Consider the following 222715-nt stretch of genomic DNA (forward strand, 5'->3'; position numbering starts at 1 on the left):
CGGCAGCGTCCGGACCACCCTCGCGCGCGATGAGGTCTCGGGCATAGGCGCGCGGCTCCAGCCCGAGCTGTCGCACGATCGCCCCCTGGTCGCGGATCAGCCATTCGTCGTCGATGGCGTTTGCGCGCGCGTGGCAATCGGCCAGGATGCGGTAGCGCAGCCGCGTGCCGGATGCAGCGCCGTAGACACCGCTGCCGGTATGGGTCGCATGCGACATGATCCGGTGCGAGGACAGCATCCCGGTCTCCGGATCGCCGGACCAGATCACGTCCTCGGCCAGAAGAGTCCGGTCGGGAAACTCCGACAACGTTGCCAGGGTCGCGGCGATGACCCCCTCGTTGCCCGTGACGACCGACGCCGGCGAACGCACCACGATGTCGGGTGCGTAGTAGTCGTGCAGCGTGGCGACGCCGCGGTCCTCCCAGATCTCCTTGGTGATCCCGATGATGTAGTCGGGAAAGTCGCGGAACCTGGGGTCGAATCCGTGCATGCTCATTCAGATCCATCCTTCGGGCAGGCGCGCCGAGCGGCGCAGCACCAGCGGCGCGTCGATCACCTCGCGGCCGGCGGCGTCCCACGGCGCGTCGATCTGCGCCAGCAGGACCGAGACCGCGGCCTCGACCATCCGGTTCGCGCGCTGGCGCACGGTCGTCAGGGCATAGGCCGGCCATGCGGCAGGCGGCACGTCGTCGAAACCGACGACCGACACGTCTTCGGGCACGTTCAGGCCCAGCTCGAACCGCAACACGTCCATGACGGCAAAGGCCATGTGATCGTTGCAGACGAAAACGGCGTCCGGCCGCGGCGCGGCGTCGGTGAACATGCGCCGTGCCGCGCCCCGGGCGGTATCGGCGTGGAAATCGCCGACCTCGCGCGCGTGAAGCGACACGCCGGCGGCCGCCAGCCCCTCGAGAAAGCCGGCCTCACGGTCGCGCTGGGTCGATGCGCCTTCCCACCCGGCGATGTAGGCGACCCGCTCGTGCCCGGCCTCCACGAACAGCCGGGCGACCTCGCGTCCGCCGCCGAAGTTGTCCGAAGCCACGGTCGCCACGCCGTCCACGTCCTGGATGCGGTTGAACAGCACCACAGGCACGCCAAGGCTGCGGCACCGTTCGGCAAGGTCCGAAGACAGCGCGACCGATGCCACGATGATGCCGGCGACCTGGTAGTCGAGGATCTCCTCGACGACCGCGTCGATGTTGGTCGCGGTCTGCGAGGTCATGAAGACGAGCACGTGATAGCCCTCGGCCTGCAGCGCGTGAGAGAACTTCTCGAGCGCCTCGGGGTAAAAGTAGTTCTCGAGGTAGGCCACCACGAGCCCGATCATCCGGCTGCGCCCGGTGATGAGCGAGCGTGCCAGGGCGTTGGGGCGGTAGCCCAGACGCTCGGCCGCCGCACGCACCTTGTCGGCCGTCTTTTGCGACACCGACGCGCCCGGCGTGAACACCCGGCTGACCGCGGAACGGCTCACGCCCGCGGCGCGGGCCACGTCCTGTGCCGTGACCTTGTCGGTCCGGCCCGGATCCGGCGTCGCGCTCATCCCGCGGTCCACCCGCCGTCGACCATGTGCGCGCTGCCGGTGACCAGCGCGGACGCGTCCGAGGCGAGGTAGACCACCGCGCCCATCACGTCCTCGACCGCGCCGACCCGACCGAGCTTGATCTTCGCCTCGAGCCACGCGCGCTTGTCCGGGTCGGCGAAGGTGCTTTCGGTCAGGGGCGTGCGGATGAAGGTCGGGCAGAGCGAATTGATGCGGATGCCGAGTGCTCCCCACTCGATCGCCATGGCCTTCACCATGCCCTCGACCGCGTGTTTCGACGCGCAGTAGACCGCCCGGTCCACGCCGCCGACATGGCCCATCTGCGACGAGACATGAATGATCGAGCCACTACGCCCTGCCGCGCGGAGCGCGCGCGCCGCGCGCTGCGACAGGAAGTACGCGGCCCGCAGGTTCACGGACATGACAGCGTCGAAGTCGTCGGGATCGGTATCGAGCGCCGGTCCATGCCGCGCGAGGCCCGCGGCATTGACCACGACGTCGTAGGGCGCCGCGAAGAGCGCCGCGAGATCGGCGAGGTCGGTGATATCGGCCGGTTCCGCCTCGGCCCGCCAGCCTTCGGCGCGCATCGCCTCGACGCATTCGGTCAGCGCGCCGGCGCGGCGCGCGACACAGGTGACCTGAGCGCCGGCCTCGGCCAGCGCGCAGGCCGCGGCAAGACCGATCCCGGAGGAGGCGCCGGTGACGAGCGCGCGGCGGCCGTCGAGCCGGAAGGACGGCGTGCGCGGAAGGGTCATGCCACCGCCCTCCCCGTTTCGGGGTCAAAGCCCGCGCGTGCCTTGTTGAACTCGCGCATCCGCGCCAGCACGTCGACGCCGAGTTGGTCGAACGCGTCGAGCAGATCGACCATCACCCAATTCTCGCGGATCCGCCCCGCCTCGACGCGCCAGAAGTCGAGCGACCGCATGGCGATGCGCTTGTCGGACGGCGCGATCCCGAGCCATCCACCGTGGCTGACCGTCTGGATCATGTTGGGCCAGCCCGTGACGGCCGCGTAGGCGCCGTCGCCGAAAAAATGGTAGTCGATCTCGTCCACGTAGGCGCCACGGTCCGGCATCGCGGACAGGAACGGGATCTGGTGCCAGTCGCGAAAGCCCTTGACGCCGCGCCCGGTGCCGATGCCCGACGGTCCGTACCAGCTCATCCGCTCATGCCAGAAGCGCGGCATCTCCATGACCTCGGGGCCGCCCTGCCCGGGGTGGCGTTTCATGTGTTCGAGCATCTCGATGATCAGGTCGCGGGTGGCGTCGGATCGCGCGGCGTCGCGCGGCCCTGCGACCAGGCCGTCCTGCGTCGCCGGGCCGGGCACGTGCCATTCTCGGCCGAGCGACGGCGCCAAGGGCCACGCACCGGCCTGCATCATCACCTCGGGGATATCCCAGAGCGCCTGCATTTCGACGATCCGCCCGCCCTCGAAGCGGTAGAACTCATGAAAGCGCATGTGCATCTGGTGGCGCGTGGGTGGAATGTTCAGGAATGGCCGCGCGAAAAGCCCCGTGTAGTAGCCACCGCAGCCCAGCCAGCACGCGCCCTCGGGCGTGTCGCCGGCGATCACGATGTGATCGCGCCGCTCGAGGTCGGGCACGGCGTGAAAGAGCGGCGCCAGAGCTTCGTCGAAGAGGGCGCCCGGGCCCGTCATGGTGCCGAAGGGGAAGGCCACGCGCATCGTCGCATCGGGCGCGACCACCGCATCGAGCGCGCGGCGCACCGAAGCCGGCTCGAAGTCGTACATCGCCGCGCGCACCGGCGCGAAGGCCGTCTTCATGTCGTCGAAGCGGTCGGTCATTCCGCGGCGGCTTTCGGCGCGGCGCCCGTGCCGTAGGGCACGTTGTCACCGCCGTAGCGGCGGACACGCAGGTTGCACTGCTCGGCATGGCCGACGAACCCCTCCAGCATGCACAGCCGCGAGCCGACGCGCCCGATCTCGGCCGCGGCCTCGTCGGTCGTGACCTTCTGGTAGCTGTGCGTCTTGAGGAACTTGCCGACCCAGAGACCGCCGGTATAGCGGCCCGCCTTTTTCGTCGGCAACGTGTGGTTCGTGCCGATCACCTTGTCGCCGTTGGCCACGTTGGTGCGCGGCCCGAGGAACAGCGCCCCGTAACAGGTCATGTTCTGCAGGAACCAATCGTCGCGATCGGTCATCACCTGCACGTGCTCGGATGCGATGTCGTCGGCGACCTCCAGCATCTCGTCGTAGCTGTCGCACAGCACGACTTCGCCGTAATCCTGCCAGCTGGTCCGGGCGGTGTCCGCGGTCGGGAGGATGGTCAGGATGCGCTCGACCTCGGCCAGCGTGTCCTCGGCCAGACGGCGCGAGTTCGTCACCAGGACCGCGGGCGAGTTGTAGCCATGCTCGGCCTGACCGAGCAGGTCGGTCGCACACATCTCGGCATCGACGGTGTCGTCCGCGATCACCATCGTCTCGGTCGGGCCGGCGAACAGGTCGATCCCCACGCGACCGAAAAGCTGGCGCTTCGCTTCGGCGACGAAGGCGTTGCCGGGACCCACGAGCATGTGGACCGGATCGATCGTTTCGGTGCCGAGCGCCATCGCGCCGACCGCCTGAATCCCGCCCAGGACGTAGATTTCGTGCGCGCCGCCCAGGTGCATCGCGGCGATCACGCCGGGGTTGGGCTCGCCCTGCCACGGAGGCGTGGCCGCGGCGATGCGCGGGACGCCCGCAACCGAGGCCGTGGCGACCGACATATGCGCCGAGGCTACCATCGGGAACTTGCCGCCGGGCACGTAGCAGCCGACCGACTGGACGGGAATATTGCGATGGCCGAGAATGACACCCGGCATCGGCTCCACCTCGATGTCGGTCATCGACGCGCGCTGCGCCTCGGCGAACGCCTTTACCTGGTCCTGCGCGAACCGGATATCGGCCAACTCCTGCGCCGACAACTTGCCGATGAGGTGCTCGATCTCCTGTTCGGTCAGGCGGAACCGCTCGGGCGAATAATTGTCGAACTTCTCGGACAGCTCGCGCACGGCCGCGTCGCCGCGCGCCTCGATGTCCTTCAGGGTCGATTCGACGATGGCGCGGGTCTTGGCGTCGTCCTCGCCGCGCTCGGCCTCGGACTTGCCACGCTTGAGGTATTCGACACTCATGTCGTTTCTCCTGTCGTCTGGGATGTGTCTGGACGGGGTGGCGTGCGGTCGCCGCGATCGAAGGCCTCCCAGCCCTCGCCGCCGAAGACGTCGTGGCCGAGTTGCGCGAGGACATGCGGGAAATCGACCATCACCCAGTTGTCGGCGATGCGGCCGTCGGCGATGCGCCAGAAGTCCATGTAGCGGATCTCGACCCGCCGGCCGGTGGCGGCGATGCCCATGAAGGGGCCGCTGTGGGTGGCCTCCTGCCGGCCGAACGCGGCGGCCCATTCCCCCATGAAGAGCCGCGCCTCGTCGACACAGACCTTTTCGGAGAACGCGGCCTGAAAGGGGCGCTGCCAGTTGTCCTGGAACTCGCGAAGGCCGTGCTTGGTGCCGCAGCCGAAATTGCCCATCCAGCGGAAATTCTCGTGGAAGAACTCGGCCATGTCGTCGATGCGATGATCGTTGAGCCCGTCGACCATCCCTTCGATGACGCGGCGGGTCTCGTCGGTCTTCGACAGGTCGGTGTCGCGGGTCAGCGATGCCTGCTCGGGGCGGGCGCCGGGCATGTCAGCCTCCGTAATCCAGAAAGACCCTCGGCAGCCCCAACGACAGGGCCGGCACGAAGGCGATGATGAGAAGCGCGACCACCATCGCCACGACCCACGGCAGGATCCGGCGCGCGATGTGATCGAACGGAATACGGCCGACCTGTGCGGCCATGAAGAGGTTGGCGCCGAGGGGCGGTGTCACGAACCCGATGGCCAGCGCGACGATCATCACGATGCCGAAATGCACCGGATCGACACCGAGTTCGATCATCACCGGCAAGAGGACGGGCGTCAGGATGACGATGGCCGCCAGCGTCTCGAGGAAGGTGCCGACAATCAGCAGAAGCACGATGGCGGCGAGCAGGACGATCGTCTGAGACTGGGTGAGCGCGAGCACGAGATCCGACAGCTTCAGCGGGATCTGCTCGAGCGCGATGATCCGTCCGAAGGCGACGGACGCGCCGATGATGACCAGCACCGCCGACACCAGAAGCGCGGATTCGAGCATCATTCCCGGCAGGTCTCGCAGAGGAAGCTCACGGTAGACGAGGCAGCTGACGATCAGCGCGTAGACCACCGCGACGGCCGAGCTCTCGGTCGGGGTCACGATGCCGGCGTAGATCCCGCCGAGAACCACGAGCGGCATGATCAGCGCCAGCTTGGCATCGTTGAGCGCGCTCAGCGTCTCGCGAAGTGAAGCGGCCGCGATCGGGGTTTCAGGTGCCTGCGCGCCGCGCCGGCGCAGGATGTTGTAGGCGATGAGCGTCAGGGCGATCACCACGCCAGGCACGATACCGGCCATGAAAAGCGCGGTCACCGAAACGCCGGCCGACACCGCGTAGACGATCATCACGACCGATGGCGGGATCATCACGCCCAGGCCGCCTGCGCTCGCGACCATCGCGCCGGCGTAGGCCCGCTCGTAGCCGCGCTCTACCAGAGCGGGGATCATGGCGAGCCCGATTGCCGCGACGGTGGCCGATCCGGTGCCCGATATCGCCGCGAAAAACAGGCAGGCCATGATGGTGACAGTGCCCAGATCGCCCGGAGCGCGGCCGAACACGCAATCCGCCACCCGCACGAGCCGGCGGGAGATGCCGCCCCGGCTCATCACGTTTCCGGCAAGGGTGAACAGCACGACCGCGATCAGCGTGAAGCTGTCGATCCCCGAGATCAGCCCCAGCGCGTAGAGGTCGAAATTTAGGAACGGGATGTAGGCGATCGCGATGAGCGAGGCGGACCCAAGCGCGATGCCGATCGGAACCCCGATGGCAAGGAGCAGGAAGAAGCTGCCGAAGAGGATCGCCGTCGTCATCGCTCAGACATCCATCTGCGGAGTCAGCTGCGTCTCGCCGCGAAACGCGATGCGCCAGATCGAATGGATCAGCCGCGCGGCCGAGAGCGCGCCGGAAAAGATGATCGCGGCGTAGAGGACAGAGGTCGGCCATTCCGTCGCCGACAGGATCTTGCCGCGCTCGGTCGCCTGCTGGGTGATGACGACGCCCAGCCAGCAGACGACCAGCGAATAGACGAGGAATACGGTCTCGGCCGCGAGCATCATCCAGCGGCGCAGCCCGGGCGGCGCGAGGTCCAGAAGCACGGTCACCCGCATGTGCCGGCGGTCGCGGATGGCGTAGGCAACGCCGAAGTAGATCATGTACACGAAGGCGAGGCGCGCGACCTCGCCCGCGAAGGCGATGGAGGTGGCAAAGGCGAAGCGCGCCACGACGTCGGCGAAGACCAGCACGATCACCACCGACAGCGCAGTCACGATGACCACGGGTTCGAAGTATTTCTCGATCCGGGACAGCATTTCGCCCTCGCCTCCGGGCTCAGTTTTCCAGTGCCGACATGAAGTCGTCGTAGAACTGGTCGCCGACCCGCTCGCGGATGTCGGCCTCGATGGCGCCGTTCATGGTCTCTCCCATCTGGGTGCGGTCCTCGGCCGGCAGTTCGTTGACCTCGAGCCCCTCCTCGCGCAGCCGATCGAGGGTTTCTTCGTTGGCCGCGACGGTCAGCTCGCGCTGGCGCTCGACCGTTTCTGCCGCGACCTCCTCGATCAGCGACTGCTGTTCGGACTCGAGGCCCTGCCACCATTCGAGATCGGCCATCCACAGCTCCGGCCAGTAGATGTGCCCGGTCAGCGACACGTAGTCCTGCACCTCGAAGAACCGCTCCACCACCATCGAGGACAAGGCGCTTTCCTGGCCGTCGATCAGGCCCTGCTGAAGCGAGGAGTAGATCTCGCCCCAGGCGAGCGGCACGGGCACGGCCCCGATCGACCGCCACGCCGTGATCTGGATCGGGTTGTCGGCCGAGCGCATCCGCAGGCCCTCAAACGCCTCTATGCTGTCGAGCGGGCCGCGCGAGTTGGTGAACGACCGGAAGCCCAGTTCCATGAAGCCCATGAGCTTGATGCCCTGTTCCTCCATCGCGGTGCCGAGGCTGTCGCCGGCCTCGCCGTCGAGGACCGAGCGCGCCTGCGCCTCGTCCTCGAACAGCAGGAACTGGTCGAGAACAGCCAGCTCAGGCACGCGCGAGGACAGCAGGACCGACGCTCCGGTGGTCATCGTCAGGTTGCCGGACTGGACGAGGTCGGTCATCTCCTGCACCGATCCGATCTGCCCGCCGGGGAAGAGCTCGACCTGGATGTCGCCCTCGGACCGGCTTTCCAGTTCCTCCTCGAAATAGGCCAGCGCCTGATGCAGGGGCGAGCTTTCGGGGGTCGCGTGGCCGATGCGGATGGTCTCCTGCGCCGCGGCCGGAAGCGCCGCGACAAGGCCGAAGCCGGCGGCCAGGATGCGTGTGCGTTTCATTGTAGTCGGTCCTCCCTGGGAACGCGCCCTCCTCCCGGGCGCAAGATGATCGTGCGAGCCGGATGTCATCCCTTCACCGCTCCCGCCGTCAGACCGCTGACGATCTGCCGCTGGAACACCATCACCAGCACGAAGAGCGGCGCGGTGATCGAGACCGCCGCAGCGATGGCCTCCACCTGGTCGGTGGTCGTGGTCTCGCGGTTGAAATAGCTGGCGATGGCGGGGACCATCGTCTGGTTCTGCGCGTCGAGAAGCAGCGATGTCACCAGAAAGTCGTTGTAGGCCAAAAGGAAGCTGAAGAGCCCCGTCGTGATGACCCCGGGCCACATCACCGGCATGATGACCTGCCGGAACGCTTGGAAATGTGTGCAGCCGTCGACCCGCGCCGCTTCGTCGAGCTCGGTCGGGATGTTCTGGAAGAACGAGCGCAGCATCCAGATCGTGAAGGGCTGGTTGATCGCGACGAGAACGGCGATCACCGCGTAGGGCTGGCCATAGAGCGTCGGCGCCGCGTCCCCGAAGATCGGCGCCAGCCAGTCCGACGAATTGATGAACACCGGCAGGTAGCCCGCGACAAGGACAGAATGCGGCAGCGCGCGAAAGATCAGCGCGGCGATCAGGAGCCAGAAGGCAAGGTTCGACGGCGACCGCGCCAGCGCGTAGCCCGCCAGGGTCCCGACGAAGAGCGAGATCGTCACGACGCCGGCCGTGACCACGAGCGAATTGACGAAGTTGCGCCAGAACGCGTTCTCGACCCACACGGCATAGTAGTGCTCGAACGTGGCGCCGATCACCGGCTGGCCGAGCGGCCCGGCGATGGCGTCGAGCGCGCCGAGCACCGGCGGCAGGATCCCGAAGACCACGAGGCCGAACACCGCGAGATAACCGAGCCCCGCGACCAGCCAGCCGATTGCAATCCAGCCGGCCGGCGTAAGGCGCCGGACATGCCGCGGCAGGCCGGAGAACGCCCAGCGCGCCAGCGCGATCACCACCGCGCCGCCGATCAGCAGTTCGAGCACCGACAGCCCCTGCCCGTTTCCGCGGGTCGTCGGCCCGAACAGGACGTCTCCGAAGTTGCCGGCGAAGGCGTCGACCGGCGACTTGATCGACATCACGGCGATCCACGCGATCGGAAAAATCGCCAGAAGGCACCAGAAGCCGAGGAACGCGCCCGAGGCGAGACGCAAGGACAACGGCTGACGCATGGTCCGGGCGGTCATCAGCGCTCTCCCTTGTGTTCGCGCCACGCGCGGCGCACCGGCGCGATCAGCAGGATCACGATCCCGACCATCGTCAGCATCGCCGAGGCCGAGGCGCGCGAGATCGCGCGGTTGCCGGCGTCGTCCGGCTGAAGGAAGTCGTAGGTGAGCCACTGCAGCGAGATGACATGGCTCTGCGAGGAAAAGCCGACGATCTCCTCGAACACGCGGTAGGCGTCCATCAAGTGAATGAGCGCGACAAAGGTGATCAGCGGCCCGAGATGCGGGATCACCACGAAGCGCAGGCGCTGCCACCGGTTCGCGCCGTCGACGATGGCCGATTCCAACGTGTCCTGGTTCACCGTCTGCAGGCCGGCGTAGAAGATCACGAAGGCGAACGGTGCGACGTGCCAGACCCGGTAGAAATACATCATCAGCTCGATGGTCCAGCCCTGCGCGAACATCGCGATGTCGCGATTCAGCACCTCCTCGAGCGCCGCGGTCAGGATGCCGTCGCCGATGAAGAGCCACCGGATCGACAGCGCGCCGATCACCGGGGTGATGATGAACGGCAGCAGCGACATGAAGATCACCGGCCCGCGGATCGACCTCACCGCGTTGTTCACCGCGAGCGCGATCGCGAGGCCGAGCACGATCACGATCGGCAGCGTGATCAGCGTGAACATCACCGTGAAGCGCAGCGCGGCCCAGAAGTCGACGTTGAGGATGCTCGCCCAGTTGCCCGACGACAGGTACTCGCCCACGCGGTCGAACTGCAACAGGTTACGATAGCTTTCGAGCCCGACAAAGAGCGTGCGCGTCTCGATCCGGCCGTCTTCGTCGCGGACCGGCTGGCTCTTGGTTTCGGTCACGCAATTGGCGGTCGGAAAGCCCGGCGTGCAGGATTCGACCTCGACCGTCTCGTAGACCGGCTGGGTCACGTAGAAGCTCTGGCCGAAGACCGACACGAGCGGCGCGGCGATGAAGATCAGCATCATCAGCAGCGAGGGCGCCACGAAGGCGGCGAAGACACGGGGCTTCATCGGCTCTCCTCCTCGCTGCTGGGTCCCGCAAAGGGTCCGGGGCACGCAGGCGCGCCCCGGACCGGGTCACTCAGCCGTCGACCAGCCCGGCCTCGCGGGCCGCGGTCAGGTAGTCTGCCTCGATATCGGCGAGCGTTTCCTCGGCGGCCTTGTCGCCGGTCAGGAAAGCGGCGATGCCGTTGCCGAGCGCGGTGTGCATGAGCCCCATCGCGGTGGTCGACGGATAGGCCCGGGCGGCCGGCTGCGACTGCAACGTCGCGATCGCCCCCTCGGCGAGCCGCGTCGGCTCGTAGCCCTCGATCAGCCAGATCGCGGCGCTGTTGTTGGCCTGGACCATCTCGCTGTCGAGGCCCTCCATCGCCACGCGGAAGGCCGCTTCGGCGGTCTCGTCGTCGATGTTCGCGGCGACGACGACACCGTCCCACCAGATCGTGGTGGCCGGCGGGCCATCGGCGGTCGCCTTGGGCGCGGCGGCGGTCTCGACCAGCCCGACCACCTCGGACTCGGCCTCGTTGTCCATCGCGCCGGCGCGGCTGGCCCAGAGATTGGCCATCGCGATCCGGCCCTGCTGGAACTGCTGCTGCACGTAGGTCGAGTCGGAGACCAGATATTCGGGATCCATGTACTCGGTCATGGCGCGCATCATCTCGAGCGCGTTGATCCCCGCCTCGGTGTTCAGCGTCGGTATGTTCTCGGAATCGACGAACTCTCCGCCGAAGCCGTAGAACATGTTCACGTAGTCCTGCGCGAGGTTCCACCCGGTCTGCATCGTGGCGCCGAGCGGGTACTCGACCACGCCGGCCTCCTGGATCGTCGCGGCGGCCTCGAGGACCTCGTCCCAGGTTTCCGGCACCTCGAGATCAAGATCCTCGAAGATGTCGGCGCGATACATCAGGTGCTGAGTGTTAACCATCATGCCGATGGCCATCACCTGCCCGTCGATGCGGATCAGCTGGTTGTCGTTGAGGGACTGGCCGTACTCCGCCACGAGGTCGTCGAGTGGGCGGATCGTCCCCTCGTTGATGAGCGGCGTGATAGTGCCATTGGCGACGCCGCCCAACGCGTAGAGCGAGGGATCCGCCGCGAAGGCGGCGGGCTGCTTGGTGCGGAACTCCTGATCGAGCTCGGCCTCGAAGCTGCCGCACTCGGCCATTGCGTCCGAAACCGCCTTCCATGCCTCGAACCCGGCCGAAAGCATGGACACGGGCGTGTCGTTTTCAAAGCTGCACTCGGCCATCGCGGGTCCGGCCAGCAGGGTCGCCGCACCGACGGCGGCAAAGATCGTGCGTTTGGTCATTGTGTCGCTCCCGATTGGATCGTTCGTGCCGGGAGCTTCGCGCCCCGGTCCTCGTTATGTCTATCGCGCATCCAGTCGCGCCTCGGTGGCCGGATCGAAGAGGTGGCATGCTCCGGGCGGAACGACGAAGGACACGGCGTCGCCGATCGACGCTCTCAGGTCCTTCGACGCCTTGACCGACATGAGCGCGCCGCCGGCGCGGACCGTCAGCATGGTCGCGTCGCCGAGAAGCTCGATCGTGTAGAGAGGCGCCTCGATCTGAGCGGGCTCGCCCGGTTCGGCCAGCCGCGCGTCCTCGGCCCGGAAGCCGAGGGTGAGCGCGCCGTCCCGCACCTCCAGTCCCTCCACCCTCACGCTGTCGGCCTCGAAGGTGCCGCCGGAGACATGCCCTTCGACGAGGTTCATGCCAGGAGATCCGATGAAGCCCGCGACGAACACGTTGGCGGGGCGGTTGTAGATCTCCGTCGGGGTCCCGACCTGCTGGACCACGCCGCGCTTCATCACCACGACGCGGTCGGCGAGGGTCATCGCCTCGATCTGGTCGTGGGTGACATAGATCGTGGTCACCTTGAGCTCGTGCGACAGGTTCTTGATCTGCGCGCGCGTCGAGACGCGCAGCTTTGCGTCGAGATTGGACAGCGGCTCGTCCATGAGAAAGACGTTGGGCTCGCGCACGATGGCGCGCGCCAGCGCGACGCGCTGCCGCTGGCCGCCCGAAAGCTCCGCCGGCTTGCGATGCAGGAAGTCCTCGAGCTCCACCATGCGCGCAGCTCGCATCACCCGTTCGTCATGCGTGCTTTCGTCGATCTTCCGCACGCGCAGCGGGAAGCGGATGTTCTCGTAGACGTTCAGGTGCGGATAGAGGCCGTAGGACTGGAACACCATCGCCACGTCGCGATCCTTGGGATCCAGATCGTTGACGCGCTGGCCACCGATCATGATGTCGCCTTCGGTCGCGTCCTCAAGACCGGCGATCATGCGCATCGTCGTGGTCTTGCCGCACCCCGACGGGCCGAGCAGCACCAGAAACTCCTCGTCGGCGATCGTCAGGTCGAAGCTGTCGACACCGACGAAACTGCCCCAGCGCTTGGACAGATTGCGCAGCTGAATCTCGGCCATCGGCCTCTCCCAGTTGATGCGGGACGTCGATGTTCGGGCGATCACTCGCGGTTTACGGGAACGCTAGACACCGGAGAAGGCACGTGGCAAGCTCTTTTTGCAATCGTGTGCAAAAATGAAAGAGTCCCCGTGCTCGTGACCGATCAGCGCGCCAGTCTGCATGCCGGCCTGTCCGCCATGCTGCGTGCCCCCGACGCAGAATTCGACGCCAGCGTCGCGCGAATCTTCTCCGAATCCTGCCGCGTGCACCTGTCCGCGCCCTTCTACCCGCTCGACGGGACGGAGGCTCTGATCGCAGGGTTCCTCCGGCCGCTCCGCACGGCATTCGAAGGCATCCACCGGCGCGACGAGATCTTCATCGCAGGGGACAACCGGCGCGACACGGGCGGCCATTGGGCCGCGAGCGTGGCCCACTACGTCGGCAATTTCCGCGCTCCGTTCGCGGGCATACGTCCCTCCGGCAGGCTCGCCTTCCTGCGCGCCGGCGAGTTCTACCGCATCGAGGGTGGCCGCGTGACCGAGGCGCGCCTGATCCTCGACCTGCCGGACCTGATGCGCCAGGCGGGACGGATGCCCTTCCCGCAAGAGCTCGGCACCGAGATGCTGTTTCCGTCGCCGGCGACCCACGATGGCGTGCTCCCGCAGACTGGGTCCGGCGCGGAAAGTCTCGACGTGGTGGAGCGGATGCTAAGCGACCTGCACGCCTACGACCCGCAGACCTTCGAGAGCGCGGCGCAGACCGGCGCTTCGGGTGCGTGGGCCGACGACATGCTGTGGTACGGGCCGTCCGGGATCGGTGCGAACTATCGCTGGTCGGGCTTCGTGAAGGATCACCGTGCGCCGTTCCTGACGGCCTTTCCCGATCGTAAGGGCGGCAATCATTACTGCCGGATCGGTGACGGCAATTATGCCGCCGTGTCCGGATGGCCGTCGATGACGATGACGCATCTCGGCGACTACCTGGGCGTTCCGGCGACCCATCGGGCGCTGACGCTGCGGGTCATGGATTTCTACCGCATCGCCGGTGGGCGGATCGCGGAGAACTGGGTGCTGCTCGACTACCTCGATCTCTTCGCGCAGATGGGCATCGACCTCGTGGCGCGCTCAAACGCGATGGAATGAGCGAGCGCCCGCACCGGCAGTTTCCGACCTCCCGGCGCCGCTCTGTGACCTAGTCACAAACAGTCCGACGCCTGCCGTGGCAGTCTGGGATCACATCGATTCCAGAGGAGATCGGACATGACTCGCAACATGGGAAACGTGGATCGCGCGCTGCGCCTTGTGGCCGCCGCGCTCCTGCTCTGGGCGGCCTTCGGCACGGCCGTCGCCGCGACCGGTGCGCTGCACTGGCTCGCGATCCTTGTCGCAGGCGTCTTCGTCCTGACGGCGCTCGTCGGGATGTGCCCGCTCTACCGGGTCATCGGGCTCAAGACCTGCCGCGCCTGCTGATCGCCACACGACAAGGAGGAGGAGATCCATGAAGGACTACGTCACCGACACCACCGTCAAACCCGAGGTGACCGGCTTTTTCGATCCGGCGACCAACACCATATCCTACGTGGTCAAGGATCCCGGCTCGTCGGCCTGCGCCATCGTCGATTCGGTCATGGACATCGACTATGCAGCAGGGCGGATCACTTACGACCACGCGGACGAGATCATCGCCTACGTGAAGGACAACGGCCTCACGCTGGAATGGCTGATCGAAACGCACGTGCACGCCGATCATCTTTCGGCGGCGCCCTACATACAGGGCCAGCTCGGCGGCAAACTCGGCATCGGGCGCAACATCACCATCGTGCAGGACACGTTTGGCAAGATCTTCAACGAAGGCACCGAGTTTCAGCGCGACGGGTCGCAGTTCGACCGGCTGTTCGATGACGGCGACAGCTACAATGTCGGCGGGATGGCGTGCTTTGCCATTCACACGCCGGGCCATACCCCGGCCTGCATGACGCACGTCATGGGCGACGCCGCCTTTGTCGGCGACACGCTGTTCATGCCGGACGGCGGCTCGGCCCGGGCAGACTTTCCGGGGGGCGACGCGAGCGAGCTTTACGACTCGATCCAGAAGGTTCTGAGCCTGCCGGACGAGACCCGCTTGTTCATGTGCCACGACTACGCCCCGAACGGACGCGACATCCAGTGGGAGACCACCGTCGCCGACGAGAAGGCACACAACATCCACGTGGGCGGCGGCAAGACCAAGGACGAGTTCGTGAAATTCCGGACCGAGCGGGACGCGCAGCTCGACATGCCGCGGCTGATCATCCCGTCGCTGCAAGTGAACATGCGCGGCGGAGAGCTTCCGCCCGCCGACCAGCACGGCAAGCGGTTCCTGAAGGTCCCGGTCAACACGCTCTGACCCCGGCCGCGACGCACCTCGCGGGCGGCCCGCAGCGCGGCGCCGCCGGACACGCCCCAATCGTCCGGACGCTCGGGAGGAGACATGGACATTCACACGATCGATGACAGGCTCGCGGTCAGCCCGCAGATCACCGCCGCAGACGTGGCCGCCCTCGCGGCCGAAGGCTATCGCGGCATCATCTGCAACCGCCCTGACGGCGAAGGCGCCGACCAGCCTTCTTTCGAGGAAATCGAGCGCGCCGCATCCGAAAACGGGCTCGAGGCGCGCTATCTGCCGGTCACCACCGGCATGGTGCGCGACGCCGATGCCGAGGCGTTCGCAGAAGCCTTGCGCACCCTGCCCGGCCCGGTCCTCGCCTATTGCCGGTCCGGCACGCGGTCGGCGACGCTCTGGGCGCTGTCGGAGGCCACGGCCCGACCGCTGCCCGACATCCTCGCGCGGACCAAGGCCGCCGGGTACGACATGTCCGGCGTGGCGCGGCGCATCGCCAATGGCGGCAAGACCCCGACAGACACCGGCGACGCGCATTACAAGGTCGTCGTGGTCGGGGCCGGCGCAGGCGGGATCGCCGTGGCGGCAAGCCTGAAGGCCCGCAAGCCCGGGCTCGAGATCGCGGTGATCGATCCGGCCGATATCCATTACTATCAGCCGGGCTGGACGATGGTGGGCGGCGGGATCTTCGAAGCCTCCGACACGGCCAAGACCATGGGCAGCCTGATCCCGTCGGGCGTCACGTGGATCAAGGCGGCCGTCGCCGCCTTCGAGCCGCAGAGCGACGCGGTGATCCTGGACGGGTGCCGGGTGGTGAAATACGACCGGCTTATCGTCTGCCCGGGGCTGAAGCTCGACTGGCACGGGGTCGAGGGGCTCGTCGAGAGCCTTGGCCGGAATGGCGTCACCTCGAACTACCGCTACGATCTCGCCCCGTACACCTGGCAGCTCGTGCAGCAGATGCGGTCGGGCGCCGCGCTGTTCACCCAGCCGCCGATGCCGATCAAGTGCGCCGGTGCGCCACAGAAGGCGATGTATCTCTCGGCCGACCACTGGCACCGGACCGGGCGCCTGTCCGATATCGACATCCACTTCTGCAATGCGGGAGGCGTGCTCTTCGGCGTGAAGGACTACGTCCCGGCGCTGATGGAATACGTGAAGAAGTACGACGCCAGCCTCGACTTCTTCCACAATCTCGTCGCTGTCGACGGCCCCGCGAAACGGGCAACATTCGAGGTGAAGCACCCCGAGGAGGCGCCGCGTCAGGTGACGATGGATTTCGAGATGATCCATGTCTGCCCACCGCAGACCGCGCCGGACTTCGTTCGCGTCTCTCCGCTCGCCGATGTGGCCGGCTGGGTCGATGTCGATCAGGCGACCCTGCGGCACAAGCGCTTCGACAACATCTGGGCCCTCGGCGACGTGACCAACGCGCCCAACGCCAAGACCGCGGCCGCCGCGCGCAAGCAGGCGCCGACGGTGGCCGAGAACGTCATCGCCGACATGCGCGGACGCTCGGCGGTGGCGCAATATGACGGCTACGGATCGTGTCCGCTGACGGTCGAGCGCGGCAAGATCGTGCTCGCGGAATTCGGCTACGGCGGCGCGCTCAAGCCGTCGTTCCCGACTTGGCTCGTCGACGGCACACGACCGACCCGCGCGGCATGGCTCCTGAAGGAGCGGATGTTGCCGCCGATCTACTGGAAGGCCATGCTGCGTGGACGCGAATGGATGGCGAAGCCCGCCAGGCTGACGGCGGCTGCCGAGTAGGCGACCGACCCCGCGGACGGACGCCCCTCTTCCCCGTCCGCTCGCCGACCTCTCCACCGGGACGCCGCCCCAGGCGTCCCGTGTCTGCTCCTCGAAGACCGAACCACAGGACCGGCCCGACGATGCGCCTTTCTCTCGCCCGCTACCTGCCCGTTCTCGACTGGGGCCGGCGCTACGACCGCGCGGCGTTCGCGAACGACCTGATCGCGGCGGTGATCGTGACGATCATGCTGATCCCGCAATCGCTGGCCTACGCGCTCCTGGCGGGGCTGCCGCCCGAAGCCGGGATCTACGCCTCGATCGCGCCGATCCTGCTCTATGCGGTTTTCGGCACGTCCCGCGCTCTGGCGGTCGGGCCCGTGGCGGTGGTGTCGCTCCTGACCGCCTCCGCGGTCGGCCAGGTCGCCGAGCAGGGCACGGCGGGCTACGCGGTAGCCGCGCTGACCCTCGCGGGGATGTCGGGGGCGTTCCTGGTCCTTCTGGGCGTATTCCGGCTCGGCTTTCTCGCGAACTTCCTCAGTCACCCGGTGATCGCGGGCTTCATCACCGCATCGGGGATCCTGATCGCCACCAGCCAGCTCAAGCACATCCTCGGTATCCAGGCGCACGGCCACACGCTGATCGAGATGGTGGGCTCTCTCGTGGCGCATCTCGACCAGATCAACCCGATCACCCTCGTCCTCGGTGTCGCCGCGACGGGGTTCCTGTTCTGGGTGCGCCGCGGGCTGAAGCCGCTGCTGCGCCGGATGGGCGCCGGGCCGCTCCTTGCCGATGTCGCGACGAAGGCCGGGCCGGTGGCGGCGGTGGTGGCGACGACGCTCGCGGTCTGGGGGTTCGGGCTCGCGGACCGGGGCGTGGCGATCGTGGGCAGCGTGCCACAGGCGCTGCCGCCCCTCACCCTGCCCGGCGTGGCACCGGACCTGATCCGCCAGCTCGCCATCCCGGCCATCCTGATCTCCATCATCGGCTTCGTGGAATCGATTTCGGTCGCGCAGACGCTCGCCGCGAAGAAGCGCCAGCGCATCGACCCGGACCAGGAGCTGATCGGCCTCGGTGCGGCCAATCTCGGCGCGGCCTTCACCGGCGGCTACCCAGTTACGGGCGGGTTCGCGCGCTCGGTCGTGAATTTCGACGCGGGCGCCGAAACCCCGGCGGCCGGCGCGTTCACGGCGATCGGGCTCGCTATCGCAGCGGTGTCGCTGACGCCGCTGGTCTACTTCCTGCCCAATGCAACGCTGGCCGCGACGATCGTCGTCGCGGTCCTCAGCCTCGTGGACTTTTCCATTCTGCGTCGCACCTGGGACTATTCACGTTCGGACTTTGCGGCAGTCGCCGCGACGATCGTGCTGACCCTGACGCTCGGCGTAGAGATCGGGGTCGCATCCGGCGTACTGCTCTCCGTCGCGCTTCACCTGTTCAAGACGTCGAAGCCGCATGTCGCCGAGGTCGGGCTGGTGCCGGGCAGCCACCATTTCCGCAACATCAATCGCCACGACGTCGCGACAGACCGGCACGTCCTGACGCTGCGGATCGACGAAAGCCTCTACTTCGTGAATGCGAGGTTTCTCGAGGACCTTGTGCAGGATCGCGTGACCGACGGCTGCGTGATACGCCACGTCGTGCTGATGTGTTCGGCAGTGAACGAGATCGACTTTTCCGCGCTCGAAAGCCTCGAGGCGATCAACCAGCGCCTCACCGATATGGGGATCGGCCTGCATCTCTCCGAGGTGAAGGGCCCGGTCATGGACCGGCTGCGGACAACGCATTTCCTCGACGAGATGAACGGCCGCGTGTTCCTGTCGCAGTACGATGCGTGGCAGGCCCTCGCGCGGCCCGAAATGGATCGTGCGAACGCCGCAGAATAGGGCGCGCAGCGACATCGCAAGAGGGGAGAATTCTGGTCGGAGTGGCAGGATTCGAACCTACGACCCCTGCCTCCCGAAGACACATCCAGCATGTTTGTTCTACCCTTGTGCGCTCTATGTCCATGCTTCGTTGCCGTTTCGTCGAAGCTTGAACGGTTGAAATTGTGCGGCCTCACAGTTTCCGCCCCCCGATTGCGGCAACCGCACCTTGTTGGTGGTCGGGGTGGTGATGAGCGTAGACCTTCGTCATCGTCTCCATGCTGACGCCGAAGTACCCGCTCAGCTCCCAGAGGTCGGCTCGTCCGGATTGGCAGGCCCACGTGATGGCCGTGTGCCGTAGCGTGTGCGGCGTAGCATCGTCGAGCTTCGCCGCGCGCGCTGCGGTGCGCCACGCTGTCTTGATCGACGCCACTCCCTGCCCCTCGTACGCGACGACCCAGCGCTCGCCGTGAGCTTCCCAACGACGCAGATGCCCGAGGAGGCGCGGCGCCACTCGGATGTGCGGGGTCTTTTTCTTGGTCTCGGCGACGCCGGGAGCGCGGCGGTAGAGTATGCCAGCCTCAGTATCGACGTGGCCGCCGTTCACGTTCCGCATGAAGCGCAGCCGGAGGATCGCAGACTTGCGCGTTCCGGTGTACAAGGCGACCAGCATGAAGCGCGCCAGGTGCTTGGCCTCGGGGTTCCGATACGCTGCCCAGAGCAGTCGAGCTGCTTCAGAACGCGTGAGCCATCGATCCTTCGGCGCCGGCTTGTCCGGGAGGTGTACCTTGGGCGGGTTGAGGATCCGCCCCTCCTCACGACAATAGTTGAATGCCGCACTGAGCACGCCGAGTTCCTTGCGGATTGTGCCGTCGGCAATAGGAGTGGTCTCGATAACTTCGCCGGTTTTGGGATCTTTCCGATGCCGCACGCGGCTGCGGCCGTAAGCCCGGCAGGTCTCTCGGTTGACCGCGTTGGCCGGCAGCTCGCCCCAGTAGTCGAGAAGGCTCTCAATAGCATATGCAATTCGCGTCGGGTCTTTGACCGCGCCGCTTGCGACGTGCTCCGTCGCGTAGAAGGTCAGAACCTCGGCTACGGTGATCTCGTCCGGCTGAGCTGGACCACCGGGGCGGCGGTCGCGCTGCGCGATGTATTCCGCGAGGCGCTTTTCAGCCTCGCCACGGTCTCGCGTGCCTGTTGAACGGTCCCCGCGGCCGGTGTCGCGGATGATCCAGATCCCGGTTTCGCGGCGCTGCATGAGGCGCGCGCCTTTCGCTCGCTGCGGCATTGATCCATGATCTCCGGCAAATCGTTGGGGTCGATACGCTTGCGGTTGCCCGCCATGATGAGTAGGCCGAGGTCGCGCGCGATCCGTTCGGTGGTAGCGACAGGGAATCCGAGATCGGATGCCGCCTCCTTCACCGTGATCGTCAATGCGCGCCTGGTCATTACTCTGGTCTCTCTGTCAGTCCGCCTCGGACAGTAGGACGTGTCGGTTTCGCTCGAATTAAAAGGATCGCCTTCAGTACCCTTCGAGCGGTTTACCTTCGGTCGCCGGCAGCACTCCGGCGAGTTCGTTCAGGTCAATCACGATGGTCGAGTGACCCCAGATCGAGAAGTTGGTCGGACCAGTGTGAGCCGCGTGGAACGCTTCGTCACAGGTCGGGCCGCAACCCCAGTTGATGTTCTCCGACAGTGCCCAGCCGCAAAACGCGAAGTAGCGGTTCTGGTAATACGGCTCCGACGGCTTCATCTCGCGACCCTCGAGATGAGAGACCATCACGTTTCCAGCGAAAAGACCTGTGCGCCAGCTGAGGCCCTCGCCATACAAGATCGACGCGATCTGCACCTTGCGAACGTCGGAACGGCTGTAGAGCCAGTGTCCGTTCGGCCCAGGCTGACCGATGCCGTTGCTCAAACCTCGTTTGTTCCAGTCGCGCACCGTGCTGACCGGAACGTTGGCGAGCGTTGCGAATTCACTGATCGACATGTTGCGAGCGAGATGCTCCATGATGCGCCTCTTAGGTATCCATTTCTAAGCACACTCCTAGAAACGGATACCTAAGTCAACAGCAACGATACGACGGGGGACTTAAAATCCCTTGCGCCGGAAGGGTGGTAGGCCCGGAGGGACTCGGACCTCAAAGCCTCCTCGTCGCAAAGTGCTCTCCGTACTCGACGCCGACCGCCTCGCAGAGCGCGCGAAGGTCATCGCCCTTCACGGCGACAAAGCCTGATCGGTAAGGAACGACCCTGGACATCACGGCTTCCACGAGAGCTGGGATGTCTGCGGCCTGAGAAGGCGTAGGCATGATGCCCAGCGTTGCCGTCGCAGCTGCGGAGGCAAGAAGGTCGCGGCGGTTCATGCTGCAAGATCCTTTGCTGCGGCTCGGTTGATTTCCGACAAACCTTTAAGAGCGGCGTCGAGACGTTCGAGAGCGGCGTCACATCCTTCCGCGATGGCCTTCTGATCATCGTCAGGCTCAATGGCGCATGTCATTTGGATCAGAGAGACCATGTGGCGAGCGCGAGCGATCTCGTCGCTGATGTCGAGAAGGTCGGTCATGCCAGCCTCCGCAATGCGCCGAGAACGTTCTCGGCGATCTGGCGATGCCAGTCGCAACCCCAATAATCGCGGCCATCCTCAATCAACCATTCCACCTGAGCAATGACGCCCTCGCGGGTCCGGGCCGGGGTGCTGGCGATCAGCCGGTCAATCTCGCGCTGACGCTCAAAGCAAGGTTCCATCGCCTTGTCGGTGATGTAGGTGGCCGTGTTGATGTGCTTGGTCAGGCGTTGCCACTCGGCCCACCATTCGAGGTGCGGGTCGCGCGGCGCGGCATGTGCAACAGCCGGCGCCACCGCTGCGGCCGGGATGGCAGCGAGAAAGCTGCGGCGAGGCATGGCGCCACGCGATACTTTCGGCTGGATTTCAAACGCGTTCTTGAGTACGTTCATGACGTGTTCCTTACTGTAGTGGGTGGGGACGAAAGGCCGTCGGGTGAGGTCAGATGCTCCCGGCGGCCTTTACTGTTGTGTGGCAGTCTCGTTCGCCCGGAAGCCCTCCAGGACATGGACGATGAAGTTGTTCATTGAGCGATCCTGCTCGGCCGCCTTCTGCTTGACCCATGCGCTCAGCTCTTCCGGCATCCGGAGGCCGAACGGGGCGCGTTGCTGTTTCATGCTTTCTCCAGTTAGCTTCCAATGGTCGATAACTACCAAAGGTCGCTAATTGCAGTCAACATCAAAGTTGGCTACCAAATGAAGCTATGGCAGATGAGGCCAAGTACCCGACGAGGATCGCTCCCTACGGCCTGCGCATTCCGCCGGACCTGAAAGCTCGCATACAAGCATCTGCCGACGAAAACGCGCGAAGCCTTCACGCTGAGATCATCCATGCGCTTGCTGAAAAGTACCCAGCCCCGCAGCCAGAGGGGTTCGAGGAGATGTACAAGCTCTTGATGACCCTGCCCGAGGGTGAGCGCGAGAGGCTGGTTTTCGAGGCCATGGAACGAGCAGGCGTCACACAACAGGACATTGATGACGGCCTCGTACCAGGCGTGCAAAACAAACCTTCATCCCAGGATTGAGTTAGTCGCCGCACTCTTGGGGTTGAGAGGCTATGCCACCATCTTGACCCGATCTCGGTCGAGCGTCGCGTTCTCAACGAGAATGTCGGCGAGGCAGGAGCGCGGTTGAGGCGGAAAGAGAACGCCCCACGCATGCCATGAAATTGACGCTTGATAGCGTCGAGCCCTCACGCTTCAGTGAAGTGCCGTTTCGCGGCTACAATACGTGAGGGACACACATGCGAAGAATTCTAGTTGGCGCTTCAATGCTCGCTTTGGCGGCATGCGTTCAGACCATCGAGACGACGACACCGTTCGATCCGAACGAGGTCGCTTTCATCAATCAACGGGGAGCGGCCGACATTACCGGTCAAGCGTTCCTGCGTCAGGCAGGGGGCGGCGTTGTGACGTGCGCCGGAGAGCAAGTGCAGCTGATCCCTGCCGGTACATTTGCCAAGGAACGTCTGTCGCAGTTGTACGGAAGCGTACAAGGCGGACGCATTGGCACAATGGTCGGAGCAAGCCAAGAGAATGTCGACCCGAGGTATCTCGAGATGGTCCGCACCTCTCAGTGCGACGCGGAAGGGGACTTCGAGTTCCGCAACGTGGCCAACGGAGATTACTACGTGCTATCCGGCGTACGCTGGACGGTCCCTGGAAGCTACATCCCCGAAGGTGGCTCTATGGCAAAGCTCGTTCAGGTCCGTAGCGGACAAGATCAGCGGGTTCTCCTGAACTGATTGAACATGAGACGGATGCGAACGGCACTATTCGTATCCGTCTCTCCCCATTACTACCCAGTTTAAGTATCGCAGATGGGAAGAAGAGTAAGGAAAATATTGAACTCGATCCGCGATACTCAGTTCAACATTTCTGTTACGAAGTTCTCGAAAAGTCTGACTGCGCGCTGTCAACATCAGGGGAAGCACAATGGCTGAACCAGTCTCAATCAACATTGACGGCGAAAGCTGTCCTGTGATCTGCGCTAGGTGCAAAGAGCCGATCTTCTTTATTGGCGAGGTCGATACTGAAGTCGGCGAAGTAGGGTGTACGGCATGCGAAAACGTCTCACCAGTCAAAGAGGCGGCTCGTGAAGCGCTCGATTTTGCGAAAGCGGAAGCTCAACTGCGCTTGAACCAGACGCTCAAAGACGAAGCCCGAAAGAGCAAATTCATGACATTCTCCGGACAGCTCTCGCACAACAGGACCTACCGATTTCTGGTGGACTTCTGAGATCCACGTTAACCCACCGCGAGATCGAACAGAGCCGGGGAGAGCGCGTGCCCCGACGACCGGGGCAGCGCCTTCGTTCCCTGAGGCACGTCCTCGGCCCGGTACGCATGCTGCATGTAGGCGGCGTCCATCGCGGTCAGGATCGCGACGTGGTGCGGCTCGAGCGGCATACGCATCAGGCGCGCCCAGGCCTCGATCTCGGAATGGCTGATCGGGTTCGGCCCGACGGGACCACAGGACCGCGCCCGGGACAGCGTCATGAAGCAATTCCAGAGAACGGAAGAGCCCTCGGGTGCGCGGGCCGAGCCGCCGGCCAGGTGATCCCGGAGCGCGGCGCAGAGGCGATCTGCCTGTCGGCTCATGTGTTCGTCTCCCGATACTGAGCCATGCGAGCGGGGATGCGTCGGTCCATGGTGCGCATCCCGGACTGCACGAGGCTGAAGGCGTGGTTGTCCGCGCGTTGCAGGATGCGAGCCTCGAGGTCCGGCGAGAGCGACACCTCGACGGTCGACGTGCCGGACACGGGCTGCTGACCACCGCCGGCCGACTGCCGCAGCGCGGCCTGAGCCTGCGGCACGGTCAAGACCCCGCCGTTCTGGCTCGGCACGAAGACCTCGGACCGCGGCGTGCGCTCGTTGACCAGGTAGGCGCCGCCCGCGCGCACCGGGCCGCCGGCCGCGCGCTCGCCCGACAGCAGCTTGCCGAGGAACCCGAAGATGCCCCCGCCCCCTCCGGCCTCGGCCGCGTTCAGGAAGGCCGTGCGAACCTGCACCTTGGCGATCTCGATGAGCAGCGCGCGCAGGGCGTCACCCGCGCTCTGCGAGCCGGACAAAATACCCAGGAAGAGATCGGCCATCCTTTCCGCGCCGCGCTCGGCGTGCTCCTCCATCTTCTCCAGCCGCGTCGCCGCTCCCTCGGCCGCCACCCCGGCGTTAGAGTAGGCCAGCGCGAGCTCGTCGATCTCGGCTTTCAGCTCTGGTGTGACCGCCTTGCCCGCCTCCTGCGCCGCGTAGAGCAGCTCGGCCTTCTTCCGCGCGTACTCGATGGCATCGCCGAACTCGCGTCCGCTCTCGGCGACCGCCACCAGCGCCGTAGCCTCGGCTTGCAGCTCAGCAACGTTCTTCCGCGTGCGCTCGATCTCCTGCTGGTACTCGTCGAGCTTCTGCCGCGCGGAGCCGCCGCCCCCGCTGCCACCGCCGCCGCCGCCGGTCGTCGGCTCGGGATCGGGAATGCCGAAGCTGGCATTGACCGAAGGCAGTTGCGGCCGCGGCGATGTCTCCGGAGCAAGCGATCCGTCGCGGCCGCCCATGTAGAGCCGGGGATCGCTGCCCCGCCCGCTGTAGACCTTGGCACCGCTGTCGCCCCCAGAGGATGCGCCGGCTGCTGCTTCGACCTCGGCGCGGGTCTGGCGAGCCTGGGCGGCGGCCTGCGCGAGCGCCCCGATCAGCCCGCCGATCCGCGAGATGACGCCGCCGAAGCTCACGCCGTCGATCTCGCCGAGCGCCTCGACCGTGTCGCCGGCCGCGCTGGTGGTGGTTTCGATCTCGCCGCGGAACGTTTCGGCATCGATCCGGCCATCCCGGAACGCCGTCGCGGTTCCCTCGATTTCGCGCGCCATCGCCTCGAGGTCTAGCGCGGCGTTCCCGTAGCCTGCCGCGGCCAGCTCGGCGGAGATCTCGAAGAGCGCCGACGACAGCCCGTAGGCATCGGCCGTCAGCTCCTTGTAGCGAAGCGCGAGATCCTCCAGCGATGCCGCCTGCTCTTCTCCGACAGGCGCGAGGCTCGTCTCGCCGGTGAGTTGCTGGAGGCGTTCCAGCTGCGTCAGGACCTGGTCCGCGCCGTCGACCGTGAAGGCATCGTCGAGGGCATCGGCGAGTTCGACGACGACCGTCTTCGCCATGGTCGAGACCCGGGCGGAGACCTCGGCGAATTTCCGGTCGAGTTCGGCCGCCTTGGCGATGGTCTCCTCGTCCATGACGATGCCGAGTTCATGCGCCCGCGACATGAGCTGCCGAACGCCTTCGTCGCCCTGGCTCAAGAGCTGCACGAAGCGCTCGCCGCCGGTGCCGCCGAAGACCTCGTCGGCCACCCTGATCTGCGCGGCGCGGTCCAGTCCTTCGAGACGGTCGATGATGTCGAGGAAAAGCTGCTCGGGCCGCTCAAGTTGGCGCTCCAGATCGCGCGCACCGTAGCCGAGCCGTCGGAAGGCTTCCTCCGCCGGGCCCTTGCCGGTCTGAATGAACTCGTCGGCGCGCAGCTGCAACTCCTTCAGGCCGTCGACCATCGAGTCCACGTCGATGCGGTTCTGCTCGGCGACGAACTTCAGCTCCTGGAACGCTGTCACACTCACGCCCGCGCGTTGCGCCTGCGCTTCAAGATCGGCCATGCTGCGGATCGCGGTGCGCGCGCCGGTGGTGATCGCGGCCATGCCGGCCGCCACGGCGCCGGCGGCGAAGGCCCGGCCCATCGCACCGATCCGGGTCGAGGTTGCGGCCAGCGCCTGGTTGATGCGCGTCGTGGAGCGGATCATGTCCCGCTCCATCGCTGTCGCGGTGCCGCGCGAGTTCCGCCGCAGGCCGGTGTAGGTCTTCGTGCCCTGGCGCTCGGCCTTCTGCATGTTTCGCTCGAAGTCGCGGATCCGCGCTTCGAGGGCAACGATCAGGCGTTCTTCATCCATCTTGCCGGAACCCTTTACCGAATGATTTAGTCGGGATAATCATTATGCGTCCAACAGGGGACACGGCGGCGCGAGCACTGGATCGCTCGAAGAAATCATCTCGCGTCGCCATTTCATCGGAACGTTTCTCTTGCGACGCCGCATTCTCGTCACATGGACATGTTCTCCAGACCTCACGGCATGATCGTTCTCTCAGGACCATGTTCGGATTACCCCGGCGGCGTGGTTTGCCCCCAAAAAAGCCACGCCGCCACCCCACCTCACGCCATCCACAGATCATCGGTGAACCAGTCGGCCGAGGTGACGAACGTGCCCTCGCCGGCCGAGCAGCGAGCGACGGCCATCGCCGAGGCCACCGCGCCGTCAATCGAGAGCCACTTCTGCGACTTCGTGAACTTGCCGACGTGCCCGTGATCGTTCCGCTTCACGACGACGTTGGCGAAGCAGTGCCGCAGGACGGGATGCGCGCCATGGAAGAACTCGCCGCCGAGGATGGCGCGCTCCAGTTCCTGGTAGGCCGGCATCATCAGCGACGGCACCTGACGCATATCGACCGCCGGCAGGCCATGCTCGAGGATCTGCGGCTGCACCTGTCGCGCCATGTGCGGGTCGAACGCGATCTCGCGGACATTGAAGCGCTCGCAGAGTTCGACGATCCGGCTCTCGATTTCGCGGTAGTCGATCACGTTGCCCTCGGTGGCGGTGATCAGCCCCTGCTCGTGCCACACGGAATAGTTGGCGCCTGACGCATCCTCGCGCGTGCGGATGGTGTCCTCGGGGCAGAAGAACCACGGCTGCACGAAGTAGCCCTCGGCCACGCGCCAGCAGGCCACGATGACCGAGAGGTCGGTGGTCGAGGACAGGTCGACCGCAAGCCAGCAGTCCTCGGCCTCCAGCGCGTCGAGGTCGAAGGCTTTCCGGCCGGCGTCGAAGATCTCCATGTCGACGAACGGGTCGGTCGCGCTGTCGAGCCAGATATTCAGCTTGAGCTGCTTCAGGGATTGCCGCTCGCCGACGCTCCGCTCGGCCCGCTGCGCGTGGCGCCGGAAACCTGCAAGGCTCGGATAGCCGTGCCGCATGCCCGGGTTCACGCGATGCCACGTCTCCTCATCGCGCCAGTCGGCATCGCGCGGCGCCTCGAAGAGGATCGGCAGGATCGACTCGTCCTCGACATCCCCGCGCGCCACGCGCCGGGCATCCTCGATCACCTCGTGCGCCAGATTGTCGTTGCCGCGGCCGGCCGTCGTCGCGACCACGAGCAACGAGTCGTCGACCTTGTCGAGACCGGTCGTCAGCGCTTCCCAGAGATACCGGTTCGGCCAGAGATGGATTTCATCGGCCAGGACGAAGTTCGGCGTCGAGCCGTGCTGCGGCCCGGCATCGCCGGAGACCACCTGCATAGCCGCGCCGTCTTTTCGGTAGATGACCTTCTTCGGCGCGTTGTGCGCGTCGTAGGCCTTCACAGCCGCCTCGATGCGCTTGTCCTCGCGCACGATCCCCATGGCTTCCCGGAAGGCGATGCCGGCCTGCGTCCGATCCAGAGCCGCGAAGATCGCCTCGCCCGACGGGACACGCTCGGGACCGATGGTGTGCAGCAGCGCCAGCGCCGCCGACAGCGATGTCTTCCGGTTGCCGCGCGGGAGCAGGAGGATCGCACTCGTGACGATCCGGCGGCCGTGCTCGTCGCGCGGGCCGTAGATCCGGCGCACGATCCGCTCCTGCCAGGGATCAAGCTGGAAGCCGCGCCGCGGAAGCGTGCTCTTCGGATGGCGAAGCGCGCGCAGGAAGGTGACCGCGCGCTCGCCGTAGCCGTAGGGGTCGGGGATCTCGGACCCGTCGTAGATCCACTCAGGAAACGTCGAGAGGGTTGTCGCCGTCATCCGGATCCTCCTCTCTGATGGCCGGGCGCGAGCGCGACACCGGCGTGAGCCCGAGTTCTGCCGCGAGGAGGCGCGCGCGGGTCATGGCGTCGGACTGAACCCCGACCGCGGGATTGCGCTTCATCTTGCCTTCCACGTCGATCAGCACATGGCCGTGCTCCTGAAGGTGCGCCTCCATGGCGCGAACCGTCGCGACCGCGATGCAGTAGTTCTCGAGGCTGCCGAGGTCGGCATCGGTCAGGATGCGCCGCTCGGTCAGGATCGGCATGACGCGATCCCACTCGGCGCGCGCGAAGTCCGTGAACCAGCCCGGCGCCGGCAGCACGCCGACGGCCTCGGGGTCGGTCACCATGTGCGGCTTCGTCCCTCTCATGGCGCCACCCTGCGGCAGCGCAGCTCAAGGCCCCGGCGGCGGCCGACGGTGACGATCTCGTCGATGTCGAAGGCGAACCCGTCGAAGTCGACCCGGTCATCATCGGTCAGCCCGGCAAGGAAGCGCGTGCGGAAGACGATGGTGGTCTCGCTGGTCTCGCCGGCATTGCGCAGGAACTCTTCCGTCGAGCGCTCCACCACCTCGGCGCGGAGTGTCGCTAGGCGCGACCACGTGCGCTCCGGTGTGCCGGCATCGTTCACCGTTGCCGTCGAGCGCTGGATCTCGATCACGTGGACCATGTGCCCGGCCTTCATGGTGCCACCTCTTCGGCAAGGCAGTCCACGACCATGATGCCGTGCGAGGATTCGCCGTCGGGGTCGGACATGGCTCGCATGCTCGACACGCGCCAATCGATGCAATGCAGCCCATCACCGAGATAGAGCCGCTCCGACTGGATCGCGTGGCGCGCCGCGGCCATGATCTGCTTCACGCCCTCGCGCGACGGCTCGGTCTTCCAGACGTGGAGGGTGTGGTAGACGCGGCTGCGCGTGCGCGCGATGCTGCTGCCCTCGTCGACGATCTGAGCCTCACCGATGACGATGCTCGGCCGCGGCGCAGGCGTCGAGTTCCGGTCGAGGATCGAGGTCTCCGGCACGAGATCCGTGAGCGCCGTGGACGCGGCGAGGCGCAATCGGATCGCGATCTGGACGGCGAGGTCGACGCTCATTTCGCCTCCCGGATCGCCTTGCCGATGGCGCGCTTGATGCGGTTCTCTGCGCGTTTTCTCGCCAGTCTGAAGCCGGGCCAGAAGAACGGCTGGGCCGGGTGGTGCCGCGTCCCGTACTCTTGCAGGTGCGGGTAACGCACCTCGCTGTTCCCGGCCGTGATCGCCACCTGGTTCTCCGGGACGAGGTACGAGCCACCGGGTTGCGAGTATAGGGGCGTGCTTTGCCCGCCGAGGGTGACCGTGATCGATCCGATCAGGTCGCCCTCATCCTCCGGCGCGAGGCTTTCCATGGCCTCGGAGATCTCGTAGCCGCCCTGCGCCAGTGCGGGCTGGACCGCCTTCCGCGCCTCTTTCGGGATCGCCTGCATGCGGCGCTGGAAGCTCTTGAGACCGCCGTCGCTCACCACGTCCACTCCCGGTACTCGTTGACCAGGTCACGAACGCCGAAGGGAAGCTCGCGCACGGCCTCGGCGCCGGCCTCGCGGTTGTCGTACCAATGGGCCGCGAGTTGCAGCACGGCCTCGACGAGAGCCGGCGGGATCGGATCCTGTTCCTCACCGCCGAAACACTCCTCGATCTTGAACCCGAGCATGCGCTCAACGTGGTTCTGCGCCGCGTCGAGCTTGCGCTGAAGCAGCGCGTCATCGGCCGACCCGATGTCATCGGTGAAGGCCAATTGGTCTTTCAGATCTGCGAGCTCGGCGATGGCCATGGATCAGCCTCAGACGCCCTCGGCGGCGTCGACGCGCACCACGTTCGAGTTCACCCAGAGCGAAGCGTTGAGCTTCATGACGTTGTTCGCGGTGTCGTAGGCCTCGGTCTGGCTTCCGACGATGGCGATGAAGTACCGCTCGCTCGGCGTGCCGCCGGCCGGCGCGTCGGGAAACTCCAGCTTGAAGGCGTAGTTGTCGTTGGTCTTCTCGGCCGCGATCAGCGCCTGCTGACCGGCATCGTCGTAGTCGATGGCGGCGACCAACTCCATGGGCGGCGCGGTCCGGGTGCCCTTGATCCGCTTGGTGCGCTGCTGGCCGATATCCTCGAACGTCACCTCGCTTGCGGCGTCGCCGAGCGAGCCGAGGCTCTCCAGCCTCGAGATCTCCGTCCAGGTCTCGCCGTCGAAGTCGGACTCGGCGAAATCGGAATTCTGATCGGGCAGGACGCCGCCGATGTAGAGCTTGGAGCCCGCGGTTGCGAACATGGGCATGTCAGTTACCTCGCGAGGTTGCGGCGCTCTTCTCGCTGTTTGGCGCCGGAGTGACAGGGGGTGCAGAGGCTCTGCAGGTTGGTCGGGTCGAGCCGCCGCTCAGGAGCGACGGATCTCGGAACGATGTGATCGACCTCGCGGGCCGGGGCGCCGCAGCGCCGGCAGTTCGGATGCTCTCGCAGGTGCGCCGCGCGGAGGCGCCGCCAGTCGCCGTCGAGACCTCGGGCGGCCGCGCTGGGGCGGGTCTTGTCGAAGCGGGCCTTGCGCGCCGCGTCCATGCGCTGCTGGCACGGACAGCGGACGCCGGGATCGACGCGGATGCCACAGCCGCAGAGGCGTGCAGGTTTCGATGGCATGACGAGCTTTCAAGCTGAGCGGCAGGCGGGGCCATGACGAAACCCCGCCCACCGTTGCGACCCCACCGCCCTTGGCCCTTGGTCTTAGGCCGACGATCCGCAGCGCAGGGAGAGCGGCTTGCCGTTTTCGGGCCGGTCGCGTGGCCCTCAGAAAGGAGATGCGCTGCGGTATTCATGATCAGGTGACCGGAACCTCGGCGGGATGGCCCTTCACGAGGACCGCGCCGAGCGCGAGCGACGTGCCGCCGTTGCGGGTCAGGACCGTGCGCAGGTACCGGCGGTGGCCGATGTAGCCGAGCCGGTAGACGCTGGCGGCCTCGAGGGTTGCGGGCACGGTGCCGGTCAGATGCTCGGCCGCCACGTCCGCAAAGTCGCCGGCGGTGGTGGTGTCGCTCTCCTGAAGCTTGATCGAGAAGTCGCCGTCGCCGGCCACCGCGCCCGTGTTCACCACGAGGCAGGCGCTCTCGAAGCCGAGAAGGTCGGTCGCGGCGCCGGTGTTGTTGCCGGTGTGGACCGCCGGAGCGACCATCGGAACGGCGCCGATGTTGGGTTGAAGGGATCGCATGGTCGGTCTCCTTACGAGGTGGACATCTTGAGCTTGCGGAAGCGCGCGGCCTGGAGGACGCGGCCGCCGACGCGACGCGTGGCGTGCATGCGGGTCACGCCCTTGCGCGCCTGCGTGTACGGGTCCGAAAGGATCGACATCGCGAGACGGTCGACGATGCGGTAGGCCGAGAAGTCGCCGTAGAGAATCGGGAACGCACCCGACGAGATGTCGGGCATGTCGATGGCCTCGACGACGGGGCGGCCCAGGATCGTTTCGGGCTGACCTGCGGTGAACGCCGGCTGCCAGAGAAACCGACCGTCGCCGTCCTTCAGCTTGCGCACCGCGGCGAGGGTCGTGCCGTTCATCAGCCACGTGCCCGCGTTGCGGTACATCGCCGGCAGCGCGTACATCAGATCGATCATCTTGTCGGGCGAGAGTGCCGTGGTCGAGCCGTTGACCGTCTCGGCGATGTCGGGATGCGTCATCAGGCCCTCGGGCTGGCCGGAGCCGGTCCCGTTGACGAACGCCGTGCCCTCCTTCTTACCGAAGTCCTCGGCGAGGGCGAGGCGAACCTCGGCCTCGGCCGTGCCGCCGCTGTCCGACAGCAGTTCGTTCGAGATGTCGGTGAAGGTCGTCAGCTTGTACGGGAAGACCTCGAGTTGACCGAAGGTCGGTTCGCTCTCTTCCGAATCCTCTGCCTCGCCTTCCCACTGCGCGTTGGTCACCGAGTTGCGCTTCGGGTACTTCACCGAGGGGCCCGTGATGCCGCGGACGCTGGCAATGGAGCGGATCGGCGAGAACTCGACGAGGTTGCGCACGAACTCCGTCGACATCTCCGCGGGTGCCAGGTAGCCGGCCTGCGGATCGTTCGAGACGGTGAGCGCCTTGATCTCGTCGGCCGGCGTCTGGTTGCCCAGCCGGAGATAGTTCGCGAACGCCTTCTTCTCGGTCTCGGCCTTCTCGTCGGGATCGTCGTCGCCGTCGCCCTTGGCGCGATTGGCCTTTGCCTCGATCTTGTCGAGCCGCTCCTCGAGCTTCGTCGTGTCGGTCTTCTTCTCGATGTCGTCGAGCCGCTTGTTCACGGTCTCGGTCAGATCGCCGATGGCCTTCGACACGATGTCGTTCGGATCGTCGTCGGAGCCGCCATCCTTGAGGGTGAGTGCCGTGCTGCCGCGCAGCTCGGTCTTCTTCAGATGTCGCATGATTACCTCTCTGCGAGCTGCGCCGCGGCGCGTTGGAGTTCGGCGGCGAGCGTCAGCGCGCGCACCGCGGTCTTGGCGCTCGTCACCCGGGCGCCTGGGTGCATCGGGATCGTCACCAGGGACGCCTCGAGCAATTCGAGTTCGGAGATCGTCCGGCCGCCACCGCGCCGGGGTGCCGCCTTCTTCGTGCGGAAGCCGATGGAGATGCCGCGAACGGCGCCGGCGCGGACCAGGGCGCGGACCTCGCGGGCCCGGACAACGTCATCGACGAGAAGCCGGCCCTTGAGGCGCAGCCCCTCGCCGCCGTCGTCGGCCTCGTCCCACGTTCCGACAGGGTCGTTCTGATCGTGGCCGAAGAGCATCGGCAGCGGCAGCGAGGTGCCGGTGAAGGCGCCCTTGGCGATCATGTCGCCGATCCGGTCCGCCTTCTCGTACGGCCACGCCATGCCCTCGATGTTGCCATCGTCCGAGGCGTCGAGCTTGGTTTCGAGGTAGACGCGATCCATCAGCCGACCCTCCGATGAGCTGAGCGGTCGGAGGCATAGGCATCGATTTCCACCTGCACCCAGTAAGCGGCCTTTAGAAACCGCAGGATGTTCGAGTGCGTGCAGGCCAAAGGCTGGCCGTCCTCCGCCACTTCCCAGTCGAGCACGCATTTCGCGAGGCTGTTCAAACGCGCACGCTCTCGCGCTTCTGCGGTTACTCGTCCGTCGGCGTCGGCCACATCAGAGAGTTCGTCAGCCAGTGCCAGCCGAGCGCGGTTCTGCGTCTCGCTGTCCGGCCCCGCGATCTTGAGACGGATCCCGGTAGCGCGCCCGGTCTCAGGATCGAGGAGATCGAACCACTGGCCGCGCTCCTGGTCAGCCGAGAACGATCTGATCTCGGTCAGGTCCATCCGTAACCGTCCTTCCGGACCACGCTCAGGGCCATGCCTTGATCAAGCACGAGGACCGGCACATCGGCGACGACGTTCTGAATGTTCGCGATGATCTGCTGCTTCGATTGCTGCCCCGCTGTGAGGTCGGTGGAGACAACGATCACATCGCCCTTCTTCAGTGTCAGAATGCGAATGTCCTCAAGCTGCATCGTCGGTCTCCTCGTCGTCGGGCTCGGCGCCCTCTGTTGCGATGTTCGGGTTCATGAACTGATCGCCGCCCTCGCGCGGCGGCAGGCCGAGCCACGCCCTGCTCTCGTTCGCGTTGATGACCTGAGACGAGATCAGCGAGTTGATCACAGTCGAGCGGGTCGAAAGATCGGCGCGGGTCAAATCATCGCGGTCGAAGCGTATCGCATATTGCGGCCGCTCCTCGTCCGTCAGCAGCGCCCGCCGGAGCGCGCCCTCCGTCGCCCTCAACCACGGCTCCAATGTGTAGCTCAGAAATTCGCGGCCCTGCTGCTCGCCGTTCGACCAAGTTGCTCGGTCGTGGTCGAAGAGCATGGCGGGCGGCACGCGGAAGCAGCGAGCGATCTCGAGGATCTGGAACTTGCGGTTCTCGATGAACTGGCTGTCGGTCGAATTGAATGTGTAGGGCTCGAAGGTCGCGTCGTCGTACAGGATCGCGGTCTTGCCGCCATTGTCCTGTCCTTCATGCGTGGCGCGCCAGGTCTCGATCATCTTCCTGACCGCGCCCTCTCCGAGGTTTTTCGGGAACTTGAGAGCGCCGGACGGGCGGGCACCACTGCCGAAGAGCTTGGCTGCGTGGGTGTCCAGGGCGATAGCAACGCCGATGGCCTCACGCGCCAGCGATAGTGGTGAGCGGCCGGACGGGCTGCGCAGATGGATCATGTTCCCGGCGGGAACAACACGGCTGTCGATCTTGTAGCGCGGTTCGCCGGTCGTCTGATCGAACTGCACGTCGACCACGCCGCGCCGGTAGCGGATGATCTCGGCGATGCGCCCGTCACCCAGGCGATTGACGTAGGCGACGCCGCCGCGGTCGTCGGAGAGCGCGTCGATCACGAGATCCCGGATCAGCGAGAAGCCGTCCGTCCAGTCGTTCGCCTCATCGCGCAGAAAGGGTAGAACCGGGTGATCCGGAACATCGACCTCCGTGCCATCCGCTTCGATCCGCTTCACGCTGATGTCGAGCGTCGCCACGGCCTCCGAGATGACCCGGATCGCAGACCCCACCGCCGGCACACGCAGCGCCGCGTCGGGCGTCACGACAGCGCCACCGGTCGAAGTCGGTGTCAGGCCGAAGATCGCGTAGAGATCATCGCCGGGCTCGGCGAGCCCCTTTGTCTCGGTCGGTGTCTGGGATCTGCGAGAAAACGGCCACATGCCGCAAGGATCGCGGAGCCGAGCGACGCCGCCTAGCTGGCCAGATGCAGGCAATCATTGGTTTTCGTGGGTTTCCGTGGGTCCGAAAAATCCAGATTCCGGCCGATCTTGTGCGAGGCTTCCCGCGCCGGTCCCTAGAGACCGACCAAAGTCGAAGAACACCCCCGGGCATGACGTCGTGTCAGGGTTGAGCATGCTTGACCTATATCAATGCGCGTCGCGAAGGTGGTTCCATGCTGGATGAACGGCGCCTTCGCAGGTCTGGAGGCAAGCTTACCAAAGTCTTCGTCGGCCGCGATCTTGAAACCCACGTTGCTCGCTGGGTCGGACTGACGGCGGCTGGCGCGTTGATCTGCGACAGGGGCATCTACTCGGCGGACGCAGAAGCGACGGTCGCGTTTGTCTCCGAGACATTCGGGCTCGATACCGTAGAGGAGTTTGAGCCTCACGACCTCGAAGCCGTCGCGCGCCACATGCGCAGGATCAACGCGCAGGGGCCTTGGTAGAGCCTTCACCTCTTCGTCCGGAGCCAGGCGTTCAGCTCCGACCTCAGAGCGAAGTAGCTCTCGCCGTCGGGGCGGTAGATCGGCACGTGGTCCAGATGAGCGAGGCGACGCGCCTTGTCCACGCTCACGCCAATGGCCGAGGCGATGGTGCTGAGCCCCCAGAGCTTCTCAGGGCCGGTGGTGATGGCGTCGAAGCGCCACCTGTCGAGAGGAGGATTCTCGCGTACGGATCTAAGTTTGGTGTCGTGCCTGCTCATCGTGTCCTCGCGCGTGTCTCTCTCTACTCAACCGTTGCTCTCTACCGCCCTATCCATCGGTTCAGACCCAGAGCGACGGTCAGAAAGCGAGTTACAGCGACCTGGGGATAAAACCCGGCCTCCCGCTCTGACCGCCACGATCTTGACCTATCCATTCGGACGAGCCCGTCGCTTAGGCCAGACCTGCCTTTCCCTCGGCTCGGTCCGCTCCCCCATGTTCGCCGCCTAGAGGGTGGCAGCGGGGTCTTAGGGCGTGGGGAGACCGCATGATGCGGAATAGCTGCCCTTGTGCTGTGACCCGATACACTGTAACACTTCTGCTTGGCGGCCCAGCCTAACTCGTGAAAGACGACCGCCAACGTTTTGAGGCGCGCCGGCGGCCACCGGCGCGCTTCGTTTCTCAGTCCTCCTCGATCACGACGAGGTCTTCGGGCTCTCCGAAGATCTCCGAGACCAGGCGGCGCATGATGGCCTCCTGCTTCTCGCTCGGCCGCCAGTTGCGGCGCCGGCTCTGTTTCATGATCGAAGCGGCGAAGGTCCGAGCCCATTCGTCCGACGCCCGTCGCTGGACTGTCGGCATCTGGAACAGCAGCTCTTCGATGTTGCGCACGCTCATGCCGCGGCCCTCCCTTCACCGAAGTGATCGAGGAAGGCGCTCTGATCGCGAATGCACAGAGCCTCGAAGGCGGCCGAGGCGTAAGCCTTCAGTTCCCGCCGGCTCGCAACGCTGGCCCAGAAGCGCGCGTCGCTCATGGGATCGAGGAACGCCGGAAGCGGCCCGTCGCTCGATCCGAGGACGGTAGCAGCGACGGCCTCGGCCAGCGGCTCCTCGAGGGAGCGCAGAGCGGCCCATGCGAGCGCTGCGCGGACTTCGTCCGACGCGCGGGCCGCCAGGAAGTCGGAGAACCGCGCCCAGTCCTCGTAATCGCCGAGCGTGAGCGTGTAGCCGAGCATCTTCGTGACGCCGAGGTGCTCGCGCCTCATCAGCTTGGAGAGGGATCGCTGCTCGGTCATGCCGTCACCCCCCAATGCTTCGAAATGATGGGGTGACGATTCGCCCAAAGTGGGGTAGCTAGAAGCGCGAGCTTTCCAGATGCTCTCTCATGTCGGACCCCGGTTGCAGTTGCCGCTGCGCCGGGGTTTTTCGTTTGGTGCTGGCTGGAATCGACAACCTGTGCAGCCGCACAGATTGAGCCACCGTCAGCGCCCCCTCCGGGGCTCGTAAGTTGTTGGAAAAATTGGTCGGAGTGGCAGGATTCGAACCTACGACCCCTGCCTCCCGAAGACAGTGCTCTACCAGGCTGAGCTACACTCCGACCGTGGCGCGCGTCGTAGCCGAGGCGCAGGACTTTGACAAGGGGTTCAGCGCGGCTTCCGCGAGGGCGGGAGCGCGGTTTTCAGCAGCGCCCCGACCCGCGGCGCGGTGCCGGTCAGGTGGCGCGTTCGGGTGCGCGACACGGGCTTGGCGTTGGAGCGTCCCGACAGGCTCTCGCGCGCGACGATGTACAGCCCGCTGGCAATGATGATGGCCGTGCCGAGGATCGTCGCCGCGTCGGGTATCTCGTCGAAGAACAGCGCGCCGTAGAGCGTCGCCCACAGGATTTGTGAATACTGCATCGGCGCGACGACGGCCGCTTCGCCGGCCTTGTAGCCCGCGACCATCAGCATCGCGCCGGCGAAGCCCAGCGCCGCGATCGCGGCGTTGAGCGCCAGATCGGTCAGCGGCATCGGGCGGTAGGGCTCGGCCATCAGCGCCCCCATGATCGCGAAGTTTGCGAGCATCGGGTAGAGCACGAGCACGACGCTGCGCTCGTCCGGGCCGATCCGGCGCGAGATGACCGAGGCCAGAGCACTGCCGCCTGCCGCGACCAGCGCGGCGAGGTGCCCGGCGGTCAGTGCCGTCGCCCCCGGTCGCAGCACGACGATCACGCCGCACAGCCCGACCACGATGGCGACGCCGCGGCGCAGCCCCACCTGTTCGCCGAGGATCGGGATCGCCAGGAGCGTGATCAGGATCGGCGCTGCGAAGATGATCGCATAGACCTGCGCCAGGGCGATCGATGAGAACGCGTAGAACGCCGCCGCCGCGGTCACCACCGCAGCCAGCGTGCGAAGCGCGACCCACCACGGATGGCGCGGTCGCAGATGCCCGGGCTCCGGATCGTTGATGAGCGTCAGCGTGACCAGCGGAAAGCCGAACAGAACGCTGTAGAACACGATCTGGAACGACGAATAGGTGGCGCCCAGCGCCTTCACGATGACGTCGTGCGTGGCGAACAGGGCGAATGCCAGAAGCGCGATCAGGGCGGCGCGCGCGTTGGACGGCATGGGCCGGCTCCGAGCTGCGGGTTTCCGTCAGCTAGACCGCCGGCCCAAACGAAGGCAACCCGCAGCGGCCGCAAGGGCCCTGTTGCGGGCGCCGGCGGCGATCAGACGCTCGCGTCGAGGGCGGCGAGGATCGCGTCGCCCATCGCCGAGGTCGAAAGCGGCGCCCGCCCCTCTTCGCCCAGGAGGTCGGCGGTGCGGTGTCCTTCGGCCAGCACGTGCTCGACAGCGGCTTCCAGCCGCGACGCCTCGGCGCCCTGGTCGAAGCTGTAGCGCAGCGCCATCGCGAAACTGAGGATGCAGGCGATCGGGTTCGCCTTGCCCTGCCCTGCGATGTCGGGTGCCGAGCCGTGGACGGGCTCGTAGAGCGCCTTGGGCCGGCCGTTCGACATCGGTGCACCGAGGCTGGCCGATGGCAGCATGCCAAGCGACCCGGTCAGCATCGCCGCGAGATCCGAAAGCAGGTCGCCGAACAGGTTGTCTGTCACGATAACGTCGAACTGCTTGGGCCAGCGCGTCAGCTGCATCGCGCCGGCGTCCGCGTACATGTGGCTGAGCTCGACGTCGGGATACTCGGCACCGACGCGGGTCACGACCTCGCGCCAGAGGACCCCGGACTCCATCACGTTCGCCTTCTCCATCGAGCACAGTTTGCGGTCGCGCTTCATCGCGAGGTCGAAGGCCGAACGCGCCACGCGCTCGATCTCGCTCTCGGTGTAGCGCTGCGTGTTGATACCCACGCGCTCGTTGCCATCCTCGAAGATGCCGCGCGGTTCGCCGAAATAGACGCCGGAGGTCAGCTCCCGCACGATCATGATGTCGAGGCCGGCAACCACGTCGCGCTTTAGGGACGAGAAATCGGCGAGCGCGTCGAAGCACTGCGCGGGGCGCAGGTTGGCGAAGAGGTCCATTTCCTTGCGCAACCGCAGCAACCCGCGCTCGGGCTTCACCGAGAAGTCGAGAACGTCGTATTTGGGCCCGCCCACCGCGCCCAGGAGAACCGCGTCGGCGTCCTGTGCGAGCGCCATCGTGTCGTCCGTCAGCGGCGTGCCGTGCGCGTCGTAGGCGGCGCCGCCGACGAGGTCTTCGCTCACGTCGAAAGGCAGACCGCGTTTCGCACCGAACCAGTCGATGATGCGGCGCACCTCCGCCATGACCTCGGGGCCGATGCCGTCGCCAGGCAGGATGAGGAGCGAAGGGGTGGACATGGGCGGCTTGCCTCCTTGACGGCGCTTCGGATCGTCGATGCGGGTAGGCGAAGCCGCACGCGGCGTCAAGAAAGCGGGACGCCGTTCGACCGGGTGGCGCCCGTTCGCCGGGGCCCGCGCATGCTCCGGTACTGGTGTCCTTGCTCCGGTTTCGGCGGATCGAGCGTCTCGTCAAACGTGGCAAGCGAGTCGCTGTTGAAGATCAGCGCCGCCGCGCCGGCGCATTCGATCCGCTGTCCAAGACGTCTGTGTCGTCCGCAGGGGCCTCTCCGCTGTCGCTGATGTCCGGGTCCGGCGGCAGCGCGACATCGATCCAGACCAGGCGATGTTCTCCCGCCTCCGGCGCCGCGCGATACGTGCCGGCGTCGCGCAAGACGAGATCGCGGGAGGGCAGAAGGTAGCTGACGCGCATCTCTCCGAGGCCAAGGCGGCTCCAGTCCACGCTTGCCGTGCGCGGCATCGGATCCTGCAAGCGCGGATCGGACAGAAGATCGCGAATTGCGCCGCGCCGACCGTCGCCCGCCTCCGGATCGAGGTTCGCGTCGCCGGCGATCACGAAGGGTGGCGTGATCCGGGGCAGCCCCGACGTACCGTTTAGCAGAACCTGCCACAGCCGGATCTCGTCGGCGTTGCGACGTCCGTTTCGGTCGTCGGGCCCGTCGAAGACCGGTGGCGTAGCATGGAACACCATCAGAGAGAGCGGGCGCGGCGACGACGGCAGCCGGATCGGAACCACCCAGTGCACGTCGCTCGACAGCCGTTGCACCTCGTACGCCGGATCCTTCGGCGCGATGCGCGTTCCGGGAAGGTCGCGCCAGAGAAATCCGCTCAGATCCCGCGCATCGGACGTCTCGACCGGATGGACGGACAGGATCGCGCTGCCCCCCTCCCCGGAAAACCGGCCCCAGCCCTGCGCATCACGAGGACCGTGCGCGCGGCCGTCGCCGTCGATGTCCCGTCCGGTCGGGCGGCCGGTATTCGGGCGACGGAGGAACCGGTGCGGATAGTCCAGCCCGCCGGCCCTTAGCCGGTCGGCCAGGGCTGCGAGCGCCGCACCCGCATGATCGTAATCGATCTCCGTCAGAACGAGGATATGGGGCCGGACCGCGAGAAGCGCGACTTCCGTCGCAACCAGTGCCGGATCCTCGCCCCGCACCAGATCGCGCAGCAATAGGCCCGGGCCGTCGCGCGTCAGAGGCGCGTGCCACGTGGCGATCCGAATTGTCTCGGGAGCGGGGGTCGGGACCGCCGGTGCCGCGCGGGCGACCCCGATCCAGAGCCCGACGACGAGAAGCGTCAGGCCGGTTGCAACTGCTCGGATTGCGCGTATGCCCGGCGCCGCTTTTCCTCGATCAGGTCGGCGATGCGCATCAGTGCGACGCCTCTCATCATCAAGCTGGCCGGCAGAAAGGCCCATGCTGTCATCACCCATACCAATGTCAGCGGCCCGCTGAACGGAGTGACGGACCCGAAATCCGCCGCAGCCTTGATGGCCGCCGGGATCAGGAATGGCAGGAGAAACCCTAAGGCGACGTTAAAATGCGCGTCGCGCTTCAGCCGCGACAGCACATCGCCGCCGGCGGTCGGGTCGAAGAGAGGGAGATTCACGAGGACGTTGAAGGCGTTCTTGCGGATCGGCCAGTTCAGCAGCCGCACCAGGACGACGAAGAAGATGACCAGCATCAGAGAGACGAAATAGGCGATCCCCGCCGCCGCACGCACCAACGCCACGCTCTCGGGTCCCGCGTCGGCGGGCAGATCCAGGAGAATCAGCCGGACTGGCGAGAACGGAAAGTCCATCGCCTGGCCAACCGTCGCGCCAAGGCCGGTCAGGGCCGCGCCCGCCTGGGACGGAATCGTCGCGTGCCGCGTCAGGATCGTCAGAACGAGCACGACGATCGTGAGCATCACGAAGCGCAGCCGGTTGTAGGGCGGCGCGGACCGGAATTCGACGAGGCTGGGCGAGACGGCGTTGTATTCGACCACCGTAAGAAGCGCCGCGGCCAGCGCGGCAAGCAGAACCATCTGGCTGGCGTCCCCGGTGAGACCCGGCAGCGCGACGGCCGGAAGCGCCACGACGAGCGCAACGAGGATGGCGCGAAGTATCGCGCCGGCCAAACGGTTGATCACTGCTCTGTCCTTTCGGTCCGGACGGCCGCGATGCCATGCCGCGCCCTTGTTCCGTCCAAGATCCGCCGGGTCCGGCGGGCTGCCTCATTGTTGCCCAAATGCTGCCTCCATTCCCCGAGTGCCTCAAGGCCCGCCGCACAGTCTACGCGGGAATGCGGCCAGAAGACGGTCGCGCTGGTGCGGGATTGCATCATTTCCGGAGCGGAAACGGGGCAACGCCACGACGGGAAACAATATCTTGTATTTGCCGCAAAAAAGACCGCTACGCGGCCTTGGGCGACGCGCGACGGTCCCGGTCCGGACACGGGATGGTCCGGCGGACACGGCGCCGCGAACGCGTCGCGGCACCGCTGGATTCGCTCAGACCCAGGGGCGGGATTGCGCGGCCTCGGCTTCGAACCCGTCAATCGCCGCAGCCTTTTCGAGCGTGAGCGCGATGTCGTCGAGCCCGTTCAGAAGGCAGTGCTTGCGGAACGGGTCGATCTCGAACCGGATCACCTCGCCGTCGGAGGTGGTGACGGTCTGCGCCTCGAGATCCACGGTCATGCGCGCGTTCTGGCCGCGCTCGGCATCCTTCATGAGGATGTCGACCTGCTCCTGCGGAAGCGCGATCGGCAGGATGCCGTTCTTGAAGCAGTTGTTGAAGAAGATGTCCGCGAAGCTGGGCGCGATCACGCAGCGGATCCCGAAATCCTTGATCGCCCACGGGGCGTGCTCCCGCGACGAACCGCAGCCGAAGTTTTCGCCCGAGATGAGGATTTCGGCCTCTCGGTACTGCGGCTTGTTCAGCACGAAGTCTGGCACCTCGTTGCCGTCGCTGTCGTAGCGCATCTCGTCGAAGAGGCTCACGCCGAGGCCGGTCCGCTGGATCGTCTTCAGGTACTGCTTCGGGATGATCATGTCGGTATCGACGTTGACGATCGGCAGCGGCGCGGCGATCCCGGTGAGGGTGTCGAACTTGTCCATCGGTAGGGCTCCTTACGCCGGGACGCTGTCTTGCGCGAGTTCACGCACGTCGGTGAGCCGGCCGGTCACGGCCGCCGCCGCCGCCATCGCGGGGCTCATCAGGTGGGTGCGTCCGCCGCGCCCCTGCCGCCCCTCGAAATTGCGGTTCGAGGTCGAGGCGCAGCGTTCGCCCGGCGCAAGCTGGTCGGGGTTCATGCCAAGGCACATCGAACAGCCCGCCATGCGCCATTCGAAGCCGGCCTCCTGCAATTTGGCGGCGATGCCCTCTTCCTCGGCCTGCGCCCGAACGAGGCCGGAGCCCGGAACGATCATCGCGCGGATACCGTCCTTCACGCGGCGGCCTTCCATGATCCGCGCGACCTCGCGCAAGTCCTCGATCCGGCCGTTGGTGCACGACCCGATGAACACCGTGTCGATCTCGATGTCCTGCAGCCGGGTGCCGGGCTTGAGCCCCATGTATTCGAGCGCGCGCTGGGCCGCCGAGACCTTGCCGCCCTCGAAGCTGTCGGGCGACGGCACCTCGCCGTCGATCGGCAGCACGTCCTCGGGCGAGGTGCCCCAGGTGACGAGAGGCGCAATCTCGGAGGCGTCGAAGGTCACCACCTTGTCCCAGTGCGCGTCGTCGTCGGAGTAGAGCGTCTTCCACCACGCCATCGCCGCGTCCCACTGCGCGCCCTTCGGCGCGTGGGCCCGGCCCTTCACGTAGTCGAAGGTGGTCTGGTCCGGGGCGATCAGGCCGGCGCGGGCGCCACCCTCGATCGCCATGTTGCACACGGTCATGCGGCCTTCCATCGACAGCTCGCGGATGGCGCTGCCGGAGTACTCGATCACGTAGCCGGTGCCGCCGGCGGTGCCGGTCCGGCCAATGATCGCCATGGTGATGTCCTTGGCGGTCACGCCCGGCGGCAGGGTGCCGGTGATTTCGACCTTCATGTTCTTCGACTTGGACTGGATCAGCGTCTGCGTGGCAAGGACGTGCTCGACCTCCGACGTGCCGATGCCGTGCGCCAGCGCACCGAAGGCGCCGTGGGTCGCGGTATGGCTGTCGCCGCAGACGATCGTCATCCCCGGCAGGGTCCAGCCCTGCTCGGGGCCGATGATGTGCACGATGCCCTGCCGGACATCCGACACGGGATAGTAGTGAACGCCGAAATCCTTGGCGTTTCGGTCGAGCGCCTCGAGCTGGATGCGGCTCTGCTCGTTCTCGATCCCCTTGGCGCGATCGGTGTCGGTGGGCACGTTGTGGTCCGGCACCGCGATCGTCTTGTCGGGCGCGCGCACCGTCCGGCCCGAAAGCCGCAGCCCCTCGAAGGCCTGCGGGCTCGTCACCTCGTGAACGAGGTGGCGGTCGATGTAGAGCAGGCTGGAGCCGTCCTCGGCCTCATGCACGAGGTGGGCATCCCAGATCTTGTCATAGAGAGTCTTGGGGGACATCGGTCCTCTCCCGGTAATGTCTGTGGCGATTGGCTACGGAAGCGCCTGTGCCCGGGCACGGCGCGAGCGGCCTCATAGGCGGGCGAGCACCGTGTGCGTCGCGCCGTAGAAGCGCTCTTCCAGACGGAAGCGGTCGCCGAGATCGTGGATCCGCATCATGCACGCGAAATACATCGCCGCGGGCGATCCCGCAAGCATTCGCGAAGTGAACCGATGCCGCGCGGAGCGCGTATCAGTATCGATGACGGAGGGCATCCGATGCGTGCAGCGAACGTGGCAGGAGGTCTTTGGATGGCGGCGGCGAGCGTGGCAGCCGACGGCGTGGCCGGCGGATACCGGGGCTACGAGGCACCGGACTACACGGTCGAGGCGCGGGCCGGCGATGTCGAGATCCGCCGCTACGCCCCGCATCTCGTGGCCGAAGTCACGTTGGCGGGGCCGCGGGACGGCGCGCTGCGACAGGGCTTCCGCATTCTCGCCGGCTACATCTTCGGCAAGAACGCGTCCGAAGAGAAGATCGCGATGACCGTGCCCGTCACCCGCCAGCCCGCGGTGGCCGCCGCGGTTCCGGACGGCGACGCGTGGACGGTCTCGTTCGTCGTTCCACGCGGGCGGAGCCAATCCGATCTTCCGGAGCCCCACCGCGAGGGCATCCGCCTGACCGAGCGCCCGGCGGAGCGGCTGGCCGTGCTCGCCTTTTCCGGGCTCGCAACGGAGGCGCGGATCGCGCGGCAGGCCCGGCGCCTCGATGCCGGCATCGCGGCCCTGGGCGAAACGCCGTCCGGAGCGCTGCGCGCGATGTGGTACGACGACCCCTTCACCCTGCCCTGGCGGCGGCGCAACGAGATCGCCCGGCCGCTGCCGTGACGACACTCGAGCGCAAGATCAGGGGTGCGGCACGGCGCCACAGTTGGAAACAAGTGTCACACTGGGCCGTTATCACCGCGACCGACGTCGAAGCCGACCTGCCAGGTGATTTCGTGGCTCCGCACACACGTTCCTTCATGACGCGCGTCAACGCGCTCAGCATGGCGATGATCGCCGTGCTGGCGGCGGCTGCGTTCTGGGTCGGAACGTCGGATGTCGCGATCGCGACAGACGGCCGATCGGTCCTGACCGCGTCAACCGGGCGCTAGGTGAACGGTCCGGCACGCGCTTGCAGCCGCACGTGCCATTTGCAACGCTCCGGGACCGCATGGACCGTTACGTATGATCCCTGACAACGACACCGTCGCTCAATTGCAGTCCATCGCGCTCGATCTTCTGGCGCGCGCCGAGCTATTCATGGCCGGCCTCCTGCGGCCGTGGAACGCCTACCAGATCGTCATCGCGCTCGCGCTCTTCGCCTTGGCGCACATCCTCGCGTGGGGGCTGCGCCCGCGGTTCCACGACTGGATGCGGAGCCGCGAAGGCTGGCCGAAATGGCGCATGCGGATCCTCGTGCTGCTCCACCGCCGGGTCCGGATGATCCTGTTCGTGGTGCTTGCCTGGATCGCCGTGTGGATCCTCCGCGAGGTGACGTGGCCCTCGCGATCCTATTTGCTCGGCGTCATCGCGGAGCTCGCGACCGCGTGGCTGGTGATAGCCTTCGCGACCCGTCTGATCGGCAACCCGTTGTTGCAGAGCGTCGTCCGCTACGGCGCATGGGCGTGGGTTACGGTGTCGATCCTGAATCTCGGCGAAGAAGCTCGATCGGCGCTCGACAGCGTGGCGATCTCGGCCGGGGAGATGCGGCTGTCGCTCTGGATCGTGCTGCAGGCGGCGGTGATGCTGATCGTGCTGATCGCGGCCGCGCGCTTCCTCGCGATCTCCTCCGCCGCGCGCATCCGGCGCAACGATGAAATCTCGCCGTCCATGCAGGTGCTGGCCGTGAAGGTGCTGCAGGTGCTGTTCTACGGCAGCGCCTTCTTCCTCGCACTGAAGCTCGTGGGCGTCGACCTGACAGGCCTCGCCGTGCTCTCGGGCGCGATCGGCGTGGGCCTCGGTTTCGGCCTGCAGAAGGTGGTGTCGAACCTCGTATCGGGCATCATTATCCTGCTCGACAAGTCGATCAAGCCGGGCGACGTCATATCTCTGGGCGAGACATTCGGCTGGATCAATTCGCTCGGCGCGCGCTACGTGTCGATCACCACGCGTGACGGCAAGGAATACCTGATCCCGAACGAGGATCTCATCACCGGGCAGGTGGTGAACTGGTCCCATTCCAACGACTTCGTGCGGCTCGATATCTTTTTCGGCACCGCCTACGGCGACGATCCGCATCTCGTCCGAAGGATCGCGGTCGAGGCCGCCTCCAAGACGACGCGCGTCCTGTCCGAGCGTCCGCCGGTCTGTCATATCGTCGGTTTCGGCGACAGTTCGGTCGACTACATCCTGCGATTCTGGATCCGCGACCCCACAGGCGGCCTCACCAACATTCGCGGCAACGTCTACCTCGCGCTCTGGGACGCGTTCCAGGAGAACGGGATTTCGATCCCCTTCCCGCAGCGCGAGGTGCGCGTGCTCGAAGGCTCTCAGCTCGGCACGAAGGCGCTCGACTGAACGGCGGGCGGGAACGCGCGCGCACCGTCGCGCGCTAGTCTCGCACGCCCACCCGGAGAGACGACCATGGCCAGCCTTGCCAAGACGAACCCCGATCCCGAAACGCAGACGCTGCTGTTCGCAGACGACGGCGTCGTGCCGAACAACCCGGACCTGCCGGTCCTCGTGATCCGCGCGGCGGTCGACCCCGAGGCGGGCGATTCCGCAATCCGCGCGCTCTACGAAGCGAATGGCTGGCACAATACGTGGACGTCGACGGTCTTCGACTACGAGCATTACCACCACGACGCGCACGAGGTCCTGACCGCCGCATCGGGCTGGTCCGACCTCAGGATCGGCGGCCCGTCCGGAGAGACGCTCCGCGTCAACGCGGGTGATGTGCTGATCCTGCCTGCGGGTGTCGGCCATTGCCGCATCGCGCAGAGCGACGACTTCGCGATCTGCGGCGGCTATCCGAAGGACCAGCCCGCAGGCACGATCCTGCGCGCCCCCGAGGATCGGCGCGAGTCGCATATCGCCGACATCGCCGCGCTGAGCCGACCGGACACGGATCCGATCTTCGGGGAGAACGGCCCCCTCGTGGTCCACTGGGGCGGGCCGGACCGCTGACGCGTCGTCCGCGCTGACAATCGATCCGCGGCCCGGCATAGTCGGCCCCGACACGGGAAGGAGAATCCTCATGCGCGACGATATCGTCATTCTCTCGGGCGCCCGCACCGCGATCGGCACCTTCGGCGGCAGCCTCGCCGGCACGCCGCCGATCACGCTCGGCGCGACAGCCACCAGGGCCGCGCTGGAGCGTGCGGGCCTCGACGGCGGCCAGATCGGGCAGGTCTTCTTCGGCCACGTCATCAACACCGAGCCGCGCGACATGTACCTGTCGCGTGTGGCGGCGATGGATGCCGGCGTGCCCGACACCGTGCCGGCGATAAACGTCAACCGACTGTGCGGATCCGGCGCGCAGGCCATCGTGTCGGCCATCCAGGCCGTTGCCATGGGCGACGCCGACATCGCGCTGGCCGGCGGCGCCGAAAACATGTCGCGCGCGCCGTACATCGTGCCCGAACAGCGCTTCGGCGCCAAGATGGGCGACGTGAAGACGCTCGACATGATGCTGGGCGCGCTCAATTGCCCGTTCGGCACGGGCCACATGGGTGTCACAGCCGAGAACGTGTCTGACGAGCACCAGGTGAGCCGCGAGGACCAGGACGCGTTCGCGATGGAAAGCCAGCGCCGCGCGACTGCCGCGCGGGATGCCGGCTACTTCAAGGATCAGATCGCGCCCATCGAGGTCCGCGTGAAACGCGACATGGTCCCCTTCGACACCGACGAGCACATGAAGGAGACCTCGCTCGAGAAACTCGCGGGGCTGAAACCGGTCTTCAAGAAGGACGGCACCGTGACCGCGGGCAACGCGAGTGGGATCAACGACGGCGCGGCAGCGATCACGCTGGCCACCGCGGACGCGGCCGAAAAGGCCGGCGCGACGCCGCGCGCCCGTATCATCGGCTACGCCCATTCCGGTGTGCGCCCCGAGGTCATGGGGATCGGGCCCATCCCGGCGGTCGAGCGACTGCTGAAAAAGACTGGCCTCTCGGCCGAGGATTTCGACGTGATCGAGTCGAACGAAGCGTTCGCGGCGCAGGCCATCGCCGTCAATCGCGGGCTCGGCCTCGACCCGGCCAAGGTCAACCCGAACGGCGGCGCGATCGCGCTCGGTCATCCCGTTGGGGCGACCGGTGCGATCCTGACGGTCAAAGCGCTCTACGAGCTGGAGCGTACGGGCGGCCGCCGGGCGCTGGTGACGATGTGTATCGGCGGCGGACAGGGCATAGCGCTGGCGTTCGAGCGCATCTGAGCCAAAGGCGAAGCGCGGGGCGGCTCACACCGGGCCCTGCGCTTCCCACAAGCCGGGGTACTCGGTCACGAATCCCGAGGATGCGACCCGCAGATCGGTGGAAAACCCGGTCTGCTCCGCCGCGTAGTGCACGATGCCGCCGCGCCCGCGCGTGTAGCGTTGATCGAGCGGCCCGAGCGGAGCGCCCGGGGCACTCAGCCAGGCCGCGCGGACCGACACGCCGCCGATCTCCGGCATCCGGCGGATCGGCATTAGGTTGGTGGCCGGCGTGAATGAGAGATCGATGTCGACCGCATCGTCGAGCCCGTCCTGCCGCTGCTGGTTCAGCGTCCATGTCGGGCCCTCGCGCACGATGTGAAGGGCGACCCGCGTGCCGTCCCAGATACCGGTGACGTCCGCGCCGAGCGTGTGCCAGTCCGGATCGCATCGCACGAGGTAGTCGATCCGGCTTTCGCTGCCGGCTGCCCGGAACCGCGCATGGCCCAGCAGCATCCAACCGTCATCGTGCTGACGCACGAGCCGACAGGAATCGCGGCCTTCCCGATCGAGCGCGCGCCAGCGGATCTCGGCCACGGTTTCGCTGATCATGCGTCGGACCTCGCACCACGAGTCGGGCGGGTGCCAGAGATGCAGGCGGTTGGGTGACAGTTGAGACGGCGGCGCATCGTGTTCGGTCCTCGAAAGCGCGACATCCGCATGGTGCCACGAGGGTGTGTCATGGTGCAACGCAGGGAACCGCAACGCACCGTTAGGACGATGTTCACCGACTTCCGCGCACAACCCCGCGTGCAGTCACGGAGGCGGACATGTCGCTTGCCCGCAAGCTTGCCGAGGAACGCCGCGCCCGGCTCGCCGCGGAGCTCTTGCTGGAACAGAAGCGCGCCGAACTGACCGAGGCGAACCGCAAGCTCGGACTGCACGCGCGCAGCCTGAGCGAAGAAATCTCGGAAACCCGGGCGCGCGCTGCAAGTGTCGAGCACGAGAACGTCCGCGTCCGCTCAGAACTGGGGCAGACGACCGAACGTCTCGCGCTGATCGAGGGACAGCTCTGGCAGGCGCTCGACTCGATCCGCGACGGGTTCGGCCTGTGGAACGCAAAGGGGCGGCTCGAACTGGCGAACCGCGCCTATCTCGGGATGTTCGACGGGATCGTTACCGCCGGGATCGGCGCACACTACACCCATTTCGTCGACCTCTTGATCGATGAGGGGATCGCGGACCTTCAGGCCGAGCCCCCCGAAACGGTGCGCGCGCGGCTGTGCCGCGGCTGGCAGGACCCCGAACCGGAGCCGGTCAACGTCCGGCTGTGGGACGGCACCTTCCTCAAGATCCACAACCAGCGCACGCCCACGGGCGGGATCGTCAGCCTCGTTGCCGACATGACCGACCTCATGCGCATGTGGGCGGCCGTGCAGGAGCTGCCCGACGGGTTCGTCCTCTACGACAGCGAGGACCGGCTCGTCACCTGCAACGCCCCGTATCGCCGGATCTACGCGGACAGCGCGCCGGCGATCCGGCCCGGCGCCACCTTCGAGGAGATCCTGCGCTACGGCCTGGCGCGGCAGCAATACGCCGACGCGATCGGCCGGGAGGAGGCCTGGCTCGAAGACAGGCTCGCCCGCCACCGCGCGCCGGAATGCGAGATCGAGCAGATGCTGGCCGATGGCCGCTGGCTGCGGATCTACGAGAAGCGGACCACCGATGGCGGCCGGGTGGGCCTCCGGGTCGACATCACCCAGCTGAAAACCGTGCAGCGCGATCTCGAACGGGCGACGGAACGGGCGGAGGCCGCAAACCGCGCGAAATCCGCGTTCCTCGCCAACATGAGCCACGAGATCCGCACGCCGATGAACGGCATCCTCGGGATGGCAGAGCTGCTGATGGACACGCGGCTCGCCGACGATCAACGCGTGTACGCAGAGACCATCCACAGTTCGGCAGAGGCGCTTCTCGACATCATCAACGACGTGCTCGACTATTCCAAGATCGAGGCGCAGAAGCTGACCCTCCGGTCCGAAGAGTTCGACCTCGAACAGATCTTGCACGATGTGGTGCTGCTCGTGCTGCCGGCGACGCGCGAAAAGGGCCTCGCACTGCTCGTCGATTACGACCTGTTCCTGCCCACACGCTTCACCGGCGATGCGCCGCGGATCCGGCAGGTTTTGATCAACCTCGTCGGCAACGCGGCAAAGTTCACAATGCGCGGACAGATCGTCATCCGCGTGACCGGCATGGTCCGCGATGGACGGGCGACCGTGCACGTAGCGGTCGAGGATACCGGCATCGGCATCCCAGAGGACAAGCTCGGCCACATCTTCGGCGAGTTCAATCAGGTCGAGGACGAGAGAAACCGCCGGTTCGAGGGCACGGGGCTGGGCCTCGCGATCTCGAAGCGTCTGGTCACCCTGATGGGCGGCGAGGTCTGGGTCGAGAGCCGCGCAGGCGAAGGCTCGTGCTTCGGGTTCCGCATCGACCTTCCGACAGACGAGGTCGACGGCATCCCGCGCCCGCCGGTCCCGGCCTTTCTGCGCCGCGCGCTGATCGTGGAGCCGAACGCGCTGAACGCCGAAATCCTGAGCCGCCAGCTCGGCGCGGCGCGCATCGCGTGCGACACCTGCACCACGGGCGACGCCGCGCTGTCGCGTGCGCCGGACTGGAACGTGGCGATCGTCTCGCAGGATCTGGGTGACATGACCGGCACCGATCTCGTGCGGACATGGCGCGCGCGGGGCCTGAGCGCGCCAGTCATCCTGATCGCCGGCACGACCGGAGACACCGCGCCGCCTCTGACAGAGAACGCGTCGTTCGCCGCGACTCTTCAGACGCCGACCCCGCGCCGCGCCTTGTTCCACGCGCTGCAGTCTCTCGCTCCACCTGAAGCGACCTCCCACCACGATGGCACGCCCGAAACCGGGGCCGGAGCTGCTGACGCCCGGATCGACGTTCTGCTGGCCGAGGACAACCGCACGAACCGGCTGGTCTTCTCGAAAATGGTGGCAGACGCGCCGGTCGCCTTGCGTCACGCGCGCAACGGATGCGAAGCGGTCGCGGCGTTCCGCGAGAAACGGCCAGACCTCATATTCATGGATGTCTCGATGCCGGAGATGGACGGCCGCGAGGCGACCCGCGCGATCCGCGCCCTGGAAGGCGACGCGCCCCGCGTGCCGATCGTCGCCGTCACCGCCCACGCCATGGAGGGCGACCGCGAAACCATCCTCGCGCACGGGCTCGACGATTTCCTCAGCAAACCGCTGCGGAAGGACGCGCTTTTCGCAGTGCTGGAGCGCTATGGCGCGACATTGCCCGACCGGGCCTGACCGTCACTCCGCCGGACGCACGAACACCGGGCGGCCGGGCTCCGACAGATCGTCACGATAGGCATAGCCGCCGGCATCGAAGTCACGCAGCGACGCCGGATCGGTCAGCCGGTTCTGCACGATGAAACGCGCCATCGCGCCACGGGCGCGCTTGGCGTAGAAGCTCACGACCTTCGGGGTTCCGTTCTTGTCTTCCATGAATTGCGGCGTGACCACGTCGAGCTTCAGCGTACGGTCGGGCACAGCGCCGAAATACTCCTGACTTGCGCAGTTCACGAGCGTCCCGGTGCCGACCGCCTCTGCCTGATCGTTCAGCGCTTTCGCAAGCTGATCGCCCCAGTATGCGTAGAGCGTCTCGCCCCGCCGCGTGTGCAGTTTCGAGCCCATCTCGAGCCTGTAGGGCTGGATCGCGTCGCGGGGCCGCAGAAGACCGTAGAGACCGGACAGGATCCGCAGGTGATCCTGCGCCCACGCCATCTCGTCGGCGTCGAGCGAGCCGGCCTCGAGCCCTTGGTAGGTGTCCCCGGCGAACGCGAGGGCGGCGGGACGGACATCGGCCTCGGCCGGCGTTTCGGCGTAGGCGCGAAAGCGGTCGCGATTGAGCCGCGCAAGATCGTCGGACAGGTCCATCAGGGCCTTCAGGTCGCGCAGCGGCAGGTTGCGGGCGGTCTTGGCCAGGCGCAGCGCGTCGTGCGCGAAGGCGGGCTGCGTCGTGTCCACCCGTCGTTCGGTCCAGTCGAGCCGCTTGGCCGGCGAAATCACGATGAGCATCCGGTCCTCCGTGTCGTCCGCTTCGACGTCACGGTCTAGCCCGCCGGGCCAAAGGTGCAAAGCCGCCGAAGTGCCGCGCCCGGGCCGCCGGACGACGCGACGCAACGTTCCGCGCGCCGTGATTTGACAGGATCGTCGCCGCGGGCGCAGGCTATTCACGCGCGCGGGTATTCGAAGGGCGCCCGCGCCTGCGGGAGACACCAGATGACACCGGGCAAGGCATTCTTCACCTCAGACGAGATCCGAGGGCTTTCCGCCCGCTCTGACGCGTGGGGCGTGTGGCTCGTGATCCACTGCTGGGGCCTCATCCTCGCCGCCGCCGCGGTCTTTGCCGTCTGGCCCAACCCGCTGACCTTTCTTCTTGCCGTCGTCGTCATCGGGTCGCGACAGCTCGGCCTCGCGATCCTGATGCACGAGGCGGCACACAACGCGCTTTTCAAAACGCGCGCGATCAACGAATGGGTCGGAGAATGGCTCTGCGGACGGCCGATCATCGCCGACCTGCCGGAGTATCGCCACTACCACCTGACCCACCATCGCTACACGCAGACGGAACGCGACCCCGACCTGCGCCTGTCGAAGCCGTTTCCGACGACCCCCGCATCGCTGCGCCGCAAACTGATCCGCGACCTGACCGGGCAGACCGGCATCAAGCAGCGCGCGCAACAGATCATGTTCGCGTTCAAGATGGCCGGCGAAGTCGAAGGCCAGCCATCGAGCCAGGACCTCGCCCAGGCGTTTTCCGGACCCGTGATCGGCCGCGCCATCATCGCGAACGCCGTGCTCTTCGCTGTGCTCTGGGCAATCACCGGGCTCTGGTGGTCATGGTTCGCGTTCTGGGCGCTGCCGCTGCTGACTTGGTTCCAGGCGGTTCTGCGGATTCGCAACATCGCCGAACACGGCGCGGTCGAGTTCTCGGACGATCCCCTGCGCAACACGCGGACGACTCGCGCGACGTGGCTGGAACGGCTGCTCGTCGCGCCCTACTGGGTGAACTACCATCTCGAACACCACCTCGTGATGCACGTGCCGGCGCACAACCTTCCCAAGCTTCACCGGATGATGATCGAAAAGGGTCACGGCGAGCGCATGCAGGTTGCGCCGAACTACCTCGCCGTGCTGCGCGCGGCCTCGTCTCGTCCCGCGGCCGCTGCCGCCGCTTGATTGCATTCGACCCGTCCGCGGCTTAAGTCCTGCGCCGACACCGAGCCGCAGGACACCCGCGATGAACTGGATCTCGAACTACGTCCGCCCCCGGATCAACTCGATCTTCTCGCGCCGCGAAGTTCCCGAGAATCTCTGGACCAAGTGCGACAGCTGCGGAACGATGCTGTTCCACCGTGACCTGTCGGACAATCTGCATGTCTGCTCCAATTGCGGACATCACATGGGCATCACCCCGCGCAAGCGCTTCAAGGCGCTGTTCGACGGCGGCATGTATTCCGAGATCGCGGTGCCCGAACCGGTCGCCGATCCGCTGCAATTCCGTGATCAGAAACGCTATCCCGATCGCATGAAGGCGGCGCAGAAAGCCACCGGCGAAAAAGAGGCGATGCTGGTTGCGCAAGGCGAGATCGGACGCACGCCGATCGTCGCGGTCGCCCAGGACTTTTCGTTCATGGGCGGGTCGATGGGCATGTTCGTCGGCAATGCCATCATCAAGGCCGCGGAAGAGGCCGTGCGGCTGCGCCGGCCGCTGGTCCTGTTTTCCGCCGCCGGTGGCGCGCGCATGCAGGAGGGCATCCTGTCGCTGATGCAGATGCCGCGCACGACCGTCGCCATACAGATGCTGCGCGAAGCCGGCCTGCCCTACATCGTGGTGCTGACCCACCCGACGACCGGGGGCGTGACGGCCTCCTACGCGATGCTCGGCGATATCCAGATCGCAGAGCCGGGCGCGCTCATCTGCTTTGCCGGCCCGCGCGTGATCGAACAGACGATCCGCGAGAAGCTGCCCGAAGGCTTCCAGCGCGCGGAATACCTGCTTGAGCACGGGATGCTCGACCGGGTGACGGACCGGCGCAAGATGCGTGACGAGCTGATCGTGGTGCTGCGCATGCTGCTCGACATGCCGCCGCCGGTCTGGGGCGAGCTGCCGCCGCCAGAGAGCATCGCCGAGGAAACGCCCCAGATCGGGGACGAGAGCGAAACGACCGACGCGCCGGCGCGCAAGACCGCCGCCGGCCGGGAATGAGCGGGGTCGGCTCGGACCACATCCTGTCGCGGATGATGGCGCTTCATCCCAAGGTCATCGATCTGACGCTCGACAGGGTCTGGCGCCTGCTTGAGCGGCTGGACCATCCCGAACGGCGCCTGCCGCCGGTGATCCACGTGGCGGGCACGAATGGCAAGGGCTCGACCCAGGCGATGATCCGCGCGGGGCTCGAGGCCGAGGGCCACCGGGTTCACGCCTACACCTCGCCGCACCTCGCCCGGTTCCACGAGCGTATTCGCGTCGCCGGCGACCTCATTTCCGAACCGGCGCTGATCGAGGTGCTGGACCGGTGCTACGCGGCCAATGGCTCGGACCCGATCACGTATTTCGAGATCACGACCTGCGCCGCGCTGCTCGCCTTCGCCGAGACGCCGGCCGACTTCACGCTGCTCGAAGTCGGGCTCGGAGGCCGGCTCGACGCGACGAACGTGATCGATTGCCCGGCGGCAACCGTCATAACGCCCGTGGCGCTCGACCATCAGCAGTATCTCGGAGACACGTTGACCGAGATCGCGACCGAAAAGGCCGGCATCCTGAAACGGGGCGTGCCCTGCATCGTCGGGCCGCAAGCGGACGAAGCTCTGGACGTGATCGAGGCACGCGGCGCGAAACTGGGCGCGCCGCTACATATTCATGGACAGCACTGGCACGTCGCCGAAGAGCACGGCCGCCTTGTCTTTCAGGACGAGACCGGGCTTCTGGACCTGCCGCTGCCTGTGCTGCCCGGCCGTCACCAGATCGACAACGCCGGCGCGGCGTTGGCCGTCCTGCGATGTCTCGGAACCGGCGAGGCGGGACCGGACGCAGCGATGCGGCGCGCGGAATGGCCGGCGCGGTTTCAGCGGCTGCGCCATGGCCCGCTCGCGGACGCTGCACCCGAGGCGGAACTCTGGCTCGACGGCGGACATAACCCCGCCGCCGGCGCGGCTCTGGCTGCCCACCTCGCAACCTTGCCCCGGCGCCCGACGCGGCTGGTCTGCGGAATGCTCAACACGAAGGATATCCGCGGCTTTCTCGCCCCCTTCGCCGGCGCGGTCGACGACCTGATCGCCGTGCCCGTCCCCGGCGAGGCGAATACCCTGCCCGCCGAGGACACGGCAGCGGCGGCCGATGCCGCCGGGCTCGTTGCGCACACCGCGAACGACGCGTACGACGCGGTGTCCCGGATTGCCGCGGAAACACCGCAGGCGCGGATCCTCCTGTGCGGGTCACTCTACCTTGCCGGGGCGGTCCTGCGGGAAAACGGGTGACACCAGGCCGCGCAGGCGCTTGATAAGACTCGCAGATCTGCCACACATCTTGTTGGCGAAATGTGCTCGCCGTCATTCTGCTTGATGTTGATACTATATATTGACTGATTCGGGCGGATATGGCACATCTAGGGCAACATCGGTGGACAGATCCTAGATGGGCATCCACCGGCGGGGGACGGTCACGACAAGGCACGATACGGGGATTCCTCCCGCGCGGCGCGATTTGCGGCGCGCGCTCCGGACAGGCCGTCCCCGGTAATCAGGTCGGTTCCGGGAACAGGCGCCCGGGATCGCGAACGACAGGCGGAAACCGCTAACGGGCAGTCTCCTAGGGGTCCTTCGGGGCCCCGCTTTTTTCGTCCGCCCCCCACGCCTCCGACCTCATCTCCATCAATCGCGATGCGGTTCGCTCGAACTCGAAGGCACCGGCCCCCTCAATGTAAAGATAGTCCGGCTCGGCCGCCGCCGACACGATCAGGCGCGTGCCGGCCTCGTACAGGGCATCGATCAGCGTGACGAAGCGCTTGGCTTCGTTGAAGTTCTGCCGTCCCAGCCGCGGCACGTCCTCGAGCACGAGCACCCGCACCGTCTCGGCCAGCTTGAGGTAGTCCGCGGGCCCGAGCGCCTTGCCGCAGAGCTCGTAGAAGGTCGCGCGGGCCGCACCGTTGGAAAACCTCTGCAGCTCCAGCGTGCGCCCCTGCACCGAAAGGGTCAGCGCCTCCTCCTGCCCGCCGGACAAGCGTTGCCAGACGGCATCGATCTCGGACCGGGCGCGCGCGTCGTTCGGCGCAAAGTAGACTTCCGTGCCCGACAGGCGGTCGAGCCGGTAGTCGCGCGCGGCGGTCAGCTCGCGCACCTCCATGTTTTCCTTCAGAACCTCTATGAACGGCAGGAAGAGGTGGCGATTGAGCCCGTCCTTGTAGAGATCGTCCGGAACGCGATTGGAGGTCGTCACGACAACGCAGCCGGCAGCGAAGAGCTTCTCGAACAGCCGACCGACGATCATGGCGTCGGCGATGTCGGTGATCTGCATCTCGTCGAACGCGAAAAGCGTCACGCTGTCGGACACCCTCTTGGCCACGGGCGCGATCGGGTCGTCGCGGCCCTTCTGCCGCTCGGCGTGCACGCCGGCCTGTACTTCCTGCATGAAGGCGTGGAAGTGCACGCGGCGCGCCGGCACGTCCAACGTCTCGACGAAGAGGTCCATCAGCATGGACTTGCCGCGCCCCACTCCGCCCCAGAGGTAGAGCCCCTTCGGCGGCGGCGGCGGCTTGCGGAACAAGCCGCCCTTGCGCGGCTTGGCGAGTTCCGCGCGAATCCGCTCGAAGGCCGGCAGCGCCTCTTCCTGTGCCGGATCGGGTTCGAGCGCGTCCTCGGCCACGCGCCGGGCATAGAGCGCGGGAAGCGTCTCAGACATTCGGCTCGCCCTGCAGGCCGAGCAGGCGACGGAACCCGGTCCAGTATCCCGGCAGGCGCGGCGGCGCATCGAGCCCGGCCTGCGCCGCATCCGCCCAGGGACGCATTTCGGCGCGCGCGAACTCCCGCCCCCAGTCGAGGTAGGCGTCCGCGTGTTCGGGGCGCAGCCGGCAGGCCGAGCCGACGAGTCCGACCAGAGTCTCGGGCGGCGAATACCATTCGTCCTGAATCGCAGTGACCCGCCGCTGCAGCAGCGGGCCGACGATACGCATCAGGCGCTTGTCCGAGAATTGCAGCAGGAGTCGGCCCATCTCCGCGCGCGAATAGTGGATGAGCGGTGGGAAGGTGTCGAAGAACACCGCGCGGCCGTCGACGATGGCGAAGTTGCGGATCGACGGATGAAAGCCGATGCGCATCTCCTCGTCCTGCACGGCATGCCAGAACCGCGCGATGACCTCGCCCGCCGCCTGCAGCATCGCGAGGGTCTCGTCGCGCGGAGCTGACTGCATCAGCGGCCGCATCAGTGCCGTTTCGGGCAGGGCCTGCTGCACGATGACCGGCACCCGCGCGCCGTCGAGCGGAACGAGGTGAAACGACGTCTCGGGCATCGGCACACCGGCCCCGAGCAGCGCCGCGACGTAATCATCGTGGGCCGATGCGAGCCGATCGAGCGCGTCGGCATCGGGCAGCGCGCGATAGATCTTGATCACACGGTCCGAGAACGGTCCCGATGCCGGCCGGAACGGCGCGCAGAAATAACCCAGCCGCGAGATCGTGCGGCCCCGCGCTGCGTCGTCTGCGCGGATCAGCTCGGCCAGTGCGGCAACGTCGGTCATCGGCGGCTCCTTCGGATGGCCGGGGCTCGGCCCCGGTCGCGGCGCCCGGTCTACCCGCTCGCCAGAAGCTCCGCCACCTCCGCCGTCAGGGCATCGACCTCCGCGCGCGCCGGGGTCTTGGTACCCTCGGCCGCGCCGCGGCCCTGCCCCAGTGCCTCGGCGTAGACCACCCGGTTCGCGATCTGGGTCGCGGCGATCCGCGCCATCAACTCCTGCGCCTTCTCCCCGACATCGGCGCCGAGCCGCGTGTTGGCCCGCGCGCGATTGAGCACCACCAGCGCTTCCTTGCCCTCGCGGCGCGCGAGGTCCAGCACGCCTTCGGTCGCCCACAGGTCCACGTGGCTCATCGAAACGGGCACGATGACGAGGTCCGCCGCGCGCAGCGCGGGACGCAGGTCACTGTCGGCCTTGGGCGGCGTATCGATGATGACGATATCGTGCGCGCCGGCGAGCTTTCGCGTCTCGTAGGTGATGCCCCAGGCCGAGGACGTTGCGAACTCGAGGTCCGGCTCGCCGTCGGAGTCCTCGAGCCGGGTCATGAACCAGCGACCGAGCGACCCTTGCGGATCGGTGTCGATCAGGGCGACGGAGCGGCCCTGCCGCAGAAAGCCGGTGGCGAGATTGGCGGCGAGCGTCGTCTTGCCCGAGCCCCCCTTCTGCTGCGCCACGGTGATGACGGATCCGGTCATGTGCCCCTTTCCGCGGTGAAGTGTGACCGAACGGCATCTTGCACGCGCGAAGTGGCACTGGCCAGCGGCCGCGTGGCGATATTTCTGTTCCGTTGACGCGCAAACGCGTCAATGTCGTGCCGCGGTGAAGGGACGGACCGATGTGTGTTTGGCGAGTCTGGGCGGCACTGGTGTGTGCCACGAGTGTTTTCGTGACCGATGCGGCGGCCGGCGCGTGGCCGCGCGAGCGCGGCGCGTGGTTCGCTTCGGCCACCGTGAACCTCACATGGCCGCAGGATCTCGGCGACGTCGACCGCGCGGCGCCGGATGGGCGCTATGACGCGCTCTACCTCGAATACGGTCTGACGGACCGGATCACGCTCGGGCTCGATGTCGGCCGGTCGGTCTCGGGCGAGGCAAAGCTCGTCGCCTTCGCGCAGCATCCGGTCCTGCCCGCGGACGCGCCGCTGCGCGCCGCGGCGCAACTGGGTATCGGCAAGATCGACGATCGCGACGTGCTGCGCCCGGGCCTGAGCGTCGGGCGTGGCTGGGAGGGCGGATGGCTCTCGACCGATGCGCTTCTGGAGCAGCCCTTCGACGGCACCGGCGCGGACGTGAAACTGGATGCGACGTGGGGCCTGCGCCTGCGCGCCGATCGCAGGCTCATATTGCAGTTGCAGACCGGCAAGCAGACCGGCGATCCGGCCTTCGCACGTCTTGCCCCCTCGCTCGTCATGCCGCTGCGCGGTCCGCTCTCGGCAGAGGTCGGCGGCACATACGGCGTGACCGGAGACGACAGCGTCGGGCTGAAGCTGGGCCTCTGGGCCGAATTCTGACGCCGCCAATGCGCACCGATCCGTCGCTTTCGCCGGTTGCGGGAGGCAGCGCTTTCGCACAGTCTCCCGGCAGTTCAGGCACGGGAGTGAAGACCGATGAAGACGCGGGCCGCGGTGGCGATGGAAGCGGGAAAGCCGCTCGAGATCATGGACGTGAACCTCGACGGCCCGAAGGCCGGCGAAGTGCTGATCGAGGTCAAGGCGACCGGGATCTGCCATACCGACGAGTTCACCCGGTCGGGCGCGGACCCCGAAGGACTCTTTCCGTCGATCCTCGGCCACGAGGGCGCGGGCGTCGTTCTGGAAGTCGGCGAGGGCGTCACCAGCGTGGCGCCCGGAGATCACGTCATTCCGCTCTACACGCCGGAATGCCGTGAATGCGAATACTGCCTCTCGGGCAAGACGAACCTCTGCCAGGCGATCCGGGCCACCCAGGGCAAGGGCATGATGCCCGACGGCACTTCGCGGTTCAGCCTCGACGACGGCACGGTCCTGCATCACTACATGGGCTGCTCGACCTTCGCCAACCACACCGTTCTTCCCGAGATCGCGCTGGCCAAGGTCAACAAGGACGCGCCTTTCGACAAGATCTGCTACATCGGCTGCGGCGTGACGACAGGCATCGGCGCCGTGATCAACACCGCCAAGGCCGAGATCGGCTGCCGTGCCATCGTCTTCGGGCTCGGCGGGATCGGCCTGAACGTGATCCAGGGCCTGCGCATGGCCGGTGCGGATCAGATCGTCGGCGTCGACCTCAACCCCGAGAAGCGGTCGATGGCCGAACGCTTCGGCATGACCGACTTCGTGAACCCCAGGGACGTCGAAGGCGATCTTGTCGCGCACCTTGTCGAGCTGACCGGCGGCGGCGGCGACTACACCTTCGACGCGACCGGCAACGTCGGCGTCATGCGCACGGCGCTCGAAAGCGCGCACAAGGGCTGGGGCGAGTCGATCATCATCGGCGTGGCGCCCGCGGGCGCAGAGATCTCCACCCGTCCCTTCCAGTTGGTGACCGGCCGCGTCTGGAAGGGCACGGCCTTCGGCGGCGCGAAGGGTCGCACCGACGTTCCGAAGATCGTCGACTGGTACATGGCGGGCAAGATCGAGATCGATCCGATGATCACCCACACCATGCCGCTCGAGAAGATCAACGAGGGCTTCGACCTGATGCACGAGGGCAAGTCGATCCGCGCGGTCGTAACGTTCTGATCCGTGGCGGGGGTCGTCAGGGACACCGCCGCGATGATCCGCGGCATGCAACCCGCGCTCGGGCCCGGCGAATGGATTTTCGCGGGCTCGGACGATCCCGGACTGATGGCGCAGGCCCTCGCGACGTTCCGCGAGGACGAGGGCCTGTCGCTGATCCTGCCGCTCGAGGTCGCGCGCGCCGCGGGCCTCGATACGGCGCTGCCGATGCGGCGCATCGTGCTTCAGGTCAACTCTGCGCTCGACGGGATTGGGCTGACCGCGGCGGTCTCCACGGCACTAACCGAGGCCGGGATTGCCTGCAACGTGGTCGCCGCCCTGTGCCACGATCATGTCTTCGTGCCCGCTGCGGACGCCGAACGAGCGCACGCCGTCCTGACGGATCTTGCAGATGGCTGAGCTGTCGATCCGCATGGCGACCGAGGCGGACGCGGCCGCGCTCTGGCGGATCATGGAGCCGACGTTCCGCGCCGGAGAGACCTACACCGTTCCGCGCGACATCGCGAGCGGGGACGCGCTCGCCTACTGGTTCTCGGCAGCACACCGGGTGTTTGTCGTCGATGGCACAGACGGCCCGATCGGAACCTACATCCTGCGAGACAACCAGCCCGGCGGCGGCGATCACGTCTGCAACGCGGCCTTTCTCACCGCGGCCGAGGCCGAGGGGCGCGGCGCCGCGCGGGCGATGCTGACCCATGCGCTGGACACCGCGCGCGATGCGGGATACCGCGCGATGCAGTTCAACTTCGTCGTCGCCACGAACACGCGGGCGGTCGTCACGTGGGAGCGGGCCGGCTTCGAAATCGTCGGTCGCCTGCCCGGTGCCTTCCGACACCCGAACGAAGGCTTCGTCGATGCGCTGGTGATGTACCGCACGCTCTGATCCGTACGCCCGGGAGGCTGCCATGCCCGACGATACCAAGCTTCTTGCCGTCCTGATCGACGCAGACAACACCTCGCCGAAATACGCCAAGGCGCTCTTCGACGAGATCGCGAGCCTTGGCGAGGCCAGCGTGCGGCGCTGCTACGGCGACTTCTCCTCGAACCAGATGGCCGGCTGGTCCAAGGTGACCGCCGAATTCGGCCTCGTGCCGACGCATCAGCCGGCGAATACCGTGGGCAAGAACGCGTCGGACATCGCGCTGGTGATCGACGCGATGGACCTGATGCATTCCGGGCGCTTCGACGGCTTCTGCCTCGTGTCGTCCGACAGCGACTTCACCCGTCTCGCGAGCCGTCTGCGCGAGCAGGGCCTCGATGTTTACGGCATCGGCATGCAGAAGACGCCGGAGGCGTTCAAGAAGGCATGCAAGCGCTTCATCTTTCTCGAGAACATGGACGGCGCGCCGGAACAGTCGGGGCGGTCGAAGGGCACCACCCGCGCGACCGGGAACCTCGAGGAAGCGCGCAACCTCATCTTCAAGGCGATGGATTCGATCGAGCAGGACGACGAGTGGTTCACGCTCGGCCAGATCGGCCAGTTCATCACGGCGTCGAACCCGGATTTCGACACGCGCACCTACGGCAAGCGCAAGCTCTCGGATCTCGTGAGCGAACTGAAGGTGTTCGAGACCAAGCGCTCGCAGGGCAATCAGCTCTTGCTGCGGCGGGTCGACTGACCGGCGGTCAGGTGCCGTAGCGCGCCATGAACATCTCGACCGCGCCGTCGATGACCCGATCGAGCTCGGCCGGTTCGTAATCGTCCTGGATGCCGAAGGCGAGCTTGTCCCACAGACCCGCCTTGCAGAGCTGCGCGAACTGGTGCGCGGCGAGATCGAGATCGTCGATCGCGACTTCCCCACGCGTCGCCGCCCCCTGCAGGTAAGAGACGAGGTAGGTGTGGACGAGCTTCGGCCCGCACTCGAAGAATTCGCGACCGATCTCGGGAAACCGCTCTGTCTCCGAGACGCACACGCGGAAGATGCTTTGCCCGAGCGGCGACAGCACGAACCGCATGTAGCTGCGCGCCGCCACCGGCAGAACCTCGCGCGGGGGGCGCGTCAGGTCGACGCCCGACAGGACCTCGTCGGTCTGGAATTGGCACTGGCCGGTCGCGACCTCGAGGAACAGGAGCCGCTTGTCGGGAAAGTAGCTGTAGAGCGTGGCTTTTGACACGCCCGCCGCTCGGGCGATGTCGTCGACGCTGGCGCCTTCGTACCCGTCGCGCAGGAAGATGTCGCGTGCCCCGGTGACGACCTGGTCGAACTTGCGCCCCTTGCGGACCTTCGCGGCCTCGGCCGTCATATATCACCCCACACTTGCCGGCAGGCGACTATAGGACGCCGCAAGAGGCGCAAGCAATACGTGGCCTCATCCGAGACGCGACGTGTCCGGCGCGGGGGTCGGATCGACCGGACCGAACGGGCCGTCATCGGGCGGAAACTCGAGGAACGGCAGTTCGGGGAAGGTCCCTCCGGCAAGCGCGGGAGTGGACAGGGTCGCCGCAGCGGCGAGGATCAGAGCGAGCAGGAAGCGCATGATCGTATCTCCATGCGAGTTTGAATGGGTCCGGTGAGCCCAGTGGCCCGGGCGCAAAAATAAACTAAACTGTTTGGTTCAGCAATTCAAGAGAGGCGCGCCCGACCTGTCGCGCTGCGCGGCCAATTCATGCCGTCGGTCTGCCCCTTGGCTCCGGGTGGCCGGTCCAGTCTGCGTTGCCGAAGCGACGGCGCCGGCTGGCGCGTGTCACGAGCCGCGCGTGACCTGTTCGGCGGGATCTATCGGCGCCGGTGTTTGCGTCGGCGGGAAGGTCAAGAAAGGAAGGTCGAGGATGATGCCCTGCGCGGCTGTCTTTGACGGACCGGCCAGGGCGAACGCGGCCGCGAGGGCCAACACGAGAATGTTGCGCATGCGAAAACTCCATGCGTGAGAACAAGATTGGTCGGTACGAGGTAAATGTTTACGCAGCGTAAACTAATTATCCCGAATCAGCAATCAATCCGGCGCGATTCGCGCCGCGGCAACATTGCATCGCGATAATATCGGGCGCGATTGACGGTTCGGCGAAGGCTGCTACCAAAGCCGCCATGCTCGAGATCCTGCTCAAGACGCTTCCTTTCTTCGCCCTGATCGGTCTCGGCTACGGCGCGGGGCGAACGCGTTTTTTCACCGAGGAAGCGACGGCCTACCTGACGAAATTCGTCTTCTACTTCGCGCTTTCGGCGATGCTGTTCCGATTCTCCGCCAATCTCAGCATCGGCGAAATCTTCGATGCGCGACTCGCGGCGGCGTATCTGTGGGGCACCGCGTTCGTCTACGGTATCGCGACCGGGGTCGCGTTCTGGCGCGGCATGCGGGTCGAGGTTGCAGCGATCGAGGCGCAGTGCGCGGCGATCGGAAACACCGGCTTTCTGGGCGTCCCGATGCTGGCGCTTCTGCTTGGCGAGGCCGCCGTCGGGCCGATCATCCTGGTGCTGTCGATCGACCTGATCGTATTCTCGTCGCTTCTCGTCATCCTCGTCACCGGATCGCGTGACGGGCGGATGTCGCTCGGCGTCCTGCGGACGGTCGGCATCGGCCTGCTGAAGAACCCGATGATCGTCGCGATCGTCGCCGGGCTCGCGGTGTCCGCGGCGGCGCTGCCGATCCCCGCGGTGGCCAACGAGTTCCTGACCATTCTCGGCAATGCGGCGACGCCTGGCGCGCTGTTCGCCATCGGCGCGTCGCTGGCGTCGAAATCGGCCGAACGCCTCAGCGTTTCCGGCTGGCTGTCGTTCTGCAAGCTCGTGCTGCATCCCGCGCTCGTCGCGGCGGGTGCCTACCTCTTCTTCCGGGTCGATCCCTACGACGCCGCGGTCATCGTGTCGGCCGCCGCCCTGCCCGTCGCGGGTAACGTGTTCATCCTCGCGCAGCATTACGGCGTGGCGCCGCAGCGCGTGTCGGCTGCCATCCTGATCTCGACCGCCGCATCGATCCTTACGGTGTCGGCGGTGATCGCCGTCGTCGCGGTCTGAGCGCGCTTGCGCGGGCCGCGCGCATCGGGCACGGCTTGGCCGACAACCGAACGCGAGGGAGTTCCCGATGAAGACCGTTTCCGAAACCCGATGCTTCGGTGGCATTCAGGGCGTCTACAGCCATACGTCGGAGGCCTGCGCCTGCGACATGACCTTCGCGCTGTTCCTGCCCGAAGAGGCGCGAAGCGTCCCCGTGCCGATCCTGTGGTATCTCTCGGGTCTGACCTGCACGCACGAGAACGCCATGACCAAGGCCGGGGCGCAGGCCTGGTGCGCCGAGGCCGGCGTCGCGCTGTGCCTGCCCGACACCTCGCCGCGCGGCGCGGACGTCGCAGATGACGACGCCTTCGATCTCGGCCAGGGTGCCGGGTTCTACGTCAACGCGACCGAGGCGCCCTGGGCGCCGCACTACCGGATGTGGGATTACGTCACGCAGGAACTGCCCGCGCTGGTCGGCAGTGAGTTCGCCGTCGATCTCGACCGGCAATCGATCTTCGGGCACTCGATGGGCGGGCACGGCGCGCTGACCGTCGCGATGACCCTGCCCGACCGGTTCCGCTCGGTGTCGGCCTTCGCACCCATTGCGAATCCGACGGCCTCCGATTGGGGGCGCAAGCAGTTCGGCGCCTATCTCGGCAGCGACGAGAGCCGCTGGTCCGCCCACGACTCGACGCTCCTGATGCGCGAGTCCGGCTTTCCGGGCCCGGTCCTTGTCGACCAGGGCACCAACGACCAGTTCCTCGACCTCCTGAAGCCCGAAACGCTGGCCGAGGCGATGGCCGCGCGCCGACAGGAGGGCCAGTTCCGGCTCCAGAAAGGCTACGATCACAGCTACTTCTTCATGTCGTCGTTCATGGAGGATCACGTCGCCTTTCACGCGGAGGCGCTCTACGCGTGATCCTGTACGTCGATGCCGATGCCTGCCCCGTCCGGGCCGAGGCCGAGCGCGTGGCCACACGTCACGGCGCGGCGGTGCGCATGGTGTCGAACGGCGGTATACGCCCGTCGCGCAATCCGCTGGTGGAGATCGTCATCGTCCCGGAGGGGCCGGACGCCGCCGACCTCTGGATCGCCGACCGTGCCGGCGCCGGCGACGTCGTCGTGACCCAGGACATCCCGCTGGCGGCACGGTGCGTCGCGGGCGGTGCGCGGGTGCTGAAGCCGAACGGCGAACGGCTCGACCACGCCAATGTCGGACAAGCGCTGGCAACACGCGACCTGATGACCGACCTGCGCGCCGCCGATCCCTTTCGTCAGGGCGGCGGGCGGGCGTTTTCGAAAGCCGATCGCGCGCGCTTTCTCGACGCGTTGGAGCGCGAGATGCGGGCCGCCGCGCGGCACTCCGGCACGGGGCACACGCCATGAGCGTAGACGCGGTGATCTTCGATATCGGCAATGTCCTGATCGAGTGGCGCCCCGAGCGCCATTTCGACGCGGTGATCGGTGCGGAGCGACGCCGCGCGCTGTTTTCCGAGGTCGACCTCCACGAGATGAACGACCGCATCGACCACGGCCACGATTTCCGCGAGACGGTGGAAGCGACGGCCGCGCGCCATCCGGGCTGGGCGACCGAGATCCGGATGTGGCACGACGACTGGCTGCGCCTTGCCGGCCCCGAGATCCCGCACTCCGTGCGCCTGCTGCGGGCGTTGCGGGACAGCGGCGTCCCGGTCTTCGCGCTGTCGAACTTCGGCATCGGAACCTTCGCGCTGGCCGAGCCGGAATACCCGTTCCTGACGGAGTTCGACCGCCGCTTCATCTCGGGCCACATGGGCCTGGCGAAACCGGACGCCGAGATCTACGCGGCCCTCGAAGACGAATGCGGGCTGCCGCCCGACAGGCTCCTGTTCGTCGACGACCGCGCCGACAATATCGCCGCGGCCGAGGCGCGCGGCTGGCAGACCCACCTCTTCACGACGCCGGAGGGCTGGGCCGGGCGGCTGGTTGCGGACGGACTGCTTCCCGCGGAGCGGGCGGCCTAGCGCCGCGCCAGGCGTCAGGCCGCCGCCATGACCGGCGCCCGCCGCTCCTGCACCGGCAAATGGACGATGGCGGACAGCGCCCCGACGCCGACACCGATCCACCACACCAAGGTGTAGTCCCCGGTCACGTCGTACATCTGCCCGCCCAGCCACACGCCCAGGAAGCTGCCGAACTGGTGCGAGAAGAAGACGATACCGTAGAGCGTGCCCATGTAGCGCACCCCGTAGATATGCGCGATCAGGCCCGAAGTGAGCGGCACCGTCGCCAGCCAGAGCGCGCCCATGACGAGGCTGAAGAGAAGAACGGACCCCGGCGTGATCGGCAACGCGATGAAGGCCGCCGCGGCGACCGTCCGCCCGACATAGATCGCGGCCAAGAGATACTTTTTCTGGTAACGACGCCCGGCCCAGCCGGCCGCGAGCGTGCCCGCGATGTTCGCCAGACCGATGAGCGAGATCGCCACCGCCCCGAGCGCCGACGTCGTGGTGATGCCGATCGAGTGCAGCACGCCACCCTGCAGGATCGGGCCGCACATCTCGGTCACGAGCGCGGGGAAATGCGCGGTGACGAAGCCGAGCTGGTAGCCGCAGGAAAAGAACCCGATGAAGATCAGCGAGAACGAGGGGTCTCGGACGGCACGGCCGAGGATCGTGCCCATCGACTCCTCCGGCCCGGTGCTGGCCGATGGGGGCGGCACGCGCATCAGCGGCAGGACCGCCAGAATGCCGAGGATCGCGCCGGCGAAAACCACGAAGACGCTCTGCCAGCTCATCAGACCCAGCATCCATTCGGCCAGCGGCGCCCCGAGAACCTGTCCTGCCGAGCCGGCTGCAGTGGCGATCGCCAACGCCATCGAACGGTTGTCGTCCGACGCCGCGCGCCCGACCACCGCAAGGATCACGCCGAAGCCGGTCCCCGCGATACCGAAGCCGACAAGCACCTCGAGCATCTGGTGCGCGGCCGGGGTCGTCGCCGCGCTCGACAGGACAAGGCCGAACGCATAGACCACCGCGCCGAGGACGATGGCGCGCCGGTCGCCCAGACGCTCTGCGAAGGCTGCAAAGATCGGCTGGCCGATGCCCCACGCAAGATTCTGGATCGCGATCGCCAGCGAGAACTCGGCCCGGAGCCACCCGAACTCCTCTGCGATGGGGATCTGGAACACGCCGAAGCTCGCGCGGATCGCGAACGATACCATGATGACAAGGCAGCCGGCGACGAGCACCGGCGTCACGAGGGGGGCGGGCCGTTCCATCGGCGATCTCCTGAGCCTGAGGCCGTGCCGACGCTACAGCCGCGTGCGCCGATCGCAATCGCCAATACGTGCACCGGCGCATCACGCGAGTTGATGCATCGCGAAGCGCGTGTCTCCTGCCGACCACGCGAGGCCGGCCGTAGCCCCTTGAGCGGGCGTTTTTCCCGGCCCCTCGGCAGCTCCGACCGCGATCAGGCGCGCAGGTGTCGCGCGCGGGCGCCTCGCTCGATCGCGGCGGCGTGCAGCCGGTCGAGGTCGAGCTCGTAGCGGATTTCCTCGAGGAGCCGCAATTCGGTCTCGGCGAGCGCACCGTCGGCGGCAGCGACATCGCAGGCCAGCGCATAGGCGGTTTCGTTCAACCGCTCGGGCAGGTTCTCGCGCAGAAGACCGAAGAGCGCGTCGAGCCCGTCCTCCTGGCCGAAAAGCTCGAAGATCAGCTGCGACATCTGCTGGATCCGGTCGCCGTCGTAATTCTCGAACACCGGCAGGATCGACACGGCCGACTGGATCTTCAGAAGCTCGGCGGTGCGGATATCCTCGTCCGAGGCGGAGACGGCGATCATGAGCGCCACGAGGCAGTCCTGCGGGCTCAGCGGGTGTTCGATCTGGTCGGTCATGGCCGGGCTCCGGTCAGGGCGGTGTGTCGGGCGCGACGTTATTGACCCGCCTCCCCCCCGGCAATAGGGAGCGGCTGCGGCGCGCTGCCGCCCGCCACCATCCGAGGAGCCCCGCGATGTCCGATCTGCGCGATGCCGCCATGCAGTCGAAGGCCTGGCCGTTCGAGGAGGCGCGCCGCGTGCTGAAACGGTACGAGAGCGGCCCGCCCGAAAAGGGCCATGTGCTGTTCGAAACCGGGTACGGACCGTCGGGCTTGCCGCATATCGGCACTTTCGGCGAAGTCGCGCGCACCACGATGATCCGCCGCGCCTTCGAGGTGATCTCGGACATCCCGACGCGGCTCGTCTGCTTTTCCGACGACATGGACGGGATGCGCAAGGTGCCCGACAACGTCCCCGAGCCCGAGGCGCTGCGCGATCACCTGCAGAAACCGCTGACCGACGTGCCCGACCCGTTCGGCACGCACGAGAGCTTCGGCCATCACAACAATGCCCGGCTGCGTGCCTTTCTCGATGCGTTCGGCTTCGAGTACGAATTCGTGTCGGCCACCGACTACTATCGCTCCGGGCAGTTCGACGAGACGCTGCTGCGCGCCGCCGAACGCTACGACGCGCTGATGGAGGTGATGCTGAAATCGCTCCGCGAGGAGCGCCAGCAGACCTATTCGATCTTCCTGCCGATCCACCCCGAAACGGGGCGCGTGCTCTACGTGCCGATCAAACACGTCGATGCAAAGGACGGCACCGTCACCTTCGACGACGAGGACGGTCGCGAATGGACGCTGCCGGTCACCGGCGGCAACGTGAAGCTGCAATGGAAGCCTGATTTCGGGGCTCGCTGGGCCGCGCTCGACGTCGATTTCGAGATGTACGGCAAGGACCATTCGACCAATACGCCGATCTACGACCGGATCTGCGAGATCCTCGGCGGTCGCAAGCCCGAGCATTTCACCTACGAGCTTTTCCTCGACGAGAAGGGCGAGAAGATCTCCAAGTCGAAGGGCAACGGGCTGACCATCGACGAGTGGCTGACCTACGCGTCGACCGAGAGTCTCGGCTACTACATGTACCAGAAGCCCAAGACCGCGAAGCGGCTGAGCTGGGACGTCATCCCGAAGGCGGTGGACGAGTACCACCAACAGCTGCGCGCCTATGCCGATCAGGATGCGGAAAAGCGGCTCGCCAACCCGGTCTACCACGTGCACGGGCACAACGTTCCGGCCTCGACGATGGTGGTGTCCTTCGCGATGCTGCTGAACCTGGCTTCCGTGTCGGGGGCCGAGGACAAGGAAACGCTCTGGGGGTTCATCATCCGCTACGCGCCCGACGCGTCGCCCGAGGCGAACCCCGACCTCGACGCAGCCGCCGGCTACGCGGTGCGCTACTATGAGGATTTCGTCCGGCCTCACAAGGTGTTCCGCGCGCCCGACGAGACCGAGGAAGCGGCGATGCGCGACCTTGCCGCGCGGCTTCAGGCGCACGATGGTCCGACCGACGACGAGACCCTGCAGACCATCGTCTTCGCCGTCGGCAAGGATCACGGGTTCGAGCCGCTGCGCGACTGGTTCAAGGCGCTCTACGAGGTGTTGCTCGGGGCAAGCCAGGGTCCGCGGTTCGGCGGGTTCGTTGCGCTCTACGGGATCGACGAGACGGTCACCCTGATCGAGCGTGCGCTGAACCGCGAGCTGGTCTGAACCCGGGACGACGGGGCACCGCGCCTAGGCGGCCGCGTACCACGTGGTGACGGCGCGGGCGACGTCCTTGCCCAGTTTCTTCGGCTTGCGAGAAAAAAGCGTTGCGCCGAGGACGAAGATTTCGTCCTCGAGCCGCGCCTTTTCCTCGCCCACGAGCCCGCGGAAGACCCGCGTCGGCACGTCACCAAGCGGCGCGCTCTCCAGCCGCGGGCCGAGTTCCACCAGATCGTGATGATCGCCCAGAAGGTCTGACAGGCGATCCGCCGCGGCTTCGCGTGCCGCCAGCGGCTCGGATTGTGCGTCGGACAGAAGGCGCATGTGATACCAGTGATATTTCACGCGCTTGCGCCACTCGTGCATCGCTTCGGCATCACGATCGTCCGCCGCGGCCTCCATCGCGTCGCGCGCGCGGGCGTAGCTCTTGATGAGGCCGTACTCGATCGCGTCGAAGCCCTCTTCGGTGAGGGTCCAGCCCTCGGCGCGGCCGCGCACCGTCCGCAGCGCGTCCGCCATCGCCGCCATCCGGTCGCCGAGGTCGCCGGCCTCGACCGCCGCCTTGCGGTCTCGGGTAAAGCCGGCGCGGAGCGGGGCGAAGGCGCTGCGCTCGAGCGCGGCGCCGTAACGCTCCATCAGCCGGTCGTAGCACTCGATCATCGCGGTCTTGTCGCGCAGGCCCGACAGATGACGCGCCGCATCGCGCAGCGCGGCGTTCTCGTCTGCGTATCCCGGAAACGCCCCGCGAAACAGGCGCAGCAGGCCGCGCAGCTTCTTGCAGCACTTGCGCGCCTCGTGAACCGACTCGTGCGGATCCTCTCCGGGGCTGTCGAGCGCGGAAAGCGCACGATCGAGCTGTTCGATAGCGACACGGCGCATGCCCTGTGCGAGGTCGGGTTCGGTCGATTTCAGCGTGTATGCCATCGCGGAACAAACGGTGCCTCGATGGCGGCCGTTCCCTTGTCAGAGCGCAAGCTTGCAGCATTTTGCAGAGAGGAGCGGAACACGGCAAGGGAGGACCGCCATGCTCGACCGTCTCGCAGCCCGGATCGCGGCTTGCCTGGCCCTGTGCCTCGCGCTGATGCTGCCGGCGCCCGCGACCGCGCAGGAGCGCCCGCGCGACCCAGACATCGAAGCGGTGATCGAAGGGCAGATGGAGGCGTTCCGCGACGGCGACGTGACCGGCGCGTTCGATTTCGCCGCCCCGGGCATCCGCTCGATCTTCCGCACGCCCGAGGTGTTCGGCCAGATGGTCGAGCGCGGCTACCCGATGGTCTGGCAGCCTGGAGAGGTCACGTTCGGCGCGCTGCGCGAGCGTGACGGCGGGCTGTGGCAGAAGGTCTATGTCCGCGACGACACGGGCGCGCTGCACGTTCTCGACTACGAGATGCGCATGATCGGCGACGGCTGGCGGATCGGCGGCGTGCAGATCCTCGAGGAGAGCCTCGCCGCCTGACGCCGCCGCACCGTCAGCGGATTTGCGCAACGGGGTCGCGCACGGCGCCGAAGGACCGCCGAAACCCCGCACTGGCACATCCTGTCCCGTCCTGACCCGGGCGCGCCCGCATCGGCTGCGGCGCGACGCCCCGGGCGCGCGCATGGGGAAAGGCGACAGCGATGAACAAGGCAATTACCGACGGTATCGTGTTCCAGCCCACGGCCTTTTCGGCCGGTCTCGGGGTCTGGTCGAGCGAGGACGGCACACCGGGCTCCGATACGTATGCCGGCAGCGCGACCGCGGCCTTCGTGCCGTCGGATGCCGATTTCGGCGGCGCGCTGGAGCTGCAGAAGACCGACGGCACGCATCGCGTGCGCTTCATGGGCGAGACGCCGATCTTGCCGGGATGCTACCTGCGGATCACGGCGCGGGTGAAAGCGGTATCGGGCAACCTTCCCGCGGTGCGGATCGGCGCCTGGGCCGCACGCGGCGACGGCACCCATCTGGGTGGCGTGACCGAGGCCGGGCCGGCGACGGCCCTGACCGCCTACGGCGAGGTCGTGCAGGTAAGCGCCATCGTCGGCACCGGCAACCGGAGCGGCGTCGACATGGTATGGGGCACGCAGGCGGCCTACGGCCATTTCGGCATCGATCTGACCGGGCCCGACGGCGGCATCGTCCGGGTCGACGATATCGAGATCGAGGACGTGACCGCCGCGTTTCTGCGCGACCTCGTTCCGTGGGTCGACGTGCGCGACTACGGCGCACGGGGCGACGGCACCGGCGACGATGCCGCGGCCTTCGAACTGGCTGACGCGGATGCGGACGGGCGCGCGGTCTTCGTCTCGGCCGGCAGCTACCGCATCGCCAGCTCGATCACGATGGATTCGCCCATGATCTTCGAGGGGCGGCTCCAGGCCACCACCGGCGCCATCGTGTCGTTCACCAAGAGCTTCGATCTGCCAACCTACATCGCCGCGTTCGGCGACGAGGGCACGGCGCTGCGCAAGGGCTTGCAGGCACTTCTGAACAACGCCGATCACGACAGCCTCGACATGGGGGGCCGGCGGGTGACGCTGGACGCGCCGCTCGACATGCGGGACGCAGTGCCCAACCGGTCGAGCTATGCCCAGCGGCGCATCCTGCGGAACGGCCAGATCGGCGCGGCGCCGGACGGCGACTGGGCGCCGGAGGTCGTGACGAGCCAGGCGCGCTACGCGGCCGAAGCCCCGACACGGCTCACCCAGGTGACGAACGTCGCCAACGTGCCGGTCGGAGCGCTGGTGACGGGGGCCGGCGTCGGGCGCGAAATCTACGTGCGCTCCAGGAACGTGTCGGCCCAGGAAATCACTCTCTCCCAGCCGCTGTCGGACGCCGCCGGCGTGCAGACCTATACCTTCACGCGGTTCCGCTACCTGCTCGACCTGTCCGGCTTCTCGCGACTCGACGCGTTCCAGATCGACGGCATCGAATTCCAGTGTGCGGAAGTGGCCAGCGGAGTCCTCCTGCCGCCGGTTGGCGTGGCGACCAAGATCCGCGACTGCACCTTCAACCGGCCGGGTCACCGCGCGATCACCAGCCACGGCGCGGGCTGCCAGGGCCTGATGGTGGAGCGCTGCAACTTCATGAGCTTCGAGGGCGGAACGCCCGCGCAGAACCGCGTGTCGGTCGCGATGAACGCCAACGCGAACGACATCAAGATCCGCGACAACCGCGCCTCCCAGTTCCGGCACTTCCTCGTCACGTCGGGCGCGCAGGGCCTGATCGCCGGCAACCACTTCTTCCAGGGCGACGCGTCGGCCAACGGTCTTCGGACGGCGGGCATCGTGGTGGCGCTGCGCGCGTGCAATACCTCGATCCTTGGCAACTACGTCGACAACTGCTTTGTCGAATGGACGAACGAACGCGAACCGGAGCCGGACTACGCCGGCGGGTTCGGCTTTGCCGGGCTGACCATAGCCGACAACGTGTTCCTTTGCTCGAACGTCGCGCCCAGTTTCTCTTTCATCGTGCTGAAGCCGTTCGGCCGCGATCACCGGCTGAACGGGCTCAACATCTCGGGCAACAACTTCCGCGCATCGGGGGTGGTGATCGACCGGGTGGAGCGCGTCGATACCAGCTTCGCACCGCTCGACGTCGGCGCCTCGCGGCAGGTGTCGGTGTCGAACAACAGCTTCAACAACGTGGAGTTCGCCATCGCGAACCCGCTGCGCGTTCGGCACGCCCAGAACAGCGTGGCCGATACCTGGGTGGTCGGCACCGGCGGGCGGCTGCCATTCGGCGGCGAGGCGCGCGGCGTCGACTCTCTTGTCTACCCGAGCCGGCTGCGCAACGGCGCGAACGTGAGCGAATGGGTCATGCCCTACGTCTCGACAGGTGAGGGACCGGACCGGGATCGGGTGCACGTGATCTTTCCGGAGGCGGTGCGCGGTGATCTCGACCTCGCGGTGCGGATGGACTGACGCGCGCGGGCGGCATGCGCCACCGGACAGGCCGCGGCACTCTCGTCGCGGCCCGTCCGGCGGCCCCGATCCGCGATACGCCCCGCCCGCGGGACGAGGACGCGACACGCGGTCGCGGCGCCACGCAAGGACGATGCACGACATGCGACGCCTCGACTCCACGCATACCGAAGTCTAGAACGAATAGTGAACAAACGCTGCTGCCCGCATGTCCAACCGCCGCATCCTCTCCCTCTGGTTTCCGCGCCTCGGGGCCGAACGGGCCATCCGGCTCGATCCCGGGCTCGACCGCGCGCCTTTCGCGCTGGTGCGCGAGGACGGCAACGCGCAGGTGCTCGCGTCGCTGTCCGCACGCGCCTCCGAGGCGGGGCTGCATCGCGGCCAGCCCCTGCGCGACGCCCACGCGATGTGCGGTGAGTTGCTGACCCGGCCAGCGGTGCCGCACCGAGAGGCCGCGTTTCTCGGCGCGCTGCACCGCTGGGCGGGCAAGTTCTCGCCCTGGGTCGCGCAGGAGCCCCCCGAGGGCCTGGTGATCGACCTGACCGGCTGCGCGCATCTCTTTGGCGGCGAAGCCGACCTGATGGCGCAGGTGGAGGCGGATTGCGCCGATCTCGGGCTGTCGGTGCGCGCCGGGCTCGCCGACACGCTCGGTGCGGCGTGGGCGCTTGCCCGGCACGCGGGCCATGGCGCGGGCTCGCACCGGTCGGGCGACGCGATCGAGCAGGAAGCGCGCGCGACCCGTGCGAAGGCTGGCAAGCGGCGGCACTGGGAGCGGGGCGGCGCCGCGCCGGCCACAGCCGCCGGCTCCGCGGGAAGCGGCCGCATCGCCCCGCCGGGCCGGGCGCACGGGGCGCTCGCGCCGCTGCCCGTCGCCGCGCTGCGCCTGCCGGACGAGACGGTGGAGTCGCTGGCGCGGCTGGGCCTGCGCCGGGTGCGCGACCTGACCGGGCAGCCCAGGGCCAGCCTCGCGCGGCGGTTCGGCACCGGTCTGGTCCAGCGGCTCGACCAGGCGCTCGGCGCCGCACCGGAACCAATCTCACCGGTCGCCGCGCCGCCGCGCCTCGCCGTCCGGATGACCCTGCCCGACCCGATCGGGCTCGAGGCCGACGTGATCGCCGCACTTGACCGGATGCTGCCGCAACTCTGCCGGCGGCTGGAGGATGCGGGCCGCGGCGCGCGCACGCTCCGGCTCGAGGCGCATCGCACCGATCAGAGCATGGAATGGCGCCATGTCAGCCTGGCACGGCCGTCCCATGCCGAGGACCGGATGCGCCCGCTCCTGGTGACGGCGGCGGCCGAGATCGACGCGGGCTTCGGCATCGACATGCTGCGGCTCGAGGCGATCCGGCACGAACCCGTGCACGCCCGCGCCAAGGTCGGCCACCTGGACGCGGGCCGCGCGGTGGCGGAGCGGCTGGCGGCGGGCGACGGGATCGACGACCTGATCGCCCGGCTCGGCACGCGGCTCGGGCTCGAGGCGATCACCCGCGTGCACCCCGCCGAAAGCCACCTGCCCGAGAAGGGCGCGTTGACCCTCGCCGCGGCGTGGTCGGAGCCGGCGCCGGCCTGGCCCGTTGGCGGGCCGGCGCGGCCGCTGCTGCTGTGGCGGCCCGAACCGGTCACCGGCGCCGAGGCGCCGGACCTGCCCGCCCGGCTGCGCTGGCGGGGCCGCGCGCACACCATCCTCCATGCCGACGGACCGGAGCGGATCGCCCCGGAATGGTGGCTCGACGATCCCGACTGGCGCACCGGCCAGCGCGATTACTGGCGGGTGGAGACCGAGGCCGGAGAGCGGCTGTGGCTCTACTATGCGCATGGCGGCACGATGTCGGCGGGCTGGTTCTGCCACGGCGCCTTTGCCTGACCGCTGAGCGAGCGGCACCGGCGCTTGGGGGCTCTGCCCCCACACCCCCGGGGTTTGCCGGCAAGATGAAGGGGATCGTGCGCGCACCCGTTCGCTCCGCCGCCCTTGATTTCGCGGGGCGTTCGCCGCAGATTTTAAAGGATGAACTCGCTCACCCCGTTTCCAGAGCGCGCGCCCGACGCGGTCATGTTCCAGCGCGCCGAACTGAACGAGATCCTGTCGCTCTATGGCCGCATGGTCGCCGCCGGGGAATGGCGCGATTACGGGATCTCGGCGCTCCGCGACGCCGCGGTCTTCTCGATCTTTCGCCGCGCGGCCGAGCAGCCGCTCTACCGGATCGAGAAGCGTCCGAAGTTGCGCGCCCGGCAGGGTCAGTACCAGGTGATCGGCATGGACGGACAGATCCTGAAGCGCGGCCACGAGCTTCGCACCGTCCTGCGCGTGCTGGAGCGCAAGCTGATCCGCGCCGTGGAGTGACGCCGCCGCGCCCGGCCCGTCAGGCCGTGCGCGTGGCCGCCCCGCGATCCGGGCGGTACCCCAGGTTCGGCGCGAGCCAGGTCTCGACATCGGCGATCGACATGCCCTTGCGCTGGGCGTAGTCCGCCACCTGGTCCGGGCCGATCCGCCCGACCCCGAAGTAGGCGGCGTCGGGATGCGCGAAGTAGAGCCCGGACACCGCAGCGGCCGGCCACATCGCACAGCTTTCGGTCAGGGTCAGCCCGGTGTGGCGCGGCGCGTCAAGCAGCTCGAACAGCGTGCGCTTTTCGGTGTGGTCGGGACAGGCGGGATAGCCGGCGGCGGGCCGGATGCCGCGATATTTCTCGGAAATGAGCGCGGCGTTGTCGAGCGTCTCGTCGGGCGCGTAGGCCCAGAGCGACCGGCGCACGCGGGCATGGAGCGCCTCGGCGAACGCCTCGGCAAGCCGATCGCCCAGGGCCTGGACGAGGATGGAGTCGTAATCCTCGCCGGCGGCCTTGTACGCCTCTGCGCGGGTGTGCACCTCGGGGCCCGACGTCACGGCGAAGCCGCCGATCCAGTCCGGCAGACCCTTGGGCGCCACGAAATCGGCGAGGCACATCGACGGTTTGCCCTTGGACTTCTGGCCCTGCTGGCGCAGCTGCGGCAGGCGTGCGCGCGCGCTCTCGCGGTCCTCGTCCTGCCAGACGAGGATGTCGTCGCCATCGGAATTGGCCGGCCAGATCGCCGCGACGCCGCGCGGGTCGAACCAGCCCTCGGCGATGATCCGGTCGAGCATCCGGCGCGCGTTGTCGAAGAGCTCGCGCGCCGCCGGTCCCTTTGCGGGATCGTTGAGGATCGCCGGGTAGACGCCGCGCATCTCCCACGTGGCGAAGAACGGCGTCCAGTCGATGTATTCGGCCAGGGTCTCGACGCTCATGTCGTCGATCACGGTGAGCCCCGGCACCTGCGGGCTGGCGGGCACGTAATCGTCCCAGCGCCCGTCGAAGCGGTTGGCGCGCGCCGTGGCGAGCGGCGTCTTCACGCGCTCCGTCGCGCCGGCGCTCGCGTCGCGCAGCACGCCCTGCTCGGCCGCGACCTCGGCGAGAAAGTCCGGCCGCATCTTTTTCGACAACAGGCGCGAGACGACGCCCACCGCCTTCGACGCGTCGTCCACATGGATCACGCCGTGATCGTATTCCGGCGCGACCTTGAGGGCCGTGTGCTTCTTGGAGGTGGTCGCGCCGCCGATCATGAGCGGCAGGTCGAAGCCCTCGCGCTTCATCTCGGCCGCGACCTCGACCATGCGGTCGAGCGACGGCGTGATGAGCCCCGAGAGCCCGACGACGTCGGCCTTTTCCTCGCGCGCGCGGCGCAGGATGTCCTCGGTCGGCACCATCACGCCCAGATCGACGACGTCGTAGTTGTTGCACTGAAGGACGACGCCGACGATGTTCTTGCCGATATCGTGCACGTCGCCCTTGACCGTCGCCATCAGTACCTTGCCCTTGGCCGAGGTGTCGCCGGCGCGCGCCTTCTCCTCTTCCATGTAGGGCAGCAGATGCGCGACCGCGGCCTTCATCACGCGGGCGGACTTCACCACCTGCGGCAGGAACATCTTGCCCGCGCCGAAGAGGTCGCCGACCACGTTCATGCCGTCCATGAGCGGGCCCTCGATCACGTCGAGCGGGCGCTCGGCGCGCTGGCGGCATTCCTCGGTGTCCTCGACAACGTAATCGGTGATCCCGTGCACGAGCGCATGCTCCAGCCGTTTCTCGACCGCCTGCTCGCGCCACTTGGGATCTTCCTTCTTGGCCGCCTCGCCGGAGCCGCGGTACTTGTCGGCGATCTCCAGCAGCCGCTCCGTCGCGTCGGACCGGCGGTTCAGCAGCACGTCCTCGACCCGCTCGCGCAGTTCGTCGGGGATGTCGTCGTAGACGGTGATCTGGCCCGCATTGACGATCGCCATGTCGAGCCCGAGCGGGATCGCGTGGTAGAGGAAGCACGAGTGCATCGCCTCGCGCACCGGATCGTTGCCGCGGAACGAGAACGACACGTTCGACAAGCCGCCGGACACGTGCACGTCGGGCATCGCCTCCTTGATCATGCGCGTGGCGTCAAAGAACGCGACGGCATAGTTGTCGTGCTCCTCGATGCCGGTCGCGACGGCGAAGATGTTGGGATCGAAGATGATGTCCCACGGGTCGAACCCGGCCTTGTCGACGAGAAGGTCGTAGGACCGTTTGCAGATTGCGAACTTGTGCTCGGCGGTCTCGGCCTGCCCGTTCTCGTCGAAGGCCATGACGACCACGGCGGCGCCGTAACGGCGGATGATCTGCGCCTGATGCAGGAACGCCTCCTCGCCCTCCTTGAGCGAGATGGAGTTGACGACGCTGCGGCCCTGCACGCATTTCAGTCCGGCCTCGATGACCTCGAACTTCGAGCTGTCGATCATCACCGGAACGCGGCTGATGTCGGGCTCGGACGCGATGAGGTTGAGGAAGGTCGTCATCGCCTGCTCGGAGTCGAGCAGGCCCTCGTCCATGTTGACGTCGATGATCTGCGCGCCGTTCTCGACCTGCTGGCGCGCGACGTCGAGCGCGGCGGCGTAGTCGTCGTTCATGATCAGCTTCTTGAATTTCGCCGATCCGGTGACGTTCGTGCGTTCGCCGATATTGATGAATGTCGCGATTCCGGTCATGCCGCGCCCTCCGCTTCGAACATTTCGAGCCCCGACAGCCGCATCCTCCGGACACGCTCCGGCACGCGGCGCGGCGCCTTGCCGTCCACCGCCCTGGCGATGGCCGCGATGTGGTCGGGCGTGGTGCCGCAGCAACCGCCGACGATGTTGACGAGCCCCGCCGCGGCCCATTCGCCCAGATGATGGGCGGTCTCGTCCGGCGTCTCGTCGTAACCGCCCATCTCGTTCGGCAGGCCGGCGTTGGGATAGGCACTGACGCGCGTGTCGGCGACCTCTGCCAGCGTGCGCACGTGCTGGCGCATCTCGGCGGCGCCGAGCGCGCAGTTCAGGCCGATGGAGAACGGGCGGGCGTGGCTCATGCTCGCCCAGAACGCCTCGGGCGTCTGGCCTGTGAGCGTGCGTCCCGACCGGTCGGTGATCGTACCCGAGATCATCAGCGGCGGGACGGCGACACCTTCGTCGCGCAGCGACTCGATGGCGAAGATCGCCGCCTTGGCGTTCAGCGTGTCGAAGATCGTCTCGATCAGGATCAGATCGGCGCCGCCGTCGATGAGGCCGCGCGCGGCCTCGCCGTAAGCGCGCGCAAGGTCGTCGAAGGTGATCGCGCGGAAGCCGGGGTCGTTCACGTCCGGGCTGATCGAGGCGGTCTGGTTGGTGGGGCCGATACCGCCGGCGATCCAGACGGGTCGGTCCACCGACGCCGCGGCTTCACGGGCGAGCCGGACGCTCTCGATGTTCATCTCGCGCGACAGGTCCTCCATGCCGTAATCGGCCTGGCTGACGGCGTTGGCGCCGAAGGTGTTGGTGCACAGGATATCCGCGCCTGCCTCGAGGAAGGCGACGTGGATGTCGCGGATCATGTCGGGCTGCGTCAGACTGAGCAGTTCGTTGTTGCCGCCGACATCGCGCGGGTGATCCGCGAAGCGGGCTCCGCGATAGGCAGCTTCGTCGGGGCGTTCGGCCTGGATCATCGTGCCCATCGCGCCGTCGAGCACCAGGATGCGCTCTGCGGCGGCTGCCGCGATATCGGACCTGTCGGCCATGGTGTCCTCGCCATATTACAGCTTTCGGCGCTGTATATATGCAACCGGCCTCAAGTTCATCCGCCGAAAGGCTGAATTCCACTCATGATGATTATGATAGGCGGCGTCGGGCGCCGCTTGCCCGGCGCACGGCCACGCCAAGCGAGGGCCTTGGCGCGCCCCGGGATCGGAGCGCGCCGACAACGCCTCAGAAGTCGAGGTTTTCGACCGACAGCGCGTTCTGCTGGATGAATTCGCGCCGCGGCTCGACGACGTCGCCCATGAGCTTGGTGAACAGGTCGTCGGCCTCTGTCACGTCGTCGATCTCGACCCGCAGGAGCGTGCGCGCGTCCGGATCGAGCGTCGTTTCCCAGAGCTGGTCGGGGTTCATCTCGCCCAGCCCCTTGTAGCGCTGAAGCTGGTTGCCCTTCACGCCCTCCTCGAGAATCGCGTCCAGCAGCGTCAGGGGGCCGTAGATATGCTGGCGCCGGTCCTTGCGCTGCAGGAAGGCGGGCTTTTCGTACACGGCCTTCAGCGCATCGGTGAAGCTGCCGGTCTTGCGGGCCTCGCCGGAGCGCAGCATCGTGCCGTCGAGCGTGCGGACCTCCTCGACGCCGCGCAGGATCCGCGCGAGCCGGATACCACGGTCCTGCGTGATCCGGCCCTGCCAGCCCTTTTCGTATTCCAGCGCGATCAGATCGAGCCGTTCGGCCACACGATCGGCCACCCCCTGAAGGTCCGCGTCGACCGCGCCGGGCACGAAGGCCCCGGCGATCGCCGCCTGTTCGAGGATATGACGCGGATAGTGCGTCGGAAAGGCGTCGAGCACGCGCTTGAGGCTGCGCGCCTCGTCCACCACGCGCACGAGATCCTGCCCCGTCACCTCCTCGCCGTTGCCCTGGATCAGAAGCGCGCCCTCGGTGCCCTGCTGGATCAGGTAGTCGTCGAGCGCCGTCTGGTCCTTGAGATAGACCTCGGACTTGCCGCGCGTGACTTTGTAGAGCGGCGGCTGCGCGATGTAGAGATAGCCGTCCTCGATCAGCTTCGGCATCTGCCGGTAGAAGAACGTCAGAAGCAGCGTGCGGATATGCGCGCCGTCCACGTCGGCGTCCGTCATGATGACGATCTTGTGGTAGCGCAGCTTGGAGATGTCGAACTCGTCACGGCCGATTCCGGTGCCGAGCGCCATGACGAGATTGCCAATCTCCTGCGAGCTCAGCATTCGGTCGAATCGCGCCCGCTCCACGTTGAGGATCTTGCCGCGCAGGGGCAGGACGGCTTGCGTGCCGCGGTCGCGTCCCGTCTGGGCAGAACCACCGGCGGAGTCGCCCTCGACCAGGAAAAGCTCGGTCTTCGACGGATCCTTCTCGGAGCAGTCCTTGAGCTTGCCGGCGAGGTAATTGACGTCCATCGCTGTCTTGCGCCGCGTCAGCTCGCGCGCCTTGCGCGCGGCCTCGCGCGCCAGCGCCGCCTCCACGATCTTGCCGACGATCGTCCGGGCCTCGTTGGGGTTCTCCTCGAACCACTCGGAGAGCTTTTCGTTCATCATGCTCTCGACCGCCGGACGGACCTCGGACGACACCAGCTTGTCCTTGGTCTGGGACGAGAACTTCGGATCGGGGACCTTCACCGACAGCACGCAGGTCAGACCCTCGCGCGCGTCGTCGCCGGTAAAGCTGACCTTTTCCTTCTTGGCGATCCCGCTGTCGGTCGCGTAGCGCGTGATGGTCCGCGTCAGCGCCCCGCGAAAGCCGGCCATGTGCGTGCCGCCGTCGCGCTGCGGGATGTTGTTGGTGAAGGGCAGCACAGTCTCGTGGTAGCTGTCGTTCCACCACATCGCGATCTCGACGCCGATGCCGTCGCGCTCTCCGGTCATGTAGATCGGCTCGGGCATCATCGGATGCTTCGAGCGATCGAGATACTTGACGAATTCCTTGACGCCGCCCTCGTAGAACAGCTCCGAGCGCAGGGGCTCGGCGGGGCGCTCGTCCTCCAGCACGATCCGCACGCCGGAATTGAGGAAGGCAAGCTCGCGAAGGCGCTTTTCCAGAACGTGGAAGTCGTAGTCGAGGTTCGAGAAGGTCGTCGTCGAGGCAAGGAAACGCACCTGAGTGCCCTGCTCGCCGTTCGCGTCGCCGACCTCCTTGAGGTGCTCGGCGGTCTCGCCGCGCTCGAACCGGGCGACATGCTCGCGCCCGTTGCGCCAGATGCGCAGCTCGAGCCAGTCCGACAGCGCGTTCACGACCGACACGCCCACGCCGTGCAGGCCGCCCGACACCTTGTAGGAGTTCTGGTCGAATTTCCCGCCGGCGTGCAGCTGGGTCATGATGACCTCGGCCGCCGAGACGCCCTCTTCCTCGTGGATGTCGACGGGAATACCCCGGCCGTTATCGGTCACCGACACGCTGGAATCGGCGTGGATCTTGACGGTCACGTGGGTTGCGTGGCCGGCCAGAGCCTCGTCGATCCCGTTGTCCACGACCTCGTAGACCATGTGATGCAGGCCCGAGCCGTCGTCGGTATCGCCGATATACATGCCGGGGCGTTTGCGGACCGCCTCCAAGCCCTTGAGAACCTTGATGGATCCGGCGCCGTACTCCTCGGCGCGCTGCGCTTCGTCTGCCATTGTTTTCCTTACCGGATTTTCCCCGGGATTATACGGATGCGGCCGGGGAATGTCACGCAAGCGACACAAGATTTTGTGTCCACGCGCCGTCCCCGACGCAGGTCAGGCAAAGGGGATGACGACGCCGACCAGAACCAGCGCCACGCCCGCCGAGACGTTCATCCGCCGTATCGCGCGGGGCGACGACAGCAGCCGGCGCGCCCGCCCTATGAAGCCCGCAAGGATCAGGTTGCCCAGAAGCGGCACCACCGCCGACAGTCCCGCGATCGCCAGCATGTCGAGCAAAGTCAGACGGGCGAGATCGAAGAACCCCGGCATCATGCCCATGTAGAACAGGATCGCCTTGGGATTGCCGAGGATCGCGGCCAGACCCGCGACGAAGCCCGCCCAGACGCCCGGGCGGGTCAGCCGGCTGTCTTCCGAAAGGCGCGCCCCGGCGTTCCGCAGGATCAGCACGCCCATCGCCACGAAAGTCAGGCAGGCGATCCAGCGCAGCGCGATCATCGCCCCGGCATATTGGTCGACGATCCAGGTCACCCCGAGGATCGCGAGAAACGGCCATACGACGTCGCCGACCATGACCCCGAGCGCCAGCGGCCAGGCGGCGGCGAAGCCGCCGGTCAGCGTCCGCGCGATCATCGCGACCCAAACGGGCCCCGGCGTCAGGAACAGGATCAGAAGCGCCCCGGCATACAGCACGAGCGAGGTGAGCGTGACGGTCATTCCGGGGTCGCTTTCGACAGGCCGGCCTCTTCGGTCACGGCGAAGCGTTGGGCCCGTGCCCCCAGATCGTCGAAGAGCTCGGGGCCGGTGCCGGTCATCCACGCCTGCGCGCCGAGCGCGACGATCTCGTCATAGAGACTCGCGCGGCGGCCCGCGTCGAGATGCGCCGCCACCTCGTCCAGGAGGAGAAGAGGCGCCGCCCCGATCTCGTCGGCGAGCGCGCGCGCGTTCGCAAGGATGAGCGAGATCAGCAGCGCCTTCTGCTCGCCCGTCGAGCTGTCCGAGGCCGGAACGCCCTTTGCTGCGAAGACACCGTGGAGATCGGCGCGATGCGGCCCGACGAGCGAGCGCCCAGCCTGAAGATCGCGCGCGCGGCTGTCTTCCAGCGCCACGCGCAGCGCGTCTTCGCCCTCGGGCATCTCGCCCTCCGTCTGGGTCAGGGTCAGCCCCGCCCGGGGAAACGCGGTATGGGCATTGGCCTGCGCGGCGTCGATCCGTTCAAGCGTTGCGGTGCGGTTGCGGTGGATCTGAGCGCCGGCGCGCGCCATCTGCGCCTCCAGAGCGCGGTACCAGGCCGGGTCGCGCACCTGGTCCTTGAGCAGCCGGTTCCGGTCTCGCATCGCCTTTTCGTAGTCGAGCGATGCCTCTCCGTGTTCGGGAAAGAACGACAGCGCCATCCGGTCGAGAAAGCGCCGGCGCCCCTCGGCACCCTCGATCCAGAGCCGGTCCATCGCAGGCACCAGCCAGAGCACCCGTGCCAGCCGTCCGAGTGCGACCTGCGGGGCGGTCTTGTCGTCGATCCGCACGCTGCGCGGCGCCCCGGCCTCCGACACGAAGGAAATCTCGTGTTGGGTGGTCCCGACCGCAAGCGTGCCCGCCACCTTCCACCCGAGCGACTCGGGCCGCCTGGCAATGTCCTGCGCCGCGGCACGCCGCATGCCGCGCCCCGGCGAAAACAGCGACACCGCCTCGAGCAGGTTCGTCTTGCCGGCGCCGTTCGGCCCGAACAACGCGACCGGACGCGCATCGAGCGCAAGCACGGCACGCTTGTGCGAGCGGAAGTGCGACAACGTCAGATCTGTGAGATGAAGCGGCATCGTGCGCGACTTAACGCGCGGCCATCGCGGCTTTGCAAGCAAAAGGCCCCGCGCACGGGGCCTCGTGGATGTCCGCGTCGCGCGGCTTGGGGGCAGGCGACCTCAGACCCGCATCGGCATCACGACGTAGACCGCCGAGGTGTCAGACCCCTCGCGCATGAGGGTCGGATCCCCCGAGGAATTGAACAGGAAAACGGCGTTCTCGCGGTCGACCTGGTTCGCGATCTCGAGGAGATACTTCGCGTTGAACCCGATCTCGAGCTTCTCGTCGCCATAGGCGACGGCGAGCTCCTCCTCGGCGTTGCCGCTGTCCGGCGCGGTGACCGACAGGACCAGCCGGTCCTCGTCGAGCTGAAGCTTGACCGCGCGGCTGCGCTCGGAACTGACGGTCGCGACGCGATCCACGGCCTTGGCGAACTCGTTCGCATCGACCTCGAGCCGGCGCGTATTGTTCTGCGGAATGACCCGCGAGTAGTCCGGGAAGGTGCCGTCGATTACCTTGGAGGTGAGCGTGATGTCCGGCGTCGCGAAGCGTACCTTGGTCTCGGATACCGACACGGCGATGTCCATGTCGTCGTCCTCGAGCAGCTTGCGCAACTCTCCGACGGTCTTGCGCGGCACGATCACGCCCGGCATCTCTTCGGCACCCGAAGGCACTTCCGCATCGATCCGCGCCAGCCGGTGACCGTCCGTCGCCACGCAGCGCAGGGCGCGACCATCCTCGCCATCGGCGATGTGCATGTAGACGCCGTTGAGGTAATAGCGCGTCTCTTCGGTCGAGATCGCGAACTTCGACTTGTCGAAGAGCCGACGCAGCACGCTGGCCTTGCACGAGAAGTTGGCCGTGTACTCGGACGAGGCCATGACCGGGAAGTCTTCCTTCGGCAGCGTCGCGAGCGAGAAGTTCGAGCGGCCGGCTTCGACGGTCATGCGTCCGGCGGCGCTGTCCTCGGTCAGCGACACGAGCGCCCCGTCGGGCAGCTTGCGCACGATCTCGTGCAGCAGCACCGCGGAGACGGTCGTGGCGCCCGCGCGCTCGACCTGCGCGACCGCGCGGTCGACCACCTCGATGTCGAGGTCGGTCGCCCGGAACTGGACCGTCTCGCCCTCGGCCTCGATCAGCACGTTCGCAAGGATCGGGATCGTGTTGCGCCGCTCGACCACGGACTGCGCCTGGCTGACCGCCTTGAGCAGCGTCGCGCGCTCCATGCTGAATTTCATTGCCTCTCCCTCCGGATGCGCCTGGATGCGTCGGCGGGCAGCGCACGCCCCCGCGCTCCGACACGTTTGCTCGTTTTGTCCGATGGTTTCACGGAGCCGTCAAGGCTGCGGGACCGTCAGGCGACGGCCCCATGCCGGTGTGTGACGACGGCGACTCGGAGCCGCGCCCCGATGGCGCGCTCAGCCCTCGAGCGCGCGGCGCAGCATCTCGATATCATCCGCCAGCTGGCCGTCGGTACGGATCAGTTCGTCGATGCGCTTCACCCCGTGCATGACGGTGGTGTGGTCGCGCCCGCCAAAGCGCCGCCCGATCTCCGGAAGCGAGCGCGAGGTCAGCTTCTTCGCCAGGTACATGGCCACCTGACGCGGCCGGGCGAAAGTGCGCGTGCGCCGCGGTCCGATCATGTCGGACAGGCGGATGTTGAAATGCTCGGCGACCTTGCGCTGGATCTCCTCGACCGAAACCTTACGCTCGCTCGCGCGCAGCACGTCGGTCAGGCACTCGTGCGTCAGGTCCATCTCGACCCGGCGCCCGGTCAGCGACGAGAACGCGAACAGGCGGGTCAGCGCGCCCTCGAGAACGCGCACGTTCGACGAGATGCGATGCGCGAGGAATTCCAGCACGCCGTCCTCGATCTGGACGTCGGGATAGTGGCTGCGCTGTTGCTCGACCTTGGTCTGCAGAATGCCTAGGCGCAGCTCGTAGTCGGTCGGGTGCAGATCGACGACGAGGCCCGACTGAAGTCGCGACCGGATCCGGTTCTCGAGATCCTTGATCTCGTCCGGCGCGCGGTCCGCAGAAATGATGATCTGCTTGTTCTGGTCCACGAGCGCGTTGAACGTGTGGAAGAACTCTTCCTGCGTGGAATCCTTGCCGGAGATGAACTGCACGTCATCGACCATCAGCACGTCGACGGAGCGGAAGATCGACTTGAAGTCCATCATGCGACGGTCGCGCAGGGCCTGCACGAAGCGATACATGAACTGCTCCGCCGAGAGGTAGAGAACGTTGAGCTCGGGGCTCTTCTGCTTCAGCTCCCAGGCGATCGCGTGCATCAGGTGTGTCTTGCCGAGACCGACGCCGCCATGAAGAAAGAGCGGGTTGAACGTGACCGGTCCGCCTTCGGCCACGCGGCGCGCGGCGGCATGGGCAAGTTCGTTCGGCTTGCCGACCACGAAGCTGTCGAAGCGGAAGCGCGGATCGAGCGGCGCGCCGGGCAGCAGGTCTGACGTGTCTGTCGACGGCTGGGGCATGGCGGACTTTCGCGTCGGGGAAAAGGTGGACGGTGTCGTCGGTTCGCCCGGGTCGTTCGCATGGCGCGAGACCCGGAAGTTGAGTCGCCGCACGTTCCCGGAAATGGCGTTCATGTGATACAGCATCACGTCGCCGAAATTCTGCGAAACGTAGTTTCCGACGAAATTCGTGGGAGCGCCGAACGTGGCAACGCCGTCCTCGAGACCGTCGAACTCCAGCGGCTCGATCCACGCCTTGTAGTTGTTTTCGCCGATCGTCTCGCAAAGAGACGCCCGCAACGCACCCCACTGTTCCTGAGTCATATGTCCCGTATCCGTGCCCAAGCTCTGCCCAACGGCCGCGACTCATGCCGCGACCCGGTGCAAGACACACTTGGACGTAACCGGAGTGACCGCGTCCGCCCTATCAGGACGCGGGATCCTTTTCAGACCTTGTCAGGCAAACACTTTCCTGGTCGCTCGACTCGCGTCGAGCGGCTCAAGCCCCCGTGTCGGCCTGTCTCCGTGCTCTTGGACAGTGGCAGAAGCAGACTGCCTAACCGGATATGGCGCAACTCCAGATCCGGATCCGCATGACCTGTCCGCCGGATCCCGGCGGACTGGGGTGCGGCTCTGTCCCCCCATCGTGTGACTCGCGAGGGACAAACTACCAACGCCGCCGAAGGCTTCAACTTAAACTCAGACTTGACTCATACAATCCATAGAAACGAATCCGCGGCCCTGTGCAAAAACGACACATATGCAAAAAAGGCCCCGCAAATAGCGGAGCCTTTTCAAAGTGGTACCAAATGTTGGGCAGTTCAGCCCAGCGCCTTCACCCGCGACGACAGGCGGGACATCTTGCGAGCGGCGGTATTCTTGTGAAACACACCCTTCGTCACGCCGCGCATCAGCTCGGGCTGGGCGGCACGAAGCGCGGTCTGCGCGGCGTCCTTGTCGCCCGAAGCGATGGCTTCCTCGACCTTGCGGAGATAGGTGCGGATGCGCGACCGGCGCGCCTTGTTGACGGCGTAGCGCTTCTCGTTCTGGCGGGCGCGCTTCTTGGCTTGCGGCGTATTGGCCATGCGTTCGATCCTCGTCTTTCGTCTCTGTCACTTGGGCAACTGGCCCGCGGAATTGATGTCTCTGGCGTGCCGCATGCCCCGCCGCTACGGCGATGGCCCGGGCCGAAACCGACCGGATCGAATCGAGCCTGAGCGGGCTGCACGCGCATGTAGAGCGGGCGCTTACACGCCGCGCCCGCTTCGCACAAGCGGAAATGGCTACTTGTCGCGGAACTGGGCCGAGCGCTTCTCGAGGAAGGCGTTCATGCCCTCCGTCTGGTCCTCGCTCGCGAACATCGAGTGGAACAGGCGCCGCTCGAACAGGAGCCCTTCACTGAGCGGGGTCTCGAAGGAACGGTTGACCGCCTCCTTGACCGCCATGGAGGTCAGCATCGACTTCTCCGCGATCTTCTGGGCTGCCGCGTGCGCCTCTTCCATGAGGCTCTTGACCGGAACCACCCGGCTGACGAGGCCCGCGCGCTCGGCCTCCGCGGCGTCCATGAAGCGGCCGGTGAGGTGCATGTCCATGCTCTTGGACTTGCCCACTGCCCGGGTCAGGCGCTGCGTCCCGCCGATGCCGGCCACCACGCCGAGGTTGATCTCGGGCTGGCCGAACTTGGAGTTGTCGGCGGCGATGATGAAGTCGCACATCATCGCCAATTCGCACCCGCCCCCGAGCGCGTAACCCGCGACGGCGGCGATGATCGGCTTGCGCACGTTCAGGATCGCCGTCGCCTCGTTGCCGAAGAGATCCTGCAGGAAAACGTCGACGAAGGACTTCTGCGACATCTCCTTGATGTCGGCCCCGGCGGCGAACGCCTTGGAGGAGCCGGTCAGGATGATGCAGCGCACCTTCTCGTTGGCATTGGCGTCCTTCAACGCAGAGGCGAGCTCGGTCAGGAGCTGCGAATTCAAGGCGTTGAGAGCCTCCGGCCGGTCGAGCTTTATGACCGCGACGCTGTCTTCCACTTCGACGATGATCGTCTCGTAGGCCATGGAACACGGCTCCGATTGTGTTCTGTCAGTCCAGAACGCTTATCACCTGTCGCTTCCGGTTCAAGCTATCTTTGGCACCGCGGGCAGTAGAAGGACGACCGCCCCGATTGAACGATGCGGCGGATCACGCCGTCGCAGCCGTCGCGTCGGCACGGCAGGCCCTCGCGGCCATAGACGTCGAAGCTGTGTTGGAAGTAGCCGAGTTCACCGTCCGCCTGCCGGTAGTCGCGCAGCGACGATCCGCCCGCCGCGATGGCGTCGGTCAGGGTGTCGCGGATCGCCGGAACCAGTCGCGCACGCCGGGCGCGTGAAATCCGCCCGGCCCGACGCCCCGGATGGATCCGGGATCGGTATAGTGCCTCGCAAACGTATATGTTGCCGAGTCCCGCGACGATCTTCTGGTCCAGAAGTGCCGCCTTGATCGGAGTATTGCGGCCCTCCAGCGCCGCGACGAGGTGCGCTTCATGGAACGCGTTGCCGAGCGGCTCGGGCCCGAGCGCGGCGAGCAGCGCGTGGGCCTCTCGGGTCTCGGTCGGCATCAGGTCCATCGCGCCGAAGCGGCGCGGATCGTTGAAGGTCACGCGCGCGCCCGACGCCATGTCGAACACCACGTGGTCGTGCTTTTCCGGTGCCGGGTGGTCATGCACGAACCGCCCGAGCGCGTCGCCCGAAATCAGGATCCGCCCCGACATGCCCAGATGCATCAGCAGCGTCTCGCCGCTGTCGAGCGCGGCAAGGATGTACTTGGACCGTCGCTCCAGCCGCTCCACCCGCGCGCCGGTCAGCCGCTCGGCCATTCGCTCGGGAAACGGCCAGCGCAAATCCGGACGGTTCACCCGTGCCACCGCGATGCGATCGCCCTCCATCACCGGGGCGAGACCGCGACGCACCGTCTCGACTTCGGGCAATTCGGGCATGTTCGGGGTCCTTCGCGTTGTAGAGACTGGTGGGCGCTCTATAAGGAGGGTGAGGCCGGGGATACGACAAGAGCGATGAGCGAAGACACCAGCAGAACGACGCATTTCGGGTTCGAGGACATTCCCGAAGACGCCAAGGCCGGTCGCGTGCAGGGGGTCTTCACCTCCGTCGCCGCGCGCTACGACCTGATGAACGACGCGATGAGCCTGGGCATCCACCGGCTGTGGAAGGACGCGATGATGGATTGGCTCGCGCCACGCCGTGGGCAGCACCTCCTCGACGTCGCAGGCGGCACGGGCGACATCTCGTTCCGGTTCCTGAAACGGGCCGGCGCCGGGCGGGCCACCGTGCTCGACCTGACCGCACCGATGCTCGAGGCCGGCCGCGCGCGCGCCGAAGCCGAGGCGATGTCGTCGCAGCTCGACTGGGTCGTCGGCGACGCGATGGCCCTGCCCTTTCCGGACGCAAGCTTCGACGTCTACACGATCAGCTTCGGCATCCGGAACGTCACCCGCCCGGCCGATGCGCTTGAAGAGGCGTTTCGCGTGCTCAAACCGGGCGGCCGGCTCATGGTGCTGGAGTTCTCCAAGGTGCCGGTGCCCGCGCTTGCCTGGGCGTACGACCGGTATTCGTTCAATCTCATTCCGGCGATGGGTCAGCTCCTCGCCGGCGATCGCGACAGCTACCAGTACCTTGTCGAGTCGATCCGCCGCTTTCCGGATCAGGAAACGTTCCTGCGCATGATCGAGGACGCGGGCTTCGGTCAGGCGCGCTATCGCAATCTGTCGATGGGCATCGCCTGCCTGCACTCGGCCTGGAAGATCTGAGGCTTGCGCGGACCGCACAACATCTGGCGGCTCGTCCGCACCGGCGCCACGCTCGAACGGACGGGCGCGATGCGCGTCGTGCTCGATGCGTTCGACGCGCCGCGGCCGTTGCGCATCGCCGCACGCGTGATCGGCTGGCCGTTCAAGGTGCTTGGCCACGAGGGCGATCCGCTGATGCCACCGGTGACGCGCGCGCTCTCCGCGCTCGGGCCAGCCTACATCAAGTTCGGGCAGATCCTGTCGACCCGGCCCGACGTCGTCGGTGAGGACCTCGCCGCGCAGCTTCGAGTGCTGCAGGACAAGCTGCCTCCCTTCCCCGCCGAAGAGGCCAAGGCGGCCATCGAGCGCGAGCTCGAGCGCCCGGCCGACTCGCTGTTTTCCGAGTTCAGCGAGCCGGTGGCGGCGGCCTCGATCGCGCAGGTTCACAAGGCCCGCGTCGCCGAGACCGGCGAGACGGTGGCGGTGAAGGTCTTGCGCCCGGGCGTGGAACGGGCGTTCCGCAAGGACATCGACGCCTTCTACCTCGCCGCGCGCTCGATCGAGTTCCTGTCGCCCTCGTCGCGCCGGCTTCGCCCGATGGACGTGATCCGCCATTTCGAAGGCGTGGTGATGGGCGAGCTGGACCTGCGTCTGGAAGCGGCATCGGCCTCGCAATACGCCTCGAACACGGCGCAGGATGCGGGCTTCCGCATCCCGGAGGTGCACTGGTTCCTGTCGGGCAAGCGCGTCATGGCGCTCGACTGGGCCGAGGGTGTGCCGATGGGCGACAATGCCGAACTGGATGCCGCCGGCGTCGACCGGGCCGAGTTGTCGGAACGCGTACTTCAGCTGTTCCTCAAGCATGCGCTGCGCGACGGATTCTTCCACGCGGACATGCACCAGGGCAATCTCAAGGTCGCGGCGGACGGCGATATCATCGCCATCGATTTCGGCATCATGGGCCATATCGACGAGTACACGCGACGGGTCTATGCCGAGATCCTCTACGGCTTCATCCGGCGCGACTATCAGCGGGTCGCCGAGGTCCATTTCGAGGCCGGGTATGTCCCGCCCGACCGCGACAAGGACGAGTTCGCGCGGGCGCTGCGCGCCGTCGGCGAACCGATCTTCGGCATGGATGCGACGCGGATCTCCATGGCACGCCTGCTCGCCTACCTGTTCGAGGTTACCGAACGCTTCGGCATGGAGACCCGCACCGAATTGATCCTGCTGCAACGCACGATGGTTGTCGTGGAGGGCGTCGCACGTTCGCTCAATCCCCGGATGAACATCTGGCGCGGCGCCCAGCCGGTGGTCGAAGACTACATCAAGCAGTCGATCGGCCCGCGCGCCGTGGTCCACGATCTGCGCGAGACGGTGAAGGTCCTGGCGCGCTTCGGACCGCGCCTGCCCGGTATCGTCGAGGATCTTCTCATCGCGCAGTCGCAGATGACGGAGCGCGAACCGCGGCGCGTTTGGCCCGGCGCCCTTCTGTGGAGCGGGCTCGGCGCCGCGGCGGGCGCCGCGATCATGGCGTTGGTCGTCGGCCTCGGCTGACCGGATCGCGCCGCGCGTGCGGCGACGTCCCGTACCGGCGCGGCGCGGCAGTCGGTGGCCGACCCGGTATCACGGGCTCACGCGCACGCCATAGACAGCGTCTTCCCGGATCTCGGTCCCGTCGGCCAGGCGCAGCACGACCTCGTTGCTGGCATCGAGGCTGGCCTCCGTCACGCGGGTGAAGAGCGCGGGCGGGCCGCTCTCGATCAGTGTCTCACCGGCATAGCTCTCGACCGCGAAGCCGTAGACACCCGAGGGCAGAGACGTGCCGTCCGCCCGGGTACCGGGCCACGTCGCCGAGATGGCGGACGGATCGAGCGCCTGGCGCGAAACGACCGAACCGGAGGCATCGGTGACGACAAGCCGCGCCGATGTCGCCTCGGCCGCGATGTCAGGACGGATCGTCACTGGGGCGCCGTCGAAGCGCGCCGGCGCCTGGGTCAGCACCTCCGCCCCGATCCAGGATCGCAGGCCCTCGAGCGCCGGGCCCCCGATGGCCGAGGCGATCTGGGTCAGCAGATCGTTCGTGACCACCTGCTGTTCGACGGACGAGAACGTCGCCAGCTGCGTCGCGTAATCCGTTGCATCCATCGGGTTCAACGGATCCTGGTTCTGCGCCTGGACGGTGAGCATCCGCAGGAAGGTGTCGAAGTCCGAGGTAAGGGCCCCCGGTCGTCGCGCGTTCTCTTCAGCGGTCTGTGCGATCGGCGCGGTTTGCCCTCTTGCCGAGACGGGTGAGAAATCGCTCATGTGATTGCTCCTCAGACCCGGCGATCCAGGCCGCCCCGCGGCGTGCCGGGTGCATTTGCTGGATGGCGAAAGGTATCGGGGTCCATGTCCGGCATGTCGCGCGTCGCGTCTATTGTGTCCGAAGATACGGTCGACTGAGACCCGGTGCCATCGCCGGACGTGTTGCCGAAGCCGATGTCGACGGATCCGAAACCCGCCTCGGCGAGGTCGCGCTGCAGCTCGCTCGCGTGACGCCGCAGCAGTTCGAGCGTATCTGAACGGTCCGCCGAAACATGGAGCACGAGCGCACCCTCCACATTCTGCAGAATCATGCGCACGCGCCCGAGTTCTTCGGGATGCAGCCTGACCTCAACGGGACCGTCCCGCAATTGTCCGACGACCTCGACCACCTGGCGGACCGCCGCGGGGACGAGCGGGCTGTTGAAGCCGTCCGCGCGCGTCGTGCCGGCGGTCAGCGCGGACGCGCCGACCGACGCCTGCGTCATGGGGAGATTGCCTGGAGCCGGGTCTTGGTCGTCCTGCACAGCCCGGTCATGCGCGTCAGCAACGCTCGCATGCGGGCCGGCAAGTGCGCGCACCGCTTGACTGTCTGGGCGTTGCCGGCTCGCCTCGACAGGCTGCACCGCGTGGGCGGATCCGTAATTGGCGCGTGCCAGCGCGCTTTCGGTTGCTCCGACCTTTTCTCCAAGAGTCCTGACGGGCTCATCATGAGCATAGGCTCGGTCGTAGGACCTGAGCGCGTCGACTGCTGGGGCTCCTCCCGAATGCATTTGCAAGGATGCCCCGACGACACCTGCTCTCGCGCTTGCCTCAGCGACTTTTGGTAAGGCGATCGGATCAGCCGGTTGACTGCCACTCCGCTCACGCCCCTCGGGATCGATGGATCCGGGTCCGCCCTGCGGCGCCGACCTGGCCACATGTGCTACAGTGCCTGCGTGAGAGTCCACGCCGCCCGAAACAGAAATCGCATGACCGCTTGGAGCGAACCGCGCGGTCAAGCGCGCGTCCTGCGTGGCCGGACCATGCGATACTGTCCGCCTCGCGTCCGCGTCGTGCACAACCGACATGAATGCGACACCTGCGATATCGCGGATTGAATTTGGTGAAGGCGACCGGTCTGCTCGGCCCGGTGCAATGCGGCTCGTGTGCGTGCCGGATGGCCCGTCCACGGCAAGGCGCGCAGCGTCATCGGTCGGAATTGCGTAGCGGCCCTTCAGTTTTCCAACGCCTCCCGCATCGCGGCCGAACTCCCCGGCGGTCGTTTCGACCAATGCGCGCAGACCTAAACGGGATGGATTTCGCTCCAACACGCTCGGCGGGCGCGCCAGGGGGATATCTGCTTGAACACCCTCGGCAATTTGATCCTTTGCACCCGCGCCGCGCGCCCGAATGATGCCCAAGTCAGCCTGTCGCGCGGAGCCAGTACCTGCAGCGTGAATAACCGCAGCCGCGGCGGATGGTGGCTCGCCCGACGTTCGTGACGACGTCTTCGCAACGCTCTGTTCATTTGGAGCCCTCTCTGAATGCCGCTCGTGCTGCTTCGGCTCCGTGGTGGCGTTCGATGGATAAAGCTCGGGCCGATCTGCATGACGCTGAAGCGCACTGTCGGGCGCGCGCGCCGCGTCGGGGTGGTCGGACACTGTTCCCGATGCTCGGCTCGTTCCGTCTGGCAAACCCGCTGTCGTCATCGCGGGAGGGTCTTCGCCCGATGTGTAAGAGAGCCGCTCTAACGCACCAAAGCTCTTCCCGCCGTTCTTCACCTCACCCTGGTACGCCGACGGAGACCCCGCCTCGATCTCGAGGCCTCCCGCGAACCCCGTCTCGTCCTCATCGATCCGATCGGGTCGTTCGGGAGCGCCGTACGTCTGCGCTACATTGCCTGCACCTTGATCGGCATCGACTTGTTCCGGGCTCCCATCCCTCACGCTTGCGACCGCAGCGTGATCGTCCTGATCCGGTGCGCCTTGCCGCGCCGCGTCGCGCAGCAGCGCGGCGAAGTCCCCATCGGGGGGCTCTTCGCCTTCGCGAGCCACGCTCCGGGCAGGCGTCGCATCGGGACGCGGCATGGCAATGGCTGTAGCCACAGACGCCGCCGGCATTCGTGCGGGCGTCACCGTCGCTCCTGATCCCGCGCTCTGCACTCGTTGCGGCCTCCGATTCTCTCCGTTCATTCACGGTAGGGGCCATCGGGTTACCGGATGTTTACCGGCTCGCGAAAACAATCCGATCATCCAGACGAAGGAGACCGAGATGAGACCCGAGATACCAGTGACCATGCCTCAAGCACCGCCCCGTCGGAACGACAACGCGCGGCAACTGCGAGACGCTGCGATCGCACTAGAGGCTCAATTTCTCTCCGAGATGCTCGAGGCTGCGCGCTTCGGAGAGCCGCGCGACAGCTTCGGCGGCGGCACGTCCGAGGCGCAATTCGCTTCGTTCCTGCGCGATGCCCACGCCCGCGAACTGGCCGAACGCGGCGGCATCGGGTTGGCCGAACAGATTTTCGAAACCATGAAGGATCGTATGCATGACTGACACACCCATCCAAACCATCGAAGCGCTGGATTCCCTTCTCGACGAGGAACGCACGGCGCTCGTGAGCGGCGATCTGGAGGCGCTGGACGCGCTGATGTCGCGCAAGTCGGACCTGATCGAGGCTCTGCGCCTCGAAGCGATGGATTTGCCGGACGAAATCGAGCCGCTTCAGCTGAAGCTCCGGCGCAATCGCGAGTTGTTCGAGGAAGCCCTGGCGGGGCTGCGCAGCGTCGCGGACCGACTGCAGGAGTTGCGGGAGGTCGAAGAAGGCGGCGGCACCTACGACGGCACAGGTCAGCGGCACGCGCTCGAGACGAGAGCGCGCGGGCGTCTCGAGAAGCGGGCCTGATCGGTAAAACTCTCTGTTTCCTGGCAAGGGGCTTTAGTGGATCGTTAAGTGGTATAATGGATAAGGACCCCGCGCCTTGTTCGGGGCGGCGCGAGAAGAACGAACTCATGTCTCGCTGCGGTCAGAACGACCTTGGAGTGCCGCGCAAGCGGTGAACGTACCGTCGCAAAAGCGACATACCGAAGGGTCCAATCCATATCGCCACCTTCCAGGCACCGCCATGGTGCCCGCCACCCATCACCTTCTTCTTTTTCTTGATGATGATGGGCGCACCATTCCCGTTGGCCGCCATCAGCCCCACTCCAATCCATACTCACCCGGGCGCGTGTATAGGCGCGAGGTCTTACGAGCGGCTTAACGCGCACCCGTCCGTTCATCCGGGGCCAGGCCGATGCCGAATCCGCACAGACACCGGCCGGGCACGTTCCGGGCGCATGGACATCGGCGCCACGCTGCCGCTAGAACGATGGGCGACGAACGGGGTTGGGAGTTCTCGATGATGCGGCGCTCGAACACCCGCCGCGGCGGCATTCGGCTGGCGGCGGTGATGATCTGCGCGACCGCGGGCGCCGCGGCCGACGCTCAGCAAGAGAGGCTGTCGCGACCCTACTTCACGGAGATTCGCGACCGTATCCCGAGCTACAACCTCTACGGCCTGCCCGGGCTCGTGGACATGCCGACCGCCGAGATGGCGCCCGATGCCACGCTCGGGGTCACCGTGTCGAACTTCGGCAACACGACGCGCGGCACCCTGAGCTTTCAGGTGCTTCCGCGGGTGATCGGCACCTTCCGCTACGCGCGGCTTCAGGATTCGAACATCCCAGGCAACCGCGACGGCGACTATTTTGACCGCAGCTTCGACCTGCGGGTGATGCTGCTGGACGAAACGACCTTCCTGCCGGCTCTGTCCGTCGGGCTTCGGGATTTCGTCGGGACCGGGCTTTATGCGGGCGAGTACGTTGTCGCCACGAAGGAAATCGTTCCCGGCGTGCGCGTCACCGGGGGCCTCGGCTGGGGCCGGCTGGGCACCAACAACCCGATCGCGACCGTGGGCACGCGGCCGAACACCGTGAACGGCGCGCTCGACCCGAGCGTGATCGGCACCGGCGGCGAGGCGAACTTCGACACCTATTTCCGCGGCGACGCCGCGCCGTTCGGCGGCGTCAGCTGGGATATCGACGACAACTGGCGCCTGAAGGTCGAGTATTCCTCCGACGACTACACGATCGAGGAGACTCGCACGACGAGCTTCGAGCGCAACTCGTCGTTCAACTTCGGCGTCGACTACACCTTCGACAACGGCACCCAGCTGTCGCTCTACAGTTTGTATGGCAGCGAGTTCGGGGCGCAGCTGTCGTTCCCGCTGAACCTCAAGACGGCGCAGATCTCGGGCGGCAACGACCCCGCGCCGCTCCCAGTGGCCCCGCGTCCGGCGGCACAGATCAACATGCTGGGCTGGGCCGAGAGCCCCGAGCTGCGCGCCAGCATCAGCGAACAGCTCGCCGAAGCGCTGATCGATCAGGGCATCCGGCTCGAGGGCCTGTCGATGACCGCGCGCACCGCCACGGCGCGGATCGACAACCTGCGCTATCCGGTACGCTCGCAGGCGATCGGGCGCACCGCGCGGACGATGACGCGGATCCTGCCGTCTTCGATCAGCGATTTCACCATCGTTCTGACGCAGGACGGCCTGCCGCTGTCGGCGGTCGACATCGCCCGCGGCGATCTGGAGCGGTTCGAATTCGAGGCGGCGCAGGAAATGTATCCGCGCGTGCGTTTCACCGATGCGGTCGGTCGCACGCCGCCGGTCTTCGACGATGTCTATCCGCGCTTCGGCTGGTCGCTGAGACCGTATCTGCGCTATTCGGCCTTCGACCCGGACGATCCGCTGCGGACCGAATACGGCGTGCGCGCGAATGGCGATGTCGTGCTCGCGCCGGGTCTGGAGATGCAGGGCACACTGGCCTATCCGCTCGGCGGCAACATCGCGGGCGCGGCGGACGACACCTCGACGCGCCTGCCGTCGGTGCGCACGTCGTTCCCGCTCTTCGCCGATACCGACGGTCTCCGGATCGACGATCTCACGCTCGCGTATTACGCGCGTCCGGCCGAGGACTTCTACGGCCGGATGACCGTCGGTTATCTCGAACGCATGTATGCCGGCGTCTCGGCCGAACTGCTCTGGAAGCCGGTCGACAGCCGCCTCGCCCTCGGGGCCGAGGTCAATTACGTGCGGCTTCGCGACTATGACGGCGGGTTCGGCATTCAGGAGAACGCGACGCCGGAGCAGCTCCGGGCATCGGACGCCGTCGGCGACGGCACCTTCCCCGAACTGAACGGCCACGTGTCGGCGTATTACGATCTCGGCTACGGCTTCCACACGCAGCTCGACGTGGGCCGCTACCTCGCGGGGGATTACGGCGCCACGCTGACGGTCGCGCGCGAGTTCGAGAACGGCTGGCGCGTCGGCGCCTTCGCCACGCAGACCGATGTCAGCGCCGACGAATTCGGCGAAGGGTCGTTCGACAAGGGCATCACGATCACCATTCCCTTCGCCGTGCTCGGCGGGCGCGCCACGCAGCGCACGCGCACCGACACGATCCGCCCGATCACACGCGACGGCGGCGCGCGCGTGTCCGTGCCGGGCCGGCTCTACGGCCGTGTCCGCGAGGCGCACGACCCCGAGATCGCGAAGTCGTGGGGACGGTTCTGGAGATGAAAATGCAGGCTCGGTTCCGCGCGACATGCGCGCTTTCGCTTACCGCCGCGGTCGCGCTCGCGGGCTGCAGCGTCGGGCTCGACGAGGACGGCTTCAGCGGTCTCGAACCGCTCCGCGTGATCCAGGAACGGCTCGGCCAGGGCGACGGCCCTCCGCCGCCGCTTTCGCAGGCTCAGATCGATCAGGCCGTGACGGCTGTCCAGCTGCCGCTCAAGTTTATCGAGATCGAGGCCCGCGGTGCACAGGCCGTGATAGCGGCAACGCAAACCAACGGCGCCTACACAACTTACGCATCGAGCCAGGGCCAGCACGTCGTGTTCCGCGACGGGTTCGCCGTTCAGAGCCGCGGCTTCGGGGGCGATCTCATGTCCTCGGACGAGGACGAGCTTTTGGCATTGCTGCGGGCACGGCAGCGCGGCACGGCGGATTACGTGATGCGCTACCTGTCCGGCGACGAGGACACCGTCACCTACCGGTACATCTGCAACGTGCTGCCGCAGGGGCCGGCGACCTACGCCGCCGGCGCGGTCCGAAGCGCCGCGACCGACATCGAGGTCCAGTGCGTGAGCGAGACCGGCCCCGACTTCGTGTCGGACTACACCGTCGGCGCCGGCGGCGACATCCTCGCCGGGCGGCAATGGTTCGGCGGCCTGACCGACTATCTCAGCTACCGGACGCTGCGCGCGGAATGACGCCTGCCGGACCGCGCGGGCGTCAGTGCAGCGAGACCCGGCGGAACACGGTTGCGAACATGAGCTTGACGTCGAAGCACAGCGACCGACGCCGCGCGTAGATCATATCGAGCCGCGCCTTGCGCGGCACGCAGCGCCGGCAATAAACGGCCTCGGTTTCCTCGGCCGTATTGCAGGCGGCCAGCAGGCGCTCTTCGGTTCGGTGGAAGGCGAGCGTGGCAAGGCCGGTCACGCCCGGCCGGGCCCGCAGCACGCGGGCGTAAAGATCGGGAAACCTCTCGACGTATCGGCGCAGCGGCGGACGCGGCCCGACAAAGCTGATATCGCCGCGCAGGATGTTCCAGAGTTGCGGCAACTCGTCGAGCCGGGTGCGGCGCAGAAACCGGCCCGTCGAGGTGATCCGCGCCTTCTTGTCGCCGCCCGACACCCCCGAATCGTTCGCGGCCACGCGCATCGTGCGGAACTTCCACAGCAGGAACCCGTCGTCCGGCGTGCGCATCCGCTCGGCGCGATAGAGAACCGGCCGCCCGTCCCGCACGAGGATCACGAGCGCGAGGCCGAGAATCAACGGCGACAGCACGAGGCCGATCGCCAGCGCACCCGCCACGTCGAACACCCGCTTCGCGGGCGTCACGCCGGGCACTCCGCCGCGGCGGAACGCCAGTCGGCGATCAGCCGCGCCGCCGATCCGGCCTCGGGATCCAGCGGGCAGATCCGCGCGAGGCGCGTGGTATCGAGCGCGACCCGCGGCACCGCCGTGGGTGGGGCTGCGCGAAACGCGACCGGTCGTCCCGCCGCGAGGGCCAGGTCGGCCATCGCCGTGGGTGACGGCGCCGCGACGTTGAGAATCGCAGGCAGTGACCGGGTCTCGGCGGCGCTCAGCGCGACGATCACGCGGGCAAGATCGGACGGCCCGATATAACTGCGCACGGGGCTGCCGCCATCGGCGAAGCGGTCGAGCGTAACGGTGTCACCCCGGTCCACGGCCGCGCACAGGCTGTCCGCGCCGGCCACGTTGCCGATCCGGAGACAGATCGCGCGGGGGCCGGGCGCATGCTCCAACACGCGTTCCATCTCGGCCTTGGCCGCGCCATAGGCGGCCGGCGGATCGGGGGGCTGCGTCTCGGGCAGGTCGGCCGCGCCGGGGCGATAGATCGCGGCCGAGGAGGCGTGCAGCACCAGCCGAGCGCCCAGCGCCGTGCCCAGATGCTGCGCCGCCAGCGCGAGCCGCGCGTTCTCGGACAGATCGCGCCCCTGACCCGGTGTCACGCCCCAGAGCGCCGCGACCGCATCGACGCGCGGCAAGGCGTCCGTCGGTTCACCCGGCTCCCAGTGCGTCACGCCCTCCCCGGACCGGCCAACGGGGACGAGGCGGGCATCGGACCCGGTCGCACGATCCCACGCCCCGCGCACGAGCCGGCCGACCTTGCCGGTGGCGCCCAGGAGCAGGATCACGGGCGCCGGTCCGCCAAGCTGAGACATTTTTGGTCCAAATCTCCGAGAAGTGCCGTCAGACTGTTTATCATCGAAGCATGGCTCGGATAAAGAGATCCGAAATCGGGTCTATTCTTGGGGGAAGCCGGACCGTGTCGCGCCTTACGAAACTCGTCGCTCTTACCGCGTCCCTCGTTCTGATCGCCGGATGCAGCCTCCCGCGGGGCGCCGCGCTGTCATCCGAGATCATGGCCGAGCAGCGCTCGGACGCACCGACCTTTCAGGTCGTGCCGGTCACGCGCAACAACATGCGCGCGGTCGAGACGTGGCCGGGCACCGGGAATTATCGCAGCTTCCGCTGGATCGGCCACACCGGCGCGGCGGACACGACGGTGATCGCCACCGGCGACATGATCGACCTGGTGATCTACGACGCCGAGGAAAACTCGCTCCTGACCAACGCCGCGGAAACGTCGACACGCCTGCAGGGCCTCGAAGTCGACCAGAACGGCATGATCTTTGTGCCCTACATCGGCAATGTCCGGGTCGCGGGCCAGTCGCCGACAGGCGCGCGCTCCAGCATCCAGCGCCAGTTCGAATCGGTCGTGCCATCGGCACAGGTGCTGCTTACCGTGGCCGAGGGCCAGGGCAACTCGGTCGACCTCGCCGGCGGCGTGACGAGCCCGGGGACCTACCCGATGCCCTCGCGCAACTACCCGATCATGAGCCTGATCTCGGCCGGCGGCGGCATCATCGCCAGCTACGAGAATCCGATCGTGAAGCTGCTGCGCGGCGGCACGACCTACGAGATCTTCGCTGATGACCTGTTCCGCTCCGGCGCGCGCAACACCACGCTTCGCCCGCGCGACGTGGTCGTGGTGGAAGAGGACGACCGCACCTTCGTCGCGCTCGGCGCCTCGGGCACGGAGGATCTGATCTCGTTTCCCAAGCCGCGCCTCAGTGCGCTCGAGGCCATGGGCCTGATGGGGGGCCTGCAGGATTCGCGCGCCGACCCCAAGGGCGTGCTGGTGCTGCGGGAATACGCGCCGTCGGCGCTGCGGGCGGACGGCTCCGGCCCGAACCGGCGGCAGGTCGTGTTCACCTTCGACCTGACCTCGGCCGACGGCCTCTTCGCCGCGCGCCAGTTCAACATCTATCCCGACGATACCGTCCTTGCGACCGAGTCGCCGGTCACGGCCGCGCAGACGATCTTCGGTCTCTTCGGCTCGGCCGTCGGCTTCACCACGCAAGTCGCGACCGTCACGGAATGAACCGTCAGCGCGGGGCCGCCTCGGCAGCGGCCCCGCGCTCGACTCAGCGGATCCGCTGGCCGTTGGCGCGGATGCGCCCGCCCTCCCCGATCTCGATCGTGGAAGTCAGAGTGTCCGGATCGTCGCCCAGCACCGCGAACATCGACAGCATCATGCGCGCGCCCATCGCCTCGCTTTCGCCGACGATACCCATCGCGACGAGCGCGTCGATCAGCGACTCCGCGCCCGAGAGGTTCAGCGTGGCGGAGCCCTCCGGTGCCGGCATTCCGTCGAACGTCTCCGTGTCGGAGTTGTCGAAGGTGAACGCACCCTCGCCCGTCAGTTCGGCCCCCGCCGCGCTCAGCTGAAGATCCTCGATCTCGACGGTGTTGAGCTCGCCCGGCTGGCCACCGCTCTCGGCCAACCGATTGGTCGCCTCCGGGTCGAGGATGTTCACGAACGGCGTCGCGGTGCCGACGAGCGAGAGCGCGAGGGTCGCCGGTTCGCGCGACAGGCGTTCTTCGGGATCGAACAGCGTCCAGATCGCGTCGTCGATCGCCAGCTCGCGCAGCGCGAGGTCCAGCGAGAACGGCTGTGGCTCTTCCGCGGCCTGCACCGGCGCATCGAGCGCGAAGCCGAGGCGCGCGGCCTCTGCCGTCAGCGGGACCGGGAATTGCGGAACCGTCACCGCGTAAGCGATGCCCTCGGCCGACACGTCGTAGCCGACCGCGCCGTCGGCGACGCTGAACCCGATCGAGCCGTTGTCCGACACGCTCTGTCCGCTGGTCTCGCCGTCCGGCCCACGGCCGGTGAAGCGGGTCGAGCCTTCGGAGTAGCTTAGCGATGCATCGCCCTCGAACCCGGCCTCGATCATCGCCGCGAAATCGCCGGCCTCCGCACCGTCGACCGCGGTCCAGCTGCCTTCGCCCGCGACATCGGACATGCGGCCGGCCATCTCGAAGCTGCCTTCGGCCGGGTCGTCGAAATCGGTGGCCGCGACTTCGTAGGTCAGCGCCGCCGCGCGGGTCTCGTTGGTCACCTGCGTCGCGGATCCGTCGCCTCCGCTCACGACCGACACCGTGGTGATCTCGTCGAGTTGCAGGCCTGCGGACACGAGGTCGCGCCCGATGGTTTCGCCTTCGATCACGAGTTCGGCGAGGCGCATCGCGTAGCCGTCCGCGGCGAAGTCGAAGGTCATTTCGTCCGGCGTTCCGGACACGGTGAAGTCATGCCCGGTAAGCATCGTCTCGATCACCGTGCGGTCCGGCGCCGCGTCACCGTCGCCCTCGGCGATGATCGGAACGCTCGACGGGATATCCATCGACACCGCGCCGCCGTCTTCGGTCAGGACGAGATCGCCGACCTCGATCGTCAGCGTTCCGATCCGGTCGCCCTCACCGCCTTCCATCGGCATCGAAAGAGTGAGATCGGAGAGGCGCAGTTCGCCGCCCGTCTCCTCGCGGGTGGCGGATACGGTATAGCCCGAAGCCTCGAAATAGGACCGGACCTGCGTCCAGACTTCGTCGGCGGTGACGTCGGCGGCGAGCGGTGACGCGGCGGTTGTGGCGAGCGCGAGGCCGGTTCCGGCACGGGCGGCAAGGGGGATGCGGCGCATCGGTGAATCCTTTCGGTTGATGCTGCTGAAGCGCTTGGCGAGACCTTCGGACGCGGCCCCGTCCCGGTCAAGGCCCGGCCCTAGCTGGGGCTGGACCGACCGCCGGCGCGGGCGTACCACTTGGCCCGACGGCGGACGAGGGAGCGGCGCGACATGGACATGACCGACAAGGTGGTGCTGATCACGGGGGCGAGCCGCGGCATCGGCGCGGCGGCAGCGCGGCGCTTTGCCGAGGCCGGCGCGAAGGTGGCGCTGGTCGCGCGCGGCTCGGATGCCATTGCCGATCTCGCCGGAGAGATCGGCGCAGAGCGCGCGGTGGCCATCCCCTGCGACATCTCGCGATTCTGGGAGGTCGAGCAGACGGTTCAGAACTGCGTTACGGCCTTTGGCCGGATCGACGTCCTGGTGAACAATGCCGGCGTGATCGAGCCGATCTCGCACATGGCAGAGGCCGATCCCGATGCCTGGGGGCAGGTCATCGACATCAACCTCAAGGGCGTGTTCCACGGCATGCGCGCCGCGTTGCCGCGCATGGTCGCGCAGGGAAGCGGCACGATCCTCACCATCGGCTCGGGTGCCGCGCACGGGCCGGTCGAGGCGTGGTCGCATTACTGCGCGTCGAAGGCCGGCGCACTTATGCTGACGCGCATGGCCGACAAGGAATACGGCGAGGCCGGTATCCGCGCGTTGTCGCTGTCGCCGGGCACCGTCGCCACGCAGATGCAGCGCGAGATCAAGGCATCGGGCGTCAATCCGGTGAGCGAGCTCGACTGGTCCGACCACATCCCGCCCGAATGGGTCGCCGCGGCGCTGGTCTGGATGTGCGGGCCCGACGCCGACGAATACAAGGGCGCGGAGGTCTCCCTGCGCGATCCGGGCATCCGCAGCCGGATCGGCGTGGCATGATCCGCACCGAGGACCGAGGCGCATTGCGCGTCGTCAAGCTCGACCGGCCGGACAAGGCCAACGCGCTGACGGAAACGATGCTCGGTGCGCTGTGCGAGGCGGCCGAGGCCGCGACCGAGGCGGCGCGCGCCGATGTCGGTGCGCGCGCGCTCGTGCTGACCGGCGCCGGCGCCGTGTTTTCCGCCGGCATGGATCTCGAGGCGGCGCGCGCCGGCCTCGGCCGCTCGCCGCTGTGGGAGCGGTTGTCTGGCGCGATTGCCGCGCATCCAGGCCTGACGATCGCCGCGATGAACGGCACGCTCGCCGGTGGTGCGATGGGCATGGCGCTGGCCTGCGACCTGCGCCTGGCCGTGCCGGGGGCCAAGCTGTTCTACCCGGTCATGACGATGGGCTTTCTGCCGCAACCCTCCGATCCCGGACGCCTGCGGGCGCTGGTCGGGCCGGCCCGCGCCAAGCGGCTCTTGATGGCGGCGGAGAAGATCACCGTCGAAGACGGCCGCGATTGGGGCCTCATCGACCGGATCGTGCCGCGCGACGACCTGCTGGACGTCGCGGCAGAATTGGCGGCACCGGTGATCGAGGCCGATGCCGCCCATGCTTTCGCGATCAAGACGCTGATCGGAAAGGCCTAGGCCGGGCGGTCCGCCCGAGGCGCGGACCGGCCCGACGGATCGCTGTCCGTCACTTCTGGTGAATGTAGACGGACTTGATGTTGACGAATTCGCGCATGCCGAAGCCGCCATGCTCGCGGCCGTAGCCGGAGTTCTTCACTCCGCCGAACGGCATGTTCGGGATCGCGGCGTTGAAGCCGTTCACGCAGATCATGCCTGTGTCGAAGTGCCGCGTCGCCAGGTCACGCGCCCGCGCCTCGTCGCGCGAGAAGATCCCGCCGCCGAGGCCGTACCGGCTGTCGTTGGCGATGCGCATCGCGTCCTCGTCGTCTTTGGCCTTGATGACCGAAGCGACCGGGCCGAACAGCTCGTCGTCGTAGGCCGGCTGACCCGGTGCCACGTCAACCAGAACCGTCGCCGGATAGAAGTACCCGGTGCCGCCCGGCATCTCGCCGCCCACGAGCACGCGCGCCCCTTTCTCCACGCTTTGCTCGACCTGCCGTGCGAGCGTGTCGCGCAGGTCGCCGCGGGCCAGCGGGCCGAGCCGGGTCGACTTGTCGGTCGGATCGCCCATCGTCAGCTTGCCCATCTTCTCGGCATAGGCCTCGACGAAGGCGTCGTAGTTCTTCTCGGTGACGATGAAGCGTTTGGCGTTCACGCAGGTCTGACCGTTGTTGTAGGTCCGGCCGACGACGCAAATCTGCACGGCAAGGTCGATGTCCGCGTCATCGAGGATCAGGAAGGCGTCATTCGATCCGAGTTCGAGCACAGACTTCTTGATCTGCTCGGCGGCCTTCTGGCCGACCTTGCGCCCGGCCACGTCGCTGCCGGTGAGCGTGACGCCGCGCACACGCGGATTCTCGATCACGCGGTCGGATTGGTCGTGGCTGATCTGCAGAACCGTGAACAGATTCTTCGGCAGCCCGGCCTTCTCCATCAGGTCACGCAGGTAGAGACCGGATCCGGTGGTGTTGTCGGCGTGTTTCAGCAACACGCCGTTGCCGGCCATGAGGTTGGCAATGGCGTAGCGGATCACCTGGTAGCAGGGGAAGTTCCACGGCTGGATGCCGTAGATCACGCCGATCGGCGCATAACTGACGACGCCCGTGCCCATCGGGATGTCGCGCTCTTCGTCGGCGAGGACCTTGGGGCCCTCATCGGCGGTGAAGTCGCAGATGTCGGCGCAGGCGTCGATCTCGTCCCGGCTCGACGCCAGAAGCTTGCCCATTTCGCGGGTCATCAGCGCCGCGAACTCGTCTGTGCTGTCGCGCAGGGCCTGGCCGATCTTGCGGATGACCGCGGCGCGGTCCTCCAGCGACCTGTGGCGCCAATCGAGGAACGCCTCGTGGCAGGCTTCCACCGCGGCCTCGGCCTCGGCGTCGCTCATGTAGTCGTAGGTGGCGATCTCTTCTTCGGTGGCGGGATTGATCGTGACGATATCGCGCGGCATGGGGGCCCCTTTGGTGTCTGTCGTGTTCTGTGCCTGAACGCCGGCACGGCGGAAAGTTTCCGCGCACGCCGGCCTGACGTCGATGGCGTGCGCTTGCCTCTTGCAGACTCGCTCCGCGGTCCGTATATGCGGCTCAACAGCGGCGCGTCGGGCTCGGGTCCGAGGCACCACCGGATACGTCGACGGGCCGCGCGCCCGTTTTTTTGTGCCCGGGATTCCGGGCCGCACCGTGACCGGAGATGCGAGACGCCGATGTCAGACCTCGTCGCCAAGACCTCCATGGACCGCCGCCTGGCCGAGATCGTGCGTCCCACGATCGAGGACATGGGATTCGAACTCGTTCGAATCCGCCTTCAGGGCGGCAAGTCGCCGCTGCTGCAAGTCATGGCCGAACGCCCCGACGGCGGGATCGAGGTCGATGACTGCGCAGAGATCTCGACCGCGCTGTCGGCGGTGCTCGACGTCGAGGATCCGATCCTCGACACGTACACGCTCGAGGTCGGCTCACCGGGCATCGACCGACCACTGACGCGGCTCAAGGACTTCGACACGTTCGAAGGCTACGAGGCCAAGCTCGAGACGCACGAGCTGATCGACGGGCGCAAGCGCTTCAAGGGCGTGCTGGCCGGTGTCGAGGGCCAGGAAGTTCTCATCAATGTCGAGGAGGGCACGATCGGGCTGATGTTCGACTGGCTCGCCGACGCCAAGCTCGTAATGACCGACGAGCTCATCAAGGAAATGCTCAAGGCCCGCAAGGCTGCCGGCACTGCGCCCAGTGATCTGGACGAGACCAAATTCGACGAGATCGCGGCAGACGACGCCACGCAAGAGGAGTAACAATAATGGCCATCACCTCCGCCAACCAGCTGGAGCTTCTGCAGACCGCCGAGGCGGTCGCGCGCGAGAAGATGATCGACCCCACCCTCGTCGTAGAGGCGATGGAGGAGAGCCTCGCTCGCGCGGCAAAGTCCCGCTACGGCTCCGAGATGGACATCCGCGTCAAGATCGACCGCAAGACCGGGCGGGCGACCTTTACCCGCGTCCGCACCGTGGTCGAGGACGAGGAGCTGGAGAATTACCAGGCCGAGATGACGGTCGAGCAGGCCAAGCAGTATCTCGAGAATCCCGCCGTCGGCGACCAGTTCGTCGAGGAGGTCCCGCCTGTCGAGATGGGCCGGATCGCCGCGCAATCGGCCAAGCAGGTGATCTTGCAGAAGGTCCGCGAGGCCGAGCGTGACCGCCAGTACGAGGAATTCAAGGATCGCGCCGGCACCATCATCAATGGTGTCGTCAAGCGCGAGGAATACGGCAACGTCATCGTCGACATCGGACGGGGCGAAGGTATCCTGCGCCGCAACGAGAAGATCGGCCGCGAAGCCTATCGGCCGAACGACCGGATCCGCTGCTTCATCAAGGACGTGCGGCGCGAGACCCGCGGCCCGCAGATCTTCCTGTCGCGGACGGCGCCGGAGTTCATGGCCGAGCTGTTCAAGATGGAAGTGCCCGAGATCTACGACGGCATCATCGAGATCAAGGCCGTGGCCCGCGACCCGGGCAGCCGCGCCAAGATCGGTGTCGTGAGCTACGACGGCTCCATCGACCCCGTCGGCGCCTGTGTCGGCATGCGCGGTAGCCGCGTGCAGGCCGTCGTGAACGAGCTTCAGGGCGAAAAGATCGACATCATCCCGTGGAACGAGGACATGCCGACCTTCCTCGTCAACGCGCTGCAACCGGCCGAGGTGTCCAAAGTCGTGCTCGACGAGGATGCCGAGCGCATCGAGGTCGTCGTGCCGGACGAGCAGCTGTCGCTCGCCATCGGCCGGCGCGGTCAGAACGTGCGCCTCGCCTCGCAGCTGACCGGCCTCGACATCGACATCATGACCGAGGAAGAGGAATCGAAGCGGCGCCAGGCCGAGTTCGAGGAGCGCACCAAGCTCTTCATGGACAGCCTCGACCTCGACGAGTTCTTCGCTCAGCTTCTCGTGGCCGAGGGCTTCACCAACCTCGAAGAGGTCGCCTATGTCGAGATCGACGAGCTGACGGTCATCGACGGCGTCGACGACGAGACCGCCGAGGAGCTGCAGGCGCGCGCTCGCGACGTTCTCGAGGCGCAGGCGCAGGCCGCGCTCGACAGTGCGCGTGCGCTCGGAGCCGAGGACAGCCTCATTGACTTCGAGGGGCTCACTCCCCAGATGGTGGAGGCGCTCGCGAAGGACGGCATCAAGACGCTCGAGGACTTCGCGACATGCGCCGACTGGGAGCTCGCGGGCGGCTGGACCACGGTCGACGGCCAGCGGGTGAAGGACGACGGACTTCTCGAACCCTTCGATGTCGGCCTCGAGGAAGCGCAGACCATGGTGATGACCGCACGCGTCCTTCTGGGCTGGGTCGACCCGACCGAGCTCGAGCCCGAGACGGACGACGAGGACGGCGATTCCGAAGACGAGACCGAGGAGGCCTGACCGGTCGAATGACGCGTGGCGGCACAAGGAACGAACGGCCCGACGGGCCCGAGCGCAAATGCATCGCCACGGGCGAGGTGCAGCCCGCCACCGGGCTGATCCGTTTCGTGCTCGGCCGGGACAACCAGGTCGCGCCCGACATCGCCGGCAAGCTGCCGGGGCGCGGCATCTGGGTGTCCGCAACCCGCTCCGCGCTCGACAAAGCGGTGCGCAAGAAGCTCTTTGCCCGCGCCGCGAAGGCGCCGGCACAGGTGCCCGAGGGCCTCGTGGACGAGGTGGAACGCCAACTCGTCGCCCGCGTGATCAACCTGATCTCGCTCGCGCGGAAATCGGGTGACGCGGTCGCGGGATACGAGAAGGTGAAGGACATGCTCCAGAAAGAGGAGGCGCGGGTCCTGATCCAGGCGGAGGACGGCTCCTCTCGCGGCAAGTCGAAGCTATCGACGCCGCATTACGGGAGCTATATCGGTTGGCTGACCGCGGACGAGCTCGGATTGGCCTTTGGACGCGAAACCGTGATACATGCCGCGCTCGGCGCTGGCGGACTCACGAATCGTATTGTAGACGAGGCCCGACGTCTGAAGGGCCTTCGCATCGAACCGGCCGTGATGGCACCCGGTGCGGCAGTCGGCGGCACGGGCCGCCGGGAAGGATAAGAGACTTTATGAGCGACCAAGACGGCAAGAAGACTTTGGGTGTCCGGGGCGGGCCTCGTTCGGGGAACGTGAAGCAGAGCTTCAGCCACGGACGCACCAAGAACGTCGTGGTGGAGACCAAGCGCAAGCGCACCGTCGCCGCGCCCAAGCCGGGTACCGGCAAGAGCGGTTCCGGCGGATCCGGCGGCGCGGCGGGCGCGGCGTCCGGCGCGAAGCGTCCGGCCGGCATTTCCGACGCGGAGATGGAGCGCCGTCTGAAGGCGCTGCAGGCCGCGAAGGCGCGCGAGGCCGACGACCAGGCCCGGCGCGAGGCCGAGGAGAAGGCCCGCGCCGAAGAGCGCGAGCGCATGCGCGCCGAGAAGGAACAGAAAGAGCGCGAGCAGCGCGAGGCCGAGGAACGTGCCAAGGCCAAGGCGGAGGAAGAAGAGCGCAAGAAGCGCGAGGCCGCCGAGGAATCCCGCAAGCCGGCAGAGACGCCCGACCCGGCGGCCGCGCAGGCGGCCGAGGCCGCGCGCGATACCCGCGGCGGCGCCAAGGCGAAGCCGGCCGAAGCTCCCCGCAAGTCGGAGCGCGAGCGCGAGGACCGCGGTCGCGGCGGCAAGGGCAAGGGCGACGGCGCGCGCCGCACCGGCAAGCTCACCGTCAACCAGGCGCTGACCGGTGGCGAAGGCGGCCGGCAGAAGTCGATGGCGGCCATGAAGCGCAAGCAGGAGCGTGCGCGCCAGAAGGCGATGGGCGGCCCCGTCCAGCGCGAGAAGGTGATGCGCGACGTGCAACTGCCCGAGGCGATCACCGTCGCCGAGCTCGCCAACCGTATGGCCGAGCGCGTCGGCGACGTGGTCAAGGCGCTCATGCAGAACGGCGTCATGGCCACGCAGAACCAGACGATCGATGCCGACACCGCCGAGCTCATCATCGAGGAGTTCGGCCACCAGGTGACGCGCGTCTCCGACGCCGACGTGGAACAGGTGATCGAGACGGTCGACGACAAGCCCGAGGACATGCAGCCGCGGGCGCCGATCATCACGATCATGGGTCACGTCGACCACGGCAAGACGTCGCTTCTGGACGCGATCCGCAAGACCAAGGTCGTGTCGGGCGAAGCTGGCGGTATCACGCAGCACATCGGCGCCTACCAGGTGCCCGATCCCTCAACCGGCAAGGCGCTGACCTTCCTCGACACGCCCGGCCACGCGGCGTTCACCTCGATGCGCTCGCGCGGCGCGCAGGTGACCGACATCGTGGTGCTGGTGGTCGCGGCGGACGACGCGGTGATGCCGCAGACAATCGAGGCGATCAATCACGCCAAGGCGGCCGAAGTGCCGATGATCGTCGCCATCAACAAGTGCGACAAGCCCGAAGCGAACCCGACAAAGGTGCGCACCGACCTCCTCCAGCACGAGATCGTGGTGGAAGAGATGTCCGGCGACGTGCAGGACGTCGAGGTGTCGGCGATCTCCGGCAAGGGGCTCGAGGATCTGCTCGAGGCGATCGCGCTCCAGGCCGAATTGCTCGAACTCAAGGCCAACCCGGACCGCGCGGCGCAGGGCGCCGTGATCGAGGCGCAACTCGACGTGGGCCGTGGCCCGGTCGCGACCGTTCTCGTGCAGAAGGGCACGCTCAAGCAGGGCGATATCTTCGTCGTCGGCGAGCAGTGGGGCAAGGTCCGCGCGATGGAGAACGACCAGGGCCAGCGCGTGAAGGAAGCCGGGCCGTCCGTGCCGGTCGAGGTTCTCGGCCTCAACGGCACGCCCGAGGCCGGCGACGTGCTGAACGTGGTCGAGACCGAGGCACAGGCGCGCGAGATCGCCGAGTATCGTCAGCAGGCGGCCAAGGACAAGCGTGCCGCGGCCGGCGCCGCGACGACGCTCGAGGCGCTCATGCAGAAGGCCAAGGACGACGAGAACGTGGCCGAGCTGCCGGTTCTGGTGAAGGCCGACGTGCAGGGCTCTGCCGAGGCGATCGTCCAGGCGCTCGAGAAGGTCGGCAACGACGAGGTCCGGGTGCGCGTGCTGCACTACGGCGTCGGCGCGATCACCGAAACCGACGTGGGCCTGGCCGAGGCGTCCGAGGCGCCGATCCTGGGCTTCAACGTCCGGGCCAACGCCTCGGCGCGGAACTCGGCCAACCAGAAGGGCGTGGAGGTGCGCTATTACAGCGTGATCTACGATCTCGTGGATGACGTGAAGGCGGCGGCCTCGGGCCTCCTGTCGAACGAGGTGCGCGAGAACTTCATCGGCTATGCCGAGATCAAGGAGACATTCCGCGTCTCCGGTGTCGGCACCGTCGCCGGCTGTCTCGTCACAGAGGGCGTGGCCCGTCGTTCGGCCGGCGTGCGGCTTCTGCGCGATGACGTGGTGATCCACGAAGGCACGCTGAAGACCCTCAAGCGCTTCAAGGACGAAGTGTCCGAGGTCATCTCGGGCCAGGAATGCGGCATGGCGTTCGAGAACTACGATGACATCCGCAAAGGTGACGTGATCGAGATCTTCACGCGCGAGGAAGTCAAGCGCACGCTCGACTGATCCGCCCGGACACGACACGCGAAGGGGAGGCCACCGGCCTCCCTTTTTCGTTCGGGGGCTGTGTGTCCGGCCCCGTGCGGTGCGGGGATCGCAGCATCCGACGCGCCGGACGGGCCCGCCGGGTCAGCCGCGCCCCAGCACCGGAAGCCCGGTAAAGAGCGTCTGGCCGACGCGCACCACGAGCCGGCCGTCCGGCAGCGTCCTTTCCAGAATACCCTGCACCGAAATGCAGGATCCCATCACGATTGTGCGCAGCATGGCGTGTCCCCTCCGGCAGCCTGCCTTCGGTATACCCGCATTCAAGACATCACACCACGCATTTCGCATGTGAAGATAATAAAATGTCGAAAAGAACCGAGTCTGCGACAGATTGCTGCGAGTCAGAGCCAGTCACGCAGGATCGGCACCAGCGGCACGTCGGCCTCGGGCATCGGGTAGGCGGCGAGGTCACGCGCCGCGACCCATTTCAACGCCTGCCCTTCCCGCGAGCGCGGCACGCCCTCCCACTTGCGGCAGGCAAAGAGCGGCATGAGCAGGTGGAAGTCCGCATAGCTGTGCGACGCGAAGGTCAGCGGCGCGAGGCAGCTCTGCCACGTGCCGATTCCGAGCTCCTCGTCGAGCTCGCGGATCAAAGCCGCCTCCGGCGTCTCTCCGGGCTCGACCTTGCCACCCGGAAATTCCCAGAGCCCGGCCATCGACTTGCCCTCGGGCCGTTGTGCCAGCAAGACCCGCCCGTCCACGTCGATCAGGGCCACGGCGGAAACCAGCACCGTCTTCATCGCGCGCCCCCGTCCAGCGACGGCGCCCGGTCCCGCGGACGAGCGAGGGCGCTGCCCTCGCGCTCCCGGAGTATTTTTGCCAAGAAGAAGCTGGGGCGCGCACGCCAAGGAGACGACGGGAACGTCATGGTCACGAGCGGTAATCGGCGTTGATCGAGATGTAGCCGTGGGTGAGGTCGCAGGTCCAGATGGTGGCCTGGCCCTCGCCGAGGCCGAGATCGACGCCGATGGTGATCTCGGGCCGCTGCATCTGCGCCGCGCCGATCTCCTCGCGGTAGGTCTCGGCGACCCAGCCATGCTCGGCCACGGGCACGTCGCCGAAACGGATCGACAAACGGTCGCGGTCGGCGGCGGCGCCCGACTTGCCGATCGCCATGACGATGCGGCCCCAGTTGGGATCCTCGCCGGCGATCGCCGTCTTCACCAGCGGCGAGTTGGCGATCGAGAGAGCGTGGGTGCGGGCGTCGGTGTCGCTGGCCGCGCCCGTGACCTCGACCGTGACGAATTTCGTGGCGCCCTCGCCGTCGCGCACGACCTGCTGCGCGAGGTCGCGGAACACGTCCTCGAGCGCCGTGGCAAAGGCGGTGTCCTCGGGGCCGACGGTGATGCCGGACGCGCCGGTCGCGCCCATCAGGAGCGTATCGGACGTCGAGGTGTCGCTGTCGACGGTGATGCAATTGAACGTGCGGTTCGCCGCCGCGGCGACCAGCGCCTGCAGATCGGCGCGGGTCATCTCGGCGTCGGTAAAGACGTAGACCAGCATCGTGCCAAGATCGGGCGCCACCATGCCGGAGCCCTTCGCGATGCCGGCAATGGTGACGTCGCCGCCGTTGACGTGCACCGTCGACGCCGCGCCCTTGGGAAAGGTGTCGGTGGTCATGATCGCGCGGGCCGCGGCGGCGATCCCGTCCTCGGACAGCGCCGCGGCAAGCTCGTCGATCCGGGCCGTGATCCGCCCATGCGGCAGACGTTCGCCGATCACCCCGGTCGAGGAGGTGAACACCCGCGACGCCGGCAGACCGAGCGCCGCTGCCGCGGCCTCCGTCACCGCGGCGACGCTTTCGTCCCCGGCCCGACCGGTAAATGCGTTGGCATTCCCCGAGTTGACCAGGATCGCCGCGCCGTCCGCGCTGTCGCGCCCGATCTTCGCCTCGCAGTCGAGCACCGGCGCGGCGCGGGTGGCCGAGCGGGTGAACACGCCCGCCACGACCGAGCCGGGCGCGAGATGCGCCAGCATGACATCCTCGCGGCCGGCGTAGCGCACCCCGGCCGCGGCGGTCGCGAAGCGCACGCCCTTGACCACGGGCATGTCGGGGAAGGCGTCGGGCGCGAGCGGCGAGCGCGCGAGCGTCTTGGCCAAGATCAGTTCTCCAGAAGGTCGATCCGGCCGAGCGCCGCGGGATCGACGCTTTCGGCGCCGGAGCGGTCGACCTCGGCCCCGGCCACGAGCTCCTCGATCCGCGCCTGAACGGCGTCGGCCTGCAGCTGCTGGGCGATCTGGTCACGCACCTCCTCGAGGGCCGGCGCCTCGGTCTGGCGCGTCTCGTTCAGGCGGATGACATGCCAGCCGAATTGCGTCTCGACCGGCTGCGACACCTCGCCTGCCTCGAGGCCCGCGACCGCCTCCTCGAACGGAGCGACCATCTGGCCTTCGCCGAACCAGCCCAGCGATCCGCCGTTCGGGCCGGACGGACCGGTGGAGCGCTCCTGCGCGAGTTCGGCAAAATCGGCACCGTCGTCGAGCGCGGCGAGGACGTCCTGCGCCTCTTCCTCGCTTTCGACGAGGATGTGCGCCGCGTTGTACTCGGTGCCCTGTGCCTCGGTGGCGAACTGGCTCTCGTAGGCTTCGCGGATCGCGTCCTCGCTCACGAGGTCGGCGCTCATCGCGGCCACCGCTTCGGAGGCAACGAGCGCGCGACGCTCGTTGTCGAGCGCAAGCGACACGCGCTGCGTCTCTTCGGCCATGTCCGACTGGGCCAGCACCTCCTGCTGGACGAGCTGGTCGAGAATGCCTTCCCACAGCACGTCGTTGGGAAGCTGCTGATACTGCTCGGGGAGGCCGGAGCGCACCATGAGCATGTGGCCGAGCAGGATGTCCTGGCCGTTCACGCTGGCGATGACGGTGTCGAGCGCGGCGTCCGGCGCCGGCGTCTCCTGTCCGCCGGTCGCGTCTGCGCCGGCGCCCGCGTCGTCCTGGGCGAATGCGGGCAGCGCGAGACAGGCGGCCAGAAACGGCGCGGCGATGCGGGGGGCGCGAAGGATCATGCGGAACTCCTCTGCCGCCCGCGTCCGGGGCAGCGTTGACACTTTCATGGGCGGCCCTTAGATGCCTGTCCGAGGCGGCGCGAGCCGATCGTTCCCCCGTGTCTTATGGGCTGTGTGCGAGACGGGCAAGCCGATGCCGCACACGAAACGGTCAAGAGGCAGAGTGGGGTCCATGCTGGGGATCGGAAGCATCACGCGAAAGGTGTTCGGCACGCCGAACGACCGCAAGGTGAAGGCCACGCGCCCTCTGGTCGACAGGATCAACGCGCTCGAACCCGAGATCCAGGCGCTCGACGACGCCGGCCTCGTGGCCAAGACCACGGAGTTCCGGACCCGTCTGTCCGAGGGCGAGAGCCTCGACGATCTGCTGCCCGAAGCCTTCGCCACATGTCGCGAGGCCGCGCGCCGCGCGCTCGGGCTGCGCGCCTTCGACGTGCAGCTGATGGGCGGCATCTTCCTGCACCAGGGCAACATCGCCGAGATGAAGACCGGCGAGGGCAAGACGCTCGTCGCGACCTTCCCGGCCTATCTGAACGCGCTGGCCGGGCCGGTCCACATCGTCACGGTGAACGACTACCTCGCACGTCGCGACGCGGAGTGGATGGGCAAGGTCTACGGCGCGCTGGGGCTGACGACCGGGGTCGTCTACCCGCGCCAGCCCGACGAGGAGAAGAAGGCCGCCTACGCCGCCGACATCACGTACGCGACCAACAACGAGCTCGGCTTCGACTACCTGCGCGACAACATGAAGTCCGAGTTGAACCAGATGGCCCAGCGCGGGCACGTCTTCGCCATCGTCGACGAGGTCGACTCGATCCTGATTGACGAGGCGCGCACGCCGCTCATCATCTCCGGTCCGGCGCAGGACCGATCGGAGCTTTACGGCGGGATCGACCGGATCATTCCCGAGCTGACCGACGATCACTACTCTCTCGACGAGAAGACGCGCAACGTCACCTTCACCGACGAGGGCAACGAGTTCCTCGAGGAGAAGCTGCAGCAGATGGGGCTTCTGGAGGAGGGGCAGACCCTCTATGACCCCGAGAGCACGACGCTCGTCCATCACCTGAGCCAGGGCCTGCGCGCGCACAAGCTGTTCCAGAAGGACAAGGACTACATCGTCCGCGACGGCGAGGTGATTCTCGTCGACGAGTTCACCGGCCGCATGATGCCGGGCCGGCGTCTGTCCGACGGTCTGCATCAGGCGATCGAAGCGAAGGAGAACGTGGCGATCCAGCCCGAGAACGTCACCCTCGCCAGCGTGACGTTCCAGAACTACTTCCGCCTCTACGACAAGCTGTCGGGCATGACCGGCACCGCGGCGACCGAGGCCGAGGAGTTCATGCAGATCTACGGTCTCGGCGTGGTCGAGGTGCCGACGAACAAGCCGATCGCGCGGATCGATCAGGACGATCAGGTCTACCGCACCGCGCGCGAGAAGTTCGATGCCATCGTGGAGGAGATCCGCATGGCGCACGAGAAGGGCCAGCCCGTCCTCGTCGGCACGACCTCGATCGAGAAGTCGGAACAGCTGTCGAACCTGCTGACCGAGGCAAACCTGCCGCACAACGTCCTGAACGCGCGCCAGCACGAGAGCGAGGCGCAGATCGTCGGCGACGCGGGCCTGCCCGGCGCCATCACGATCGCGACGAACATGGCCGGCCGCGGCACCGACATCAAGCTCGGCGGCAACGTCGAGTTCAAGGTGATGGAAGCTCTGGCCGCCGACCCCAACGGAAACCCCGACGAGATCCGCCAGCGCATCGAGTCCGAGCACGGCGAGAGCGAGAACCGCGTGATCGAGGCCGGCGGCCTTTTCGTTCTGGCGACCGAGCGCCACGAAAGCCGGCGGATCGACAACCAGTTGCGCGGCCGGTCGGGCCGGCAGGGGGACCCGGGTCGATCGATCTTCTTCCTCTCGCTCGAGGACGACCTGATGCGGATCTTCGGCTCCGACAGGCTCGACAACGTGCTCGGCAAGCTCGGCATGAAGGACGGCGAGGCGATCGTGCACCCGTGGGTGAACAAGTCGCTCGAACGCGCGCAGGCCAAGGTCGAGGGGCGCAACTTCGACATCCGCAAGCAGCTTCTGAAGTTCGACGACGTGATGAACGACCAGCGCAAGGTGGTCTTCTCGCAGCGGCTCGAGATCATGGAGGCCGAGGACGTCACCGAGATCACCGAGGACATGCGTCACCAGGTGATCGACGATCTCGTCGACGAATACTGCCCGCCCAAGAGCTATGCCGACCAGTGGAACCTCGAGGGGCTCTACGCGGCGTGCATCGAGAAGCTAGGGATCGACGTGCCGGTCATGAGCTGGGGCGACGAGGACGGCGTGGATCAGGACGAGGTGCGCGAGCGACTGGTCAAGGCGTCGGACGAGCACATGGAGAAGAAGGCCGAGGCGTTCGGCCCGGACACCATGCGCCAGATCGAGAAGCAGCTTCTGCTTCAGACGATCGACGGCAAGTGGCGCGAGCACCTGTTGACGCTCGAGCATCTGCGCTCCGTCGTGGGCTTCCGCGGCTACGCCCAGCGCGATCCGCTGAACGAGTACAAGACCGAGTCGTTCCAGCTCTTCCAGGGCATGCTCGACGGCCTGCGCGAGGACGTGACCGAGAAGCTCGCGCAGATCCGCCCGATGAGCGACGAACAGCGCCGCGAGCTCGTCGCTCAGATGGAGCGCCAGCAACAGCGGGTCGAACAGGCCGCCGCGCAGGCGCCCGCCGGAGCGACGACGCCCGAGGCCGAAGCCGCCGGACCGGCCGTGGCCGCGTCCGAGCCGCTGGTCGAGGGCTTCGACGAAACCGATCCGGCGACATGGGGCAATCCCGGCCGCAACGACCCCTGCCCCTGCGGGTCCGGAAACAAGTTCAAGCATTGCCACGGCCGGCTCGCCTGAGCCGGCCTTGCCCGAGCCGTCACATTCCCGGCCAATTCTGCCCAGGTGCGCCGCATCGCGGCGTGAATGTGGTGCCCGCGTGACGGCGGGCCAAGAAGACTCCGCCCACGCGCCGCAGAGCCGCCGGCTTTTGACAACAGGTTAACCGCCGAACGGTCCCTCACACCGGAGGCGGATATGATTCGCGGTAAGACGGCACTTCTCGCGGCGGGAACACTGAGCTGCGCCCTCGGAACGGGCTACGTCATGCAGTACGGCGCGACGCTGCCGGGCGCCAAGGCGCCGGCGCAGCCGCCGGTCGTCGTGACCGATATCGAGGATACGGCAGCGCGCAGCGACGAGCCGACCCTGCCCGCCCAATCCGCGCCCCGGAATTTCGCCGAAATCGCCGCGCCCGCGTTTCGTGATCTCCCGAACGACCCCTTGCCGGCGCCCAACCTGCCGGACCTGCCGAACATCCTCACCGCGCTGGACGTGCCCGATCCGGTCCTCGAACCGGCAACCAACGCCGCGCCGGATCAGACGCCCGACTGCGACGTTCGCCTCGACGCGACGCCCATCGCCGGCGCGATGGTGCGCCTCGCGGTGACGGCCCCGTGCCACCCGGAAGCGCGTGTCAGCCTGCATCACAATGGCCTGATGGTCAGCGCAGCCACCGACGAGACAGGCGTGCTGTCGATCGACATGCCGGCCCTGTCCGAGAGCGCGCTCTTCATCGCGTCGTTGCCCGGTGAGGCCGGCGCCATCGCCCGCGCCGATGTCAGCTCCGTGCCGTTCTACGACCGGATCGTCCTGCAGTGGCAGAACGACACGGGTCTGGAGCTGCACGCGCGCGAGTGGGGTGCGGACTACTTCTCGGATGGCCATGTCTGGCACGACAGCCCCGGCAGCCTGAAGGACGCGGTGCGCGGCGAAGGCGGCTTTCTCACCCGCCTCGGCGATCCGGACCTCGCCGACCCGCGGCTGGCCGAGGTCTATTCCTACCCCGCCGGCACTTCCGCGCGAACCGGTGCGATCGCGGTCAGCGTAGAGGCCGAGGTGACCTCGGCCAATTGCGGCGCCGACATCTCCGCGCAGACGCTGGAGGCGCGCTCCGACGCCCCGCTGGCGGTGCGCGAGCTCACGCTCGCCATGCCCGACTGCGACGCCGTGGGCGAGTATCTGGTGTTGAAAAACCTGATCCCAGACCTGAAGATCGCCGCCAACTGACGACGGTCCCGACAGGAACGGAAGATGAGACAGACATGTGCGGCGATTTTCGCCGCACTTTTCGTCGCCGCCTGCGGCAGCGCGGCGGCCGCCGAGGGCGACGTGACGCTGCGATCGCGCGACGGGGCGGTGACATTGCAGGGCACGCTTCTGGGATTCGACGGTGAGTTCTACCGGGTCGACACGGCCTATGGAGAACTCACCGTGGACAGCTCAGGCGTGCTCTGTGAGGGCGTCGGCTGCCCGTCGCTGACCGACTACGTCGCCGAGGTGACGATCTCGGGGTCGGCCACGCTCGGCGCGGTGCTGATGCCGGCGCTGATGGAATCATTCGCGCTGAAGCGCGGGCTCGTCGCGACGCGGAGCCCGGCGGGCGACAGCACGTATCTCTACACGCTGACCGATCCCGAGGCGGACCGGCCGGTCGGGCGCTTCACCTTCCGGACGGTCGACACCGACGAGGGCTTCGCCGATCTGCTCGCCGGGCAGGCCGATGCCGTCATGGCGCTGCGCGAGGTCCGCGAGGCCGAGGTCGAGGCCGCCCGCGCCGTCGGGCTCGGCATCCTCGACGAGGCGAACCGCAGCCGGGTCCTCGCGCTCGACGCGATGGTGCCGGTCGTCGCGCCGGGCAATCCGGTCTCGTCGATCTCGTTGGCCGACCTCTCCCGCGTGCTCGGCGGCTCGATCAACAACTGGCAGGCGCTCGGCGGGCCCGACGCCCCGCTGGTGCTGCACCTGCAGGACGAGGGCTCGGGCCTCACCCAAGGGCTCGTTGACCGGGTGCTGGCGCCTGCCGGGCTCACCCTGCCCGAGGACGCCACGCGCCATCCGGACGCCACCGCGTTGGCCGACGCGGTCGCGGCCGACCCGTTCGGGCTCGGCATGGCCAGCTTCTCCGAGATCGGCAACACCGTGCCCCTGCCGCTGGCGGGGGCATGCGGCTTCACGCTCGCCGCGACCCGCCGCTCGGTCAAGACCGAGGACTATCCCCTGACCGCGCCGATGTTCCTCTACCTGCCCGCCCGCCGGCTCCCCGCGCTTGCGCGCGAGTTCCTGAGCTTCACCCGCTCCGACCCGGCGCAGATCGTGATTCGCCGCACCGGGTTCGTCGACCAGTCGCCCGAGGAAGTGCCGATCGACATGCAGGGCGACCGCTTCGCCAACGCCATCGCTGTAGCGTCCGGCCCGGCCGGCCTCAGGGAGCTGAAGCGCATGGTCTCCGCGCTGCGCCCGCTGCAGCGACTGACCACGTCGTTCCGGTTCGAGCCCGGCTCCGCCCGCCTCGACGCGCAGTCGCGCTCGAACGTGTACCAGCTCGCCCACGCGCTCGAAGCCGGCCGCTACGACGCGCGCCGGCTGCTCTTCGTCGGCTTTTCGGATGGCGAGGGGCCGGCCGCGGCCAATCTCGAGATCGCGCGCGCCCGCGCCGACGCGGTGCGCGCGGCGGTGCTCGCCGCCGCCGAAACCGCCGATATCGACCGGCTGAGCCTCGGGGTCGAGGCTTTCGGCGAGGCGATGCCGATGGCCTGCGACGACACAGCCTGGGGCCGCGAGGCCAACCGGCGCGTGGAGGTCTGGCTGCGCTGACGCGCCGGCCCGACCGCTAGAGGTAGCCGTCGGCGCGAAAGCTCAGCTCCCGCGCCCGCCCGATGACGAGGTGATCGTGCAGCGTGATCCCGAGCGCGTCGGCGGCGCGCTGGATCTGGCCGGTCATGTCGATATCGGCCGCTGAGGGCGTCGGATCGCCCGAGGGATGGTTGTGCACGAGGATCAGCGCCGATGCGTTTAGCTCCAGCGCCCGCTTCACAACCTCCCGCGGGTAGACCGGCACGTGATCCACCGTGCCGCGCGCCTGCGCCTCGTCGGCGATCAGCACGTTCTTGCGGTCGAGAAAAAGGACCCGGAATTCCTCGGTCTCGCGATGCGCCAGCGCCGTACGGCAATACGCGAGAAGCGCGTCCCAGCTTGACACGACGGGGCGGCGCAGCACCCGCGCGCGGCTCAGCCGATGGGCCGCGGCCTCCACGAGCTTCAACTGGCAGATCACCGCGTCGCCGACGCCCGGCACCTCCGAGAGGCGCGCCCGCGGCGCCGACAGCACGTCGTTGAAGCCGCCGAACCGGTCCAGCAGCGCGCGGGCCAGCGGCTTCATGTCCTGCCGCGACACGGCGCCGAACAGGATCAGCTCCAGCATCTCGTAATCCGGCAGCGCCTCGGCCCCGCCATCGAGGAACCGCGCGCGCAGACGGGCGCGGTGATCCCGTATATAGGACGGCGGCTTTCCCGGCCGCGCATCCGCGCCTGCGGCGTCGCCGGCGGGAAAGAAGTCGCCCTGAACGTCGTCGAAATGTCCCGTTCCGGTCATGCCCGAACAGGAGCATCGATTGGTTAGCGCGCCCTTAACGCCGGCGCGGGGCCATGCTCCGGCGGCCCCGCGCCGCGGTATCACTCCGCCGCGTCGCGCCGCGGCAGAACCCAGTCGGGCCGCGGGAAGTGGCAGGTGTAGCCGTTCGGGATGCGTTCGAGGTAATCCTGGTGCTCCGGCTCGGCCTCCCAGAAGTCGCCGACCGGCTCGACCTCGGTGACCACCTTGCCCGGCCAGAGCCCCGACGCCTCGACGTCACGAATGGTCTCGAGCGCCGTCTCCTTCTGCGCGTCGTTTACGTAGTAGATCGCCGAGCGGTAGCTCATGCCGACATCGTTGCCCTGCCGGTTCTTCGTGGTCGGATCGTGGATCTGGAAGAAATACTCGAGAATCCGGCGGTACGAGATCACCTCGGGATCGAACACGATCTCGATGCCCTCGGCATGGGTGCCGTGATTGCGATAGGTCGCGTTCGGCACGTCGCCGCCGGTATAGCCGACGCGCGTCGATTCGACGCCACGCAGCTTGCGGATCAGGTCCTGCATGCCCCAGAAGCAGCCCCCTGCGAGTACGGCCCGTTCGCTCATGCCACGTCCTCCACCTGGTCGAGATAGGCGCCATAGCCCTCGGCCTCCATGTCGTCGCGATGGACGAACCTCAGGCTGGCGGAATTGATGCAGTAGCGCAGACCGCCGCGGTCGGCCGGCCCGTCCGGGAACACGTGCCCAAGATGGCTGTCGCCATGCGCGGACCGCACCTCGGTGCGGATCATCCCGTGCGTGGTGTCGCGCAACTCTGTCACGTGCGCGGGCTCGATCGGCTTGACGAAACTCGGCCAGCCACAGCCCGACTCGTATTTGTCGCCGCTGGCGAAAAGCGGCTCGCCCGACACGACGTCGACGTAGATTCCGGGCGCCTTGTTGTCGAGATAGGCGCCGGTCCCCGGCCGCTCGGTGCCGTTCTCCTGCGTCACGCGATACTGCTCCGGATCGAGTCGCGCGATGGCGTCGGGATCCTTTCGATACTCAGTCATGAAGATCCTCCTGATGCTTACGGCACAATGTGGGAGATCGCATGCCCGAGTCCAAGCCCGTGCGACGGCCTGCCCGGGCCGCGCGCCACCGATTGGCCGCGGCGCCTCTTCATCTTGCCGAAAAACCCCGGGGGTGCGGGGGCAGAGCCACCGCGCGCGCCGCGTTTCGTGCGGCCGGGCACGGCGCGCGACGGATCAGTCCTGCATCGGCGGCCAGGGCCGCGTGTCCTCCGCGGCGATCCAGGCGCGGATCCAGTCCGGCAGCTCGGGCGCCGGCCCGGCGATGCCCAGCGCCCGGACGGCCTCGTCCGGCGGCACGATCCCGGTGTCGCGGGTCAGGGCGCTGCGGAACAGCGCGTGGCTCGCGCACTCGCCGTTGCGCTTCCACATCGACTGCTCGAGATAGATGAAGCGCGCATCCCACCCGACCACGCGCGAGCGCATCTCGATCCGCTCCATGAACCGCACGCGCCGGCGATAGCGCACGGACGAGCCGGCGATCGTCAGGCCCCAGCCGGTTTCGCGCATCACCGTCACGAGCCCGCCGCGCGCCGCCAGCGGGATCCGTCCGAGATCGTAGAGCGTCAGGGTGCGCCCGTTGTTGAGCTCGGCCCACATGTCGAGGTCCCAGGGCCAGCAGATGTGGTGCGAGACGTGATCCTCGCCCGGCGCCAGCGGCGGCGCGTTGCGATGGACCCACATCTCCTTGGCGAGACGGATGAACGGATACATGACCGGGCTCCTTTCGATGTCGGCTTCGCCGCGGCGCGGCACGCCGTCAACCCCGGACATCGCGGCACTCTTGCCCCGGCCGCCGCCGCCGCTTAGGTCTTGGCGGCCAGAGCCGAGACAGGAGCCCGCATGCAATCGCTCTTCCAGATCCTGATGCTGATCCTCGACGTGATCTGGTTCATCATCATCGCCCACGTGATCATGAGCTGGCTGATCAACTTCCAGGTCCTGAACCTGCGCCAGCCGCTGGTGGCACAGATCTGGGACGGTCTGAACCGGTTGCTGGAGCCCGCCTACGCCCAGATCCGCCGCATCCTGCCGCCGATGGGCGGGCTCGATCTCGCGCCGCTGGTCGCACTGATCGGCGTCTACGCGCTGCGGATCATCCTCGCCAACAATGCCGGAGCCTTCTACGGCGCCTACTGATCGCCGGCGGACCGGTCGCGGGCGCGCGCCGCGCGCTCGTGGGCGCGCAGGATCTCGGTCTGGTTCGCGCCGCCGAGCCCCGCGCCCTTGGCCAGCTTGAACCCGGCCGCCGCGCCCTTGATGACCGGGACGTCGCGCGCGGTGGTCTCGGCGGCATCGATCATCAGCCCGAGATCCTTGAGGATGCCGTCGACCGGGAACAGAACCTCGTCGGTGCCGTCGAGCATCAGCTTGCCGTAGGTCTTCAGCATGGGTGAGGCGATCGGCGTCTCGCACAGGATCTCGAAGGCGCGAATCCGATCGTGGCCAAGCCCCTCGATCAGCGACAGCAGTTCCGCCAGGGCCGCCTCCTGCGCCGCCAGCATCCCGTTGACCAGGAGCTTGGTGGCGATGCCGGCGCCGTTCGGCCCGGCGTGGTGCGTGGCCTTGCCCATCGCGTCCAGCGCCGGCGCCGCCCGGTCGATCGCCTCGGCGGTCCCGCCGGCGAGGATCACCAGCTCGCCCGACTCCGCCGGCGGCAGGGTGCCCGCGACCGGTGCGTCCACAAAGGCGAGTCCGGCGGCATTTGCCGCCTGCGCGAGGTCCGCGCCCCACTCGGGCGAGATCGTCGAGCATTCGACCGCCACGGCGCCTTCCGTCATGGCCGACAGGGCCCCGGTGTCGGGGTCCGTCCAGACCACGCGCGAGGCCGCGTCGTCCATGACCATGGAGACCACGATCGCTGCATCCCGGGCGGCGTCGGCGGGGCTTCCTGCTTCGGTGGCGCCGGCTTCGGTCAATGCGTCGGCCCTGCCCGGAGAGCGGTTCCAGACCGCCACGTCGTGCCCGGCCTTCACGATCGTCATGGCCATGCGCGATCCCATCGCGCCCAGTCCGAGAAATGCGATCTTCATGCCGGGTCTCCCTGCTCTGCCTCGGGGCTGTGACGGAACGCGGCGGCCGGCTGTCTTGTTCACTGAATCTTAGTGTGCGACTGTCGCGATAAGAGCAGTCCGACGACAATCTTCAGGTTTTCAGACCGTCATGCCCGGCGATCCGGCCCTCCGTTCCGATTCCGCGCCGCTGGCCGATCGCGCGCACGCGCTTCTGCGCGACGTTTTCGGCTACGACGCCTTCCGCCCCGGACAGGGCGAGATCGTCGAGGCCGTGGCGCGTGGCGAGAACGTGCTGGCCATCATGCCGACAGGTGGCGGCAAGTCGTTGTGCTACCAGCTTCCGGCGCTGATCCGCCCGGGCCTCACCGTCGTGGTCTCTCCGCTGATCGCGCTGATGCGCGATCAGGTGCGCGCTCTGCGCGAAGCCGGAGTCGCGGCCGGCGCGCTCACCTCGGCCAACACCGCCGAGGAAACCGACGCGGTTTGGGACGCGCTGCACGACGGGTCTCTACGGCTACTCTACCTCGCGCCCGAACGGCTCGCCTCGGGCGGGGCGCAACGGATGCTGGCCGAGGCGGGCGTGTCGCTCATCGCCGTCGACGAGGCTCATTGCGTGAGCCAGTGGGGCCATGACTTCCGCCCCGACTACCTGCGGATCGGGGCGCTGCGGCGCGCGCTCGACGCGCCGCTGGCGGCCTTCACCGCCACCGCCGACGCCGAGACCCGCGAGGAGATCGTCGCGCGCCTGTTCGACGGGGCCGAGCCCGCGACCTTCCTGCGCGGGTTCGACCGCCCGAACCTGCATCTCGCGTTCCAGCCGAAGGACAACCCGCGCCGCCAGATCCTGGCCTTCGCCGGCGCGCGCAAGGGCCAGCCGGGCATCGTGTATTGCGGCACGCGGGCCAAGACGGAGACTCTGGCCCAGGCGCTGCGCGAGGACGGACACGCCGCGCTTGCCTATCACGGCGGGATGGAGCCCGACCGCCGCCGCGAGGTCGAGGAGCGCTTCGCCACCGAGGACGGCCTGATCGTCGTCGCGACGGTCGCCTTCGGCATGGGGGTCGACAAGCCCGACATCCGCTGGGTCGCCCATGCGGACCTGCCCAAGTCGATCGAGGCCTATTACCAGGAGATCGGACGCGCGGGCCGCGACGGCGGCCCGGCAGAAACGCTCACGCTCTTCGGGGCCGACGACATCCGGCTGCGGCGCTCGCAGATCGACGAGGGCACCGCCCCGCCCGAGCGCCGCGCGGCCGATCACGGCCGGCTCAACGCGCTTCTCGGGCTCGCCGAGGCGGTGGAGTGCCGACGCAAGCACCTCCTGCGGTATTTCGGCGAGGCGCATCCCGGCGGCTGCGGCGGGTGCGATCTCTGCGATCGCCCGCCCGACACGTTCGACGGCACCGAGGCGGTCCGCAAGGCTCTGTCGGCCGCGCTGCGAACGGGCGAAAGCTTCGGCGCGGGGCATCTCATCGACATCCTCACGGGCAACGAAACCGACAAGGTGCGCCAGCGGGGCCATGACGGCCTGCCGACCTTCGGCGTCGGTCGCGATCTGTCGAAGGGTCAGTGGCAGGCGGTGTTCCGCCAGATGATGGGCCGCGACCTCGTGCGCCCCGACCCCGAGCGTCACGGCGCGCTGTGGATGACCGAGGCCGCGCGCCCGATCCTGCGCGGCGAGGATACGATCACGCTGCGCCGCGACACGATCGACCGCGCCCGCGAGCAGCGCCCGGCGGTTCGCACGCTGGTGTCCGAAGAGGACGCGCCGCTCCTGTCGGCGCTCAAGGCCAAGCGCCGCGCGCTGGCCGAGGCGGCGCGCGTGCCCGCCTACGTCATCTTCAACGACCGCACGCTGGTCGAAATGGCCGAAAGGCGCCCCGCGACGATCGATGCCATGGCCGGGATTTCGGGCGTCGGCGCGAAAAAGCTCGAACGCTACGGCGATGCCTTTCTCGAGGTGATCGCCGGCGAGGCCGAGGCGGTCCACCCGACCCGTCGCAAGCTGGCGGGCCGTCCGGCGGGCGACGTCTACGACCGGCTGCTCTCGGCGCAGGCGGATCTGGCCCGCGGCCCGGAGGGCACCGACAAGCCGCTGTCGTGTTCCGCGTCGCAGCTCGCCAAGGTGGCCGAGATGCGCCCGCAGGACGCGGACGGCCTCGCTCGCCTGCTCGGCGAACGGCGCGCCGAACGGTTCGGCCCGGCCTTCCTCGAGATCCTGCAAGCCGGCTGAGCACGCGGCGCGGCATGGCGGGCGCTTGTGCGGTCATCGCGGCTTTTGTATGCCCGAAAGCGACGTTGCCCGAAGGAGAGGCCCCATGCTCAAGCGCCCGTTCGACAAGACGAAGCTGCCCAGCCGCCACGTGACCGAAGGGCCCGCCCGGGCGCCGCATCGTTCGTACTACTACGCGATGGGCATGACCGAAGACGAAATCCACCAGCCGCTCGTCGGCGTGGCGACCTGCTGGAACGAGGCCGCGCCGTGCAACATCGCCCTCAGCCGCCAGGCACAAGCGGTGAAGATGGGCGTCAAGCAGGGCTTCGGGACGCCGCGCGAGTTCACAACCATCACCGTGACCGACGGCATCGCGATGGGCCACGAAGGCATGCGCTCGTCCCTCGCAAGCCGCGAGGCGATCGCCGACACGGTCGAGCTGACCATGCGCGGGCATTGCTACGACGCGCTCGTCGGGCTCGCGGGGTGCGACAAGTCACTGCCGGGCATGATGATGGCGATGGTTCGCCTGAACGTTCCGTCGGTGTTCATCTATGGCGGGTCGATCCTGCCGGGCAAGGCGCCGCAGGTCGACGAGATCCCCGAGGATTTCCGCACCCGCGACCTGACCGTCCAGGACATGTTCGAAGCGGTTGGACGGCACCAGAACAAAGAGCTGTCGGACGCCGCGCTCGACATGCTCGAACGCGTGGCCTGCCCGTCCGCGGGCGCCTGCGGCGGCCAGTTCACCGCCAACACCATGGCCTGCGTGTCCGAGGCGATCGGACTGGCGTTGATGAACTCCTCCGGCATGCCGGCTCCCTACGAAAGCCGCGATGCCTACGGCGAGGCCTCGGGCCGCGCGGTCATGGACCTGATCGAGAACAACATCCGGGCGCGCGATGTCGTCACCCGCAGGAGCCTCGAGAACGCGGCGCGGGTCGTGGCCTGCACCGGCGGATCGACCAACGCGGGCCTGCACCTGCCGGCCATCGCGCACGAGGCGGGGATCGAGTTCTACCTCGACGACGTGTGCGAGATCTTCCGCGACACGCCCTACTTCGTCGATCTGAAGCCCGGCGGACAGTTCGTCGCAAAGGATCTGTACGACGCCGGCGGCATCCCGGTGGTGATGAAGGAGCTGCGCAAGGCGGGCCTCATTCACGAGGACTGCATGACCGCCAGCGGCAAGTCGATCGGAGAGGAACTCGACCTGATTGCCCGCAAGGCCGACGGCCGCGTGATCTATCCGATCGACACGCCGCTGACCAAGACCGGCGGCGTCGTCGGGCTGAAGGGCAATCTCGCCCCGGAAGGCGCGATCGTGAAGGTCGCGGGTATCCCGGCGGAGAACCAGGTCTTCACCGGCCCGGCCCGCGTCTTCGAAAGCGAGGAAGAGGCGTTCGAGGCGGTGCGCTCTCGCGGCTATGAGGAGGGCGAGGTGATCGTCATCCGCAACGAGGGGCCCGCCGGCGGCCCCGGCATGCGCGAGATGCTGGCGACGACGGCAGCGCTTTCGGGCCAGGGCATGGGCAAGAAGGTCGCGCTCATCACCGACGGGCGCTTCTCGGGCGCGACGCGGGGCTTCTGCGTCGGCCATGTCGGTCCCGAGGCCGCGCAGGGCGGCCCGATCGCGCTTCTGAAGAACGGCGACATGATCACCATCGACGCCATTCAGGGCACGCTGTCGGTCGATCTGGCGGATGACGAGCTCGAGACGCGCCGCAAGGCGTGGCCGGGCGCGCGCCCGACGAATTATGCCGCGGGCGCGCTGTGGAAGTTCGCCCAGCTTGTCGGCCCGACCTACAAGGGCGCGGTCACCCATCCCGGCGCGGCGGCGGAAACGCACGTCTACATGGACCAGTGAGCGCGATGCGGCGCGTCGCTCTCCTCGGACTCATCGTGGCCGCGCTGGCGGGCTGCGAAATCTCGGAAACCGGCGAGCTGCGCTTTGCGCCGCCGGCCGGCAGCGCCGGGTCCGGCGGGCGCGGTGCGCTGTCCGACCCGGCCGGCGACGCGGAGCCGATCCGGGCCGTAAGCCTCGTCGGCGGCGACGTCGTGCTCGCCGCACCGCGTGGCTACTGCGTGGATCCCGTCACGGTCGAGACCGATGACGACGGCGCTTTCGCGATGCTGGCAAGCTGCCGCATCCTCACGGGTAGCGGACCCGACGTGGCGCCCGCCGTCGTGACCGTCACGGTCGGCCCGCGAGACGAGGACGCGACGCTTCCACCGCCCGAGGCGCTGGCGCGGCTCGCCGGGGCGCCGGCCCGCGCGGCGGCGACCCGCGGCGGCCTCGTCACCGCCCAGATGCAGGCCGGTGGCAGCGACGTTCTGTCCGGGGGCGACCCGCGCTACTGGCGCGGCGCGTTCCGTCAGGGCGGGCGGCTGGTGTCTCTCGCCGTCTACGCGCCCGACGGGTCGGACCTTGCGGCCTCGGCGGGCCGGCGGTTCCTCGAACAGGTGCGCCGCGCAATCGAGACCGCCAGTGCGCGCAGCGGCAGCGCCGCCAACGGCTGATCCGGCTTCACGCGCGGATCGGAATTTGGCATCACGTAGCGGTGAGGGCGGCGGCGCGAACCGGCGCCCCGAGCGAGGGACGGGCAGGCGATGGCAGGCGACAGGCTGGGATTCATCGACAGGATCGCCGAACGCGCGGCCGAGCGCCGCTGGAAGCGTCGCGCCGCCGAGGCGGAGACTACTGATCTCGACCAGTTGCGGGGCCGGCGTGGCGCAGCGCGGCGGCTCAAGCGGCATCTCGACGACTTCCTGCATGTCGCGGACAACCGGCTGGCACTGCCGGCGATCGGCAACACGGCGTTTCCGCGTCCGCACGACGCCGACTGGGCCTGGCGCCCCGAGCTGTGGCGCGGGCCGATCCCCGAACCCGGCATCGCCTCGGTGCAGACGCAATCGACCCTGGGGCGCGAGGCGACCCTGTTTCACGATTGCACGACCTCGGAACTGACGCTGCGCCAGATCCGCAACATGCGCGAGGCGGACCTCGCGCCCTTCGGACTGCGGCTCGACGTTTTCCGCTTCGACGGGTCCTACCTGTCGCTGGCCGTCGATCTGCCACCCGACGCGGCCTTCGGCTTGAAGCGGCGCCACCTGATCCGGCTCGAGACCATCGTGGAGATGGAGAAACCGATCGAGATCTTCGTTCGGCTGAACGTGAAGCACGGCCCGAACGTCGAACAGATCGTGCGCGAGCTGCCGCTGCACCAGGAAGAGATCCGCGTCGAGTTCGACCTCGCCTATACGAAGCTGAACGAGAAGCGGGTCGAGAAACTCTGGACCGACATCATCTTCGAGGGGCCGCAGATGAACCAGGTGATCCTGCGCGACCTGACCTTCAGCCGCCGCCCTCGGGCGGAGCTCTAGTGCAAGGGAGCGCGCGATGAGTGCCTACACGCTGACCAAGACCCGCTTCATCGAGGGCGTCTGGGAGGGAGTGATCTCGGGCGAGAGCGCGGACGTGCCGCCGCCCGAAGTGCTGGTCACCCATCTCGAACAGTCGCTGCCCGGGGTCGTCGTTACGGGCAGCGACGGCCCCGGCACATGGGTCCTGCGCGTTCCGGTGCCGGTCACGCTGATCGGCGACGGGGTGCAGACCTTCGTGATCTCCGACGCGCGCACGGGCGACACGCTCGACAGCTTCGCTCTGATCGCGGGCGAGGCCCTGGGCGAGGACATCCGTGCCGAGATGGCGCTTTTGCGGGCAGAGCTCGACCTTCTGAAGCGTGCGTTCCGCCGGCACTGTCTCGAGACCAGCTGACCAGCGCCGGGCGCTTGACCTTCCCGGCCGCGGGGCAGAGGGTCGCGGGGTTTTCGCCAAGGATCCCGAACCCATGACCGAACCCGACCCGCGCCCCGTGCCGACCGGCGGGAGCGCGCTCACGGGGATTTCCCTCAAGCTCGTCTCCGTCGTCATGTTCGTGGTGATGGCGTCGCTGATCAAGGCCACCTCGGACGTCGTCCCGCCCGGCGAGGCCGTGTTCTTTCGCTCGTTCTTCGCCATGCCGGTGATCGTCGTCTGGCTGGCCGCGCGCCGGCAGCTGCGCAGCGGGCTCAAGACGTCCAACCCACTCGGTCACCTGTGGCGCGGCCTGATCGGCGTCACGGCGATGGGGTGCACCTTCGCCGGGCTCGGCCTTCTGCCGCTGCCGGAGGTGACGGCGATCGGATTCGCCGCGCCGATCCTGACCGTCCTGTTCGGTGCGCTCCTTCTGGGCGAACGGGTGCGCGCCTTCCGGATGAGCGCGGTCGTGGTCGGCCTCGTCGGCGTGTGTGTCATCATCTGGCCGCGTCTCACGCTCGACGCGAGCACCGCCGCCGCGCTCGGGGTCGCGGTCGTCCTGCTCTCCGCCGTCTTCCGCGCGCTGGCGCAGATCCAGATCCGCAGGCTGGTGGCAGACGAAGATACGGCCGCGATCGTCTTCTACTTCTCGCTGACCTCGACGCTCCTGTCGCTGCTGACGATGCCCTTCGGCTGGGCGTGGCCGCCGATCGAGGCCGCCGCGCTGCTGGTGCTCGCCGGTCTTCTCGGCGGTGTGGCGCAGATCTTTCTGACCGCTGCCTACCGCTTCGGCGAGGCCGGGCTTCTGGCTCCGTTCGACTACGCCGCGATGCTCGTGTCGATCGTGATCGGCTACGCGGTCTTCGACGAGGTGCCGACGCGCGCGATGCTGATCGGGGCGACAATCGTCATCGCCTCGGGCGTGGCAATCATCTTGCGCGAGCGCCAGCTCGGCCTGAAGCGGGGCCGTGGCCGGGCCGGCATGACGCCGCAGGGCTGACGCCCGCCCGCGTCCGAGAGCTCACAGATCGAGCGCCTCGGCCACGAGGTAGGCCGGGCGCAGCAGCGTGCGCCGATACCGGCCGAGCGGAATGCGCGACGGCACCCGGCGCATCGCCGCGGGATAGGCCGCCTCGGTCGGCCGATCCAGTGCCAGATCGGCGAGGATCCGGCCCGCGTGACTGCCCATCGCGACCCCGTTGCCATGGTATCCGAACCCCGCGAGAACGCCCGGCATATCCGGCACCGGCCCGACATAGGGCGTGAGCGTTGACGTGAGACACGCCAATCCCGACCAGCCGTGCGTGATCTCGACATCGGCCCAGGCCGGGAACAACGCCGCGAAGTGGCGCCGTATGCGCGCGTCGGTGGCGCGCGTCTCCCCCGGCCGTGCCGACAGCCCGCCGCGCATGCCGAACAGGAACCGGTCATCCGGCAGGAGCCGGAAATAGTGCAGAAGCTCGCGGGTGTCGTAGGCCATCTGACGCGAGGTCCAGCCCTGCGCCGCGCGCTCCGCCTCGGTCAGCGGGCGGGTGACGATCACGTTCGACAGGACCGGCAGGGTGCGTCCGCGCATCCAGCCCGGCACGTCCTCGGATCCGTACCCGTTGGTGGCGACGATGACCCGGTCGGCTGTCAGAGCCGGGCCGCGCCCCGTCTCCAGCCGCCAACGGGCGCCGTCTGGGCGGATCCCTGTCACCGCGGAATGGGCATGCATCACCGCGCCGGCCGCCGCGGCCGCACTGGCGAGGCCGTCGTGATAGCGCGCCGGATCGAGCGCGAATCCGATCGGGATGGTCATGGCACCGTGGAACGGACCGCCAAGCCCCGCCTGCCGCAATCCGTCCTGACCGATCACCTCCGGCGTCACGCCGTAGGCGGCCTCGATCCCGGTCGCAGCGCGGCGCAGCCGGCGCATCGCGCGGGGCGTATGGGCCAGCTGGGTTTCGCCCGCGCTGTGCGTGTCCGCCGCGATGCCGTGCCGGTCGAGAAGATCGGCGACCGTCTCCACCGCCGCGCGCTCCGCCGCGTGCCAATCGCGCGCGCCGCCGGGTCCGAACCGCCGTTCGAGGCTCCGGTCCGACGCCTTGGCCCCGCCGAGGCAGCAGAACCCGCCATTGCGCCGCGACGCGCCGAAGCCCGGTGCAGCAGCATCGAGCACCGTCACCCCCATGCCGGCCTCCGCGAGGTGCAGCGCTGCCGACAGGCCGGTAAACCCGCCGCCGATCACGGCGACCTCGGTCGTCGCATCGGCATCGAGCGCCGGCCAGTCCGGCGCCGTGCTGCGACCCCAGAAACAGGCCGCGGGCGGCGCATAGGCCGCGGCTTCGTAGAGGCGCTCCATGCCGCTCCCCGATCTATCAGCGACATGCGCGGTAGCCCGGGACCCGCCCCGCCGTCCAGCCCCGCCGCGGTTTCCTCGGCCGCAGGCGCGTGGCATGGTCGGTCGACCGACAGGACGGATCACGGCATGAAGCTCATCACCTTGGCGCAGGATCAGGCGGGGCGCGCGGGCCTGCCGGTGCATGAACAGGTCTATCGTCGCCTGCGCGAGATGGTCCTTTTCGGCGACCTGGAGCCCGGCCAGCCGGTAACGATCCAGGGGCTGACCGATCATCTCGGCGCGGGAATGACACCCGTGCGCGAGGCGTTGCGCCGGCTCACGGCAGAGGGCGCGCTGCAGTTCTCGGGCAACCGCCGAATCACCGTGCCGGTGCTCGACGCAGCGGCGATCGAGGAACTGGCGCTGGCCCGCGCGGCACTCGAGCCGGAACTCGCGCGCCGCGCCGCGGCCCGTGCATCAGCGCAGGACATCGCGCAGCTCACCGCGACCGACGCGCGGCTCGACCGTGCGATCGCCGCCGGCGACGTGAGCCTTTACCTGCGCGAAAACCACCGCTTCCATGCGGAGCTGACCGCGCTGGCCGGCGCGCCGATCCTGCAGTCGGTCGTCGACGGGCTCTGGCTGCGCTTCGGCCCGTCGCTCCGCGCGGTCTGCGCCGGCGCGGGGCCGCTCGGCCTGCCCGACCGTCACAAGGACATGCTGGCGGCGATCGGCCGTGCCGACGGCGATGCGGCCGCAGCGGCGATGGCGCTCGACGTCACACAGGGGATGGAGCGGATCGCGGCGCACCTTGACGAGCGGAGCGGTCCCGCGGATTGACCTTCGAATAATTTGATCATATTTCGGCGCCAGCCCCGCACGAGGAGTTCGCCATGGCCCATCTCACCAACACCGCACCGACGGCCGAGCTGCAGGCGCTCGACGCCGCCCACCACATGCATCCCTTCACCCACGGCGCCGGTCTCGCCGACAAGGGTGTGCGCATCATGACACGCGGCGAGGGCGTCTGGCTGACCGACAGCGAGGGCAATCGCATCCTCGACGCGATGGCCGGGCTCTGGTGCGTGAACGTGGGCTATGGCCGCCAGGAGCTCGTGGAGGCGGCGGCGGCGCAGATGTCCGAACTGCCGTTCTACAACACCTTCTTCCAGACCAGCCACGTACCGGCGATCCGGCTGGCCGAACGCCTCGCCCAGCTGGCGCCGGATCCGCTCAACCACGTGTTCTACGCCTCCTCCGGGTCCGAGGCGAACGACACCAACCTGAGACTCGTGCGCACGTACTGGGAAATGAAGGGCCAGCCGCAGCGAAAGGCGATCATCTCGCGCTGGAACGCCTATCACGGCTCCTCGGTGGGCTCGGGGTCGCTCGGCGGGATGAAGGGAATGCACGCCCAGGGCGGCATGCCGATTCCGGATATCCACCACATCGACCAGCCGAACTGGTGGTCCGAAGGGGGCGACATGACGCCCGAAGAGTTCGGTGTCGCGCGCGCCCGTCAGCTCGAGCAGAAGATCGAGGAGCTGGGACCCGACACCGTCGCGGCCTTCATCGCCGAGCCGGTCCAGGGCGCCGGTGGCGTGATCGTGCCGCCCGAAACCTACTGGCCCGAGATCCAGCGGATCGTCGACAAGTACGGCATCCTGCTGATCGCAGACGAGGTGATCTGCGGCTTCGGACGTACCGGCAACTGGTTCGGATCCCAGACGATGGGTCTTCGGCCCGACGTGATGACCGTCGCCAAAGGACTGTCCTCGGGCTACCAGCCGATCGGCGGGTCGATCGTATCGGACGAGATCGCATCGGTGCTTGGCGGCGACGAATTCAACCACGGCTATACCTATTCGGGTCACCCGGTGGCCTGCGCCGTCGCTCTGGAAAACCTGCGCATTCTCGATGAGGAAGGAATCGTGACCCGCGTGCGCGAGGAGACCGGCCCCTACCTGAAGGAGCGCTTCGAAAGCCTTGTCGAACACCCGATGGTGGGCGAGGCGAAGATCGTCGGCCTCATGGGCTCGATCGCGCTGACACCCGACAAGGCCGCCCGTGCCGCCTTCGCGGCGGATGCCGGAACCGTCGGCCTGATCTGCCGCGAACGTTGCTTCGCCAACGACCTGATCATGCGCCACGTCGGCGATCGGATGATCGTGTCTCCGCCGCTGGTCATCACCAAGGACGAGATCGACACGCTGATCGAACGCGCCTGGCGGTCGCTCGACGAGGCAATGGCCGAAGTCGAGGCCCAAGGCCTGATGAAACCCGCCGCAGTGGCCTGACCGAAGACAGCGGAGCGGCTCCGCCGCACCGGTCATCTCGCGCGTCGGCTGCGCCTCCGGGCTCGGGTCGCCGCCCGGTGGTCAATACGCTCTTGTATCGCACGCATGGCGGCGTGGCAGGGGTGGGTTTTGCCTCCGGCGGGGGTTTTCGGGCAAGATGAAGGGTCATCGGGTCGCGCCTATGCCGTCAGGCATACGCGATCGACGCGCACGACATCACGTCCAAGCGCAAGATCCGATCTTCATCTTGCCAATAAACCCCGGGGGCGGCGCAGCCGCGGGGCGGAGCCCCTCCGCAGGCAACGTCCGCGTCTACCAACGGGTCAACGCGTCCTCGTCGGCCACCTTGGCCGCAACCCAGTTTTCACCCTCTGTGCCACGTTCCTTTTTCCAGAACGGCGCGCGGGATTTCAGATAGTCCATCAGGAAGTCGGCCGCCTCGAAGGCGTCGCGGCGATGCGGCGCGGCCGTGGCGACCATCATGATCCGCTCGCCCGGCCGGAGGGGCCCATGACGGTGGATCACAAGGACGTCGCCGAGAGACCAGCGCTGCGCGGCCTCCTCGGCGATCGCGGTCAAGGCCTTCTCGGTCATCCCGGGGTAGTGTTCGATGTCCATGCTCGCGAGGCCGCCGTCGCCGCGCACAATGCCGGCGAATGTCACGACGGCGCCCATGTCCGTGCGGTCCCGGGCGAAGTCCGCGCATTCCGCCCCGTAGTCGAAGGGCGCCGCTTGCACCACAACGCGCATCGGGATCAGCCCCCGGTCATCGGCGGAAAGAAGGCGACTTCGCGGGCGTTCGCGAGCGGGCTGTCGAAGTCGCCGAGTTCCTGGTCCACGGCAACGCGGATCGCCGAAAGGTCGGCGAAGGCCGCGGCGTAGCGATCCTCGCGCCCACGCAATTCCTCGACGAGATCCGACACTGTCGCGGCCGAGGTCTCGATCCGCTCGCGCGGCAGACCAATGCGTTCACGGACCCAGGCGAAGTACAGCACATCCATCACGGCGCCTCCTTGAGATACGGGGTGGCCTTGCGGAAATAGTCCCACCCGGTGACGAGCGTCAGGGCCGCCGCGATCCACAGGAGCGCAATGCCCGCGTTGCCGGTCCAGACCATCCCCGCGAGCTTCCACTGCAGGCCCTGAACGTCCTCGGCGCGGCCTTCGAGGATGTCGGCGATCATCGCGTTGTCCATCCCCCAGGACGCGATCCCGAGATAGTGTTCCCAGACCCCCTGCGCAAAGAGCACGGCGATCGCGACCATCTGCAGGGTCGTCTTCCACTTGGCGAGCTTGGTGACTTTCAGGGTCCCGGCGGTATCGCCGAGATATTCGCGCAGGCCCGAGACGAAGACCTCGCGGAAGAGGATGACCGTCGCCGGCAGGACCAGCCACGGCGACATCGAGGAATAGCCCACGATGACCATGAGCGCGATCACCACCATCGCCTTGTCGGCGATCGGATCGAGCATGGTGCCGAGCTTCGTTTCCTGTTTCCACGACCGTGCGAGGTGCCCGTCGAACCAGTCGGTCACCGCCGCGCCGATGAACAGCACGAGCGCGAGCCAATCGGCGAAGGGCCGTGTGAAGTAGAGAAACATCACCGCGAGGCCCGGCGCCGCGAGAAGGCGCAGGACGGTCAGGACGTTGGGCAGGTTCCATGTCATGGGCGGGTTCTATCCCGGATCGCTTGGCGGCGGAAGGTGCGTGGAGATCAACGCGAGCCGCCCGGTCCGGGGTCCGCCGCCGCGGCCGCTGCGGCGCGTTTTGCCAGGCGGTCGAGAAACAGCGCGCGGGCCGGCGGCAGTGGCCGGTCGCCGAGCGACGGGGCGAGGTGATGGCCCAGGAAATGCCCGGTTGTGCCCAATGCGCGGAGCACCTCGTCGTCGCCGCGGTTGCCTTCGCCGTGCAGCGCCGGCGGCAGCGGCAGCAGCCGGTCGGCCCAGTCGCCCGCACCCTCGACCGTGACCGCGCGCCCGGTCCGCGGCGACACGTAGCGCAGCCCCTCCGTCGCGCCGGTCACCGCGCAGGCGGAGAGGTCGAGCCCGTACCCCGTCTCGTCGAGCAGCATCACCTCCCATCGGAGGTAGTAGAACGGCCAGTCCGGTGTCGTGCCGAGCGTGTCGAGCAGGAGCGTCGTGGCCCGGTAGAGTCCGAGATGGGGTTCCCGGTCGGGCAGCACGAAGGCGAGCAGCGCACAGACCGCGTTCAGACCCGACAGCGCCAGCGGATCGGCCATCGCCTGCCCCGCGCGCGAGCGCCGGAGTTCCGCGGCGTAGGTGCCGATATGATCCTCGAGCCGGGCGCGCCAGGCAAGGTCGAGCTCGGCGCCCGGCTGCAGCATCGGCGCGGCCTTGCGCGAGGTCGCGCCGCGCAGGACGCCCGCGTGACGGCCGTGCGCCTCGGTGAAGACCTCCAGGATCGCCGAGGTTTCGCCGTGCCGCCGCACGCCGAGCAGGATTCCGGTATCGCGCCACTCCATGAGCGGGGACTATCGGGCCACGGCACGCGGCCGGCAAGGGCGGGCGGGGTTGCCCTGTCCGCGCCCGCCCGCCAAGAGAGGTCATGACCCGGACCGCCCGTTTCGCCGCACTCGCCATCGCGTTCGTCGCGCTCGTCACGCTGATCGTGCACGTGCGGCTCGGGCTGGCCGCGCGCCCGGACTGGCCGCTCTGGCGCGAGTTGTGGCGCACCGGTCGCTTCTTCACGGTGCTGACCGTGGCGCTCGTGGCGGTGCATTTTCTGTGGGTCGGCCTCTCGGGGCGGGCGAGCGCTGCGCTCGCCGGGGGCGTGACGCTCTGGATCGGGATCGTCGGCGCGGTCTACCACGCGCTGCTGTGGCGGCCGCTCGAGGGGCTGCGGCTCTACGTCGATCACTCCATGCACAGCCTGCTGCCGGTCCTTGTCGCGGCCTGGTGGCTGGCCTGCGCGCCGAAAGGGGCGTTGCGCCCGGCCCACGCGGCCTGGTGGCTGGGCTGGCCGGGACTCTACGTCGCCTACGTGCTTGCGCGCGGGATGACAGATGGACGGTATCCGTACTTCTTCGTCGATCCGGGCCGGATCGGCTGGCTGATGGTGGGGGTCTGGGTGCTGGCGCTCGGCGCGGTGTTCTGGCTCGGCGGCGTGGGTCTCGTCCGGCTTGGCCGATGGCTTTCGCGGTCGCGCGACCCGGTGATAGGGTAGCACGGCGCATCGCCACGCACCCACCGCAACGCCCCGTCGCGCGACCGCGTCAGACGAGCCCGTCTTCGCCGAGCAGATCGCGGCCCGCACGATCCTCGAGTTCGATCACCCACAGGTCGGGATCACTCCGCGCCTCGCGCGCGACCGCATCGTCGCACTCCGCCTCGGCACCCTCGCGCAGGACGTCCCAGCGGCGCGTGTCGGACATCAGGTCGTAGCGGCGGCAGAGGACCCGGGCCGTGCCGTCCATGCGCGCGATCTTGACCAGCACGGCGCCGGCGGTGTCGTCGCCCTTGCGCGTGACGAAGGCGGGAATGCCGGCGAGGTCGAGCCGGCGGCGGTAGGCCGAGACCCAGAGCGCGGTCGCGAGACGCGGTTCAGCCATCGCCGTCGCGGAACTCGAGCCCCATTTCCGAGTACCGCTCGCTCTCTTCGAGCCAGCCTTCGCGGACCTTCACCTGAAGAAACAGGTGCACGCGCCGGCCGAGGAAGGTCTCGATCTCGGCGCGAGACTGCTGGCCGATGGTCTTGATCGTCTCGCCCCGGTGGCCGAGCACGATGCCCTTGTGGCCGTCGCGGGCCACGTAGACCACCTGATCGATGCGGGCCGAGCCGTCCTTGCGTTCTTCCCAGTTCTCCGTTTCGACGGTCAGCTGGTAGGGCAGTTCCTGGTGCAGGCGCAGGGTCAGCTTCTCGCGCGTCATTTCGGCGGCGATCATCCGCATCGGCAGGTCGGCGATCTGGTCCTCTGGATAGAGCCAAGGGCCCTCGGGCACCGCACCGGCGAGCCAGCGCCGCAAATCCTCGGTGCCGTATCCCTTCTCGGCCGAGATCATGAACGTCTCGGTGAAGCTCATCCGGTCGTTGAGGCGCTGCGACAGCGCGAGCAGCGTTTCCGCCTTCACCCGGTCGATCTTGTTGATGGCGAGCGCAACGGGCCGGCCGTGCGCCTCGGTGTCGAGACGGTCGAGAATCGCCTCGACACCCTCGGTCATGCCGCGATGCGCCTCGATCAGCAGGACCACGACGTCGGCGTCTGCGGCACCGCCCCAGGCGGCGGCGACCATCGCGCGGTCGAGGCGGCGGCGCGGCTTGAACAGACCCGGCGTGTCGACGAAGACGAGCTGGCTGTCTCCTTCCATCGCGACGCCGCGAATCCGGGCGCGCGTGGTCTGCACCTTGTGCGTGACGATGGAGACCTTGGCGCCGACCATGCGGTTGAGCAGCGTCGACTTGCCCGCGTTGGGCTCTCCGATCAGCGCGACGAATCCGGCGCGGGTGGTCATGGGGCGTGGTCCTTCTCAGAAGGTCCGGCGTCTAGCGCGGCCGCGCGCATTTGGCCAGAGCCGCGTCCGGAGTGCCAGAGCGTGTAGAGCCCGGAGCCCACGATCAGCCCGGCACCGGCCAGCATCAGGGCATCCGGGCGTTCGCCGAAAACCACGTAGGCGAGTACCAGCGCCGCGATAAGACGGGTGTACCGGAATGGCGCGACAACGGCGACCGCGCCGGTGCGCATCGCCTGGGTCAGCGCGCCGTAGGCGACGACCCCGGTGACCGCCGTCGCCGCGAGAAGCCCTGCCGCCGCCGGCTGCGGCATCGCCGGCAACCCCGGTTCGAACGCGAGAATGACGAGCCCCGCCAGAGTGACCGTCGCGAACCCGGGAATACCGAGTTGCGTTGTCGAGATCTCGGGTGGGCTGGCGCGCGTGGCGACGTCGCGTCCGGCGAATCCGATCATGCCCAGCACGGCGAAAAGCGCCGAAGCCTCGAACCCCTCGGCGCTCGGTCGCAGGATCAGCAGCACGCCGACAAAACCGATGCCCATCGCGAGCCAGCGGCGCGCGCCCACCGGTTCGGCGAGGGCGAGCGCCGCCCCGAGCGTGACGACGAGGGGCGCGGCCTGCAGGATCGCCGATGTCACCGACAACGGCGCGAAGGCCAGCGCCAGAGCGTAGAACAGTCGACCCGTTACCTCGAACCCGGAGCGCAGCAGCATCGTGCGCGACAGGTAGGCGCGGGTCCAGACCGGCAAACCGGCCCGCCGGACAAGCGCGGCATATAGGACAAGCCCGCCCAGACCGAAGATCAGCGTGCCGAGCCCGGGAGAGACAGTCGCCGTCGCGGCCTTGAAGAGCGCGTCCTCGATCGCGAAGCCGAGCATCGCCGCGGACATGAGGAGCGCGCCGCGGGTTTCGGGCGTCATTCCCCGCGCTCGAGGCGGGAGAGAAGCGCGCTGGCCGCCTGTTGCTCGGCCTGCCGCTTGGACGAGGCTTTCGCATCCGCCGTCTCGCCCGAGGTCAGCCGCACTTCGATCGTGAAGACCGGCTGATGATCGGGCCCCTCGCGCCCCGTCTCGACGTAGGACGGCGGCGGCAGGCCGCGTCCCTGCGCCCATTCCTGCAGCGCCGTCTTGGGGTCGCGCGCGTCCTCTTCGACACGGTCGATGCGATCGCCCCAAAGCCTAAGGATCATGTCGCGCGCGGCCTCGAAGCCGGCATCGGTATAGACCGCCGCGATCACCGCCTCCATCGCGTCGCCCAACAGCGCCATCTTGCGCCGGCCGCCCGACAGACGTTCCGATCGCCCGAGCTTCAGCGCGTCGCCGATGCCGAATTGCCGCGCGACCTCGGCGCAGGCTTCCTTGCGGACGAGCGCGTTGTAGCGGGGGGCGAGCTGGCCCTCGGCCGCGGTGGGATCGCGAGCCAGAAGCGCCTCGGCCATGACGAGGCCGAGCACGCGGTCACCGAGGAATTCCAGCCGCTGATTGTCCTCGCGATGCGGTCCGGACATCGATCCGTGCGTCAGCGCACGCGCCAGTAGGCCGGGATCGGCGAAACGGTGCCCCAGCCGGGCCTCGAGATCCGCGAGCGCTGCCGACCGCTTCACTCGATCCTCTCGAAGAAGCGATCGGCGCGCCAGGTCCAGAAGAACAGCATCGAGCTGCCGGCGGAGGAAAAGACGACACGCCGCGCCCGGCCCACGAGGTTCTCGTAGGGCACGTATCCGACGCCGCCGGCCACGGTGGGCACGCGGCTGTCCGAGGAGTTGTCGCGGTTGTCGCCCATCATGAAGTAGTGGCCCTCGGGCACCTCGTAGACCGGCGTGTTGTCCGACCCCTGGCGCGAGATGTTGAGCACGGAATGCTCGACACCGTTCGGCAGCGTTTCGACGAACTTTTCCTTCACGCAGGTGCCGCCATCCCCGACCGGTCCGTTGGCGCAACGCGGTCGAAGCCGCTGCGGGCCCTGCGGCTGGGCGATCTCCTCGAAGGTGCCGTCCGGGGTCATCTCGACCGCCGTGCCGTCGATCTGCAGCACGCCGTCGACCATTTGGAGGCTCTCGCCCGGCAGGCCGACGACCCGCTTGATGAAGTCGCGTCCGGTCAAGGGATGGCGAAAAACCACCACGTCGCCGCGCTCGGGCTCCGAGCCGAAGATCCGGGTATTGTCGCCGTCGAGGAAGCCGCAAATGTCGGCGGCGTCGATGTCGATGCCGATCGCCGGAAGATAGAGCGACGGGCAGGATGCGTAGGAATAGCCGTAGGTCATCTTATTGACGAAGAGGAAGTCGCCGATGAGCAGCGTGTCCTTCATCGAGCCCGACGGGATCCAGAACGGCTGAAAGAAGAGCGTGCGGAAGATCCCGGCGATCAGGAGGGCGTAGACCACGGTCTTGACCGTTTCGAGAAAGCCCCCGCCGGAGCTCGTCTTCTTGTCGCGCGCCATCTGGCTCTGCCTTCCCGCCTGCCTCTCGTGCGCGGGCTTCTTGGGCGCCGTCGGGGTGGGAGTCAAGCGAGGCTCGTCGGCGCATCGCCCGACGGGATGGCCGGCACGCGAAGGCGCGTGGTCACCCGGTGCGGGGCCGGGCCTCGATGACGACGAAGGCCTGCGCCCAGGGATGGTCGTCCGTGAGCGTGACGTGGATGATCGCCTCGTGCCCGGCCGGCGTCATCTCGGCCAGCCGGTCCCGCGCCCAGCCGGTCACGTGCATCACTGGCTGGCCGGTCGGCAGGTTCGTGACCGACATGTCCTTCCAGGCGATCCCCATGCGCAGCCCGGTACCGAGCGCCTTGGAACACGCCTCCTTGGCGGCCCAGCGTTTTGCGTAGGTGCCCGGCGTGTCGGCCCGCCGCTCGGCCTTGCGCTGTTCGATGTCGGTGAAAACCCGGTTGCGAAAGCGATCACCGAACCGATCGAGCGTGGCCGCGATACGCTCGATGTTGCACAGGTCGGTGCCGACACCGAGGATCATGTTCCCTCGTAGATCTGCGAAAGCCGATCCGCGCCGTGCCCGCCCGACCAGGTAAAGCTGTTGTCGGCAGCCCGGGCGAAATCGTCGATGCCAAGGGCGGGAAACTGGAAGAAGGTCGGCGCGCGGGTCTGCGTCATCGCGAAGACGAGGCGCGAGATCCCGGCCCAGCGCATCGCCGCGAGGCACATCTCGCACGGCTGCATGGAGGCGATCAGCGTCGCCTCCGAAAGGTCCGTGGTCCCGAGCGCGGCGCCGGCGCGGGCGATCGCCACGATCTCCGCATGGCGGCTGGGATCGCGGGTCTCCCCCACTTCGTTGGCATGCGGGCCGAAGACCTCGCCCCGATGCAGCACCGAGGCCGTGAAGACCGGCGCGCCCGCGTGCAGCTCCAGCGCACGGTCGATCACGGCGTCCAGCGCCGCGCGTTCGGTTTCCGTCGGGGTCATCGGTGCTCGTCCCTGGGGCTCGTGATCATCCACGGGCTTCGTCCATCAGGCGCCGCATCTCGGCGATTGCGGGCCCGAGGCCGCGAAACACCGCTTCGCCGATGAGGAAGTGCCCGATATTGAGCTCGACCACCTGCGGGATCGCAGCCACAGGCCCGACCGTGTCGTAGGCAAGGCCGTGACCGGCATGCACCTCGAGCCCGAGCGCGTGCGCTTTCGCGGCCATGTCCCGCAAGCGGGACAGCTCGGCGTCGCGCTCCTGCAGCCGGCCTTCGGCGTGCAGATCGCAATAGGCGCCGGTGTGCAGCTCGATGACGGCTGCGCCGACCGCTGCGGCGGCCTCCACCTGCGTGGCGTCCGCTGCGATGAACAGAGATACGCGCGCGCCGGCCTCCCGCAGCGGGGCGATGAACCGGGTGAGCCGGTCGGTGTCGCCCGCCACCTCCAGGCCGCCCTCGGTCGTGCGCTCCTCGCGCCGCTCCGGCACGAGGCAGACCGCGTGCGGTTTGTGCTTCAGCGCGATCGCCTGCATTTCGTCGGTCGCGGCCATTTCGAAATTGAGCGGCACGCGCAGCATCGCCGCGAGGGCGGAGATATCGTCGTCCCGGATGTGGCGGCGATCCTCCCGCAGGTGCGCCGTGATTCCATCGGCGCCGGCCTCCTCGGCCAATTGCGCCGCGCGCAACGGGTCGGGCACCGTGCCGCCGCGCGCGTTGCGCAGCGTGGCGACGTGGTCGATGTTGACGCCGAGGCGCAGGCGGCCGCGTTGCTCACTCATGAACTTTCTCCGATCGGGACGGGACTCGGGGCGAAGCTAGTCCGCGCGCGCGGCGGCGTCAGCCCGCATCTTCACCTTCGCGTTTGCCCTTGGCCGCGCTCTTGGCCTTGAGCGCCGCAAGCTTGGCGGCGAGCACGCCCTTCCGCCGGTTCTGGTAGGCGCGGATGATCGGCACCGACAGGTAGTAGCAGATTAGGCCGGCGACGATTCCCGGCACCACGCCACCGACCATGTAGGGATAGAAGACCTCGCGATAGAAGATCGCGAGTCCCTCCCAGTGCGGTTCGGCCGGGGTGAACAGAGCGATGATATTGTCCCAGAGTTCCTCGCCCGCGCGCACGAACTTCGTGCCGAGCGTGCCGTGCTGGGTCGGATCGCTCTCGATGCCGAGCATCCAGTAGCCGGTGGTCATCGAGATCACGCCGATCGGCAGGTAGGTCAGCGGATTGCCGAAAAACGTCCCCAGAAGCGCGGCCACGGCATTGCCGCGCAGCAGGATCGCGAGGAACACCGCGAGGAAGAAGTGCAGTCCGTAGAATGGCGTGAAAGTCGTGAAAACCCCGGCAAAGATGCCGCGGGCGATCCGCTCGGGCGGATCGGGCAGGCGATGCAGCCGGTGCTGGACGTATCGCGCGGCACGCGCCCAGCCGCCGCGCGGCCAGAGCGCATGTCCGACCACCTTCCACACCGACCGCTTGTCGCGGCGCTTGAAGACCACGCTGCGCCCCTTCCCCGCGTCCTGCGCGTGCTATCCGACCGGCCGGGTCATTCCGCCGCCTCCGGGCGCGCGGCAAGGCCCGGATCGCGCCGCCGTTCGACAGTCGCGACATCGTCCTCGGCATCGAGGGCGGACATCACCAGGTGCAGATGCTCGGCGTCTCGCAGATCGATATCCATCAGCAGCCTGTAGAAGTCCGGCTTCCGGTCCATGAAATGTAGGTCGGAGATATTGGCAGAACGCTCACCGATCAATGTGCAAATCCGTCCCAGCACGCCCGCGCCGTTGCCGATCGTCATGTCGAGCGTGACCGTGTAGACCGCCGGATGGTTGCCGTCGGCCCAGTGCAGGTCGACCCAGCGCGCCGGCTGGTTCTCGACCTCGGCAAGCGCCGCACAGTCGATCGCGTGGACGAACACGCCGCGCCCCCGCCGCGCGATGCCGACGATGCGCTCTCCGGGCAGAGGCTGGCAACAGGGCGCGCGGGTGAAGCCGACATCGTGATCGAGGCCGATCACGGCGTGGCTGGCATCCACCGTCTCGCTCGCCTTCGGACGAAGATCGGGATAGAGCGCGCGCACAACGTCGCGCGCCGAAAGCTCGGCCGATCCCAGCCGCGCGAGCAACGTCTCGGCATCGGGCAGGCGCAGGATCTCCGCCGCCTTGTCGAGCGCCTTCGCCGACGCGGTCTTGCCCATCGACGCGAAGGCGGACCGCGCCAGTTCGCGTCCGAGCTTGATGTAGCGTTCGCGGCCGGCCTCGCGGAGCGACCGCCGGATTGCCGACTTGGCCTTGCCGGTCGTCGCGATGTCGAGCCACGTGGCCTGCGGCGTCTGCCCCTCGGCCGTGATGATCTCGACCGACTGGCCGTTCTTGAGACGAGTCCAGAGCGGCACGCGGATGCCGTCGACCTTGGCGCCCACGCAGGCGGCGCCGATCCGGGTATGGATGGCGTAGCCGAAATCGAGCGGCGTCGCGCCCTTGGGCAGCTTCACGACCTCGCCTTTCGGCGTGAAGCAGAAGACCTGGTCGGAGTACATCTCGAGCTTTACGGCCTCGAGGAATTCGTCGTGGTCGTCCTCCTGGTCGAACTGTTCGGTCAGCGATGCGATCCAGCGTGCGGGGTCGACGGCAAAGGGGTTCTCCGCCCGCTCGCCGTCGCGATAGGCCCAGTGCGCCGCGACGCCGGTCTCGGCCACGTCGTGCATCTGTCGCGTGCGGATCTGTACCTCCACCCGCTTGCCGTCGCGGCCCGAAACGGTGGTGTGGATCGAGCGGTACCCGTTCGACTTGGGCTGGCTGATGTAATCCTTGAATCGGCCCGGAACGGCGCGCCAGCGCTGGTGAATGGCTCCGAGCGCGGCGTAGCAGTCCTCCTCGGACCGGGTGATCACGCGAAAACCGTAGATATCGGACAGCCGCGAAAAGCCCATCTCCTTTTCCTGCATCTTGCGCCAGATCGAGTAGGGCTTCTTCGCGCGGCCGAAGACCTCGGCGTCGATCCCGACCTTGTCGAGTTCGTGGCGCATGTCCGACGTGATGCGGTGGATGACGTCGCCGGTCTCCTTCTGCAGGTTGATGAATCGCCGGATGATCGATGCGCGGCCCTCGGGCTGCAGCACCCGGAACGCCAGATCCTCGAGTTCCTCGCGCATCCACTGCATGCCCATCCGCCCGGCGAGCGGGGCGTAGATGTCCATCGTCTCGCGCGCCTTCTGCACCTGCTTGTCCTGGCGCATGGCGCGGATCGTGCGCATGTTGTGAAGCCGGTCCGCGAGCTTCACGAGGATCACGCGCAGGTCCTTCGACATCGCGATGAAGAGCTTGCGGAAGTTCTCCGCCTGCTTGGTCTGCGACGACGACAGCTGCAGGTTGGTCAGCTTGGTGACCCCGTCCACGAGCGTGGCGACCTCGTCACCGAAGGTAACCGAGATTTCCTGGTAGGTGGATTTCGTGTCCTCGATCGTGTCGTGCAGAAGCGCTGTCACGATCGTCGCGTCGTCGAGCTGCTGTTCCGTCAGGATGGCGGCGACGGCGACTGGATGGGTGAAATAGGGCTCGCCCGATTGCCGGACCTGACCGGCATGCATCCGCTCGCCGTAGGCATAGGCAGTGCGGATCATCTCCGCATTGGTGCGCGGATTGTAGTTGTGGACGAGGGCGATGAGGTCGTCCGCCGAAATCATCGCCCTGTCGTCTCCTTTCGGCAGCGGCCGGACCTCAGCCTTGACCCTGCGCCTCCATCAGTGCGCGCAGGAGCTTCTCTTCGGACATATCGTCCTCCTGCGGCTTGTCGGGCTCGGCCCCCATGAGGAGCGCCATCGCGTCGTCCTCGGGCTCGTCGACCTCGATCTGGGTCTGGTTCGATTCGATCATCCGCTCGCGCAGCTCGTCGGCCGACTGCGTTTCGTCGGCCACCTCGCGCAGCGCGACGACCGGGTTCTTGTCGTTGTCGCGATCGACGGTGATCGGCGCGCCGGACGAGATTTCGCGGGCGCGGTGTGCAGCGAGCAGAACCAGGTCGAACCGGTTCGGTACCTTGTCGACGCAATCTTCAACGGTGACGCGGGCCATGATGCCTCCAGCCTGATCGGACGGATCCTGAAAGCGCGTTCTCTAACGCGGATCATGGGGCTTGACAAGAGGCGCACCTTCAGATCGGCGCGACGTCCCGAAGCGCTTCGGGGGGCAGCGCCGCGAGCATGTCCTCAACGCGCGCGCCGGTTCCGGGATGGCGCCAGCCCGGCGCGATCTCGGCCAGCGGACCGAGGACGAAGGCCCGGTCCTGCATGCGGGGATGCGGCAGGATCAGCTCCGCCGGGGTCGCCGCGCGCTGCGCGTCGGCCGACAATGCGCGCCAATCTGCCTGAACCGCGGCATCGGGAAGCAGGGTTTCGCCCACGGCGATCAGGTCCAGGTCGATGACCCGCGCCGCCCACCGCGTGCTCCGGGTCCGCCCCAGCCGGGCCTCGACCGAATGCAGCGCCGCCAGCACATCCCCGGGCGAGCCTTTCCCCGGCGCCGCCAGAGCTGCAACCGCATTAACGAAATCTGGACCCGAACCTTTTGGAATGGCTGGATTCGCGTAGAACCGGCTCAGCCGGCGAAGCGCCAGCCCCTCGCCGCACAATGCGACCAGCGCGGCACGAAGCGCCTCGGCAGAGGTTTCGTGCGGACCCGGCAGGTTCGATCCGAGGGCGATCAGGATATCTTGCTCAAAATTCAATAATCGCATATCGTTAAAGCGCTTAACTGATCGCTTGAAGCCCGACGCATTACATTTATTTTTCAGGTTGTGTGACGCCACCCATTTTCACTCACGGATCGACCGGCGGCACGCATTCATCGAAGGAAGATTTTATGTTTTACAAAGACGAACGGCTCGCGCTGTTCATAGACGGGTCTAACCTGTACGCAGCCGCGAAATCGCTCGGGTTCGACATCGACTATAAACTGTTGCGCCAGGAATTCGTCAGGCGCGGCAAGATGCTTCGGGCCTTTTACTACACCGCGCTCCTCGACAACGACGACTATTCTCCGATTCGGCCCCTCGTCGATTGGCTGCACTACAACGGCTTCACGATGGTGACCAAGCCGGCGAAAGAATACACCGACAGCCAGGGCCGCCGTAAGGTAAAGGGCAACATGGATATCGAGCTCACGGTCGATGCCATGGAGCTGGCGCCGCGCGTCGACCATATAGTGCTGTTCTCGGGAGACGGGGATTTCCGGCCGCTGGTCGAAAGTCTCCAACGTCAGGGCGTCCGCGTTTCGGTGGTGTCCACCATCCGCAGCCAGCCGCCGATGATCGCCGACGAGTTGCGCCGACAGGCCGACAACTTCATCGAGCTCGACGAGCTGCGCGAGGTCATCGGACGTCCGCCGCGGCACGGTTCGAACGACGGCAATGCCGAGGCCGTGAACGCCTGAGCCGTCCGTGAGCGAGACGCTTCTCGCGCTCGGCGGTCTCTTTCTCGCGGCGTTCGGGGCGGCGACGATCCTGCCGTTCCAGTCCGAGGTGGTGTTCGTGGCGCTGCAGCTGCGCGATGCGGCGGGTATGGGGATGCTCGTCGCGGTCGCCAGCGTCGGCAACGTTCTCGGCGCGGTCGTGAACTACGTGCTCGGCCGCGGCGCCGAGCGCTTCCGCGGCACGCGCTGGTTTCCCGCGAGCGAGCGCCAGCTCGACCGGGCGCAGGGCTGGTGGGGCCGCTGGGGCGTCTGGACGCTCCTGCTGAGCTGGGCGCCGTTCGGCGACGCCTTTACCGTGATCGCCGGCATAATGCGGACGCCGGCCTGGCTGTTTCTTGCCCTGGTCACGCTGGCCAAGACCGCGCGCTACGCGCTCCTCGCGTGGGGCACCGCGGCAGCCGGCTGACCGCCCGCGCCCCACTGGACCCGCCGCGCCTCATTGCATAGGTCTGGCATTGAATTGGAGGTGCCCATGGCCAAGCCCCCCCTGACGCTCTACCTCGCCGCGCCACGCGGCTTCTGCGCCGGCGTCGACCGGGCGATAAAGATCGTCGAGATGGCGCTCGAGAAATGGGGCGCACCCGTCTACGTGCGCCACGAGATCGTGCACAATCGCTACGTGGTCGACGGCCTGCGGGACAAGGGCGCGGTTTTCGTCGAGGAGATCAAGGACTGCCCGCCGGACCGGCCGGTGATCTTCTCCGCCCACGGCGTGCCCAAGGCCGTGCCGGCCGAGGCCGCGGCGCGCGAGATGGTCTATGTCGACGCGACCTGCCCGCTGGTGTCGAAGGTGCACATCGAGGCCGCCCGCCACCACGAGAACGGCCTGCAGATGATCATGATCGGCCATGCCGGCCACCCCGAGACGATTGGCACGATGGGCCAGCTGCCCGAAGGCGAGGTACTGCTGGTCGAAACGCCCGAGGATGTCGCCCGCGTCGAGGTCCGCGACCCCGAGAAGCTCGCCTTCGTCACGCAGACCACGCTCTCGCTCGACGACACCGCCGAGATCGTCGCGGCGCTGAAGGCGCGCTTCCCCGCGATCGTCGGTCCGCACAAGGAAGACATCTGCTACGCCACCACCAACAGGCAGGAAGCGGTCAAGGCGATGGCGCCCGATTGCGACGCCATGCTCGTGGTCGGCGCGCCGAACTCGTCCAATTCCAAGCGCCTCGTCGAGGTCGGTGCCCGCGCCGGCTGCGCCTACGCGCAACTGGTCCAGCGCGCAGCCGACATCGACTGGCGCGCACTCGACGGCATCCGGACGGTCGGCATCACCGCCGGCGCCTCGGCGCCCGAGATCCTCATCGACGAGGTCGTCGACGCGTTCCGGAGCCGCTACGCGGTGACGGTCGAGACGGTGACAACCGCCGAGGAACACGTCGAGTTCAAGGTGCCCCGGGTCCTGCGCGAACCGGCCTGAGCGAGGCCGGCCGCGGACCGCCTTGACGGCCGCGGCCAACCCGGAGAGCCTTTCGCGGCACGCCGCCGCGAAAGGATCGCCCGATGTCCCTGCAGTTCCTCCTGACCGCCATCGTGGTGGTCATCGCGCCCGGGACGGGCGTTCTCTACACGCTGGCGATCTCGCTCGGACAGGGCCGCCGCGCCGGGCTCTGGGCGGCGCTCGGCTGCACCGTCGGGATCGTGCCGCATCTCGCCGCCGCGATCCTCGGACTCGCGGCGCTTCTGCACACCTCGGCGCTACTCTTCGCGGCGGTCAAGTGGGCCGGCGTGGCCTACCTGCTGTGGCTCGCCTGGCAATCTATCGGACAGGGCGGCGCGCTCGCCGTGACCGAGGAGCGGCGGGCCGAACGGCCGGGGCGCATCGCGCGCCGCGGTGCGCTCATCAACATCCTCAACCCCAAGCTCTCGGTATTCTTCCTCGCGCTCCTGCCGCCCTTCCTGTCGGGCGACCCCCACACCGCGGCGGCCGAGATGTCGGCCCTGGGCGGCGTCTTCATGGCGCTCACCTTCGTCGTCTTCGCCGGCTACGCCGCGATGGCCGCGGCGGCACGCGACCGGCTTCTGGCATCGGCCCGGGCGATGCGCTGGCTCAACCGCAGCTTCGCCGGCCTCTTCGCCGCCCTGGCCGGCCGCCTCGCGCTCGAACGCGCGGCCTGAGCGGCCCGGGGCGGGCACCCCCGGCGTGACACCGCGCGCGCCGGCGCTATCCTGCGGCGCGACCCGACAGGAGGCGCCGTTCATGACAGACATCCCGCGATCCGCGCTGATCCTCACCCTCGCAGGCGCGATCCCCTTCGTCTGGGGCGCCGCGACCCTCCTCGTGCCCGCGCTCGAGGCCTGGGGGCGGACCACGATCGGCCCGCGTTTTGTCGGCCCGTACATCCAGCTCTACTACGGCGCGATCATCCTCAGCTTCATGTCGGGCGTGCTCTGGGGCTTCGCCACGCGCACCTCGGGCAGCCGCGCCGCGACCGGCTACGCGTTGTCGGTGATCCCCGCGCTATGGGCCTTCTTCATGACCGGCGGCGGGCCGGTCGCCGCGAACATGAACCTGCTGTTCGGCTTCATCGGTCTCCTCGCCCTCGACGCCGCGTTCTGGCGCTGGGGACTCGCACCGCCCTGGTGGATGCACCTGCGCCTGCCGGTCACGGTGATCGTCGTCGCCTGCCTCGCGGTCGGCGTCATTGCCTGATCCCCGCGCGCCGCACGCACCCGGCGTGCCCGGTGGATCCTTCATCTTGCCGGAAAACCCCGGGGGCGCGGGGGCAGCGCCCCCGCTCCGTCTCGCGCCGGGCTTGACGCGGCCGGGGCGGAGCGCGACAGAGCCGCCATGCCCGATCTCTACGCCTTCACCGACGGAGCCTGCTCCGGCAATCCCGGCCCCGGCGGCTGGGGCGTCCTCATGCGCGCTATGGACGGCGACACCGTCGTCAAGGAGCGCGAGCTCTCGGGGGGCGAGGCCGCGACCACCAACAATCGCATGGAACTCCTGGCCGCGATCTCGGCGCTCGAGGCGCTGCGCCAGCCTTCCGCCATCACCATTGTGACCGACTCGGCCTACGTGAAGAACGGCGTGACCGGCTGGATTCACGGCTGGAAGAAGAATGGCTGGAAGACGGCGGCCAAGAAACCCGTGAAGAACGAGGAGCTGTGGAAGCGCCTCGATGCCGCGCAGGCACGCCACGACGTGCGCTGGGAGTGGGTCAAAGGCCATGCCGGACACCCGGAAAACGAACGCGCCGACGCGCTCGCCCGCGCCGGCATGGCGCCGTTCAAGCCTGCGAACGGCCAGCGCTGACCGGCCCCGCGGCCGCGCGTGCCGGCCGGCGCACCGTCCGGCAGGGCACGTTTACTGCAGGTCGGCGAACGCGCGCTGCAGGCGCTCGCCGGCCTCCGCGACCCGCTTCCGGGGCGTTGCGAAGTTGAACCGCAGAAAGGTCTCGCCACCGGCGCCGAACGTCGTGCCGTGGTTGGCCGCGATCGACGCGTCCTTCTCGACCCGGCGGGTGAACTCGGCCCGGTCCATGCCGGTGCCCGAGAAATCTACCCAGGCGAGGTAGGTCGCCTCGAGCGGGACCGACGCCACGCCCGGGATCGCGCCGACCATCTCGTCGAACAGCCGCCGGTTGCCGTCGAGATACCCGACAAGCTCGTCCACCCAGGCCGCCCCGTCCGGCGAATAGGCCGCCGTCGCCATGTTCATGCCGAAGGCGTTGGGCGAGATCCCGAGCGCGGTGAGCCGCCGCGCGAATGGCGCGCGCAGGTCGGGGTCGGGGATGATCACGTTGCCGACGTGGCCGCCGGCGATATTGAAGGTCTTGGTCGTCGCCGACATCATCACCGTGCGCGCCATCGCCTCCGGCGCCGCCACCGGCAACGGAACGTGCGTCCGGCCCGGCATCACCAGGTCGTGGTGGATCTCGTCGGAGACGAGGACGAGATCGTGGCGCTCCGCGAAAGCGGCGACGCCGCGCAGTTCCTCCGCGGTCCAGACCCGGCCGCCGGGATTGTGCGGCGAGCACAGGATCACGATCTTCTCGCGCCCGGTCATCATCGCGTCGTAGGCGTCGAAATCGAGCGTGTAGCGGCCCGCCTCCAGCGCCAGCGGGCATTCGACCACCTCACGACCGGCCCCGCGGATGACCCGGGCGAACGCGTGGTAGACCGGCGTGAACAGAACGACGCGGTCGCCCGGTTCGCTCCAGGTGTCGACGCAGAGTCCGACCCCGTTCACGAGGCCGTTTGTGGTGAGGATCGAATCGGTCGCGACCTGCCAGCCGTGTCGCTCCGACATCCACCAACGGATCGACTCGAGATACGCCCGCGAGTCACCGAAATAGCCGTAGATGCCGTGCGCGGCCATGTCCTCGACCGCGGCCTGCACCGAGTCCGGCGGCCGGAAGTCCATGTCGGCCACCCACATGGCGATGCCGTCCTCGGGGGTCACGCCATAGATCGGCTCCATCATGTCCCATTTCGAGCACCGCGTGCCCACGCGGTCGATCTCTTCGTCGAAGCGGCTGGTCATGGCATCCCTTCCTGCGTTTGCCCGAAGCTAGCGTCGCGCCCGGCAGGTGCAACCGGGCCCCCGGGGCCGGGACCGCGGCGAGCCTCACCGCGGCGGGACGTTGCGCTGGCTGCGCGCTTCGCCTAAATCGCGCGGCATGAAGCGCCCGATCCTCATCCACCCCGATCCGCGGCTGAAGAAGCCGGCCGCGCCGGTCGCGGACCTGTCCGACGATCTGCGCGCACTCGCCGACGACATGCTCGAGACCATGTACGAGGCGCCCGGAATCGGCCTCGCGGCGCCGCAGGTGGGCGTGCTGACCCGGCTCATCGTGCTCGACTGCGTGAAGGAGGACGATCCCGAGCCCGCGCGCCCGCTGGTGATGTTCAACCCGCAGATCCTGTCGGCCTCGAGCGAGACGCGGCTCTACGAGGAAGGCTGCCTGTCGATCCCCGACCAGTACGCCGAGGTGGAGCGCCCCGCGCAGGTGCGCGTCGGCTGGCTCGACCGAGACGGCACGCCGCAGGAAGAGGATTTCGACGGGCTGTGGGCGGTCTGCGTCCAGCACGAGATCGACCACCTCGATGGCAAGCTCTTCATCGATTACCTGACGCCCATGAAGCGCCAGATGATCACGCGGAAGATGCAGAAGCTGAAGCGCGACATGGCGCGCTCGTGACCCGGGCGCCCGCCCGATGAGCGTCCGGCCGATCCTGCGCTGGCCCGACCGGCGCCTGCGCAGTCCTGCCGAGCCGGTGTCCGAGGTCACCGACACGGTGCGCGCCCACTGGCAGGACATGATCGACACGATGGAGGCGATGCCGGGCGTGGGCCTCGCCGCGCCGCAGATCGGAGTCGGGCTGCGGCTCGCCGTTGTGGATGCCTCGGCGGAGCGCGGACAGGCGGTGCGCATGGCCAACCCGGAGATCGTCCATGCCAGCGTCGAGATGCGCGAGCACGAGGAGGCGAGCCCCTGCCTGCCGGGCGTGTCGGCCCGCCTGTCGCGGCCCCGCGCCGTCACCGTGCGCTTCCTGGACGAGACCGGCGCGGAGACGGAGCGCGATTTCGTCCTGCTCTGGGCCACCAGCGTGCAGCACCAGATCGACCACCTGGACGGCCGGCTGTTCGTCGACCGGCTGTCGCGGACCCGCGCCGTCACCGTGCGCTTCCTGGACGAGACCGGCGCGGAGACGGAGCGCGATTTCGTCCTGCTCTGGGCCACCAGCGTGCAGCACCAGATCGACCACCTGGACGGCCGGCTGTTCGTCGACCGGCTGTCGCGGACCCGCGCCGTCACCGTGCGCTTCCTGGACGAGACCGGCGCGGAGACGGAGCGCGATTTCGTCCTGCTCTGGGCCACCAGCGTGCAGCACCAGATCGACCACCTGGACGGCCGGCTGTTCGTCGACCGGCTGTCGCGGACGAAACGCGACATGCTCGTGCGGCGGTCCCGCAAGGCGGCGCGCTGAACCGGAGGCCCGCCCGGCCCCGCGGCCGCGCGGCGGGGGCGCTGCCCCCGCACCCCCGGGGTTTATGGCAAGATGAAGCGTCGGCCGGGGTGCAGGCGCAATCCGGGGCGCGCCCGGCGGCGGCCGATGCGGGCTTGCCGTCCGGCGGGCGGGCCTGTTTGATCGCGCGAGGGCAGGCGCAGGGGCAGGCGACATGGACGGCACGGCGCGGCGGCGGATCTGGGGCTGGTTCTTCTTCGACTGGGCGAGCCAGCCCTACAACACGCTGCTGATCACCTTCATCTTCGCACCATATGTGACCGAGGTGCTGGGCGACGGCAGCGCGGCACAGACCGCCTGGGCCACGGGGATCGCGCTGGCCGGGATCGTCATCGCGGTGCTGGCGCCGGTTCTCGGCGCGCTGGCCGATACCGGCGGCAACCGGCTGCGCTGGATCCAGGGCTTTTCGGTGCTCTACGTCGTCGGCTCGGGCATGCTCTGGTATGCCGAGCCCGCGGATTTCGACCTCTGGCGCACGCTGTTCTTCTTCGCGATCGGCCTCGTCGGCATGGAGTTCGCCACGATCTTCACCAACGCCATGCTGCCGGACCTGGGCCCGCGGCGGGACATCGGGCGGCTCTCGGGCAACGGCTGGGCGTTCGGCTATCTCGGCGGACTCGTCAGCCTCGTGATCATGCTGGTCTTCCTCGCCGAGAGCGGAGACACCGACACCACCTTCGTCGGGCTCGATCCGGCCTTCGGACTCGACCCGGCGGCGCGCGAGGGAACGCGCGCGGTCGGTCCGCTGACGGCGCTGTGGTACGCGGTGTTCATGGTGCCGTTCTTCCTCTGGGTGCGCGACCCGCGCGCGGCGCCCGCGCCACCGGGCGCGGTGCGCCGGGCGCTGGCCGAGCTCGGCACCACGGTGCGGCGGCTGCCGGCGACGCCGTCGCTGTTCGCCTACCTCGCCTCATCGATGTTCTATCGCGATGCGCTGAACGGGATGTACGCCTTCGGCGGCATATACGCTGCCGGCGTGCTCGGTTGGTCGGTGGTCGATACCGGCGTGTTCGGGATCCTCGCGATCGTCTCCGGCGCGCTCTTCGCGTGGCTCGGCGGAAAGGCCGACGCGCGGTTCGGGCCGAAACCGGTGATCGTGACGTCGATCCTCGCGCTCACGGGGGTGGCGGTGTCGATCGTCCTGGTGAGCCGGGAGAGCCTGTTTCTCGTGCCGCTGCCCGAAGGATCGGCGGCGCCCGACATCGCGTTCTACGTCTTCGGTGCCACGATCGGCGCCGCCGGCGGTGCGCTGCAATCGGCGTCACGCACGATGATGGTGCGGCAGGCGCGCGCCGAGCGCATGACCGAGGCGTTCGGTCTCTATGCGCTGGCCGGCAAGGCGACATCATTCCTCGCGCCGGCGCTCATCGCGTTGGCAACCTGGGCCAGCGGATCGCAGCAAGTGGGCGTCTCGCCGCTGATCCTGCTTTTCGCGGTGGGGCTCTTGCTGCTAGTCTGGGTCAAACCGGACGGAGATCGAGCAGCATGATCCGCCACATCACGACCGCCGCGCTGGCGCTGGCGCTCGCCGCCTGCGGCGGCAGCACGAGCCGGGACGCCGCGTTCTCGGACGCCCCGCGGGCCGAGCCGACCCCGGTCTCGGCGGTGATCTCGTCACGCAGCGCGCGGCAGCTCTTCGGCACCGAGGCGACCGCGTCGGCGCAGCGGCCCGAGCCGTTCGGGTACTATTCCGAGGGGTGCGCCGCCGGGAACGTGCAGCTGGCCGAAACCGGTTCCACCTGGCAGGCGATGCGGCTGAGCCGCAACCGCAACTGGGGCCAGCCGATCCTGATCGATTTCCTGCAGGATCTGAGCCGCGTCGCCGCGGCACAGCCGGGCGGCGAAGGGCTCTATATCGGGGATCTCTCGCAGCCGAAGGGCGGTCCGATGCTGACCGGGCACGTGAGCCACCAGATCGGCCTCGACGCCGATATCTGGCTGGTGCAGCCCGATCGCCTCGATCTCAGCCGCACGGAGCGCGAAAACCTGTCCGCGACCTCGTTCCGGCGGTCCGCCGGCGCCTTCGTGAACAGCCGCTGGAGCCGCGCGCAGCACGAGATCATCAAGGCCGCCGCCGAGGATCCGCGAACGGACCGGATCTTCATCTTCCCCGGCGCGAAGGTGCAGATGTGCAACGACGAGACCGGCGACCGATCCTGGCTCAACAAAATCCGCCCGCTCGGCGGCCACCATTATCACTTCCACGTGCGGCTGGCCTGCCCGCCCGGTGCGACCGCGTGCGAGAGCCAGCGGCCGCCGCCGCCCGGAGACGGGTGCGCCGAGGCACAGCAATGGGTCGACAACATCCTGGATCCGCCGCCCCCGGACCCGGCTGCACCGCCCCCGGAACCCAGAGGCGAGCTCATGCTCGCGGATCTGCCCGCGCAATGTTCCGGCGTCCTCGCCGCGCGCTGAGCGCCGGCCTTCTCCTCCTGCTCGCGATCAGTTGCTCCGCCGGCCCGCCCGGCGGCGCGGAGCTGGTGTCCGAGACGGCGTGGACGGGAGACGACCGCGCATTCGGCGGGTTCTCCGCGATCGAGGTCAGCGCGGACGGCAGTGGCTTCGTCGCCATCAGCGACCGGGGCCGGATGGTCGACGGCACGCTGGAGCGCGACGCGCAGGGCACGATCACGGCGATCGCGCACGGCCCGCTTCTCACCCTGCAGATGGCGGATGGTCGGCCGATCCGCGGAGAAGCCGCGGACGCCGAGGGGCTCGCGATCCGCGGCAGCCACCGCTTCGTGTCGTTCGAGGGACATCACCGCGTGCTGCGGCTCGATGCCGAGGGCGTGGCGAGCCCCCTGCCCCGGCCGCCCGCGTTCGAGGAGATGCACGTCAATTCGGGGCTCGAGGCACTGGCCGTCGATGCGCAGGGCAGCCTCTACGCGGTGCCCGAGACCACCGGAGAGGCCACGCGCCCCTTCCCGCTCTGGCGCTATGCCGGCGGGCGCTGGCGCGTCATCGCCGAGATCCCGCGTCGCGGCGGCTTTCGCCCCGTGGGCGCGGATATCGGCCCGGACGGGCGGCTCTACCTGCTCGAACGCGCCTTTACCGGCTTCGGCTTCCGCAGCCGGGTGCGGCGGTTCACGCTCGGCCCCGGTGCCCCGGACAACGAGACGGAGCTGCTGCGGAGCGCGATCTTCCAGCACGACAACCTCGAAGGACTCGCGGTCTGGCGCGACGCGTCCGGACGGCTGCGCCTGACGATGGTGTCGGACGACAACTTCAACCCGCTCCAGCGCACCGAGATCGTCGAGTACCGCCTGCCCCGCGACTGAGCCCGCGGATCGGCCCTTGCCTTGCCGTCCCGCGGCCGCTATGCGCGCGGCGTTCCGGCCGGTGCCGGAGCCAAGTCCCCGCAACCTTGCAAAAACGGGAAGTCCGCTCATGACCCGCGCTCACATCCCCGGCATCCTTGCCATGGCGGCCGTCGTCGTCGCCTCGAACATCCTCGTTCAGTTCCTGCTCGGGCAGTGGCTGACCTGGGGCGCCTTCACCTATCCGATCGCCTTCCTCGTGACCGACCTGATGAATCGCGTCTACGGGCCGGGCCCGGCGCGCAAGGTCGTGCTGGCGGGCTTTCTCGTCGGCGTCGCCTGCTCGTTCGTGGGCACGCAGATCCAGGGCGACTTCGGCCCGCTCGTGACGCTGCGCATCGCCATCGGTTCGGGCCTCGCGTTCCTGACGGCGCAGCTCCTCGACGTGTCGATCTTCGACCGTCTGCGCGAGGGCCGCTGGTGGCGCGCGCCGCTGGCCTCGACCCTCGTCGGATCGACCGTGGATACCGCGATTTTCTTCACCGTCGCGTTCTCGGGCGCGCTGACCCTGCTGGAGCCGACAAACGACGTCTCCTGGGCCGGGGAAATGCTGCCGCTTCTGGGTGTCGGCCCGGCGGTTCCGCTCTGGGTGTCCCTTGCGGTGGCGGACTGGCTGGTGAAGCTGTCGCTCGCGCTCGTGGCGCTCGTTCCGTTCCGTGTGATTGCATCGTGGGCACTGTCGCGGCCACAGGCGGCCTGACCCCGGTTTTTTCATTTGACGCAAAGGATATCCGTGCCACCCTCCTTGTACGTTTCCATCAGCAGAAAGGAGGTGATCCAGTGTCGAGAGAAGCATTGGAGAGAGGTGTCGGAACAGTGTGGAGGATCGCCGCCTAGGGCAGCCCCTGGCGGAGGATGGTCCGCATTGGCGAAGGTCTAACCGACCCCGCCTCCTAGTTCTCGAAGGGTCGCCCATGCTCCGGGCGGCCCTTTTTGTTCATGGCATTCGACCCGTTGCCCACCCGGGCGCGCGCTAGCGCCAGAGCGTCGCGTGCGTGACGGCCGAAGGCCCTGTGAGAACGGGCAGGATCTCGGTCTCGATCTCGTGGATGCCGAACTGCTCGGACATACCGTGCGGCAGCACGTAGTCGAGGTAGCCTTCGGCTGCATCGCGCCGGTCGAACAGGTAGGTGCCACGACCGCGTCGCGTGTCGGCGTCGAAGGCCCAGACCTTCCAGACGAGGCCCGGAACCTCGCTCAGGAACGGGGCGGTGTCGTCCATCCGGGCGAGGAAGTCATCGGTGGCCTCCGTCACGCGAAAACTCACCTGCACGAGCACCGCGCCGGCGCGGTCGGGCACGGCGCTGCGCGGCGTATCGTAGGCCGCGGCGATCCCGCGCAAGAGAAACCGCGACAGCGATGCCGCCATGCGCTCGGCGACGGGTCGAGGCGGATCTGCCCAGGGGCCCGCCTTCAGCGCGCCACGGTCGCAATGGAACGTCATACCGCACTCCCGGTCATCGTGTCCAATGTGATGGCCGTTAACATGCGGCACGGCGCGAGTCGGGTAAAGCGAAATCTGCGGGACTGGCCAGCACCGTCGGTGCGGACTACCACGTAGTGCATGAGCCTTCGTATCAGCCCGCAGATCACACTCGAGGATTGGGAGATGACCGAGCAGTTCGTCCGCGCCTCCGGGCCGGGCGGGCAGAACGTGAACAAGGTCGCGTCGGCTGTGGAGCTGCGGTTCGAGGCCGAACGCTCGCCCAACCTTCCGGGCCCGGTGAAGTCACGGCTGCGCCGCCTTGCCGGCCGGCGGTGGACGAAGGACGGCGCGGTGGTGATCCAGGTCGACGAGACCCGCAGCCAGGCGCGCAACCGCGACATCGCCCGCACGCGCCTGTCGGAACTTGTCGCGAAGGCGCTGGAAAAACCGAAACGCCGGATCCCGACGAAGCCGTCCGCCGGACAGAAACGCAAGCGCATCGAGGCCAAGAAGGCGCGCGGCCAGGTCAAGGCGATGCGCGGCCGGATCGATCCCGCAGACTGACGCGTCGCCTCAGGCGTCGCCGGAGGCGCTGCCGATCCGCTGCATGAGGGACACGAGCGTCGAACGCTCCTCGGGCGTGATCCCGGCAAGAACGCGATCTTCGTGCTCGGTCGTCAGGGCCAGCGCACGTTGCGCCAGCGTGCGCCCGGCCGCCGTTGGCGTGAGGGCGTAGGCGCGCCGATCCGTCGGCACGCGCGTGCGCAGCACGAGGTTGCGGCTTTCCAGTTCGTCGAGGATGGACACGAGGTTCGGCCGCTCGATCGCCAGCGCGTCGGCCAGCTGCGATTGCCGCAGACCGGGGTTGTCCACCACCACGACGAGCACCGACATGGTGATCATGCGCAGATCGATTTCCTTGAGCGTGCGTGCCATGTCCGCCTGAAGCAGGTTGGCGGCACGCCTCATGTGGTAGCCGACGAACTGATGAAGAATCGCGTCGTCGATGACAGCGTCCGCCTCGGGCTCCACTGCAATCGGCGCGTTCTTGTTGTGTGAATCCATATGACCCATGTCACTCACTGGGTTGAATCATGACCGTTTCGGCCCCACCGGGCAAGACTGGTGCGCCGCGGCGCAGCACCGACTTATGCACGAGAGCCGCACTCAGACCTTCCGCTCCTATCGCGGCGGCAGACGAACGGCCCCGTCGAGCCGGACCGTCGTGCCGTTGAGATACGCATTCTCGACGATACTTCCGACGAGATGCGCGAATTCGTCCGGGTCGCCGAGCCGCGACGGAAACGGAATCGTTCCGGCGATCGCCTCGGTCGTTTCGGGCGGCAGTCCTTCCATCATCGGGGTGTGAAACAGCCCCGGCGCGATCGATATCACCCGGATCCCGTGGCGTGCCAACTCGCGCGCCGCAGGAAGGCCCATCGCCGCCACGCCACCCTTCGACGCGGCATAGGCACATTGCCCGATCTGCCCCTCCTCGAACGCGATTGACGCCGTGTTGATGATCACCCCACGCTCGCCCGTATCGAGCGGATCGAGGGCCGACATCACGCGCGCGGCATGGCTCATGACGGTGAAGCTGCCGATCAGGTTGACGCCGACGACCTGCGCGAACAGGTCGACCGACAATTCGCCGTCACGTCCGACGATCCGCGCCGCAGGCGCGATGCCGGCGCAGTTCACCGCGATTCGCGGCGTCGCGCCCAGCGCCTTTGCCGCGGCATCGATCGCGCTGCCCACGGCCGCGGAGTCCGTGACATCGGCGGACAGCGCGACGCCCCCGACCTCGAGCGCCGCGGCCTCTGCCGCCTCAGCATCGCGGTCGATAACCGCGACGCGGGCCCCGCGGGCCGCGAGATGCCGCACCGTCGCGCGGCCGAGGCCGCTTGCCCCACCCGAAACCACTGCCACTGCGTCGGAAATCTGCATTCGATTGCTCCTCCGCACGACTATTAGCACGGAAAACTATATCGAACATTTATTGTGTCCGATTTCGAGACGCGGTCCGCTGTAAACCCGCCCTTACATTATCGGAAAGAGCGTGATGACCGGAAACAGCACGAGCAGAATGACACGCAGGATGTCCGACCCGACGAACCAGAGCACCGCACGGTAGGTTTCGGTCATCGGGGTCGCGCGATCCATCGAATTGATGATGAAAAGGTTCATTCCCACCGGCGGCGTGATGAGCCCGACCTCGACCACGATCAGGACGAGGATCCCGAACCAGATCGCCATGTTCTCCGGCGACATGCCGAAATCGAGAACCGAGATCACGGGAAAGAAGATCGGGATCGTCAGCAGGATCATCGACAGGCTGTCCATCAGGCAGCCGAAGGCGAGGTAGAACAGGAGAATCAGCGTCAGGACGGTCCACGGACTGAACCCCTGCCCGACCACCCAGGCCGACAGTTCCTGCGGCACCTGGCTGAGCGCGAGAAAGGAATTGTAGAAGCCCGCCCCGAGCACGATGAAGAAGATCATCGCGGTCGCGGTCGCCGTCGCGATGATGCTTTCGCGGAACACGCGCCAGCTGAGGTTCCCCGACAGCAGGGCGGCGATGCCCGTGCCCGCGGCGCCGACCGCGGCCCCCTCCGTCGGCGTGAACCACCCGAGGTAGATACCGCCCACGACCAGAAGGAACACGAGCAGCACCGGCCAGACGCGCGCCAGCGCCGCCCAGCGTTCGGCATAGGGCTGCGGCTCACGCGTGCCCGCGCGGTCGGGATAGAGCCGCACGTAGATCGAGATGGCGATGACATAGCCCACCGCCGCGAGCACGCCGGGAATGAACGCGGCGAGGAACAGCTTGGCGATGTTCTGTTCGGTGAGGATCGCGTAGATCACGAGGATCACCGACGGCGGAATCAGGATGCCGAGCGTGCCGCCCGCCGCCAGCGTGGCGGTCGAGAACCCTCCGGAATAGCCGTAGCGGCGCAGTTCCGGCAGCGCGACCCGGCTCATCGTCGCCGCCGTCGCGAGCGATGAGCCGCAGATGGCGCCGAAGCCCGCGCACGCGCCGACCGCCGCCATCGCCACACCGCCCTTGCGATGCCCGAGCCACGCCTCGGCGGCCTTGAAGAGCGACGTCGACATGCCGGACAGCGTCGCGAACTGCCCCATCAGCAGGAACATCGGCACGATGGTCAGCGAATAGCTCGAGAACGTGGTGTAGGCTTCGGTCTTGAGCTTCGACAGGAACATCGAAGGCGTGCCGATGGCGAGCCACAGACCGCCCATTCCGCACAGCAGCATGGCGAGCCCGATGGGCGCGCGCAGAAAGATCATCAGCAGCAGGATCGGAAAGGACGCGTAGCCCAGCTCGAGCGTGCTCAATGGTCGGCCTCCAGGTGGCCCGGCAGCGGCGTCGTGCCAGTCACTGCGCCGCGCAGGCGGGCGTAGGCACAGTACAGACCGATGATCACCGCCGCGACGGCGCCCGCGAGACTGGCCGCATAGGCCCACCAGATCGGAAATTGCAGGAGGAACGTCGTCTCGCCGTAGCGCATCTTGTCGCTCATCCCGAGATAGAGCCGCCACGCGATCAGCGCGAGCGTGGCCGTCAGGACGCATTCCCAGAACGCCAGGATCCAGCGGTTGCCGCGCTGGGGCAGCGCCTGCGTGAAGATGTCGACCGTCGCATGCGCAGAGTAGAGCTGGCACACCGGCAGAAAGGCGAAGATTGCAAACGCGACGCCAGCCTCGACGATCTCGAAATCGCCGTTGATCGGCCCGACACCGGAGCCGACGAGCGCTGCGGCCAGGCCGGGCGCGATGCTCGTTAGGGCGTCGGAGTGGCCCAGCGTGTTCAGCCCGCGGCCCAGAACGCTGAGACAGGTCAGTACGACGAGACCGGTCAGGACGAGCCCGCCGATCTGCGCCATGACCCGGGCGAGGCCGGTGACGAAGCTGAGCATGTCCGGCCCTCCCGTCGGGCGGCGGGACCGGCCGAGCCGGCCCCGGCGGCCCCTGTCACTCTGCCGAGTATTCCTCGATCAGTTCGTTCGCGCGATCGTAAAGACCCTGACCGTCCAGCCCGCGTTCGTCCATTTCGGCGATCCACGCGTCGATTGTCGGCGCGGCCGCTTCATCCCATTCCGCCACCTGCTCCTCGGACAGCGTGATGATGTTGTTGCCGGCCTCGACGGCCGCCTCGCGCGCCGGGGTGTCGTAGGATTGCATGGTCTTGCCGGCAAAGCCCGAGAACTCGAGCCCCGAATTGTCGTCGATCACCTGCTTCAGGTCATCGGGCAGGCTGTCGTAGGTGTTGCGGTTCATCGCGAAGATGAACGACGTGGTATAGAGCATCTCGGGCCCGAACTCGGTGTGGTTCTGGACCAGCTCGGGGATGCGCAGTGCGCTCGTGACCTCCCAGGGGATCACCGCGCCGTCAACCACGCCCTTGGACAGCGCCTCCGGGATCGCGGGCACCGGCATGCCGACCGGCGTCGCGCCGAGCCGTTCGAACATCATGTTCGTGGTACGCGTCGGCGCGCGCAGCTTCACCCCGTTGAGGTCGTCCACGGTCTCGATCGGTTCGCTGGAATGGATCACGCCCGGTCCGTGCACCCAGGTGGCCAACACCTTGAAGTCCGAGAAGTCGTTTTCGAACATCGTCTCTTCGGCCAGCGTCCAGTACGCCTTCGACGCCGGTTCCGCGTCGGACACGGTGAACGGCAGTTCGAACACCTCGGCACGCGGGAATCGGCCAGGCGTGTAGCCGGCAACGGTCCAGATCACGTCGGCCACGCCGTCGATCACCTGGTCGACGAGTTGCGGCGGCGTGCCGCCCAGCTGCATCGAGGGATAGTGCTGAACCGCGATGCGGCCCTCGGACTGCTCCTCGACCCGCTCCTTCCACACTTCGAGGATATGCTGCGGCACGTTGGCCTGCAGCGGCAGAAACTGGTGCATCCGCAGTGTCACCTCCTGCGCCGAAGCGGTGCCGGCCATCCCGGCGAGCGCGGCGGCCGCCAGAAGCGTTCTACGCGTGATCTTCATGATATCCTCCCCTGTCGCACCTTGCGGCGACCTTTTGCGCGCCGCGCTCCATCGCGGCCCGGAACGGGGTCATGTGCCAGCCCCTCTGGCCAACGTCACGTCCCCGGATCGATGAGTGCAAATCCGGCCCGGCGATGCAAGACCAATTCGCCGACCGAACGGTCGGCGAACTGCGTCGCCGCCCTGCACGTCACGGTGAGGCTAGGCGTGCGCTGGTTCCGCGCCAGATGCGCCGCGACCGCGCGATGGGACTTTGCGAACATCCCGCGGCGCAAGAGCGCTCAGAACCGCTCCAACAGCCGTTCGAGATATTCGAGTTCCTCGTCCGGGCGCTCGCCCTCGCCCGAGCGGCGGCGGATCTCGTCGAGAAGCTCCCGCGCCCGGCGATAGACATCTTCGCCCTGCAGCATCGTCTCGTTGGTGCCGATCTGGCCGTTGGACCCCGTGTCGCGGCCCAGCGGATCGCGCTGCTGGCCCGGATCCTCGCCCCGCGCCATGCCCTGCTGGCCCTGCTGGCCCGGCTGCTGGCCCTGCTGTTCGGCCATCGCCTCGCCAAGGTTGCGCATGCCCTCGCGCAGCGCTTCCATCGCCTCGGACTGGCGGTCGATCGCGCCGGCAAGGTCCTCCTCGCGCAGGGCGCGTTCGGCACCATCCATCGCGCCCTCGGCCCGGTCCAGCGCCTCGGCGGCACGGTCGCCGGCCTCGCTGCCGCCGCCGGGAAGGTTCTGACGCTGCCGGTTCAGTTCCTGGCGAAGCGCGCCCTGCCGGTCGGCGAGGTTCTCCTCAAGCGACTGCTCGCCGCCCTGGCCCTGGCCTTGCTGGTTCTGCGCCTGGCCCTGGCCTTGCCCCTGGCCCTGCTGGTTCTGCTGACCCTGGCCGCGGCCCTGCTGCTGGCCCTGCCCCTGCTGACCCTGCTGCTGGCCCTGTTGCTGACCCTGCTGACCCTGTTCACCCTGCCGCTGCTGGCCCGGATTGAACTGCTCCTGCAGGTCGCGGAAGGCCTGATCGGACAGGTCCTGCTGTTCGCGCAGCGTGTCGGCAAGGTCGTCCATTGCCTGCTCGCCGGGGCTCTGCTGCCCCTGACCCTGGCCCTGGGTGACCCGCATGTTCTCCATCATCTGCTGGAGCTCTTCCAGCGCCTGCTGCGCCTCGGCCATGCGGCCCTGCTCCATCAGCTCCTGGATGCGGTCCATCATCTCCTGCAGGTCGCTCTGCGACATCTGCATCATGTTCTCCGCGGGGTTCTGCGGCATGTCCGGGTTCTGCTCGCTCTCCCGCTGCGCCTGTTGGGCCAGCTGGCGCATGTAATCGTCCGTTGCCTGCCGGAGCTCCTGCATCAGCTCGGCGATCTCCTGCTCCGAGGCCCCGTTGCGCATCGCCTCGTTCAGCCGCTCCTGCGCGCGCGCTAGCCGCTCGCGGGCGTCGTCGAGGTCCCCGTCCTCCAGGAGCACCGCGAAATCCCACATCGCCGCTGAAATCTCGTCACGCTCCTCCGTCGTCAGGCCGTCCTCGGCGTAGGACTCGAGATTGGTGCGGATCGTGCGCATCCGCAGATAGTGCTTGGCTTGCCGGAACACGTCGTCGGGCCGGTGCGCCACCGCCCGCAGCACACGTGCCACGTCCGCTGCGTTCTCGCGGGACCAGAGAAGCGCGCGCCGCTGCTCGATCACCGTGGCCGCCATCGGATCGAAAAACCGCCGCCCCGGCAATGTCAGCACCTCGGCCTCCGACGTTCCGGTCTGGCCGGCGTCATCGGTCACGCTCAGCGAGATCTCCACCGGCAGATTGGCCCACGGATGCTGCGAGAAGTTGTCGACAAGCGCTTCCTCGAAATCCGACCGATCCCCGGCGATCGGCATCGGCAGCGCCACCTCGATCGCGGGCCGCTCCTCGGGCGCGGTCTCGAGGCCATAGCGGCGGTCGACCTCCTCGAGCGCCAGCGTCATAGTGGCCGTGCCCGATGCGACGCCGTAATCGTCCTCGGCGGAAAAGGCGAGCGACGCCTCGCCGTCCCACGTCGTCTCGAAGAGACCGGCGCGTGCCACGGTCGGCGCGGCGTCGGCCTGCATCAGAACGTCCCAGGCCCGCCCCCCGGGGCCCTCGACCGCGACCCGCCCCGATCGCGCGATCTCGAAGGCCTGCGCGGTGTTCTGCGCCTCCTCCGCGCTCTGTTCGAACGGGCGTCCCGACACCGTCTCGGTCACGCTCAGCGCGCCCGCTTCACCATACATGCGCAACGTCACGCGGGCGCCCTCCGGCACCTCGACCTCGGCCGCGGAAATGTCGTTGAGATACAGTGCCGGCCGCCGGGTGTAGGCCGGCGGCTCGATCCAGCCCTCCCAGGTCGGACCGGTTGCAAGCTCGCTGCCACCCCCCGGCCCCATGCCCGTGACCGACTGAACGCGCAGCACCGAGCCGAACAAAAGCGCAATGCACAGCGCAAGGAGCGCGACGTAGCGCAGCGCGAAGGGGTCGGCCTCGGCCACCCGCAGGTCCGGCCGCACGCCGCGGGCCTCGCTGAGCCGCTCGCGCATCCGCGCCTGGTACGCGGACCAGAGCGCCGCCGAGGCGCCATCGCGGTCACCGACCGCCTGCCGGTCGAGCGCGCCGCGGATCGGATGACCCGGCATGGTCGCATCGAGCCGGGCCAGCGCACCCTCCCGCGTTGGCCAGGAGAACAGGCGCATGCCCCGCCACAGCGCCCAGAGCGCCGCGGCCAGCGCCGCCGCGCCGACCAGCCAGACGACCCCCACCGACACCATCTCGTGCAGGCCCATCATCAGCGCCGCCAACGTCACGAACAGCACCGACCAGAGCGGCCAATATGCGCGCACCACACGTTCCGCCCCCATCCCGAGGCGGGTCAGCGCCAGCGGTCGCTTCACGCGGCGCAGGATATCGGAAGCGGCACGAGGCGCGTCGGGTTCGGCGGCGGGGCGGCGTGTGTCGTCGACCATGCGGTCTCCCGTGTTCGGGACGGCGGGCCGCGTCCCTAGGGGGTCAGGGCCGCCGGATCACTCCTGTCGCAGCCATTCCGGGATGGTATCGCGTGAAATGATCTCGTCAAAGGTCGGGCGCGCGCGAATGACGGCATGGTGATCGTCCTTCACCAGCACCTCCGGCACCAGCGGCCGGGTGTTGTACTCGCTCGCCATCACCGCGCCGTACGCCCCGGCCGAGCGGAACGCGACGAGGTCCCCGGCCCTCAGCGGCGGCAACGGCCGCGCCCGCGCGAACGTGTCGCCGCTCTCGCAGACCGGGCCGACCACGTCGTAATCGACGCGCGGCGCGCCCGGATCCGGCTCAACCACAGGCACGATGTCGTGCCAGGCATCGTACATCGCCGGGCGGATGAGATCGTTCATCGCGGCGTCGAGAATCAGGAACTGCCGGCCCTCGCCCGCCTTCACGTAGATCACGCGCGACAACAGGATTCCCGCGTTCCCGGCGATGAGCCGCCCCGGCTCGATCTCGATCTCGCAGCCAAGGTGCCCCACCGTGCGCCGGATCAGCGCGCCGTAGTCGAACGGCAGCGGCGGCGCGTCGTTGACGTTCCGGTACGGGATGCCGAGCCCCCCGCCCAGATCGAGACGGCGGATGTCGTGCCCGTCGCCGCGCAGCGTCTCCGTCAGCGCCGCGACCTTGCGATAGGCGGCCTCGAACGGCGCGAGCTCGGTCAGCTGCGACCCGATATGCACGTCGAGTCCGACGACCTCGATCCCCGGCAGCCGCGCCGCCTCCGCGTACACCTCCCGCGCCCGCGAGATCGGCACCCCGAACTTGTTCTCCGACTTGCCGGTCGCGATCTTCGCATGCGTCCTCGCGTCGACGTCGGGATTGACCCGGATCGTCACCGGCGCACGATGGCCCCCGGCCACCGCGACCCGGCTGATCGCGGCCAGCTCCGGCTCGCTCTCGACGTTGAACTGCCGCACGCCGCCGGCCAGCGCCTGGGCGATCTCCGCCTCGGTCTTGCCGACGCCCGCGAACACGATGCGCGATCCCGGCACGCCGGCGGCCCGGGCCCGCGCGTACTCTCCGCCCGACACCACGTCCATCCCGGCGCCGAGCCGCGCCAGCGTGGCGAGGATCGCCTGGTTCGACGCCGCCTTCATCGCGTAGCACACGAGGTGCGGCAGTCCCTCCAGCGCCTCGTCGAACAGCCGGAAATGCCGCTCCAGGGTCGCGGTCGAGTAGACGTAGGCCGGCGTTCCGACGGCGGCGGCGATCTCCTCGAGCGGCACGTCCTCGGCGTGCAGCGCGCCGTTGCGGTACAGAAAGTGGTCCATCGCGTCCCCCGGGCTTCCGCGCCCCTCTAGCCGAGCCGGGCGCGACGCTCCACCCTTCATCTTGCCGCAAACCCCGGGGTCCGGGGCAGCGCCCCGGGGGGCGTGGCCGGGCGGCCAGGTCGGTCGCGCCGGGCGGGCCGCCTCAGCCTACGCTCCGCCGCCCCCGCAGCCAGAGATAGAGCGGGAGACCGCAGCTGACGCCGATACAGTAGATCGCCGGCACCGCCACGAGCGACGTCCAGTCGCGGCGGGTCACCGCCTCGGCGCAGATCCAGAGCGTCAGCGCGATCGCCGCGATCGTCAGGTCCCACACCAGCCCCGTCGTCGAAGCGTTCACGTACCACGCGTCGATCAGCGCGCCGAGCGACCAGCCGTTGCCCGAAAGGTACGTGACGAACCAGTACATCGGGTGGACCGCGCCCCACAGCGCGAGTGCCAGCCAGACCGGCTGCAGCCGTCTCAACGGCTGACCCCGAAGGTGACGTTGCCGCGGCGGAAGATCACGCCGCCGCCGCCGGTCACGCCGTCCGATCCGCCGCCGAGCTCGACATAGCCGGTGGTCTGTGTCCGGCCGTCCCCGTCCGGGAACAGCGGACCGTCGCGGGCCTCGCGCTGCCGGCGCAGGGCCGGGGCGTCGTCGCGGCCGAAATACCGGTCGATCTTTGCCTCGCGGTCCGAGATCGACGGCCCGTCGGGGCCCGGGCCGCAGGCCGCGAGGCCGAGCGCCACGGCGGTCAGGACGAGAGCGCCCCGCATCGTCATCACGCCCCGCCGCCGAACCCGGCCTCGCCGGCCACCGCGACCGGGTCGGCCCGCTCCGCCGGGCGCGGCTCCGGCGGCTCCGGCGCGCCGTCCGCCCCGCAGGCGGCCAGGGCGGCGAAGGCGAGGATCAGCCAGCGTCTCATCCGAGGATCTCCTTCCACCGCGCGATCTGCGCGCGCACCTGATCGGGCGCGGTCCCGCCGTAGCTCGTCCGGCTCGCGACCGAATTCCGCACGCCCAGCACGTCGAACACGTCCTCGGTGATCGCGCCGTGCACCTCCTTCATGTCCTCCAGCGCAAGGTCGGGCAAGTCACAGCCGCGTGCCTCGGCCACGGCCACGAGGCTGCCGGTGACGTGGTGCGCCTCGCGGAAGGGCAGCCCGGCCACGCGCACCAGCCAGTCGGCGAGGTCCGTCGCGGTCGAGAACCCGCTCGCCGCCGCGGCCTCGAGCGCGGGCGCGTTCGCCGCCATGTCGCGCACCATGCCGTCCATCGCCGCCAGCGACAGAAGCCAGTTGTCCGCCGCGTCGAAGACCTGCTCCTTGTCCTCCTGCATGTCCTTGGAGTAGGCGAGCGGCAGGCCCTTCATCACCGTCATCAGCGCCACCTGCGCACCGAAGATGCGGCCGATCTTGGCTCGGATCAGCTCGGCGGCGTCGGGGTTCTTTTTCTGCGGCATGATCGACGAGCCGGTCGAGAACCGGTCCGACAGCACGACGAAGCGGAACTGCGCCGACGACCAGATCACCAGCTCCTCGGCAAAGCGCGACAGGTGCATCGCGCTGATCGACGCGACCGACAGGAACTCGAGCGCGAAATCGCGGTCCGACACCGCGTCGAGCGAGTTGGCGCAGGGCCGGTCGAACCCGAGCGCCGCCGCAGTCATGTCGCGGTCGATCGGAAAGCCGGTGCCGGCCAGCGCGGCGGCCCCCAGCGGACATTCGTTCATCCGCGCCCTTGCGTCGCGCACGCGGCTCAGGTCGCGGCCGAACATCTCGACATAGGCCATCATGTGATGCCCCCATGTCACCGGCTGCGCCGTCTGCAGATGGGTGAATCCCGGCATCACCCAGTCCGCGCCGGTCTCGGCCTGCGCGAGGAGCGCTCGGACGAGCGCGAGGAGCTGCGCCTCCGCGGCATCGAGCTGGTCGCGAACCCAGAGGCGGAAATCCGTCGCCACCTGGTCGTTGCGCGATCGCGCGGTGTGCAGCCGACCGGCCGCAGGTCCGACGATCTCCTTCAGCCGCGCCTCGACGTTCATGTGGATGTCCTCCAGCGCGGTGGAAAACGTGAACGTGCCGCCTTCGATCTCTGACAAGACGGTGAGCAAGCCTTCCCTCATCGCCTCGGCGTCGCTAGCCTCCACGATGCCCGTCGCGGCCAGCATCGCCGCGTGGGCCCTCGAGCCCGCGATGTCCTGTGCCGCGAGCCGCTGGTCGAACCCGATCGAGGCATTGATCGCCTCCATGATCGCGTCGGGCTTGTCGGCGAAGCGTCCGCCCCACATCTGGTTCGAGGTCGTCTCGGCCATGTCGTCACCCTTCGGAGGCTTAATGAAACGGGTCATCGCGCTCTATACCGCGCTGTCGCTCCTGGCAATTCCGGCCGCGGCCGACATCGACGCGGCCAGGGATCTCGCCACCGGCGACATGAAGAAGCTCAATTTCCACGAAACGCCGCAGCCCGCGGGCGCCGCCGCGTTCGAGACCTTCGACGGAGAGCCCGCGTCGCTTGCAGAGTACAAGGGAAAGTGGGCGCTGGTGAACTTCTGGGCAACGTGGTGCGCGCCCTGCCGCAAGGAGATGCCGATGCTCTCCGAGCTTCAGCGGGAACTGGGCGGCGACGCGTTCGAGGTCGTGACCATCGCCACGGGGCGCAGCCCGAAACCGGCGATGACGGACTTCTTCGACGAGATCGGCGTCGACAACCTTCCGACGTTGCGCGACCCGTCATCGGCGCTTGCCCGCGAAATGGCGGTCCTCGGCCTGCCGATCACCGTCATCCTCAACCCCGAGGGCGAGGAGATCGCCCGGTTGCAGGGCGATGCCGAGTGGGACTCCGATGTCGCCAAGCAGATGCTGCGCACATTGATCGGCACCGAAACGAACTGACGGCGGCTTCCGAGGAAACCGCCGCCAGAATTGGGTGCCCCGCCCCAAGAGCCTGACATTACCGGGGCACCCATGACGCAGCGCGCGCGTCAGACGAAATCGAAATCGTCTGTCGTCAGCGCCGCCTGCGTCACCCCCACGACGATGATCGATTGACCCTGATAGGTCAGTTCGACCGCATCCTGTCCGTCGAAGACCCTGTCGGTCATGTCGAGAGCGTCGACCCGACCCTCGAGCCCCGATCCCGGCGCGTTCTCGACGCCCCGCAGCCGGATCGTGTCCAGGCCGTCCTCGAAATCGGAGATCACGTCGGTCTCGCCGGCAACCCCCTCGCGCCAGACGAAGGTGTCGGCACCGGTCCCGCCGATGAGCATGTCGTTGCCCTCGCCGCCGTTCAGGACGTCGCTCCCGGCCCCGCCGGACAGCACGTCGTCGCGTCCGCCGCCGGCGACGAAGTCGTCGCCCTCGCCGCCCGTCACCGTGTCGTCGCCGAGACCGCCGCCCAGCGAGTCGTCGCCAGCGCCGCCCTCGAGACGGTCGGTGCCGCTGCCGCCGCCGAGCGAATCGTCGCCGCCGTTGCCGATCACGGTGTCCTGGCCGAAGGACCCCCCGGCGGTGTCGTCGCCGGAGCCGCCGACGATCCTGTCGTCGCCCGAGCCACCGGCCAGCACGTCGTGCCCGGTGCCGCCGTCGACCGTGTCGTGGCCTTCGCCGCCGCCGATCGTGTCGTCCCCGTCGTTTCCGTCGAGAAGATCCCGGCCGAGCCCACCGCCGATGCTGTCGGCGCCACCTCCGCCGATCACCCGGTCGTCGCCATCGGACGCGGCGATATTGTCGTCACCGTCCCGGCCTTCGATCGTATCGTCGCCGGTGCCGCCCAGAAGGTCGTCATCGTCCCCGAGACCGACGATGCTGTCGTCGCCGCCCAGCCCGTCGAGTCTGTCGCGGAACGGCGTGCCGATCAGCACATCGTCGTCAGAAGTTCCGATGCCGCGACGGCCGGCGCCCGTGGCGTCGCCATCGTCACCGCCGCCGGAGCCATCATCGCTCCCACCGGAGCCATCATCGCCTCCGCCCGAGCCGTCATCATCACCGCCGCCGGAGCCGTCATCGCCACCGCCCGAGCCGTGATCGCCTCCACCCGAGCCGTCATCGCCTCCGCCCGAGCCGTCATCGCTACCGCCGGAGCCGTCATCGCCTCCACCCGAGCCGTCATCGCCCCCACCGGAACCGTCATCGCCACCGCCGCCGGAGCCGTCATCGCCACCGCCGCCGGAGCCGTCATCGCCTCCGCCCGAGCCGTCATCGCTACCGCCGGAGCCGTCATCGCCGCCGCCCGAGCCATCGTCACCGCCGCCCGAGCCATCTCCGGAGCCGGGCCCATTGCCGTCGAGCAGGTCGTCGAGCGTCACCGTGCCATCGGTGAACTCGAACATCTCGACACCCGAGATCGTGTCGGTGCCGGTCTCCGTCGTCAGTGTGACTCCGCCGGCTGTGGTACCGACCAGTGCATCGTCGAAGGCCGAGCCGGCGATCACGGTGTCCTCGCCGTCGCCACCGGCGATCAGGTCGTCGCCCGCGCCACCGTCGAGGACGTCATTCCCGGAGCCGCCGACGATCGAGTCGTCTCCATCCTCGCCGCTGAGCATGTCGGCGCCGCCGTCGCCGGAAATCGTGTCATTGCCGGCGCCACCGGCAATGGTATCCGCAGACGCGAGTCCCGACATCGTGTTGTCGAATCCGTCACCCTGGTAATCATCGAGTCCCGGCGTCCCCGCGAACGGATTGGCAAAGACCTCGATATCCTTGTCCGCCGAAATGTCGAGAGTGAGAAGGATTGCGCCAATTCCGCTCGACGGACCGTCAGGATAGTGGAAGAAGATCTGGCCATCGGCTTCGAAGACCGCGACCTCGACCTCGTCTCCAAGTGGCACGACAAGTCCGGTCAGCGGCACCTCAAGCCCTGCCTGGGCGGTACCGCCTCCGATATAGGTGATCGTGTCTCCGTCGAATGTCGAACTGTCGTCGTCGCGCGTCGACAACGTGCCATCATCGTCCGCGAGCGTCCCGGTGCGCGATGCGCCGAACCCGCTCAGAACCAGCGTTCGTCCGTTCTGGAGAAGATCCGCCTCGACGAGCGAGCCGATATACGGTGTGACTTCGATCTCTTGGCTGGGCATGTCAGCCTCCTGAAACAAAAAATATACCGACACCGGCGCGGGACACGCGCCGGACCGAGTTTTCATTCCGCCGCACTCAAGAAATGGCGTACCGATCCCGCCTCGCGGAATTGAGCCGCAAGCCGAATTGATCAGATTGCCGTTGAGTCGGGTTCGACTATTCGCCAGCCATCCGCGATGCTTTCATCCGGACAGCTAAGCAGGCGAATGTCGAACCGCTAAGTTATCATGTTCGGATACGCATTCAGATTACCCCTAAATCCTGATTGCCCTTGAATTCACATTAGCATTTTTCAGTCCGCAGAGAGCGAAAATTTAGAGGGCAGAAATGGAATGTGCCCCTGAATTTCCTTCAATCCTTGAGCAATCTCATCCATTTTGGTCGCGCGCGACTGGAATCCAACGCTACCATCAAGCGCAAGCCTCTGTTTCTTCGAAAAAATCCCGATATACTCAGTTGCAAATGATGTCATCTACTACTGTTATCATTCATATTCGCCACAATCCGGCCCGAAAATGACCTTCGTTCCGACGCTTGCCGCACCTTGAGAGCCGCCTGTCGGGCCCGGAGATCGCGACGCTGCGGCACGAATCACGGCCGAGGCGTTCCGGCTTTGACAGCGCGCGCCCGAGTTTTCAGTATCGCGCCTCGAGGGAGGACAGGATGCCGCTCGAAGTGCTCATCGCGCTCGTCGTGTGCGGGATCGCGGGCATCGCGATCCTGACGCATCTTTTCGGCCTGTCGTCGCGCAGCGTGTTCGAGGATGAGGCGGCGGCCCGCGCCGCCTGGCTGCGCGAATTCCCGCAGCTTTCGCCGGGCGAGGTCACGCTCGCCACCGACAGGCACGCTGCGCTCGTCACCACGCGCAAGGGGCCGGGTCTCGTCTGGAGCTTCGGCGCCGACACGACCGCGCGCCTGCTTACAGGAGCCCGGGTGTCGCGCGACGCCCGCGGCCTCGTCATACGCCTTCCCGACTATTCCGCGCCGCGCATCCGACTGTCGCTCGACGACGACGAGGCGGCGCGTTGGACCACTCTGACCGGAGACGCCGCATGAGCGCCGATATGTCCTACCCCGATGTCGTATCCTGGGCCGTGCCGGTCTTCATTGCGCTCATCCTGATCGAGCTGGTCTGGATCGTCACCCAGCGCCGCGGCGGGCGCTACGAAACGCGCGATGCGCTCACCTCGCTCGTGATGGGTGCCGGCAATGTCGCCTCGGGCATCGTGCTCGGCTTCGTCGCCTACGGCTTCTTCATGGCGCTCTGGGCGATCACGCCGCTCGATCTCGGCACGTCGGTTTGGGTGGTCGCGCTGTGCTTCGTGCTCGACGACCTGCGCTACTACTGGGTGCATCGCTTCGGCCATCGGATCCGCTGGGTCTGGGCCAGCCACGTGAACCATCACTCCAGCCAGCACTACAACCTGACGACCGCCCTGCGGCAGACCTGGACCGGGACCTTCACCTTCATGATGGTGGTGCGCGCGCCGCTGATCCTGCTGGGCTTTCATCCCGCGATGGTGCTGTTCTGCGGCGGACTGAACCTGATCTACCAGTTCTGGATCCATACGGAGGCGATCGGCAGGCTGCCGCGCTGGTTCGAGGCGGTGATGAACACGCCCTCTCACCATCGGGTGCATCACGGCCGCAATCCGCGATATCTCGATGCGAACTACGCGGGCGTGTTCATCGTCTGGGATCGCCTTTTCGGCACCTTCGTGCCCGAATGCGACGACGAGCGTGTGGATTACGGCCTCGTCCGCAATCTCGGCACGTTCAATCCCATCCGCGTGGCGTTTCACGAGTGGGTGGCGATCTTTCGCGACGTGACGCAGCCTGGCCTGACCGCGCGGCAGCGGCTGATGTACGCGGTCGCCCCGCCGGGCTGGAGCCACGACGGCTCGCGCGAGACGTCCGACATGATCAAGGCGCGCCACGCGACCGGCACCCCGAACAGCCACGCCGGGGCCGGTATCCCGGGAGAGTAGGGCCTTGCAGGCGGCCGGGGCGCCCCCGTAAGCGGACACCAGGCAATCCACCGGGGCGGCATGACCGATCACACGTTTCTGGAGTCGATGTTGGTCATCAATCCCGGCGCGCTCGACCGCGTCGTCGGGCGTGAAACGCTTGTCGTGACCGGCGCCCCGCGCGGCATGACCTCGGTGGTGTCCTACACGCTCTTCGAGCTCGGCTATTTCCTCGGCGACAAGATACAGCCGCGCAATTTCGAGGATGTCGGCTTCACCAAGGCGCTTCCCGACCCCAAGCTGTTCCCAAAGCCTCTGACCGAGCGGCGCGTGCTGATCGACCTGATCGCGGAGCGCAACGCCGCGCATGACAGGTGGGGGTTCAAGCTGCCCCGCGCCCTGCACTATATCGAGCAGCTGCCCGCGCTCCTGCGCAACCCGGTCGTCGTGCTCTGCGTCCGCAATCCGCTGGCGACCTGCGCTTCGGTGGCCACCCGCGAAAGCGGGCTCTCCGACGGGCTTGCCACCGGCTACCGCAACGCGCTGCGGTCCGTAACGGCGATGGAGCACCTGATGAGCGCGTCGGACCTGCCCTCGATCCTCGTCGACATGGATTCGGTCCAGCGGCGCCCGGGGCGGTTCCTGCGCGATTTCGCCAAGCTTCTGAAGCTCGAGGGCGATCTCGACGCGATCAAGGCGGGCATCGCCGAACCCGGATACAAGCGTGCGGCCAAGCAGCCCGGGGTGACCTACGTCAACGCCAAGGGTGATCCGATCTGACCAACCGGCCGGTCAGCGGCAGTAGCTGCCGCTGCGATACCGCGCCGTGTCGAAATGGAAATGATCCTGGTGGAAACGGTCGGAATCGGGCCCGAGCGTGGTGCCGAAGATTCCGCAAGCCGCGCGGTAGGCACGCCGCAGGATAGGACCCTGGTTGTCGGAATAGTAACCACCCTGCACGGTCAGGTTGGTGCCGTCGCGCAGCCGGATCGCGGAGATGTCGATCGCCCGCCCCTTGCCGTGCTCGGACACCTTGGCACCCGGCTGGTTGTTGCGCGTCCGGCACGCGTAATGCGCCGCGACACGCAGCTCGGAAACGCCGCCGCCGACCTGACCGACGGCCGGCTTCAGCCCGCGATCGACCCACGCCTTCAGCGCCCGCGCGGTGGGACAGTCGATCATCGCCTGCTGGCTGAGCGCGACGCCGGAGACACTGCGCACGCGGACACCGTCGCGGATGCCGCAGGCGGCGATGCGCCCGGGCACGTAGCCGACCGCCTCGCCCTGGATCGCCGGATCGCCGCAAATGGATCCACGCCGCCGCTCCGCCTGCCGGGCCATGACCCGCTGCACGAAGGCGCGGCTGCGCGCGATGGGGCGCAGGGCGCGCGGGACGGCCTGCGGTGTCGCGGCCGCGAACGCGCGAAGGTCCTGCCCCTCGTAGCCGGGGAATTCGTCGACCGGATCCGCGCGCGGCACCGGGTCGAGCTGCGTCCACCGCGCCACCAGCTTCGCGGCGATCGCATCCTCGATCACGCTGTCCGGCCGAGCACGCGGCCGCACGTAGGTCTGCGCCTCCTCCGTCACGGGTTCGGGCGCCGCCGCATCGGGCGCCGCCGCATCGACCTGCGGGCGGGCGACCGGACGGGGCGAGACATCGGGCGCGGCAAAGGACGGCGCCGCGATCAGCATGGCAAGACCCAGGATCAGCGGTCTCATCGTTCCACCCGCGCGCGGCCGAAATCCGGCGCGTCCGTATCCTGGCCCGCTTCGATGATGCCCCGCCGGATCGCGCGGGTGCGCGTGAAATAGTCGAAGAGCGCGTCGCCGTTGCCGGTCCGGATCGCGCGCTGCAGCGCAAAGAGTTCTTCGGTGAAGCGCCCCAGAATCTCGAGCGTCGCGTCCTTGTTCGTCAGGAACACGTCGCGCCACATCGTCGGGTCGGACGCGGCGATGCGGGTGAAATCGCGAAAGCCTGCAGCGGAATACTTGATGACTTCGCTGTCCGTCACGCGACGCAGATCGTCGGCCACACCGACCATCGTGTAGGCGATGAGGTGCGGAGTATGCGACGTGACGGCGAGGACCAGATCGTGATGATCCGGCTCCATCTCCTCGACAAGGGCGCCCATCCCTTCCCAGTAGCGACGCAGCCGCGCGACCGCCATGGGATCGGTCCCGGCCTCCGGCACCAGCAGGCACCAGCGGTTCTCGAAAAGGGTGGCGAAGCCGGATTCGGGCCCCGAATGCTCTGTCCCGGCGAGGGGGTGCCCGGGCACGAAATGCACGCCCTCGGGCAGGTGCGGGCCCACGTCGTCGATCACCCGTCGCTTGACCGACCCCACGTCGGTCACCGTCGCCCCCGGTTTCAGGTGCGGGCCGATGGCCTGCGCCACCGCCCCCATCGCGCCGACAGGCACCGCCAGAACGACGAGGTCGGCGTCGGCCACCACCTCTTCTGCGCTGTCGCAGACCTCGTGGCAGAGCCCGATCCGGCGCGCGGTCTCGCGTGTCTCCTCGGACCGCGCGTAGCCGGCCACGTGATCCGCGAGCCCCGCACGTCGCGTCGCCCAGAACATCGAGGACGCGATGAGACCGAGGCCGATCAGCGCGACCTTTCCGTAGACCGCCGTGTCGCTCATCGCGCCCCCGCCTTGAAGAGTCCGACCGCGTGCGCGACACGGCGGCACGACGCTTCGTCGCCGATCGAGATGCGCAGCGCCGCGGGCAGCTTGTAGGTACCGACGCGCCGCACGATCAGGCCCTGCTTCTGCAGGTAGAGATCGCAGGCCTCGGCCTCCTCGGCGTCCGCGAACCGCGCGAGGATGAAATTGGCGCAGGAGGTGTCGGACGGCACGCCATGCTCCATCAGCGCCTCGGCGAGCCATGTCCGGAGCCGCGCATTCTCGCTGCGGCATTTTTCCACGAACTCGCTGTCGCGGATCGAAGCCTCGGCCGCCGCCAGCGCCGGGGCCGAGAGGTTGAACGGCCCCCGGATCCGGTTGAGCACGTCGATGATCTGCTGCGGCCCGTAGCCCCAGCCGACGCGCATGCCCCCAAGGCCGTAGAGCTTGGAGAAGGTGCGCGTCATCACCACGTCACCGCGCGTCTCGACCAGGGCGGCACCGCCGTCGTATCCCTCCACGAACTCGGCATAGGCCCCGTCGAGAACGAGGATCGCCCCGTCGGGCAACTCCTCGGCCAGACGCTCGATCTCGGCGAGACCGATCATCGTCCCGGTCGGATTGTTCGGATTGGCGAGAAAGACGAGGCGCGTGCGCTCCGTCGCCGCCGCGAGGATCGCGTCGATATCGGTCACGCGTTCCTTTTCCGGCACTTCGACGGGCGTGGCGCCGGCGGCGCGCGCGCTGATCTTGTACATCCCGAAGCCGTGCTCGGTGTGGATCACCTCGTCTCCCGGCCCGGCATAGGCCTGGCACAGGAAATGGATGATCTCGTCGGACCCGACGCCGCAGATGATGCGGCGCGCGTCGAGGCCGTGCACCTCGGCGATGGCATGGCGAAGCGCGGCGTGGTCGGTCACCGGATATCGGTGCATCTCGTGCAGGACGCGGCGCACCGCCTCTTGAGCCGCCGGGCTGGGGCCGAACGGGTTTTCGTTCGACGACAGCTTCACGACGTTCGTCACGCCCTCCACGGCGGACTTGCCACCCTGGTAGAGCTCGATCTCCATGATCCCCGGCTGCGGCTTGATCTCGCCCATCTCGCGTGCCTCCTGCCCGGTCGTCTTAACCGCCCGACGGAACGGAGAAAAGCGTCAAAGCCGCACGCCGGTCCTGCCGGCCGATCCGCGCGAAGCGAGCCGGCCGGTCGTGGTCAAGCGGCCGCGCGCAGGGGCAGGTCGCGAGGCGCGGCGCGGTCCTCGGGGATGTCGAACAGCCCGGTCGACAGCGACCACTCCGACAGCGCGGGCCGGGTCGACCATACCGCCAGCGGGATCGCCCCGATGAAGGCGATCAGGATCGGCGCCGCGAAGGCCAGAACCGCCGGCAGGAACGTCCAGAGCCACGCCGCCAGCGCGAGCCCGAGCAGCGTCTGCGGCCACAGCACGTTTGCCGCCTCGTGCCATTCCAGCCGGTCGCGCGCGCGCTGTTGCGCGGCCCAGCCGACCTTGCGCCCGAACGGAAGCCCGATCAGGAACCGCGTGATCGACACCGCGACGATGGGCGCGACCAGCATGGAGAACACGATTTCGACCGCGAGCCCCGCCAGTAGCCGCGAGGCGCCGCCATAGGCCGTCGTGCGCTCGGGATTGGCGAGGACCTGCGCCACGCCCATGATCTTGGGCGCGAGGTTCAGCGTCATGATCAGCGCGAAGAAGCCGAGCCCCATCCAGAGCGGGACCGCTCCCACCTGACCCGGCACTGCCGCCAGCGCCGCGCCGGTGATGATGAACGCGATCCACGCCGGTGCGGCCGCGTACATCTGGATCGCCAGCAGAAGCTGCAGCCGCGATACGGGCTTCAGACCTGGCAGCCCGAGCAGGCGGAAATACTGCATGTTGCCGGCCGTCCAGCGCAACTCGCGACGGATGAAGTCAGGCAGGCTCGGCGGATTCTCCTCGCGGCTGTCGCCTTCCTCGGCCAGCACGCGGACCTCGTAGCCCGCCCGCCGCATCAGCACCGCCTCGACCTGGTCGTGGCTGAGGATGTGCCCCGACAGCGGCCCGGAGCCCGGAAGCACCGGCAGCATGCAATGCCGCCGAAACGGCTCGGCGCGGATCAGGATGTTGTGGCCCCAGTTGGGACCGCAATCGCCCTGCCACCACGCGGAGCCCAGCGTGTAGGAGCGCATGCCGTGGCGCATGCCGAACTGGAACGCGCGGGTAAAGAACGTGCGCGCCGGGAGACCGGTCACCAGCGATTGCAGCATCCCGATCTCGGGGCTCGCCTGCATCACCCGGACAAGCCGCAGAACCGCATCGGCGCCCATCTCGCTGTCCGCATCGAGGGGCAGAAAGAAATCGATGCCGGTGACCCGGTGCAGGAACTCGGCGATGTTGCCGGCCTTGTAGCCGACGTTGTCGCTCCTCCGGCGATAGCGGATGGCGGCGCCCGGCCGCGCCGCCTGCCACGTGGCCACAAGCGCCTCTTCGCGTGCGGCCACGTCGTCGCGATCTGTGTCGCTCAGAACGTGGTAGGAGAACCGGTCGGCCCAGGGCGTCGCGCCGAGCTCCGTCTCCAGCCGGCGCAGCCGCGCGATGGACGCGTCCGGATCCTCGTTGCGCAGCGGCATGACCACCGCGGTCCGCGCGGCGATGGGGCCGCCCCGACGCGCGCGATCGAGCGCCGGCGTCACCACCGCGGCGGCCCGCGCGCCATGCCGAATATCGAGGGCGAGGCCGATCAGGCTGTTCCACAGCCCGATCGACAGCCAGGGCAGCGTAATCGCGTAGGCTGCGAGCATCGCGATTTCGAGCCAGAGAAGTCCGCCCACCGACAGGAGGGCCGTCATCCCGGCGAACAGGGCCGCGATGGTCGCGAGGTTCAGCACGAGCACGAGGCGGCGTCGGCCTCGCAGCGTCCCGCCCGGATCATGCCTCACGTCACGGCGGGTCCCGGCGACAGCGCGGCTGCCCTCGAGACTGTGGCGATCGAGTTCCTGCAAGGCGACCTCCCTGGTTGCGCTCCCCTAGGGGTTTGGAGCGCAAGCCCAAGGTTTCCAGTGAAAAATCGGTGACGCCCTCCGCGACGGCGGAGCCCTGCTCAGACTTCGACCGCGAATCGCTCTTGGGCGCCGACGCCGAATACGCGCTTGTAGCGCTCGATTTCGTCGGCCGGGCCCATCGCCTTCTCCGGGTTGTCCGAAAGCTTCACCGTCGGCTGGCCGTTCGCCGCGACGGCCTTGCACACAAGGCTGAACGGCGCGAGCCGATCGCCCTCGGCCAGCCCCCTGAAGTCGTTGGTCAGCAGCGTGCCCCAGCCGAAGGAGGTCCGCACCCGGCCGGCAAACTGCTTCTGCAGCGCCTCTATTCGCTCGACATCGAGCCCGTCCGAGAAGATCACCAGCTTCTCGCGCGGATCTTCGCCGCGCGACTTCCACCACTGGATCGCGGTTTCCGCGCCCTTTACGGGGTCGCCGGAATCTATGCGGATCCCGGTCCAGCCGGCCAGCCAGTCGGGCGCACGTTCGAGAAAGCCCTCCGTGCCATAGGTGTCGGGCAAGATCATGCGAAGGTTGCCGTCATGCTCCTCGTGCCAGTCGGCCAGCACGTCGTATGGCGCGCGCGCCAGCGCGGCGTCGTCTTCAGCCAGCGCCGCATAGACCATCGGCAACTCGTGCGCGTTGGTGCCGATCGCCTCCAGGTCCCGGTTCTTGGCGATCAGGCAGTTCGATGTGCCCGTGAACGATGCGCCGAGACCTTCGCTCATCGCGCGCACACACCAGTCCTGCCAGAGAAAGGAATGCCGCCGGCGCGTGCCGAAATCGGCGATCTTGAGCCCGTCGAGCGCGCGCAACCGCTCGATCTTCTCCCAGAGCTTGGTCATCGCCCGGGCATAGAGCACCTGCAGCTCGAAGCGCCCCAAGTCGTGCAGGACGGCGCGCCCGCGCAGCTCCATCAGGACGGCAAGCGCCGGGATCTCCCAAAGCATGACCTCGGGCCAGGCGCCCTCGAAGGTCAGCTCGTACTGGTCGCCCACGCGTTCGAGCGTGTAGGGCGGCAGCCGCAACGCCTCGAACCATTCCATGAAGTCGGGCCGGAACATCTGCCGCTTGCCGTAGAACGTGTTGCCGCGCAGCCAGGTCGACTCGCCCCGCGTCAGCGAAAGCGACCGGATATGGTCGAGCTGCTCGCGCAGCTCGCCCTCGTCGATCAGCTTGGCCAATGGAATGTGCGTGCTGCGGTTGATCAGGCTGAAGGTCACCTGCGTGTCGGGCCGGTTGCGGAAAACCGACTGGCACATCAGCAACTTGTAGAAGTCCGTATCGATCAGCGAGCGGACGATCGGATCGATCTTCCACTTGTGATTCCAGACCCGCGTGGCGATGTCGACCAAGGCACCCTCCGTCAGCTTCCCGACGCTTAAAGCAGCCCCCGGGCGGCCAAGGCAAGCCGCGGCCGCCGCACCTCAGCCGAGGGTGACGCCTGCGGACTCCATCCGCGCGCGCGCCTCGGCCGCCGATCCATCCGCGTCGATCGCCCGGCAGAGCGCCTCACGGACATGCACGCGAAACCCCAGCTTGGCCGCGTCGAGCGCCGACCAGGCGACGCAGAAATCATAGGCCAGACCGACGAACGTGAGCTCTTTGATCCCGCGCTCGCGCAGGTAGCCGGCGAGGCCCGTCGGCGTTGCGTGGTCATTCTCGAAAAAAGCCGAATAGCTGTCGATGTCGCGGCGAAAGCCCTTGCGGATCACCATGTCGGCGCGCGCCGTGTCGAGGTCCGGATGAAAGGCCGCGCCCTCGGAGCCGATGATGCAGTGGTCGGGCCAGAGCACCTGAGTGCCGTAGTCCATCTCGACGGTCTCGAGCGGCGCCTTGCCGGAGTGCTGCGACGCGAAGGAGGAGTGACCATCGGGATGCCAGTCCTGAGTCAGAACGACGGCCCCGGCCTCGGGCATCAGCGCGTTGATCGACTCAACCACTTCCGATCCGCCGGGCACCGCCAGCGCGCCGCCCTCGCAGAAATCCATCTGCACGTCGATCACGATCAGTGCCTGCATGGCCGGTTCTCCTCCTGCGGACGTCGCCTCGTGACGGCAGAGCCTAGCGGCGCCGCGTCGACCCGCAACCCCGGGCCTTGATCGCGCGTCCGGCCGCTCGTATCTCGCGGCCATGTTCACCGTTGCCGCGCTCTACCGCTTCACGCCCTTCGACGACCCTGCCGCTCTTGCGCCGGGCATCGAGGCCGTGGCGCGCGACGGCGGCGTCACCGGCACGCTTCTGCTGGCGACCGAAGGGCTGAACGGCACCGTCGCCGGCCCCGGCGAGGGGATCGCGGCGCTTCTGGCGCATCTGCGCGGGCTGCCGGGCTGTGCCGATCTGGAGCCGAAACTTTCCACCGCGACCGAGCGGCCCTTTGCGCGGCTGAAGGTCCGGTTGAAGCGCGAGATCGTCACGATGGGCCAACCCGGGGTCGATCCCCGCGCGGCCACCGGCCATTACGTGTCGCCGTCCCAGTGGACCGAATTCATCCGCGATCCCGAGGTTGCCGTGATCGACACCCGCAATGCCTACGAGGTCGCCATCGGCACCTTCGAGGGCGCGATCGATCCCGGCACCGACAGCTTTCGCGACTTTCCGGCCTGGTGGGCCGCCAATCGCGACCGCTTCCACAACCGCAAGATCGCGATGTTCTGCACCGGCGGCATCCGGTGCGAGAAATCGACGAACTGGCTCCTGTCGCAGGGGGTCGAAGAGGTCTACCACCTCGAGGGTGGAATCCTGAAATACCTCGAAGAGGTCCCCGAGGCCGAAAGCGCCTGGCAGGGCGAATGCTTCGTCTTCGACGGCCGCGTGTCGGTCGGCCACGGGCTGCGCGAAGGACCGCACATCCTGTGCCACGCCTGCCGCCGCCCGATCCGGCCCGAGGATCGCCAGCACCCGGACTACGAGGAAGGCGTCGCGTGTCACCACTGCGCCGCCGAGACGAGCGCCGAGGACAAGGCCCGCTTTCGCGAGCGCCAACGCCAGATCGCCCTCGCCCGCGCACGCGGAGAGACGCACCTTGCCGCCGAGGCGTCCGAAGACTGAGCACGGCCCCGGTCGCACACCTCACGAACCGTCGAACAAAAGGGCGCGCCGCGATCGCGACGCGCCCCTTCGCATAGTGATGACTGAGCGCGCGAAAGCGCACCGGTCACCGCGCCGCCCGCTAGCGCTTACAGCACGTAACGGCTCAGGTCGGTTGACCGGCTGAGATCGCCGAGATGCTTTTCGACGAAGTCGTCGTCGACGGTCACCGTGTCGCCGGCATGGTCGGGCGCGACGAAAGACAGCTCCTCGAACACCCGCTCCATCACCGTGTAGAGCCGGCGCGCGCCGATGTTCTCGACCGACGCGTTGACCTCGGCGGCGATACGGGCGAGCGCGGCGATGCCCGCCTCGGTGAACTCGACGGTCACGTGCTCGGTCGCCATCAGCGCGGTGTACTGCCGGGTCAGCGCGTTGTCGGTTTCGGTCAGGATCCGGACGAAGTCGCCCTCGGTCAGATCGCGTAGGTTGACCCGGATCGGCAGGCGGCCCTGCAGCTCGGGCAGGAGGTCCGACGGCTTGGCAACGTGGAACGCGCCCGACGCGATGAACAGGATATGGTCGGTTCGCACCGGGCCGTGCTTCGTCGATACGGTCGTGCCCTCGATCAGCGGCAGCAGATCGCGCTGCACGCCTTCGCGGCTCACGTCGCCACCGCGCGCGTCGGACTTGGCGCAGACCTTGTCGATCTCGTCGAGAAACACGATCCCGTTCTGCTCGACCGCGTCCAGGGCCGAGGTCTTGACCGCCTCGTCGTCGAGCAGCTTGTCGGCCTCTTCCTGGATCAGCACGTCGTAGCTTTCGGCGACCGAGAGCCGCTTGCGCGTGGTTCGCCCGCCGAAGGCCTTGCCGAAGAGATCGCCGAGGTTCATCCCGCCCATGCCCTGGCCTGGCTGGCCGGGAATCTCCATCATCGGCAGCGACGGCGCGTTCTCCTTCAGCTCGAGATCGATCATCGTGTCGTCGAGCTCGCCCGCCTTGAGCTTCTTGCGGAACATCTCGCGCGTGGCATCGCGCGCGTCCTCACCGGCGATCGCGGCGATCACCCGGTCCTCGGCCGCCTGATGCGCGCTCGCCTTGACGTCCTCGCGCATCTGCTCGCGGGTCATCGTCATCGCCGCGTCCATGAGATCGCGCACGATCTGCTCGACGTCGCGGCCGACATAGCCGACCTCGGTGAACTTCGTGGCCTCGACCTTGACGAAAGGCGCGCGCGCCAGCTTGGCGAGCCGGCGCGAGATCTCGGTCTTGCCGACACCGGTGGGCCCGATCATCAGGATGTTCTTCGGGTAGACTTCATCGCGGATGTCGTCCGAAAGCTGCTTGCGGCGCCAGCGGTTGCGCAGCGCGACGGCCACGGCGCGCTTGGCGTCCTTCTGGCCGATGATGAACCGGTCGAGCTCGGAGACGATCTCGCGCGGGGTCAGGTCTGTCATGTGGGAAATCCTTCGATCCGGTCGCGTCGCTGGGCGCGGGCCTCAGCCCTCCAGCGTCTCGACCGTGAGGTTGCCGTTCGTGTAGACGCAGATGCTGGCGGCGATCTCCATCGCGCGGCGCGCGATCGCCTCGGCGTCATGCTCACCGTCGATCATCGCGCGCGCGGCGGCCAGAGCGTAGTTGCCGCCCGATCCGATGGCCGCGATCCCGTCCTCGGGCTCCAGCACGTCGCCCGCGCCGGTCACCACGTAAAGCTGGGCGCCGTCGGTCACGATCAGCATCGCTTCGAGCTTCTGCAGGTACTTGTCGGTGCGCCAGTCCTTGGCCAGCTCGACGCAGGCGCGCTGCAGCTGGCCGGGGGTCGCCTCGAGTTTCTGTTCGAGCCGCTCCAGCAGCGCGAACGCGTCGGCGGTCGACCCGGCAAAGCCGGCAACCACGTCCGACCCGCCCGGCGAGAGCCGGCGCACCTTGCGCGCCGAGCCCTTGATGACGGTCTGCCCGAGGCTGACCTGCCCGTCACCCGCGACGACCACGCGGCCGCCCTTGCGCACGCCGATGATCGTCGTGCCGTGCCAGCCCGGAAAGCTGTCCTCTGCCATGCGCCATCCTTCCATTGGTCTGGCGCGGCATATGGGGTGTCCGCGCGGCAGGGGCAAGCGGACGGGGTCTGACGGCGCGGCAGGGCGCCGCACGGCGGCCGGCCGGGATCAGGCCGGGCGCGCGCCGAGACGCTGGCGCAGCGCACCCAAGGCGAGTCGCGGCAGGAGCGCGGCACATGCGGCGTAGCGCGGTACCAAGCGCCGCGGGTGCGACGCTGCGCGCCATGCCCATTCGAGCGCCACGCGGCGCACCCAGAGCGGTGCCCGCGCCTGCGTGCCGGCGAAGAAATCGAGCCCAGCGCCGATCGCGGCGAACCCCATGCCCGGAAGGCGGCGCCGCCCGACTGCGGCAAAGATCTCCTGCTTCGGCGCGCCCAGCGCGACGAAGCACATCCCGGCGCCCGAGGCCTCGAGTTCGGCGAACACCGCCTCGGCCCCCGCGCCTTCGGGATCGAAGCCCATCGGCGGCGCGATGCGCGCCACCACGCGCAGCCCCGGAACGATGCTCTCCAGATGCGCCGCGGCAGCGTCGAGCGCCGAGGCGGTGCTGCCCACGAGCGCGACCCCGACGGCGTGGCGCGCCGCCAGCCGCGACAGCGGCACGATCAGGTCGGCACCCGGAACGAGATCCACCGGACGCCCGGCCAGTCGCGCCGTCCAGACGATCGGGTTGCCGTCCGCGGTCACGAGGTCTTGCGCGGCATAGGCCGCGCGGAACCGATCGGAGCGTGCGAGTTTCACGAGATGATCGAGGTTCAGCGTCGCGAGAGCGAACCCCTCGCCGGCAGCCAGACGGCGCGACACGACCGACGACAACGTCGTCCAGTCCGGCACGGTGATCCGCACGCGACAGGCCTTCACGATGTATTCCATGACAGCGATCCCGGCTCGAAATGTGGCCAGCCCCCGCTGTGGTCTAGCACAGTTTCGCCGCAAAGCGAGGCCATCCGCTCGCGGATCCGCGCGGATGGCACGCGGCTGCATCGCTTTGCCCAACGATGCGCCGCTGCGGCACGGGATTGTTTCCACCGATCGTGACACGTCGTATTTGAGCCATGTTTTGATGGTCTGAGCCCGTCGAGGGCGGGCCGAAATCGAATCGGGACGGAATGCGCATGGGCCGGCAGCGGCGCCCATACGCCGCGCACCGCGCGGCACCGAAGCCATGAGCGGCGGCACGATCACGATGATCGGCTGCGGGTTCGTGGCCGATCTCTACGCCCGCGCGTTGGCACTCCATCCCGAGATTCGGCTCGCCGCGGTTTGGGACCACGATCCGGCTCGACTTGCAGCGTTCGCCGCCCATTGGAGCCTGCCCGCGGCGCGCAGCCTCGATGATGCGCTGGCGTCCACGCCGGCGGACGGTCTGGTGCTCAACCTCACGAACCCGGCCGCGCATTTCGATATCACCGCCGCCTGCCTGTCGAAGGGCCGGCACGTCTACTCGGAAAAACCGCTGGCCCCCGATCTCGACGAGGCGCGCGACCTTGCCGCGCGCGCCGCCACAGCGGGACTGCAGCTGGGCTCGGCGCCCTGCTCGGTCCTTGGGGAAGCGGCGCAAACCCTCGGCCACGCGATCCGCTGCGGGGTCGCCGGCACACCCCGCGCCGTCTACGCCGAGCTCGACGACGGGTTCGTGCCGCAGGCCGCCTATCGCAAGTGGATCTCCGAAAGCGGCGCGCCCTGGCCGTTCGAGGACGAGTTCCGCACGGGCTGCACGCTGGAACATGCCGGGTACTACCTGTCGTGGCTGATTGCGTGGTTCGGCCCGGTTCGTACCGTGGTCGCCGCGTCGTCCGAGACCGTTCCGGACAAGGAGGGCACCGGGCCCATGGCGCCGGACCTGTCCGTCGCGACCCTCTTTTTCGAGACCGGGCCGGTGGTGCGGCTCACCTGCTCGATCGTCGCCCCGCACGATCACCGGATCCGGGTCATCGGCGACGGCGGTATCCTCGAATGCAACGCGGCCTGGGACAACAGCGCGCCGGTGCGCTTTCGCCGTCGCGTGACCCTGCGGCGCCGGCTCATCGAATTGCCGGTCGGCCGCCGGATCCGCCTTGGCCGCGAAACCCACCCCAAGGTCGGGCGCTGGGGGGCGGCGTCGATGAACTTCCTCCTCGGCCCGGCCGAAATGCTGGAGGCCATCGCCGCCGGTCGCCCGAGCCGCCTCGGCGGCGACTACGCGCTGCATCTGACCGAGGTGACGCTCGCGATCCAGAATTCCGGCGAAACGGCGGGCGCGCAGCGGATGACCACGACCTGCACCGCGATGGAGCCGATGCCGTGGGCGAAGTGAACGGCAACGACGCGACCCGGATCGTCGTCACCGGCGCAAACGGGTTTCTCGGCCGGGCGATCCTTTCAGAGGCGCAGGCGCGCGGGCTGTCCGCCGCCGGCCTCGTCCGCCGCCCGGCTCCGGACCGTTCGGAGGCCGACGTCCACGTCTGCGATCTTGCCGCACCGGGCGCGGATCTCGTTCCCATGCTCGAGGGTGCGACGGCGGTGATCCACGCCGCGGCGCACCTTGGCGGAGACGCCGCCGCACACGAGCGAGACACGATCGGCGCGACCGATGCGCTGCTGGACGCGATGGCCGCCGCCGGTGTGCCGCGACTCGTGCTCGTCGGCTCCGTTGCGGTCTACGACACGATGGCCGTAGCCCCCGGAACCCGGATCGACGAGACCAGCCCCGTCGCGCCGCCGGAGCACGCCGCCGACGCCTACGCCGCCGCGAAAATCCGGCAGGAGGCGGTGGTCAGCACGCGCACGTCCGCAGCAGGAATCGCCCTGACGATCCTGCGCGCCGGGGCCGTCTACGGCCCCGGCCGGCTCTGGAACGCGCATCTCGGTGTCGGGCTCGGTCCGGTCCTGATCCGCTTGGGAAGGGGCGGCGTGGTGCCGCTGGTCGACCGCGCCCGCGCGGCCCGCGCGCTCGTCGACGCGGCGGAGGGACGCGCCGGGGACGGCATCCTGAACCTTCTGGACGACGATCTGCCCGACCGGGCCCGGTTTCTCGACGCGATGCGGGAGACGGGCTGGCCGCGCGCGGTCCTGCCGCTGCCCTGGCCGACGCTTGTCCCCGTCGCGCGGGCGCTGCGCGGCTGGCAGGGGCGTCCGGGCCTTCTGCGCGAGGCGGCGCTGCGTGCGCGCATGGCGCCGTTTCTCTGGCCCAACGACCGGCTGCGGTCCGCACTTCCGGATCGCGACCGGGGCACCTTCGCCGCCCGGTTCGCCGCTGCGGCGGGGGGCGCGCAATGACGCGTCCGCGACTGGCCTACCTCACAGGGGAATATCCCCGCGCGTCGGACACGTTCATTCAGCGCGAGGTGGCGGGGCTGCGCGCCGTGGGGCACGACGTCCTGACCTGTTCGGTACGCCGCACCGGGCCCGAGCACCTCGTCGGCCCCGAGCAGCGCGCCGAACAATCCGCCACCTTCCACGTGCTGGAGGCCGCGCGCCGGCCCGCAACGCTGCTCGCCGCGCACCTGCGCTGGATGCGCGCGCCGCGCCGCTACCTGGCAGCTCTCGGGCTGGCCTGGCAAACCGCGCCGACCGGACTGCGCGGACGGCTTTACAACCTCATCTACTTCGCGGAAGCCGCGGTTCTGGCCGCCCACCTGTCGGATCGGGGCGTCAGCCACCTGCACAATCACATCGCCAAGTCATCCTGCACCGTCGCGATGCTCGCCTCGGCCCTGTCTGGTCTGCCCTACAGCTTCACGATCCACGGGCCGGACATCTTCTTCGCTCCCGAGCATTGGCGGATCGACGAAAAGGCGCGGCGCGCCCGCTTCGTTTCGTGCATCTCGGATTTCGCGCGCTCGCAGCTCATGTGCTTCGCCCCGACCGAGACGTGGCCGCGGCTGCACGTGATCCATTGCGGCGTGGACCCCGATCGTTACGCCGCCCGCCAAGCCACCGCGCCCGGCACCCGCCTCCTGTTCGTCGGGCGGCTCGCGGGGGTGAAGGGCGTGCCGCTCCTGCTCGACGCGGTGGCCGCGCTCGCGCCCGCACATCCCGAGCTTGCGCTCGATCTCATCGGCGATGGGCCGGAGCGCGCGGCGCTCGAGGCGCGGGCGCGCGATCTGGGCATCGCGGCGCGCTGCCGCTTCCTCGGCTACCAGGGGCAGGACGAGGTCGCACGCGCGCTCGGCGAAACCGACCTTCTCGTGCTGCCGAGCTTCGCCGAGGGCGTGCCGGTCGTCCTGATGGAGGCGCTCGCCGCTGCCGTCCCGGTGGTCACCACACGCATCGCCGGCGTTCCCGAGCTTGTCGAAGACGGCGTGCATGGCCGGCTCGTGCCGCCCGGGGACGGCACCGCCCTCACCGCGGCGATCGACGCGCTCCTGCAAGACCCCGAGGTCCGGGCCCGGTTGGGGGCGGCCGGTCAGGCCAAGGTCCGCGCCGGCTACGACGCGGGAATCGAGGCGCGGCGCCTCGCCACGCTCTTCGCCGCCTACGCGGGCGGGCCGACGCCGGCGGCGCCGCCCGCCAAGCGGCCGGAGCCCACCGCATGAGCGTGGTCGATCTCGTGCTCATCGGGCGCAACGAGGGCGCGCGCCTGCGTGCCGCCCTCGCTTCGGCAAAGGGGCAGGCCCGGCGCCTCGTCTACGTCGATTCGGGCTCCACCGACGACAGCGTCGAGGCCGCGCGCGCGGCGGGGGCCGATGTCGTGACGCTCGACATGTCGGTGCCCTTCACCGCGGCACGCGCCCGCAATGCCGGAGCGTGGCACCTGCTCGAGTCGCCCGACCCGCCCGACTACCTGCAGTTCATCGACGGCGATTGTGCGATCGTGGCCGGCTGGATCGCCGACGGCGCAGACCGGCTCGACGCCGCGCCGGAGCTTGGCCTCGTCACCGGCTGGCGCGCCGAGACCGCGCCGGAGTCGAGCGTGTACAACCACCTGTGTCACTGGGAATGGCGGCGCCCGGCGGGCGAGATCCGCGCCTGCGGCGGCGACATGCTTGTTCGGGCGGCGGCCTTCCGCGCCATCGACGGCTTCGACCCGACCGTCATCGCCGCAGAGGACGACGAGTTCTGCGCCCGCCTCCGCAAGGCCGGCTGGCGGCTCGAACGGCTCCCCCGGGAGATGACCCGCCACGACGCCGCGATGACCCGGTTCGGCCAGTGGTGGCGCCGCGCGGAACGGACCGGCCACGGCTTCGCTCAGGTCGGGCACCTGCACCCCGACACCTTCGTCACGGAGCGGAGGCGCGTTGTGGTCTACGCGCTCGCCCTGCCGCTCGCGGTCGGCGCGGCCCTCGTGGTTGCGCCGTGGGTGGCTGCGGTGCTGGTGCTGGCCTACCCGCTGAACTGGTCGAAGAGCACTGCCGGCCTGCGGCGCGACGGGATCGCGCCGGACGCCGCCCGCCGGCTCGGCCTGCTGCTGACCCTGTCGAAGTTTCCGAACCTGATCGGCATGGCGCGATTTCACCTGCGCCGCATGCGCCGCGCCCCGATGCGGCTGATCGAATACAAGTAAGCGAGATCACACCATGACCCCTACCCGCATCGGCCTGATCGGCGCCGGATACATTGCAACCTGGCATGCGGACGCCATCGCGGCGACCGACGGCGCAAACCTCGCCGCCGTCTGCGACACGTCCGGTGCCGCCGCCCGCGCGCTGGCCGAGCCCCGCGGCGTGCCCGCCTACGACAGCCTCGCGGCCCTGATCGACAGCGGAACCTGCGATGCGGTTCACATTCTGACCCCACCCGACAGCCATCTCGCGCTCGGGCTGCAATGCCTCGAGGCCGGGCTCGACGTTCTGATCGAGAAGCCGGCGGCGCTGAGCGCCGACGAAACGCGACAGCTGCGCGATGCGGCGCACCGTGCGGGGCGGCACTTCCGTCCCGGTCACAACTTCCTCGGTCTGCCATCCTACTCGCGGTTGAAGGCGCTGGTCGCCTCGGGCGACCTCGGTCGCGTATCGGCGGCCGAGATCACGTGGGCGCTGCCCCTCGCGCCGCTGCGCTCTGGGCCGTACAACCTCTGGCTCCTGCGCGAACCGAAGAACCTGCTTCTGGAGATCGGACCGCACCTTGCGGCGTTCGCGGTCGACCTGTTCGGCCCGCTCGACGTCATCGCCGCCGACGCCTCGAAGCCGGTCATGCTGCCCGGCGACGACCCCCGGCCGCAGAGCTTCCGGATCCTCGCACGGGCCGGCGATGTCGACGTGACGTTGAGCCTGAGCATGGTCGAGACGGTGGACGACCGCTCGGTGACACTGCGCGGCTCGTCGGGGCGCGCGCGGCTCGACTATGCCGCCGACACGCTGGTGGTGGAGCGAGAGAACGCCTCCGACCTCGTGCTGAACCCTTTGCGCCGCCAGATCGCGCTGGCGCGCGGCCATGCCCGGGAGGGACTCACCAACGCCGCGATCCAGGTGCGCTCGCTCAACATGCGCTCACCCTACGCACAGAGCTTTCGTGGCATGTGCGCGGCGATCTACGGCTCCGCGCCCGATGAGCGCTACGACGCCGACAACGCCGTACAGGCGATGCAGGCGCTCGATGACGCGCTCGCGCTTTTGCCGACGGACACGCTTATCCCGAAGGCACCGGCGGTGGCGACGCGCGCGCCGCGGCCGACCGCGCTCGTGATCGGCGGAACCGGCTTCATCGGGCGCGCCCTGACCCGCGCGCTCGTGGCCCGCGGCACCGACGTACGCGTGCTGTCGCGCGGTCGCCACGGCCCGTTCCCGGATCTGCCCGATTCCGTCGAGACCGTCGGCGCGTCCCTGAAGGATCGCGCCGCGCTCGTTCAGGCGATGGACGGCATCCGCCACGTCTACAACCTCGCCCGCGCGCTTGGCACGAACTGGCAGGACTGCCTGGACAACGACGTCGCCCCGGCGGTCACCATCGCCGAGGCCGCGCTGGAAGCCGGGGTCGACCGGCTGGTCTATACCGGCACGATCGCGAGCTACGACATGTCGGACCGCTTCGGCCGCATCACCGAGGCAAAGGGCTTCCCAAACGACATGACCGACCGCAATCTCTATGCCCGGTCCAAGGCCGAGTGCGAACGCCGCCTCATGCAGATGCATCGCGAGAGGGGCCTGCCGCTGACCATCGCGCGGCCAGGCATCGTCGTCGGGCCGGGCGGGCCGCTGCAGCACTGGGGCATCGGCCGCTGGCACGGGGCCGGCGCCGTGCGGATCTGGGGCCGCGGCGACAACATCCTGCCCTTCGTCCTGAACGACGACGTGGCGGACGGCCTGATCCGCATGGCCGAAAGCGATGTGGCCCTGGGCGAGGATTTCAACCTCGTGGGCGAGCCGATGCTGACGGCGCAAGGCTATTTCCGCGCGATTCACGAGCGTCTGGGCGCACGGATCCGCGTTTCCACCGGAAACCTGACCGCCTTCTGGGCGGCGGATGCGGTCAAGGCGACGCTGAAGCGACGTGCGCTCGGGCGGCGCGACGTGATCCGTCCGTCGCGCGCCGACTGGATCAGTCGCGCGCACCTGTCGCGCTTCGACAATACGAAACCCAAGGACCTGCTGGGCTGGCAGCCGGTGTCGGATCGCGAGGCGTTTTTGCGCGCAGCGATCGACGATGCTGGCCTGTTCGGCTTTTGAGCGCCTCGGGGATCGACAATCCCCGTTAATGAGCCGCATTTTTGACGACATTTGATGTTGAATTGCGGGGAAGCAATACGGATCTCTCTGCCATGTCGCATGACGCTCACGAGTTCACCGGACGCCGGCCTTCACGGCGCGCGCGGGGCTGACCATGGCCGACCGACCGAAGTTTCGCCGCCGCCGCGGCCGCACGCCGGAGCGCACTGAAGACGACGATCTGCGCCCCGTTCCGCCGCTCGAAACACGCGCGGAACGCCTGGAACGCCGGGAGGCCGAGCGCCGCACCGACGATCGGCGCGAGTTCGACCGCGGAGAAACGGACCGGCGCACCGCCGAGCGGCGCGCGGCCGATCCCGACCCCGCGCCGGCCGTGGCCAAGGCGCCGGAGGCCGCAAGTCCGGGCGCGATCGAGACGCCTGCGCCTTCGACCGCTGACGCCGCGCACGCACCGGCCCATGCAACCACGCGGGCGGTGGCGCACGATGCGCAGGATACGGCGCGTCAGACCCTTCCGGCTGCCGACGACCCCGAGCGGCTCTGGGCCAGCATGCCAAGCTTCGCGGTCGATGACCGCGCGCTCGAGCGCAACCGCATCATCAGCGCCAGCCGCAGCGATCCCGCACACGTGTCCTTCGACGTCCTGCGGACGCGGATCCTGCGGGCCTTGTCGGATCGTCAGTGGCGGCGCGTCGCGGTGACCTCGCCCACGCCGGGCTGTGGCAAGACTTTCACCCTCGCCAATCTCGCGATCTCGCTGTCGCGCCAGGCGGATCTTCGCAGCGTGGTGCTCGATCTCGACATGCGGCGGCCGGAACTGCACCGGGTGTTCGGGATCAAATCACCCAAATCGATCGGCGACATGCTGCGCGGCAAGACCCTTCCCGAGCAGCACCTGCTCCGGCTGGGGCCGAACGACTTTCACGCAGGGCGCAGCATCGCCTTCGGCTTCAACGGCACGCCTGAACCGTTCGCGGCAGAGCTCCTGCAGGATCCGAAGACGGCCATCGCGCTCGACATGATCGAGGCGAGACTCAAGCCCGACGTCATGCTGTTCGACCTGCCGCCGGCGCTTTCGGGCGATGACGTGCTCGCCCTCCGGCCGCATTTCGACGCCGTCCTGCTGGTGGTGGGCGGTGGCGTCAGCGCGCAAAGCGACGTGCGCGAGGCGGAACAGCGCCTCGGTGCCGACACGCCGCTTCTCGGCGTGGTGCTGAATCGCGCCGAAGGCATCAACGAAAAGAAATACGCTTACTGAGGCCCGCGCAGGGCGCTCAGAATTCGGTGCGCCCCGGCAGCAGCCGCTCGATCAGGCCCGCATCGCCGAGCCCGGCGCTCACCGCACGCAGGGCTGCGATCACCGCGAACACCAGCGCCAGCAGCCCACCGGTCCAGAGCCAGCGACGCCGGCTGTGATCGCGGCGCGACCGGACGGTGGGAATGGACACGACCGGGACGATACCAAGCTGGTGCTCCATTTGCGCCGGCGTGCGGATCACCGGACGCGCGATCTCGAGAAGCAGCGCCAGCCCGAGCGCGAGGAACAGGCTTGCCACGCCGCCGGCCGCCGCGACCTTGCGCTTGCTGCGCGAGATCGAGGTTTCCGGCGGCAGCGCCGTTTCCAGCACCTCGTACCGGTCCGATGCCTCGCGCTCGAGCAGGACCTGCGCCATCTCGGCGTCGGCGCGGCGGCGTCCGACAACGGAATACCGCTCCTGCAACTGGTCGAGCTCGCGCTCGAGCCCGGCGAGCGTCCGTTCGATCTCGGGCGCGCGGGCGATGTCCGCCTCGATCCGGTCGATGCGCGCCTCGATCAGGCCCTTCTGCTCGTTCAGAAGATCGACCTGCCGCTCCTGGCTGGCGGCGCGCAGACGCGCCGCGTTGTTCTCGAGCGCCAGGATCTCGCGGTCGAGCGTCAGGAGCTGGTCGCGCAGCGCGGCGAGTTGTGTCCGCAGCGCCTCGAGCCCCTCGGGAAGCGCGTCGGAGTTCTCTCGCTTGAAATCGGCAATCTCGTTCTCTGCCTCGGAGATCTCGGTCGCGACGCGCGCGGCTTCGGCATCGAAGAACGACAATGTCTCGGCGGTGCGCGTGGCGCTGCGGCTGCGGGCCTGCGCGATCACCGAGCCCATCAACTCGTTCGCGACGGCCGCCGCGTCCTCGGGATCGTCGAGGCGGACGGTGATGCTGAGCCCCGAGGGCACGACATCGGTCTGCCACGGCTGCGCATTGCCGCGCAGCTCGTCGAGCGTGATCGCGGAGCGCAACATGAATACCCGTTCGCTGAACGAAACCGCGTCGGGAAAGAGATCGAAGGTGTCGAGGATCTCGATCAGGTTGTCGCGGGCCATCAGCCGCTGCTCGATCAGGCGAACGCGGCGGCTTGCTTCGCGCCCCGTGGCCTGCGCCGTCATCGAGTCGGTCATATCCTCGGTGACGCGCGCGTCCTCGATCTGCACCACCGCGGTGGCCTCGAACAGCTTGCCCTGCTGCGACGCGATGAACACCGACGCTGCGCAGCCCAGCACGAACACGAGCACGATGAGGAACGCGCGACGCCGCAGCGCCGCGAAGACCTCGGACAGGGACTGAAACTGGCTCATGTCGTCACTCTCGCAAAGGTGCCCCCGATGCGCGGATCGGGGCATTGAAGCGCGTTTCGCGGCAACCCTGCCCCCATCCTGCCTCAAACTTATCGCCGCGGCCGCTTTCTTGCCACGTTATAAACCGCGATTGACGGAAACAGCGCGTTTCTCAGACGCACGGGCGGTCACGACATCGGCATGACCGCCCGTGGGCTCTCTCGGTACTTTCCGCTTCGGGTCAGGCGCGTCGGCGGGCCCGCATTTCGCGCCGGCGGGCCATCGCATCGCTGCGCGTCTGCGCCCGCTCGTTGGCGTTGACCGGAGTGGCCCCGGCCGCCTCGCTCACCACGCTCCCCGACAGTTCGGCCACCCGCGCAGCGAGGTCCGACAACACCGGGAAGCGGAAGATATCCGTGATCGAGAGGTCGGGAACGCCCAGCTCTTCACGGATGGCGCGATGCGCCTGCACCGCGAGCAGGGAATGACCGCCGAGATCGAAGAAGCTGTCCCGCGCGCCGGGTGTCGCCACGCCCAGGACGCGCGTCCAGACCGACGCCACGCGGGCCTGCACGGCGGAAGCGCTGGCCGCCGGAACGACGGTGCCGGCGCGGCTCATGGCCGGCCGCTGTTCGGCGGCCGGGGCCGACCGTGCCGAGCGCGCGAGTTCCGGCGCGGGCAGCGCGCCACGATCGACCTTCTTGTTCGGCGTCAACGGAAACGCGTCGAGCCTGATGAACCGGCGTGGCACCATGATCTTCGGCAGCATCCGCGACAGCGCTTCCCGCAGCGCCACGTCGGCCTGCGGCGCTCCGGTGTAGTACCCGACCAGCCGCGTGTCGCCCGGCCGATCCTCGCGGGCGAGCACGACGGCCTGCTGCACGCCCGGCTGGCTCTCGAGCGCGGCCTCGATCTCTCCGAGTTCGATGCGGTGGCCGCGGATCTTGACCTGCGTATCGACGCGGCCGACGAAATCGATCCGGCCGTCCGCGCGACGCCGAACGAGATCGCCCGTGCGATACATCCGCCCGCCGTGGAACGGGTTGTCGACGAACCGTTCCGCGGTCAGCTCGGGCCGGTTCCAGTAGCCGCGGGTGACCCCCGCACCGCCGATCCACAATTCGCCCGCCACGCCGACGGGCACCGGCGCGCGGTCCGTGTCGAGGACATAGAGCTGCGTGTTGGCGATCGGCCGGCCGATGTTGACGACGCCCGGTCCGGGCTGGGCCGGCTCCACCGACGACCAGATCGTCGTTTCGGTCGGCCCGTACATGTTGGAGATGCGCGCCCGTGTGATCGACTCGAAATCGGCGACCATGGCCCCCGGCAGAGGCTCGCCGCCGAAGAAAAGGTGCCGCACGCGCGACAGTGCAAACCGCGCCTCGTCGTTCATCGCGATCATGCGCGCCATCGACGGCGTGCATTGCAGGTGGGTCACCTTGTGCCGGACGATCTGCGCGGCGATCGAGAAATCGTCGCGCGCGGGCTCCGCATCGGCGTTGGCTCGCGCAACCACCTCGGCCAACGGCCGCAGCCCGTCGAGGATCGTATCCGGCGCGATGCCGTAATCGATCAGGCAGGCGATCTCGGTCACGCCGATCCCGCGCAACTCCTCGGCGCGGGCGACGGCATCGTCCACGGTGCCAAACAGGCCGCTTTCGTTGAAGTACCGTTCGAACGCGAAGTCGAGGATCCCCTCCAGCTCGTCCTCGGACAGCGACCCGAGGTCCAGCTGCATCGGGTTTTCGACGCCCTTGGGCTTCTTGAAGGCGGGAAACGCCCAAGCATATTGCTTGATGAGGCCCGCCGCCGAGCGCAGGTAATCCTTCATCGGCTCGCGCGCGACCTCGCGCGCGGCCTCGCGCGTCTCGGCGAGGTAGGTGTGCAGCATCAGCGTCACACTGCGCTCCGACGGATCGTGGCCGGCCTCGCGCAGCGCATCGTGATAGAGCGCGATCTTCTCCTTCACCTCGTCGACCGATTGCCCGAGGAGATGCGTCAGGACGTTGGCGCCCAGCCGCCCGGCTTCCTTCCAGGTCTCGGGATTGCCCGCGGTGGTGACCCAGACCGGCAGCTCCTTCGACACCGGCCGTGGCTGTGTCACAACCTCTTGCGGTGTGCCGTCCTGCTTCGGGAATGCCACCGCCTCGCCGCGCCAGAGCCGGCGCAGGACATCGATCGTCGAGATCATCGCGGGCTTGTTGGCGGGCGGCGTGTTCTCGGGGCGCAGGACGAAGTCGTCCGGCTGCCAGCCGGACGCGATGGCGAGGCCCGCGCGACCGTTCGTGAGGTTGTCGATGACCGCCCATTCCTCGGCGATGCGCGCGGGGTGATGCAGCGGCGCGACGCAGGATCCGGCGCGCACGCCGATCTTTTTCGTCATTCCGGCGACGGCGGCACCGGTGACCGACGGGTTCGGGTAAGGACCACCGAAGGCGTGAAAGTGCCGCTCCGGCGTCCAGACCGCCACGAACCCGTTCTCGTCTGCAAAGCGCGCGCCCTCGAGAAGCGTACGGTACTTGTCCGGGCCGACCCCGTCGTCGTTGCCCCAGTAGTAGAGCGAGAACTCCATTCCGCCGCGACCGAGCCGTCCGCCCGAGATCATGCCGCGATCGGCGTCCGAGCTTAGCACGACGGTGTAGCCGCGCGCGGTCGCGTAGAAGAGTTCGAGCACCGAGATGTCGAAGCTCAACGATGTCACGGCGAGCCAGGCGCCGCCGGGCTCCTGCACGTGCGCGTCCATCCCGGCGTAGAAGTTCGCGACGTTGCGGTGTTCGATCATCACGCCCTTGGGCACCCCGGTCGAGCCGGAGGTGTAGATCAGGTACGCGAGATCGTCCGGGCCGGACCGGGGCGCCGGCGCCTGCGTCGGCGCGGCGGCGAGCCGTGGATCGGTGTCGAGGACGAGCGTGTCCGCGTCCGTCTCCGGCAAGGTTCCGGCGAGCGCGGATTCGGTGACGACGACCCGCGCGCCGCTGTCCGACAGGTAATGGCGCAGGCGGTCGGCCGGATAGGCCGGATCGAGCGGCAGGTAGGCGCCGCCGGCCTTCAGTATCGCGTATGCCGCGACGACGAGGTCCGGCCCGCGCCGGCAGCACAGCCCGACGACGACGTCCCGACCGACACCCATGTCGCGCAGGACATGCGCCGCCGCATTCGCCCGCGCGTCGAGCGCGGCGTAGCTGATGCGGGTGTCCTCGAACACGAGCGCCGTAGCATCCGGCGTGCGCGCCACCTGCTGCTCGAACAGCGCGTGCATGGTTTCGGGCGCGACGGGCGTCTCGGTTTCGTTCACCGCCTCGAGAACAAAGCCGCGTTCGCTCTCGGGCATGATTGGCAGAGGCGCGTCGCGCTCCGTCTCGGCCAGCGCGACGAGCCGCGCGGCGATCATTTGCGCGAAGGCGGCATCGACCCGGCCGGTATCGGCATGCAGCGTTGCTCCAGCCTCCGTCAGCTCGACGGTGATCGCCGCGCCGGGCACCGCGCCCGCGCCCTCGGACAGACCGATCGCCGGCGTGGCGAGGGCGCGCAGCGCGGGATCCCGCAACCGCAGATCACGCGCGAAGCCGCCGCGATCCGCGATCGCGCCGCGCGCGTCGGCGAGGCCGGCGGCGATGTCGGTCAGCGTCCCGGCCCCGGTCACCTCGAGCGGCACCCAGCCGGCAACCAGCCCGTCCTCGGCCAGTGCCGCGATCTCGGCGTCGCGAAAGGCCAGCGAGGGCGTTGCGCCCTCGGCGCCGAATTGCGCCAGCGCGGCCACGACCTCGTGCGGCAGTCGCGGCAGCGGAAGCGCGATCAGCTCGCCCGCGCCCGTGCCGGCGCCGTGCACCACGGCCGGCACCATGCGCGACAGCCGCGCGCGCCAGAACCCGTCGTACCGCGCCACATCCGTTTCGTCGGCGCGGGGGCCGGCCACGACCGCATTCACCGGAAGCACGGCGTCGAGTTCCGCATCAGCGCCCTCGAGCGTGGCGACCGACACCGACAGGGCGCCGCGACCGCAGGCGATGACCGCCCGATCGCCATCATGGCGAAGCACCGTGCCGGGTGCGCCGTCACCCGCAACGGCCTCGGCCGCCGTCACTGCCAGAACGGCTCCGGAAAGGCGGAGCTTCGGCACGCAGAGCGGGTTCCAGTAGCCGCCGTGATCCAGCGCGCGGCACAGACGTGCCAGATCGTCGGCCGGCCGTGCGGGGTCGAGGACACCCTGTCCCTCCGGCCGATCGGCCTTGGCGTGATAGGTGCGGCGCGACAGGTCCTGCGGGGTGCGCTCCGGCGCGCCGGTTTCCAGTTGTGCCAGCAGCGTATCGAAGGACGCAAACGCGGCCTCGAAACACTTCATGTTCAGCGTGAGGGCGGTGTCGCGCGGCCCGATCTCCACAGCCTGCGCGGCGAGGATGTCGCCTTCGTCCACGCCGCCCTCGATCACGTGCCAGGTGATGCCGTGCCGGGCCTCGCCCTCGATCAGCGCCCAGACCGGCGCGTTGAGCCCGGCATGCCGCGGCAGCGGGCCGTCGTGAAAGTTCACGGCGCCACGGGCCGGAACCGCCAGCGCGGTGTCCGGTATCACGTCGAGGTTGGCCACGCTCAACAGCCAGTCGCAGGCCGGAAGTGCCTTGGCCGCGTCCTTCGGCGCGAACACGGCAAGCTGCGCCTCGCGCGCCCAGTCCGCCACGGCGTCGGACCGGGTGACCACCGCAACGATCAGATGCCCACGCGCGACCAGCTTGCGGCCACACTCCACGGTCAGCGTATCGTTGCCCCAGAGGACGGCGGTGAATGCACTCATGTCTCTCACTCCGCTGCCTGCGGACGCGCGGCAGGGCGAGCAGTATCGCCGGGCCGAAACAGGCGTCGCAGGTCATGGCGCACCAGCGTGCGCAGAAATCCCGGCGGATCCGCCGGCGGTTGTCGCTTTATCGTCTGCTTGAGCCTGTGCAACACGCCGCCGGCGAGATGCGCCGTGGTCGCGGCGGCGGCGTGCCACCGCCCTCCGGCCGTCTCGAAATAATGCCACCGGCTCGCGAACCAGTAATCCGGCACCCGGCTCCAGGTCTTCATGCCGGTCGAGACCGAGCCGATATGCTCCACGGCGCTCTCGCGCACGTAGTGGACCTCGTGGCCCGCCGCGCGCACCCGACGACACAGGTCGGTTTCCTCGTAGTAGAGAAAGAAGCTTTCGTCGAAGAGCCCGACGTCGTCGAGCACCGACCGGCGCATCATCATCGACGCCCCGGCGAGCCAGTCGACCCGCCGCGTCGCCTCGGGAACGTCCATCGGCACGCGCTGCCGCGCGAAAACGCGCGAGATGAGGCCGATCCGCGCCGCGCCCTCGAACTCGGACGCCACGGAGGGGAAGCGGAACGACGTGATGTGGGGGTCGCCCTCCGGCCCGTGGATGTAGCTTCCGGCGATCCCGGCCTCGGGATGGCCCTCCAGCCGGTCGAGGAGAATGCGCACCGCATTCGGCGCCGGAAAGGCATCCGAATTGAGGATGTAGACATAATCCGGCGCTTGGTCGTCGGCGCGCCCCGCGCGAATCCCCGCGTTCATGCCCGCGCCAAAGCCGCCGTTGTGCCCGCTCTGGATCACCCGAACCGGCACCGGCCAGTCCGCCTCGGCCACGCCTGTGCGCAGCGCCGCTTCCGACCCGTCGCCGGAATCGTTGTCGACCACCACGATTTCGCCGTCGAGACCCGACATCGCCGTGGCCACGGCGCGCGTCGCACGCAGGGTCATGTCCGGCGTGCGCCAGTTCAGGACGACGGTCAGGAGGCGGGGGTCGCGCATGTCTGTCACTCCGCCGCCTCGGCCACGCGGAATGGAAGAACGGTTCCGCGTTCGGCGTCGACGGCCTCTGCCCGCGCGATCGCCGCGCGCAGCTTCGCCGCGAGCACCCGCACATTGGGTTCAAGCACCATCGAATCGTGGTCGCCGGGCACCTCGTGCACCTCGACGCCCGGGACGAACCGGCCCCAGTCGTTGTCCGGGTAGAGATAGGCGCGCTGGTGATCGACCAGTCGGCCGCCCGACACCGTCCAGTACCCGCGCAGCGGCGGCCGGAACAGCGCGACGCGCCCGTCCCACGGCCGCATCTCGTACGCGCCGACTGCGCCGAGAAAGGCAGCCTCGATCTCGGCGTTGTGGAATGCTGTTTCCGCTGCCGTGCCGTCCCGCGCGCGGCGCTTCTCGATCTCCCACGCGATTCGGTTGCGCGCCCACGTCACCGGGTAGCTCAGCCCCTTGCGGCGCAGCTCGTGCAGCTGGATCAACGCCCGGTCGCGTCCGCTCAACGGGGTGCGCTGCGGCAACGGCGTGTCGAGGAGGACGACAAGCGCCACCTGGTCGTCCATCGACTCGAGCTGGTGGGCGATCTCGTAGGCGGTGATACCGCCGCCCGAGAAGCCGCCGACGAGGTAGGGGCCCCGAGGCTGAACCTGCTTCATCTCGGCGATGTAGTCGCTCGCCGCCTCGGCCAGCGTCGCGTGCGGCGCCTCGTCACCATAGAGCCCCTTGGCCTGCAGCCCGTAGAACGGCCGGTCGGCCCCGAGCAGGTGCGCGAGGTGGCGCAGGTTGAGCACATTGCCGAACATCCCGGCGACGAGGAAGAACGGCGTCTGCGCCCCGCCCTCTCCGTCGTGCATCGCGACGATGTGCTTGAACCGCCGTTCCGGCCGGGTCTGGGCCGGCGTTTCGCCCGCGCCGCCGGTCCGCTCCTCGATCAGCGCGGCGCAGGCCCGGATCGTGGGCGCCTCGAACAGGATCGAGATCGGGAAATCGACGCGATATGCCTTGCGGATCATCGCGAACAGCCGGACCGCGATCAGGCTGTGCCCGCCGAGATCGAAGAAGCTGTCCTCGACGCCGACGCGGGACACGCCAAGAAGCTCCTCCCAGTAGCCGGCGAGCGTCTTCTCGATCTCGGTCTCCGGCGCGGCGTAGTCGCTGTCGAGTTCGGGGCGCTCGAAGGTCTGGCCGGCGCCGCGCGCCTCCACGCTCTGGCCCGCCTGACGGGTCAGCGCATCGAGGTCCATCGACGACACCACCACCTGGCTCGGTCCGGCGGCCATGGCGCGCGCGAAGGCGTCCGCGCCCTCCTCGGGCCGGATCCCCTGTTCCAGGTTGTGGGCCAGCCGCTCTTCGGCCGGCGACAGCGGCTGAAGGCCGGCACCCGCCTCGGTCTCGATCTCCGCCGCGGTCACCTTCTGCGGCGCCGCGAGCCGGGCCGCGTCGTCGAGCCGACGGATCGTGAAGCCCTCGATCTCCACAAGAACGGTTCCGTCCGGCGCCGCCAGCGTCACGTCGAACCGCGCGCTCTCGCCGTCGGCGCGGTTGTCGCCGGCATTGCGTACGTGGCTCACGATCCGTTCGCCCAGCGGCGCGTGGACGCGCACGCGTCCGTAGGACACCGGAACCCACAGATGCGTCGGGCGATACCCGGCAATCAGCTCCATCGCCCAGCCCGTCGCGATATCGAGGAGCGCGGGATGCAGCACGCAGCCGTCCTCGCGCGCCTCTCGCGGCAGCGACAGTTCGGCCACGCCTTCGCCGTCGCGGTGCGCGCGGCGATCCAGCACGCGCCAGCGCGGACCGAACGACAGGTGCACCTCCTGCCCGGTGACGAGCTTGCGGCCCTCCGCGCTTTCCTGCGCCGGGCCGAGCCGCGACCACAGCGCGGCGACGTCGATCCGGCGCGGCGCGGGCCGGTGGCCCAGCGCGATGAAACCCTGCGCCGCCGGCACGAACCCGGTCTTCCCGCCGGCTGTGGCGTCGGCCAACAGCTCGAAGCCATAGCCGGCCTCATTCCGGGTCAGGCGCACGCGCACGTCCCGCGCTCCGCCCGCGGGCACGGCCACGGCGCGAAGGAACGTCAGGTCGCGCAACTCGAACGCCGCACCTTCTCCCTGCGCCGCCATCGCGTGCGCCGCGAGCGTGAGCGATCCCGTCCCGGGAAGCAGCGCCTCGCCTGCCGCGGTGCGATGTTCGTCGATGATCCAGTCGGCTTCGGACACCCGCGTGTCGAACGTGCGTCGGCCCTCCCGGTCAAAGCTCGCCGTGCCCAGAAGCGGCAGGCCGGTGTCCGCCCTGGGGGCGGGCTCAACCTCGCCCGTGCGCGCGGCCACCGCCTCGGCCGCCATGCCGACCTCCGACCAGATGCCCCAGTTGAGCGCGACCACGCGCGTGCGCCCGCCGGCCCGTGCCCGGGCAAAGGCGTTGAGATACTCGTTCGCCGCGACGTAATCGACCTGCCCGGCCGGCGCCGTCACGGTGGACGAGGACGAAAACAGCGCCATCCAGTTCAGCGACCCGTCCGGGAACAGCCGGCCGAGCACGTCTGTCCCGTGGATCTTCGGCGTGAACACGTCCTCGACGCTCGCCGGGCTCTTCGACAGGAGCGGCGCGTCTGCGATCACGCCGGCGCCGTGGATCACGGCCTCGACGGGCCCCAGCCGCGACTCGATCTCGGTCAGCGCGGCACGCATCTCGTCCTCGTTGCAGACGTCGGCCGCGAGGCACAGAACCTCTGCGCCCGCGGCTTCTAGCGTCTCGACCGCGCGGATGCGGCGCGCGATTCGATCCTGCGGCGCGTGCCGCTTGAGGTAGAGATCCCAGTCCTCCCGCGCGGGCAAAGCGCCGCGGGCGACGAGCGCGATCTTGGCCCCCCGCGCGGCAAACGCGCGCGCAAGCGTCAGGCCGATCCCGCCGAAACCGCCGGTCAGCAGCACCACTCCCGCATCCGGCAGCGGCGCCTCGGGAAGCGCCCGCGGCTTCATCGCGCATTCGAAACGGCGGCCGTCGCGCAGCGCGGCGATGCGATCGCCAGGCTCCGACAACAGCTCTTCCAGGATCCCGGTGACGAGCGCCCCGCGCTCCGCCGTACTGCGGCGCTTCCGGGGCGGCAGCGCAACGTCGAGGGTCGAGACATGCACGCCGGGAAGCTCGCGCGGGATCACCCGCGCCGGGCCCGCGATCGTCGCCTTGGCCGGATCGCTCAGCACCTCGTCGCGCACCCGCGCGGCACCGTTCGTGACGATGGTGATCGGCAGCGGCTTCGGCAGCGCCTCGTCGGCGATCGCCTGTGCCAGGAACAGGAGCGCATAAAAGCCCTGCTCCTGCAGCCGGTGAAAGAAACTCGATCCCGGGCGGTGATCCGTGCCGGAGGTCAGCAGCCAGAAATGCGCAATGCGCGTCGGTACGTGCCCCTGCCGGACGAGATCCTGAATCAGCAGGTCGTAGCCTTCGCGCCCGCGTTCCGGTGCGATCAGGTAACGGGTGTCCGACAGGCGGGTGAACATGTCGCCCGGCGACACCTCGATCACCGTGTGGCCCGCGCCGCGCAGGCGCGCGGTCGCCTCCGCCGCGACGCCGGCCTCGTCCATGAACATCAGCCAGGTCTGCGGCTCGGCGTCGCCGAGCCCGTGGGTCACGTCGACCTCGACGGCGGCCCCGCGCGGGCGCCACACCGGAGCCCAGCCCCACTGCGCCACGTCGTCGATCCGGGGCAGGAAGACCTCCTCGCCCTCGGCGCGCGCCTCGCCCGGCGCGATGAAATACGGGCTGCGCTGGAAGGCGTAGGTGGGCAGTACGACGCGGTTGCGCCGGCCCTCGCCCCAGACCTGCGCCCAGTCGGCCTCGTAGCCAAGCGCCCAGAGCCGGCCCAGCACCTCGAGGAAGTAGCGGTCGTCCGCGATGTCCTCGTCGGGGTGGCGCAGGCTCGACAGCACCGCGTTCGCGGTCACGTTGCCATGCTGGCGCGCGAGCGAGGACAGCGCCTTGCCCGGCCCGACCTCGAGCAGAACGCGGTTGTCCGACGCGAGCGCACCGACGCAATCGGCGAAATGCACCGTGCCGCGCAGGTGTTCGACCCAGTAGTCGGGTGACGTCGCCTCGGCGTCGGTCATCCAAGTTCCGGTCCGGTTCGAAGTGAGCGGAATGGCCGGCGGTGAAAGTTGAATATTCTGAAGATACGACCGGAATTCGTCGAGTATCGGTTCGAGCATCCGGCTGTGCGCGGCGATGTCGATCGCGATCCTCCGGCACTCGATCTCCTCCGCGGCAAGCTCGGCCTCGAGGCGGTCCAGCGCCGCTTTCGGTCCGGAGGCGACGGACAGCCCGGGCGCGTTCTCCGCCCCGAGATCGAGATCCTTGGGCAGCCGTGCGCGCAGCGTCTCGGCCGGCAGCGCGACCGACAGCATCCCGCCCTCGGGCACGCGGTCGAACAGCGTGCCGCGCAGATGCACGAGGCCGATGCAATCCTCGAACGACATGACGCCGGCGACGCAGGCCGCCGCGTTTTCGCCCATGGAGTGACCGGCCAGCGCGGCCGGACGCACGCCCCAGCTCTGCCAGAGTTCGGCCAAAGCCACCTCGACGACCAGGATCAGCGGAAGCTGCACCGACGGCCGCAGCAGCCGCGCTTCGGCGGCCGCGCGGTCGCCCTCGGGAAAGAGATCGGCGCGCGGATCCGACCCCGTCAGCGTCGCGAGATGATCGAGGCCGCGATCCATCCATTCGGCAAAGACCGGCTCGGTCTCGTAGAGATCGCGCGCCATGCCGGCATATTGCGCGCCGCCGCCCGGAAACAGGAACGCCACGTCCGGCGCATCGAGCGCCTGGTGGTCGTGCACCCGGCGCGGATCGCCGGCCTCCAGCAGTTCGGCCGCCTCGGCATGCGTTTCCGCCACGACGATGCGCCGCCGCTCGAACGCCCGCCGCCCCTCCTTCAGGGTCCAGGCGATATCGGCCAGCGGCTGCTCGGGGCTGGACCTGAGATGCCCGGCCAGCCGCGCGGCATTGGCGTCGAGCGCGGCCTTCGACCGTCCCGACAGCGTGAGGATCTGAAACGGGAACGCCCCCTCTTCCGAGGCGGGTCGCACCGGCGCCTCTTCCAGCACCACGTGCGCGTTCGTCCCGCCCACGCCGAGCGAGTTGACGCAGGCCCGACGCGGCCCGTCCGCGACCCAGTCCGTCAGGCGGTCATTGACGCGGAACGGCGAGCCCTCGAAGTCGATCGCCGGGTTCGGCGCCTCGAACCCGAGCGACGGTGGCATCTGGCGATTGTGCAGCGCGAGCGACGCCTTGATGAGCGACGCGACGCCCGCGGCGGTGTCGAGATGGCCGATATTGGTCTTTACCGACCCGATGCGGCAGGTGCCGACGGCATCGCTGGTCTCGCGGAAGGCCTGCGTCAACGCCGACACCTCGATCGGATCGCCGAGATAGGTGCCCGTGCCGTGGCATTCGACGTAGCCCACCGTCTCGGCGCTCACGCCCGCCACGGCCAGCGCTTCGGCCACCGCCTGGGCCTGTCCGTCGACAGATGGCGCGAGGTAGCCGGCCTTGGCCGCGCCGTCATTGTTGACCGCGCTGCCCTTGATGACCGCCCAGATATGGTCGCCGTCCGCCTGAGCGTCGGCAAGGCGGCGCAACGCCACCACGCCCGCGCCCGAGCCGAACACGGTGCCCTGCGCGCGGTGGTCGAACGCGTGGCAGGCCCCGTCGGGCGACAGGATCTCGTTCTCCTTGTAGAGATAGCCGCGGCCCTGCGGCAGCTCGATCGTCACGCCGCCGGCCAGCGCCATGTCGCACTCGCCGTTGAGCAGCGCCTGCACCGCGTAATGCGTCGCCACGAGAGAGGTCGAACACGCCGTCTGAAGATTGATCGACGGCCCGGTAAGGTTCAGCACGTGGCTGAGCCGGGTCGTCATGAAATCCTTGTCGTTGCCCGTATGGCGCAACAGGAACATGCCCGTCCGCTCCACCAGGTCGGGATTCGAGCAGACGTTGAAATAGAAATACGATCCCATCCCACAGCCGGCGAACACGCCGATGCGCCCGTCGAAGCCCTCGGGCACATGACCGGCGCTCTCCAGCGCCTCCCACGCGGTCTCGAGAAAGCGGCGGTGCTGGGGGTCCATGATCGCCGCGTCCTTGGGCGACAGGCCGAAGAACTCGGAATCGAACATCTCGAACCCGTCGAGCGGCGCGGCGAACGGCACGTAGTCGCGGTGACGCATGAGACCGGGGCGTTCCCCAGCCGCGATCAGCTCGTCCTCGGAGAGCCGGCGAATCGACGAGATGCCGTCGCGCAGATTGCGCCAATACGCGGCCACGCTGTCAGAGCCCGGCAAATGGGCCGCCATTCCGACGATTGCGATATCTGTCTCGGCCGTCCGCGCGCCGTCACTCGTGTCGCTCATACCCACTCACCCTCGGTCCATGAGGCGGAGCCCTAGACCCGGAATGCGCGTGAAATGCGGCAAAATCTGGATCATGGCCCGCTGACCGCCCCGGACGGACCGCGATTCTAATGACTTCGTCCAATTTGTGACACGATACCAGTTTGTTCGGCGGTTGTCGCCAGATTGCTGCAATGCGGCGTCATTCTTAGCCGCTGGCCAGATCCGCGATCGCAGTGCCGTTCAGCGCAAGCGCCAGCGCCACGATCAGCGCGCCGAGGATACAGCCGCCCGCGTCGTGCAGCGGATCCCACACGCCCGACCGCCGCGCGAGCCATGTGACCACGGGATAGATCATGATCTGCGCCACGCCTTGCCCGATCAGCGCCCCGAGCAGCCCGCCCGCCTCGAGCCCGATCAGCAGGCCGGCGACCATGAACACGGCCTTGGCGAGCGACAGCACGAAGAAGCGCCGCGAATCGCCGGCCGCCAGCGCCGCCTGATCGTATGTCAGGCCGATGATCTGCGGGATCTGCGTCAGCGCGAGAACGACGACAACGGCACCGGCCAGATGGTAGCGCGGATCGTAGAGCAGCTCGACAAGCCACACCCCGAGGCACGCGGCCAGCGCCGACAGCATCAGCAGCGCGCCGGTGACCAGCGTCCGCATCCGGCGCAGCTTCGCGAAGTTCTCCCGGCTCTCGGCCGGCGGCGCCTCGCGGTAGATCGGGATCAGGACGCGGCCGACCACCATCAGCCCGAGCAGCATCGGAAACGACGCGAGGAAATAGCCGATGTTGTAGACGCCGAAGACATCGAGCGGCAGGTATCGCCCGATCAGGAGCTTGTCGGCCTGGTGCGAGATGAAGCCGCACACGGTCGCGAGAAAGATCCACTTGCCAAAGCTTACCAGCTCGCGCGCCGCCGGCCGCTCGAGCCGGAACCGGTTGCGCGCGCCCGGCAGGAACAGATCCAGAAGCACGAGCTTGGCCAACGCCGTCACGAGGTTCGACGCGACGAGCGCCCAGACCGAGCGGAAGATCAACGCGAAGGCGATTGCCACGATCAGCCCGGCGACCTGGCTCGCGATCTCGATGACGGTGACACGCCCGAGCATCAGATGTCGTCCGGCCGTGTCGAGCCGTGTGGGATTGAACCCGGCGATCAACAGCGTCAGGCCCGCCACGGGCAGAAGCTGTACAAGCTGCGGCTCGGCATAGATCTGCGCCATCGGCCAGGCGAGCGCCGCCGCGAACGCGGCGAGGCAGATCCCGCGCCCCACCTGGATCGTCCAGGCCGTATCGAGAAAATCGGGATCGTCGCCGCGCTTCGACTGCAGGATCGCAGGCGTCACGCCGACATCCGAGAACATGGCGAGCCCCGTGAGGAACACCAGCACCAGCGCCATAAGGCCGAACGCCTCGGGAAACAGGAGCCGCGTCAGAACCAGGTTGGACAGCAGGCGCAGCGCCTGCATCGAGCCGAACCCGCCGACCGTCAGCATCGAGGACCGCAGGGCGCGCGCCGTCAACGACGCGCCGCGGAACCGCTCCAGCAGCGCCATCCTCATCGGCCGCGGCTCCAGCCCGCCCCGGCACCGGCAGGTCCGAACCGGACGGCCAGCGCGACCCCGGAATAGACGGCGAAGCCCACCGGATCGCGCAGCGCGAGCCGAAGCTTGCGCGCGGCCGGGAAGGCCGGCTTGTCGTCATTGGCCAAGAGGGCAGGGTAGCGTCGCGCGATCTCTTCGACGCCGCGGTCCTGCCGTCGCCGCACGCGCACCAGCGCCGGCCAGCCCGACACCACCGGCCAGCGATAGGCCGCCGGAACGGCGATCCGCTCGCCCGGGGCGAAGTGCAGGCGGACGAAGGTGTCGTCCGACACGATGTCGGGAAACGCGTCCCAGCGCGCCCGCCCGGCGGCGTTCACCGCGAAAAGACCGCAGCCGGGCACGCCGGTCGCCATGAACGGCACCTGCGCCCAGATCCGCGCATAGGCGCGGCTTGCCGCGCTGGCGGGCGCGACCATCCGCAGGGTGCCCGAGGCATATCGCGGCGCGACGGTGTCCAGCGCCTCGGCCAGTTGCGGCAGCAGCGCCGGCGTCACCTCCACGTCGGCGTCGAGATAGACCCGGATCGGCGCGCGCACCGCCGCGTCCCCGGCATTGAGCGCAGGCAGCTTGCCGCCCTCGGCGCGGTCGATGACGCTCAGGGACCAGCCGCGCGCCTCGAACGCCGGCTGCATCGCCTCGGCGCGCGCGACGGTTGCGTCGCGACAGCCGTTGGCCACCACCACAACCTCGACCCCGCCCGGCACCGGCTCGGACTCCGCGACCGCCGACAGGCAACGGGCGATCAGCCGCTCCTCGTTCGAGGCCGGGACGATCACGGCAAGCGCCGGCGGCACATCATCTGCGGGGTGGTTCAATCCGGTCACACTCGTCGACTTTCGGTCCGGCACACGCGCGGGTCATGCCAGCCGAGTGTGGCCAAGCGATGAAAAATCATGAAGTCTCGCCGCATCCTGGGACGCTGCACATCCTGCATCAAATCGAATAGGCGGTGGTCGTGACCCGACCCTTGCGGATCGGATATCTCGTGCCCGAATTTCCGGGCCAAAGTGACATCTTTTTCTGGCGCGAGGTCAAGGCGCTGGAGCGGATGGGCCACGAGGTCCGGGTATTGTCGACACGCATGCCGCAGGCCTCGGCAATCGCCCGCGACTGGGGCCCCGCGGCGGCAGCGCGCACGCGGTACCTCTCGCGCGTCGATCCCGTGGCCGCAGCGCGCGGCGCGGCATACCTCGCGCGGCGCGGGCTTCCGCTGTCGACGCTCCTGGGCGGCCCGCGCCTTGCCGCCGATCTGGCCGTGGCGCTCGCCGCTGCATGGCGCCTGGCCGAGACGGCGACGGCCGACGATCTGGCGCATGTCCACGTCCAGAGCGGCGGACGCGCCGCGCTGATCGCGGCGCTCGCCGCTCGGATGGACGGGCCGTCCTACTCGCTGGCGCTGCACAGGCCACTGACCGACGATCGCGCCGGCCAGCCGATCAAGTGGGCCGAGGCGGCCTTTGCCACCTTCGCCACCAGCGCGCTCATGGCCGAGGCCGAAGACAGGCTCGGCGCCGCGCTGCCAGAGCGGCGGCTGGTGCTGCCGGTCGGCCTCGACACCGGCGCCCTGCAACGGGACACACCGTATTCGCCGGTGCGCCACGGGCGTCCGATGCGGCTTTTCGCGTGCGGCGATCTCGTGCCCGAGAGCCGGCATCACGATCTCGTCTCGGCGGTGCGTCAGCTTCTGGACATGGGGGTCGATGTCAGGCTGGAGATCGCCGGCGAGGACCCCGAGGGCGGAAGCGGCTTTCGCCGCGCGCTCGAGGCCCACATCAAGCAACTGCACCTGCGCGATCACGTGCGGCTTCTTGGCGCGCTCGACGATGCGGCGCTTCGGGCCCAGTTCCTCGACGCCGACGCGATGGTCCTTGCCAGCGGTCGCGCGCCGCTCGAACGTGGGCTGATGGAAGCGATGGCCTTCGGCGTTCCCGCGATCGCGGTCGATGCGGGCGGGGCCCGGGACATCATCAGGGACGGTCGCACCGGGATCCTCGTGCCGCCGGACAATCCCGGCGCGCTCGCCCGCGCCATCCGGGACTTCGCCGGACAGCCGGACTACGCGTGCCGCCTTGCCGCGGCAGGCCGGGAACAGGTGGAAACGCAGTTCGCGCTCGACCGCTGCGCGGCGCAACTCGTCGGCGAGATCGCGCGAACGGTCGACGCGCGCTGAGCGCGGCGCTCAGTTCGTCGGCACCACGTCGTCGGGCGCGTCGGCAAAGACCATCTCCTCCACCGCGACGAGCGACACCGTCTCTCCTCCGCGTGAAGCGAGAAGCCGGGGCCCGTCCTCGGCGAAGCGCCAGTCCCCGCGGACGCCGGGCAATACCGCCCGGTCGCGGCCCGGACCGCCGTGAAGCGCGTCGCCGCCGCCGCCCGAAATCAGGATGTCGGCTCCCGGCCCGCCGAGAAGCACATCCGCCGCCGGCGTTCCACGTACCTCCGCGTCCTCCCCGAACGCGTGGCGCGTCACGCCGCCGGCAAAGGTGCCCGGCGCGCGGTCCTCCCACTCGACCGGCGCGCTGGCATTGTGCGCCATGAGCACATCCCATCGCGGATTGGCATCGAGCAGGTGCCGCAACGCGCCCCAGCTGCCCCATTTCGACGGCGGCGCGACATCGACGAACGCGTTGAAGAGGCGGCCGCCCGCCGCGCTCCAGCCGTCGAGCGCATCGCGGTAGATCCCGGCGATCTCGGGCGAGTAGTTGAACGCGATCAGAAAGTCCGTCAGCCGGTCGTCGTCGATGTCCGCCATTCCGGAACTGACGTGGCTTCCGCCCTCGTACATGATGAAGTCGAGCTCGGCCTCGCGCGCGACGGCACCGTGATAGGGCCAGTATTCCTCGGTCATGGTCCGCAGCCCGGTCTCGCGGACGAGCGTCTCCATCGCCGCGAAGGCGCGGTCGAACCTGTGCTCCGCCACGTATTCGCGCAGCGCGACCCGGCTCAGCCCCTCGGCCTCTCCGGCGGCGCGCGCCGCGGCCTCGGCCCGATCGAGCCAGTCGCGGATCGCCGCGACGGTCTCGGCATCGCCGTGATCGTGGCTGAAATACCCCGTCACCGCGTAGGCGTCGAAACTCTCCTGCGGCATGCGCCCGAGGGTCAGGAAGGCCAGCGGCGAGCGCAGCACGTGCTGCTCGAGCCCGGGCCAGCCGGTATGTACGGCGACCACCCGAACGAGCCGCTCCGCCGCCGCGTCGCCGAAGACCTCGGTCCAGATGTCCATGACCTGCGCGGCGCGCAGCCCGTAATACTGGACCCAGCCCGTCCCGCTTTCGCCCCACATCTCGGCCGCGCGCGACTCGGCCCATTTCGACTGCGCGAACTGGAAGTTCCAGACCTCGTTGGAATACTCGACATAGGATTTCAGCTCGGGATGGAGCCCGTCGCGCACGGCCTCCCCGAACGCGCGGACGTAGGCGTCGTCGGCGGCGTGCGGCAGGGTGAACCACGGATCGGCGCGCACGCGGTTGGCCAGCGCGATCATAACCGGCAGCGGCACGCCCCATTCGGCCCAGGTGTAGTCGTCGACGCGCGGTCGATCCTCCCAGCGCGAGATCACGGAGTCGTTCGTCGCCATCCAATCCATGAACCGCAGCGCGCGCGCGTCGCCGATCCGGTCGAGCCAGAGCGGATTGAACAGCGCCCCTGCCTCGTGCAGCGGCAGGTTCTCCTCTTGCACGACCGAAATGTTGCGGATCGGATCCTGCGGGTCGGTCGCGACGATCCCGATTCCCACCGGCCCCTCGCCCGGCGCGTAGTGAAAGCGCGCTTCGCCCGGCGCGTAGTTCACACGTTGCGCCCGCCCCGACAGGCGGATCTCGCCCCTGCCGTCGTATCGCACGACATAGCTGCCGCGCAGGTGCTCTGCCGCCTCCGGCTGGTCGGTCAGGATCAGCGCCTCGATCTTCTCGACCCCCTCGGGCACGCGAAGCGGCCAGCCATGCGCATCGAGATGACCGCCCGCGCGAAGCTCGGCCACCTCGACGCCGCCCCATTGGCCGGGAAGGTGGCCGATCCACGGACGGGCGGTCTTCATCAGGTCGACGAAAGGGTGCTGCGTTGACCAGTCGGCGATTTCGTAGAGCCCGAATGCCAGCGCAGGCTCGTCCGCCGGTCGCGCTCCGCGCGGCGGCAGCGCGATGTCGCGGCGCTCCGGCAGCGGCCGGTCGGCGGGCGCGATCGCGGCAAGATCCGTCGCCGACGCCTCCGCGTTCGTGCTTTCCTGCGCTTGGGCGGCCTCGGCCGCCTCGGTCTCGGGCTGTGTGTCGGCCGCTGCCGCGTCCTCGTCCGTGGGCGCCGCGGCGTCAGATGCGGCCGCCTGTTCCACGTCCGGCGCTTCGGCCGCGGGCCCGGCGGATCCGAAGTCGCGCGCACCGAAGGCCTGCACGCGATCGCGGATCAGGGCCGCGATCTCGGGCCATGCCGCCCGAAGCTCTTCGGCGATCGTGTCCGGCAGTTCCACGCTCTCGGGCGGCGCCGTGTCGTAGAGCACCGCGTAGGTCACTGCCGCGGCGAGGAGGTACGTCTCCTCGGTCCCGTGCGGCGCATCATCGAGGTAGAACACCTCCGGGCCCAGATCGGACAGCGGTCCGGTCATGATCTCCGACAGGATCGGGCCCGCCGGGATCAGGCCGATCCGCGCCTCGGGCCGTTCGGCCCGCATCTCTGACAGAAGCTCCTCGAACCATGCGTGGTAGTCGCCCTGGTTGTAGGCGTGATAGCGGCGCAGTCCGCGTGCCCGGGGCGGAAAGCCGTACTGCTCCATGTCGGCCCAGCCCTCGTAGAGAAAGAGCGGTGCGCCGGGGGTTTCGGCGGCGATCCGGTCGAGCAGCGCCAGCGCCGCATCCCGCGGGTTGCCGTCGATGTGCCAGTAGTCGGCGTCGATCGCCTGCCCCTGCGCCCAGTTGATCGGCGACACCACGATCGTGTCGTAGGCCGACAGCTCTTCGGCGTCGCTCTCGGTAATCCCGTCGACGAACCATTGCGGTTCGATGGGATGAAACGCGGCCTCGGCCAGCGAGCTCCACCGACCGTCGAGCGTGATCTCCCGCCCGTCGGCCGCGCCGAGCCGACCCAGCCAGTAGGGCACGTTCGTGCGCGGCTCGTCGGGGTGGTGCACGAGCGAGTGACCGAAGACGAATATCCGGCCGGGGTCCGCTGCGGCGCCCTCGCGCGCGCCGCCGACAAGGCAGAGACCGAAGACGAAGAGGGAAATGAAAATGGCGCGCATGGATCCTCGAACCGGGCAAAATGATGCTGGAAAGGCGCCCGCAGGATAGGTCAGCGCCGAGCCCCCGCAAACGGTTTTCCGCTCACACGCGCGCGATGCGCGCGGGCCTGTCGCACCGGCGGGCGGAGTGGTAGAGACCGGTCGCGAACCGACGGGGAGGACCGAGCGCGATGACAGACCGAAGCGACACGATCGCGCGCCTGCGCGCGCTCCTCGGTGACCGCCTGTCGACCGGCGCCTCGGTGCGCGAGATGCACGGCCGCGACGAAGCCTATTCCGCACCCGCCCTGCCCGAGGCCGTGGCTTTCCCCGAAACCACCGCCGAAGTGTCCGAGATCGTCCGCATCTGCGCCGCGTCGGACTGCCCGGTCGTGCCGTTCGGCGTCGGCACATCCCTCGAAGGGCACGTGATCCCGCTGCGCGGCGGGATCAGCATCGACCTCGGCCGAATGAGCAGGATCCTCGAAGTCCACGAGGCCGATCTCGACGTGACGGTCGAACCCGGCGTGACCCGCAAGGCACTGAACGAGGCGCTGCGCGCGAGCGGGCTCATGTTCACCGTCGATCCGGGCGCCGACGCCACGCTGGGCGGCATGGCCGCGACACGGGCGTCCGGCACCAACGCCGTGCGCTACGGCACGATGCGCGAAACCGTGCTCGGCCTCGAGGTCGTGCTGGCCGACGGCACTGTGATCGAGACCGGGACACGGGCCAAGAAGTCCTCGGCGGGCTACGACCTCACGCACCTCTTCGTCGGGTCCGAGGGCACGCTGGGCATCATCACCCGACTGACCCTGCGCCTCCACGGCATCCCCGAGCAGATCTCGGCGGCGACGGCGGCCTTCCCGAGCGTCGCCGCAGCGGTCGACACGGTGATCCTCGCGATCCAGATGGGCATCCCCCTCGCCCGGGTCGAACTGCTCGACGCGGTGCAGATGCGCGGCATGGCGGCCTACAACCCCGATCTCGGTCTCGCCGAGGCGCCGCATCTCTTCCTGGAATTTCACGGCTCGCCCGCCGGCGTGGAGGAGCAGGTCGCGCAGTTCCGCGAGATCGCCGAGGCACAGGGCGCCGCGGATTTCGCCTGGGCGAGCCGGCCCGAGGACCGCAGCCGCCTGTGGGACGCGCGGCACAACGCCTATTATGCCGGCAAGGCGCTGCGCCCCGGCGCCGACAGCATGGTCACCGATGTCTGCGTGCCGATCTCGGCGCTTGCCGAATGCATCGCCGCCGCGCAGGAGGCGGCGGACGAGGCCGGCCTTCTCGCGCCCCTGGTCGGGCATGTCGGCGACGGCAACTTCCACATGCTGATCCTCATCGAGCCGGACAATTCCGAGGAACTGGCCCGCGCGAAGGATCTCGCGCACCGGATCAACCGCCTCGCGCTGTCCTTCGGTGGCACCGTCACCGGAGAGCACGGCATCGGCTCGGGCAAGATGCGCTACATGGAAGAAGAGCACGGGCCCGCCTGGGCGGTGATGGGCACGATCAAGCGCGCGCTCGATCCGAAGGGGATCCTCAATCCCGGAAAGCTCGTCCAGCAGAACTGACCGGGCTCAGCCCGCGGGGCGAAGCCGGCGCGTCACCGGCCCGTCGCCCTGCGCCGCGATCCGGTCGATCGCGGCGTCGATCGGCTCGTACGCCACGGCCATCGCGTGGGCGTTTGCGTGCAGCAGCGTGCGGTCGTCGGAAACCCACGCCACATGACCGCGCCAGAAGAGCAGATCCCCGCGTCGAAGCGGATCGCCGTCGTCGAGCGTGTCGCCCCTCATCGCCTCCTGCAGGTCGCTGTCGCCCGGCGCGTCCCGGCCGCAGGCCCAGAGCGCGATCTGCACGAGCCCCGAACAATCGATGCCGAAGGCCGAGTTCCCGCCCCAGAGGTAGGGCGTACCGACGAGGCGCGCGGCCACGGCGACAGGGTCGGCCTCGGGCGCGTCGAGCGGTGCGAGATGCTTGAGCGGGACATGGCCCGCGTCCGTCTCTGCAAAGCGGTCGTCCTGTCCGCGAACGGCAAGTCCGGCGCCGATGCTGAGCGCCATGATCTCCCGCGTCTTCATGTCCGGGTCCGGGTAGGAATGGGTCTGCCGCACGCACACCCGGTGCGTCGGCGCGGGCCCATCCCCCAGCGCCGCCTCGGTCACGTACCCGACGTATCCGTCCGCAGCGGCCTCGACGAAGGCCCAGCCCGAACGGCGTTCGTAGACCGTGACGGCAGCGCCGCGCAGAAGCTGCCGGTCCCGCGCGCCCCCGGGCGCCGCGCAGAGATCGCACACGCCGGCAACCACCCGCGCCGGCGTGCCGTCGGTGAAGCGCGGTGCCTCCACGGTTCCGCGCAGGCGGGTCGCCGCGACATGCGCGTTCGCGGGCGTGAGCCGGCGATCCATCAGAGCCCCAGGAGATCCGGCAGCGCGCCGAGGATCGTGCGCGGCCCCTGCCCGAGCCCGCCCTTCGTGCGCCCGGGCGCGGCCGATTGCTGCCACGAGAAGATGTCGAAATGGGCGTAGGCGGGCGTGTCGGTGACGAAGCGGCGCAGGAACAGCGCGGCGGTGATCGACCCCGCGAAGCCGCCCTTCGGCGCGTTGTCGAGATCGGCGATGCCGGGTTCGATCATCTCTTCGTAGGGGGTGTGGAAGGGCAGCCGCCACACCGGATCCGCCGCCGGGCCGGCCGCCGCCTCGAACGCCGCCGCGATCCGGTCCTCGGTCGCGTAGAACGGCGCGATATCGGCGCCGAGCGCAACGCGCGCGGCGCCCGTCAGGGTCGCCATCGACACGATCAGGTCCGGCGTCTCCTCGTCGGCGAGCGCGAGCGCATCGGCCAGCACGAGCCGCCCCTCGGCGTCGGTGTTGTTGATCTCGACGGTCAGCCCCTTGCGCGAGGTCAGGATGTCCTGCGGGCGGAAACTCTCGTCCGATACCGAGTTCTCGACAGCCGGGATCAGCACGCGCAGCCGGACCTTGAGGCCCAGCGCCATGATCGCCTGAGCGAGCCCCAGGACATTGGCCGCGCCGCCCATGTCCTTCTTCATCAGGCCCATCGACCCGGCCGGCTTCAGGTTGAGGCCGCCGGTGTCGAAGCACACGCCTTTCCCCACGAGCGTCACCGCCGGGCCCTCGGATCCCCAGCGCATGTCGATCAGCCGCGGATCCTGGTCGGCGGCCCGGCCGACCGCGTGGATCATCGGGAAGTTCGCTGCGAGCAGGGCGTCGCCCGTTGTCACCTCGATCGTCGCGCCCCGCGCCTCGGCCAGGCTGCGCGCAGCGGCTTCCAGAGCCTCGGGCCCCATGTCGGCGGCCGGGGTGTTGACCAGATCGCGGGTCAGCGCCTCGGCCGCGGCCAGCGTCTCGAGCCGTGCGGCGTCGACGCCGTCGGGCGCGACGAGTCGCGCCACCGGAGCCGACTGCGCGCGGTACCGGTCGAAGGTGTAACCCGACAGGAGCCAGCCGAGCGCTTCGATCTCCGCCGCCGCGTCCGGCAGTCCCGAGGCCACCTGCCACGGTCCTTCGGGCAACTGCGCCGCGATTGCGGCCAGCGGAAAGCGCGTGCGCGCACGGCTCGCCGCGCTGCCGTAGCCGCCCAGCGCGCCGATCGGCGTTCCGTCCTCCCCGGGCAGGATCAGCGCGGTGCCCTGGGCGCCGGTGAAGGTGGACGCTCCGACCCAGGCTCGGATTCGGTCGGGCTGACCATCGAGCCAGGCGTCCACGCCGCCCGCCTCGATCAGATGCAGCGGAAGCGCGGACTCGGAATGGGCGGCGAAGGTCAGGGGCATGGTCGCTCCGGTATCGGGATCGGGTCTGGAGATCAGGCCGCTCATCACGCGGCATCGCGCCGGAGCCTATTGCGCGCTGCGGGATCCGCAAGCCCTCCACCGGCCGCAAGCGGCAGGTCGCATCATCCGATCAGGGCCCCGGTCTCCCAGACCGCGACGAGCGAGCGTTCTCCGACCCGCAGGAGCCGGGCGAGGGTCGCCGCCAGCGCCACGCCATCCCCCGCCGACAACGTGTCGCGCACCGCCCCTGCCACCGCCGCGAGCTTGACCATGCCGAGCGCGCCGGCGCACGCCTCGACGTCCTGCAGGGCGCGCGCCATGCCACGGGCGTCGTCGCCGCGCCACGCCGCCTCGACTGCCGCGAGGTCCAGCGCGAGCTGCTCCAGCGCGGCGGCCAGGCACGCCTCCGGCGCGTCGGGGTCGAAGCCGGCGCACACGACGCTCAGCTGGTCGAGGTCGAGCGCCACCCGCTCTTCCGGAATCATGAGCTGTTGACGGATCATGCCGCTCTCCTTCCTATCGCCCCGGATCACCCGGGCCGGACCATCGTGCACAAGCCTTTCGGTTTGCTTTCCGGCTCGGCGCCTTTTCCCTCGAAACCGCCGGGAATCGGCGCTATCCCGCTCTGCGACGTCTGGAACGGAGACCCCATGCAGCACGCGAAACCCCTCCCGGCCCTGCTCGCGCAGCGCTACCACGGATGGAAAGCGACCACCCACGCAGAGAATGCCGCCTGGTACCAGCGCCTCGCGACCGAGGGTCAGCGGCCCAAGGCCATGGTGATCTCGTGCTGCGACAGCCGGGTGCACGTCACCTCGATCTTCGGGGCGGATACCGGCGAATTCTTCATTCACCGCAACATCGCCAACCTCGTGCCGCCCTACGAACCCGACGGCGCCCAGCACGGCACCTCGGCGGCGGTCGAATTCGCGGTGACCGCCCTGCGGGTCGCGCACCTGATCATCGTCGGCCATTCCCGCTGCGGCGGTGTGCAGGGCTGCCTCGACATGTGCGCCGGCCGCGCGCCGCAGCTCGAGGAAAAGACCAGCTTCGTCGGCCGCTGGATGGACCTGCTGCGACCCGGCTACGAGCGTGTCATGGCGCGCGAACTGTCCGAGGACGCGCAGCCGCGCGCCCTCGAACAGGAGGCCGTTCTCGTGAGCCTCGAGAACCTGATGACCTTCCCCTTCGTGCGCGAGGCGGTCGAAGGCGGGCGGCTGAGCCTGCACGGCCTGTGGACCGAGATCGGCGAGGGCGATCTCGAGTATTACGACGCCGAGGACGGCCGCTTCCTGCCGGTGTGACCGCTCAGCGTGCGGCGAGCGCGGCCGAATGGCCGTCCGCCGTCGCCCGCAGCCGCGGCCGGCCCAATCGCCGCGCCAGCGCCGCCAGCGGACGGTCGAGATCGCTTCCCGTGCAGATCGGCCGCCCGCTCATCGCGTCGATGACCAGGAGCCGCCCGTCGCGGAACCCGAGCGTGTAGCCGCGCGCGGCGAGCGTCCGGGCCAGGCCGGGCCAGTCCGGCGCGGCATCGAGGAGCGGACGGAGAAAGCGCCGGAGCTGACAGCGGGTCTCGCTGTCGAGCTTGCCGGGGAGGGTCGTGTCGTCGGTCATGCTCTGCCTCGTGGGTCGTGTTTTCCAACGAGGGTGCAGATTGCCCGGCCACCGCGCAGTCACGATGACGGGAGCAGGCCGCTTTCGTGGCGAAATGTGACCCGGTTAACGCGGTCTTCAGGTCCGTGCGCCGAAATGCCGGGCATGGAATGCACGACCGTCACCGTCACGATGCCCGCCGCTCTGGTCTCAGCCGCCCGGCGGCTGGCCCGCGCGCGCGACGTCAGCCTCGATCAGATCATTCGCCGCGCGCTCGACGCGGAGCTTCGCCGCGTGGCCGGGCCCGCGAAAACGCCCAACCGGGCGGATGAGCAGCTCGTCGGCGCCTTGCGGAGCCTCCTCGCCCGCGATTTCGGCGAGGCGCGCTCGTGGTCCGAGCTGCAATCCCGGCTCGCCGCGCATGACGTCACGCTGCGCGAGGCGGGCGGTGGCCTCGCGCTTCACGATCTCCCGGGCGGCGCCCGCCTCTGCAAGGCGTCCGACGTGGGCCACGCCTATCGCAGCCTCATGCGCCGCTTCGGGACCCCGTTTCCCGGACCCGGACGGACCCGGCCCGCGGTCCGACACGGTCATGCGCCACGAGGAGACGTCGACGACGAAGAGGACGACATCGTGCTGATCGAACCGGAATGACGGGAATGCCTCAGCCCGTCAGCCGCCGCGCGAGCCGGCGCAGAACGGACCGCCAGCGCGGCGCGCGGACCGGTCGCGCATGGCGCGGTGTGAGGGAGAGGTCCCGGGCGGTGACGGCGGCAAGCCGGCGGCCGCGGGCAATATCGGCGAGATCGATCTTCATGGCGCACTCCAGGTCGGGTGAATGCGCCTTCTGGCCGCTGCGGCTCCGTTCGGCCCGCAACGACACCCTACGCCCCGGGTTCGGCGCCGATTGGGCCAGATCCACGCGGCGCCGGGGCACCGCCGCGGCATTTTCCGGGCGAGCGGACGCCGCCCGGAAACAATGTCTTTTGAGCCTGCCGGATCGTCCCCCGGTGTGGCCGATCAGCCGACCGAACGCCCGATCATGCCTTCTTGAGAACGCGATTTCCCAGCGTCTCGGCGATCTGCACCGCGTTGAGCGCAGCCCCCTTGCGGAGGTTGTCCGACACGCACCAGATGTTCAGGCCGTTCTCGATCGTCGAGTCCTGGCGGATGCGGCTGATGAAGGTGGCAAAGTCGCCGACGCACTCGATCGGCGTCACGTAGCCGCCGTCCTCGCGCTTGTCGATCACCATGATCCCCGGGGCCTCGCGCAGGATGTCGCGCGCCTCGTCCTCGTCGAGGAACTCCTCGAACTCGATGTTGATCGATTCCGAGTGACCGACGAAGACCGGTACGCGCACGCAGGTCGCGGTGACCTTTATGGACGGATCGACGATCTTCTTCGTCTCGACGACCATCTTCCACTCTTCCTTGGTCGAGCCGTCTTCCATGAAGACGTCGATATGCGGAATGACGTTGAAGGCGATCTGCTTTTGGAACTTCGAGGGTTTCACCTCGTCGGTCGGGTTGTAGATCGACTTCGTCTGGTCCCAGAGCTCGTCGACCCCTTCCTTCCCCGCGCCCGAAGTCGCCTGGTAGGTCGACACGACCACCCGCTTGATCTTCGCACGGTCGTGCAGCGGCTTCAGCGCAACGACCATCTGCGCGGTGGAGCAGTTCGGGTTCGCGATGATGTTCTTCTTAGCGTACCCCTCGACGGCGT

General features: G+C 68.2%; 220 protein-coding genes, 1 tRNA gene and 2 pseudogenes (2 of these 223 running past the window's edge). 87 read left to right on the forward strand and 136 right to left on the reverse strand.

Going from position 1 to position 222715, the window contains the following annotated elements; genetic code table 11:
• From ROJ8625_RS03305 to ROJ8625_RS03365, 13 genes are all read right to left on the reverse strand, one after another.
• Positions 1 to 490: the start of a nuclear transport factor 2 family protein gene (locus ROJ8625_RS03305; protein ID WP_085790780.1), read on the reverse strand. It extends 509 nt beyond the left edge of the window; the window shows 490 of its 999 coding nt (coding positions 1-490); the start codon lies at positions 488 to 490; the stop codon falls past the left edge of the window.
• A gap of 6 nt (positions 491 to 496) precedes the next feature.
• The gene (locus ROJ8625_RS03310; RefSeq protein WP_085790401.1) at positions 497 to 1540 is read right to left on the reverse strand and encodes a LacI family DNA-binding transcriptional regulator; all 1044 of its coding nucleotides are present in this window, start codon (positions 1538 to 1540) and stop codon (positions 497 to 499) included.
• Entirely contained in the window at positions 1537 to 2295 is a 759-nt protein-coding gene (locus tag ROJ8625_RS03315) for an SDR family NAD(P)-dependent oxidoreductase (protein ID WP_085790402.1), read from the reverse strand. Before ROJ8625_RS03315 ends, ROJ8625_RS03310 begins: the two co-directional genes overlap by 4 nt.
• Positions 2292 to 3344, reverse strand: coding sequence for an ester cyclase (locus ROJ8625_RS03320; RefSeq protein WP_085790403.1), 1053 nt, complete (start codon positions 3342 to 3344; stop codon positions 2292 to 2294). Before ROJ8625_RS03320 ends, ROJ8625_RS03315 begins: the two co-directional genes overlap by 4 nt.
• On the reverse strand, positions 3341 to 4669 hold the full coding sequence (hisD, locus tag ROJ8625_RS03325; protein ID WP_085790404.1) for a histidinol dehydrogenase: 1329 nt from the start codon (positions 4667 to 4669) through the stop codon (positions 3341 to 3343). Before hisD ends, ROJ8625_RS03320 begins: the two co-directional genes overlap by 4 nt.
• Entirely contained in the window at positions 4666 to 5220 is a 555-nt protein-coding gene (locus ROJ8625_RS03330) for an ester cyclase (protein WP_085790405.1), read from the reverse strand. The genes hisD and ROJ8625_RS03330 overlap by 4 nt, the downstream gene beginning before the upstream one ends.
• Before the next feature lies 1 nt (position 5221).
• The gene (locus tag ROJ8625_RS03335) at positions 5222 to 6517 is read right to left on the reverse strand and encodes a TRAP transporter large permease (protein ID WP_085790406.1); all 1296 of its coding nucleotides are present in this window, start codon (positions 6515 to 6517) and stop codon (positions 5222 to 5224) included.
• 3 nt (positions 6518 to 6520) lie between these two features.
• Positions 6521 to 7015 carry a TRAP transporter small permease gene (locus ROJ8625_RS03340; RefSeq protein ID WP_085790407.1) on the reverse strand — a complete coding sequence of 165 codons (495 nt, stop codon included), beginning with the start codon at positions 7013 to 7015 and terminating at the stop codon, positions 6521 to 6523.
• A gap of 19 nt (positions 7016 to 7034) precedes the next feature.
• On the reverse strand, positions 7035 to 8018 hold the full coding sequence (locus tag ROJ8625_RS03345) for a TRAP transporter substrate-binding protein (protein WP_085790408.1): 984 nt from the start codon (positions 8016 to 8018) through the stop codon (positions 7035 to 7037).
• A 65-nt stretch (positions 8019 to 8083) separates the two neighbouring features.
• Positions 8084 to 9238, reverse strand: a complete 1155-nt coding sequence (locus ROJ8625_RS03350) for a carbohydrate ABC transporter permease (protein ID WP_200813267.1) — start codon at positions 9236 to 9238, stop codon at positions 8084 to 8086.
• Complete coding sequence (locus ROJ8625_RS03355; RefSeq protein ID WP_085790409.1) at positions 9238 to 10260, reverse strand: carbohydrate ABC transporter permease; 1023 nt, start codon at positions 10258 to 10260, stop codon at positions 9238 to 9240. The genes ROJ8625_RS03350 and ROJ8625_RS03355 overlap by 1 nt, the downstream gene beginning before the upstream one ends.
• 70 nt (positions 10261 to 10330) lie before the next feature.
• Positions 10331 to 11557 carry an ABC transporter substrate-binding protein gene (locus ROJ8625_RS03360; RefSeq protein WP_085790410.1) on the reverse strand — a complete coding sequence of 409 codons (1227 nt, stop codon included), beginning with the start codon at positions 11555 to 11557 and terminating at the stop codon, positions 10331 to 10333.
• A gap of 60 nt (positions 11558 to 11617) precedes the next feature.
• Positions 11618 to 12676 carry an ABC transporter ATP-binding protein gene (locus tag ROJ8625_RS03365; RefSeq protein WP_085790411.1) on the reverse strand — a complete coding sequence of 353 codons (1059 nt, stop codon included), beginning with the start codon at positions 12674 to 12676 and terminating at the stop codon, positions 11618 to 11620.
• Positions 12677 to 12805: 129 nt separating this feature from the next.
• On the opposite strand from ROJ8625_RS03365, the gene ROJ8625_RS03370 reads away from it, so the two are divergent.
• The 5 genes from ROJ8625_RS03370 (at position 12806) to ROJ8625_RS03390 (ending at position 18670) form a co-directional block, all read left to right on the forward strand.
• On the forward strand, positions 12806 to 13798 hold the full coding sequence (locus ROJ8625_RS03370) for an ester cyclase (RefSeq protein WP_234984150.1): 993 nt from the start codon (positions 12806 to 12808) through the stop codon (positions 13796 to 13798).
• A 117-nt stretch (positions 13799 to 13915) separates the two neighbouring features.
• The gene (locus tag ROJ8625_RS03375) at positions 13916 to 14125 is read left to right on the forward strand and encodes a YgaP family membrane protein (protein WP_085790412.1); all 210 of its coding nucleotides are present in this window, start codon (positions 13916 to 13918) and stop codon (positions 14123 to 14125) included.
• 28 nt (positions 14126 to 14153) lie between these two features.
• On the forward strand, positions 14154 to 15041 hold the full coding sequence (locus ROJ8625_RS03380; RefSeq protein ID WP_085790413.1) for an MBL fold metallo-hydrolase: 888 nt from the start codon (positions 14154 to 14156) through the stop codon (positions 15039 to 15041).
• 84 nt (positions 15042 to 15125) lie between these two features.
• Positions 15126 to 16805, forward strand: a complete 1680-nt coding sequence (locus tag ROJ8625_RS03385) for a bifunctional protein tyrosine phosphatase family protein/NAD(P)/FAD-dependent oxidoreductase (protein WP_085790414.1) — start codon at positions 15126 to 15128, stop codon at positions 16803 to 16805.
• 122 nt (positions 16806 to 16927) lie between these two features.
• Positions 16928 to 18670, forward strand: coding sequence for a SulP family inorganic anion transporter (locus tag ROJ8625_RS03390; protein WP_085790415.1), 1743 nt, complete (start codon positions 16928 to 16930; stop codon positions 18668 to 18670).
• A gap of 172 nt (positions 18671 to 18842) precedes the next feature.
• Here the strand turns inward: ROJ8625_RS03390 and ROJ8625_RS03395 are convergent, their stop codons facing one another.
• From ROJ8625_RS03395 to ROJ8625_RS03420, 6 genes are all read right to left on the reverse strand, one after another.
• The gene (locus ROJ8625_RS03395) at positions 18843 to 19907 is read right to left on the reverse strand and encodes a tyrosine-type recombinase/integrase (protein WP_234984151.1); all 1065 of its coding nucleotides are present in this window, start codon (positions 19905 to 19907) and stop codon (positions 18843 to 18845) included.
• A 264-nt stretch (positions 19908 to 20171) separates the two neighbouring features.
• Positions 20172 to 20660 carry a MerR family transcriptional regulator gene (locus ROJ8625_RS03400; protein WP_085790417.1) on the reverse strand — a complete coding sequence of 163 codons (489 nt, stop codon included), beginning with the start codon at positions 20658 to 20660 and terminating at the stop codon, positions 20172 to 20174.
• Between the two features lie 130 nt (positions 20661 to 20790).
• The gene (locus tag ROJ8625_RS03405) at positions 20791 to 21015 is read right to left on the reverse strand and encodes a hypothetical protein (RefSeq protein ID WP_085790418.1); all 225 of its coding nucleotides are present in this window, start codon (positions 21013 to 21015) and stop codon (positions 20791 to 20793) included.
• The gene (locus ROJ8625_RS03410) at positions 21012 to 21215 is read right to left on the reverse strand and encodes a hypothetical protein (RefSeq protein WP_085790419.1); all 204 of its coding nucleotides are present in this window, start codon (positions 21213 to 21215) and stop codon (positions 21012 to 21014) included. Before ROJ8625_RS03410 ends, ROJ8625_RS03405 begins: the two co-directional genes overlap by 4 nt.
• Positions 21212 to 21607, reverse strand: a complete 396-nt coding sequence (locus ROJ8625_RS03415; protein ID WP_085790420.1) for a hypothetical protein — start codon at positions 21605 to 21607, stop codon at positions 21212 to 21214. The genes ROJ8625_RS03410 and ROJ8625_RS03415 overlap by 4 nt, the downstream gene beginning before the upstream one ends.
• Before the next feature lie 69 nt (positions 21608 to 21676).
• Positions 21677 to 21832, reverse strand: coding sequence for an Arc family DNA-binding protein (locus tag ROJ8625_RS03420; protein ID WP_085790421.1), 156 nt, complete (start codon positions 21830 to 21832; stop codon positions 21677 to 21679).
• Positions 21833 to 21918: 86 nt separating this feature from the next.
• Between ROJ8625_RS03420 and ROJ8625_RS03425 the strand changes: the two genes are divergently transcribed.
• From ROJ8625_RS03425 to ROJ8625_RS20540, 3 genes are all read left to right on the forward strand, one after another.
• Positions 21919 to 22239, forward strand: a complete 321-nt coding sequence (locus ROJ8625_RS03425; RefSeq protein ID WP_085790422.1) for a hypothetical protein — start codon at positions 21919 to 21921, stop codon at positions 22237 to 22239.
• Between the two features lie 218 nt (positions 22240 to 22457).
• A complete protein-coding gene (locus ROJ8625_RS03430) occupies positions 22458 to 22958 on the forward strand; it encodes a hypothetical protein (protein WP_143535025.1) in 501 nt (166 codons plus the stop codon).
• 190 nt (positions 22959 to 23148) lie between these two features.
• The gene (locus tag ROJ8625_RS20540) at positions 23149 to 23451 is read left to right on the forward strand and encodes a hypothetical protein (protein WP_143535026.1); all 303 of its coding nucleotides are present in this window, start codon (positions 23149 to 23151) and stop codon (positions 23449 to 23451) included.
• 8 nt (positions 23452 to 23459) lie between these two features.
• Here the strand turns inward: ROJ8625_RS20540 and ROJ8625_RS03435 are convergent, their stop codons facing one another.
• The 16 genes from ROJ8625_RS03435 to ROJ8625_RS03510 all read right to left on the reverse strand — a co-directional run bounded on the left by ROJ8625_RS03435 (position 23460) and on the right by ROJ8625_RS03510 (position 34698).
• Positions 23460 to 23813, reverse strand: coding sequence for a phage tail assembly chaperone (locus tag ROJ8625_RS03435; RefSeq protein ID WP_085790424.1), 354 nt, complete (start codon positions 23811 to 23813; stop codon positions 23460 to 23462).
• The gene (locus ROJ8625_RS03440; protein WP_085790425.1) at positions 23810 to 26128 is read right to left on the reverse strand and encodes a hypothetical protein; all 2319 of its coding nucleotides are present in this window, start codon (positions 26126 to 26128) and stop codon (positions 23810 to 23812) included. The genes ROJ8625_RS03435 and ROJ8625_RS03440 overlap by 4 nt, the downstream gene beginning before the upstream one ends.
• A gap of 260 nt (positions 26129 to 26388) precedes the next feature.
• A complete protein-coding gene (locus ROJ8625_RS03445) occupies positions 26389 to 28008 on the reverse strand; it encodes a terminase large subunit (protein WP_085790426.1) in 1620 nt (539 codons plus the stop codon).
• Positions 27977 to 28381 carry a phage terminase small subunit P27 family gene (locus ROJ8625_RS03450; RefSeq protein WP_085790427.1) on the reverse strand — a complete coding sequence of 135 codons (405 nt, stop codon included), beginning with the start codon at positions 28379 to 28381 and terminating at the stop codon, positions 27977 to 27979. Before ROJ8625_RS03450 ends, ROJ8625_RS03445 begins: the two co-directional genes overlap by 32 nt.
• Entirely contained in the window at positions 28378 to 28695 is a 318-nt protein-coding gene (locus tag ROJ8625_RS03455) for a phage head closure protein (RefSeq protein ID WP_085790428.1), read from the reverse strand. Before ROJ8625_RS03455 ends, ROJ8625_RS03450 begins: the two co-directional genes overlap by 4 nt.
• The gene (locus ROJ8625_RS03460) at positions 28692 to 29108 is read right to left on the reverse strand and encodes a DUF3168 domain-containing protein (protein ID WP_085790429.1); all 417 of its coding nucleotides are present in this window, start codon (positions 29106 to 29108) and stop codon (positions 28692 to 28694) included. The genes ROJ8625_RS03455 and ROJ8625_RS03460 overlap by 4 nt, the downstream gene beginning before the upstream one ends.
• Positions 29105 to 29521 carry an HK97-gp10 family putative phage morphogenesis protein gene (locus tag ROJ8625_RS03465; RefSeq protein ID WP_306372282.1) on the reverse strand — a complete coding sequence of 139 codons (417 nt, stop codon included), beginning with the start codon at positions 29519 to 29521 and terminating at the stop codon, positions 29105 to 29107. Before ROJ8625_RS03465 ends, ROJ8625_RS03460 begins: the two co-directional genes overlap by 4 nt.
• On the reverse strand, positions 29509 to 29820 hold the full coding sequence (locus ROJ8625_RS03470; RefSeq protein ID WP_085790430.1) for a head-tail connector protein: 312 nt from the start codon (positions 29818 to 29820) through the stop codon (positions 29509 to 29511). Before ROJ8625_RS03470 ends, ROJ8625_RS03465 begins: the two co-directional genes overlap by 13 nt.
• A gap of 9 nt (positions 29821 to 29829) precedes the next feature.
• Positions 29830 to 30312 carry a phage tail tube protein gene (locus tag ROJ8625_RS03475; protein WP_085790431.1) on the reverse strand — a complete coding sequence of 161 codons (483 nt, stop codon included), beginning with the start codon at positions 30310 to 30312 and terminating at the stop codon, positions 29830 to 29832.
• 5 nt (positions 30313 to 30317) lie between these two features.
• Complete coding sequence (locus ROJ8625_RS03480; RefSeq protein ID WP_085790432.1) at positions 30318 to 30668, reverse strand: HNH endonuclease; 351 nt, start codon at positions 30666 to 30668, stop codon at positions 30318 to 30320.
• Positions 30669 to 30846: 178 nt separating this feature from the next.
• Positions 30847 to 31233 carry a hypothetical protein gene (locus ROJ8625_RS03485; protein WP_085790433.1) on the reverse strand — a complete coding sequence of 129 codons (387 nt, stop codon included), beginning with the start codon at positions 31231 to 31233 and terminating at the stop codon, positions 30847 to 30849.
• An 11-nt stretch (positions 31234 to 31244) separates the two neighbouring features.
• Positions 31245 to 32417: a phage major capsid protein gene (locus ROJ8625_RS03490; RefSeq protein WP_085790434.1), complete on the reverse strand. Its 1173-nt coding sequence runs from the start codon at positions 32415 to 32417 to the stop codon at positions 31245 to 31247.
• A gap of 2 nt (positions 32418 to 32419) precedes the next feature.
• Positions 32420 to 32923, reverse strand: a complete 504-nt coding sequence (locus tag ROJ8625_RS03495; protein ID WP_085790435.1) for an HK97 family phage prohead protease — start codon at positions 32921 to 32923, stop codon at positions 32420 to 32422.
• Positions 32923 to 33312 (reverse strand): hypothetical protein, encoded by a 390-nt coding sequence (locus tag ROJ8625_RS03500; protein ID WP_085790436.1) that lies wholly within the window; start codon positions 33310 to 33312, stop codon positions 32923 to 32925. Before ROJ8625_RS03500 ends, ROJ8625_RS03495 begins: the two co-directional genes overlap by 1 nt.
• Positions 33303 to 33503, reverse strand: coding sequence for a thioredoxin domain-containing protein (locus tag ROJ8625_RS03505; RefSeq protein WP_085790437.1), 201 nt, complete (start codon positions 33501 to 33503; stop codon positions 33303 to 33305). Before ROJ8625_RS03505 ends, ROJ8625_RS03500 begins: the two co-directional genes overlap by 10 nt.
• The gene (locus ROJ8625_RS03510) at positions 33493 to 34698 is read right to left on the reverse strand and encodes a phage portal protein (protein ID WP_085790438.1); all 1206 of its coding nucleotides are present in this window, start codon (positions 34696 to 34698) and stop codon (positions 33493 to 33495) included. Before ROJ8625_RS03510 ends, ROJ8625_RS03505 begins: the two co-directional genes overlap by 11 nt.
• A 197-nt stretch (positions 34699 to 34895) precedes the next feature.
• Between ROJ8625_RS03510 and ROJ8625_RS03515 the strand changes: the two genes are divergently transcribed.
• Positions 34896 to 35204, forward strand: coding sequence for a hypothetical protein (locus ROJ8625_RS03515; RefSeq protein WP_159456710.1), 309 nt, complete (start codon positions 34896 to 34898; stop codon positions 35202 to 35204).
• A 5-nt stretch (positions 35205 to 35209) separates the two neighbouring features.
• Here the strand turns inward: ROJ8625_RS03515 and ROJ8625_RS03520 are convergent, their stop codons facing one another.
• The 11 genes from ROJ8625_RS03520 to ROJ8625_RS21130 form a co-directional block, all read right to left on the reverse strand.
• On the reverse strand, positions 35210 to 35461 hold the full coding sequence (locus ROJ8625_RS03520; RefSeq protein WP_085790440.1) for a DNA-binding protein: 252 nt from the start codon (positions 35459 to 35461) through the stop codon (positions 35210 to 35212).
• Between the two features lie 400 nt (positions 35462 to 35861).
• The gene (locus ROJ8625_RS03525; protein ID WP_085790441.1) at positions 35862 to 36077 is read right to left on the reverse strand and encodes a hypothetical protein; all 216 of its coding nucleotides are present in this window, start codon (positions 36075 to 36077) and stop codon (positions 35862 to 35864) included.
• On the reverse strand, positions 36074 to 36475 hold the full coding sequence (locus ROJ8625_RS03530) for a hypothetical protein (RefSeq protein WP_085790442.1): 402 nt from the start codon (positions 36473 to 36475) through the stop codon (positions 36074 to 36076). The genes ROJ8625_RS03525 and ROJ8625_RS03530 overlap by 4 nt, the downstream gene beginning before the upstream one ends.
• Before the next feature lie 225 nt (positions 36476 to 36700).
• A tRNA-Pro gene (locus ROJ8625_RS03535) sits at positions 36701 to 36777 on the reverse strand.
• Positions 36778 to 36823: 46 nt separating this feature from the next.
• The gene (locus tag ROJ8625_RS03540; RefSeq protein WP_085790443.1) at positions 36824 to 37789 is read right to left on the reverse strand and encodes a DMT family transporter; all 966 of its coding nucleotides are present in this window, start codon (positions 37787 to 37789) and stop codon (positions 36824 to 36826) included.
• 101 nt (positions 37790 to 37890) lie between these two features.
• The gene (gene leuB, locus ROJ8625_RS03545; protein ID WP_085790444.1) at positions 37891 to 38994 is read right to left on the reverse strand and encodes a 3-isopropylmalate dehydrogenase; all 1104 of its coding nucleotides are present in this window, start codon (positions 38992 to 38994) and stop codon (positions 37891 to 37893) included.
• 202 nt (positions 38995 to 39196) lie between these two features.
• A complete protein-coding gene (locus ROJ8625_RS03550) occupies positions 39197 to 40165 on the reverse strand; it encodes an endonuclease/exonuclease/phosphatase family protein (protein ID WP_200813287.1) in 969 nt (322 codons plus the stop codon).
• A gap of 125 nt (positions 40166 to 40290) precedes the next feature.
• The gene (locus ROJ8625_RS03555; protein ID WP_085790445.1) at positions 40291 to 41124 is read right to left on the reverse strand and encodes a hypothetical protein; all 834 of its coding nucleotides are present in this window, start codon (positions 41122 to 41124) and stop codon (positions 40291 to 40293) included.
• Positions 41125 to 41484: 360 nt separating this feature from the next.
• Entirely contained in the window at positions 41485 to 42090 is a 606-nt protein-coding gene (leuD, locus tag ROJ8625_RS03560) for a 3-isopropylmalate dehydratase small subunit (protein ID WP_085790446.1), read from the reverse strand.
• A 12-nt stretch (positions 42091 to 42102) separates the two neighbouring features.
• A complete protein-coding gene (leuC, locus tag ROJ8625_RS03565; RefSeq protein ID WP_085790447.1) occupies positions 42103 to 43524 on the reverse strand; it encodes a 3-isopropylmalate dehydratase large subunit in 1422 nt (473 codons plus the stop codon).
• A gap of 72 nt (positions 43525 to 43596) precedes the next feature.
• Positions 43597 to 43722 (reverse strand): isopropylmalate isomerase, encoded by a 126-nt coding sequence (locus ROJ8625_RS21130; protein ID WP_200813268.1) that lies wholly within the window; start codon positions 43720 to 43722, stop codon positions 43597 to 43599.
• Positions 43723 to 43815: 93 nt separating this feature from the next.
• Between ROJ8625_RS21130 and ROJ8625_RS03570 the strand changes: the two genes are divergently transcribed.
• From ROJ8625_RS03570 to ROJ8625_RS03585, 5 genes are all read left to right on the forward strand, one after another.
• Positions 43816 to 44391, forward strand: coding sequence for an SOUL family heme-binding protein (locus ROJ8625_RS03570; protein ID WP_234984153.1), 576 nt, complete (start codon positions 43816 to 43818; stop codon positions 44389 to 44391).
• Complete coding sequence (locus ROJ8625_RS20545) at positions 44388 to 44660, forward strand: hypothetical protein (RefSeq protein WP_143535027.1); 273 nt, start codon at positions 44388 to 44390, stop codon at positions 44658 to 44660. The genes ROJ8625_RS03570 and ROJ8625_RS20545 overlap by 4 nt, the downstream gene beginning before the upstream one ends.
• Positions 44661 to 44733: 73 nt before the next feature.
• A complete protein-coding gene (locus tag ROJ8625_RS03575; protein WP_085790449.1) occupies positions 44734 to 46065 on the forward strand; it encodes a mechanosensitive ion channel family protein in 1332 nt (443 codons plus the stop codon).
• Between the two features lie 66 nt (positions 46066 to 46131).
• Entirely contained in the window at positions 46132 to 46674 is a 543-nt protein-coding gene (locus ROJ8625_RS03580) for a cupin domain-containing protein (RefSeq protein WP_143535028.1), read from the forward strand.
• Positions 46675 to 46744: 70 nt separating this feature from the next.
• On the forward strand, positions 46745 to 47923 hold the full coding sequence (locus tag ROJ8625_RS03585; RefSeq protein ID WP_085790450.1) for an acetyl-CoA C-acyltransferase family protein: 1179 nt from the start codon (positions 46745 to 46747) through the stop codon (positions 47921 to 47923).
• A 24-nt stretch (positions 47924 to 47947) separates the two neighbouring features.
• Here ROJ8625_RS03585 and ROJ8625_RS03590 read toward each other — a convergent pair whose 3' ends face one another.
• Entirely contained in the window at positions 47948 to 48511 is a 564-nt protein-coding gene (locus ROJ8625_RS03590) for a putative glycolipid-binding domain-containing protein (protein ID WP_234984154.1), read from the reverse strand.
• A gap of 218 nt (positions 48512 to 48729) precedes the next feature.
• Here ROJ8625_RS03590 and ROJ8625_RS03595 point away from each other — a divergent pair, with 218 nt between their 5' ends.
• Entirely contained in the window at positions 48730 to 51240 is a 2511-nt protein-coding gene (locus ROJ8625_RS03595; protein ID WP_085790451.1) for a response regulator, read from the forward strand.
• A 3-nt stretch (positions 51241 to 51243) separates the two neighbouring features.
• Here the strand turns inward: ROJ8625_RS03595 and yaaA are convergent, their stop codons facing one another.
• Entirely contained in the window at positions 51244 to 52011 is a 768-nt protein-coding gene (gene yaaA, locus ROJ8625_RS03600; protein WP_085790452.1) for a peroxide stress protein YaaA, read from the reverse strand.
• A 204-nt stretch (positions 52012 to 52215) separates the two neighbouring features.
• On the opposite strand from yaaA, the gene ROJ8625_RS03605 reads away from it, so the two are divergent.
• From ROJ8625_RS03605 to ROJ8625_RS03615, 3 genes are all read left to right on the forward strand, one after another.
• Positions 52216 to 53175, forward strand: coding sequence for a fatty acid desaturase family protein (locus tag ROJ8625_RS03605; RefSeq protein WP_085790453.1), 960 nt, complete (start codon positions 52216 to 52218; stop codon positions 53173 to 53175).
• A gap of 61 nt (positions 53176 to 53236) precedes the next feature.
• Entirely contained in the window at positions 53237 to 54205 is a 969-nt protein-coding gene (gene accD / locus ROJ8625_RS03610; protein WP_085790454.1) for an acetyl-CoA carboxylase, carboxyltransferase subunit beta, read from the forward strand.
• Positions 54202 to 55476 (forward strand): bifunctional folylpolyglutamate synthase/dihydrofolate synthase, encoded by a 1275-nt coding sequence (locus tag ROJ8625_RS03615; RefSeq protein ID WP_085790455.1) that lies wholly within the window; start codon positions 54202 to 54204, stop codon positions 55474 to 55476. Before accD ends, ROJ8625_RS03615 begins: the two co-directional genes overlap by 4 nt.
• Before the next feature lie 331 nt (positions 55477 to 55807).
• Here the strand turns inward: ROJ8625_RS03615 and zapE are convergent, their stop codons facing one another.
• From zapE to parA, 3 genes are read right to left on the reverse strand one after another with little or no spacing between them, the layout of a single operon-like run.
• On the reverse strand, positions 55808 to 56896 hold the full coding sequence (gene zapE, locus ROJ8625_RS03620; protein ID WP_085790456.1) for a cell division protein ZapE: 1089 nt from the start codon (positions 56894 to 56896) through the stop codon (positions 55808 to 55810).
• Complete coding sequence (locus ROJ8625_RS03625; RefSeq protein WP_085790457.1) at positions 56889 to 57731, reverse strand: DUF6206 family protein; 843 nt, start codon at positions 57729 to 57731, stop codon at positions 56889 to 56891. The genes zapE and ROJ8625_RS03625 overlap by 8 nt, the downstream gene beginning before the upstream one ends.
• A gap of 50 nt (positions 57732 to 57781) precedes the next feature.
• On the reverse strand, positions 57782 to 58420 hold the full coding sequence (parA, locus tag ROJ8625_RS03630; RefSeq protein WP_085790458.1) for a ParA family partition ATPase: 639 nt from the start codon (positions 58418 to 58420) through the stop codon (positions 57782 to 57784).
• 191 nt (positions 58421 to 58611) lie between these two features.
• On the opposite strand from parA, the gene ROJ8625_RS03635 reads away from it, so the two are divergent.
• The 5 genes from ROJ8625_RS03635 (at position 58612) to ROJ8625_RS03655 (ending at position 62060) form a co-directional block, all read left to right on the forward strand.
• The gene (locus tag ROJ8625_RS03635; protein ID WP_234984155.1) at positions 58612 to 59235 is read left to right on the forward strand and encodes a hypothetical protein; all 624 of its coding nucleotides are present in this window, start codon (positions 58612 to 58614) and stop codon (positions 59233 to 59235) included.
• A 96-nt stretch (positions 59236 to 59331) separates the two neighbouring features.
• A complete protein-coding gene (locus ROJ8625_RS03640) occupies positions 59332 to 60444 on the forward strand; it encodes an S-(hydroxymethyl)glutathione dehydrogenase/class III alcohol dehydrogenase (RefSeq protein WP_085790460.1) in 1113 nt (370 codons plus the stop codon).
• Positions 60445 to 60477: 33 nt separating this feature from the next.
• Positions 60478 to 60840 carry an ACT domain-containing protein gene (locus ROJ8625_RS03645; RefSeq protein WP_085790461.1) on the forward strand — a complete coding sequence of 121 codons (363 nt, stop codon included), beginning with the start codon at positions 60478 to 60480 and terminating at the stop codon, positions 60838 to 60840.
• The gene (locus ROJ8625_RS03650; protein WP_200813269.1) at positions 60833 to 61324 is read left to right on the forward strand and encodes a GNAT family N-acetyltransferase; all 492 of its coding nucleotides are present in this window, start codon (positions 60833 to 60835) and stop codon (positions 61322 to 61324) included. The genes ROJ8625_RS03645 and ROJ8625_RS03650 overlap by 8 nt, the downstream gene beginning before the upstream one ends.
• A gap of 22 nt (positions 61325 to 61346) precedes the next feature.
• Positions 61347 to 62060 (forward strand): NYN domain-containing protein, encoded by a 714-nt coding sequence (locus tag ROJ8625_RS03655; protein ID WP_085790462.1) that lies wholly within the window; start codon positions 61347 to 61349, stop codon positions 62058 to 62060.
• Between the two features lie 7 nt (positions 62061 to 62067).
• Here ROJ8625_RS03655 and ROJ8625_RS03660 read toward each other — a convergent pair whose 3' ends face one another.
• From ROJ8625_RS03660 to ROJ8625_RS20920, 3 genes are all read right to left on the reverse strand, one after another.
• Positions 62068 to 62685: a TetR/AcrR family transcriptional regulator gene (locus ROJ8625_RS03660; RefSeq protein WP_085790463.1), complete on the reverse strand. Its 618-nt coding sequence runs from the start codon at positions 62683 to 62685 to the stop codon at positions 62068 to 62070.
• A 66-nt stretch (positions 62686 to 62751) separates the two neighbouring features.
• Entirely contained in the window at positions 62752 to 62919 is a 168-nt protein-coding gene (locus ROJ8625_RS20915; RefSeq protein WP_159456713.1) for a hypothetical protein, read from the reverse strand.
• 207 nt (positions 62920 to 63126) lie between these two features.
• Complete coding sequence (locus ROJ8625_RS20920; RefSeq protein WP_159456714.1) at positions 63127 to 63291, reverse strand: hypothetical protein; 165 nt, start codon at positions 63289 to 63291, stop codon at positions 63127 to 63129.
• A gap of 176 nt (positions 63292 to 63467) precedes the next feature.
• Between ROJ8625_RS20920 and ROJ8625_RS03665 the strand changes: the two genes are divergently transcribed.
• The 4 genes from ROJ8625_RS03665 (at position 63468) to ROJ8625_RS03680 (ending at position 66376) form a co-directional block, all read left to right on the forward strand.
• Positions 63468 to 64394 (forward strand): AEC family transporter, encoded by a 927-nt coding sequence (locus ROJ8625_RS03665; protein ID WP_085790464.1) that lies wholly within the window; start codon positions 63468 to 63470, stop codon positions 64392 to 64394.
• 67 nt (positions 64395 to 64461) lie between these two features.
• Positions 64462 to 65292: an S-formylglutathione hydrolase gene (gene fghA / locus ROJ8625_RS03670; RefSeq protein WP_085790465.1), complete on the forward strand. Its 831-nt coding sequence runs from the start codon at positions 64462 to 64464 to the stop codon at positions 65290 to 65292.
• Positions 65292 to 65759: a YaiI/YqxD family protein gene (locus tag ROJ8625_RS03675; RefSeq protein WP_370738464.1), complete on the forward strand. Its 468-nt coding sequence runs from the start codon at positions 65292 to 65294 to the stop codon at positions 65757 to 65759. The genes fghA and ROJ8625_RS03675 overlap by 1 nt, the downstream gene beginning before the upstream one ends.
• Positions 65756 to 66376, forward strand: a complete 621-nt coding sequence (locus ROJ8625_RS03680; protein WP_085790467.1) for an HAD family hydrolase — start codon at positions 65756 to 65758, stop codon at positions 66374 to 66376. Before ROJ8625_RS03675 ends, ROJ8625_RS03680 begins: the two co-directional genes overlap by 4 nt.
• A gap of 14 nt (positions 66377 to 66390) precedes the next feature.
• On the opposite strand, the gene ROJ8625_RS03685 is transcribed toward ROJ8625_RS03680, so the two are convergent.
• Entirely contained in the window at positions 66391 to 67632 is a 1242-nt protein-coding gene (locus ROJ8625_RS03685; RefSeq protein WP_085790468.1) for an MFS transporter, read from the reverse strand.
• Positions 67633 to 67823: 191 nt separating this feature from the next.
• Entirely contained in the window at positions 67824 to 68249 is a 426-nt protein-coding gene (locus ROJ8625_RS03690; protein WP_085790469.1) for a tellurite resistance TerB family protein, read from the reverse strand.
• Between the two features lie 116 nt (positions 68250 to 68365).
• Between ROJ8625_RS03690 and ROJ8625_RS03695 the strand changes: the two genes are divergently transcribed.
• Complete coding sequence (locus tag ROJ8625_RS03695; protein ID WP_085790470.1) at positions 68366 to 69943, forward strand: lysine--tRNA ligase; 1578 nt, start codon at positions 68366 to 68368, stop codon at positions 69941 to 69943.
• Positions 69944 to 69967: 24 nt separating this feature from the next.
• Here ROJ8625_RS03695 and ROJ8625_RS03700 read toward each other — a convergent pair whose 3' ends face one another.
• Positions 69968 to 70861 carry a CHAD domain-containing protein gene (locus tag ROJ8625_RS03700; RefSeq protein WP_085790471.1) on the reverse strand — a complete coding sequence of 298 codons (894 nt, stop codon included), beginning with the start codon at positions 70859 to 70861 and terminating at the stop codon, positions 69968 to 69970.
• Between the two features lie 100 nt (positions 70862 to 70961).
• On the opposite strand from ROJ8625_RS03700, the gene ROJ8625_RS03705 reads away from it, so the two are divergent.
• The 4 genes from ROJ8625_RS03705 (at position 70962) to ROJ8625_RS03720 (ending at position 76178) form a co-directional block, all read left to right on the forward strand.
• Positions 70962 to 71393 (forward strand): DUF4864 domain-containing protein, encoded by a 432-nt coding sequence (locus ROJ8625_RS03705; protein WP_085790472.1) that lies wholly within the window; start codon positions 70962 to 70964, stop codon positions 71391 to 71393.
• Positions 71394 to 71554: 161 nt separating this feature from the next.
• Positions 71555 to 73837 (forward strand): glycosyl hydrolase family 28-related protein, encoded by a 2283-nt coding sequence (locus ROJ8625_RS03710; RefSeq protein WP_085790473.1) that lies wholly within the window; start codon positions 71555 to 71557, stop codon positions 73835 to 73837.
• Positions 73838 to 74045: 208 nt separating this feature from the next.
• Positions 74046 to 75701 carry a DUF6504 family protein gene (locus ROJ8625_RS03715; protein ID WP_085790474.1) on the forward strand — a complete coding sequence of 552 codons (1656 nt, stop codon included), beginning with the start codon at positions 74046 to 74048 and terminating at the stop codon, positions 75699 to 75701.
• Between the two features lie 141 nt (positions 75702 to 75842).
• Entirely contained in the window at positions 75843 to 76178 is a 336-nt protein-coding gene (locus tag ROJ8625_RS03720) for a DUF2794 domain-containing protein (RefSeq protein WP_085790475.1), read from the forward strand.
• 19 nt (positions 76179 to 76197) lie between these two features.
• Here the strand turns inward: ROJ8625_RS03720 and metH are convergent, their stop codons facing one another.
• From metH to mutM, 10 genes are all read right to left on the reverse strand, one after another.
• Positions 76198 to 78858 carry a methionine synthase gene (gene metH, locus ROJ8625_RS03725; RefSeq protein ID WP_200813270.1) on the reverse strand — a complete coding sequence of 887 codons (2661 nt, stop codon included), beginning with the start codon at positions 78856 to 78858 and terminating at the stop codon, positions 76198 to 76200.
• Positions 78855 to 79901, reverse strand: a complete 1047-nt coding sequence (locus ROJ8625_RS21525; protein ID WP_200813271.1) for a homocysteine S-methyltransferase family protein — start codon at positions 79899 to 79901, stop codon at positions 78855 to 78857. Before ROJ8625_RS21525 ends, metH begins: the two co-directional genes overlap by 4 nt.
• A gap of 187 nt (positions 79902 to 80088) precedes the next feature.
• Complete coding sequence (gene gyrB / locus ROJ8625_RS03730; RefSeq protein ID WP_085790476.1) at positions 80089 to 82506, reverse strand: DNA topoisomerase (ATP-hydrolyzing) subunit B; 2418 nt, start codon at positions 82504 to 82506, stop codon at positions 80089 to 80091.
• Positions 82507 to 82608: 102 nt separating this feature from the next.
• Positions 82609 to 83229 (reverse strand): LysE family translocator, encoded by a 621-nt coding sequence (locus ROJ8625_RS03735; protein ID WP_085790477.1) that lies wholly within the window; start codon positions 83227 to 83229, stop codon positions 82609 to 82611.
• The gene (gene recF, locus ROJ8625_RS03740) at positions 83226 to 84326 is read right to left on the reverse strand and encodes a DNA replication/repair protein RecF (RefSeq protein ID WP_085790478.1); all 1101 of its coding nucleotides are present in this window, start codon (positions 84324 to 84326) and stop codon (positions 83226 to 83228) included. The genes ROJ8625_RS03735 and recF overlap by 4 nt, the downstream gene beginning before the upstream one ends.
• Positions 84327 to 84428: 102 nt before the next feature.
• On the reverse strand, positions 84429 to 85547 hold the full coding sequence (gene dnaN, locus ROJ8625_RS03745; protein WP_085790479.1) for a DNA polymerase III subunit beta: 1119 nt from the start codon (positions 85545 to 85547) through the stop codon (positions 84429 to 84431).
• A 180-nt stretch (positions 85548 to 85727) separates the two neighbouring features.
• Positions 85728 to 87104 (reverse strand): chromosomal replication initiator protein DnaA, encoded by a 1377-nt coding sequence (dnaA, locus tag ROJ8625_RS03750; RefSeq protein ID WP_085790480.1) that lies wholly within the window; start codon positions 87102 to 87104, stop codon positions 85728 to 85730.
• Positions 87105 to 87601: 497 nt separating this feature from the next.
• Entirely contained in the window at positions 87602 to 87865 is a 264-nt protein-coding gene (gene rpsT / locus ROJ8625_RS03755; RefSeq protein WP_085790481.1) for a 30S ribosomal protein S20, read from the reverse strand.
• Between the two features lie 198 nt (positions 87866 to 88063).
• Positions 88064 to 88840 (reverse strand): enoyl-CoA hydratase, encoded by a 777-nt coding sequence (locus tag ROJ8625_RS03760; RefSeq protein WP_085790482.1) that lies wholly within the window; start codon positions 88838 to 88840, stop codon positions 88064 to 88066.
• Positions 88841 to 88905: 65 nt separating this feature from the next.
• Positions 88906 to 89757 (reverse strand): bifunctional DNA-formamidopyrimidine glycosylase/DNA-(apurinic or apyrimidinic site) lyase, encoded by an 852-nt coding sequence (gene mutM, locus ROJ8625_RS03765; protein ID WP_085790483.1) that lies wholly within the window; start codon positions 89755 to 89757, stop codon positions 88906 to 88908.
• 75 nt (positions 89758 to 89832) lie between these two features.
• On the opposite strand from mutM, the gene ubiE reads away from it, so the two are divergent.
• Positions 89833 to 90585: a bifunctional demethylmenaquinone methyltransferase/2-methoxy-6-polyprenyl-1,4-benzoquinol methylase UbiE gene (gene ubiE, locus ROJ8625_RS03770; protein ID WP_085790484.1), complete on the forward strand. Its 753-nt coding sequence runs from the start codon at positions 89833 to 89835 to the stop codon at positions 90583 to 90585.
• Positions 90586 to 90588: 3 nt separating this feature from the next.
• The gene (ubiB, locus tag ROJ8625_RS03775) at positions 90589 to 92121 is read left to right on the forward strand and encodes a 2-polyprenylphenol 6-hydroxylase (protein WP_085790485.1); all 1533 of its coding nucleotides are present in this window, start codon (positions 90589 to 90591) and stop codon (positions 92119 to 92121) included.
• 69 nt (positions 92122 to 92190) lie between these two features.
• Here ubiB and ROJ8625_RS03780 read toward each other — a convergent pair whose 3' ends face one another.
• On the reverse strand, positions 92191 to 92871 hold the full coding sequence (locus ROJ8625_RS03780; RefSeq protein WP_085790486.1) for a flagellar hook capping FlgD N-terminal domain-containing protein: 681 nt from the start codon (positions 92869 to 92871) through the stop codon (positions 92191 to 92193).
• 11 nt (positions 92872 to 92882) lie between these two features.
• Positions 92883 to 93395 carry a flagellar hook-length control protein FliK gene (locus ROJ8625_RS20925; RefSeq protein WP_159456715.1) on the reverse strand — a complete coding sequence of 171 codons (513 nt, stop codon included), beginning with the start codon at positions 93393 to 93395 and terminating at the stop codon, positions 92883 to 92885.
• Between the two features lie 1726 nt (positions 93396 to 95121).
• Between ROJ8625_RS20925 and ROJ8625_RS03790 the strand changes: the two genes are divergently transcribed.
• On the forward strand, positions 95122 to 95406 hold the full coding sequence (locus ROJ8625_RS03790) for a rod-binding protein (RefSeq protein WP_085790488.1): 285 nt from the start codon (positions 95122 to 95124) through the stop codon (positions 95404 to 95406).
• Positions 95399 to 95755 carry a flagellar export chaperone FlgN gene (locus ROJ8625_RS03795; RefSeq protein ID WP_085790489.1) on the forward strand — a complete coding sequence of 119 codons (357 nt, stop codon included), beginning with the start codon at positions 95399 to 95401 and terminating at the stop codon, positions 95753 to 95755. The genes ROJ8625_RS03790 and ROJ8625_RS03795 overlap by 8 nt, the downstream gene beginning before the upstream one ends.
• 199 nt (positions 95756 to 95954) lie before the next feature.
• Here ROJ8625_RS03795 and ROJ8625_RS21280 read toward each other — a convergent pair.
• Positions 95955 to 96047 (reverse strand): annotated as a pseudogene (locus tag ROJ8625_RS21280) (chemotaxis protein MotB); the annotation flags it as partial.
• A gap of 204 nt (positions 96048 to 96251) precedes the next feature.
• Here ROJ8625_RS21280 and ROJ8625_RS03800 point away from each other — a divergent pair.
• The gene (locus tag ROJ8625_RS03800; RefSeq protein WP_234984156.1) at positions 96252 to 98474 is read left to right on the forward strand and encodes a YjbH domain-containing protein; all 2223 of its coding nucleotides are present in this window, start codon (positions 96252 to 96254) and stop codon (positions 98472 to 98474) included.
• A gap of 2 nt (positions 98475 to 98476) precedes the next feature.
• A complete protein-coding gene (locus ROJ8625_RS03805; protein WP_234984157.1) occupies positions 98477 to 99166 on the forward strand; it encodes a YjbF family lipoprotein in 690 nt (229 codons plus the stop codon).
• A gap of 22 nt (positions 99167 to 99188) precedes the next feature.
• Here ROJ8625_RS03805 and ROJ8625_RS03810 read toward each other — a convergent pair whose 3' ends face one another.
• Positions 99189 to 99800 carry a sugar transferase gene (locus tag ROJ8625_RS03810; protein ID WP_085790788.1) on the reverse strand — a complete coding sequence of 204 codons (612 nt, stop codon included), beginning with the start codon at positions 99798 to 99800 and terminating at the stop codon, positions 99189 to 99191.
• A complete protein-coding gene (locus ROJ8625_RS03815; protein WP_085790491.1) occupies positions 99797 to 100621 on the reverse strand; it encodes an NAD-dependent epimerase/dehydratase family protein in 825 nt (274 codons plus the stop codon). The genes ROJ8625_RS03810 and ROJ8625_RS03815 overlap by 4 nt, the downstream gene beginning before the upstream one ends.
• Before the next feature lie 131 nt (positions 100622 to 100752).
• On the opposite strand from ROJ8625_RS03815, the gene ROJ8625_RS03820 reads away from it, so the two are divergent.
• Positions 100753 to 101871: a polysaccharide biosynthesis/export family protein gene (locus tag ROJ8625_RS03820; RefSeq protein ID WP_234984158.1), complete on the forward strand. Its 1119-nt coding sequence runs from the start codon at positions 100753 to 100755 to the stop codon at positions 101869 to 101871.
• 43 nt (positions 101872 to 101914) lie between these two features.
• Here ROJ8625_RS03820 and ROJ8625_RS03825 read toward each other — a convergent pair whose 3' ends face one another.
• Complete coding sequence (locus ROJ8625_RS03825; protein ID WP_085790493.1) at positions 101915 to 103465, reverse strand: DUF2125 domain-containing protein; 1551 nt, start codon at positions 103463 to 103465, stop codon at positions 101915 to 101917.
• Positions 103466 to 103618: 153 nt separating this feature from the next.
• Between ROJ8625_RS03825 and ROJ8625_RS03830 the strand changes: the two genes are divergently transcribed.
• Together ROJ8625_RS03830 and ROJ8625_RS03835 are read left to right on the forward strand one after the other, a co-directional pair.
• On the forward strand, positions 103619 to 104371 hold the full coding sequence (locus ROJ8625_RS03830) for an SDR family oxidoreductase (protein ID WP_085790494.1): 753 nt from the start codon (positions 103619 to 103621) through the stop codon (positions 104369 to 104371).
• The gene (locus ROJ8625_RS03835) at positions 104368 to 105003 is read left to right on the forward strand and encodes an enoyl-CoA hydratase/isomerase family protein (RefSeq protein WP_085790495.1); all 636 of its coding nucleotides are present in this window, start codon (positions 104368 to 104370) and stop codon (positions 105001 to 105003) included. Before ROJ8625_RS03830 ends, ROJ8625_RS03835 begins: the two co-directional genes overlap by 4 nt.
• A gap of 49 nt (positions 105004 to 105052) precedes the next feature.
• Here ROJ8625_RS03835 and ROJ8625_RS03840 read toward each other — a convergent pair whose 3' ends face one another.
• Positions 105053 to 106432, reverse strand: coding sequence for an NAD-dependent succinate-semialdehyde dehydrogenase (locus ROJ8625_RS03840; RefSeq protein ID WP_085790496.1), 1380 nt, complete (start codon positions 106430 to 106432; stop codon positions 105053 to 105055).
• A gap of 252 nt (positions 106433 to 106684) precedes the next feature.
• Here ROJ8625_RS03840 and rimP point away from each other — a divergent pair, with 252 nt between their 5' ends.
• Genes rimP through infB form a run of 4 tightly spaced genes read left to right on the forward strand, consistent with a single transcriptional unit; the run spans position 106685 to position 112075 of the window.
• Positions 106685 to 107269 carry a ribosome maturation factor RimP gene (rimP, locus tag ROJ8625_RS03845; protein ID WP_200813272.1) on the forward strand — a complete coding sequence of 195 codons (585 nt, stop codon included), beginning with the start codon at positions 106685 to 106687 and terminating at the stop codon, positions 107267 to 107269.
• A 5-nt stretch (positions 107270 to 107274) separates the two neighbouring features.
• Complete coding sequence (nusA, locus tag ROJ8625_RS03850; protein ID WP_085790498.1) at positions 107275 to 108894, forward strand: transcription termination factor NusA; 1620 nt, start codon at positions 107275 to 107277, stop codon at positions 108892 to 108894.
• An 8-nt stretch (positions 108895 to 108902) separates the two neighbouring features.
• On the forward strand, positions 108903 to 109550 hold the full coding sequence (locus ROJ8625_RS03855) for an RNA-binding protein (RefSeq protein WP_085790499.1): 648 nt from the start codon (positions 108903 to 108905) through the stop codon (positions 109548 to 109550).
• 8 nt (positions 109551 to 109558) lie between these two features.
• Complete coding sequence (gene infB, locus ROJ8625_RS03860; protein WP_085790500.1) at positions 109559 to 112075, forward strand: translation initiation factor IF-2; 2517 nt, start codon at positions 109559 to 109561, stop codon at positions 112073 to 112075.
• 123 nt (positions 112076 to 112198) lie between these two features.
• On the opposite strand, the gene ROJ8625_RS21440 is transcribed toward infB, so the two are convergent.
• The 4 genes from ROJ8625_RS21440 to ROJ8625_RS03875 form a co-directional block, all read right to left on the reverse strand.
• Complete coding sequence (locus tag ROJ8625_RS21440) at positions 112199 to 112333, reverse strand: hypothetical protein (protein WP_268794681.1); 135 nt, start codon at positions 112331 to 112333, stop codon at positions 112199 to 112201.
• 122 nt (positions 112334 to 112455) lie between these two features.
• Complete coding sequence (mutT, locus tag ROJ8625_RS03865; protein ID WP_085790501.1) at positions 112456 to 112854, reverse strand: 8-oxo-dGTP diphosphatase MutT; 399 nt, start codon at positions 112852 to 112854, stop codon at positions 112456 to 112458.
• A gap of 130 nt (positions 112855 to 112984) precedes the next feature.
• Positions 112985 to 114214, reverse strand: a complete 1230-nt coding sequence (gene argJ, locus ROJ8625_RS03870; protein ID WP_085790502.1) for a bifunctional glutamate N-acetyltransferase/amino-acid acetyltransferase ArgJ — start codon at positions 114212 to 114214, stop codon at positions 112985 to 112987.
• Between the two features lie 2 nt (positions 114215 to 114216).
• Positions 114217 to 115119, reverse strand: coding sequence for a peptidylprolyl isomerase (locus ROJ8625_RS03875; protein WP_085790503.1), 903 nt, complete (start codon positions 115117 to 115119; stop codon positions 114217 to 114219).
• A 172-nt stretch (positions 115120 to 115291) separates the two neighbouring features.
• Here ROJ8625_RS03875 and secA point away from each other — a divergent pair, with 172 nt between their 5' ends.
• The 3 genes from secA (at position 115292) to ROJ8625_RS03890 (ending at position 120820) form a co-directional block, all read left to right on the forward strand.
• Complete coding sequence (gene secA / locus ROJ8625_RS03880) at positions 115292 to 118024, forward strand: preprotein translocase subunit SecA (protein ID WP_085790504.1); 2733 nt, start codon at positions 115292 to 115294, stop codon at positions 118022 to 118024.
• A gap of 177 nt (positions 118025 to 118201) precedes the next feature.
• Positions 118202 to 119233 (forward strand): hypothetical protein, encoded by a 1032-nt coding sequence (locus tag ROJ8625_RS03885; protein WP_085790505.1) that lies wholly within the window; start codon positions 118202 to 118204, stop codon positions 119231 to 119233.
• Between the two features lie 24 nt (positions 119234 to 119257).
• Positions 119258 to 120820 (forward strand): substrate-binding domain-containing protein, encoded by a 1563-nt coding sequence (locus ROJ8625_RS03890; RefSeq protein WP_085790506.1) that lies wholly within the window; start codon positions 119258 to 119260, stop codon positions 120818 to 120820.
• A gap of 16 nt (positions 120821 to 120836) precedes the next feature.
• Here ROJ8625_RS03890 and radC read toward each other — a convergent pair whose 3' ends face one another.
• From radC to ROJ8625_RS03910, 4 genes are all read right to left on the reverse strand, one after another.
• Complete coding sequence (gene radC / locus ROJ8625_RS03895; protein ID WP_085790507.1) at positions 120837 to 121598, reverse strand: RadC family protein; 762 nt, start codon at positions 121596 to 121598, stop codon at positions 120837 to 120839.
• An 80-nt stretch (positions 121599 to 121678) separates the two neighbouring features.
• Positions 121679 to 122185 carry a peptide-methionine (S)-S-oxide reductase MsrA gene (gene msrA, locus ROJ8625_RS03900; RefSeq protein WP_085790508.1) on the reverse strand — a complete coding sequence of 169 codons (507 nt, stop codon included), beginning with the start codon at positions 122183 to 122185 and terminating at the stop codon, positions 121679 to 121681.
• Entirely contained in the window at positions 122182 to 122631 is a 450-nt protein-coding gene (gene msrB, locus ROJ8625_RS03905; RefSeq protein WP_085790509.1) for a peptide-methionine (R)-S-oxide reductase MsrB, read from the reverse strand. Before msrB ends, msrA begins: the two co-directional genes overlap by 4 nt.
• A 195-nt stretch (positions 122632 to 122826) precedes the next feature.
• A complete protein-coding gene (locus ROJ8625_RS03910) occupies positions 122827 to 123363 on the reverse strand; it encodes an acyl-CoA thioesterase (protein ID WP_085790789.1) in 537 nt (178 codons plus the stop codon).
• A gap of 129 nt (positions 123364 to 123492) precedes the next feature.
• On the opposite strand from ROJ8625_RS03910, the gene ROJ8625_RS03915 reads away from it, so the two are divergent.
• The gene (locus ROJ8625_RS03915) at positions 123493 to 123789 is read left to right on the forward strand and encodes a YggT family protein (protein WP_085790510.1); all 297 of its coding nucleotides are present in this window, start codon (positions 123493 to 123495) and stop codon (positions 123787 to 123789) included.
• On the opposite strand, the gene ROJ8625_RS03920 is transcribed toward ROJ8625_RS03915, so the two are convergent.
• A complete protein-coding gene (locus ROJ8625_RS03920; RefSeq protein ID WP_085790511.1) occupies positions 123783 to 124682 on the reverse strand; it encodes an NAD(P)-dependent oxidoreductase in 900 nt (299 codons plus the stop codon). The two genes, ROJ8625_RS03915 and ROJ8625_RS03920, sit on opposite strands and share 7 nt — an antisense overlap.
• Before the next feature lie 130 nt (positions 124683 to 124812).
• Between ROJ8625_RS03920 and recQ the strand changes: the two genes are divergently transcribed.
• The 6 genes from recQ to ROJ8625_RS03950 all read left to right on the forward strand — a co-directional run bounded on the left by recQ (position 124813) and on the right by ROJ8625_RS03950 (position 131678).
• The gene (recQ, locus tag ROJ8625_RS03925; protein WP_085790512.1) at positions 124813 to 126897 is read left to right on the forward strand and encodes a DNA helicase RecQ; all 2085 of its coding nucleotides are present in this window, start codon (positions 124813 to 124815) and stop codon (positions 126895 to 126897) included.
• A gap of 85 nt (positions 126898 to 126982) precedes the next feature.
• Positions 126983 to 128746: a dihydroxy-acid dehydratase gene (gene ilvD, locus ROJ8625_RS03930; RefSeq protein ID WP_085790513.1), complete on the forward strand. Its 1764-nt coding sequence runs from the start codon at positions 126983 to 126985 to the stop codon at positions 128744 to 128746.
• 5 nt (positions 128747 to 128751) lie between these two features.
• Entirely contained in the window at positions 128752 to 129399 is a 648-nt protein-coding gene (locus ROJ8625_RS03935) for a hypothetical protein (protein WP_085790514.1), read from the forward strand.
• 90 nt (positions 129400 to 129489) lie between these two features.
• The gene (locus tag ROJ8625_RS03940) at positions 129490 to 130263 is read left to right on the forward strand and encodes a DUF6478 family protein (RefSeq protein ID WP_085790515.1); all 774 of its coding nucleotides are present in this window, start codon (positions 129490 to 129492) and stop codon (positions 130261 to 130263) included.
• 16 nt (positions 130264 to 130279) lie between these two features.
• Positions 130280 to 130657 carry a hypothetical protein gene (locus tag ROJ8625_RS03945; RefSeq protein WP_085790516.1) on the forward strand — a complete coding sequence of 126 codons (378 nt, stop codon included), beginning with the start codon at positions 130280 to 130282 and terminating at the stop codon, positions 130655 to 130657.
• A gap of 73 nt (positions 130658 to 130730) precedes the next feature.
• Positions 130731 to 131678: a DMT family transporter gene (locus tag ROJ8625_RS03950; RefSeq protein ID WP_085790517.1), complete on the forward strand. Its 948-nt coding sequence runs from the start codon at positions 130731 to 130733 to the stop codon at positions 131676 to 131678.
• Between the two features lie 21 nt (positions 131679 to 131699).
• Here ROJ8625_RS03950 and ROJ8625_RS03955 read toward each other — a convergent pair whose 3' ends face one another.
• A complete protein-coding gene (locus ROJ8625_RS03955) occupies positions 131700 to 133022 on the reverse strand; it encodes an NAD(P)/FAD-dependent oxidoreductase (RefSeq protein ID WP_085790518.1) in 1323 nt (440 codons plus the stop codon).
• Between the two features lie 126 nt (positions 133023 to 133148).
• Between ROJ8625_RS03955 and ROJ8625_RS03960 the strand changes: the two genes are divergently transcribed.
• Positions 133149 to 133841, forward strand: a complete 693-nt coding sequence (locus ROJ8625_RS03960) for a GntR family transcriptional regulator (RefSeq protein WP_085790519.1) — start codon at positions 133149 to 133151, stop codon at positions 133839 to 133841.
• Between the two features lie 53 nt (positions 133842 to 133894).
• The gene (locus ROJ8625_RS03965; protein WP_085790520.1) at positions 133895 to 135298 is read left to right on the forward strand and encodes an aspartate aminotransferase family protein; all 1404 of its coding nucleotides are present in this window, start codon (positions 133895 to 133897) and stop codon (positions 135296 to 135298) included.
• Positions 135299 to 135610: 312 nt separating this feature from the next.
• Here ROJ8625_RS03965 and ROJ8625_RS03970 read toward each other — a convergent pair whose 3' ends face one another.
• From ROJ8625_RS03970 to recO, 4 genes are read right to left on the reverse strand one after another with little or no spacing between them, the layout of a single operon-like run.
• Positions 135611 to 136048, reverse strand: coding sequence for a molybdenum cofactor biosynthesis protein MoaE (locus ROJ8625_RS03970; RefSeq protein ID WP_085790521.1), 438 nt, complete (start codon positions 136046 to 136048; stop codon positions 135611 to 135613).
• 5 nt (positions 136049 to 136053) lie between these two features.
• Positions 136054 to 136299, reverse strand: coding sequence for a molybdopterin converting factor subunit 1 (gene moaD / locus ROJ8625_RS03975; RefSeq protein WP_085790522.1), 246 nt, complete (start codon positions 136297 to 136299; stop codon positions 136054 to 136056).
• Positions 136299 to 136964: a CDP-diacylglycerol--glycerol-3-phosphate 3-phosphatidyltransferase gene (gene pgsA / locus ROJ8625_RS03980; RefSeq protein ID WP_085790523.1), complete on the reverse strand. Its 666-nt coding sequence runs from the start codon at positions 136962 to 136964 to the stop codon at positions 136299 to 136301. The genes moaD and pgsA overlap by 1 nt, the downstream gene beginning before the upstream one ends.
• Before the next feature lie 47 nt (positions 136965 to 137011).
• Positions 137012 to 137779 carry a DNA repair protein RecO gene (recO, locus tag ROJ8625_RS03985; protein WP_085790524.1) on the reverse strand — a complete coding sequence of 256 codons (768 nt, stop codon included), beginning with the start codon at positions 137777 to 137779 and terminating at the stop codon, positions 137012 to 137014.
• Positions 137780 to 137862: 83 nt separating this feature from the next.
• On the opposite strand from recO, the gene ROJ8625_RS03990 reads away from it, so the two are divergent.
• Complete coding sequence (locus tag ROJ8625_RS03990; RefSeq protein WP_085790525.1) at positions 137863 to 138480, forward strand: Pr6Pr family membrane protein; 618 nt, start codon at positions 137863 to 137865, stop codon at positions 138478 to 138480.
• Positions 138481 to 138529: 49 nt separating this feature from the next.
• Here ROJ8625_RS03990 and ROJ8625_RS03995 read toward each other — a convergent pair whose 3' ends face one another.
• From ROJ8625_RS03995 to folK, 12 genes are all read right to left on the reverse strand, one after another.
• Entirely contained in the window at positions 138530 to 138865 is a 336-nt protein-coding gene (locus ROJ8625_RS03995; protein ID WP_085790526.1) for a DUF1491 family protein, read from the reverse strand.
• On the reverse strand, positions 138858 to 139766 hold the full coding sequence (gene era / locus ROJ8625_RS04000; RefSeq protein WP_085790527.1) for a GTPase Era: 909 nt from the start codon (positions 139764 to 139766) through the stop codon (positions 138858 to 138860). The genes ROJ8625_RS03995 and era overlap by 8 nt, the downstream gene beginning before the upstream one ends.
• The gene (locus ROJ8625_RS04005) at positions 139763 to 140683 is read right to left on the reverse strand and encodes a DMT family transporter (protein WP_085790528.1); all 921 of its coding nucleotides are present in this window, start codon (positions 140681 to 140683) and stop codon (positions 139763 to 139765) included. The genes era and ROJ8625_RS04005 overlap by 4 nt, the downstream gene beginning before the upstream one ends.
• Positions 140680 to 141366: a ribonuclease III gene (gene rnc / locus ROJ8625_RS04010; RefSeq protein WP_085790529.1), complete on the reverse strand. Its 687-nt coding sequence runs from the start codon at positions 141364 to 141366 to the stop codon at positions 140680 to 140682. The genes ROJ8625_RS04005 and rnc overlap by 4 nt, the downstream gene beginning before the upstream one ends.
• Positions 141363 to 142205, reverse strand: coding sequence for a signal peptidase I (gene lepB / locus ROJ8625_RS04015; RefSeq protein WP_085790530.1), 843 nt, complete (start codon positions 142203 to 142205; stop codon positions 141363 to 141365). Before lepB ends, rnc begins: the two co-directional genes overlap by 4 nt.
• A gap of 121 nt (positions 142206 to 142326) precedes the next feature.
• Positions 142327 to 142731 carry a holo-ACP synthase gene (gene acpS / locus ROJ8625_RS04020; protein WP_085790531.1) on the reverse strand — a complete coding sequence of 135 codons (405 nt, stop codon included), beginning with the start codon at positions 142729 to 142731 and terminating at the stop codon, positions 142327 to 142329.
• Entirely contained in the window at positions 142728 to 143177 is a 450-nt protein-coding gene (locus tag ROJ8625_RS04025; RefSeq protein WP_085790532.1) for a deaminase, read from the reverse strand. The genes acpS and ROJ8625_RS04025 overlap by 4 nt, the downstream gene beginning before the upstream one ends.
• A gap of 25 nt (positions 143178 to 143202) precedes the next feature.
• Entirely contained in the window at positions 143203 to 143955 is a 753-nt protein-coding gene (locus ROJ8625_RS04030; protein WP_085790533.1) for a pyridoxine 5'-phosphate synthase, read from the reverse strand.
• 58 nt (positions 143956 to 144013) lie between these two features.
• Positions 144014 to 144673 (reverse strand): DUF2062 domain-containing protein, encoded by a 660-nt coding sequence (locus tag ROJ8625_RS04035; RefSeq protein ID WP_085790534.1) that lies wholly within the window; start codon positions 144671 to 144673, stop codon positions 144014 to 144016.
• Positions 144674 to 144720: 47 nt separating this feature from the next.
• On the reverse strand, positions 144721 to 146859 hold the full coding sequence (locus ROJ8625_RS04040; protein WP_085790535.1) for a RelA/SpoT family protein: 2139 nt from the start codon (positions 146857 to 146859) through the stop codon (positions 144721 to 144723).
• Positions 146860 to 146893: 34 nt separating this feature from the next.
• Positions 146894 to 147247: a DNA-directed RNA polymerase subunit omega gene (gene rpoZ / locus ROJ8625_RS04045; protein ID WP_085790536.1), complete on the reverse strand. Its 354-nt coding sequence runs from the start codon at positions 147245 to 147247 to the stop codon at positions 146894 to 146896.
• Positions 147248 to 147326: 79 nt separating this feature from the next.
• Complete coding sequence (folK, locus tag ROJ8625_RS04050; RefSeq protein WP_234984159.1) at positions 147327 to 147980, reverse strand: 2-amino-4-hydroxy-6-hydroxymethyldihydropteridine diphosphokinase; 654 nt, start codon at positions 147978 to 147980, stop codon at positions 147327 to 147329.
• A gap of 53 nt (positions 147981 to 148033) precedes the next feature.
• Here folK and ROJ8625_RS04055 point away from each other — a divergent pair, with 53 nt between their 5' ends.
• The 6 genes from ROJ8625_RS04055 (at position 148034) to rnhA (ending at position 151904) form a co-directional block, all read left to right on the forward strand.
• Positions 148034 to 148603, forward strand: a complete 570-nt coding sequence (locus ROJ8625_RS04055; RefSeq protein ID WP_085790538.1) for a LabA-like NYN domain-containing protein — start codon at positions 148034 to 148036, stop codon at positions 148601 to 148603.
• Positions 148604 to 148610: 7 nt separating this feature from the next.
• Positions 148611 to 149048 (forward strand): YqaA family protein, encoded by a 438-nt coding sequence (locus tag ROJ8625_RS04060; RefSeq protein WP_085790539.1) that lies wholly within the window; start codon positions 148611 to 148613, stop codon positions 149046 to 149048.
• A 66-nt stretch (positions 149049 to 149114) separates the two neighbouring features.
• The gene (gene ispH / locus ROJ8625_RS04065) at positions 149115 to 150065 is read left to right on the forward strand and encodes a 4-hydroxy-3-methylbut-2-enyl diphosphate reductase (protein WP_085790540.1); all 951 of its coding nucleotides are present in this window, start codon (positions 149115 to 149117) and stop codon (positions 150063 to 150065) included.
• A gap of 83 nt (positions 150066 to 150148) precedes the next feature.
• Complete coding sequence (locus ROJ8625_RS04070; RefSeq protein ID WP_085790541.1) at positions 150149 to 150763, forward strand: LysE family translocator; 615 nt, start codon at positions 150149 to 150151, stop codon at positions 150761 to 150763.
• 82 nt (positions 150764 to 150845) lie between these two features.
• Entirely contained in the window at positions 150846 to 151298 is a 453-nt protein-coding gene (locus ROJ8625_RS04075; RefSeq protein ID WP_085790542.1) for a DUF3429 domain-containing protein, read from the forward strand.
• Between the two features lie 138 nt (positions 151299 to 151436).
• Positions 151437 to 151904: a ribonuclease HI gene (gene rnhA / locus ROJ8625_RS04080; RefSeq protein WP_085790543.1), complete on the forward strand. Its 468-nt coding sequence runs from the start codon at positions 151437 to 151439 to the stop codon at positions 151902 to 151904.
• A 51-nt stretch (positions 151905 to 151955) separates the two neighbouring features.
• Here the strand turns inward: rnhA and ROJ8625_RS04085 are convergent, their stop codons facing one another.
• The gene (locus ROJ8625_RS04085; RefSeq protein ID WP_085790544.1) at positions 151956 to 153134 is read right to left on the reverse strand and encodes a MalY/PatB family protein; all 1179 of its coding nucleotides are present in this window, start codon (positions 153132 to 153134) and stop codon (positions 151956 to 151958) included.
• Between the two features lie 136 nt (positions 153135 to 153270).
• Between ROJ8625_RS04085 and def (ROJ8625_RS04090) the strand changes: the two genes are divergently transcribed.
• From def (ROJ8625_RS04090) to ROJ8625_RS04115, 7 genes and pseudogenes are all read left to right on the forward strand, one after another.
• The gene (gene def, locus ROJ8625_RS04090) at positions 153271 to 153792 is read left to right on the forward strand and encodes a peptide deformylase (RefSeq protein WP_085790545.1); all 522 of its coding nucleotides are present in this window, start codon (positions 153271 to 153273) and stop codon (positions 153790 to 153792) included.
• A gap of 16 nt (positions 153793 to 153808) precedes the next feature.
• Positions 153809 to 154249: pseudogene (gene def, locus ROJ8625_RS21285) on the forward strand (peptide deformylase); the annotation flags it as partial.
• Positions 154250 to 154582 (forward strand): peptide deformylase, encoded by a 333-nt coding sequence (locus ROJ8625_RS21560; protein ID WP_370738465.1) that lies wholly within the window; start codon positions 154250 to 154252, stop codon positions 154580 to 154582.
• 193 nt (positions 154583 to 154775) lie between these two features.
• On the forward strand, positions 154776 to 156110 hold the full coding sequence (locus ROJ8625_RS04100) for an MFS transporter (protein ID WP_085790547.1): 1335 nt from the start codon (positions 154776 to 154778) through the stop codon (positions 156108 to 156110).
• Complete coding sequence (mepA, locus tag ROJ8625_RS04105; RefSeq protein ID WP_085790548.1) at positions 156107 to 157036, forward strand: penicillin-insensitive murein endopeptidase; 930 nt, start codon at positions 156107 to 156109, stop codon at positions 157034 to 157036. Before ROJ8625_RS04100 ends, mepA begins: the two co-directional genes overlap by 4 nt.
• Positions 157009 to 157899, forward strand: a complete 891-nt coding sequence (locus ROJ8625_RS04110; protein ID WP_085790549.1) for an esterase-like activity of phytase family protein — start codon at positions 157009 to 157011, stop codon at positions 157897 to 157899. The genes mepA and ROJ8625_RS04110 overlap by 28 nt, the downstream gene beginning before the upstream one ends.
• Before the next feature lie 109 nt (positions 157900 to 158008).
• Complete coding sequence (locus ROJ8625_RS04115; RefSeq protein WP_085790550.1) at positions 158009 to 158638, forward strand: queuosine precursor transporter; 630 nt, start codon at positions 158009 to 158011, stop codon at positions 158636 to 158638.
• Positions 158639 to 158911: 273 nt separating this feature from the next.
• Here the strand turns inward: ROJ8625_RS04115 and ROJ8625_RS04120 are convergent, their stop codons facing one another.
• On the reverse strand, positions 158912 to 159382 hold the full coding sequence (locus ROJ8625_RS04120) for a YdhR family protein (RefSeq protein WP_085790551.1): 471 nt from the start codon (positions 159380 to 159382) through the stop codon (positions 158912 to 158914).
• Between the two features lie 120 nt (positions 159383 to 159502).
• On the opposite strand from ROJ8625_RS04120, the gene arfB reads away from it, so the two are divergent.
• Entirely contained in the window at positions 159503 to 159928 is a 426-nt protein-coding gene (gene arfB / locus ROJ8625_RS04125; protein WP_085790552.1) for an alternative ribosome rescue aminoacyl-tRNA hydrolase ArfB, read from the forward strand.
• A 9-nt stretch (positions 159929 to 159937) separates the two neighbouring features.
• On the opposite strand, the gene ROJ8625_RS04130 is transcribed toward arfB, so the two are convergent.
• The 11 genes from ROJ8625_RS04130 to argH all read right to left on the reverse strand — a co-directional run bounded on the left by ROJ8625_RS04130 (position 159938) and on the right by argH (position 170965).
• Entirely contained in the window at positions 159938 to 160429 is a 492-nt protein-coding gene (locus ROJ8625_RS04130; RefSeq protein ID WP_085790553.1) for a MarR family winged helix-turn-helix transcriptional regulator, read from the reverse strand.
• Positions 160430 to 160546: 117 nt separating this feature from the next.
• Positions 160547 to 161311 (reverse strand): SDR family NAD(P)-dependent oxidoreductase, encoded by a 765-nt coding sequence (locus ROJ8625_RS04135; RefSeq protein ID WP_085790554.1) that lies wholly within the window; start codon positions 161309 to 161311, stop codon positions 160547 to 160549.
• Positions 161312 to 161404: 93 nt separating this feature from the next.
• Positions 161405 to 162718, reverse strand: coding sequence for a TRAP transporter large permease (locus ROJ8625_RS04140; protein ID WP_085790555.1), 1314 nt, complete (start codon positions 162716 to 162718; stop codon positions 161405 to 161407).
• Positions 162715 to 163299 carry a TRAP transporter small permease gene (locus ROJ8625_RS04145; RefSeq protein WP_085790556.1) on the reverse strand — a complete coding sequence of 195 codons (585 nt, stop codon included), beginning with the start codon at positions 163297 to 163299 and terminating at the stop codon, positions 162715 to 162717. The genes ROJ8625_RS04140 and ROJ8625_RS04145 overlap by 4 nt, the downstream gene beginning before the upstream one ends.
• A gap of 55 nt (positions 163300 to 163354) precedes the next feature.
• Complete coding sequence (locus ROJ8625_RS04150; RefSeq protein WP_085790557.1) at positions 163355 to 164383, reverse strand: TRAP transporter substrate-binding protein; 1029 nt, start codon at positions 164381 to 164383, stop codon at positions 163355 to 163357.
• A gap of 281 nt (positions 164384 to 164664) precedes the next feature.
• Complete coding sequence (locus tag ROJ8625_RS04155; protein ID WP_085790558.1) at positions 164665 to 167340, reverse strand: TIGR02302 family protein; 2676 nt, start codon at positions 167338 to 167340, stop codon at positions 164665 to 164667.
• A 57-nt stretch (positions 167341 to 167397) separates the two neighbouring features.
• On the reverse strand, positions 167398 to 168672 hold the full coding sequence (gene lysA, locus ROJ8625_RS04160) for a diaminopimelate decarboxylase (protein WP_085790559.1): 1275 nt from the start codon (positions 168670 to 168672) through the stop codon (positions 167398 to 167400).
• 142 nt (positions 168673 to 168814) lie between these two features.
• Positions 168815 to 169135, reverse strand: coding sequence for a DUF2834 domain-containing protein (locus ROJ8625_RS04165; protein ID WP_143535029.1), 321 nt, complete (start codon positions 169133 to 169135; stop codon positions 168815 to 168817).
• Entirely contained in the window at positions 169132 to 169434 is a 303-nt protein-coding gene (locus tag ROJ8625_RS04170) for a hypothetical protein (RefSeq protein WP_085790560.1), read from the reverse strand. Before ROJ8625_RS04170 ends, ROJ8625_RS04165 begins: the two co-directional genes overlap by 4 nt.
• Entirely contained in the window at positions 169434 to 169577 is a 144-nt protein-coding gene (locus ROJ8625_RS21140) for a hypothetical protein (protein ID WP_200813273.1), read from the reverse strand. Before ROJ8625_RS21140 ends, ROJ8625_RS04170 begins: the two co-directional genes overlap by 1 nt.
• Positions 169574 to 170965 carry an argininosuccinate lyase gene (gene argH / locus ROJ8625_RS04175; protein WP_085790561.1) on the reverse strand — a complete coding sequence of 464 codons (1392 nt, stop codon included), beginning with the start codon at positions 170963 to 170965 and terminating at the stop codon, positions 169574 to 169576. The genes ROJ8625_RS21140 and argH overlap by 4 nt, the downstream gene beginning before the upstream one ends.
• Before the next feature lie 22 nt (positions 170966 to 170987).
• Here argH and ROJ8625_RS04180 point away from each other — a divergent pair, with 22 nt between their 5' ends.
• A complete protein-coding gene (locus ROJ8625_RS04180; protein WP_085790562.1) occupies positions 170988 to 171545 on the forward strand; it encodes a TlpA family protein disulfide reductase in 558 nt (185 codons plus the stop codon).
• A gap of 89 nt (positions 171546 to 171634) precedes the next feature.
• On the opposite strand, the gene ROJ8625_RS04185 is transcribed toward ROJ8625_RS04180, so the two are convergent.
• Positions 171635 to 173725 (reverse strand): calcium-binding protein, encoded by a 2091-nt coding sequence (locus ROJ8625_RS04185; RefSeq protein WP_085790563.1) that lies wholly within the window; start codon positions 173723 to 173725, stop codon positions 171635 to 171637.
• 664 nt (positions 173726 to 174389) lie between these two features.
• On the opposite strand from ROJ8625_RS04185, the gene ROJ8625_RS04190 reads away from it, so the two are divergent.
• Genes ROJ8625_RS04190 through ROJ8625_RS04200 form a run of 3 tightly spaced genes read left to right on the forward strand, consistent with a single transcriptional unit; the run spans position 174390 to position 176473 of the window.
• On the forward strand, positions 174390 to 174782 hold the full coding sequence (locus tag ROJ8625_RS04190) for a hypothetical protein (RefSeq protein ID WP_085790564.1): 393 nt from the start codon (positions 174390 to 174392) through the stop codon (positions 174780 to 174782).
• A complete protein-coding gene (locus tag ROJ8625_RS04195) occupies positions 174779 to 175714 on the forward strand; it encodes a sterol desaturase family protein (protein ID WP_085790565.1) in 936 nt (311 codons plus the stop codon). Before ROJ8625_RS04190 ends, ROJ8625_RS04195 begins: the two co-directional genes overlap by 4 nt.
• 60 nt (positions 175715 to 175774) lie before the next feature.
• Complete coding sequence (locus ROJ8625_RS04200) at positions 175775 to 176473, forward strand: hypothetical protein (protein WP_085790566.1); 699 nt, start codon at positions 175775 to 175777, stop codon at positions 176471 to 176473.
• Positions 176474 to 176485: 12 nt separating this feature from the next.
• Here ROJ8625_RS04200 and ROJ8625_RS04205 read toward each other — a convergent pair whose 3' ends face one another.
• The 6 genes from ROJ8625_RS04205 to pncA all read right to left on the reverse strand — a co-directional run bounded on the left by ROJ8625_RS04205 (position 176486) and on the right by pncA (position 183378).
• Positions 176486 to 177412: an extensin-like domain-containing protein gene (locus ROJ8625_RS04205; protein ID WP_085790567.1), complete on the reverse strand. Its 927-nt coding sequence runs from the start codon at positions 177410 to 177412 to the stop codon at positions 176486 to 176488.
• Entirely contained in the window at positions 177409 to 178335 is a 927-nt protein-coding gene (locus tag ROJ8625_RS04210) for a prephenate/arogenate dehydrogenase family protein (RefSeq protein ID WP_085790568.1), read from the reverse strand. The genes ROJ8625_RS04205 and ROJ8625_RS04210 overlap by 4 nt, the downstream gene beginning before the upstream one ends.
• Entirely contained in the window at positions 178332 to 179417 is a 1086-nt protein-coding gene (gene hisC, locus ROJ8625_RS04215; protein ID WP_085790569.1) for a histidinol-phosphate transaminase, read from the reverse strand. The genes ROJ8625_RS04210 and hisC overlap by 4 nt, the downstream gene beginning before the upstream one ends.
• A 113-nt stretch (positions 179418 to 179530) precedes the next feature.
• Positions 179531 to 181321, reverse strand: a complete 1791-nt coding sequence (gene mdoH, locus ROJ8625_RS04220; protein ID WP_234984160.1) for a glucans biosynthesis glucosyltransferase MdoH — start codon at positions 181319 to 181321, stop codon at positions 179531 to 179533.
• 98 nt (positions 181322 to 181419) lie between these two features.
• Positions 181420 to 182712, reverse strand: coding sequence for a nicotinate phosphoribosyltransferase (pncB, locus tag ROJ8625_RS04225; RefSeq protein WP_085790570.1), 1293 nt, complete (start codon positions 182710 to 182712; stop codon positions 181420 to 181422).
• A 72-nt stretch (positions 182713 to 182784) separates the two neighbouring features.
• The gene (gene pncA / locus ROJ8625_RS04230) at positions 182785 to 183378 is read right to left on the reverse strand and encodes a bifunctional nicotinamidase/pyrazinamidase (RefSeq protein ID WP_085790571.1); all 594 of its coding nucleotides are present in this window, start codon (positions 183376 to 183378) and stop codon (positions 182785 to 182787) included.
• A 112-nt stretch (positions 183379 to 183490) separates the two neighbouring features.
• On the opposite strand from pncA, the gene trhO reads away from it, so the two are divergent.
• A complete protein-coding gene (gene trhO / locus ROJ8625_RS04235; RefSeq protein ID WP_085790572.1) occupies positions 183491 to 184408 on the forward strand; it encodes an oxygen-dependent tRNA uridine(34) hydroxylase TrhO in 918 nt (305 codons plus the stop codon).
• Between the two features lie 128 nt (positions 184409 to 184536).
• Here the strand turns inward: trhO and hslU are convergent, their stop codons facing one another.
• The 3 genes from hslU to ROJ8625_RS04250 all read right to left on the reverse strand — a co-directional run bounded on the left by hslU (position 184537) and on the right by ROJ8625_RS04250 (position 187317).
• Positions 184537 to 185844, reverse strand: coding sequence for an ATP-dependent protease ATPase subunit HslU (hslU, locus tag ROJ8625_RS04240; protein ID WP_085790573.1), 1308 nt, complete (start codon positions 185842 to 185844; stop codon positions 184537 to 184539).
• Positions 185845 to 185886: 42 nt separating this feature from the next.
• Positions 185887 to 186444, reverse strand: a complete 558-nt coding sequence (hslV, locus tag ROJ8625_RS04245; protein WP_085790574.1) for an ATP-dependent protease subunit HslV — start codon at positions 186442 to 186444, stop codon at positions 185887 to 185889.
• A 108-nt stretch (positions 186445 to 186552) separates the two neighbouring features.
• Positions 186553 to 187317: a WecB/TagA/CpsF family glycosyltransferase gene (locus ROJ8625_RS04250; RefSeq protein ID WP_085790575.1), complete on the reverse strand. Its 765-nt coding sequence runs from the start codon at positions 187315 to 187317 to the stop codon at positions 186553 to 186555.
• A gap of 292 nt (positions 187318 to 187609) precedes the next feature.
• Between ROJ8625_RS04250 and ROJ8625_RS04255 the strand changes: the two genes are divergently transcribed.
• The 6 genes from ROJ8625_RS04255 to ROJ8625_RS04280 all read left to right on the forward strand — a co-directional run bounded on the left by ROJ8625_RS04255 (position 187610) and on the right by ROJ8625_RS04280 (position 195288).
• Positions 187610 to 188740 carry a Gfo/Idh/MocA family protein gene (locus ROJ8625_RS04255; RefSeq protein WP_085790576.1) on the forward strand — a complete coding sequence of 377 codons (1131 nt, stop codon included), beginning with the start codon at positions 187610 to 187612 and terminating at the stop codon, positions 188738 to 188740.
• A complete protein-coding gene (locus ROJ8625_RS04260) occupies positions 188728 to 189702 on the forward strand; it encodes an NAD-dependent epimerase/dehydratase family protein (RefSeq protein ID WP_159456716.1) in 975 nt (324 codons plus the stop codon). The genes ROJ8625_RS04255 and ROJ8625_RS04260 overlap by 13 nt, the downstream gene beginning before the upstream one ends.
• Positions 189699 to 190961, forward strand: coding sequence for a glycosyltransferase (locus ROJ8625_RS04265; RefSeq protein ID WP_085790577.1), 1263 nt, complete (start codon positions 189699 to 189701; stop codon positions 190959 to 190961). The genes ROJ8625_RS04260 and ROJ8625_RS04265 overlap by 4 nt, the downstream gene beginning before the upstream one ends.
• Positions 190958 to 191929 (forward strand): glycosyltransferase family 2 protein, encoded by a 972-nt coding sequence (locus ROJ8625_RS04270; protein WP_085790578.1) that lies wholly within the window; start codon positions 190958 to 190960, stop codon positions 191927 to 191929. Before ROJ8625_RS04265 ends, ROJ8625_RS04270 begins: the two co-directional genes overlap by 4 nt.
• Positions 191930 to 191942: 13 nt before the next feature.
• Positions 191943 to 194030, forward strand: a complete 2088-nt coding sequence (locus tag ROJ8625_RS04275; RefSeq protein WP_085790579.1) for an NAD-dependent epimerase/dehydratase family protein — start codon at positions 191943 to 191945, stop codon at positions 194028 to 194030.
• Positions 194031 to 194184: 154 nt separating this feature from the next.
• The gene (locus ROJ8625_RS04280) at positions 194185 to 195288 is read left to right on the forward strand and encodes a CpsD/CapB family tyrosine-protein kinase (RefSeq protein ID WP_085790580.1); all 1104 of its coding nucleotides are present in this window, start codon (positions 194185 to 194187) and stop codon (positions 195286 to 195288) included.
• Positions 195289 to 195304: 16 nt separating this feature from the next.
• Here the strand turns inward: ROJ8625_RS04280 and ROJ8625_RS04285 are convergent, their stop codons facing one another.
• The 6 genes from ROJ8625_RS04285 to ROJ8625_RS04310 all read right to left on the reverse strand — a co-directional run bounded on the left by ROJ8625_RS04285 (position 195305) and on the right by ROJ8625_RS04310 (position 211215).
• Positions 195305 to 196630, reverse strand: coding sequence for a GumC domain-containing protein (locus ROJ8625_RS04285; protein WP_085790581.1), 1326 nt, complete (start codon positions 196628 to 196630; stop codon positions 195305 to 195307).
• 220 nt (positions 196631 to 196850) lie between these two features.
• Positions 196851 to 201398: a MupA/Atu3671 family FMN-dependent luciferase-like monooxygenase gene (locus ROJ8625_RS04290; protein WP_085790582.1), complete on the reverse strand. Its 4548-nt coding sequence runs from the start codon at positions 201396 to 201398 to the stop codon at positions 196851 to 196853.
• Between the two features lie 5 nt (positions 201399 to 201403).
• On the reverse strand, positions 201404 to 202399 hold the full coding sequence (locus tag ROJ8625_RS04295) for a glycosyltransferase family 2 protein (protein ID WP_085790583.1): 996 nt from the start codon (positions 202397 to 202399) through the stop codon (positions 201404 to 201406).
• A 5-nt stretch (positions 202400 to 202404) separates the two neighbouring features.
• On the reverse strand, positions 202405 to 208809 hold the full coding sequence (locus ROJ8625_RS04300; protein WP_085790584.1) for a type I polyketide synthase: 6405 nt from the start codon (positions 208807 to 208809) through the stop codon (positions 202405 to 202407).
• A 187-nt stretch (positions 208810 to 208996) separates the two neighbouring features.
• The gene (locus tag ROJ8625_RS04305) at positions 208997 to 210358 is read right to left on the reverse strand and encodes an oligosaccharide flippase family protein (RefSeq protein WP_085790585.1); all 1362 of its coding nucleotides are present in this window, start codon (positions 210356 to 210358) and stop codon (positions 208997 to 208999) included.
• Entirely contained in the window at positions 210355 to 211215 is an 861-nt protein-coding gene (locus ROJ8625_RS04310) for a glycosyltransferase family 2 protein (RefSeq protein WP_370738466.1), read from the reverse strand. The genes ROJ8625_RS04305 and ROJ8625_RS04310 overlap by 4 nt, the downstream gene beginning before the upstream one ends.
• Positions 211216 to 211355: 140 nt before the next feature.
• Between ROJ8625_RS04310 and epsE the strand changes: the two genes are divergently transcribed.
• Positions 211356 to 212570 carry an exopolysaccharide biosynthesis GT4 family glycosyltransferase EpsE gene (gene epsE / locus ROJ8625_RS04315; protein ID WP_143535031.1) on the forward strand — a complete coding sequence of 405 codons (1215 nt, stop codon included), beginning with the start codon at positions 211356 to 211358 and terminating at the stop codon, positions 212568 to 212570.
• A 9-nt stretch (positions 212571 to 212579) separates the two neighbouring features.
• Here the strand turns inward: epsE and ROJ8625_RS04320 are convergent, their stop codons facing one another.
• Positions 212580 to 215630: a type I secretion protein gene (locus ROJ8625_RS04320; RefSeq protein ID WP_085790587.1), complete on the reverse strand. Its 3051-nt coding sequence runs from the start codon at positions 215628 to 215630 to the stop codon at positions 212580 to 212582.
• Positions 215631 to 215800: 170 nt separating this feature from the next.
• Between ROJ8625_RS04320 and ROJ8625_RS04325 the strand changes: the two genes are divergently transcribed.
• Positions 215801 to 217180: an FAD-binding oxidoreductase gene (locus tag ROJ8625_RS04325; RefSeq protein WP_085790588.1), complete on the forward strand. Its 1380-nt coding sequence runs from the start codon at positions 215801 to 215803 to the stop codon at positions 217178 to 217180.
• A 6-nt stretch (positions 217181 to 217186) separates the two neighbouring features.
• On the opposite strand, the gene ROJ8625_RS04330 is transcribed toward ROJ8625_RS04325, so the two are convergent.
• The 3 genes from ROJ8625_RS04330 to ROJ8625_RS04340 form a co-directional block, all read right to left on the reverse strand.
• Positions 217187 to 218014, reverse strand: a complete 828-nt coding sequence (locus ROJ8625_RS04330; protein WP_085790589.1) for a C40 family peptidase — start codon at positions 218012 to 218014, stop codon at positions 217187 to 217189.
• Positions 218014 to 219399, reverse strand: a complete 1386-nt coding sequence (locus ROJ8625_RS04335; RefSeq protein ID WP_085790590.1) for a leucyl aminopeptidase family protein — start codon at positions 219397 to 219399, stop codon at positions 218014 to 218016. The genes ROJ8625_RS04330 and ROJ8625_RS04335 overlap by 1 nt, the downstream gene beginning before the upstream one ends.
• A 122-nt stretch (positions 219400 to 219521) precedes the next feature.
• Positions 219522 to 219902: a hypothetical protein gene (locus ROJ8625_RS04340; protein ID WP_085790591.1), complete on the reverse strand. Its 381-nt coding sequence runs from the start codon at positions 219900 to 219902 to the stop codon at positions 219522 to 219524.
• A 147-nt stretch (positions 219903 to 220049) separates the two neighbouring features.
• On the opposite strand from ROJ8625_RS04340, the gene ROJ8625_RS04345 reads away from it, so the two are divergent.
• Complete coding sequence (locus ROJ8625_RS04345) at positions 220050 to 220703, forward strand: carbonic anhydrase (protein WP_085790592.1); 654 nt, start codon at positions 220050 to 220052, stop codon at positions 220701 to 220703.
• A gap of 4 nt (positions 220704 to 220707) precedes the next feature.
• Here ROJ8625_RS04345 and ROJ8625_RS04350 read toward each other — a convergent pair whose 3' ends face one another.
• Positions 220708 to 221013: a hypothetical protein gene (locus tag ROJ8625_RS04350; protein WP_085790593.1), complete on the reverse strand. Its 306-nt coding sequence runs from the start codon at positions 221011 to 221013 to the stop codon at positions 220708 to 220710.
• A 144-nt stretch (positions 221014 to 221157) separates the two neighbouring features.
• Between ROJ8625_RS04350 and ROJ8625_RS04355 the strand changes: the two genes are divergently transcribed.
• The gene (locus ROJ8625_RS04355; RefSeq protein ID WP_085790594.1) at positions 221158 to 221646 is read left to right on the forward strand and encodes a hypothetical protein; all 489 of its coding nucleotides are present in this window, start codon (positions 221158 to 221160) and stop codon (positions 221644 to 221646) included.
• Between the two features lie 10 nt (positions 221647 to 221656).
• On the opposite strand, the gene ROJ8625_RS20930 is transcribed toward ROJ8625_RS04355, so the two are convergent.
• Entirely contained in the window at positions 221657 to 221809 is a 153-nt protein-coding gene (locus ROJ8625_RS20930) for a hypothetical protein (RefSeq protein WP_159456717.1), read from the reverse strand.
• Positions 221810 to 222032: 223 nt separating this feature from the next.
• Positions 222033 to 222715, reverse strand: the 3' portion of a protein-coding gene (locus ROJ8625_RS04360; RefSeq protein ID WP_085790595.1) for an aspartate-semialdehyde dehydrogenase. It continues 340 nt past the right edge of the window; the window shows 683 of its 1023 coding nt (coding positions 341-1023); its start codon lies off the right edge, out of view; it ends in the stop codon at positions 222033 to 222035.

Source organism: Roseivivax jejudonensis (assembly GCF_900172265.1).
GTDB classification, from domain to species: Bacteria; Pseudomonadota; Alphaproteobacteria; order Rhodobacterales; family Rhodobacteraceae; genus Roseivivax; species Roseivivax jejudonensis.

Coding starts and splice junctions, on each gene's coding strand:
- ROJ8625_RS03310 (WP_085790401.1), bottom strand. CDS start 1,540: ATGAGCGCGACGCCGGATCCGGGCCGGACCGACAAGGTCACGGCACAG.
- ROJ8625_RS03315 (WP_085790402.1), bottom strand. CDS start 2,295: ATGACCCTTCCGCGCACGCCGTCCTTCCGGCTCGACGGCCGCCGCGCG.
- ROJ8625_RS03320 (WP_085790403.1), bottom strand. CDS start 3,344: ATGACCGACCGCTTCGACGACATGAAGACGGCCTTCGCGCCGGTGCGC.
- hisD (WP_085790404.1), bottom strand. CDS start 4,669: ATGAGTGTCGAATACCTCAAGCGTGGCAAGTCCGAGGCCGAGCGCGGC.
- ROJ8625_RS03330 (WP_085790405.1), bottom strand. CDS start 5,220: ATGCCCGGCGCCCGCCCCGAGCAGGCATCGCTGACCCGCGACACCGAC.
- ROJ8625_RS03335 (WP_085790406.1), bottom strand. CDS start 6,517: ATGACGACGGCGATCCTCTTCGGCAGCTTCTTCCTGCTCCTTGCCATC.
- ROJ8625_RS03340 (WP_085790407.1), bottom strand. CDS start 7,015: ATGCTGTCCCGGATCGAGAAATACTTCGAACCCGTGGTCATCGTGACT.
- ROJ8625_RS03345 (WP_085790408.1), bottom strand. CDS start 8,018: ATGAAACGCACACGCATCCTGGCCGCCGGCTTCGGCCTTGTCGCGGCG.
- ROJ8625_RS03350 (WP_200813267.1), bottom strand. CDS start 9,238: ATGACCGCCCGGACCATGCGTCAGCCGTTGTCCTTGCGTCTCGCCTCG.
- ROJ8625_RS03355 (WP_085790409.1), bottom strand. CDS start 10,260: ATGAAGCCCCGTGTCTTCGCCGCCTTCGTGGCGCCCTCGCTGCTGATG.
- ROJ8625_RS03360 (WP_085790410.1), bottom strand. CDS start 11,557: ATGACCAAACGCACGATCTTTGCCGCCGTCGGTGCGGCGACCCTGCTG.
- ROJ8625_RS03365 (WP_085790411.1), bottom strand. CDS start 12,676: ATGGCCGAGATTCAGCTGCGCAATCTGTCCAAGCGCTGGGGCAGTTTC.
- ROJ8625_RS03375 (WP_085790412.1), top strand. CDS start 13,916: ATGACTCGCAACATGGGAAACGTGGATCGCGCGCTGCGCCTTGTGGCC.
- ROJ8625_RS03380 (WP_085790413.1), top strand. CDS start 14,154: ATGAAGGACTACGTCACCGACACCACCGTCAAACCCGAGGTGACCGGC.
- ROJ8625_RS03385 (WP_085790414.1), top strand. CDS start 15,126: ATGGACATTCACACGATCGATGACAGGCTCGCGGTCAGCCCGCAGATC.
- ROJ8625_RS03390 (WP_085790415.1), top strand. CDS start 16,928: ATGCGCCTTTCTCTCGCCCGCTACCTGCCCGTTCTCGACTGGGGCCGG.
- ROJ8625_RS03395 (WP_234984151.1), bottom strand. CDS start 19,907: ATGCAGCGCCGCGAAACCGGGATCTGGATCATCCGCGACACCGGCCGC.
- ROJ8625_RS03400 (WP_085790417.1), bottom strand. CDS start 20,660: ATGGAGCATCTCGCTCGCAACATGTCGATCAGTGAATTCGCAACGCTC.
- ROJ8625_RS03405 (WP_085790418.1), bottom strand. CDS start 21,015: ATGAACCGCCGCGACCTTCTTGCCTCCGCAGCTGCGACGGCAACGCTG.
- ROJ8625_RS03410 (WP_085790419.1), bottom strand. CDS start 21,215: ATGACCGACCTTCTCGACATCAGCGACGAGATCGCTCGCGCTCGCCAC.
- ROJ8625_RS03415 (WP_085790420.1), bottom strand. CDS start 21,607: ATGAACGTACTCAAGAACGCGTTTGAAATCCAGCCGAAAGTATCGCGT.
- ROJ8625_RS03420 (WP_085790421.1), bottom strand. CDS start 21,832: ATGAAACAGCAACGCGCCCCGTTCGGCCTCCGGATGCCGGAAGAGCTG.
- ROJ8625_RS03425 (WP_085790422.1), top strand. CDS start 21,919: ATGGCAGATGAGGCCAAGTACCCGACGAGGATCGCTCCCTACGGCCTG.
- ROJ8625_RS03430 (WP_143535025.1), top strand. CDS start 22,458: ATGCGAAGAATTCTAGTTGGCGCTTCAATGCTCGCTTTGGCGGCATGC.
- ROJ8625_RS20540 (WP_143535026.1), top strand. CDS start 23,149: ATGGCTGAACCAGTCTCAATCAACATTGACGGCGAAAGCTGTCCTGTG.
- ROJ8625_RS03435 (WP_085790424.1), bottom strand. CDS start 23,813: ATGAGCCGACAGGCAGATCGCCTCTGCGCCGCGCTCCGGGATCACCTG.
- ROJ8625_RS03440 (WP_085790425.1), bottom strand. CDS start 26,128: ATGGATGAAGAACGCCTGATCGTTGCCCTCGAAGCGCGGATCCGCGAC.
- ROJ8625_RS03445 (WP_085790426.1), bottom strand. CDS start 28,008: ATGACGGCGACAACCCTCTCGACGTTTCCTGAGTGGATCTACGACGGG.
- ROJ8625_RS03450 (WP_085790427.1), bottom strand. CDS start 28,381: ATGAGAGGGACGAAGCCGCACATGGTGACCGACCCCGAGGCCGTCGGC.
- ROJ8625_RS03455 (WP_085790428.1), bottom strand. CDS start 28,695: ATGAAGGCCGGGCACATGGTCCACGTGATCGAGATCCAGCGCTCGACG.
- ROJ8625_RS03460 (WP_085790429.1), bottom strand. CDS start 29,108: ATGAGCGTCGACCTCGCCGTCCAGATCGCGATCCGATTGCGCCTCGCC.
- ROJ8625_RS03470 (WP_085790430.1), bottom strand. CDS start 29,820: ATGGCCATCGCCGAGCTCGCAGATCTGAAAGACCAATTGGCCTTCACC.
- ROJ8625_RS03475 (WP_085790431.1), bottom strand. CDS start 30,312: ATGCCCATGTTCGCAACCGCGGGCTCCAAGCTCTACATCGGCGGCGTC.
- ROJ8625_RS03480 (WP_085790432.1), bottom strand. CDS start 30,668: ATGCCATCGAAACCTGCACGCCTCTGCGGCTGTGGCATCCGCGTCGAT.
- ROJ8625_RS03485 (WP_085790433.1), bottom strand. CDS start 31,233: ATGCGATCCCTTCAACCCAACATCGGCGCCGTTCCGATGGTCGCTCCG.
- ROJ8625_RS03490 (WP_085790434.1), bottom strand. CDS start 32,417: ATGCGACATCTGAAGAAGACCGAGCTGCGCGGCAGCACGGCACTCACC.
- ROJ8625_RS03495 (WP_085790435.1), bottom strand. CDS start 32,923: ATGGATCGCGTCTACCTCGAAACCAAGCTCGACGCCTCGGACGATGGC.
- ROJ8625_RS03500 (WP_085790436.1), bottom strand. CDS start 33,312: ATGGACCTGACCGAGATCAGATCGTTCTCGGCTGACCAGGAGCGCGGC.
- ROJ8625_RS03505 (WP_085790437.1), bottom strand. CDS start 33,503: ATGCAGCTTGAGGACATTCGCATTCTGACACTGAAGAAGGGCGATGTG.
- ROJ8625_RS03510 (WP_085790438.1), bottom strand. CDS start 34,698: ATGTGGCCGTTTTCTCGCAGATCCCAGACACCGACCGAGACAAAGGGG.
- ROJ8625_RS03520 (WP_085790440.1), bottom strand. CDS start 35,461: ATGAGCAGGCACGACACCAAACTTAGATCCGTACGCGAGAATCCTCCT.
- ROJ8625_RS03525 (WP_085790441.1), bottom strand. CDS start 36,077: ATGAGCGTGCGCAACATCGAAGAGCTGCTGTTCCAGATGCCGACAGTC.
- ROJ8625_RS03530 (WP_085790442.1), bottom strand. CDS start 36,475: ATGACCGAGCAGCGATCCCTCTCCAAGCTGATGAGGCGCGAGCACCTC.
- ROJ8625_RS03540 (WP_085790443.1), bottom strand. CDS start 37,789: ATGCCGTCCAACGCGCGCGCCGCCCTGATCGCGCTTCTGGCATTCGCC.
- leuB (WP_085790444.1), bottom strand. CDS start 38,994: ATGTCCACCCCTTCGCTCCTCATCCTGCCTGGCGACGGCATCGGCCCC.
- leuD (WP_085790446.1), bottom strand. CDS start 42,090: ATGGACAAGTTCGACACCCTCACCGGGATCGCCGCGCCGCTGCCGATC.
- leuC (WP_085790447.1), bottom strand. CDS start 43,524: ATGTCCCCCAAGACTCTCTATGACAAGATCTGGGATGCCCACCTCGTG.
- ROJ8625_RS21130 (WP_200813268.1), bottom strand. CDS start 43,722: ATGCTTGCGGGATCGCCCGCGGCGATGTATTTCGCGTGCATGATGCGG.
- ROJ8625_RS03570 (WP_234984153.1), top strand. CDS start 43,816: ATGGCGGCGGCGAGCGTGGCAGCCGACGGCGTGGCCGGCGGATACCGG.
- ROJ8625_RS03575 (WP_085790449.1), top strand. CDS start 44,734: ATGATCCCTGACAACGACACCGTCGCTCAATTGCAGTCCATCGCGCTC.
- ROJ8625_RS03580 (WP_143535028.1), top strand. CDS start 46,132: ATGGCCAGCCTTGCCAAGACGAACCCCGATCCCGAAACGCAGACGCTG.
- ROJ8625_RS03585 (WP_085790450.1), top strand. CDS start 46,745: ATGCGCGACGATATCGTCATTCTCTCGGGCGCCCGCACCGCGATCGGC.
- ROJ8625_RS03590 (WP_234984154.1), bottom strand. CDS start 48,511: ATGATCAGCGAAACCGTGGCCGAGATCCGCTGGCGCGCGCTCGATCGG.
- ROJ8625_RS03595 (WP_085790451.1), top strand. CDS start 48,730: ATGTCGCTTGCCCGCAAGCTTGCCGAGGAACGCCGCGCCCGGCTCGCC.
- yaaA (WP_085790452.1), bottom strand. CDS start 52,011: ATGCTCATCGTGATTTCGCCGGCCAAGCGGCTCGACTGGACCGAACGA.
- ROJ8625_RS03605 (WP_085790453.1), top strand. CDS start 52,216: ATGACACCGGGCAAGGCATTCTTCACCTCAGACGAGATCCGAGGGCTT.
- accD (WP_085790454.1), top strand. CDS start 53,237: ATGAACTGGATCTCGAACTACGTCCGCCCCCGGATCAACTCGATCTTC.
- ROJ8625_RS03615 (WP_085790455.1), top strand. CDS start 54,202: ATGAGCGGGGTCGGCTCGGACCACATCCTGTCGCGGATGATGGCGCTT.
- zapE (WP_085790456.1), bottom strand. CDS start 56,896: ATGTCTGAGACGCTTCCCGCGCTCTATGCCCGGCGCGTGGCCGAGGAC.
- ROJ8625_RS03625 (WP_085790457.1), bottom strand. CDS start 57,731: ATGACCGACGTTGCCGCACTGGCCGAGCTGATCCGCGCAGACGACGCA.
- parA (WP_085790458.1), bottom strand. CDS start 58,420: ATGACCGGATCCGTCATCACCGTGGCGCAGCAGAAGGGGGGCTCGGGC.
- ROJ8625_RS03640 (WP_085790460.1), top strand. CDS start 59,332: ATGAAGACGCGGGCCGCGGTGGCGATGGAAGCGGGAAAGCCGCTCGAG.
- ROJ8625_RS03645 (WP_085790461.1), top strand. CDS start 60,478: ATGATCCGCGGCATGCAACCCGCGCTCGGGCCCGGCGAATGGATTTTC.
- ROJ8625_RS03650 (WP_200813269.1), top strand. CDS start 60,833: ATGGCTGAGCTGTCGATCCGCATGGCGACCGAGGCGGACGCGGCCGCG.
- ROJ8625_RS03655 (WP_085790462.1), top strand. CDS start 61,347: ATGCCCGACGATACCAAGCTTCTTGCCGTCCTGATCGACGCAGACAAC.
- ROJ8625_RS03660 (WP_085790463.1), bottom strand. CDS start 62,685: ATGACGGCCGAGGCCGCGAAGGTCCGCAAGGGGCGCAAGTTCGACCAG.
- ROJ8625_RS20915 (WP_159456713.1), bottom strand. CDS start 62,919: ATGCGCTTCCTGCTCGCTCTGATCCTCGCCGCTGCGGCGACCCTGTCC.
- ROJ8625_RS20920 (WP_159456714.1), bottom strand. CDS start 63,291: ATGCGCAACATTCTCGTGTTGGCCCTCGCGGCCGCGTTCGCCCTGGCC.
- ROJ8625_RS03665 (WP_085790464.1), top strand. CDS start 63,468: ATGCTCGAGATCCTGCTCAAGACGCTTCCTTTCTTCGCCCTGATCGGT.
- fghA (WP_085790465.1), top strand. CDS start 64,462: ATGAAGACCGTTTCCGAAACCCGATGCTTCGGTGGCATTCAGGGCGTC.
- ROJ8625_RS03680 (WP_085790467.1), top strand. CDS start 65,756: ATGAGCGTAGACGCGGTGATCTTCGATATCGGCAATGTCCTGATCGAG.
- ROJ8625_RS03685 (WP_085790468.1), bottom strand. CDS start 67,632: ATGGAACGGCCCGCCCCCCTCGTGACGCCGGTGCTCGTCGCCGGCTGC.
- ROJ8625_RS03690 (WP_085790469.1), bottom strand. CDS start 68,249: ATGACCGACCAGATCGAACACCCGCTGAGCCCGCAGGACTGCCTCGTG.
- ROJ8625_RS03695 (WP_085790470.1), top strand. CDS start 68,366: ATGTCCGATCTGCGCGATGCCGCCATGCAGTCGAAGGCCTGGCCGTTC.
- ROJ8625_RS03700 (WP_085790471.1), bottom strand. CDS start 70,861: ATGGCATACACGCTGAAATCGACCGAACCCGACCTCGCACAGGGCATG.
- ROJ8625_RS03705 (WP_085790472.1), top strand. CDS start 70,962: ATGCTCGACCGTCTCGCAGCCCGGATCGCGGCTTGCCTGGCCCTGTGC.
- ROJ8625_RS03710 (WP_085790473.1), top strand. CDS start 71,555: ATGAACAAGGCAATTACCGACGGTATCGTGTTCCAGCCCACGGCCTTT.
- ROJ8625_RS03715 (WP_085790474.1), top strand. CDS start 74,046: ATGTCCAACCGCCGCATCCTCTCCCTCTGGTTTCCGCGCCTCGGGGCC.
- ROJ8625_RS03720 (WP_085790475.1), top strand. CDS start 75,843: ATGAACTCGCTCACCCCGTTTCCAGAGCGCGCGCCCGACGCGGTCATG.
- metH (WP_200813270.1), bottom strand. CDS start 78,858: ATGACCGGAATCGCGACATTCATCAATATCGGCGAACGCACGAACGTC.
- ROJ8625_RS21525 (WP_200813271.1), bottom strand. CDS start 79,901: ATGGCCGACAGGTCCGATATCGCGGCAGCCGCCGCAGAGCGCATCCTG.
- gyrB (WP_085790476.1), bottom strand. CDS start 82,506: ATGGCAGACGAAGCGCAGCGCGCCGAGGAGTACGGCGCCGGATCCATC.
- ROJ8625_RS03735 (WP_085790477.1), bottom strand. CDS start 83,229: ATGACCGTCACGCTCACCTCGCTCGTGCTGTATGCCGGGGCGCTTCTG.
- recF (WP_085790478.1), bottom strand. CDS start 84,326: ATGCCGCTTCATCTCACAGATCTGACGTTGTCGCACTTCCGCTCGCAC.
- dnaN (WP_085790479.1), bottom strand. CDS start 85,547: ATGAAATTCAGCATGGAGCGCGCGACGCTGCTCAAGGCGGTCAGCCAG.
- dnaA (WP_085790480.1), bottom strand. CDS start 87,104: ATGACTCAGGAACAGTGGGGTGCGTTGCGGGCGTCTCTTTGCGAGACG.
- rpsT (WP_085790481.1), bottom strand. CDS start 87,865: ATGGCCAATACGCCGCAAGCCAAGAAGCGCGCCCGCCAGAACGAGAAG.
- ROJ8625_RS03760 (WP_085790482.1), bottom strand. CDS start 88,840: ATGGCCTACGAGACGATCATCGTCGAAGTGGAAGACAGCGTCGCGGTC.
- mutM (WP_085790483.1), bottom strand. CDS start 89,757: ATGCCCGAATTGCCCGAAGTCGAGACGGTGCGTCGCGGTCTCGCCCCG.
- ubiE (WP_085790484.1), top strand. CDS start 89,833: ATGAGCGAAGACACCAGCAGAACGACGCATTTCGGGTTCGAGGACATT.
- ROJ8625_RS03780 (WP_085790486.1), bottom strand. CDS start 92,871: ATGAGCGATTTCTCACCCGTCTCGGCAAGAGGGCAAACCGCGCCGATC.
- ROJ8625_RS03790 (WP_085790488.1), top strand. CDS start 95,122: ATGAGACCCGAGATACCAGTGACCATGCCTCAAGCACCGCCCCGTCGG.
- ROJ8625_RS03795 (WP_085790489.1), top strand. CDS start 95,399: ATGACTGACACACCCATCCAAACCATCGAAGCGCTGGATTCCCTTCTC.
- ROJ8625_RS03800 (WP_234984156.1), top strand. CDS start 96,252: ATGATGCGGCGCTCGAACACCCGCCGCGGCGGCATTCGGCTGGCGGCG.
- ROJ8625_RS03805 (WP_234984157.1), top strand. CDS start 98,477: ATGCAGGCTCGGTTCCGCGCGACATGCGCGCTTTCGCTTACCGCCGCG.
- ROJ8625_RS03825 (WP_085790493.1), bottom strand. CDS start 103,465: ATGCGCCGCATCCCCCTTGCCGCCCGTGCCGGAACCGGCCTCGCGCTC.
- ROJ8625_RS03830 (WP_085790494.1), top strand. CDS start 103,619: ATGGACATGACCGACAAGGTGGTGCTGATCACGGGGGCGAGCCGCGGC.
- ROJ8625_RS03835 (WP_085790495.1), top strand. CDS start 104,368: ATGATCCGCACCGAGGACCGAGGCGCATTGCGCGTCGTCAAGCTCGAC.
- ROJ8625_RS03840 (WP_085790496.1), bottom strand. CDS start 106,432: ATGCCGCGCGATATCGTCACGATCAATCCCGCCACCGAAGAAGAGATC.
- rimP (WP_200813272.1), top strand. CDS start 106,685: ATGTCAGACCTCGTCGCCAAGACCTCCATGGACCGCCGCCTGGCCGAG.
- nusA (WP_085790498.1), top strand. CDS start 107,275: ATGGCCATCACCTCCGCCAACCAGCTGGAGCTTCTGCAGACCGCCGAG.
- ROJ8625_RS03855 (WP_085790499.1), top strand. CDS start 108,903: ATGACGCGTGGCGGCACAAGGAACGAACGGCCCGACGGGCCCGAGCGC.
- infB (WP_085790500.1), top strand. CDS start 109,559: ATGAGCGACCAAGACGGCAAGAAGACTTTGGGTGTCCGGGGCGGGCCT.
- ROJ8625_RS21440 (WP_268794681.1), bottom strand. CDS start 112,333: ATGCTGCGCACAATCGTGATGGGATCCTGCATTTCGGTGCAGGGTATT.
- mutT (WP_085790501.1), bottom strand. CDS start 112,854: ATGAAGACGGTGCTGGTTTCCGCCGTGGCCCTGATCGACGTGGACGGG.
- ROJ8625_RS03875 (WP_085790503.1), bottom strand. CDS start 115,119: ATGATCCTTCGCGCCCCCCGCATCGCCGCGCCGTTTCTGGCCGCCTGT.
- secA (WP_085790504.1), top strand. CDS start 115,292: ATGCTGGGGATCGGAAGCATCACGCGAAAGGTGTTCGGCACGCCGAAC.
- ROJ8625_RS03885 (WP_085790505.1), top strand. CDS start 118,202: ATGATTCGCGGTAAGACGGCACTTCTCGCGGCGGGAACACTGAGCTGC.
- ROJ8625_RS03890 (WP_085790506.1), top strand. CDS start 119,258: ATGAGACAGACATGTGCGGCGATTTTCGCCGCACTTTTCGTCGCCGCC.
- radC (WP_085790507.1), bottom strand. CDS start 121,598: ATGACCGGAACGGGACATTTCGACGACGTTCAGGGCGACTTCTTTCCC.
- msrA (WP_085790508.1), bottom strand. CDS start 122,185: ATGAGCGAACGGGCCGTACTCGCAGGGGGCTGCTTCTGGGGCATGCAG.
- msrB (WP_085790509.1), bottom strand. CDS start 122,631: ATGACTGAGTATCGAAAGGATCCCGACGCCATCGCGCGACTCGATCCG.
- ROJ8625_RS03910 (WP_085790789.1), bottom strand. CDS start 123,363: ATGTATCCGTTCATCCGTCTCGCCAAGGAGATGTGGGTCCATCGCAAC.
- ROJ8625_RS03915 (WP_085790510.1), top strand. CDS start 123,493: ATGCAATCGCTCTTCCAGATCCTGATGCTGATCCTCGACGTGATCTGG.
- ROJ8625_RS03920 (WP_085790511.1), bottom strand. CDS start 124,682: ATGAAGATCGCATTTCTCGGACTGGGCGCGATGGGATCGCGCATGGCC.
- recQ (WP_085790512.1), top strand. CDS start 124,813: ATGCCCGGCGATCCGGCCCTCCGTTCCGATTCCGCGCCGCTGGCCGAT.
- ilvD (WP_085790513.1), top strand. CDS start 126,983: ATGCTCAAGCGCCCGTTCGACAAGACGAAGCTGCCCAGCCGCCACGTG.
- ROJ8625_RS03935 (WP_085790514.1), top strand. CDS start 128,752: ATGCGGCGCGTCGCTCTCCTCGGACTCATCGTGGCCGCGCTGGCGGGC.
- ROJ8625_RS03940 (WP_085790515.1), top strand. CDS start 129,490: ATGGCAGGCGACAGGCTGGGATTCATCGACAGGATCGCCGAACGCGCG.
- ROJ8625_RS03945 (WP_085790516.1), top strand. CDS start 130,280: ATGAGTGCCTACACGCTGACCAAGACCCGCTTCATCGAGGGCGTCTGG.
- ROJ8625_RS03950 (WP_085790517.1), top strand. CDS start 130,731: ATGACCGAACCCGACCCGCGCCCCGTGCCGACCGGCGGGAGCGCGCTC.
- ROJ8625_RS03955 (WP_085790518.1), bottom strand. CDS start 133,022: ATGGAGCGCCTCTACGAAGCCGCGGCCTATGCGCCGCCCGCGGCCTGT.
- ROJ8625_RS03960 (WP_085790519.1), top strand. CDS start 133,149: ATGAAGCTCATCACCTTGGCGCAGGATCAGGCGGGGCGCGCGGGCCTG.
- ROJ8625_RS03965 (WP_085790520.1), top strand. CDS start 133,895: ATGGCCCATCTCACCAACACCGCACCGACGGCCGAGCTGCAGGCGCTC.
- ROJ8625_RS03970 (WP_085790521.1), bottom strand. CDS start 136,048: ATGCGCGTTGTGGTGCAAGCGGCGCCCTTCGACTACGGGGCGGAATGC.
- moaD (WP_085790522.1), bottom strand. CDS start 136,299: ATGGATGTGCTGTACTTCGCCTGGGTCCGTGAACGCATTGGTCTGCCG.
- pgsA (WP_085790523.1), bottom strand. CDS start 136,964: ATGACATGGAACCTGCCCAACGTCCTGACCGTCCTGCGCCTTCTCGCG.
- recO (WP_085790524.1), bottom strand. CDS start 137,779: ATGGAGTGGCGCGATACCGGAATCCTGCTCGGCGTGCGGCGGCACGGC.
- ROJ8625_RS03990 (WP_085790525.1), top strand. CDS start 137,863: ATGACCCGGACCGCCCGTTTCGCCGCACTCGCCATCGCGTTCGTCGCG.
- ROJ8625_RS03995 (WP_085790526.1), bottom strand. CDS start 138,865: ATGGCTGAACCGCGTCTCGCGACCGCGCTCTGGGTCTCGGCCTACCGC.
- era (WP_085790527.1), bottom strand. CDS start 139,766: ATGACCACCCGCGCCGGATTCGTCGCGCTGATCGGAGAGCCCAACGCG.
- ROJ8625_RS04005 (WP_085790528.1), bottom strand. CDS start 140,683: ATGACGCCCGAAACCCGCGGCGCGCTCCTCATGTCCGCGGCGATGCTC.
- lepB (WP_085790530.1), bottom strand. CDS start 142,205: ATGGCGCGCGACAAGAAGACGAGCTCCGGCGGGGGCTTTCTCGAAACG.
- acpS (WP_085790531.1), bottom strand. CDS start 142,731: ATGATCCTCGGTGTCGGCACCGACCTGTGCAACATCGAGCGTATCGCG.
- ROJ8625_RS04025 (WP_085790532.1), bottom strand. CDS start 143,177: ATGACCCCGACGGAAACCGAACGCGCGGCGCTGGACGCCGTGATCGAC.
- ROJ8625_RS04030 (WP_085790533.1), bottom strand. CDS start 143,955: ATGAGTGAGCAACGCGGCCGCCTGCGCCTCGGCGTCAACATCGACCAC.
- ROJ8625_RS04040 (WP_085790535.1), bottom strand. CDS start 146,859: ATGATTTCGGCGGACGACCTCATCGCCCTCGTCCACAACTACAATCCG.
- rpoZ (WP_085790536.1), bottom strand. CDS start 147,247: ATGGCCCGCGTCACCGTTGAAGATTGCGTCGACAAGGTACCGAACCGG.
- ROJ8625_RS04055 (WP_085790538.1), top strand. CDS start 148,034: ATGTTTTACAAAGACGAACGGCTCGCGCTGTTCATAGACGGGTCTAAC.
- ispH (WP_085790540.1), top strand. CDS start 149,115: ATGGCCAAGCCCCCCCTGACGCTCTACCTCGCCGCGCCACGCGGCTTC.
- ROJ8625_RS04070 (WP_085790541.1), top strand. CDS start 150,149: ATGTCCCTGCAGTTCCTCCTGACCGCCATCGTGGTGGTCATCGCGCCC.
- ROJ8625_RS04075 (WP_085790542.1), top strand. CDS start 150,846: ATGACAGACATCCCGCGATCCGCGCTGATCCTCACCCTCGCAGGCGCG.
- rnhA (WP_085790543.1), top strand. CDS start 151,437: ATGCCCGATCTCTACGCCTTCACCGACGGAGCCTGCTCCGGCAATCCC.
- ROJ8625_RS04085 (WP_085790544.1), bottom strand. CDS start 153,134: ATGACCAGCCGCTTCGACGAAGAGATCGACCGCGTGGGCACGCGGTGC.
- def (WP_085790545.1), top strand. CDS start 153,271: ATGAAGCGCCCGATCCTCATCCACCCCGATCCGCGGCTGAAGAAGCCG.
- ROJ8625_RS04100 (WP_085790547.1), top strand. CDS start 154,776: ATGGACGGCACGGCGCGGCGGCGGATCTGGGGCTGGTTCTTCTTCGAC.
- mepA (WP_085790548.1), top strand. CDS start 156,107: ATGATCCGCCACATCACGACCGCCGCGCTGGCGCTGGCGCTCGCCGCC.
- ROJ8625_RS04110 (WP_085790549.1), top strand. CDS start 157,009: ATGTTCCGGCGTCCTCGCCGCGCGCTGAGCGCCGGCCTTCTCCTCCTG.
- ROJ8625_RS04115 (WP_085790550.1), top strand. CDS start 158,009: ATGACCCGCGCTCACATCCCCGGCATCCTTGCCATGGCGGCCGTCGTC.
- ROJ8625_RS04120 (WP_085790551.1), bottom strand. CDS start 159,382: ATGACGTTCCATTGCGACCGTGGCGCGCTGAAGGCGGGCCCCTGGGCA.
- arfB (WP_085790552.1), top strand. CDS start 159,503: ATGAGCCTTCGTATCAGCCCGCAGATCACACTCGAGGATTGGGAGATG.
- ROJ8625_RS04130 (WP_085790553.1), bottom strand. CDS start 160,429: ATGGATTCACACAACAAGAACGCGCCGATTGCAGTGGAGCCCGAGGCG.
- ROJ8625_RS04135 (WP_085790554.1), bottom strand. CDS start 161,311: ATGCAGATTTCCGACGCAGTGGCAGTGGTTTCGGGTGGGGCAAGCGGC.
- ROJ8625_RS04145 (WP_085790556.1), bottom strand. CDS start 163,299: ATGCTCAGCTTCGTCACCGGCCTCGCCCGGGTCATGGCGCAGATCGGC.
- ROJ8625_RS04150 (WP_085790557.1), bottom strand. CDS start 164,383: ATGAAGATCACGCGTAGAACGCTTCTGGCGGCCGCCGCGCTCGCCGGG.
- ROJ8625_RS04155 (WP_085790558.1), bottom strand. CDS start 167,340: ATGGTCGACGACACACGCCGCCCCGCCGCCGAACCCGACGCGCCTCGT.
- lysA (WP_085790559.1), bottom strand. CDS start 168,672: ATGGACCACTTTCTGTACCGCAACGGCGCGCTGCACGCCGAGGACGTG.
- ROJ8625_RS04170 (WP_085790560.1), bottom strand. CDS start 169,434: ATGACGATGCGGGGCGCTCTCGTCCTGACCGCCGTGGCGCTCGGCCTC.
- ROJ8625_RS21140 (WP_200813273.1), bottom strand. CDS start 169,577: ATGAGACGCTGGCTGATCCTCGCCTTCGCCGCCCTGGCCGCCTGCGGG.
- argH (WP_085790561.1), bottom strand. CDS start 170,965: ATGGCCGAGACGACCTCGAACCAGATGTGGGGCGGACGCTTCGCCGAC.
- ROJ8625_RS04180 (WP_085790562.1), top strand. CDS start 170,988: ATGAAACGGGTCATCGCGCTCTATACCGCGCTGTCGCTCCTGGCAATT.
- ROJ8625_RS04185 (WP_085790563.1), bottom strand. CDS start 173,725: ATGCCCAGCCAAGAGATCGAAGTCACACCGTATATCGGCTCGCTCGTC.
- ROJ8625_RS04190 (WP_085790564.1), top strand. CDS start 174,390: ATGCCGCTCGAAGTGCTCATCGCGCTCGTCGTGTGCGGGATCGCGGGC.
- ROJ8625_RS04195 (WP_085790565.1), top strand. CDS start 174,779: ATGAGCGCCGATATGTCCTACCCCGATGTCGTATCCTGGGCCGTGCCG.
- ROJ8625_RS04200 (WP_085790566.1), top strand. CDS start 175,775: ATGACCGATCACACGTTTCTGGAGTCGATGTTGGTCATCAATCCCGGC.
- ROJ8625_RS04205 (WP_085790567.1), bottom strand. CDS start 177,412: ATGAGACCGCTGATCCTGGGTCTTGCCATGCTGATCGCGGCGCCGTCC.
- ROJ8625_RS04210 (WP_085790568.1), bottom strand. CDS start 178,335: ATGAGCGACACGGCGGTCTACGGAAAGGTCGCGCTGATCGGCCTCGGT.
- hisC (WP_085790569.1), bottom strand. CDS start 179,417: ATGGGCGAGATCAAGCCGCAGCCGGGGATCATGGAGATCGAGCTCTAC.
- pncA (WP_085790571.1), bottom strand. CDS start 183,378: ATGCAGGCACTGATCGTGATCGACGTGCAGATGGATTTCTGCGAGGGC.
- trhO (WP_085790572.1), top strand. CDS start 183,491: ATGTTCACCGTTGCCGCGCTCTACCGCTTCACGCCCTTCGACGACCCT.
- hslU (WP_085790573.1), bottom strand. CDS start 185,844: ATGACAGACCTGACCCCGCGCGAGATCGTCTCCGAGCTCGACCGGTTC.
- hslV (WP_085790574.1), bottom strand. CDS start 186,444: ATGGCAGAGGACAGCTTTCCGGGCTGGCACGGCACGACGATCATCGGC.
- ROJ8625_RS04250 (WP_085790575.1), bottom strand. CDS start 187,317: ATGGAATACATCGTGAAGGCCTGTCGCGTGCGGATCACCGTGCCGGAC.
- ROJ8625_RS04255 (WP_085790576.1), top strand. CDS start 187,610: ATGAGCGGCGGCACGATCACGATGATCGGCTGCGGGTTCGTGGCCGAT.
- ROJ8625_RS04265 (WP_085790577.1), top strand. CDS start 189,699: ATGACGCGTCCGCGACTGGCCTACCTCACAGGGGAATATCCCCGCGCG.
- ROJ8625_RS04270 (WP_085790578.1), top strand. CDS start 190,958: ATGAGCGTGGTCGATCTCGTGCTCATCGGGCGCAACGAGGGCGCGCGC.
- ROJ8625_RS04275 (WP_085790579.1), top strand. CDS start 191,943: ATGACCCCTACCCGCATCGGCCTGATCGGCGCCGGATACATTGCAACC.
- ROJ8625_RS04280 (WP_085790580.1), top strand. CDS start 194,185: ATGGCCGACCGACCGAAGTTTCGCCGCCGCCGCGGCCGCACGCCGGAG.
- ROJ8625_RS04285 (WP_085790581.1), bottom strand. CDS start 196,630: ATGAGCCAGTTTCAGTCCCTGTCCGAGGTCTTCGCGGCGCTGCGGCGT.
- ROJ8625_RS04290 (WP_085790582.1), bottom strand. CDS start 201,398: ATGAGTGCATTCACCGCCGTCCTCTGGGGCAACGATACGCTGACCGTG.
- ROJ8625_RS04295 (WP_085790583.1), bottom strand. CDS start 202,399: ATGCGCGACCCCCGCCTCCTGACCGTCGTCCTGAACTGGCGCACGCCG.
- ROJ8625_RS04300 (WP_085790584.1), bottom strand. CDS start 208,809: ATGAGCGACACGAGTGACGGCGCGCGGACGGCCGAGACAGATATCGCA.
- ROJ8625_RS04305 (WP_085790585.1), bottom strand. CDS start 210,358: ATGAGGATGGCGCTGCTGGAGCGGTTCCGCGGCGCGTCGTTGACGGCG.
- ROJ8625_RS04320 (WP_085790587.1), bottom strand. CDS start 215,630: ATGCGCGCCATTTTCATTTCCCTCTTCGTCTTCGGTCTCTGCCTTGTC.
- ROJ8625_RS04325 (WP_085790588.1), top strand. CDS start 215,801: ATGACAGACCGAAGCGACACGATCGCGCGCCTGCGCGCGCTCCTCGGT.
- ROJ8625_RS04330 (WP_085790589.1), bottom strand. CDS start 218,014: ATGGATCGCCGGCTCACGCCCGCGAACGCGCATGTCGCGGCGACCCGC.
- ROJ8625_RS04335 (WP_085790590.1), bottom strand. CDS start 219,399: ATGCCCCTGACCTTCGCCGCCCATTCCGAGTCCGCGCTTCCGCTGCAT.
- ROJ8625_RS04340 (WP_085790591.1), bottom strand. CDS start 219,902: ATGATCCGTCAACAGCTCATGATTCCGGAAGAGCGGGTGGCGCTCGAC.
- ROJ8625_RS04345 (WP_085790592.1), top strand. CDS start 220,050: ATGCAGCACGCGAAACCCCTCCCGGCCCTGCTCGCGCAGCGCTACCAC.
- ROJ8625_RS04350 (WP_085790593.1), bottom strand. CDS start 221,013: ATGACCGACGACACGACCCTCCCCGGCAAGCTCGACAGCGAGACCCGC.
- ROJ8625_RS04355 (WP_085790594.1), top strand. CDS start 221,158: ATGGAATGCACGACCGTCACCGTCACGATGCCCGCCGCTCTGGTCTCA.
- ROJ8625_RS20930 (WP_159456717.1), bottom strand. CDS start 221,809: ATGAAGATCGATCTCGCCGATATTGCCCGCGGCCGCCGGCTTGCCGCC.